This is a genomic window from Azospirillum oryzae, from assembly GCF_900177515.1.
GTDB lineage: Bacteria > Pseudomonadota > Alphaproteobacteria > Azospirillales > Azospirillaceae > Azospirillum > Azospirillum oryzae_A.
In genome coordinates this window covers 114,383-341,657 of sequence record NZ_FXAK01000009.1, presented here as the reverse complement: position 1 = coordinate 341,657, position 227,275 = coordinate 114,383, and the positions used below count along the sequence as shown (strand labels likewise).

Below are 227,275 nucleotides of genomic sequence, written 5' to 3'. Positions count from 1 at the left end.
CGCAGGGCGGATTGTTCGGGTGGCGCGCATTTTGGAAGGGATGGTTAGCAACGCGCGTGCCACATGGATAACTGTTTGAAAGGGAAGGATATGTGCCGAGCAACGTTCAATATCTAGCGAAGCAGGATTTAGTGTTCGTTGACAGTCGGCTGGCGCAAAGGGCGGGACACCGCTGCAAATCGGCACTTTCGCCGTGTTCACTTTTCTGACAGGTAATGTACAGTATATTGACAATCAGTGACACCAAGGAGCGTGGCATGCAGAAGGATCCGGCCGGTCATTTCGCTGCGGCACGTGCGCTGATGGTGATGATCGATGAGATGATCGACGGCGCCATACTGGTCGATCGGGATGCCCGCCTCGTCTGGTCGAACGACAAGCATGTCTGGTTCAGCGACAAACAGATTGCGCTGCTTGGCTTCCGGTCACCGGCGGATGCAATCGGCCAGCCGGTGGAGCGCATCATTCCACACAGCCGAATGCGCGAGGTGGTGGAAACAGGCCGGTCGCTACCGCTCGACATCATGCGCTATGGCGAGCACACGCTGCTGGTCAGCCGCCTGCCCCTGCGCGATGAGCAGGGAGAGGTCATCGGCGCCCTCGCCTTCGCCCTGAAGAACAGCCTGACATATCTTCGGCCCATCGCCGACCGCTTCAACAAGCTGCAGTCCCGCCTGACCCGTGTGGAGCAGGAGTTGGCGGCGAGCCGGGCCTCCCAATACACGGTCGAGAACCTGATCGGCTTCAGCCAGCCGATGCTTCAGGTCAAGCGACTGGTGCGCAAGGCCGGCCAGATCCGGTCGGCGGTCCTGCTGCTCGGCGAAACCGGGACCGGCAAGGAACTGGTGGCGCAGTCGATCCATGCCTCCTCGGATCGCGCTCATCGTCCATTCGTTGCCGTCAACACCGCCGCAATTCCTGAAAATCTTTTGGAAGCGGAGTTCTTCGGCGTCGCACCTGGGGCGTACACGGGTGCCGCCCGCCAACCGCGCCCCGGCAAGTTCCAGCTTGCCCATGGCGGGACGCTGTTTCTCGACGAGATCGGCGACATGCCGCAGCCGTTGCAGGCCAAGCTGTTGCGCGCCCTGCAGGAAAGCGAGGTCGAGCCGCTCGGGTCCAATCAGGTCATCAAGGTCGATGTCCGCATCATCGCGGCAACCAGCCGTCCCCTGGCGGAGATGGTGCGCAACGGCACATTCCGGGCGGACCTGTACTACCGGCTCAATGTCTTTCCGATACAACTGCCGGCGCTCCGTGACCGCAGTGACGATCTTGAGATCCTGGCTCCCCTCTTTTCGGAGAAGATCGCCCTCAGCCTCGATCAGCCGATGCGCGAGTTCACGCCCGCGGCGCTGGATGCGCTGCGGCAGCATGATTGGCCCGGCAACGTCCGTGAATTGGCCAACGTCATCGAACAGGTCTATGTGCGCACCGAAGGTGAGCGCATCACGGCCGAGGATTTCGCGGACATCCTTCCGAGCGCCGCGATCCAGTCCCCTGCCCCATCCGACCGGAAGCAGTCCCTGACCGCCGCCATGGATGAGTTGGAACGGGCGCTCATTCTGGAAGCCCTGGAGGCGAGCCGGGGCAACAAGCTCGAAGCCGCCCGAAAGCTCGGCCTGTCGCGCACAAACCTTTACGCCAAACTGCGCAAGCACGGCATTGCCGCGCATCCAGAAGACTGATGCCGGATGAGGCATCGGCGTTGCCGCGACAGGCCCCGTTCCTTACAATCGATGGGACAAAATGTGGATTTGTTGCAAAGTTTGGCGGCGGGCTGTGGCTGCATCGCGCTTGGCGCTGAGCAGGAAGTCGATGGTCTGCCCGCGGGCATCAACAGCGCGGTACAGGTACATATCCAGCGGCCCTTCACCTTCACGTAGGTCTCGTCCACCCGCCAGGAGCCGCCGGTCCACACCGACGCGTCGGCCATCGCACCGCGACGCGCCCGAACCCGCGTGCCGAGAGAGTGGCGAGCGTCGCAAGCTACGAGCGGTGGCTGGCCGTCTATAAAGAGCTCCGGCGCCGCCATGCCGCCGGCGAGATGCTGCTGGGCATTGCCCGGTCGATGGGCCTGGCGAGTGCGCTGGGTTACCCGGGCCGGGCAAAAGTGGTGCATCTGTGGCTGCAACAGCACCGAAGCGTCCCGGCGAAGACGACGCCCCACCGCTGGCGCAAGGAGACGCCAACCCGATCGGGCGGCCCACCAGCCCTCCCGTCGCCCAAGCGTTTGGCCTGGGCTCTGGTAAAGCCGGCCGCAGCCCGCAACGACGAGCAGGCTGCGGCCGTTGCCCAGGCCGAGCAAGATGCCGAAACACATACAGTTGTTGGTCTCGCGCGCCGCTTCACAGCACTCGTGCGTGCGGCTGGCCGAACCGCGGAAAGCGACCAGGCTGCCGCCGGCCTAGAAGCTTGGCTCGCCGAGGCCAGTTCTTGTGGTATCACGGCGATTCAGACGTTTGCTGCCGGTTTGGAGCAGGATGGCGCTGCAGTTCGGGCGGCACTCACATTGCCATGGAGCAGCGGGCAGGCTGAGGGGCAGATCAACCGCCTCAAGCTGCTCAAGCGTCAGATGTACGGCAGAGCCAGCCTGGATCTGCTCCGGAGCCGAACCCTCCTGGTGGCGTGATCCACGCAAACTGCGCAAGAAACGGGGCAAGATCAACAGGCGGATCCAACAAGCCAATGGATGCCGGCCCACAGCCGACCCCATCCGGTGCCGGGATGGGGTGCGGTGCGGGTTCAGGGTGGTCAATCAGTTTTTCAGCTTGTAGCCCGTGCGGAAAATCCACCAGACGACGGCGAGGCAGACCGCCATCATCAACGCGACCATGCCAAGGCTCAGCGCGACCGGCACGTCGGCGGCGCCGTAGAAGCTCCAGCGGAAGCCGCTGACCAGATAGACGACCGGGTTGAACAGCGTGACTTTCTGCCAGAACGGCGACAGCATGCTGATTGAATAGAAGCTCCCGCCCAGGAAAGCCAGCGGCGTGACGATCAGCATCGGAACGATCTGCAGCTTTTCCCAGCCGTCGGCCCAGATGCCCAGAATGAAGCCGAGCAGGCTGAAGGTCACCGACGTCAGCATGAGGAAGGCGACCATCCAGACCGGGTGGGCGATGGAGAAATCCACGAACAGCCGCGCGGTCAGCAGGATCAGCGTTCCCAGAATGACCGACTTGGTGGCAGCGGCACCGACATAGCCGATCACCGTTTCGAAGGCGGAGACGGGGGCCGACAGCAACTCGTAGATCGTGCCGGAATAGCGTGGCATGTAGATGCCGAAGGACGCGTTCGACACACTCTCCGTCAGCACCGACATCATGACAAGGCCGGGGACGAGGAACGCGCCGTAGCTGACGCCCTCCACCGCCGCGAACCGGCTGCCGATCGCCGCTCCGAAGACGATGAAGTACAGCGAGGTGGAGATCACCGGTCCGGCGATGCTCTGGAACAGCGTGCGCCAGGTGCGGGCCAACTCGAATTTATAAATGGCCTTGATCGCATGCAGGTTCATGCCCGTTCCCTCACCAAGCTGACGAAGATTTCCTCCAGGGAACTCTCATTCGTGCGCAGGTTCGTGTAGGTGATGCCGTGGTCGCCCAGCTTGCGGAGCAGCCCGGCGATGCCCGTGCGCTCCTGCTGGGTGTCGAACTGGTAGACCAGTTCCCGCCCGCCCTCCGACAGGGTCAGGGGATAGCCCGCGAGTTCGGCGGGGATGGCGTCCAGCGGGTTTTGCAACTGCAGGGTCAGCAGCCGCTTGCCCAGCTTTTCCATCAGCGCGGCCTTTTCCTCCACCAGGATGATCCGGCCGCCGGAGATCACGCCGATGCTGTCGGCCATCTCCTCGGCCTCCTCGATATAGTGGGTGGTCAGGATGATGGTGACGCCGCTGTCGCGCAGGCGCCCGATCATCTCCCACATGCCGCGGCGAAGCTCGACATCCACGCCGGCGGTCGGCTCGTCAAGGAACAGGATGCGCGGCTCGTGCGACAGCGCCTTGGCGATCAGCACGCGCCGCTTCATGCCGCCGGACAGCGCCATCACCTTGGTGTCCTTCTTGTCCCACAGGGACAGGTCCTTCAGGATCCTCTCGATGACGGCAGGGTCGGGCGGTTTGCCGAACAGCCCGCGGCTGAAGCTGACGGTCGCCCAGACGCTCTCGAACGCTTCGGTCGTCAGCTCCTGCGGGACGAGGCCGATGAGGGACCGCGCGGCGCGCCAGTCCCGCAGGATGTCATGGCCGTCCACCGTCACGCTGCCGGATGTCGGCCGGACGATGCCGCAGACAATGCTGATCAGCGTCGTCTTGCCGGCGCCGTTGGGGCCCAGCAGGGCAAGGATCTCGCCGCGGCGGATGTCGAGATCGACTCCTTTCAGTGCCTGGAAACCGGATGCGTAGGTCTTTTCCAACCCACGGATCTCAATGATAGGCTGCATGTGTTCCCTCGGCTTGGGGGCTGTCTCCCCGGTGCGGACGCCACCAGGGCGGGGCCACCATAGCGCCCGCCGGCGCTCGGCGAAATCCGAACCTGGGCGGTGCCCGTGGATCGGCGCCCTGCCAAAGCACCCCGGCAGGGCGCCGGGCTGGTCGGCCGCTCACCCCACCTCCGGCATCCGGTCCAGCAGCTTGTCGAGCGTGACCGGATAGTCGCGCACGCGCACGCCGGTCGCATTGTAGACGGCATTGGCAATGGCGGCACCGACGCCGCAAAGGCCGAGTTCCCCGACGCCCTTGGCCTTCATCGGCGAGGAGATCGGGTCCGTCTCGTCGAGGAAGATCACCTCCTGGTGCGGGATGTCGGCATGGACCGGAACCTCGTAGCCGGCAAGGTCGTGGTTGACGAAGAAGCCGGCGCGCCTGTCCACCGCAAGTTCCTCCATCAGCGCCGCGCCGACGCCCATGGTCATCGCGCCGATCACCTGGCTGCGCGCCGACAGCGGATTGAGGATGCGCCCGGCCGCGCACACCGCCAGCATCCGCCGCACGCGGATTTCCGCCGTCGCGGCATCGACGCCCACCTCGACGAAATGGGCGCCGAAGGTGGATTGCTGATAGCGCTTGTCGAGGTCGCCATACTCGATGCCGTCCTCGGCGGCGAGACCGTTGTCGCCCGCCGCCTGGGCGAGCGGGATGCTGCGGTTGCCGGCCCGGACCTCCCCATCCGCGAACACCGCGTCGGCGGAGTTGAAGCCGAGCCTGCCGGCTACCGCCTCGCGCAGCTTGACGCAGGCGGCATACACCCCGGCAGTGGAGTTGTTGGCGCCCCATTGGCCGCCCGATCCGGCGGATGCCGGGAAGGACGAATCGCCGAGGCGCACCGTCACCCTGTCCAGACCGACGCCCATCATCTCCGCCGCGGTCTGGGCGATGATGGTGTAGCTGCCGGTGCCGATGTCGGTCATGTCGGTTTCGACCGTCACCCTGCCCTGCTTGTCGAGCCGCACCCGCGCCGCCGATTTGGTCAGCAGGTTGTTGCGGAAGGCGGCGGCGACGCCGAGTCCGGTCAGCCAGCGTCCGTCGCGGCTCTGTCCGGGGCGCGCATTGCGCTTGCTCCAGCCGAAGCGGTCGGCGCCCCGGCGCAGGCATTCGACGAGCTGCCGCTGCGAGAAGGGGCGGTCGGGCTGGACGGGATCGACCTGGGTGTCGTTGCGGATGCGGAATTCGACGGGATCGAGACCCAGCTTCTCCGCCATCTCGTCCATGGCGATTTCCAGCGCCATCATGCCCGGCGCCTCGCCCGGCGCACGCATCGCATTGCCTTCCGGCAGGTCGAGCCGCGCCAGCCGCAGCGCGGTCAGGCGGTTGGCCCCGGCATAGAGCAGCTTCGTCTGGTCGACCGCCGTCTCGGGATCGCCGCCCGGCAGGTTGCCGGACCAGCTTTCATGCGCGATGGCGGTGATGGTGCCGTCGCGCTCGGCACCGATGCGGATGCGCTGGATCGTCGCCGGCCGATGGGTGGTGTTGTTCGCGATGAGGGGCCGCTGCAGCGCCACCTTGACCGGCCGCCCGGCGGCGCGGGCGCCCAGCGCCGCCAGCACGGTGTCGGCCCGCAGGAACAGCTTGCCGCCGAAGCCGCCCCCGACGAAGAGGGAGATCAGGCGCACCTTTTCCTTCGGCATCTTCAGCGTGCGGGCGAGGTCGCCGGCGGTCCAGGCGATCATCTGGTTGGACAGCCAGACGGTAAGCCGGTCGCCGTCCCAGGCAGCGACGGTGGCGTGCGGCTCCATCATCGCATGGGTCTGGTCGGGGGTGGTGTAGGTCTCGTCGAGCGTCACCGGAGCGGCCGCGAAGGCGCCGGTGAAATCGCCGACATTGCTGTCGGACTTGCCGTCTTCCGGCTTGGTGGCGCCATCCTTGGCGTGCGCCAGATCGAAGGAGCCGTCTGCCCGGTCGTAGGTGACGCGGACCAGCCTCGCCGCGGCCCGCGCCTGTTCGAAGCTTTCCGCCACGACCAGCGCGACGGCCTGATGGTAATGCTCGATCTCGGGGCCGCCCAGCAGCGTCGCGGTGTTCATCTTTCCCTTGCCGAGCGGACCCGCGGTCTCGGCGGTGACGACGGCGAGGACGCCGGGTGCCGCCTTGGCGTCGGCGAGGTCCATCGCGGCGATCCGCCCTTTGGCGATGGCCGAGCCCACGATATAGCCGTAGGCCGCGTCCGGAACGGCATCGTGCCGTTCATAGGCATATGGGGCGGTGCCCGTGGTCTTCAGCGGGCCGTCGATGCGTGGCGTCGGTTTGCCGACCACCGCGAGGCGGTCGATCGGGTTGGTCGTCGCGGGGGTGTCGAACTTCATGTCTCAGCCTTTCGCTTCGGCCAGAACCGCGCCGAGCGTGCGCTCGACCAGCGGCAGCTTGAACGCATTGTCATGGGTCGGCTTGGCATCGGCCAGCAGCCGGGCGGCCACCGCCTTGGCGCCCCGCGGCATCTCCGCCTCGGCGTCCTCGGCGCGCCACGGCTTGGGCGCGACGCCGCCGAGTGCCACGCGTCCGCTGCCGTCGGGCTGCACGATCGCCGCCACTGAAACCAGCGCGAAGGCGTAGGAGGCGCGGTCGCGCACCTTGCGATAGATCTGCGCGCCGCCGGCCGGCTTGGGCAAGGTGACTGCCGTGATCAACTCGCCATGCTCCAGCGCCGTTTCGATGTGCGGCGTGTCGTCGGGCAGCCGGTGGAAGTCGACGATCGGGATGATCCGCGTCGCACCATCCGGCTTTACCGTCTCCACCGTGGCGTCGAGCACGCGCATGGCGACCGCCATGTCACTGGGATGGGTGGCGATGCAGGTGTCGCTGCCGCCGATCACGGCAAGCTGGCGGCTGAAACCGCCGATGGCGGCGCAGCCGCTGCCGGGCCGGCGTTTGTTGCAGGGCTGGTTGGTGTCGTAGAAATAGGGGCAGCGCGTGCGCTGGAGCAGGTTGCCGGCGGTCGTCGCCTTGTTGCGCAGCTGGCCCGATGCGCCGGCAAGCAGGGCGCGGGACAGCACGCCATAGTCGCGGCGCACGCGGGGATCGGCGGCGAGATCGGTGTTGCGCACCAGCGCGCCGATGCGCAGGCCACCCTCCGGCGTCGGTTCCACGCTGTCGAGCTTCAGGCCGTTGACGTCGACCAGATGGACCGGCGTCTCGATCTCCAGCTTCATCAGGTCGAGCAGGTTGGTGCCGCCGGCGATGAAGCGGGCATCCGGAGTGCGCCGCACGGCTTCGGCTGCTGCTGCGGGCGAGGACGCGCGCTCGTAGGTGAAGGGCCTCATGCGTCCCTCCCGGCGACCTCGGTGATCGCATCGACGATGTTGGAATAGGCGCCACAACGGCAGATGTTGCCGCTCATCCGCTCGCGCAGTTCGGTGGCGGTCAGCTGAGGCGCGGCGGTCAGGTCGGCGCTGACGTGGCTGGGGATGCCGGCCTTGATCTCGTCCAGCACCGCGACGGCCGAACAGATCTGTCCCGGCGTGCAATAGCCGCACTGATAGCCGTCATGCTTCACGAAGGCCGCCTGCATCGGGTGCAGGTCGTCGGGCCGGCCCAGGCCTTCGATGGTGGTGACGCTGTCGCCCTCGTGCATCACGGCCAGCGACAGGCAGGAATTCAGCCGCCGGCCATCGACGATCACCGTGCAAGCGCCGCATTGGCCATGGTCGCATCCCTTCTTGGTGCCGGTCAGGTGCAGATGCTCGCGCAGCGCGTCGAGCAGTGTGGTCCGCGTGTCGAGCTGCAGCGTGTGCGACGTGCCGTTCACTGTGAGGGACACCTTGGACATGACGGGGGACATGACGGGAGTGCCGTCTGGCATGGCTGGCCTTTCACTGGCGGTGGTTTGGGCAGTGGTGGCTTGGGCCGGCGTGGCGAACGGCACGCCGGTCATCGCCACGGCGGCGGCGCTGCCGAACAGCAGGCCGCGCCGCGACATCTCGAGGTTTCCGGAACCCTCCATGTCCTGTTTCCTTCCTCTTCACCGGTCGCAAAGACAGGTGCAACGCGCGATGATATCCGCAGGACCAGCCTTCCGGATGTTCACTGCGGAAACCGGCGGCTCGGCATGAACAACGGACGGAAGATTGGTTCCGGTCCACCGGGCTGTTGGTCTGGCGTTTCCAATAACGCCTGTCGATTTGCTTGATGAAAACCGGACGGCTAGGGCAACTGTTCCCATGACCTCGTCTTTTGTCCGGCCTGCCGTATGCCCGTCCGCCACCTGACCGCCACACCGATGTTGGTTCCGGCGCCGGATGAGCCCATCGTACCGACGTCAGCCAATCGCATCAGGTGAACGCACCGCTCATGAGTGCGTTTCATCAGTCCTATCGATTCGAGCATCCCGCATCGAACACTCCCGGCCGGATGGCCTTCCAGCCATGGCATGGGCGATGAAACACACGAATGGAAAGGAATTTCACATGAAGATCACGCGCGTTGGCACTCAGCCGTCCAATCCGGGTCCTGAAGATTATTTTACCGGCCGTGTCCGCATAGACCCGCTCTTCGCGGCGGAGGATCCGGGCCGTGCCATCGGTGCGACCGTCACGTTCGAGCCGGGAGCACGGACCGCCTGGCACACGCATCCCCTCGGTCAGACACTGCTGATCACCCAGGGCGTTGGCCGCGTCCAGCGCGAAGGCGGCCCGGTGGAGGTCGTCCGTCCCGGTGACGTCGTCTGGTTCCCGGCCGGCGAGAAGCACTGGCACGGCGCCGCACCGGATGTCGCCATGACCCACATCGCCATCCAGGAGAGCCTGAACGGCTCGGCCGTGACTTGGCTGGAAAAGGTCAGCGACGCCGATTACGGCAGCTGACCCGAACCCATTCTGTCATGGTTCTCATCGCCGGTGCCGCAAAGCCAGCGGCGCCGGACAGGAATCCTGCACTGCTGGACCGCGATGGAGAGCTGCGCGGTCTGTCGGTTCGCCTCGCGATCTACCGAGAGGATGCCACGCCCGATCCCTTCGCGAAACGCTGATCGATATCGCCACGGATGGCGTGCGGGACCTGACCTGACGAAATGCCGCAGACGCCGCGGTTGACCACCAACCAAAGGCGCAACTACCATACCAGCAACTGGAATGGTAGTATGCAACGCCATGAACGGTCCCGAAGCGGCACCGCTCCCGACGATGGCCGGACTGCTCCAGGAAACAGTGCTGAAACGTACGACCGCCGCCCGGTGGTGCCGCGGGAAGCCAGGATAACCGGCTCCCGCGCCTGCCCATCGGGATGCCAGAAATCATTGGGCCAAGACTATTGATGGACCGGAACCGGCGCGCAGATCCTGCGCAGCGACCGGCGGCGGCGTGCGTCCTGGCTGGAGATTCCAATCATGAGCGAACAAACTATTGCCGACGCCCCACCCGGCCAGTCGGCGGAACCGGCCCGCAAGGCCGGCGGCATCGGCAACGCGGCGGGCAAAGCGGCGGTCACGGTAAGCAAGGCCATCGGCCGCTACCGCTGGACCATCTGCGGCCTGCTCTTCTTCTCGACCACCATCAATTATATGGACCGGCAGGTGCTGGGCCTGCTGAAGTCCACGCTGATGGGCGACATGGGCTGGACCGAGTCCGATTTTGGCGACATCGTCGCCGCCTTCTCGCTGGCCTATGCCTTCGGCTACATCGGCTGCGGCCGGCTGATGGACAAGATCGGCATCCGCATCGGCCTGCCGGCGGCCGTCGCCGGCTGGAGCTTCTTCGCCTGCGTCCACGCCTTCATGGGCAGCGTCTTCGGCTTCAAGGTCGCCCGCGCTGGCCTCGGCCTGACCGAGGGCGGCAATTTCCCCGCCTCGATCAAAGCGGTGTCCGAGTGGTTCCCGGCCAAGGAACGGGCGCTCGCCACCGGCATCTTCAATGCGGGATCCAACGTCGGCGCGGTCGTCGCGCCGATCCTGGTGCCCATCCTGCTGGTCGCTTATGGCTGGCAGGCCGCCTTCCTCGTCACCGGCGGCATCGGCTTCTTCTGGGTCATCGCCTGGCTGCTGATCTACCGCAAGCCGGAAGAGCATCCGAAGCTGACGCCCGAAGAGCTGGCCTATATCCGCAGCGACCCGGTGTTGCCGCAGGAGAACATTCCCTGGATCAAGCTGCTGAGCTACCGCGGCACCTGGGCGAACATTGTCGGCACCTGCTTCTCGGCTCCGGTGTGGTGGTTCTACCTGAACTGGGTTCCGGGCTTCCTGAACAAGCAGTATGGCGTCAACCTGTTCGGGGCGATGCTGCCGTTGATCATCATCTACACGATGGCCGATTTCGGCAGCGTCGGCGGCGGCTGGTTCTCCTCCCACCTGATCAAGCGCGGCGTGAAGCCCCTGCGTGCCCGCAAGCTGACCTTCCTGGTCTGCGGCCTGTGCGTGCTGCCGGTGTTCTTCGCCTCCACCGTTTCCAGCATGTGGGTCGCCGTGCTGCTGATCGGCATCGCCGCCTCCGCCCACCAGGGCTATTCGGCCAACGTCTACACCATCGTGTCCGACACCATGCCGCGCAACGCGGTGGGGTCGGTGGTCGGCATCGGCGGCTTCTGCGCCTACTTCGTCGGCATGTTCGTCTCGATGGGCGTCGGCCGCCTGCTGGATGCCACCAACGGCAACTATCAGGTGCTGTTCGGCATCGCATCGGTGCTCTACCTCGTCGGTCTGGCGATCATGCACCTGATCCTGCCGAAGACCGGATCGGGCAAGACCCCGGCCGGAATCGAAGTCTGATCTCTCTGTCCACCCCGTCTCGACACTCCGGGGCGCCCCGCCCCGGAGTCCCCACCAGCGACCAAACAGCCTTACCGAATGACGGTGCACCGGCCACCCGCACTGCCCAACGGGGCAGCGGACAGGGAGACCGCAGCGACCGCCGCGAACCGGAGCCCATCATGCCCGACGCGAACACCGCCCTGCTGGCGGCCCGTCCTTCACGAACCCGCCTTTCCACCGACAGCCTCGACCGCTTGGCCCCGGCCATCGAGCGTCCCGCCTACGACCGCACCGCGGTGACGCCGGGCATCGTCCATATCGGCCTCGGCGCCTTCTGCCGCGCCCATCTCGCCACCTACACCGACGACGTGCTGGCGACCGGCGATCGGAACTGGGGCATCGTCGGTGTCGATCCGCTCTCCCCCGCGATCCGCGACGCGCTGAAGCCGCAGGATTGCCTCTACACCCTGCTGGTGCGCGAGGAGAACCGCGACCGGCTGCGTGTCGTCGGCTCGTTCCTCGACGCACTGGCGACCGCCGACCAGCTGGACGAGGTGCTGGCCCTGATGGCGAAGCCGGACATCCGGATCGTCACCCTGACGGTCACCGAAAAGGGCTATTGCCAGGACGCCGCCACCGGTTCGCTGGACGAGGCGCATCCGCTGATCCGCGCCGACCTTGCCGACCCCACCAGCCCGCGCAGCGTCCCCGGCCTGCTGGCGGAAGCGATCCGCCGCCGTCGTGCCGCCGGAGTGCCGCCCTTCACGGTGCTGGTCTGCGACAACCTCGCCCAGAACGGCATCAAGGTACGCGGCATCGTCGTGCGCTATGCCGAGCTGCGCGATCCGGAGCTTGGCGCCTATATCGCGGACCAAGTCAGCTTCCCCTGCACGATGGTCGACCGCATCACCCCCGCCACCCAGGACGCCGACCGCGCCACGGTGGAGGAAGCGACCGGCTGCGCCGATGCCTGGCCGGTGGTGAGCGAACCGTTCAAGCAGTGGGTGATCGAGGACCGCTTTCCGCTCGGCCGCCCGGCCTGGGAAAAGGCCGGCGCCATCCTGGTCGAGGATGTCCACCCGTTCGAGCTGATGAAGCTGCGCTGCCTGAACGGCGCCCATTCGCTGCTGGCCTACCTGTCGGTGATCGCCGGGATCGAGACCATCGCCGACGCCATGGCCGACCCGCAACTGCCGGCCGTCATGCGCCGTCTGTGGGCGGAGGACCTGATCCCCACCCTGCCGCCGGTGCCGGGAACCGACATCCCCGCCTATACCGCGGCGCTGGAAGCGCGCTTCCGCAATCCCGGCATCCGCCACCGCACCATCCAGATCTCGTCGGACGGCTCGCAGAAGCTGCCGCCCCGCCTGCTGGAGCCGGCGCGGGAGCTGTTCGCCGCCGGCAAGGCACCCGCGGTGATCCCGCTGGCCGTCGCCGCCTGGATGCGCTTCCTGCTGGAAAAGGACGAGGCCGGCAACGGCTACACGGTCGCGGACCCGATGGCGGCGGCGCTGACCCGCATTGCCCGCGTCCATTCCGGCGATGCCGGCGCGCTGGCGGCGGCTCTGTTCGCCATCGAGGACATCTTCGCCCCCGAACTGGTGGCCGAGGACGCCTTCCGCGCCGCGGTCGTCCGCCATCTCGACAGTCTGATGAATGCAGGCGTGCAGCGGACGCTGGCCGACTTTCTCGCCACCCCATGACTTGCGGCGGCCATCAAGCCCGCCGCCGCACCCGAATTTGAAAGGACCCCATCATGCAGGAAACCTGGCGCTGGTTTGGCCCGGACGATCCCGTCACCCTGGAAAAGGCCCGTCAGGCCGGTGCGACCGGCATCGTCACGGCGCTGCACCACATGAATCAGGGCAGCGTCTGGACGCCTGAAGAAATCCAGAAGCGCCGCGCCATGATCGAGGCCGCCGGCCTGACCTGGGCGGTGGTGGAAAGCATCGGCGTCGGCGAGGAGATCAAGACCCGCACCGGCGACTTCCGCAGCAAGATCGACAATTACAAGCAGTCGATCCGCAATGTCGCCCGCGCCGGTATCCCGGTGATCTGCTACAACTTCATGGTCATCACCGACTGGAGCCGGACCAATCTGATGCACCGGCTGCCGAACGGCGGCTATGCGCTGCGCTACGACAGCGTCGATTTCGCCGCCTACGACCTGTTCGTGCTGAAGCGCCGCAATGCGGAGGCCAGCTACGACCCCGCCCACATCGCCGCCGCCAAGGCGCGGTTCGAGGCGATGACGGTGGAGCAGGTCGCCGAACTGGAGCGCAACCTGATCGACTGGCTGCCGGCCCGCGACTTCGCCTATGACCGCGACAGCTTCCGCGGCATGCTGGAACTGTACCAGGAGATCGGCGTGGAGGATCTGCGCGCCAACCTGATCGAATTCCTGCGCGAGATCACGCCCGTCGCCGAGGAAGAGGGGGTGCGGCTGTGCATCCACCCCGACGACCCGTCCTTCCCCATCTTCGGGTTGCCGCGTGTCATGTCCACTGCGGAGGATGTCCGGGCGCTGTTCGCCGCCGTGCCGCAGGAGGCCTGTGGCCTGACTCTGTGCACCGGCTCCTTCGGGTCCAACCCGAAGAACGATCTGGTGGCGATGGCGAAGGAGTTCGCCCCGCGCATCCATTTCGTCCATCTGCGCAACACCACGCACGAGCCCGACGGCTCCTTCTACGAGGCCGACCATCTCGGCGGCGACACCGACCTGATCGGCGTGGCTGCGGCGATGATCGACGAGGAGGCCCGCCGCAAGCGGACCGGCCGCGCCGACGCCCAGATCCCGATGCGCCCCGACCACGGCCATCTGCTTGGCGACGACATCGGCCAGACGATGAACCCCGGCTATTCCTTCGTCGGGCGTTTGAAGGGTCTGGCCGAACTGCGCGGCGTCATGCGCACCATCGAAGCCTTCCGCGAAAAGCGGGTGGCGTGACCGGTGGCGGGGCCCTTCTCCAGTGCGGGAGGGAGGGGCCCCGCCATACGGGCGCAGACGGTCGTCTCGGCACTCACGCGCTCTCTCCCTCCCCGGCTTTCCGCCGGGCGGCCAACGCCAGCATCAGCCCGCGGTCGCGCTCGGCCTCCAGTGTGGCGACGGAGCGGCCGGCGGCCTCCTGTGCGATCCCATCAACCAGCAGACGGCAGACTTCGGGCGTCAGGCTCGGGGTGCCGAGAGTCGCCCAGCGCCGTTCCTGGCTCGGCCCGAGATGGTCGAGGTAATGGGCAATGCCGCCGGGTCCGCCGCCCAGGTGATAGGCCATGTGGGAGCCGATCACCGACCAGCGCAGGCCGGGACCATGCACGAGCGCGGCATCGACGTCGGCGACATCGGCGATGCCCTCCGCGACGATGTTCACCGCCTCCCGCCAGAGGGCGGAGGCCAGGCGGTTGGCGATGTGGCCCACCGCATCCTTCTTCAGCGCAACCGTCACGCGACCGACCCTGCGATAGAAGGTCTCGGCCCTGCCCAGCGTCTCCGCATTGCCGGCGAACAGTTCGACCAGCGGCATCAGATGCGGCGGATTGAAGGGATGGGCGGTGATGAAGCGGTCACGCCGCGCCACGCCTGCCGCCAGATCGGTCCAGGTCAGCGAGGAGGTGCTGCTGGCGATCACCGCGTCGGGCGCAGCCGCGGCCTCCACCTCGGCATAGAGTGCATGCTTGATGGCGGTTTTCTCGGGCGCGTTTTCCTGAATCCAAGCGGCGCCCTGGACAGCCTCGGCAACCGATGACGCGACGGACAGCCGGCCCGGCCCTTCGGCCAAGGACCCGAGCGCCCGCAATTGCCCGAGCAGGGGCTCCACGCGTTCCGGCAGCGCGGCCAGAACGCTGGTATCGGGATCCCAGGCGAACACATCCAGCCCATGGGCCAGAAACAGCGCCGACCAGCTCTGCCCGATCAACCCGCAGCCCAGCACCGCAACGGACGAGATCGGCAGCGGGGATGACGGCATTGGGAACTCTCCTGCGCGGCAATGTCGGCCAAGATGCGGGATACGGAAACACAGTGCGGCCGGAGCAGGCGTTCGCCTGTTCCGGCCGCACTATGATGCATCATACAGAAATCGTTCGCATCGGGTGAAGGGAAGACGGCGAACGGGTTCGATCCCGCCCACTTGTCAGAGCTGAGTCCAGGAAAGTAGTATGGCTCTGAAGCGTCAGTGGCTGATCATCCACGGTCTTGCGGTGGGGAAGCCCTTCGCACCGTCCGCGGTTCGCAGCACCGACCGCCCCTTCTTGCCGCCGCCACCGCAACACCCGCAGCCGGGGCCGTGCTTGTGCGCCGGTCCGACCTCCGACAGCAGTTTGGGCCGGTCGGCGCTGCGTTCGTTGGTGGAATGCGCCGTCCGGGTCGCGGCCGACAGGGTTGAGAAGGCCGGCGCCATGCGGATCACCCGCGGTGCCGGCATCTCGCACCAGGGGCAGGGTTGCGGCAGGCTGCTTTCCGCCATCGGCCGCATCTCGGTGAAGTCGCCGCAGGTCGGGCATTCATAGTCGTACATCGGCATGGCGTGGCCTCCCTCCTCCGGCGGTTACATGCGGTCCGGCGCGATGGGCATGTCGACGTCGCCGCTGATGAACTTCGTCGGGCCATCGGCGTTCGGGCTGATGTCAAAATCGAAGATCTGCGTCGGCAGGAACAGGGTGGCGCAGGCGTTGGGCACGTCGACGACGCCGCTGATGTGGCCCTGAACCGGTGCGGTGCCGAGGATCGAATAGGCCTGGGCACCGGAATAGCCGAACTTCTTCAGATATTCGATGGCGTTCAGACAGGCTTGGCGATAGGCGACATGGACGTCGAGATAATGCTGCTCGCCCGCCTCGTCGACCGAGATTCCCTCGAAAATCAGATAGTCGTTGTAGGTCGGGACAATGGGGCTCGGCTTGAAGATCGGGTTCTTGATGCCGTATTTCGCCATGCCGTCCTTGATCAGGTTCACCTTCAGATGCGCCCATCCGGCCATCTCGATGGCGCCGCAGAAGGTGATCTCGCCGTCGCCCTGGCTGAAATGCAGATCGCCCATCGACAGACCGGCGCCCTTCACATAGACCGGGAAATAGATGCGCGAGCCGCGCGACAGGTCCTTGATGTCGCAATTGCCGCCATGCTCGCGCGGCGGTACGGTGCGGGCGCCCTCCGCCGCCGCCTTGTCGCGGGCATCGCCCTTCAGCCGGCCCATATGGGCGGTCGGCGCATAGGGCGGGTTGGCGAGGCCGGGGACGCGGGTCGGGTTGGTGTCGATCAACGCCTGCTCGCGCTTGTTCCACTTGGCCAGCAGATCGTGCGAGGGCAGGCAGCCGATCAGTCCGGGGTGGATCAGCCCGGCAAAGCGCACGCCGGGGATATGGCGCGACTTGGTGAACATGCCCTCGAAATCCCAGATCGACTTCTGGGCCAGCGGGTAATGCTCGGTCAGGAAGCCGCCGCCATTCTGCTTGGAAAAGAAGCCGTTGAAGCCCCATTGCTGCTGCGGGAAGGCGCCGATGTCCAGCAGGTCGACGACCAGCAGATCACCCGGCTCCGCCCCCTCGACCCCTACCGGGCCTGACAGGAAATGCACCTGGCTGAGATCGACGTCGCGCACGTCGGCGGCATCATCGTCGTTTTTGATCTGGCCGCCGGTCCAGTCATAGCATTCCAGGATGAAATCGTCGCCCGGCTTCACCGTCACCGCCATCGGGATGTCCGGGTGCCAGCGGTTGTGGATCATGTCGTTTTCATAAGGAGTCTGCGACAGATCGACCTTGATCAGGGTGTCAGCCATGGGTTGCTCTTCCTTTTTGTGGACTGATTTCAAGGGAGTGGGAGTAGCGGCGCGTCACACCGACAGCAGCCGGGCGACCTTGGCCTCGTCGATGGCGCCGCGGCTGTCCTCGTGGACGATCTCGCCGTTCTCGATCACCAGCACGCGGTCGGCGATGTCGAGCGCGAAGCTCAGCACCTGTTCCGACACGATGATGCTGAGGCCCTTCTCGTCGCGGATGCGGCGGAGCGTGCGGGCCATCTCGCGGATGATCGAGGGCTGGATGCCTTCCGTCGGCTCGTCCAGCAGCAGAACCTTGGGCTTGGTCGCCAGCGCGCGGGCGATGGCGAGCTGCTGCTGCTGGCCGCCCGACAGGTTGCCGCCGCGCCGGCCCTTCATCTCCAGCAGCACCGGGAACAGTTCGTAGAGATCGCCGGGAACGCTGCGCCCGCCATGCACGGACAGGCCGGTCTCGATGTTCTCCTGCACCGTCATGGTCGGGAAGATCATGCGGCCCTGCGGCACATAGGCGACGCCCTTCGCCACCCGCTCGTAGCTCTTCAAGCCGGTGATCTCGCTGTCGCCGATGCGGATGGCGCCGGAGCGCGCCGGCACGATCCCCATCAGCGACTTCATCAGCGTGGTCTTGCCCATGCCGTTGCGGCCCATGACGGCGACGATCTCGTTGGGCGCCACCGTGAAGTCCAGCCCGTGCAGGACCTCGCTCTCGCCGTAGGACACGCGCAGTTGGTTGACGGACAGCATGTCTGCGATCTCCGCTTAATGGCCCAGATAGACTTCGACGACCTTGGGATCGGCCTTCACCCGCTCCATGCTGCCTTCCGACAGGATCCTCCCCTGGTGCAGCACGGTGACGCGGTGGGCGATGTCCTCGACGAACTTCATATCGTGTTCGATCACCAGCACCGAGCGGTTCCGGATGATGCGGTTCAGCAGTTCGGCGGTCTTCTTGCGCTCGTTGACGCTCATGCCGGCCACCGGCTCGTCCAGCATCAGCAGCTCGGGGTCCTGGATCAGCAGCATGCCGATCTCCAGCCACTGCTTCTGGCCGTGGCTGAGATATTCGGCGCGCTGGTCGAGATGGTCGGCCAGGAAGATCATCTCGGCGATTTCCGCCACCCGCTCGCGCACCGCGGCATCGCGCTTGAAGGCGAGCGCGCCGAACACCGTGCGGCCACGGGGATAGGAGATCTCCAGATTCTCGAACACCGTCAGGTCGTCGTAGATCGACGGGTTCTGGAACTTGCGCCCGACCCCGGCCTTGACGATCTGGTGCTCCTTCATCGCCGTCAGTTCCCTGTTGCGGAACTTGATGGAGCCGCCGGACGCTTTGGTCCGCCCGCAGATGAGGTCGAGCACCGTGGTCTTGCCGGCGCCGTTCGGGCCGATGATGACGTGGATTTCGTTGCTGTCGACGTAGAAGGACAGGTCGTTGACCGCCTTGAACCCGTCGAAGGACACGGTCAGCCCTTCGACCGCCAGCAGGTAATCGGTGGGGTTCGCCATGGGTCCGTCCCTCTTCAATCGGCGGCGGTGTGGGGCGGGATGATCGGCGCACCGGCGGCGGCTCCGTCCGACCGGCGGGCTGTCAGCCGGCGCAGGTGCGGCGCGATGTATTGCTGGTAGAGACCGGCCAGCCCGTTGGGGAACACCATCACCACGCCGATGAACAGCGCGCCCATGGCGAACAGCCACAGCTCCGGAAAGCTTTCCGACAGCATCGTCTTGGCCCAGTTGACCAGCAGCGTGCCGTACACTGCGCCCAGCAACGACAGCCGCCCGCCGACCGCGCAATAGATGACCATTTCGATCGACGGCACAATGCCGACGAAGGACGGCGACATGAAGCCGACCTGCAGCGTGAACATCGCCCCGCCCACCGCCGACAGCGCTGCGGCGAAGCAGAAGACGAAGATCTTGAAGTTGGCGACGTCGTAGCCGGAGAAACGGACCCGGTCCTCCTTGTCGCGCAGGGCCACCAGGATGCGGCCCAGCTTGGAACGGCGGACATAGAGGCAGAGCAGCAGGCAGCCGATCAGCAGCGCGGCGTTGACGAAATACAGCACCAGCTTCGCCTCGTCGGTGCGGATATCCCAGCCCTTCAGCGTGCGCAGATCGGTGATGCCGTTGATGCCGCCGGTGTAGCCCTGCTGGCCGACGATCAGGATGGTCAGGATGGCGGCGAAGGCCTGGGTGATGATGGCGAAATAGACGCCGCCGACCCGCCGCTTGAACATCGCCAGCCCGACGATGAAGGCCAGCAGCGCCGGGACCGCCACCACCGCGACGATGGAGAAGGACAGGCTGTGGAACGGCTCCCAGAACCAGGGCAGTTCCTTCAGCTGGTTCCAGTCCATGAAGTCGGGGATGCCGGGGGTGGACTGGATCTTGGTCGCCTCGGGGCTGGAGGCCTCCAGCTTCAGGAACATCGCCATGCAATAGCCGCCGATGCCGAAGAAGATGCCCTGCCCCAGCGACAGGATGCCGGCGCTGCCCCAGCACAGCACGAGGCCGAGCGCCACGAAGGCATAGGTCAGGTATTTGCCGACCATGTTCAGCCGGAAGATGTCGAGGCCCAGCGGCAGGATGACGATTAGCAGAGCGGCCAGAAGCAGGATGCCCGCGATGTCGCCATCCATGCGCCCGAAAAAACGACTTTGAGGGGTGCGCGTCATGGTGATTGCCTCCTCAGCGGCGGACTTTGAGGACGAACAGGCCCTGCGGGCGCAGCATCAGGATCACGACGACGGTCAGCAGGGTCAGGACCTTTGCGGTCGATCCGCTGAGGAAGAACTCCATCGTCGACTGCGCCTGGCTGATGGTGAAGGCGGACGCGATGGTGCCGATCAGGCTCTGGGCGCCGCCGAACACCACCACCAGGAAGGTGTCGACGATGTAGAGCTGGCCAGAAGTCGGGCCGGTGGAACCGATCATGGTGAAGGCGCTACCCGCCACCCCGGCAATGCCACAGCCGAGCCCGAAGGTGTAGCGGTCGACCTTTTCGGTGTTGATGCCGACGGCGCCGGCCATCACCCGGTTCTGCATCACCGCCCGCACGCCCTGGCCCCAGCGCGACCGGAACATCACGGCGTAGATCACGATGGTGATGGCCATGGTCAGGGCCATGACGAACAGGCCGTTGATCGGCACCTCGATGGTGTCGGTGACGGCGACCGATCCCATCAGCCAGTCGGGAAGCACCACGCCAACCTCGCGGGCGCCGAAGACGGAGCGAAAGACCTGCTGCAGGATCAGGCTCAATCCCCAGGTCGCCAGCAGCGTGTCGAGCGGGCGGCGGTAGAGGAAGCGGATCATCCCCCATTCCACCAGCATGCCCAGCGCCCCGCTGGCGATGAAGGCCAGCGCCATGGCGATGAAGAAATAGACCGGGAAAAGCGCCGGCGCGTAATTGGAAATGAATGTCGAGCAGAGATAGGTCACATAGGCGCCGAGGATCATGAATTCCCCGTGCGCCATGTTGATGACGCCCATCTGCCCGAAGATGATGGCGAGGCCAAGCGCCATCAGCACGAAAACGGAAAACAGGATGAGTCCGGCGAATCCCTGCATCGCAAAGATCGAGCCGAGTTCGGCCAGGCTGTAGCCCTCGAACATGATGGGAACTCCCGTCACACGCGCCCCCACCCCGATCCTCCCCCGCTCTCGGGCGGCCGAAGGCCGGTCCAAACGCAGGGGAGGGGGACAGGAACTTTGTCAACGTTCGGCAGCCGTCCCCTCCCCCGCCCAGCGGGGGAGGTTAGGGTGGGGGCAAGTCCAGGGATGCCCCGCCCCTTACTGGTACCCCTTGGGGAAGGGGTTCGGCTCGATCAGGTCGGCGGTCTCATAGACCATGTCGAACTGACCGTCGGTGCGGGCGCGGCCGACGCGGGTCTTGCTCCACAGGTGATGGTTCTCGTGGATGCGGACATAGCCTTCCGGCGCGCCGGTGAACTCGATGCCGGGGGAGGCGGCGGCGATCTTGTCGATGTCGAAGCTCTTGGCCTTCTCCGCCGTCAGCTTCCACAGCCACGGGCCGAGATAGGCGGCCTGGGTCACGTCGCCGATGACGCTTTCGCCGCCCCACATCTTCTTGAAGGCGGCGACGAACTTCTCGTTGTTGGGGTTCTTCAGCGACTGGAAATACTTCATGCAGGCATAGGCGCCGGCGATGTTCTCGCCGCCGATGCCCAGCATCTCGTCCTCGGTGACGGAGATGGTCATCAGCGTCTGCTTGTTCAGGTCGATGCCGGCGGCCTTCAGCTGCTTGTAGAAGGCGACGTTCGACCCGCCGACGACCGAGGCGTAGATCACGTCCGGCTTGGTCAGTTTGATTTTGTTGATGACCGAATTGAACTGGGTATGGCCGAGCGGGAAATACTCCTCGCCGACCACCTTCTGCCCGTGCATCTCGATGTGCTTGCGGGCGATCTTGTTGGAGGTGCGCGGCCAGATGTAGTCGGAGCCGATCAGGAAGAAGGTCTTGGCCTTCTTCTCCTTCGACACCCAGTCCAGACCGGCCAGGATCTGCTGCGTCGCTTCCTGCCCGGTGTAGATGACGTTCTTCGACTGCTCCAGCCCTTCATAGAAGGTCGGGTAATAGAGCATGCCGTTATACTGCTCGAACACCGGCAGAACCGCCTTGCGCGAGGCCGAGGTCCAGCAGCCGAACACCGCCGCCACCTTGTCCTCGACCAGCAGCTTGCGCGCTTTCTCGGCGAAGGTCGGCCAGTCGCTGGCGCCGTCCTCCTGGATCACCTCGATCTTGCGGCCCAGCACGCCGCCCATCTCGTTGATCTGGGCGATCGCCAGCTTTTCGGCCTGCACCGATCCGGTTTCAGAGATCGCCATGGTGCCGGTGGTGGAATGCAGGATGCCGACCTTCACCGTGCCGTCGGTGACCGCCAGTTTCGTGGTGTTCACGGCGTCGGTCGGCAGCGCCTGGGCCAGCGCGCCGCGGGGCAGCAGCGCGACGGCCGGCAGCGCCGCCATGCCAAGGAGGAGCTTGCGGCGGAGCGGCGACGGAACGCCACCGATGATCTTGTCCGCATCCATCTTGTCAGAGGACATGAAACCTCCTGATGTTGGCCATTGTCGCCTTGCAAAAGCCGTCCGCGATCCGGATGCGGCCTTTTTGAAAGGCGGTATTTTTTGGGGGAGTTGGCGGAACGATCCGCGACTGGACGAGCCGATGGTTGGCCGAACTGTGCGGCGCAGCAATACGTGGATTTGCGTATAGGGGTGCCGGAGCGCAAATCGCTATAAACTTGCGGCAGTCTGAAAACGGCTCACCACTCGCAACCACCCGAAAGCGAGTTGAACACGCGCGTTCTCTCGCAGAATACGCCTCTCCTTTGGCTTTGTTGTTCGACGGCTTTATTCCTGACAGACTGACGGAGAAATGGGCTTTACTATGGAAGCGCCACGGAAACGGAATCTCAGAACAGTACGTAACACCAACTGATTTTCAGGAGGGCGAATGGGGCCGATGGCGGGGCGCCAGAGGGTGGTCGCGGTCAGGCGGACCTACAACAGGTGGGTCGCCAACCAGACGCTGGAGGATTACGCGCTGCGCTTCACCGCGCGCAAGGCGCGGCGCTGGTCGCCGACGCGCGTTGCCAACACGGCGCTCGGGTCGATCTCCTTCCTGGCGCTGGAGGCAATCGGCGGGGCGATCACGCTGAATTACGGCTTCACCAACGCGCTGTTCGCCATCCTGGCCGGCGCCATCCTGATCTTCGCCAGCGCGCTTCCCATCAGCTATTACGCCAGCCGCTATGGCGTCGATATGGATCTGCTGACGCGCGGCGCCGGCTTCGGCTATATCGGCTCCACCATCACCTCGCTGATCTACGCCTCTTTCACCTTCATCTTCTTTGCCATCGAGGCGGCGATCATGGCGACGGCGCTGGAGATGGTGTTCGGCCTGCCGCTGGCCGCCGGCTACGTCGTCAGTTCGCTTCTGGTGATCCCGCTGGTCGCCTACGGCTTCACCGTCATCAGCCGTATCCAGCTGTGGACGCAGCCCTTGTGGCTGGCCCTGCATACCCTTCCCTTCCTGTTCATCGCCATTCAGGACAGCGACGCCTTCACCGCCTGGACCCGCTTCTCCGGCCGGGCAGCGGAGACGGGTGACGGCGGCTTCGACCTCATGCTGTTCGGTGCGGCGGCATCGGTGGTGTTCTCGCTGCTGGCACAGATCGGCGAGCAGGTCGATTTCATCCGCTTCCTGCCCTACGACCCCGATGCGACGGGCCGCAAAAAGCTGGGCTGGTGGGCGGCGCTGGTGGCCGCCGGGCCGGGCTGGATCGTCATCGGCACGATCAAGTTGCTGCTGGGGTCCTTCCTGGTCGTGCTGGCGCTGCAGAATGCCGTGCCGCTGGAGCTGGCGGCGGAGCCGACGCGGATGTATCTGGTCGCCTTCCAGTATGTGACGCCGTCGCCGCAGCTGGCGCTGGGCCTGACCGGCCTGTTCGTCGTCCTGTCGCAGTTGAAGATCAACGTCACCAACACCTATGCCGGTTCCATCGCCTGGTCGAACTTCTTCTCGCGCCTGACCCACAGCCATCCCGGCCGGGTGGTGTGGGTGGTGTTCAACGTCGTCATCGGCCTGATGCTGATGGAACTCGGCATCTACAAGACGCTGGAACCGGTGCTGGGGCTCTATTCCAGCGTCGCCGCCTCCTGGATCGGCGCGCTGGTCGCCGATCTGGTGGTGAACAAGCCGCTTGGCCTCAGCCCGCGCCATGTCGAGTTCAAGCGCGCCCACCTCTACGACATCAACCCCGTCGGCGTCGGCGCCATGCTGTTGGCGACGGCGCTGTCGATGCTGGCATTCCTGGGGGCGCTGGGGCCGACGCTGAAGGTCTGCGCGCCCTTCCTCGCCTTCGCCACCGCCTTCGCCGCGGCGCCCGCCATCGCCTGGGCGACCCGCGGCCACTACTACATCGCCCGCCGCCCTTTCGACAGCTGGAACGGGGAGGAGGCGATCCGCTGCCGCATCTGCCAGCATGCCTTCGAACCGGACGACATGGCCTTCTGCCCGGTCTATGCCGGGGCGATCTGCTCGCTCTGCTGTTCGCTGGACGCCCGCTGCGGCGACGGCTGCAAGCGCGACGCCCGCCTCGGCGTGCAGCTGCGCCACGCGCTCGACGCCGTGCTGCCGGCGAAGGCGGCGACGGCGCTGAAGGCGCGGTTCGGCCATTATCTGGCGGTGCTGCTGATGCTGGGTCTGGCGGTCGGCGCAGTGCTGTCGCTGGTCTATGTCGAGGTCGCCTCGGTCAATGCCGAAGCGCAGGCGCTGATCCGCAGCACGCTGTGGAAGGTCTTCTTCATCCTGATGATCGTCGCCGGTGTCGCCACCTGGCTGTTCGTGCTGGCCCGCGAAAGCCGCAAGGTGGCGCAGGAGGAAACGCGCAGGCAGACCGATCTGCTGATGCAGGAGATCGAGGCCCATGAACGCACCGACGCGCAGCTTCAGAAGGCGAAGGAGGCGTCGGAGGCGGCGAACCTCGCCAAAAGCCGTTATCTGGTCGGCATCGGCCACGAGTTCCGCACGCCCTTGAGCGCCATCTTCGGCTATTCGCAGATGCTGGAGCGCGATCCGGCCATGCCGCCGCACCGCATCGACGCCGTCCGCGTCATCCGGCGCAGTGCGGAACACCTGTCCGGGTTACTCGACGGGCTGCTCGACGTGTCGAAGATCGAAAGCGGCCGGCTGCAGCTGAACCGGGGCGAAGTGCGGTTCGGCGAACTGCTCGACCAGCTGGTCGGCATGTTCCGCCTGCAGGCGGCGGGCAAGGGCATCGCCTTCCGCTTCGAGGCGCCGGAGGATCTGCCGCCGGTCGTCTTTACCGACGAAGGGCGCATCCGCCAGATCCTGATCAACCTGCTGTCCAACGCCATCAAATTCACCGACAGCGGCACCGTCTGCCTGCGCGTGCGCCACCGCAGCCAGATCGCCGAATTCGAGGTGGAGGACACCGGCCCCGGCATCGCCACCGGTGATCTGGAGCGCATCTTCCAACCTTTCGAGCGAGGGTCGGCCGCCAACCCGATGGTGCCCGGCATGGGGCTCGGCCTGACCATCACCAAGCTGCTGACCGAGGTGATGGGCGGCGAGATCACCGTGACCAGCACTCCCGGCAAGGGCAGCCTGTTCCGGGTGCGGCTGATGATGTCGGCGGCGATGCTGTCCACCGCCGCCGCCCAGCCCGACCATCCGATCCGCGGCTACCACGGGCCGCGCCTGACCGTACTGGTCACCGACGACGACCTCGCCCACCGCAACCTGCTGGGTGACCTGCTGGCCGAGCTGGGCTTCGCGGTGGTCAAGGCGACCGACGGCCAGAGCTGCCTCGCCCTGGCGGAGCTGCACCGGCCCGACATCCTGCTGCTCGACATCTCCATGCCCGGCATGAACGGGCTGGAGGTGGCGCGGCACCTGCGCGCCACCGGCCACGGCGACACCGCCATCATCCTGGTGTCGGCCGACACAAGGGAGGACCGCTCTGCCCCCGCGCCCGGCCAGCCCTATGACGGCTTTGTCGCCAAACCGGTGTCGATCCCAAAGCTGCTGGCCTGCATCGGCCGACTGCGCGGCATCGAGTGGGAGTACGAGACGCCCGCCGGCACCGACGACGGCCCGCCGCTCTTCACCGCGTCGGAACTGCCGCCGCAGCACCACATCGCCGAACTGATCCATCTTGGCCGCATCGGCTATGTCCGCGGCATGCAGGCCAAGCTGGCGGAGATCGCCGCAGCCCATCCGGAGCTGGAGCGCTTCGTCGGCCGCATGCGCACGCTCGTCAGCAATTACGACCTGAACCAGTATATGGCCGCGCTGGAGGCGGTATACCGCGATGACAGCCATGGTGAAGCCAGCAATGACGAATCGGGCCATGACGATGAAATCCGCAACCAGACCGCGTGACGTCGTCCTCGTCGTCGACGATTCGCCTGAAGCCCTCAGCTTCCTGACCGACGCGCTGGAGGAGGCCGGGGTGACCGTGCTGGTGGCGCTGGACGGCCGCAAGGCGCTGGCGCTGCTGGAGCAGGTGACGCCCGACGTCATCCTGATGGACGCCATCATGCCGGGGCTGGACGGCTTCGAGACCTGCCGCCAGCTGAAGCGCAACAGCCAGGTCGCCCATGTTCCGGTCATCTTCATGACCGGCCTGACAGAAACCGAACATATCCTGAAGGGCTTCGCCGCCGGCGGGGTCGATTACGTCACCAAGCCCATCGTCGCCGAGACGCTGATCGCCCGCATGTATGCCCATCTCGCCAATGCCCGCGTGGCGCAGAGCACGCGGGCGGCGCTGGACGTCACCGGCCGAACCCTGCTGGCCGCCAACCACAAGGGCGAGGTTCTGTGGTGCACGCCGCAGACCACCCGCATGCTGGAGGCGGCCTTCGGCGACGACACGGCAAGCGGCGTGTCCCTGCCGGAGGAGGCACGGCGCTGGCTGGTGGAGCGTCAGGCCGGCGGCGCCATTCGCAAGCCGGACAGCGTGGTGATCGCCACGCTTGCCGACGGCCGCCGCCTGCGCCTCAGCCCGGTCGGGCAGACCGGCCCCGACGAGATCCTGCTGCAACTTGCGGAGGAGTCGGATGCCGGTGAGGACAGACAGCTGAAGGACAAGCTGTCCCTGACTCCGCGGGAAGCGGAGGTTCTGATGTGGGTCGCCAACGGCAAGCCCAACCGCGACATCGCTGAAATTCTCGGCCTCAGCCCACGCACGGTCGACAAGCATCTGGAGCAGATCTATTCGAAGCTCGGCGTCGAGAACCGGGCGGCGGCAGCCGCGATGGCGGTGCGCGCGCTGAACGGCCGGTAAAGTGGATCAGAATCACCGTGCTGCATGATCCGAACTGCAGCGGGAGAGGAAAGCCCCCTCCCCCGCCGCAGGCGGTCAGTTCCGGGGAAGCTCGGTCGTCGGGATGCCGTCGATCGGACATTCCGGCGTGCCGACCGTCGGCCGGGTGATGGCCTCCACCATGGCCCGCGTCCCCTCGGGATCGTTGACCCATTTGCGATAGAAGTCGTAGGGACAGGCCGCTTCGCCCTTCACCCCGTCAAGACTGGCGATCATGCCGGTGTAGCCGCGGTGGACGAGCTTGAAGAGGTGGTTCTCCGACTGGCCGTTCTTGCGGAAATCGCGGATCAGCGTCTTGGACAACTGGGCGTACTGGATGCCGTACTCCTCCTCTCCGCATTCGCCCAGCGTGCGGCTATCGAAGCCGACGATGGCGGAGTGGCCGAAATAGGAATAGACGCCGTCGAACCCGGCGGCGTTCGCCACGGCGACATAGACATTGTTGGCCCAGGCCATCGCCTTCGCCATCAGCACCTGCTGGTCCTTGGCCGGATACATATAGCCCTGGCAGCGCACGACCAGTTCAGCCCCCTTCATGGCGCAGTCGCGCCAGATCTCGGGATAATTGCCGTCGTCGCAGATGATCAGGCTGATCTTCAGACCCTTCGGCCCTTCCGACACATAGGTGCAGTCGCCGGGATACCAGCCCTCGATCGGCACCCACGGCATGATCTTGCGGTATTTCTGCACGATCTCGCCCTGGTCGTTCATCAGGATCAGCGTGTTGTACGGTGCCTTGTGCGGATGCTCCTCGTGCCGTTCGCCGGTCAGCGAAAACACCCCCCAGACCTTCGCCTTGCGGCAGGCGGCGGCGAAGATCTCCGTTTCGTCGCCCGGGACGGTGGCGGCGGTCTCGTACATCTCCTTGGAATCATACATGATTCCATGGGTCGAATATTCGGGGAAGATCACAAGGTCGAGGCCGGGCAGACCCGTCTTCATGCCGATCAGCATGTCGGCGATCTTCTGCGCGTTCTCCAGCACCTCCGCCTTGCTGTGCAGGCGCGGCATCTTGTAATTGACGACGGCGACGCCGACGGTGTCGTTGCTGCTGGTGATATCGCCGTGAATCATCTCGGTCTCCCTGCGTGACGGGGCATGGGACGGCGCGTGCGGGAAGCGGCAGGAAAGGCCGGCTTCCGCATTGTTTTCGCACGCGTCTTCGTCGTCACCGATCATCGGGGAGCGGCCGATCCACCGGAATACGCGTTTCCCCGTATGGCCGATCGGCAGGGCGGATCATTTCATCAATCGCAACGAAGTAATGCCGAGGCCGGTCCTTCCCGCCACCCGGCCCGACGACCATCCCGGCCTCAGCCATTTCGGCTTCTGACGGCACCGCTTGCCGATAGTGACGGCCGGGCCGTTCCAATGTCCGACGGCACACGGAGCAGGCTTACGACGCCGCCGGCCAGAGTGAGGACGGCCGCCACGGCAAGCCCGATCCGGGGCGCCTCCACCGGGCTGGAGACCAGGGAAAAGAGCAGAGTCATGATCACCGCACCGGCGGTCTGCCCGACCAGCCTTGCGGTGCCCTGCATCCCTCCGGCGGCACCGCTGCGCGCCTTCGGCACCGTGAGCAGCATGTTGCGGTTGTTGGGCGTCTGGAACAGGCCGAAGCCGAAGCCGCTGATGACCATGAACACCAGCAGGGGCAGCGGATCGCGCTGGAGCGGCCAGAATGCCGACAGGGCGAGACCAGTGGCAAGCAGCGTGCCGCCGACAGCGCACAGCCAGCCGGTCGGCAGGCGATCGGAAAGCCGGCCCGCGACCGGCGCCGCGACGGCGGTCGCAAGCGGCCACGGCACCATGAACAGCCCGGCGGTGAAGGCGTCCTGCCCAAGCCCGTTCTGCAGGTAGAAGGGCAGTGCCACAGTGCTCGCCATTTGGCCCGTGAAGCAGAGGACGGAGGCGACCACCGAAAGGCGGAAGGAACGCACCCGCAGCAGGTCGAGGGGGACCAGTGGCGCCTCCTGCCCGTGCTCCCGCCGGATCAGGCCGGCAAGACACAGCGCTGCCACCAGCAGCAGGGCGCCGCCAACACCGACCTGCGACGCGACGGCCTGGGCTCCCATCACCAGCGCCACGAAAAAGCCCGCGTTGAGGACGACGCTGACGGGGTCGATCCGGCGCTTCACCCCCTCGACCATCGGCAACGCGCGTGCGGTCAGCAGCACGATGATGCCGATCGGGATGTTGACGGCGAACAGGAACGGCCAGGGCGCGATGGCGAGGATGGCCGCCCCGATGGTCGGCCCCGCCGCCGACGACAGGGCGATGACCAGGGCGTTCCAGCCGATGGCAGCGCCCAGCAGCCGCGGCGGATAGACGAAGCGCAGCAGGGCGACGGCAAGCGACATCACCGCGGCGCCGCCCAGGCCCTGCATCAGCCTTGCGGCAACCAGCCAGGGAAGCGTCGGCGCCAGGGCGCAGCCGGCAGAGGCGGCGGTGAACAGAAGCACGCCGCCGGCGAACACCTTCCGATACCCCAGGCTCTCGCCGAGCGCGCCGGCCGGCAGCAGCGCGACCACGAGCGCCAGCTGATAGCCGGTGACGACCCAAACGGAGTCGGCCGGCGCGACGCCCAGCGTGTCGGCGATGGTCGGCAAGGCGATGTTGACGACGGCGCCGTCGAGCACGACGAGCACGATCGCCGTCAGGATGGACGCGACGGCGGCGACGCGGCGGAAGCCCGACAGCCCCTCCGACGGTTGGGAAGCGGCCGGCCGGCCGGCGGTGGATTGGGGCATCGCATATCTCCAGGAAGTGTCGGAGATCAGTATGGCGACGCTGTGACATGGCGGTAGACGCAGCCCATGCAGAGTATTCCTGCATGGAACGCCATGTGATAGTCTTTCCGCCCATGTCCGATCCCGATTTCAACCTCCTCGTCGCGCTCGACGCGCTGCTTGCGGAAGGCAGCGTGGTCAATGCCGCCCGGCGACTCGGCCTCAGCGATTCCGCCATGAGCCGCACATTGGCGCGCCTGCGCGACGCCACCGGGGATCCGCTGCTCGTCCGCGCCGGACGCGGGCTGGTCCCGACGCCGCGCGCCATCCAGCTGCGGGATCGGGTGCACGATCTCGCCGACGAAGTGCGCGCCGTACTGCGTCCAGCGGCGGCGATCGACATCGCCGGGCTGGAACGCACCTTCACCCTGCGCGCCAGCGAAAGCTTCATCGAGGTCTTCGCCGCCCGGCTGGTCAGCCGGACCACCGCCGAAGCGCCGGGCGTTCTGCTGCGCTTCGCGCCGAGGACGGATCGGGATGCGCAGGCGCTGCGCGATGGACGCATCGATCTGGAGATCGGCGCCCACGCGGAAACCGCGCCCGAGCTGAAGGTGCAGAAACTCATCGGCGACCGGCTGGTCGGTGCTGTGCGGGACGGCCATCCGTTGCTGCTGCAGGAGGCGGTGACGGCCGACCGGTATGCCGCCTGCGGCCATGTGGTCACCTCGCGCAGCGGCCGGCCGAGGGATCAGGTGGACGATGCCCTCGCCGCCCTCGGCCATTCCCGCAAGGTGGTCGTCGTGGTGCCGAGCTTCCCCGCCGCCCTGGCGATCGTCCGCGCCTCGGACCTCGTCGCCCTGGTGTCGGAGCGGCAGGTCGCCTCCGGCATTGCCGGCATTCGCACCTTCCCGCTCCCGGTGCCCATGAGGGACGTCACCGTGACCCAGATGTGGCACCCGCGCCAGGACGCCGACCTGGCCCACCGCTGGCTGCGTGGTCAGGTCCTCGCGGCCTGCCGGGGGACGGACAACGGAGCCGCATCAGAGGCCGCCCCGCCCGGCCCCTAGCGCCGGGCGACGGGACGGACGGTGATCTCGTTGACCCCGACGTCCCGAGGCTGTTCGATGGCGAACAGGACGGCCCGCCCGATCGCCTCGGGTTCGATCGCGTTGCGGCGGTACTCCACCATCGCCCGCGCGGCCGTTTCGTCGGTGATGGTGTCGGCGAGTTCGGAGCGGGTCACGCCGGGATAAATGCAGGTCGTGCGGATCGTTTCGCTTTCCTGCCGCAAGCCGTCGGTGATCGCCCGCACCGCGAACTTGGTCGCGCTGTAGACGGCGGAGGTCGGCACCACCTCGAAACTGCCGACGGAACCGATGTTGACGACGTGCCCGCTCCCCTGCGCCTCCATGACCGGAAGGACGGCCGCGATGCCGTGGAGGACGCCGCGGATGTTGACGTCGATCATGCGGTCCCATTCCTCGACCTTCAGCGAGGCGAGCGGGGACAGCGGCATCACGCCAGCATTGTTGACGAGCACGTCGACCCGGCCGAAGCGTTCGCGCGCCTCGGCGACGAAGCCTTCCATGCTGGCGCGGTCGGTGACGTCGAGGGCGCGGGCGACGGCCCTGCCGCCCTTCGCCGTGATTTCCCGGACGAGCGTATCGAGCCGGTCGGTGCGCCGCGCCCCCAGCATCAGGGTGGCGCCGGCTTCGGCAAGGACGCGAGCGGTGGCTTCACCGATGCCGCTGGAGGCACCGGTGATGAGAACGACCTGATCGATGGTCATGGCTGTCTCCTGTGATTCATTGAGTGCAGCGGTCACTGCGCCGTGTAGCCGCCGTCGACGAAGAGCTGTGCGCCGGTGATGAAGCTGGAGGCCGGCGATGCCAGGAAGGCGATGGCCTCGGCCACCTCGTCCGGACGGCCGATGCGCCCGACCGGGTGGGCGTCGCCGAAGCTCCGCAGCATCTCCCGGCCGTTCTCGACCACGCCTTCCATGATGTCGGTGTCGATGACGCCGGGCAGGACAACGTTGCAGCGGATGCCGCGGCGGCCATATTCGACGGCGACGATGCGGGCGAGCTGCGCAGAAGCAGCCTTGGACGAGGCATAGGCGGCCTGCGTCGGGAAGGCTGTCGTCGCCGACAGAGAGGAGTTGATGACGACGGCACCGCCGCCGCCCTCCTCCATCAGCGGCACCGCGGCGCGGATGGTGACGAAGGCACCGCGGGCGTTGATCTGGAAGATGCGGTCGTACTCCTCGACCGAGGTCTCGTTCAGCGGTTTGTTCAGGGTCCTTCCGGCATTGCAGACGACGATGTCGAGCCGGCCGAAGCGATCGCGGGCGAGTTCAACCGAGCGCCGGGCAAGTTCCTCGTCGGACACGTCGCCGACCAGCGTGGCGATGTCGGCGGCGTCGAGCGACCTGACCTCGTCGGACAGGTCGGACGCGACGATCCGCGCACCCCGAGCCCGCAGCAGGTCGAGCACGGCGCGCCCGATGCCGCGGCGGGCGCCGGTCACCAGCGCCACCTTGCCGGTCAGATCATAAGCGCTTGCGGCGTTTGGCAGGTTGGTCATTGCGGTCTCCTTGAAACCGGCGGAGCGATCTGTGCGCCCGCCGTCGATGCCCGGAAGGTGGCATTGGACCGCTGTCGAGATAACTTGCTAAGTATTGGACGGTGTGGTTAGAGCGGCTAACCGATGCAGATCGACCTGAACCTGTTGACCCTGTTCACCGCGGTGGCGGAGACCGGCAATTTCCGTGCGGCGGCGGACCGCCTTGGCGTGACGCGCTCGGCCGTCAGCCAGGGCGTGCAGCGGCTGGAGGCCGCTCTCGGGCAGGCGCTTTTCCTCCGCACCACACGCAGCGTGCGGCTGACCGAAGCCGGCGAGCGGTTCCTGGCACGGGTCTCTGGCCCCCTGGCCGAGATTGCGGGCGCCATCGACGCGGCGTCGGGTTCGGCGGAGGAGCCCCGCGGCCTGCTGAGGATCGCCGTCACCTCGATCGCCGAGCGGTTCCTGTCCGGACCCCTGATCGCCTCCTTCAGCGAGGCGTATCCCGGCGTCACGCTCGACGTGACGGTGACGGATCTGGAGTTCGACATCGTCGCCGCCGGCTTCGACGCCGGCGTGCGCTTGGGCGAGGTGATCGAGCGCGACATGATCGCGGTGCCGCTGACCGGCGACCAGCGCCAGATCGCGGTGGCGACTCCGCACTATCTCGCCCGCCACGGCACGCCGGAGCACCCGCGGGATCTCGTCCGCCACCGCTGCATCGGCTGGCGTCCGCAGCCGGAAACCGCCCCCTACCGCTGGGAGTTCGAGAAGGACGGACACGCCTTCGACGTCTCGGTCGAACCGCAGATCACCACCAACGACATGCTGCTGATGCTGCGCACGGCGCTGGCCGGCGCCGGCATCACCTTCGGCATGGAAGAGACGTTCCAGCCTTATCTCGAGCGCGGGGAACTCGTCTCGATTCTCGACGACTGGCTGCCGCCCTTCGCCGGCTTCTTCCTGTATTTCCCGAGCCGGCGCACCGTCACGCCCAAGCTCCGCGCCCTGATCGACCATGTCCGGCGCCACCGCGACGGGCCGAAGCCGGGACAGCGTCACCCCTCGACATAGGCCGCGAGTTCGTCGGCGGTCCCTTGCGGAAAGGCCGCTTTCAAGTAATCAAGAAAGGCGGAAACGCGGGCGCTGAGCAGCCGCCGCGTCGGATAGAGCACCCACAGCGCCGTCTCAAACCCGATCACATCGCCCCAGCTCACCAGCCTGCCGGCGGCAAGATCGGGGCCGGCAAGCGACAGCGGCAGGCGGGCCGCCCCCACACCCATGCGAACCGCATCGCGGATCATAACGAACGAAGATAGGCTGAGGACGGGTTCGACCGCGATGCCCGACGGTCCCGACGGTGTAGTGACCTCCCATGTTTCCTGCTGGACCAGCGATCCGCGGGTAACGGCGGGAACGGGATCGCGGCCGGCGGGAGGCGGCAGAGCCGGGCTCGCCACCACGACCAGCCGGTCACGAAGGAAGACGCGACCGACAAGGCCGGCATCGGGGTTCGGATTGACGCGGATGACCAGATCATAGGCTTCTTCGATCATGTCGACGGACCGGTCTTCCGTGGTGACCTCAAGCCGGACCTCCGGATATTTGCGCATGAACCCCGCCGCCAGCTTTCCCATGGCGGTCTGGGAGAACAGCAGAGGCGCACTGATCCGCAACCGGCCGCGGGGACTCCGGCCACCGGACGCAATCGCCTTCGCCGTCTCGTCAAGCTCGGTCAGCAATAGGCCCGTCCGCTCGAACAGGGCCCGTCCCTCCGCCGTGAGTTTCAGTGAACGGGTGCCCCTCTCGAACAGCCGCAGGTCGAGGCTCGCCTCCAACTCCGCCACACGCCGCGACAGCGTCGCCTTCGGACGCCCGGCCGCACGCGCGGCCTTTCCGAACCCGCCATGGCGGGCAACCAGATTGAAATCGGCGAGGGCAAGCAGGTCCATCCGTTCCACCAGTGAGACAGTACGTCCAAATCCGGTGACTATCGGGGCTGCCGTGGATCGCTATTGTCAAGGACATCTTCTGACCCAGAAACCGGAGTGATCCCATGACCATCCTCGTTACCGGAGCCACCGGCCGTGTCGGCCGCCATGTCGTCGACCAGTTGGCGAAGCGCGGCGCCGATGTGCGCGTGCTGACCCGCGACCCGTCGAAGGCCGCCTTCCCCGCCGGGGTGGAGGTCGCCCAGGGCGACATGCTGGACATCGACGCACTGCGTGCCGCCTTCCGCGGTGTCCGCACCCTGTTCCTGTTGAACGCCGTCACCGGCGATGAATTCACCCAGGCGATCATCACCCTGAACATCGCCCGCGAGGCCGGTGTCGAGCGGGTCGTCTATCTGTCGGTGTTCGAGGCCGACCGCGCGGTGAACGTGCCGCATTTCGCAGTGAAGTTCGGCGCCGAGCGTATGCTTGCCCAGATGGGCTTCAGCGCCACCATCCTGCGCCCGACCTACTTCATCGACAACGAAGTGATGATCAAGGACGTCGTCCTCAATCACGGCGTCTACCCGATGCCGATCGGCAGCAAGGGTGTCGCCATGGTCGATGCGCGGGACATCGCGGAAGTCGCGGCCATCGAGCTGATCCGCCGCGACCACGCGCCGGGCAAATTGCCGGTCGAGACCATCAATCTGGTCGGGCCGGACACGTTGACCGGTTCGCAGGTGGCGGCGATCTGGTCCGATCTGCTGGGCCGTACCGTGGTCTATGGCGGCGACGATCCCAGCGGGTTCGAGCAGACCATGGCGTCCTTCATGCCGAAATGGACCGCCTACGAGATGCGCCTGATGGCCGAACGCTATGTCAGCGACGGCATGATTCCTGAAGCCGGCGACCTCGAACGCCTGACCGGCCTGCTGGGCCGCCCGCTACACAGCTATCGCAGCTTCGCCGCCGCGCTCGCTGCCGGCTGAGGATCCTCGATCCCCGCTTCGGTCGTAAAGTTGGGGGATGGAGCAGTGTCATCGCACCATCCCCGGCGCGACAGGCACTGCCCCCGCCTGCCCCCCGCAGCAGGTCGCCGTCATTTCCAAACCCCATCCGATTGACACCCGGCACCGCTTTCCCGCAACTTGCCCTCTTGTTTGACCGGTCAAACTTGGAGCGGCATCGTGCCCGTAATCGCAATAGCCACCTCCAAGGGTGGTTCTGGAAAAACCACGCTGGCGGCCGGCCTTGCCGACCTGCTCCACAGGCAAGGCCGAAGCGTGGAATGCATCGACACCGATCCCAACCGCAACCTACACGACTGGCTGTCCGATCCGCGCAACGGCATCCCGTGCACGCCGGTCGAGGAGGAAGCGGTGATCGACGGTGTGGCCGGCGCGGTCGAACGCTCCGACTATGTGCTGATCGATGTGGCCGGCGCCCTGCAGAGAGGCATGCTGTACGCCATCAGCGCGGCGGATTTCGTGCTGATTCCGTGCAAGACCGACCGGAAGGACGTGGTCGAAGCGGTGCGCACCCAGGAACTGATCGAATCGGCAGGCAAGATGGTCCGCCGCAAGATCCTCCACGCCGCCGTGCTGACCCAGGTCAACCGGCGTGCCCAGGTGACCGGACACACCCGCGCCCAGCTCGAGGTGATGGGCGTACCGGTGTTGGGCGCCGACCTGCCGGCCCGCACCGCCTATCAGCAGGCCTCATGGAACGGCGCGCCGCTTGCGGCACCTGAGGCGCGCGAAGACTTCGGCGCCATCGCCGCCGAAGTGGCGTCCCTGATGGAGGCGGAGCATGGCTAAGCGGCCCCCGCTCAAACTGTTCGACGCGGACGAGATCAAACGGTCCATCGCCCCGCTGGCGCAACAGCTGCCATCAAACCGCCCGTCAATCCACAGGCCGTCCGGCGATGATAACGCACTGCCCCCGGAACCCACGACCCCGGACGAGTATGTGGAGACCATCGACCGCTTGTGGGAGGAGGCACAGAAAAGCTTCCTTGCCATCGGACGCTATCTGGACGAGGCGCAGAAGAAGCTTCCGGCGGAGCAGTTTGCCCATATGATTGAGCGCCTGCGCTTCGGCAAGGTCGTCCGCAGCCAGATCATGACCGCCTACCGCGCGGTGACCGCCGGCCTGTTGCCGCCCGGCATCGAGGCCGCCGGCTATTCGGTGGTCTATCATGCGGCAACGCTGTCCGACACGGAACGTGCCCGGGCCGTCGCAGAAGGCGTGATCCGCCCCGACATGCGCCGCACCGAGATCGTCGCTTTCAAGCGTCGCATCCGGACGAACGCCACTCAACGCAATGACAACCGCCGGGCGATGCTGGAAGCGGAAAAGCAGCGGCTTCTTGCCCGTGTCGCCGACATCGACCGGGAGATTTCCGCCCTCGACTGACGCCGTACGGCTCCGGCTGCCGAAGAGCGGCAACGACAAACACGGCCGCTGCCGCTTGCGACCGGGAAGCATGCTGCGGATAATGCGCCACATTCGGACTCCCCCCAGGAGACATGCCGCGTGTTCGCCCTGTCCGACCTACGCCGCTTCATCGATTCAGGACCTCTCGAACGGGGACGGCAATATTGGCGGGACGGCCGCGTCCGAACCGTTGAGGCCCAGCAGCGGCAGGGGGATGAGTGGAGCGTGATGTCGACGGTCCGGGGCTCAGGCCGCGCGCTCTATGGTCAGGATATCATCGTCAAAATCGCCGATGGCGTGCTGAAACAGGTGGATGGCGAATGCGACTGTCCGGTGGGCTACAATTGCAAGCATGTCGCCGCGGCGTTGCTGGCCTGGCCCGAACGCACCGCCACCACCGTCCGGCCGCCTGAACGGCCAACCTCTCCCTGGCCCGGCGCCACATTGCCGACGCCGGCCGCTGCCGCCGTTCAGGACCAAGCCACGCCGGCGGAACACGGCCTCTCGGCACCGGTGAAGGAGTTGCTGTCGCGGCTGACCGCGGCGGCACAGCGCGAAACGGCAAACCAGTATGCCGACTCCGTTCGTAAGCGCCTGCTCTATGTTTTGTGGCTTGACGACATGCCGTCCGGGGAGCGGAGGCTCCTCCTCCGCATCCTCTCGGTCACCCTGCGCAAAGATGGGCAGTTCGGGAACGACGACAAGGCCTATGATGCCTATCAGTTCCGCACCCTGAGTTCGGCGAAGTTCGTCACCCCGGCCGATCACGCGCTGCTGGATGCCGTGTCGCGCAATGCACACGGCGGCTCAAACGGGTTCCTGCTGCCGGCCGAAGTCGCCCCCTGGCTGATCGAAAGCATGCTGCGCACGGGCCGGCTTTACTGGCAGGATTTCCGCAGAGGCCCACCGCTGCATGCGGGCCCTGCCCTGCCGGGAACGCCGCGCTGGGAAACGGATGGCGCGGGACGCCAGCGCTTCACCGTCATGGTCGAGGCAAACTCCGAAGGGACAAACCCCGGCGAACCGAACGCTGCCGACAGGCCACCGGCCATCGTGCTGCCGACGGCGCCGCTGCTCTATGTCGCCCCTGCGAGCGCCACTTGCGGCCCGGTCGACGCGGCAGCGGTGTCGCCGCACATCGCGGTTGCGCTGCTGACGGCCCCGCCGCTGCCGCCGGGCGAAGTAGCCGCCTTTCGCGCCGAGGCGGCACGTCTCGGCGACCGGTTGCCCGTACTGCCGGAGCCCCCGGCGCAGACGGAACGGCGCCGCACCCTGCCGCGTCCGGTGCTGCAACTGGGTATGGCCCGGCTGGCGGGGCTTCCCTTCCTGCACCAGCCGATCTACGGAATGGCGGGAATGATGGAACTCCCGGTCGCTGACCTGTACTTCGACTATTCAGGCATCCGCCTGCATTGGAAGGACCGTGGGCCGGCGCTGCAGTGGATGGAGAACGGCGTTCTCGTCACCGCCGAGCCTCAGCCGGACGAGGAAAGGAAGGCGGTCGAACGGCTAGAGGATGCCGGCTTCACCATCAGGGCGCTGCCGCTCAGCATTGGTGGCGCCTCCCCTGTCCGCCATGAACTGTTCGCCGTCGCCGGCGACGAATTCGATGAGCAGTCGGTGTGGTTGAACTTCTGTCATTCGGTGCTTCCCGACCTGCGGGCCGCCGGCTGGACAATCGAGATCGCTCCCGGTTTCCCATTCGAGGTTCTGGAGGCGCCCAAGGATTGGGCGTTCGAAGTCGAGGACCGCTCCGGGATCGATTGGTTCGGGCTGTCGCTCGGCGTCGACATCGATGGCGAGCGCATCGACCTGCTGCCGGTGCTGCGCGAGGTGATCGACGCGCTGGCGCGGATCGATCCGGCTCTGCTCGACGACGGCGCGTTCGACGATGACGTCTACGATGATGACATTGATGAGAGGGATGGTGCCGACGGGACGGAAGGCCGTTCATCGGGGCAGCCGCCTGGGCTGGAGGCGGTACTGGAGCAACTGGCACCATCCGGAACGATGTTCGTGCGGATCGGGGAGACCCGCTATCTGCCGCTGGCGGTGGAACGGGTGGCGCCGATGATCGGCGTGCTGATGGAGCTGTTCGGCCTGCAACCCGGCGGCGGGGAGCTGCGCATCGGCCGGTCCCATCTGGGCGACCTGTCGGCGCTGGAGGAAGCCGCGTCGGCCGCCGGCATTCCACTGCTCGGCGCAGACGCCGTGCGCGGTATGGCCAAGGCCCTGCGCGAGGCGGGCGGCGTGCCGGCGGTGGCTCCGCCGCAACAGCTGCACGCAACCTTGCGCCCATATCAGCAGGCCGGGCTCGACTGGCTGCAGTTCCTCGCTGCCCACGGCTTCGGCGGCATCCTCGCCGACGACATGGGGCTGGGCAAGACGCTGCAGGCGCTGGCTCATCTGCTGGTGGAAAAGGAAGCCGGCCGGCTCGACCGCCCAAGCCTGCTGATCGCGCCCACGAGTGTGCTCGGCAACTGGCGGGCGGAAGTGCAACGCTTCGCTCCCGGCTTGCGCACGCTCGTCCTGCACGGTCCGCAGCGCAAGACGGCTCACGGGTCGCTGGCCAACTATGATCTGGTGGTGACCTCCTACGCCCTGCTGCCGCGCGACCGCGAGGTGCTGGCGGCACAGCCCTGGCATCTGGCGATCTTCGACGAAGCGCAATATCTCAAGAACCCCAGCGGCCAGGCGAGCAAGGCGGCGCAGGCGCTGCAGGCCCGCCAGCGACTGTGCCTGACCGGCACCCCGGTGGAGAACACCCTGGACGAGCTGTGGGCGCTGTTCGCGGTCAGCGTGCCGTCACTGTTCGGCGACCGCACCGGCTATCGAAGGATCTTCCGCACGCCCATCGAGAAGCATGGCGATGCAGACCGCCAGCGCGTGCTCGCCCGCCGCGTCCGCCCCTTCCTGCTGCGCCGGACCAAGGAAGAGGTGGCGGCGGAGCTGCCGCCCAAAACCGAAATCCTGGAGACGGTGGAGCCCGGCGGGGGCCAGCGCGACCTCTACGAGACCATCCGCCTGACCATGGACCAGCGCGTGCGTGACGAGGTCGCCCGCAAGGGGCTGGCGCGCAGCCGCATAATGATCCTCGATGCACTGCTGAAGCTGCGGCAGGTCTGCTGCGATCCGCGGCTGGTCAAGCTGGAAAGCGCCCGCAAGCGGGTGACGAAGGGGGCGGAGTCGGCGAAACTGAACCGGCTTCTGGACATGCTACCGGAACTGCTGGCTGACGGCCGGCGCATCCTGCTGTTCTCGCAGTTCACGTCGATGCTCGACCTGATCAAGCCGGAGCTCGACCGGCTTTCCGTCCCCTTCGTTGAACTGACCGGCGAAACCAGGGACCGCGAGACGCCGGTCAGGCGCTTCCAAGCGGGCGAGGTGCCGCTGTTCCTCATCAGCCTGAAGGCCGGCGGCACCGGACTGAACCTGACCGCCGCCGACACGGTGATCCACTATGATCCGTGGTGGAATCCGGCAGTGGAGGATCAGGCGACCGATCGCGCCCACCGCATTGGCCAGGACAAGCCGGTCTTCGTCTACAAGCTGGTCACTACCGGCACAGTGGAGGAACGCATGGTGCAGCTTCAGGAGCGCAAGCGCCGCCTGGGCGAGGCGGTCTACGACCAGGGCCAGACCGCCGAGGACCTGCTGACCGCCGACGACCTCGATTTCCTGCTGGCTCCGATCGACGCATGACGTCGGCCGGTTAGGGTTGCCACAAGACCCCGCACCATGCCCTCGCGTACTCTTGCGATGAACCCGCCGACGGCCGACCCTGCAATTGCCGATTCGCAGACCGGTTGCGTACTCTTGCGATGAAGAACCGGCCAGCCACGCGCCGACGCCGGCTTGTCCCGCGTATTGTTGCGATACCGATACGCACTCTTGCGATCAGCGACTCGGGCCGACTCGGCTTTTCCCCCGTACTCTTGCGATGAATCAACTAATAGAGTCTCAAATAGGATTTCTACTAGCTATGCTCTCAAGAGTACGCGTTGCGGTTCAATGCCCAACGGGTCACACTCCTGGCAGCTCTGGCAGGAGGGATGATCCGTGGGTACGCTTCACGAACTGATCAGGACGCATGGCGCCGTCGACGCCCGCCGTCTCGTCCCGGAACAGGAGCGCCCCTTCGTCGATCTGGCGGCGGAAGCACTGGCGACCGAAAGCAAGGCACTCGGCATCACCTATGCCGGATTCTGCCTGACCAGTCTCCCACATAAGGCCTTGCCGGACGAGCAGCATTGGGAACGCCCCGGACATAAGGTCAAGCTGATCATCGAACCGGGCCGCCTGCCCGACAATGACGGCACGACACGGCTGTTCGGCGTCCCCTACGGCTCTCGGGCCCGTCTCATCCTGCTTTACCTGCAGACCCGCGCTATCCAGACCGGCAGCCCGGAGGTCGAGTTGGGGGCGTCTATGCGCGACTGGATGAGCCGGATGAACGTTTCCACCGGCGGCAAGTCGTACCGTGACGTCAAGGAACAGGCCAACCGGATCAGCGCCTGCAATCTGACCTTCATCTGGGAACGCCAGGGCAAGAAGGCCGAGTTCGCCAAGGATACCATCGTCAAGGGCGGCATCCAGCTCTACGACACCGACGACGACCAGCAATTGCGCCTGTGGGTGGACACGGTGCGCCTTTCCGACAGCTTCTTCAAAGCCTTGCGCGAGCATCCGGTTCCGGTGTGGGAGCCGGCGATCAAGCTGATCTCCAACAAATCCATGGCGATCGACATCTATATCTGGCTCGCCTACCGCCTGCATGTGCTGGGGGCCGCCACGCCGGTGACCTGGACCGCCCTGCATGGCCAGTTCGGCGCCGGCTACAAGAATGTTTTCCAGTTCAAGCCACGATTCCAGGACGCCCTGAAAGCCGCAATGGCAGTCTATCCCGATGCGAAAATCAGCATCGACGAGGCTGGCCTTATCCTCCACCCCTCCCGTCCGCCGGTGCCGGAACGGCAGTTCGCACTCTTGCGATGACCCGCGGGCCGCGTACTCTTGCGAGGCCTCATCGCAAGAGTACGCGATAGGGTTCCTTGGACGCGGCACAGTCGGGCATGGCACGTGCTGCACAGCAAGATGCACATCGGTTGACAGTCCCGTCAACATCGCTCATCGTTCCGCGGATTCACCTCCCGGAGTGAGCAATACCCTATGGCGCATGAAATGAGCGGCGAGGAACTGCGCCGCTACCGCGAAGACCGCGGCATGAATCAGCAGGAGTTGGTGGTCTGGCTTAACGAGCGGCTCGGCCGCCGCTATGACCGTGCCAAGATCTCCCGCTGGGAAACCGGAGCGGAGCGCATTCCGCAAACCGTCGGCGCCGCTCTGAAGGCATCAACCAGTCCCGTCGGCATACCGGCCGCTTCCAGCCCGCGCAATGCTCCGCTCGTCCTGTGCGCCGCCAACCAGAAAGGCGGGGTTGGCAAGACGACGACCTGCGTGAATGTCGCGTGGCTGCTGAGCCGGCAGGGCCAGCGGGTGCTGCTGGTCGATTGCGACCCTCAGGCCAATGCGACCGTTCATCTCGGCGTCGACCCGCATGAGCGCGAAGTGGTCAAGGAGACGCTGACCCATGCGCTGCGCTCGACCCGCCCGCTGCGGGAGTTCGTCACCCCGGTGTGCGACGGCGCCTTCGATCTGCTGCCCTCCTCCATCTCTCTTGCGGCGGCCGACCGCGAACTGCTGCGCCAGCCCAACGGCACGCTGATCCTGCGCGCCAAGATCGCCCAGTTGTCCGGACACTACGACTTCATCATTCTAGATTGCCCGCCGCATCTGGGCGAATTGACCGTGTCGGTGCTGAACGCCGCCGACCAGCTTCTCATCCCGACCCAGACGGAGATGCTGTCGCTCATGGGCATTCCCCAACTGTTCGAAACCATCGCCGGCGTGCGCGAGTTGGTCAACCCGCGGCTGCGGATCCTCGGCATCCTGCCGACGATGTTCAGCCCGCGCCGGCTGCAGGACGAGCAGATCCTGACCGAGTTGCAGGCGATGGCGGGGTCGGAGAATCTGCGCCTGTTCGCGCCGGTGCGCCGGGCCGCGGATTACACAAAGAGCGTTTTGGCCGGGCGGCCGGGATTGGCGATGAACCCCAATTCCGCCGGAGCGGACAGCTACCAGGAAATTGCCGAGGCGCTGCTGGCGCTGGCACGGGCGGAGGTTGGCCATGGCGTCTAAGAAAGGGCTCGATGTCGCCAACACCGGACTGCTGAAGCGGACGATCAGCCGCGCCGCAGCCGGCGGTGGCGGGACCAGCAACCGGGCGCTGTTCGGACTGAGCGGCAAGATGCGTTTCCGGGAAATCCCGCTCGACCAGATCGAGCCGGATCCGGATCAGCCGCGGCGCAACGCTCAGGAGGCCGACATCGCGACGCTGGCCGCGTCGATCGAGCAAAAGGGATTGCTGCAGCCGATCAACGTGCGCGAGATCGCCGTCGACCGCTTCATGATCATTGCCGGCGAGCGGCGATACTGGGCCTTCCGCCAGCTTGACCGCGAGACCATCCCGGCGTTGGTACTCGACACCGACGACGCCCAGGCGTTGGCGTTGATCGAGAACGTCCAGCGTGTCGACTTGCACGCAATCGACGTCGCGCGCTCGTTGGAGCGTTTGGTCGAAGACAAGGGGCTGACGCAGGATCAGGCCGCGGTGCTGATCGGCAAATCGCAAGAGTACGTAGCCCGGCTGCTCGGTATCCTGCGGCTGCCGGCGGCGATCCAGGAGGATGCGCCGCAGCAGAGCCATGTGTCGGTTTCCGTGCTGATGGAGCTTTCCGAACTCGGCGACGCCGCACTGCAGGCCCAGCTGTGGGAGCGTGCGAAAGCCGGCCTCACGGTGAAGGCGGTGCGCGAGGCCAAGCAACAGCGCAAAGCCTCCTCCGCTGCCCTCTCCCCTGCCCCCGCTGCACACCGAACGACCCTGCGGGCGCTGCACAAGGGAGTGGCAAGCTTGCGCGATCTCAGCGACGGCGGCAGCCGGCTCGACGATGCCGACCGCGAGGCTCTGCGCGCGCTACGCACCGCCATCGATACGCTGCTCGGCGAGTGACACGCTATTAGACGTCTAATAAACCGGAATCTCACGTCCCCCCGCTATTAGACGTCTAATAACGCCCTCCCCTCCTCCAGAAATGCTGGACCGGTTGGTCGCCGCCGGATATTTTGCGGCCGTCGCGCACTTTCTCCGCCGCCGTCCGCCGCTCTACAGGCCAGCGTGATCTGTGTTCCGATGACCGCGCCAGCCGAGATTGTCCATAGCCTCGCTCAGATCTGACGTTCCCCGCACCGCTCGACATCGGAGGTTCGCAAAGCGGTTGCCCAATGGCGAGCATCTTCAGCCGATCCGCCGTTATGATCGTTTCAGCTCAATCCACGCCCCCGCGGAGTGGGCAACGCCCAGAGTTTAAGTCTTTGTTGTCAATAGCGCCAATTGCGCAAACCTGCCTCCCCAAATCCGAGCGGCTGGCGGGAACTTGACTGCTAGGCGCTCGATCCGCCGGCATTCCTGTGTCTTTCGGCCGTGCGAACCTCCTGGCATCACCGTGGGAACTTGGGGTTCGCGCAGCTTCGTCTGCGCTGGTTAAGTGGAGAACCACCACCGCGCGAGGTTGTTATGGACTGCTACGCCCATACGCTGCCTGATTAGCCCAAGACCGAATGGGAGCCGTTGCGGAAGCATCTGGAACTCGTCGAACCGGTGGCGCACGGCGTCGGTGCCCAACTGCTTGCGGACGGACCGGCGGCGGACTTCGCACGGGCGCTTGGACTGCTGCATGATTCCGTGCAAATATGCTCAGGCCTTTCAGGACTATCCGTCAACCTCGAACGGTAGGAGAGGGCGGGTGGACCATCCCACCGCCGGCGCCGTCTATGCGCTGGAGCGGCATAAGGATCAAACCGGCTGGATGCTGGCCTATGCGGTTGCCGGCCATCATGCCGGGCTGCTGGGCTGCCGGACAGCGGGGCAGGGGAGCGCGGCAGCCTGCAAAGACGGGTCGCCGAATCGCCCCCCGCCGCCGTGGCGCGTGCCGGGTTCCAGGCGTCGCATCCTCCACGCCGCGCGCCGCCTTCTCCTTCCTACTGGAACTGGCGCAGAAGCATCTGAAGAAGGTGCGAGGGGCAAAGCCCGGCCTCGCCCGCGTGCTGGACGCGGCGCTGCAGGACATCCAGGGACCGCTGACCGGCTTTCCGCCGACGCTGGACCTGGAGGCGTTCTTCCATGTGCTGCTGCTGATGTTCGACCATGACCGCTCCGCCGCGCGCGGCGAGATGGCGGCGCGCCGGCTGGTGGTGTTCCGCCACCGCTCCACCCTGGGCGAGGCGCCGGCGCACCGCCCGCGGTGTGGCGTTGCACAGCCTGAGGCTGGGGCTGATCGGCAAGGCGGACGTGGTGGAATTCCACGCCCGCCGCTCCGGTCCGCCGAAGCCCTATCATGGACGGCGCTCCGCGCCCGTCTGCTGGATCTGATCGATCCCAAGACCAACGGCCTTCGCTTCTACCTGCTGGGCTCGTCGGCGCGGCACAAGGTGGAGCATGTCGGCAGCCGTCCGCCGCGTGGTGGAATGGCACACCGGAGAGGCAAACCCGCTCGCCGTAGCCCTCAGCGGCCACTGCCTGCGTGTCGGCGCCACTCAGGACCTGTTGGTGGCCGCTGTCGATTTGTTCCGGCTGATGCAGGCGGAATGCTGGACGTCGCCTGTGGTGCCCGCCCGCTACACCGAGCGCCTGCGTGCAACATGGGGCGCGGTGGCGCGAGTGCGGCGGGGAAAGGGTAGCGGGCAATTCACTATCTTCTCCGTGATCATCAACAGTGCTCTCCCATACGGGTCAGCCACTCTCGGCTGTAGATCTGTCCATGGCCGGCAAGCGGTGCCGTCCGGCCGGTTTCCAGATCAAGCACCGGCATGTCGGCGATCAGGGCGGCCCGCTCCACTCCCCCCACATAGGACAGGCTCCCATCCTCGGCCCGGGATTCCCGGAAAAGGGAAGGGCGTGCGCTCCGATCCGCGATGGACAGATGCAAGGCAAGCTCGGCACGAACGAAAAAGGCGTTGTGGCCGGCCCCGTTGCTGCCTATCAGCGCATAGCCCTTTCGCGCCGCCGCCCGTTCGAGCGCCCGGATCGAGGCCCCGAAATAGAGCCAGGAAGGGTGGTAGATGGAACGCTGGAATGCGGGATCGTATGGGATCGTCAAGGCATGCACGTCGCCCAGCACCGCGTTGTATTCGCATATCACGATGTCCGGACGAACCACGTCGATCGCATCGAACACCCAATAGTCATTGCCGTCGATGTCGATGCTCAGCAGGCCGACTTCGCCGCCACGGCCGCGGCTTGACAGCAGATCGTTCACGTTTTCCTTCGTTATGAACGCCGACTCTGCGACCAGATCGTGCTTCCAATAGATTTCGTCGTTCCTGATCGCCTCGATGTGCGCCACATTCGCATCGAGGACGAACCCTCGCCAGTTGCGGTTGCGCATCAGATAGCGGGTGTTGCTCTCCGTGTAGTCCTGTACGCCGAACTCGATGAAACTCTCGGAGCGGACCGGAAGGTTCTGGATCAGCCATTCGATGATGCCGTCCTCACCGGTTTGCGAGAATACCGTGAACTCGACGTCGGACAGGTGGGGAATGCTCTTGCGCGCGCGCAGGGACTCGCCCAGAGCGCGGGCGGTCAGCAGAAGCTGACGCTCCGCCGAACGCTGCTGCTGGCGGTGATGGTCCCAGGCCAGAGCACGTCCGGCACGGAAAAGTGGAACCAGATCCTCCAAATCGGCAGACATCGGCGGTGTCCTTCTTTGCGTATCGTGGCTTTGCACGTGGTGGCGGGTGCGGATCAGGCACGAAGGTAATCACAGTTGCGGCACAAGGGATTGGAGACGCGGTTGTCGAGGAACTCCCGGCGTAGCGACCGCATCGGCCTGCCGTTCCAGATCTCCTTCAGCGACTGCCGCGCCACATTGCCCAGGACATAACGCTTGTCGTGGTCGTAGCAGCAGGGCACGACGTCGCCGTCCCAGGTGACGGTCAGCCTGCTCCATGGAAATTGGCAGGTGACATGGTCCTGCTGCTGGGGGCGGTCGCCGGCAAGGCGGCTCACGTCCGGCGCATTGCCGTCCCAGGTGACGAACTCCTTGGCGAAGAAGGCGTCGACCCCGTCGAGGTTCGACCAATAGTCCCGCATCCGGCCGATGCTGTCGCTGTTCAGACCGAAACTGATCATCGACACGATGACCTGGACGTTTGATTTGAAGGACTTCTTCAGTTCCAGAAAGTCGAGCAGGTTGCGGACTGAAGCGTCATAGGCACCCGCGATGCCGCGGATGCGTTCGAACGACGCATCGTCATGGCCGTCGATCGACAGATAGAGCTTTGCAGGACGGGCACGCAACAGCGCTAACGCCGTCGGCCGCTTCAGCATCAGCGGGTTCAGCGACAGGGCTGTGAACACGCCGCGCGCCGAGGCGTAGGCGATGAAACGGTCAAAGTCCGGATGGACGAGGCTTTCGCCGAAATGATGCAGCCAGCAATCGGCCTGCGGCGCCTGTTTCGGGTTCTCTTGGACATACTCGTCAATCACCTTGCGGAACAGGCCGAAATCCATTAGCCCCTGCGGGCGCGTCATGTTGACGGTGCGCGCGCACATGACGCATCTGAAAGGACAGCGGTTGGTCAACTCGATGTTGAAGACCGCGAAGGGCGTGTCGAGCACCGTCGGGTCGGCGGGCGTGGCGGCAGCCGGGGAGCGAAGCGCGTCCATTGTCAATTCGGTATCCTATGGCTGCCAACGCTGGGCGGGGCATTGGGCCCCACGGCGGCGAGCAGGGGCCCCAGCGCCTGCCCGAGCGGCCCCAGCAACCGCAGCGTGGCGGCGACCCATTGGCCCTCGTCCCTCACCGCCAAACCCACCAGGCGACTGGCCTCCTCTGCGGCATCCAACTCCAGCAGCGCCCGCGCCCGTCCGAGGCGGGGGAGGGCAAGGCAGGCGAAGTCCCCACGCTCGCCGCTGAAATCCTCCAACGCCTCCTGCGGCCGGTTCCATGCAAGCCTGAGCATGCCGCGGAAGACGCGTCCTCTGGCTGTATCGGGATCGTTCCGCCTGCCCCCGTCGAACGCACGGGCGGCGGCATCGAGGTCTCCGGCATGGAGTTGCACCAGCCCTCCGATCATGCGTGCCCAGCCCATGGCTGGTTCCCGAAAGCGGACGGCGTCGCAGGCGGCCATCGCCTCGCGGAGCCGGCCGTCCGACAGCAGCGTCTGCGCGATCATCAGGCCGGCCCACCAGCGCAGATCGTGACCGCTCTCCCAAACGCGCCGGTAAGCCGCCAGTGCGGCTTCGGTTTCGAAGCGGAGCCGGTGATATTGGCCTAGCACATACCAGGACGGCATCCGCTCCGGCGCCAGGATGATCGAGGCCGCCAATTCCCGTCTCGCTTCGTCCTGCCGGTTCAGCAGAAGCAGGGAAAAGCCCCGCTGATGGTGAAGGCCATAGCGGTCCTGTGCATGGGGTGCCGCAAGATCGCACCAGCGCAGTGCCTCCTCATGGCGATTACTGAGTTGGCCGGCCAACTCGACGACGAGATCGGGCAGATGAGCGGCGGCGGCATGCGGACAGACGGCAAGCGCATGGACGACGAGGGCGAGCGCATCGTCGGTCATTGCGTCATCCCGAGCGGCCTCCGCCTCCTCGACCAGCGCCCGCGCCAGGGCATCGGCGTCGCCGCCATGCGCCAACATTCCATGTTCCAGAACGGATCGCGCGCGCTCCTGGTCGCCCGCGTCCCGCAGCAGGCGGTTCAGGCGCAGCACGGATGCGTAGCGCCCTGGGTCCACCGTCACCGCACGCTCGAACGCCGTCACGGCGGCATCGCGCTCTCCCGAAGCCTCGAGCGCCACCCCAATCCGATGATGGTAGTGGGAGAGGGTGGAGCGGCGGATCTCCTCCCGCCAATTCTCGATGGCGATCCGGTCGAATTCTCTCTCCTCAGCCGAGGCATTCGGGAATGACGATGCCGGTCGGCTCATCCGCGTCCCCCTTAGCCGTAACGTTTGACACCAAATGCTGGTCAATATAACAATTATAATACATTAGAGCAATTCAGCCGGTATAATCAAATTCAAAAAGACACAACCGGCGGCTCATTTTGCATTGAATATTTAAAAACTTGAGATTGCGAATATGAAATTCATCACAAAATCCGGGCGCAAACTCTACAAATCCAGAGGTTGTTGTGTGTGCAGCGTTTTCCATTCTGCTGCCGTCAGGGTAGGTTGGGATGTCATGCTGGGAGATGTCGATCCATGCGGGACCTGATCAGTCTTTCGGCCTTCCCGAAGTCGGGGGTCACCTATCTCGGATTCCTGATGTTCCATTGCCTGTTCGGCGACGAGGCCGGGATCGGCGATCTCGAAAAGCAATACGTGATCGACATCCACGCATGGCCGGCGCTGCGGTTCGCCGTGCCGGGTGGACCGCGGATCGTCAAGTCGCATTTCCCGTTCGGACCGGACCGACCCGGTGTCGGGCGGACGGCCAGGGCGGTGTATCTGATCCGTCACCCGGTCGACGTCATGATGTCGGCGTGGGATTACCGCCGGTTCCTGAACCCCGCCGAGACTCCAGACGACGACGAAGGCGGCCCGGCCGATGGTCCTGCGTTCCGTCGCTTCGTCCATGACTGGCTGGCGAGCGGCGGGGCGGGGTTCGAGGTCGCCGGACCCTGGCTGCGGCATGTCCGCTCCTGGCTGGACCAGCGCGAGATCCCGGTGCATCTCGTCACCTACACCGATCTGGTCGACCAGCCCGGCCGCGAACTGGCCGCCATCCTGCGCTTCCTCGACCTGCCGGTTCCGGTGGAACGGCAGGCGGTGGCCATCGCACGCAGCAGCATGGCGGCGATGGCGGCACTGGAAGCGGACGAGGTCCGCAACCGGCGTAACGGCGTCTTTTACCGGCCGGAACTCGCGCGCAGCTATGAAGGCGGTCGCCGCTTCATCAACAAAGGTCATCGCGGCTGCTATGCCACCCTGCTGACCGACGAGGAGCGGGCATTGGCAGACCGGACTTTCGGTGCCGAGATGTCTGTCTATTTCTCTGGCGGCAGCGGTGCGGGGGCGGGCTGATCGGCGTCACGGCAGGGCGCGCGCGACGCCGATCACGGTCCATGTCGTCTCGTCCGGCTCGCGGCCGATGTCCGGAAAGGCGCGGAGCGCCTCCAGCCGGAAACCGCTGGCGCCAAACGCAAGGCCGAGTTCCCGGTCGAAGAAGAAGCGCATGGCATGCGTCTCCCGGTCCTCGCCAACGACCCGGTCCCCGGTGATCCTGAGCACATGGAAATCGACCCGGCAAATCTGGGCGCGGATGTCGAGAGCCGACCGCGCGGTCCTGAGAATCCGCTCGTCCGCCTGGGAAATCGATCGAACCCGGTCGCCCGGCCGCTGGGCGAGGACGGCGGGGCCGTACCAGACGTCGAAGAGGAAAAGGCCGGACGGCGGCAGATGCCGCCGGACCGAGGCCAGGGTGGCCAACAGCGCGTCATCGTCATGCTGATAGCCCAGCACGGCGAACATCATGATCGCAGCGTCATAGATCCGGCCGAGGCGGAGTGTCCGGACATCGGCCTCGATGAACTCGGGCGCGACGATTGCGGTTTCGGCCAGCCTCGCCGACTTTTCACGGGCGCGGGCGAGCATGGCCGGGGAGCGGTCCACCCCCGTCACGCGCAGCCCCCGCGCCGCCAGCGGCAGGGCATGCCCGCCGGTGCCGCAGCCGAGGTCCAGGACGCTCGCGACGGGGCCGTCCGCGTGCAGGGCGAACAGGTGCGCAATCAGGCCGCTTTCGCCCGCGTAATCCTTTTCGCCGTACAGCGCGTCATAGACCGCCGCGTAGCCGGTTCCGAAAATCCCGCTCATGTCAGCACCCTCTTCACCGCATCGGCGACCAGCTCCTGCTCGGCATCGGACAGGGCGAGGCCGGACGGCAGATAGAGCGCCCGTCGCGCAAGCCTTTCCGCCACCGGATAGCGCTCCCCGCGGAATAGGCCGCGCTCCAGCAGGGCCGGCTGCTCATGCATGCCGAGGAAGAAGGGGCGGCTGTCCACCCCGAGGGCGCGCAGGCGGGCCGCGCATTCGGCCGCGTCGAACGGCACCTCGTCGTCCAGCACGATCCCGTACATCCAGTACACGCTGTGCGCCCAGGGGCGCTCGGCCGGCAAGGCAAGCGGCAGTCCGGCCATTCGCGCGCCATACTGCGCGGCGATGCGGCGCTTGCGGGCGAGATGGTCCTCGATGCGCTCGACCTGGGCCAGACCGACGGCAGCCTGCAGATTGGTCAGCCGGGCATTGACGCCCAGCTCGGTGTGAAGGAAGCGCCGGTCACGGCGGAAACACAGGTTCCGCAGCGAGCGCAGTCGGTCGGCGAGGGCGGGATCGCCGGTGATGACCATGCCGCCTTCGCCGGTGGTGACGATCTTGTTGGCGTAGAAGCTGAAGCAGCCGAGCGTCCCAAGCCCGCCGCAGCGGCGTCCGCGGTATTCGGCGCCGTGCGCCTCGGCGGCGTCCTCGACGATGTGCAGGCCGTGCCGCTCCGCCAGCTCCCACAGGGGAGCCATGTCGCAGGGGTGGCCGAACAGATGCACCGGCATGATGGCGCGCGTGCGCGGCGTGATCTTCGCCGCGACCTGATCGGGGTCGAGGCACCAGGTTTCCGGGTCGCTGTCGACCAGGACAGGCACGCAGCCGGCCTCGAGGATCGCCACCGCGCAGGAGATGATCGTGCAACTCGGCAGGATGACCTCCGACCCGGGCTCAAGGTCGAGCGCACGCATGGCGAGCTGGAGGGCGGCGGTACCGCTGGACACGGCCACGCCATGCGACGTGCCGCAATACTCCGCCCAGCGGCGCTCGAACTCCGCAATGAATCGCCCTTCCGAGGAGATCCAGCCGGTCTCGACGGCTTCGCGGACGTAGTCCAGTTCCCTGCCGTCCAGCAACGGCTCGCTCACAACGATCATGGGAGACCTGTCCTTTCCCTGCCGGCCGGCGGCGCTCACTGTACCATCACGATGCGCTCGGGACAGGCTCCCTCGAAGCAGCTCTTGTCGGCGCCCCCGGCGAAGGGGCCTTGCTTGACCTCGACCATCTCGACCTCCTCGATCACCTGGAAACCGTGTCCGCCCGACGCGAGAAGAATGACGTCGCCGGCCCGCAGAAGCCGGCTGTGCAGATAGGTCCGGCCGCCGTCGTAGAAATCGACCCGCAGAAGCCCGCGCCGGATCAGCAGGACCTCCTGGGTGTAATCGACCTGCCGATGCACCGGGTTGTGCAGGTGCGCCGCGATCGTTTTTCCCGCGGGGTGGCGCATGAAGGCCAGCTGCTGCGAGAAGCTGGGCGGCGTGAAGAAGGTGATGCCCGGTTCGCGGAATTCGGCGCGGATGATGATCGCCAGGGTGCGGCCGTCATGGTCGATGGTCTCGATCATGGCGGCGACATCGGGGCGGGGGCGGAGATGGGGGAGGAGCGGCGGGATAGCAGCATTCCAATGAACGACACCTCGCTGCCGTCGTCCAACCCGTGCCGCCCGTCAAAACCGTCGGCCCAGCGCATGACGGTGCTGTGCGTGGCGCTGATGATGCGAAGCCAACGCTCTTCGGAAAAGCACCAGTGCGGCACCGACACCCCGACCTGGATCAGCCCCAGATCCTGCACCGTGCAGAGGTCGGCCGTCACCGGCTCCGCCGCCTGCCGGACGGGAAAGCGGTTCATCACCATATGGCGGTGCGGCCGGCGCGCCAGCCGGGCGAAGGCCGCTTCCGGATCGGGCAGATATTGCAGCACGCCCGAAATCAGGATCAGGTCGTGCTCCCGGCCCTCCAGGGCGTCGAGCCTGTCATGGAAGCGCAAGCCGTCGCCGGCGAACCGTGCATTGCCGGCCTGCGCCAGGGCCGGAGTTTCCACCACGTCCCAGTCCAGCCGGACGGCCTCGCCCAGAATGGCGGACAGCACGGCATGCCCGTTTCCCAGCCCGCCACCGAAGTCGCAGACGCTCAGCCGGCCGTCGAAGCCTCCCCCGCGCATCGCAGCGGCGAGAAGTGCCGCGGCAAGCTGCTGGAACAGGGGGGTGAGCACCCCGTCCCAACGGAAGGCAGACCGCGCCTCCACCAGCCTCGCCACCACCCGCGGGTCGTCGTAGGTCTGAATTCCCGGCCGGGCGGCGGCATGGTCGTCGTAAATGCCGCTGAACAGGCCCATCAGTACACTCCCCCAGCCTCTTGCGGCCATGCGATCGCGTAGGCGGGGGTGCGGCCGGTGCGGACGCGGTCCACCGCCTCGTCCAGGATCCCCCGCAGGAGCGCCAGGAAATCCTCGTGCCGGTAGCTGTCGAGGCGGCGGGCGCCGTTGCCGGCCAGACTGGCGGCCAAGGCGTCGTCATGCCACAGCCTGCCCATGGCGTCGGCCAGACTGGCCGCATCGCGCGGATCGATGTAGAGGGCGCCGTCGCCGAGTTGGTCGCGGATGCTGGGCAGATCGCTGACGATGACCGGCCGGCCGAAGCTCCAGGCCTCCAGCGGCGGCATGTTGGTCGGACCGAAGAAGGTCGGCATGACCAGCCCGGCCGACAGGGTGTAGAGCGCCGCCATGTCGCGGTCGGGCACAAAGCCCAGATAATGGACGCGGTCGCGCACCCCCAGCCTGTCCGCCAGGGCCATCACCTCGATGAAATTCCGCGCCCGCCATTTCTCCGTGTAGCTTCCGGCGAACACCACCCTGACGGCTTCGTCGCCATCATCCGCAAGACGGGCGAGCGCCTCCACGATAAGGCGGTGGTTCTTATGCATCCAGAACTGCGCCGGATAGAAATAATAGCGCTTCGGCAGACCGTACCGCGTCCGTACCCTGGCAAGGTCCCTCTCCGTCGGCGGGCGGGAGCGGCGGACCGGCGGAAAGAAGGGCAGCACCCGGATGCGGTCGCCGTCGATCAGGTCGCCGTAGAAGCGGAGCACGTCCTGCCGGCCCGCCTCCGAATCGACCAGGACCAGGGTGGCGTAGCGGCAGATCGTCCGGTAGGCGTGCTCCCGCAGGGCGGCGATCCCGTCGGCGCTGACCTCGGGAAACTCCGGCTGGAGGCGGTGCTGCAGGTCGTGGATCGGCACGATGAAGGGGACCAGCACCTCCGGCCCGACCAGCGACGGGTGGAGGGTGAGCAGAAGGTCGATCTCCTCCTCGCGCAGGGCCTGTCCCATGGCGGTGTTCAGCACGATGTCGTCCGGCGGCGGCGGTTGCCCGCCCTCGCCATCGGTGGACAGGTAGGATTCGGGCGGCCCCTGCTGGATGTCCAAGTCGCCCAGCGGCAGGATCGGCATCCGGCCATAGTGGAGACGCCGGGACTGCAGGATCCCGCGCAGGCTTTCGACAGCGGGATTGACGCAGACCAGATCGTAGGGGACATGCGGGGTCAGGTCCGACAGGGCGTCGAGCAGCGACGCCTCGTACTGGAAGCCGCCCCCGGCTGAGGCGGGAAATCCTCGGTAGACACCGACACGCATGCTCGGACTCCTCCCTGGTCTCTGCGGTCCGATCCTTCAGGCCGACTGCGCCGGGGCGTCCCGCAGCCTTCGCGACGCCTCCGACCGGATGTGCCGCACGATGAACGGGTAGGCGTTGTAGGGATCGGCGATGCCGACCCGCAGCAGGCGCTTGGCGATCTCCGTGACATATTGGCTGGAGATGATGACGGTGGCATCGCGGAGCGCGTCGGCGACGGCCTCCGGTGTCGTCACGGTCAGGTCCCATGCCCTTCCCTTGCGCATCCCGTCCAGAAAGCCGGCCAGCGTCAGGTTTTCCCATTTGCCGAGCGCCATCTGCAGGATGCGCCCGCCGCGCGACGCGCCGTAGAGATAGATGGGCCGGTCACCGGGAAGGGCCGCGAAATCCGAATCCCGGGACAGGCGAGGCAGCCGCGCGGCGAATTGCGGATCGAAGTCGAAGTAGCAGGTCACCTGCTCCGGAGGCGGTGACGGTGCGGCGGTGGCGGACGGAGCGGGAATGAGGGCGGTCAGGCGGGAAAGCCGCTCATGCTCTTCGGCCAGCCCGGTATCCGCCCGGTCGGCGGCGCGCATGGTGAGCAGGCCGCTGCATCCCAGGGGTGCCTGCGCGGCGACCCGATGGGCCAGGAAGGCGGCCGCCGCGCCGCCCAGCTCCGGGTCGCGGCGCAGGATGGCGGCCAGTCGCTCCCGCCGCACCAGCAGGCTTGCCGGATGCAGGGTGGCCGCGGTGGATGCCGGGCTGGCGGCGTCGATCGCGTCGAAGCCGATGGCGGTCGGCCGCAGTTCCGCCTGGTACAACTCTACCATCTCCTCCGGCAGCATCGGCTGGAGCGCCCCGCCATAAACGGCGTCCACGCCAAGGTCCTGCGCCGCGGCCAGCAGCGTTGCGACGTGGTTGGGAAAGGGTCGCGCCCCGGGCGGCAGGATGCCGACCCACCCGGCCTCCGCGGCCCGCAGCCCGGCCCACAGGCGGGAGCCAGACGGCCCTGCCGCTTCCATGCGCAGGACGCGCAGGGAGGCAAGCTGGCGGACCAGCCTGTCCGGCACGGTCTCCCGCATGCCGTCCGGCAGGACGAGCACCACGCCGACGGGGCCGGCCGTCTGCCCGGCCACCGCCTCCAGCCGCTGCAGGGCGTCGTCCCACCCGCCCTCATACACCGGCAGCACCAGATCGACGGGAGTCTGCGGCGCGCAGTTAGGGGCGGGCGTCAGGCCAAGCCTCGGCCGCGCCTCCGCGATGAGGTCGGGGAGGGGGTCGAACAGCACCTCGAGGCTGAATTTCTCCAGGAAGATCGCCTGCGCATCGCGCGCCATCGCCCGTCCGCGCGCCGGGTTGGCCCGTGCCCAGGCGACATGGGCGAGGATCTGCTCGGCGGTTTCCAATTCGCCGGCGGTCGTGTTGACATAGAGGACGCTGTCGCCGAACGCGTCCATGATGAAGGGATGGTGGCCGGCGATGGTCAGCGCTCCGGCCGCCGACAGTTCGAAGATGCGCATGTTCGGGATGCCGGTTTCGACATGCGGCTGCAGATGCAGGCACAGCCCCATCCCGCAGGTGTTGGCGCGCCCGATCACCGAATGCCCGTCGAACGGCAATTCGCCAGTGAAGGCATCGGCCAGATACTCCCAGCGGTCGCGGCGGCCGTGCAGCGCCAGCACGCCCGCTTGCGCCAATATGCTCAGCATCAGCGGGAAGCGCCTGCCGTCCCAGTTGGAGCCGATGTAGAACAGCCGGCTGTTCGGACCCAGCCTCGGCTCTAGCGCCAGTGCGGGAGAACTGGGATACATGGGCGCGGTCAGCAGCGGGCGCGCGGTCGGCCAGAACAGGTCGGCCATCCGCCGCCGCATCCCCTCGTTGGCGGTGAGCCAGCCGTCATAGGACCGCTCGTTCTGGGCGAAGAACCGGTGTGAGGCGTGAAGCTGTGGCGGGTTCCAGTCGCACGCCATGGTCAGGTGCCCGGTCAGCTTCGGGGTAACCTGCGGATGCAGCGACACGACCAGATCGGGGTCGAAGGCCTCGATCTCCGCCGTGCGGTGGACGATGGCGGCTTCCCAGCCCTTGGCGCCCAAGGCAGACAGCATGCGCAAGGACAGTTCGCGTTCGGCCCACTCGGCGTCTGTGGCGAAAGGTTCGAACAGCGCGACGCGCAGCCCGCCGTTGAGGTGCCTGCCGGTCACCGCGCGACCCTTGCGCTGTCCGCAGCCGGAATTGTGGCTGGATGCATCGATTGCATGAACCGGGCGCGCTCTCAACTGTTGGGCCAGATAGGCAGCCGGGGCAACTGTGGGCGTACAAACATGCTCGGTGCTGGCCTGTTAACAAAAGATGAATTCGACTTTGCGCATTTCAGGACTGCCGTCTCGGTTAGGAGGCGGTTCACAAGTTCAGCAATGGTGCGGGGTGACGGGGATTACGGCGCGTAGCAGGCGACGTCAACGAGCCGTCGAAGGAACGATGGCGGCGATCTGAGCATGTCGCCTTCAGCGGGCGACATGGCGGCCTGTTCGAACCACAGGTGCTGGCGCAGACGGGCCAAGGCATCGGCGAAAGTCGGCGCTGGTTTCGGATACCAGATGGCGCGCCGGGGCGACAGAGCGAGGCGGCCGGCATTCTGATGGACGTACAGCGTGATCAACGAGTAAAGCCCGAACAGCAGTGGGGCGGTGCGGAATACCGCCGGGTCTGCCCACTGTCGCTGGGTCTCGATGCCGAGATGAGCACGGCTCTCCTCATACGTCGTCTCAATGGTCTAATCACAAATGACAAGTTTTGCCTGACGCGCACGGAGCGGCTTCAGCTGAGCTGGCCGCGCGCACGGGGTAGGCTACGGGAAGCCGGCGTGTCCCAACTCTTCGGTGAGGTCACTCACCAGGGAGGGACGGATGCAGCGGCAAAGGCAGCGTCCTTGGAATGTCCGGCGCACCGGTGTGTCGCTGCCCAGCGGGCAGCAGCGCTGGGACCGGGCCTACCGGCTCCTCCTGCAGTGGGCGACGACTACGACCGCGCCGACGTCGGCGCCGGCGTCCCCAATCCTGCCGGAGGTGTGTCATGCGGGTAGCGATCTACGGCCGTGTGTCGACCAGCCACCAAGTCGACCACCAGACCATTGAGCAGCAACTCGAGCGTCTGAGGGCGCATGTGCACGCGAACACGGCTGAGGGCTGGGTTCTCGACCCAGCCCATGTGTTCCGCGACGATGGCTACAGCGGGGCCACATTGGCGCGTCCAGGGCTCGATCGTCTGCGCGATGCCGTGAAGAGCCGCGAGTGTGACCGTGTGCTCGTCACCGCGCCGGACCGGCTGGCGCGCAATTACGTGCACCAGATGGTGCTGTTGGAGGAATGGGCGCGTCTTGGCTGCGCCGCTGAGTTCCTGGACCGGCCGATGAGCGACGACCCGCATGACCATTTGCTGCTGCAAATCCGGGGAGCGGTGGCCGAATACGAGCGGACGCTGATTGCCGAGCGTATGCGGCGCGGCCGGCTGGCCAAGCTGCGCGCCGGCCTGCTGCTGCCCTGGACGTATGCACCCTACGGCTATCGCATGGATCCGGATCGACCGCGTGACCCGCATGGCGTCACAACAGATCCGGCCGAGGTCGCCGTTGTGGCCGAGCTGTTCGCCATGTACCGCGAACCGGGCACCTCGCTGATGCAGCTCGCCTTGCATCTCAATGCGCGCGGCGTGCCCACTCCCTCGGGCAAGCCACGTTGGTCATGCCCGACGATCCGGGGAATCCTGCGCAACCCGACTTACACGGGGCAGGTCTATGCGCAACGCACCCATTATCGCTCGCCCACGCACCGCCGCTCGGCCACGCATCCGCTGGGCCGGCCGCACGGCACGGCGGTGCCGCAACCGGCCGACACGTGGCTTCTGGTCGGGCAGGTGCCCGCCGTGGTGAGCCAAACGCACTTCGACGAAGTACAGGCGAAGTTGGCGACCAACCGCGCCTTCTCGCGGCGCAACAACACCGTTCATCAGTACCTTCTGCGCGCGCTGGTGAGCTGCGGGCATTGCGGTCTTGCCTGCACCGCGCGTGCGGCCAACGGACGGAACTTCTACTACCTCTGCAACGGCAAAGCACACAGCGTCTATTCCCACCGGGCCACAGGCTGCCCGGCACGCCATATCCCCGCAGGCCAACTCGACGAATTGGTTTGGACCGATCTGTGCGCCCTGATGGGGGAGCCGGAGCCTCTCGCCGCGGCCGTCGCGCGTGCCCACGGCGGGGCGTGGCTGCCCCAGGAACTGCTGGCCCGTCGCGAGACGCTGCGCCGAGCCCAAGGGCATCTCGGCCAGCAAGTCGAGCGGCTTACCGACGCCTATCTGCGGGCGGTCATCCCACTCGATGAGTATGAGCGGCGGCGGCGCGACCTCGAGCAGCGCATGCACGCCCTGGCCGGCCAGGAGGAACTGCTGCGCAACGACGCGGAGCGCCAGCAACACCTTGCCGGCGTGGCGACTTCACTGGAGGCGTTCCGCATGCGCGTGCAGCATGGGCTTGCAGGGGCCACTTTCGAACAGCGCCGGCAGCTGGTGATGCTGCTGATCGACCGCGTCGTCGTCACCGATGCCGACATCGAAATCCGCTATGTGCTGCCCACCAGCCCCGACAGCGAGCACGTCCGCTTTTGCTTATTGCGTAAAGACTATTTCCATTGCCCAGCGGCGGTTAAACCATTCCAGGACGGTGCGTGGCGACACCGACAGGTCGGTGCACAGAAAAGCTTCCGGATCGCGCCGGCCATCGGGATAGCGCACCATCACCCAGAGGATGGGCACGATCGGCTTGCCCTGGTGGTGCCACAGCGCCGTTCCGGAGGCATAGTCGATCCAGCCGCCGGGGCGCCACCGGGTTCGGCTTGGTTGAGCCGCCCGGTGCCAGACGGCAACCTTGTCGGTCAGACGGGCCCGCAAGCTGGGTTGGCGGGCGCCTTTCATTATCTGCCGCAAGGTCAAGGGCGGGTCTGGTGGCGGATCGAACAGGCGGGCATCCAGGCGCAGCCGAGTGATCGCGACCATGTGCGGGCTGACGGCGTCGAGCAGGGTCAGTGCGGCGAATTCGCCATCCATGACGGCGACCAGCAGGCGATCCGGCAGCCAGCGGTGGAGACGCAGCAGGATGCCCCGTGCCCAGACGGTGGTCGGCCGATAGTGCCGGCCCTGTGCCTCGCACCAGGCGCGGCTCGGCACCAGCGCGCTCAGCACCGGCAGCCCCCAGATACGGCCGGCGAACGGAACCTCGACCAGCAGCATGGCGGTCATCCAGCGCAATCCGCGGCTGGTGACCGTCTGCTCCGTCGAGGACCGGACGGAGTCGAAGCAATGGCTTGCTGGGCGAACACGGGCTCCCCTGCGCCGTTCAAGAGTATGGTCGACACCGATGACGATCGGGCCGTCCGGGACGAAGGCGTTGACCAGGGCGTTCAGCAGGGTGCGTGCGAGCTTCAGCCCCGACCAGCGATTCCGGTTGAGTACGCGGTGAAAAGCGGCGAAGCCGGGATCGTCCGCCAAGCCGAGGGCGCGGAGCAGGTTGGCCACGGTGCGGGGACCAACCGCCAGCACCGCACCGACCGCGAGCGCCGCCACCGTAGAGCGGGTGCGCCCCGAAAATGCATCCAGATAGGGCCACAGCCAAGCTACGAAGGTTTGGGGAAGAGAGACGGCTGGGCGTGGCATGGGGCACCTGCGGTATCGTCGGACGTTGACCAGCCAACAACCTTTCGCCGACGGTATTGCGACGCCCGCGCAGGACAGGACAAGTGTCCCCAAATGCGCAAAGTCGAAAACACCTATCGCGCTCTCCTCTAGCTCACCGTGATGCCGCGCGCCGCCAGCATCTCCTCGACCATCCGAAGGCTCAGAGGGTAGCGATGGTACAGCCACACTGCGGTCATGATGACCTCGGCGGGGTAGCGGTAGCCGGAAAAACTGGGATAGGAACGCGTCGTCATGCCCCTACCGTACCCAGCCCGACCGCCCCCGGCAATCCCGCCGCCGCCAACTTGACGGTGCCCACGGAATAATGTCCGCCTCGAGGATCGGTTCAAGCTCCTGGTCCGGGACCACCTGTCGGAAACGATGGCGCAATTTCCCTATCGCTACCAGCCGCAACTGCCGCCCCACCATGCCGGAGGCTTGGACCCGATCTTCTGGTCCTTAGGCTTCCTCATGGCAACCTGGCTGGCACCGCGCGCCTGGAAGAGCATGACCAACCCGGACAAGCCTGAACACACCACGTTCCAGGCCTTGCACCCTCTTCTGATCGGCACAACGCCTATCATCGAGGCCGACTACCAGCCCTGGCCAAGGCAATCCTCGACCTTCGCGAACACTTCAAGGCCCGCCGCAACAGATCCATGCGGTGATCCCGGGGAATCGGTGAAGGGTGCGCTCACACCGCTTACGTCGCAACTATAGCTGTGCGCTGTCCTGTTTTCTCAGCCACGTTTCGATCACAGACGGATTGACAACGTATTCAGGCACCCGCCACTCTGCCACCGCTAGAAGGTTCTCGCAGAATGCCTCCGGCAGGCGCATCTGAGACTCTACCGTATGTCCTACCATGTGTGGGGTAAGGATGGCGTTTGGAAGGTCGCGCAGCGGACTATTCTCTTTCAGCGGCTCTGGGTCGAACACATCGAGGGCGATGCGCATAGCAGGTCGCTCTGCGGCGAGCGCGGCGAGCGTATCGTCGGGGACGATGCCGCCCCGCGTGATGTTGACAAACACCACGTCCGGTTTCATCCGGCGCAACGCGTCAAGATCCAGCATTCCTCGTGATTCAGGATTGAGCGAAGCCGCCATGATAACGACATCGCTTGTCGCGAGCACCTCATCGAGGCTCTGCGCGGCGACATATGCGGGCATCGGTCGCGTCGTGCGCACCGAGGCGACGAGCCTCACACCCCATGCAGACAGCCGTTCCGCGATAGCCTGTCCAATTTTGCCAAAGCCTATCAGGCCAACTTTCCTTCCCATGAGCATCCGCGCACGGACCTGCGAGGGACGCGGCAGGTTTTCGCGAAGGTAGCGCTCAGTGCCATGAAGGTCATAGAGCGAAGCCAGCGTGAAGAGAACTGCGGCCTCGGCCATGCTGACGGAGTTTTCCGTAATTTGGCCATTCGCCACGAGTATGCCGTTTGCTGTCGCGGCCGAAACATCGAACCCTTCGACTCCTGTGAACGGGGAAACCAATGCGCGCAAACGCGGCATCTTGGCAAACAACTCCCGGTCGGCTGTAAAGCTTGAGGACGCCCCAAGGATTTCCAAACACTGCAGCGCGTCAACTGCGGCAAGCAGATCGTTTCGCGTTAAGAACCGCGCCACACTATGGCCGCGCCGTTGCAACTCGTCATGGGCTGGATTGAAGAATCGATCAAAGGAGGACGATCCCACTAAAGCAACAATCAAGATTTTGACCTCCAAATGAGTTACCTAGGACAATCCTAGATGGCGGATCCTACCATTCAAGACCGAGCGTACGTTGTAGCCGTAGACTGCGACCAGATCTGGCTAAATTGCATATCTTCGCTTAGTGTGTACGAACACAGAAATCCAGTGGACCTCACGGCCGATCACCCCGTCGTCCATGAAACCTATTTCGCTACGTCGCAGAGCCACTTATCAGCGGCAACCTCAATGTGATCCACCACCGTTCCGAAAAAGAACTTTCAACGAGCCATATTTTGTCGACACCGCCTTGATTGTCCCGCGGGACAAGCTCGATTTGCCTGCCGCCGTTTCCGGCGACTGGCTTTTCTGCCCTGCTAACCCTTGCAATCGGGACGAGAAGATGACAATCCCGAAAAATCCAGCTTCTAAGCCAATTCATTTAATCTAGTACCGGCGACCTCGCGTCTCACCTTCGGGCCATGATTGGCTGGAGAACCCAAAGCATCTGCTGACCTATAGAAACGGATAGCTCGGCTCCTGATCAAAAGAATTAATCTACCACAACTGCACCGGCTATCGATACCTGTCCTGGTGGCTTATCCCCGAGTGTCCGGTGGCACAACGAGGCTCTCGCCTTTATCGCCGACGAGGCCACCTTCTGGATCGGCGCATAATAGGAATTATAACCCACAATGCGCAAAGTCGAGATGAATACACAAACAATGCCCTGTTGCTCCGGCCACAGTGGCAAACGAAGGCGTCACAAACCCGGGAGGCGGTGGTAGGGCGCGCTCGGATGTCAGCGAGCTGAGGGCTCGATGAAGAGGCAGGTCATGATGGAGGTGACAGGCGAGGACAGGCTGACCAGTTCGTTGGTCATGCTCACCCCGTTGGTCGCCGAGGCCAGAGCCGCGTCGCCGTTCTTGTCCGCACCCGTCCAGGCCGTACCGGTCAGCTGCACCTTGTCGGTGCCCGACTGGAAGTTCGACACCGACATGATGAACCGCTCCGGTTTTGCCGGAGGCCATTTGGCTTGAGTCACGCTCGTTCGCCTGGCGCAGTTCCCGCACCTCACGCTCCAGCGCCTTGATCCGCTCCTGCTCGTCTGTTGTCGGACCGGGTCGTTTGCCCTCGTCACGCTCGGCCTGCCGGACCCAGTTCCGCAGCGTCTCGGGATTGCAGCCGATCTTCGCCGTGATCGAGCGGATCGCCGACCACTGCGACGCATGCTCACCTTCGTGCTCGAACACCATCCGGACCGCACGCTCGCGCACTTCAGGGGCGTATTCGGGTGACGCAGGTTTCGTCATGATGACCCCACTCTCTCAGAAGATGGGGCCTGCAGGAAACCCGGCGCGGTTCAGTTCAACGGGTCGGCATCATCGCCCCGTGACCGCGGGTGTCGAAGAGCCGGACGGGGCCGTGGCGCCCGATTCGTTCAGCCCGGCCAGCAGATGTTCGATGAAGCTGCGCACCTTCGGCGAGACATGACGGGTCGCCGGATAGACGGCATGGATGGCCTCGTCCGTCACCTCCAGGTCCGTCAGGACCGGGATCAGGCGGCCGGCGCGGATGTCGTCCTCGACGATGAAGTCGGCCAGACGCGCCAGCCCCAACCCACCGACCGCGGCATGGCGCAGCAGCCATAGGCTGTCGGTCTGGAAGTTGCCGGCCGGGCGCAGGATTTCGCGCCGGTCGCCGACCAGGAACTCCCACTCCGTCCGGCCGGAGCCCGAGAGCAGCGTCAGGCAATCGTGGCGGGAGAGGTCGGACGGCGACTGCGGCACGCCCCGGCGCTCCAGATAGTCCGGACTGGCCACCACATGGCGGCGCAGCGGCCGCAGGCGGCGGGCGATCAGGGTGGAATCGGCCAGCCGCCCGGCGCGGATCGCCAGATCGAACCCGTCGTCGATCAGGCGCTGCACCCGGTCGCTCAGGCTGGCCTCCAGCGACACGCCGGGGTAACGGCGCAGGTAAGAGGGCAGCAGCGGCGCCACCCGCATCTGGCCGAACATCACCGGCATGGTGACGCGCAACGTGCCGCGCGGCTCCTCGCCCATCTCGGTCAGCGACTGTTCGGCCTCGTCCAGCGCCGCCAGGATGGCGCGGGCCCGCAGGCAGAAGGTGGCGCCGGCGTCGGTCAGCGCGATCCGCCGCGTCGTGCGCGCCAGCAGACGGGTGCCCAGCCGGTTCTCCATCTGGGCGATCCGCCGGCTGATCGCCGACGCGGACAGACCGAGGCGTTCCGCTGCCGCCGACAGGCTGCCGCAGTCCACCACCTCCACCAGCACCGTCAGATCGTCCAGCCGGTCCATGCCGTCCCCTCCATATCCCGATCGGCCCGGGCGCATTCTTGCGTTCTGCGCAAAGATATTGTGCGTGTCCCCCTATGTTTCGCAAGTCCGGCTTTTGACAGGATTGGGTCAACGGACACGCCGACAGGGAATTGCCCGATGCGTCTTCAACGCCAACTCCGCACCATCCGGGCGCAGGCCGGAAAGACCCTGCCGCCGGGGGTGATGGCGATGATGGACCGGGTGATCGCCGACCTGAAGGCGCGCGGGGTCGAACTGGGGGCGTTGCGCCCCGGACTCCAGGCTCCAGACTTCGCCTTGCCCAACCAGCTTGGCCGGACCGTATCCTTGTACGAAACGCTGGAGCGGGGACCGGTCGTCCTGCTGTTCTACCGCGGCGAATGGTGTCCCTATTGTTGCGCCCAGCTCAGGGCCATGCAGATGGCGCTGCCGCAGTTGATCGCCGGTGGCGCCCGGCTGGTCGCGGTATCGCCCGAACTGCCCGACCACAGCCTGACGTTGGCGGAGCGCAACGCGCTCGACTTCGACATCCTGTCCGACCGCGGTGCGGTGGTGGCGCGCAGCTATGGCCTCGTCTTCCGTGTGCCGGACGAACTGCGCGACCTCTACCGCGACCGCGGGCTCGACCTCAACGCCCGCCAGGGCCGCCCGCCCGGGGAGCCCTGGCAGTTGCCGATCCCGGCGACCTACCTGCTGTCGCCCAGCGGCGTCGTCCGCTTTGCCGCCATCGACGCCGACTTCACCCAACGCCCGGAGCCGCAGGCGCTCGTCGACTTGCTGCACGACCGCGTGCCGGTGTCCTGATCGACGCCGGCCATTCCACGCAACCGGCCATCCCCCGCGGCCGGTCCATCCATGCAGAGAGGAATCCGTCCATGACCGCGACCAAGACCGCCACCAAGACTTTGGCCCTGCTCCCCATCGCCGGCGCGCTGGCGGGCGCCCTGACCCTGATGGCCGGCCCGGCCGCCGCGCAGTCCAACATGGAAAAATGCTATGGCATCGCCAAGCCTGGCGAGAATGGCTGCGCCCACGCCAAGGGCCTGCATTCCTGCGCCGGCAACACCAACCTGACCTATGACGGCGGCGACTGGAAGCTGGTCAAGTCCGGCACCTGCGAGACGGAAATGGGATCGCTGAAGCCGTTCGATGGCGCCAACCCGAAGAAGAAGGGCTGAAGCCATGGCCGTGGCAGCGTCCTCCACGCTCCCCCGGCCGGTGCCGGTCGCCGCCGGCATCGGCCTGCGCGAGCCGCACCGGGAGGCGTTCGTCGCGGCCGGCTCCCCGATCCCCTGGGTCGAGATCCATCCGGAGAATTACCTTGTTCCAGGCGGGCCGCGTCTGGCCGGCATCCTGCGGGTCCGACGCGACCGGCCGGTCAGCTGCCATGGCGTCGGCCTGTCGCTGGGCAGCGCCGGCGGGCCCGATCCCGACCACCTGATGCGGCTGCGCGCGCTCTACGACCGGCTGGAACCGGGTCTGATCTCCGAACATCTGTCCTGGAGCGTCACGGACGCGACCTATCTCAACGATCTGCTGCCGCTGCCCTATACCGAGGACAGCCTGAAGCGGGTCTGCCGCAACATCGACCATGCCCAGGACGTTTTCGGCCGGCGCATCCTGGTCGAGAACCCGGCGGCCTGCATCGCCTTCGCCGACAGCACCATTCCCGAAGCCGAATTCCTGGCGGAGTTGGCCGCCCGCACCGGCTGCGGCCTGCTGCTGGACATCAACAATCTCTACGTCTCGTCGGTCAATCTCGGCTTCGACCGCTCGGCGTGGCTCGACGCCATCCCGGCGGACGCGGTCGGCGAACTGCATCTGGCCGGTCACGCCCGCATGACCATCGGCGGCGAGGAACTGCTGGTCGACGACCATGGCAGCGCCGTCGGCGCCACCGTGATGGCGCTTTACGCCGACGTGCTGGAGCGCATCGGCCCGCGGCCGGTGCTGATCGAATGGGACAACGACCTGCCGCCGCTCGACGGCCTGCTGGAAGAAGCGGGCAGGGCGCAACGGCTGCTCGATGCGACGATGCAAAAACTGAGAATGCCGGAGGTCCATTGTGCCGGCTGACGTGAAACTGGCGGGACTCCAGCGTGACTTCGCCGCCTTCCTGCTGCGCGGCGATCCGGCGGTGGCTGCGGCGCTGAGGCCGGATTTGCCGGCCGGGCGGCTGGCGGTCTACCGCAACACGGTGATGGGATCGCTGGCCGCCGTCCTTGGCCATGCCTATCCCACCCTGTGCCGCGCCCTGGGCGAGGAGTGCTTCACCACGCTCGCCTGCCGGTTCGCGGCGGAGGCGCCGCCCCGCCTGCCGATGCTGTGGAGCTATGGCGCCGGCTTCGCCGACTGGCTGGACGACTGCAGTTTGACTGAGGGCCTACCGCCCTGGGTGCCTGATCTCGCCCGGCTCGACTGGGCGATGCACGAGGCGCTGTTCGCCGCCGATGCCGAACCGCTCGACCTCGCCCGGCTCGCCGCAATCCCGCCGGAACAGGCGGGATCCCTGCGGCTGGTTCCGCACCCGTCGCTGCAGCTGGTGCGGTCGGGCTGGACCATCCATGCGCTGTGGAAGGACGGTGGCACCGTCCCGCTGCCGGTGCAGGAAGCGGTGCTGGTCGGCCGCAGTCCCGTGGACGAAGACGGCTGCAGCGGCGGAGGCGAAGTGCGCTGCGCCCGGCTGACGGCAGCCGACGGGGCATTGGCGTGCCGGCTGCTGGCCGGCGCCACCCTGGACGAGGCGGCAGGAGATGAGACCGCTGCCGGCGCCGACCTGCAATCCCTGCTGGCGCTACTGCTGCAAAACCGCCTGATTGCCGGCTTCGCGCTGGACCGGCCGCCTTCCGTCACCCGACCTGCCGTCATCCGACCTGAAGGGATCGACCCATGACGTCATCGCCGTTGCCGCGGTCATCGTCCGCAAGGTTCGGACAGCCCCCCGCCCGGTTCGGCCGACTGCCGGAGATTCGCGACCACCTCGCCGGATGGCTGGACCGCCATGCCGTACCGCTGCTCGACCTTGCGGTTCGGTTGACGATGGCGCCGATCTTTTTCCGCTCCGGCCTGCAAAAGATCGGCGACTGGCAAGCGACGCTCTTCCTGTTCCAGGAGGAATACCGCGTGCCGTTGCTGCCGGCGGACGTCGCCGCGCTGCTGGCCGCCGCCACCGAACTGACCATGCCGGTCCTGCTGGTGCTGGGGCTGGCGACGCGGCTGGCGGCGGTGCCTTTGCTGGCGATGGCGCTGGTGATCCAGTTCGTGCTGGGTGCCGAGAACCCGGCCTTCAGCAACCCGCAGCATTACTTCTGGATGCTGCTGCTCACCGGCTTGATTCTGCGTGGCGGTGGACGGCTGTCGCTCGACCACTGGCTCCTTTGCCTCAGCCGCCGTCGGAATGGAGACCGCCCATGACCACCACGCATCCCGCCACTCCCGATTCCCGCGGCCATCGGCGGATCGCCCAACTCGGCTGGCTGCTTTCGTCCGGGCTGGTCGCCGTGCTGCTGCTGGTCCTGGCGGTCAGCATCGTCACCGTGCAGGGCATCCGGCAGGTGGACGAGCGCTGGAACGCCTACGACCTGGGGGCCGCGGCCAAGGCCGACGCCCTGTCCGACCTGCGCGGGGCGCTGGGGTTCGGCGGGGTGATCCACCGGTTCGGCGACTATCTGCTGACCGGCGATCCGGCCCGCGCCGCCGAGATGCGGCAGAGCCTGAAATCCGCCATCGCCAATCTGGAAGTCTATCGCTATGCCGGTGAACTGAGCACGGCCGAGGGCGTGGCGCTCGACACCGTCGCCGCGGCGCTGGCGCAGATGGAGACCAAGCTGACGGAGGCGGAGGCCGCGGTGGCGGCGCACACACCGCTCGACCGGCTGGCCCGCACCGCCGCATTCGACACCGCGCCGGCGGTGGCCGCCATGCGGACGCTGAACGGCGAGTTGACGCGGGCGCGTGCCGCTCTCGGCGAAGCCAACCGCCAGGGCATCGCCACGCTGAACGGCACGGTGCTGACCGGCGGCGGCGTGGCGCTGGTGCTGCTGGTCGCCATCGCCGGGCTGTTCCTGTGGTTCACCCATCGCCGCATCGTCCATCCCCTGGCCCGGCTGGCCGCCTACATGGAGCGGCTGGCCGGCGGTGACCTGGAAAGCGCGGTGCCATCGGTCGGCCGCCGCGACGAGATCGGCGCCATGGCCGGCACGGTCGGCGTGTTCCGCGACGGGCTGGTCCGGCTGCGGGCTGCGGGCGACCGTGAACGCGCCGAAGCCGAACAGGCGCGCAAGCGCCAGGAGGAGCTGGAACGCAACCTCCGCTCCTTCGAGGCGGAGATCGGCGCACTCGCTGCCGCCCTTGCCGGCCGGGCCGGCACGCTGCACCGCACTGGGCAGGAACTGGCGCACTCCTCCAGCCGGACCATCGGCGGCACGCAGGAGGTCTCGGCCGCCGCCGCCCGCACAGCCGGGACCGTCCAGGCGGTCGCCGCCGCCACCGAGGAGCTGTCGGCCTCCATTGCCGAGATCGGCCAGCGGGTGCGCGGTTCCGTCGCCATGACCACGGCCGCGGTCGAACAGGCCGACCGCTCCTCCGCCACCGTCGCCAGCCTGGCAGAGGCGGTGCAGCGCATCGGCGAGGTGGTCGGGTTGATCAACGCCATCGCCAGCCAGACCAACCTGCTGGCGCTGAACGCCACCATCGAGGCCGCCCGCGCCGGGGAGGCGGGCAAGGGCTTCGCCGTGGTGGCGCAGGAGGTCAAGAACCTTGCCAACCAGACCGCGCGGGCGACGGAGGACATCACCCAGCAGATCGCGACCATCCGCAGCGCCACCGACGGCGCGGTCGGCGCAATCCAGGGAATCGGCGGCAGCCTGGAGCAGGTGTGCCGCATGGCGCAGGAGATCGCCGACGCCGTCACCCAGCAGGACGAGGCGACGCGCGAGATCGCCCGCAACATTCAGGATACCGCCGGCACGGCCGGCGCGGTCAGCGCAGCGATTGCCGAGGTTGCACAGGCTGCTGAACAGGCCGGCGCGGTTGCGGAAAGCATGTTCTCCGCCGCACAATCGCTCGGCAGCGAGACCAAGCGGCTGGAAGGGGCGGCGCAGAGCTTCTCGAAAGCGTTGCGCGCGTGATTTCCAGCGGGTTGGGGGAAGAGGGAAGGGCGGCGTGAGCGACATCGTCAGCGAGGACACCGGGACCACTGCCGGCACGTTATCCCAAGCCGCCGCCGGTTCAGTCACCGGCTCGGGCCGCCGGACCCTGACCATCGCGCGCTCGGCGCTGCTTCTGGCGGCGGCACTGGTCGTCTGTCTGGCCGTGATGCTGGCAGTGGGGCTGCAATTGATGCAGGGCATGGGCGCGGTGGCAGAGGGCTGGCGCGACTACGACCTGCAGGCCGCCACCAAATCCGACGCGCTGTCGGAACTGCGCGGGCATCTCGGCCTCGGCGGCGTCATCGACCGTTACCGCGAGGGGGCGGGGAACGGCGCCGCCGACCATGCGGCACTTGACCGCGCCCTCGCCCTGTCGCGGGCCAATCTGGAGATCTACCGCGATATCGTCACCCCCAGCGAGAGCGAGGCGCGGGCCATCGCCGCCATAGCCGCCTTCCTCGACGCCATCCAGGTGCAGATGGAGGACCCGGCGGCGGCCATCCCTGCGGAGGCCTTCGACGCCTGTCGCCGCGACGCGGTGAAGGGGCTGGCGGTGCTGAACAGCCATCTGAGCGCGCAGCGCGCCCGTCTGACCGCCGCAACGCTGGACGACATCGAAGCCCTCCAGCGGCTGATGGCGGTCGGCGGCGGCGTCATCGCCGTGCTAGTTCTGGGGCTGGCGGGTGCAGCGGTGTGGTTCACCCGCAGCCGCATCGTCGGTCCGCTCGGCCGTCTGGTGGAGGATGCCCGCCGGCTGGCCCGCCGCGACCTCGACCGGCCGTTCCAGGGCTGGGGTAGGGCGAATGGCGGTTTCCGCCGCGACGAACTCGGCCTGCTCGGCAGCAGCCTGGAGGACAGCCGGGTCGCCTTGCGCGGCCTGTTTGCAGCCATCGAGGAGAAGAGCCGCCGGCTGGGCGAGAGCGAGCGCCGCTATGCCATGGCCGCCGCCGCCACCAACGACGGCCTGTGGGACTGGGATCTGGACAGCGGCGAGCTGTTCCTGTCGCCCCGGCTGCGTCAGATGCTTCATCTCCCGGCCGCCGGCGGCGAACCCGGCCTTGCCGCTTTGCTGGCTCACGTCCATTCCGAAGACCGGCACGCCGTGCTTTCAGCGATCCGCCAGGGCGAACAGGGGGCGGACGGCGCCAGCTTCGATGTGGAGTTCCGCGTCCTGCCGCCAAGTGCCGGGGAGGAGGGCGGGGTGCTGCAACACGGCACCGGCTGGCTCCATCTGCACGGCATCGTCGCCGCGGGGCCGGACGGGCGGGTGGTGCGGCTGGCCGGTTCCGCCGCAGACATCAGCGACCGCAAATCCTACGAGGCGCGGCTGGTCCATCAGGCCACCCACGATTTCCTGACCGGCCTGCCCAATCGTGCGTATCTGGTCCGCTGGCTGCGCGACCGGCAGGCGGCCAAGGACGGCGAGCGGAGCGATCTGGCGCTGCTGTTCCTCGATCTCGACGGCTTCAAGCTGGTCAACGACAGCCTCGGCCATGCCGTCGGCGACCGCGTGCTGGTGGCGACGGCGGAGCGGATCGCCGCCCTGCTGGAGCCGGGGGAGTTCGTTGCCCGGCTGGGCGGCGACGAATTCGTCGTGACGGTCCCCGCCGGCCGCGAGGCGGCGATTGCCCGCGCCCAGGCGCTGGAAACCTCCTTCCAGGGACCGCTTTCTGCCGGCGGCATGGACTTGCGGGTCGGGCTCAGCATCGGTCTGGCGGTCGATGACGGCACCAGCGACGATCCGGACAGCCTGCTGCGTGACGCCGACATCGCGCTCTACCGTGCCAAGGAGCACGGCAAGGGGCGCACCGTGCTATTCGACGCCTCCCTGCGCGAGGCGATCCTGATCCGCAGCCGCCTGGAACGCGATCTGACCCCGGCGCTGGAGGCCGGCGACATCTTCCTGGTCTACCAGCCCATCCTGTCGCTGCCCGACGGACGGCTTGCCGGCTTCGAAGCCCTGGTGCGCTGGCGCCACCCCGACCTCGGCTTCGTCAGCCCGGCGCAGTTCATCCCCATTGCCGAGGAGACGGGCCAGATCCTGCCGCTCGGCCGCCATGTGCTGGAACGGGCGGTGGATCAGCTCGCCCGCTGGCGCCGGACGTCGGGAGGGCCCGGCCTGACCGTCAACGTCAACCTGTCGGCACGCCAGATGCTGGACGAGCGCCATGTCGACGACATGCTGGCCTTCCTGGCCGATGGCCGCAGCGAAGGGCTGAAGATCGAGGTGACGGAGAGCATGATCGTTACCGACCACGATCAGGCCCGCGCCATCCTGGAGCGCTTTCATGCGCTGGGGGTGGCACTGTGCATGGACGATTTCGGCACCGGCTATTCCTCGCTGTCGCAGCTCAGCCGCTTGCCCTTCGACGTGCTGAAGATCGACAAGAGCTTCATCAGCGCGCTCGGCACCGACCCCAGGCAGGAATCGCTGCTGCGCGGCATCGTCGAACTGGCCCACCGCATCGGGCTGGAGGTCGTCGCCGAAGGGATCGAGACCGAGACGGAGCGGGAGGTCGTCACCCGGGTCGGCTGCGATTACGCCCAGGGCTACCTGTTCGCCCGGCCGCTGTCCGTTGCCGATGCCGAGGCGCTGCTGTCGGCCGCCGGCTCTACTGCGCTTCCGGTGCCATAAGAACGACGGACGGGAAATACGAACGGTAGCGTTTGGCATCGCGGGTCAGCAGCGGCAGCCCGAGCACGGCGGCATGGGCGCCGATGAAGAAATCCGGCAGCACGCCCGAACGGGCGCCGCCCGCGGTCCGATAGCGGCGAAACGCCTTGCCGGCCAGGAACAGGGCTTCACGCGGGAGCTCGTCCATGGCGATTCCGGCCTCGTTCAGCAGTTCGTCGAGGTCTTCGATCCGGTCAAAGCCCACCGAGAGTTCGGCATAGATCACGTCGTTGATGATCAACGGTCCCTTGCTGGCGGCACTGTCCAATTGCCGGATGGACCAATCCGCCCACACCGGATCGTTCGTCACCAGATCGAGCAGGACATTGGTGTCGACCAGGGTCATCGGCGGTCAGTCCTCGCCCCGCGTCAACGCCATGATCTGGTCGGTGCTCAGGCCCGCGGTGGCGCGGCCCCGCAGGCGCTCGAACCGGCTCCTTGCCGGAAGCTTCCGGTCTGCCGGTCTCAGAATGACGCGCCCATCCTCCGCAACCTCGAATTCCACGGCACTGCCGGGCCCGATGCCCAGACGATCGCGGATGGGCTTGGGAATGGTGACTTGCCCCTTGGTGGTGAGCGTCGTGGCCATGGCTGCCTCGGTAATACCAACGTGGTGCTAGGTATTACTTAGCGCGGTCCAGAGGGTTCCGCAAGAGAAGCGGGCTGGGCTTCCAATACATCCCGGAAGTCGCCGAAGGGGCCGAGACGCCGTTGCCTACCGCCGCCTCGGATTGGCGGTGGCTTAAAAATCCGGAGTTCCGATGTCGTAGGCATGGTCGGCCACCCAGTCGCGGAACGAATCCTCGGTCATCGTACCGGCGGCAAGCGCAAGAATGATGTCGGCAGCCTCACGTTCCGAGGCATCCAGTTCAAACCCATTGAGACCGAGTACAAGGCCGAGAGCGATGAAAGCCGCACGCTTGTTGCCGTCCACGAAGGGATGATTGCGGCAGACGCTGGCGCAGACCGCGGCGGCGAGGTCGAAGATGGTCAGCCGCCCGTCACCATAGGCCATGAGCTGGAACGGCCGTGCCAGCGATGCCTCCAGCGCTCCCAGGTCGCGGATTCCGGGTGCTCCGCCATGCTCAACCAGAAGCTCGCCATGGAGGTCGAGCACCGCCTGGAGCGGCGGATTGACGTAAGGACGGCCCTGGATGGTGGGTTCGTCCATGGGAGATTACTTGGACAGAATGCCCATGGTGCGGCGGTAGCGCGCGGCAAAGCGTCGGCCAACATCCATGGCATGGTTGTACGTATCGTCAGCCTTGGAAATTTCGATTCGCCCGTCGCGTACTTCGACGGCCACCTCATCGCCACGGTCAAGGCCAGCCGCCGTCAGCACCTCGCGCGGCAGCGTGAGACCCGTGGAGTTTCCGATCCTGGTTAGCTTTGTGGTGTGCATGAATGCCTCCTCACAATCAACGCATCATGTAATGACGGCCGTCATTACGTCAAGACCAATGGCTTGCCGTCACACAGGATTTGGCCTCCGCCCAACGGGCTTCCTCCGCCGTCAGTCCAGGCACGGAGCCAAATCCGAAAGAGCCAAATTCCCCACCTCGCGGACCAACCCGTCGACCAATGCCGCTGCATCGCATGGGCGGAACAGGGCGCCGGCATATTCCAGTCGCAGGACCAGCGTGTCGCGCGGGACCACCACCAGGGTCAGCGGATAGCTCATCCGCCCGCGGTTGCCGACATCGCGGAAGGACAGGGTTGCGCGTTCACTCTGGCGCAGGGCGTCGTCGACAGGATAATTCTCGAAAATCATGATGCTGTCGAAGGGGGCGGAGGCCGGGTCGATCCAGCATTGAAGGGCAGGCGGCGGCGCATGCTCGTGCTGTCGCGCGGTGATGTTGGCGGCCAGCAGCCCGCGAAGCCAGTCGCTCTCCCGGTCATCTTCGTGGGTGCCGGCTTCGATTACCTTATGGACCAGCGGCAGGACGCCCACCAGCAGGCCGGTCACCTGGTCGATTCCCGGCATCTCGACGGACCGGCCGGACATGACGGCGCCGAAGGCGACCGTGCCCTGTCCGCACAACCGGGCGAGAAGCCGCAGCCAGCCGGCCTGGATCAGCGTGTTCAGCGTCACCTTCCGGGCGCTGGCGAAGCGCTGGAGTTGCTGCACCGCCGCCTCGTCGATGATGCGCTCCTCTGCCCCGTCCGGCTCGGGTTCCTCCGGAGGCGGCAGGATGGCGGTCAGGCGGGTGGGCGCCGGCAGGGCGGCGAGACACGCCTGCCAGTGGGCATGCGCGGCGGCGCGATCCTGTGCCCGGCTGCGTTCCCGGGTCCAGGCGACCAGATCGCGGACCTGCACTTCCGGTGGGGGCACCGTTTCACCATCGTAAAGCCGCAGAATCTCGCCCAGCAGGCGCGACATGCTCCAGCCGTCGAGCAGCGCATGGTGCCAGGTCCACAGGAAACGGTGGGTGGAAGGGCCGGTGCGGGCCAGCACGACCCGCATCAAGGGCGCCTCGGCGAAATCGAAGCCGCGGCGGTACTCGTCGTCGCACAGGTGCTGCCACGATGCGTCGGACTCGGGATCGCCGCGCCAGTCGAGCAGGGTGAACGGCAGTTCCGCGGTCTTGCGCACGACCATGACCGGCTCGTCGACGCCGTCGCGCAGCAGGGCGCCGCGTAGCACGTCGTGACGGGCGATCACCGTGCGCCACACCGCCGCCAGCCGATCGAAGTCCAGCCCGTCGATGACCGCCCAGACCTGGACGGTGTAGGCCTGGGACCGCGGGTTGGAGAGGCCGTGATGCAGCATCGCCGCCTGCATGGGGGTCAGCGGCAGGATGTCGGCAATGGCGGGGGCCGGCACCGGCAGTGCATCGATCTGCGGCTGGCTCAGCGTGACGAGCGGGAAATCGGATGGAGTCGCTTGTCCCGTTTCGACACCGGCGCAGTGGGCGATCAGTTCCGCCAACGTTGCCCGGACATCCTCCATCAGCCCGGCGATCATGCCATCGGGGAAGAGGGCGCGGCTGGCGCGGGCGTGCAGGACCAGTTCGCCGGCCATCACCTGTCCGTCGATGGAAATCAGCGCGCCCAGCGGGGCGTCGGGATCGGTGCCGGCGCCACACTCCTCCGGCGCCGGGCGCCAGGGCGCGTCGTCCGCGCCATCGAACCGGCCCAGATAGTTGAAGGAGATGGCCGTCGGCGCACCGGACAGGGCGGCGCGGGCCTCCGGCGGTCCCAGATGGCGCAGCAGGTTGAAGCCGACGCCGCCATCGGGCACCGCGCGCAACGCCTCCTTGACGTGGCGGATGGCGCCGTCGAAGGAAGCGGGCGGCGCGAGGCGGACGGGATAGACGCTGGTGAACCAGCCGACGGTCCGGCCGATGTCGATGTCCGGGAACAGGGCGTCGCGCCCGTGCCCTTCCACATGGACGGTCAGGGCGTCTCGCCCGAAGCGGCGGATGGCTGCAAGGGCGACGGCGGTGAGAAGAAGGGTGTCGATGCGGGTGCGGTAGGCGGCCGGCGCCTCGGTCAGCAGCCGGTGGGTCTCCTGGCGGTCGAGCCGCAGGCTGTGGGTGATGGCATGGTGCCGGGTGTTGAGCGAAAGCTGGCCGATGGTCGGCAAGGGTGGCGTGTCCAGCGCGGCACGCCAATGGTCCAGTTGGGCGAGGAAATCGGGGACCGCGTCGGCCAGCCGCCGCGTCCACAGGGCGAAGGGCGTACCGGCGGCGGGCAGCCGGTCCAGCACGCAAGGACCCTGCAGGGCCGCCGCCAGCTCTTCCAGCAGGATGCGCCAGGAAACCCCGTCCACCACCAGATGATGGGCGACCAGGAACAGCCGCTGCCCGCCGTCGGGCTTGCGGATCAGCAGCGCCCGCATCAGCGGCCCCCGCGCGAGGTCGAGGGCGCCTTGCAGCTCGTCGCACAGCCGCGAAACGGCGGCATCGTCGGCGGCCGTCGCCTCCTCCAGCGGAATGGCGGCCGGCCCGTCGGCATGGGTCTGAGTCCAGCAGCCATCCGGATCCTGGGAGAAGCGCAGGCGCAAGGCGGCATGCCGGCCTGCAACCATGGCGAGCGCCGCCGCCAGCCGTTCGGGGTCAACCGGCGTCGTCGCGGCGAGCAGGACCGACTGGTTCCAGCGGTTGCGGTTGGGAATCGGCTGGTCGAAGAACCAGGACTGGATCGGCGCCAGCGGCGAGGGGCCGGCGGGGGGCTCCGCGACGGCCATGGTCGGCGCCGCTTCCTCCGCCACCACGGCCAGGGCCGCGATGGTCTGGCGTTCCAGCAGCTGCTTGGGCGTGATGCGCAGGCCGGCGGCGCGGGCGCGGGCGACGATCTGCAGGGCGATGATGGAATCGCCGCCAATCTCGAAGAAATTGTCGGTGACGCCGACGCGTTCGGCGTTCAGCGCATCCCGCCACAAACTGGCCAGCAGCTCCTCGACCGGGGTCGAGGGGGCGGCCTGCGCGTCCGTTTCCCAGCGTGGCGCCGGCAGCGCGGCGCGGTCGAGCTTGCCGGTCGGCGTGACCGGGATCGCGTCCAGCACCATCAGCCGCGCCGGCACCATATGGGCGGGCAGGCGCCCCGCCAATGCAGCGGTCACCGCCGCCGGATCGGGGCGATGGCCGGCGGCCGGCACCAGATAGCCGACGAGTCGGGTGACGCCGCCGGTCTCCTGTGCGATCACCACCGCCTCGCGCACGCCGGGTTCGGCGGCGAGATGGGCCTCGATCTCGCCCAACTCGATGCGGAAACCGCGCAGCTTGACCTGATGGTCGCGTCGGCCGAGGAACTCGACGGTTCCGTCCTCGCGCCAGCGGGCGAGGTCGCCGGTGCGGTAGAGGCGGGTGCCGGGACCGCCGAACGGGTCGGGGATGAACCGCTCCGCCGTCGCCGCCGGGCGGCCGAGATAGCCGCGGGCGAGGCCACCGCCGCCGATCCACAGCTCGCCGGTGACGCTGATGGGCAGCGGGTTCAGGTCGTCGTCGAGGATGTGGGCGCTGCGGTCGCCGACCGGCCGGCCGATCGGCACGTAGGGGGAATCGGGAAGGCTACCGCCGTCGCCCTTCCACACCAGCGGCGTCACCACCGTCTCGGTCGGGCCATAGCCGTTGATGGCGTGGCGGGGACGCAGGCTGCGGAACAGCCGCTCCAGACCGGCGCGCGGCATCGCCTCCCCGCCGAAGGAATAGAGCTGGACGGGCGGCGGTTCGCCACCCTGCTGCTCGGCCCAGGATGCCAGCTGCTGCAGGTATTTGGGCGGGAAGCCCGCATGGGTCAGGCGATGGCGGCGGATGGCGTCATAGGTCTGCTCGGCGGTCCACAGGCTGTCGTCGCGCAGCAGGATGGCGCCGCCGGCGGTCAGGGCGGTCATCCAGCGCTCGTGCGCGCCATCGAAGGTGAAGGACAGGAAATGCAGTTCCCGGCTATCCGGTCCCATGTCGTAGATGGCGGCGGTGGCGACGCAATGCATGGCCAGCGGGCCGTGCTCCACCGCCACGCCTTTCGGTGCACCGGTGGAGCCGGAGGTGTGGATGACATAGGCGAGGCTGCGCGGGTGGATCGCCACGGCGGGGGCGTGATCGGGCTCCCCTGCGGCGTCCTGCGGGGAGACGGTCGTCACGCCGTCCAGCGGGGTGGCGGCGATCAGCAGCGACAGGCCGGCGGCCTCGCGGATGGCGTGCTGCCGGTCGGCCGGGTGGCCGGGGTCGAGCGGCACGAAGGCGGCGCCGGACTTCAGCACCGCCAGGAAGGCGACGATCAGCTCGGGCGAGCGGGGCAGGCAGACGCCGATGCGCCGCTCCGGCCCGGCGCCCAGCGCGATCAGCCGATTGGCGAGACGGTTGGCGCAGCGGTCCAGTTCGCCACGGCTCAGCACGCCGTCACCGAACAGGACGGCGGGGGCGTCCGGCCGCTCTGCGGCGAGGCGGGCGAGCAGGACCGGCACCGGATCGTGGGCCGCTCCGGTCCAGCCAGGGTCGCGCGACCAGGAGGATACCGCGCGGATCTCCTCCTCGCTGCGTGCGTCGAAGGCGCGGAGCGAGCGATCGGGGTCGGCGGCGACCTGGGCCAGCAGGCGCTGCCAGCGCCGCAGGAGGCGCGCCGCCGGACCGACCGCGCTGCGATGGGCGAGGCGGACGAGGACTGAGCCGTCGGGGCGCTCGCTGCCGGCGAGAGCGAGATCGAACTTGGCGGTGCGGACCGGTAGCTCCAGCGGTTCCACCTCCAGTCCGTCGAGTCCGCCGAAGATCGTGGGGTCCGGGCGGTGGTCGAACATGACCTGGACCGGCGGGCCTGCGCCCTGCTCCGGCTGGCCGGCTTCCAGGATGGCGTCGAGGGGAAGATCCTGTTTGTCCTGGGCGTCGGCCACCAGTTGGGCGACGACGCCCAGCCACTGCCGGAAGGGCAGGGACGGCATGATGCGCAGGCGCAGCGGCAGGGTGTTGACGAAGCAGCCGATCGGCCGCTCCGCCTCCGGCTGCCGACGGCCGGCAACGGGGATGCCGACGATCAGATCGTCCTGTCCGCTCATCCGACCCAGCAGCAGGGCATAGGCGGCCAGCAGCAGCACAAAGGGTGTGCAGCCTTCGCCGCCGGCCAGCCCCTTCAGCCGGTCGCAAAGCTCAGGGGACAGGACGGCGGTCTGCTCGCCGCATTCACCGCCCCCTTCGGCGCGGCCGTCACCCTCGCTGCCGGGCAGGCTCAGGCGGGCCGGTGCGCCGGCCAGCGTGTCGCGCCAGAAGGCGGATTGCCGCTCCGCCTCGCCGGCGTCGAGCCATGCCGCCTGCCAGACGGCGATGTCGGCATACTGGGCCGGCAGGCGAGGAAGGTCATGGGGACGGCCTTGGCGGGCCGCCCGGTAGGCCGCCGCGACATCGGCCATCAGCAGCCCGATGCTGGCGCCGTCGGCGGCGATATGGTGCAGCGTGACCACCAGCCAATGGTCGTCAGGCGCGATGCGCAGCAGGTCGGCGCGCCAAGGCTCCGCCCGCTCCAGGTCGAAGGGGGCGGCGGCAAGCTGTTCGGCGAGGCTTTGCGCATCGCCTGGACGGTCGGACAGGTCGTGCCGGCCGAGACGGAACGGCCGGGTCGGCAGCGTGACCGTCCAAAGCCGGCCGTCGCCGTCCTCCCGGTAGACGGTGCGCAGGATGTCGTGCCGCTCGGCGACGGCATTCAGCGCAGTCTCCAGCGCCGCCGCATCGAGCGCACCGCGCAGCCGGAACACTCCCGGCATGTGGTAGGCGGCCGACGCGGGATCGAGCCGGTGCAAGGTCCACAGACGGCGTTGAGCGGGAGAGGCCGGCGCCGGTGCGGACGGATCGTCGCGGCGGGGCACCGGCAGCCGGGAAAAGGCGATGCCGCGCGTCCGCAGCGCGTCGAGGAAGGCGCGCCGCCGCTCCGTCGGCAGGCGGGCGAAGCCCAGCGCGATGTCGTGCAGGGTGGGAGCGAGCGTGTCGGCCATGAACCGGAACCGTCCGTATCGTGAAGGGGGAGCCGTCAGGCGGCGGCCCGGTCGAGCTGACCGGGTTCGGTCTCTTCCGCGCGGAGCGCGCGGGCAAGACCGGCGGGGGTCGGGTGGTCGAAGACGATGCCCGGCGGCACCTCCACGCCCAGCCGCTTGCGCAGGCGCGACACCAGCTTGATCACCAGCAGCGAATGGCCGCCGAGGTCGAACAGGTTTTCGGCCAAGCCGACCCTGTCGCGCTCCAACAGGCCGGCGAACAGCCCGGCGATGAACGTTTCCAGCGGTGCCGCCGCCTCGTCCGCTCCGGCGGTGGAGCGCGCCGTCTCCGGCAGGGCGGCCCTGTCGATCTTGCCGTTGCCGAGCCGCGGCAGGCGGTCGAGCGGCTGCAGCTCCGCGGGGACCATGGCGTCGGGCAGCCGGCGGCGCAGCTCCTCCCGCAAGGCGGCGGGGTCGAGGGCGGCCCCGGCGGACGGAACGGCATAGCCGACCAGCCGCCCTTCGCCCCAGACCTTCACCGCCGCCTGGGCGACGCCGGGCAGGGCGAGGATCGCGGCCTCGATCTCGGCCGGTTCGATGCGGAAGCCGCGGATCTTGATCTGGTCGTCGGCGCGGCCGACCAGCTGGAGGCCGCCCTCCGGCAGCAGCCGGGCAAGGTCGCCGGTGCGGTACAGCCGCCCTCCGTCGCGTTCCGGATCGGCGCGGAAGGCGGGATCCTCGGGGCGGCCGAGATAGCCGCGGGCGACCTGGGCACCGCCGATGACGAGTTCGCCGACGGCACCGATCGGCACCGGCCGTCCCGCCGGGTCGAGCAGCAGCACCCGGCTTCCCGCCAGCACGCGGTCGAGCGGCAGTTGGTCCGGCAGCGGGCCGTCCGGCGGCAGAGCGTGAACCATCACGCCGACGGTCGTCTCGGTCGGGCCGTAATGGTTGAAGACGCGGCAGCGGGGGGCGGCGGCGCGGATGGCCTCCAGCAGTGGCCGGCCGGTGGGTTCCCCGCCGAGGATGAGCGTGCGGGGAAGCACGGGTGCCGGCGTGTCGATCAGCGCCGCCAGATGGGACGGCACGATCTTCACGCAATCGACGGCCTCGTCGGCGACGAAGCGGGCGAAGCCGGCGCCGTCGGTCATCGTCGTCTCGTCGGCCACCACGAGGCAGCCGCCCGCGGCCAGCACTCCGAACAGCGTGGTGTTGCCGAGATCGGCGGCGACGGTGGAGGTCAGGGCGAACCGGCGGCAGGCCTCAAGATCGAGCGCCGCGCCGGCCGCCGCCACATAGGAGGCAAGCTGTCCGTGCTCGATCACCACGCCCTTCGGCGTGCCGGTGGAGCCGGAGGTGAACAGCACATAGGCGGCATCCCGCGGGGTGGCGACGGGCAACGCGGCGTCGGGCGCCGGCTGTGCCAGGAGGGCGGTCAGATCGTCGGCATCCAGCACACGGCAGGGGGCGGCCGCCGCGATCACCGCGGCCTGCCGTGCCTTGGGCCAGTCCGGATCGACCGGCACGTAGGCACCGCCGGCCCGCATCACCGCATGCAGGGCGATGACCAGTTCGGCGGAGCGGGGGAGGGTCAAGGCCACGCGCTGCCCGGGTCCAACCCCGTCGCGGTGCAGATGGCGGGCCAGTCGCCCGACCAGCTCGTCGAGTTCACGATAGCTCCACCGGCGCGTGCCGTCCTGCAGCGCCGGAGCATCGGGCCGGCTGGTGGCGAGGCCGGACAACAGGGCGGGAATGGTCGGCGCGGCGGAAAGTGCGGGGCCGGTGAGAGCCGCATGGCAGCGAAGGTCGCGCTCCGCCAGCAGCGGCAGGTCGGCGACGCGGCCTGTGCGATGGCCGGGAAGGGCCGCCAGCGCGGCGAGATACTGGTCGGCAAGCGCCTCGACGGCGGCCGAGGCGATGCGGGCGGGGTCGGCGTGCAGGGCGATGCCCACAGGCACGCCGCCGGCCATCGCCACCTCCAGGGTGAGGGCGCCGGCCGGTCGCGGCGCCGGCCAACTGCGTGGCGTCCAGCGCAGGCTGCCGGTGGTGATGGTTTCCAATGCGTCCGTCAGGACGAAAGTCACGGCGCTGGGTGACAGGACGCCGTCGGGGCGCTGTTCCTGTGCGTCTCGGTGGGCGTCCATCATCGATGCGACGCGGGCGAGCAGCCCGTCGACGGTCTCGTCTTTGGGCAGGCGCAGGGCCAGCGGCAGCGTGTCCTCGAAGGCGCCGATGCCGTCGGCGAGCATGTCGTAATCGCGGCGCGGGTCGTTGATCCACAGGCTGCGGAACGCCTCCTCGCCGGTGATGCGCGCGATCAGCAGCCACCATGCGGCCTGCAGCGCGGCATCGACCGGCTGCCCGAGGCTGCCAAGCCCGGCGGCGGTCTGCGGCGGGATGCTGCGAATGGCGGTGGCGGCCCCCGGTTTGACCGCTGCCGGACTGGGGAGCCGCGGATCGGTCAGGGTCTCCGGCCCCAGCCCGGCCCAATAGGCGCGTCCGTGGGCCGCATCATCCGACGCGTCCAGCTCCTCCCGCCATGCGGTAAAACGGGCAAGACCGATTCCGGTGGCGGGCGTCCTTCCGGCATAGAGGTCGGCGATGGCGGCGACGAGCCGGGTCAGTCCGCCGCGGTCGCAGACCAGCGGCGAAACGGCCAGGGTCAGGGCAGCGTTTTCGGTCCCCTGCCGCGACAGCTGCGCCCGGAAGACGCGACCAGCGGCGGGGGCGAGCGGCATGGCCGTCCCGGCGTCGGTCTCCGTCCATGCGACAGAAGCCTCGGCGTTGACGACCTGCCGCGGGATGCGGAAGCCCGGCACCGGCAGCAGCGCCGTACGCAGTGCGTCGAAGGTCGCGGCGGCCTCCTCCACCGCCCGGCGCAGCCGGTCGGGGTCGAGCGGGCCGTCCAGGTCGATGACCAGCTCCAGCGGCGAGCCGTCGGGAGCGCCGTTGGCGATGGCGTCGAGGATGTCGCGTTGCCGCGGGGTCAGGGCGGTCGACTCGTCCATCACAGCACCTCCATGGTCCGGCGTTCGACGATGGCGCCCATGGCCACCACGATGCGGCGCGGCCCCTCGAACGGATCGCGGGCGTGGGCGGTCAGCATGTTGTCCACCATCACCACATCGCCGCGCAGCCACTGGAAGCGCACCGCGCAGGCCTCGTACGCTTCGCCGATCAGGGCCATGGTCTCGTCCGGGATGGTCCCGCCATCTCCGAACAGGACGTTGCGGGGGAACCGCTCGATGCCGGCCATCTCCAGCAGGTCGGCCCGCACCTCCGGTTCCAGGCAGGCGGGGTGGTGGAGCTGCATCTGGTTGAAGAAACTGCGCTCGCCGCTCAGCGGATGGCGGATCACCGCCGGGCAGCGGGTCCGGGTCTGCGGCGTGTCGGGGTCGAGCCAGCGCAGGTCGATCCCGCCGGCGGCGCAGTGGGCTTCCACCGCCGCGCGGTCGTCGGTCTTGAAGAAGTCGCGCCAATCGACGTCCAGGCGCGGCGTGAAGGTGCGGACATAGAGCAGCCCGCGCGTCTCCAGCATCGCCACCAGATCGGCCGGCAGGAGCGTCAGCATCCGGCGGCAGTCGACGATGGGGGTGCAGCCGCCGACCGGTGCCACCTGCTCGGCGAAGAACCATTGCTTGCGTGGCCAGCGGTCCAGATGGCTGCTCTCGTTGTGGTAGAGGATCATCTGCCGCTCGGGGTACGGCGTGGAGCGGTAGGTGTTGCGCCCGCCCTCCTTCTTCGGCAGGTCGCCGTAGGAACCGAACAGGCCGGCCGGCTCCATCGCCTCGGCGAAGCATTCGAAGGCTTGCGGGTCGGGGAGGGCGAAGCCGCGGAACAGGATGGCGCCGTGGCGCAGCAGCAGTTCGTCGATCAGTCCGCGGTTGCCCTCAGCCCAGGCGACCGGGTCGAGATCGGGCGTTGCCGGCTCCAGCATGATCGGAAATTCCGAGCCCGGCGTCAGGAACGAACGCCGGATGGGATCGGCGGCCTGCAGCCGGGCCGGACGGCAGGGGGCCGCCGGCCCACCGAGGCGGGAAAGCTTGGCGCTGGCGCGCCGGGTCTGGTCCATGGGTGGGAACTCCTGACCGGCAGAAGGGGCGGGGGCGGGGAGAAGGACGGGTTGGGACGGGTCGGCGACCGCGCGTTCCAGCAGCGCGACCCAGGCGTCGTGGAACCGGCGCACGGTCGCGGGATCGAACAGGGAGCTGGCGAACACCCAGTCGGCGGCTATACCGCCGGCCATCGGCTCAAGGAACAGGGCCATGTCGAACTTCGACTGGCGTTCGGCGGGCGGGGCTTCGGCAATGACGAGATCCGGCAGTTCCAGCGCCCCGCCGGGGACGTTCTGCAGCACGAACAGAACCTGGACCAGCGGGTTGCGCCCACGGTCGCGCGGCACCCCAACCGCCTCGACGATGCGGTCGAAGGGCAGGGCGTCATGCTCGAAGGCGTCGAGGGCCGTCTGCCGCGTGCGGTCGAGCAGCGCGTCGAAGCTGACCCCCGGCTCCAGGCGGGAGCGCAGCGGCACCACATTGACGAAGAAGCCGATCAGCCCTTCCAGCGCGCGATCCGGCCGGCCGGCGGTGTCGGTGCCGACCAGCAGATCTGCGGCGCCGGTCTCCCGATGCAGCATGGCATTGAAGGCGGCGAGCAGAGCCATGAAGGGCGTGGCGCCGCGGCGGCGTGCCCACTCCTCCACTCGGGCCAGCAGGTCGGGATCCAGGCGCAGGCGGAGGGAGTCGCCGCGCGTGGAGGCGATTGCCGGGCGCGGTCGGTCGGTCGGCAGGATGAGCGCGGTGGGCGCCCCGGCAAGGCGGTTGCGCCAGAAGTCGGTTTCGCGCGCCAGCCGCTCGCCTGACAACAGGGTGCGTTGCCAGACCGCGTAATCCGCATATTGCACCGGCAGCGGCGGCCAGTCGGGAGCCCCGCCCGCCCGTGCCGCGCGGTAAGCGGTGGCGAGGTCGCGGCAGAGGACGCCGACCGACCAGCCGTCGGCGATCATGTGGTGCATGGCGAACAGCAGCCGATGGGTGTCGGCGTTCATCCGCAGGAGACGGGCGCGCAGCAGCGGGCCGGTTGCGAGGTCGAAGGGGGTGCGCGCATGCTCCTCCTCCCGCGCCCGGGCGCAGGACTCCCGCTCCTCCGGCGGCAGCCCGGACAGATCCTCCAGCGGCAGCGGTATCGACAGGGCGGGAGCGGCGACGGCGGCAGGCTCCTCGTCGCGCTCCGGATAGGCGGTGCGCAGAATCTCGTGGCGGGCGACGACGGCGCTGAGGGCCGTTTCCAGCGCCGCGGCGTCGAGATCGCCGGCGAAGTCCAGCCGGGCCGCCATCAGATAGGCGGTGCCGCCGCCCGACAGCCGGTCGACCAGCCACAAGCGATGCTGGGCAGGGGACAGCGGCATCGCTTCCCGCCGTTCCACCGGACGCAGCGGCGGGGTGTCGTCGTCTCCTGTGCCGGCCAAGGCGTCGAGCCGGGCGGCAAGGGCGCGGAGTTCCGAAGCCTCGAACACCGTGCGCAGGGGCAGGCCGGGCCAGCCGTCCCGGCGCAGGCGGGCGATCAGGCGGGCGGCGAGCAGGGAATGGCCGCCGAGGGCGAAGAAGTCGGCGTTGCGGCCGACGGCGCTTCCCGGCATCAACTCCTGCCAGAGCAGGGCGAGCCGGCGTTCGGTTTCGGTGGCCGGCGGCTCGTCCGCCGTGGCGGACGATGCGGTTTCGGCATCGGGCAGCACCTTGCGGTCGAGCTTGCCGTTGGCGTTGCGCGGCCAAGCGGTCATCCGGACCCAGCGGGTCGGCACCATGTAGGACGGCAGCGTTTCGGCAGCGTGGGCGGCTAGGGTTCCAGCAAGGACCTCCGCGTGGGGTTCTGCGGCGCGGGGCTCCGCCGGTTCCCACCATGCGGTCAGATGGTCGGCGCGGACTTGGACGACGGCAAGGCGGACGGCCGGATGGCGTTCCAGCGTCGCCTCGACCTCGCCGGCTTCGATGCGGAAGCCGCGCAGCTTCATCTGGAAGTCGCCGCGCCCGGCCCATTCGATGACACCCTGAGCCGACCAGCGGCCGAGATCGCCGGTGCGGTAGAGCCGGGCGCCCGGAGCGCCGTCCGGGTCGGGGACGAAGGACAGGGCGGTCCGGCGCGGGTCGCCCAGATAACCACGGCCAACCCCGATGCCGCCCACGGCGATTTCACCGACCGTTCCCATCGGGACCGCGGCGAGGTCGCCGTCGACGATGCGCAGCTCCGCACCGGCGGTCGGACGGCCGATGGGGATGGTGGTGCCGGGGGTCGGTGCCGCGTGCAGCGGATGGAAGGCGACGTCGTCGGCGCATTCGGCCGGGCCGTAGGCATTCATCAGCGGGATGGCGGGGTAGGCGTCGAACCACGCCCCGGCATCGGCGGCGGACAGCGCCTCTCCCGTCGGCAGGACCCAGCGCAGCGCCGGCAGCGGCCGTGGGCGCCCGCCGGCATCGCGTGTTTCCGCCAGGGTGCGCATCAGCGACGGCACCGGCTCGAACAGGGTGACGCCCGCCTGCCCCAGCCGGTCGAGCAGGGCGTCGGGATCGCGCACCACGCTGTCCGGGATGATCTCCACCACCGCACCCAGGAGGGGAGCGGTCAGGGTCTGCCAGACCGAGATGTCGAAGCAGGAGGGGGCGGTCTGGGCGATGACGTCCTGTTCCCCGAGCTGCAGCGGATCGAGTTTCGCCAGCATGTTGTTCAGCATGCCGTCGCGGGTGACCATCGCTCCTTTAGGCGTTCCGGTGGAGCCGGAGGTGAACAGCACATAGGCGCGCTGGTCGCCGCGGAGCGGCACCGCCGGCAGGCGGTCCTGCCCGGCGCGGGCCAGCAGATCGGCGGTGGTGAGGGCGGGCAGGTCGCAGGGAACCGCCTCGTCACGGATCAGCAGCGGATGGCCGGCCTGCTCCATCACCTGGGCCCAGCGGGCCGGCGGATGGGCGGGATCGAGCGGTAGCCATGCCCCCCCGGCCCGCAGCACCGCCACCATCAGGCACAGCAAGTCCAGTCCACGGGGAGCGAGCAGGGCCACCAATTCGTCGGGGCGGAGTCCCGCCGCATGGAGACCGCGTGCCAGCCGTTCCGACCGCCGCCAAAGCTCGCCATAGGTCAGGCTTGCGCCCTCGCATCGGGCGGCGATGCGGTCGGGATGGGCCTCGACGCGGGCGGCGACCCGCTTCACCCAGTCCGGCGACAGACGGGGGGAGGCCGGGCCGACGCCCCAGCCGCGCAACGTCCGCGCTTCTGCCTCGCCCGTTCGTGGCAGCGCCGCCAGCGGGGTCCCGGCACCGCGGGTCAATGACAGCAGGGCGGCGCGGAAGCCGTCGGCGATCCGGGCGAGGCTGGCGGCGTCGATCCGGCGGCCATCGGCGTCGATGGCGACCGAGAGCCGGTCGCCGGGGAACACCTCCACCGTCAGGGCATAGTGCGTGCGCTCCACATTGTCGCGCTGGCGCAGGTCGAGCGCACCGACGCGGCGGCGCCGTCCCTCCAGCATCGGCAGATTCTGGAAGACCAGCAGCGTGTCGAACAGCGGCCCGACGCCGGCCTGGGCCTGGATGTCGGCAAGCGCGCTGTGCTCATGATCGCGCATCGCGGCATTGTCGGCCTGGATGCCGTGCAGGTAGTCGTCAAGGCGGCGCTGGCCGGGCACGCGCACCCGCAGAGGCAGCGTGTTGATGAAGACGCCCAGCATGTGCTCCGCTCCGTCCAGTTCGGCCGGCCGGCCGGAGGACGTGACGCCGAACAGCACGTCGTCGCGTCCCGACCGGGCGGCCAGCACGAGGCCCCAGGCGCCTTGCACCAGCGTGTTCAGGGTGACGCCCAGCCCGCTGGCCGCGGCGGCCAGACGGGCGGTTTCCGCTTCGTCCAGCAGGAGGGACTGGCTGAGAGGCACCACGCTGCCTGATTCGGGCGCCGGGGACAGCATCGGCAGCGGAGTGGCGCCCTCCACGCCAGCCAGGAAGGTCCGCCAGAATCCGGCGGCGGTGCGGTCGTCCTGGCGCAGGACCCAGGCGATGTGGTCGCGGAACGGACGGCGGGTGGGCAGGGCCGGGGACTCGTCCGCCAGACGGGCGCGGTAGCGTTCCAGCACCTCGTCCACCAGCAGGATCGAACACCAGCCGTCGACCACCAGATGATGGCGGCTCCACTGCAGCCACCAGCGCCCATTGCCGCAGCGGATCAGCGCAAGCCGCATCAGCGGAGCCCGGTCCAGCGCGAAGCCGCGCGCCCGGTCCTCGGCCAGGAGGGCGGCGAGGGCCGCTTCGCGGCCGTCGTCGGACAAGTCGCTCCAGTCGCGGCGGGCAACGGGCAGCGTGACCGTGCGCTCCACCAATTGCAGGGGACGGTCCACCCCGTCCCAGTGGAAGGCGGTCCGCAGGATGGGGTTGGCGGCGACGGCGTCCTGCCAGGCGGCGGTGAAGGCGTCGGCGTCGAAGGGGCCCTCCGCCTCGATCACCAGCTGGTTGACGTAGGCGCCTCCGGCCGGGTCGATCAGGCCGTGGAACAGCAGGCCCTGCTGCAGCGACGAAAGCGGATAGGCGTCCTCCAGTCCCGGATGTTCGGTGCGCAGCGCTACTACCGCATCGGCGTCGAGGCCGCAGAGGGCGAAGGGAGCGCGCTCCACCGGGGCGGGCTTGCTCTCGGCCGACGCCTGCGGCTGTGGGGTGGCGGCAGTGATGGCGGCGGCAATGGCGCCAATGGTGCGCTTCTGGAAGAACAGCTTCGGTTTCAGGGCAAGACCCTTCGGCCGCGCCTTGGCGATGACCTGGAGCGCCAGGATCGAATCGCCGCCGATGGCAAAGAAGTCTTCCTCGACCCCGACCGACGGGCGTCCCAGCACCTCCGCCCAGATGGTGGCGAGCGTCTGCTCGGCATCCGTCAGGGGCCGGCCGGCCGAGGGGACTGGCGGGGCGGTGGCTTCGTCGTCCGGCAGTGACTTGCGATCGATCTTGCCGTTCGGCAGGCGGGGTAGCGCCGGCAGGGCATGCAGCGCCGACGGCACCATCGCGTCCGGCAGGGCGGCGGCCATGGCGGTTCGCAGGGCGTCGGCGTCGAGCGTCGCCGGGGCGACGAAGGCCGCCAGGCGCAAGCCGGCCCCGCCGCCGGCGGTCACCGGACGGGCGATGACGGCCGCCTCCACCACGCCGGGCTGGCGGCGCAGCCAGGATTCGACCTCGCCCAGTTCGACGCGGAAGCCGCGGATCTTCACCTGATCGTCGGCGCGGCCAAGGAACTCCACGAGGCCGGCGGGAGTGAGGCGCACGCGGTCGCCGGTGCGATACAGCCGGCCGCCGCTGCGCCACGGGTCGGGCACGAAGCGCTCTGCGGTCAGGGCCGGGCGGCCGAGATAGCCGGCGGCGACACCGTAGCCGCCGATGGCGAGTTCGCCGACGACGCCAAGCGGCACCGGGTCGCCGTGGCGGTCCAGCACGGCGGCATGCACGCCGGCCAGCGGAGCGCCGATGGGAACCGGACCGCTTGGGTCACGAGGGGCGGGGGCGGTCAGGCAGCCGACGGTGGTCTCGGTCGGGCCATAATGGTTCAGCACCCGGCAGCCGGGGGCGAGCGCATGGAGACGGGCGACGAATTCGCCTTCCAACGCCTCACCGCCGAGGACGAGGCAGCGGCGCGGCAACAGCCGGGCCGGATCGGCCACCGCCATCAGCGCGGCGAGATGCGAGGGCACGATCTTCAGCGCATCGACCGGCCGTCCGGCGAAGTGGCGGGCCAGCGCGTCGGGGTCGTCGGCCAGCGCCGGAGCGATCACCCGCAGGGTGCGCCCGCCGAGCAGCGCCCCGAACCAGGCGGTGTAGCCGAGGTCGGCGGTCACCGACGCCAGCGTGGCGAGGGTGGCCTCCTCCGGCAACTCCATCTCCGCCAGCACGCCCTGGGTATACTGGGCGAGGTTGCCCTGGGTGACCACCACTCCCTTGGGCGTGCCGGTGGAGCCGGAGGTGTAGATCAGGTAGGCCGGCAGGTCGGGTCTGGCCGGGACGGCGGCGGGAGCGGATTCTACCGACCGGCCGTCGACCTCCAGCCACGCCGCACTGCCGAGCCAGCCGGGTGCCGTGCCGTGGCCGACGACGGCGCATGCGCCGCTGTCAGCTGCCAGGAAGGCGAGCCGCGCGTCGGGCAGCGCCGGGTCCAGGCAGAGGTAGGCCGCCCCCGCCTTCCAGGCCGCGATCATGCCGACGGCCAGCGCCGCGCCGCGCGGCAGCCACAGTCCGACACGATCACCCGGCCGCACTCCGGCGGCGGCCAGCCGCCCCGCCAACCGGCCGGCCGCAGCGTCGAGGTCGGCGTAGGTCAGGGTCCACTCACCGTCCTCCACGGCAGTGCGGCCGGGATGACGGGCGACGGCTGCTTCGAACAGCGCCAGGGCCGAGGCCGGCGCGCCGGCGGCGGGGCCGTGGCGCAGCGAGCGGCCGGCATCGTCCGCGGTCGCCTCCAGCGTGATGACCGGAGCATCGGGATCGGTGATCGCGCGGTCGAGCAGGGCAAGGAAGCCGCGCCGCATACGGGCCGAGGTTTCCGGTGTGAACAGCGCCGGGTCGGCGCGCCATTGGCCGGTCAGCCGCTCGCCGTCGTCGACCCAGCGCAGGTTCAGCTCGTTGGCCGCCCCGCGCTGGTGGGCGAACAGCTCCCGCCGGACGGCGCGGTTGATGGCGGCGCGCTCGCCCACCGGGACAAAGGTGGTCATGTGGCGGAACAGCGGCCCGTTGCCGCCGGCCAGCGCGGTGATGCGGGCGAGCGGCAGGCGGCGGTGACGCAGAAGCACCCTCAGCGTCCGCTGCGCGGTACGCGCGAGGTCGGCGACGGTGGGGTTGCCGGACAGGTCGGCGGGCCAGGGCAGGGCGTTCAGCGTGTAGCCGATCATCCCGCGGTCGGCGGCGCCCTGCCGCCCGGACACCGGCGTTCCGATCGTGAAGCGGTCCTGGCCGCTCCAGCGATGCAGGAAAATCTGGAAGATGGCGGTCAGCAGCGGGAAGACGCCGACGCCGGCCCGCTCGGCCGCCGCGCGCACGCGCGCCGTCGTGGCGGCATCGAGCCGAAGGTCGGTCTCATTCGGCGGGCCCGGACGGTCGATGCGGTCGGTCGGAAGCTCCGGCGGCGGTGCCGCGTCCGTCAGGAGTCCGCGCCAGAAGTCCTTCAGCCGCTTGGATTCGGGTCCCGATTGCAGCGCTCGTTGCCGTTCCAGCCAGTCGAAGTAGCGACCGCCGACCTCGGAGCCGGCGGTCGACGGTGCCTCGTAGGCGGTGAAGGCCTGTTCGCACAGGATCTCGAAGGACAGGTAATCGCCGGCGATGTGGTGCAGGACGACCAGCAGATGCAGCATTCCGCCCGGCTCGGCCAGCAGCCGAACGCGGCAGGCGACGGCGCGGTCGAGCGGCAGCGGCAGGTCGGCCTCGCGCTCGAGCCAGCGCAGGCGGTCGGCGCCTGTCATCGCCTCGGCAGCGTGGATGGCGACATCGGGGACGAAACCGGGCCGCCGTTCCATGACGAGGCGGCCGTCGGCATCCTCGCGGTAGTGGCTGGACAGCGCCTCGTGCCCGGCGATGACCTGGGCGAAGGCGGCGGCCAGCCGCTGAGGGTCGATGCCGGGCGCCAGCTCCACCGCATAGGTCATGTTGTAGGCAGGATCCTCCGGCGCCAGACGCCAGGCGGTCCACAGGGCGCGCTGTTCGTCGCCGGCGGGAATGGTGGCCGGAATCGCGGCGGGCATGATCGTCATACTGTCCATGGCCCAGTCCTCAGGCGGCGGGAAGGTCGGGGGAGCGCACCGGGTCGGCCATGGCGACCACGACCTTGCGCATGCCGGTGAAGGGCTCCCGCCCATGGGCCGCCAGCATGTTGTCGAGCATCATCACGTCCCCCTCCTGCCAGGGGAAACTGCGGGTGCAGTCGTCCAGGACGGCGCGGATATGGTCCAGCGCCTCGTCCTCGATGGGCGTGCCGTCGCCGTAGAAGACATGGCGGGGAAGCTCGGACTCGTCCTCCACCACTGCCAGCAAGCTGTCGCGCACCGCGGGCGGCAGGTTGGAGACGTGGAACAGGTGGGCCTGATTGAACCAGACCTCATCGCCGGTCACGGGATGCCGGGCCACCGCCTGGCAGATCTGGCGGGTGCGCAGTTCGCCGTCCTCGGTCCACTCCCAGGCGATGGCGTTGGCGCGGCAGAAACGCTCCACCTCCGCCGGATCGTCGGTGTTGAAGGCGCGCTGCCAGGGCAGGTCGAGGCCGTTCCCATAATTGCGCACATACATCAGGCGCTTCGCGGCGAAGCGGGCGCGGATCGCCGGATCGATGCGCCGGGCGACCAGCCGGCTGTCGGCGATCGGCGTCGCCCCGCCGGTGGCGGCGGCGGTCACGCAGTGGAACCAGATCGTCTGCGGCCACTGCAGGGTATAGGCCTGTTCGTTGTGCAGCGGGATCGACTGGTGGGCCGGATATTCGGTGGAGGTGTAGACGCCCTTGTCCACCGCGGAGCGTGGGGTGGAGCCGAAATCATAGTCGAGCAGCGGCCGGCCGAAGCTCTCGGCAAAGGCGCGGAAGGGGGCGTCGCCATGCAGCCCGAAGCCGCGGAACAGCAGTCCGCCGGCAACGGGCAGCCGATCGCGCACCACCGCGTGGATGTCCGGCAGCAAATTCCGCCATCCACCTTGGTCCAGCGCGCCGTCTGTCGGCGTCACCAGAAGCGGCAGGTCGGCGCCGGGAAGCAGCGGCTGCACGGCCAGCGTTTCGGGGCGTGCGGCGGGGCTCGGATCGAAAATGCGCTGGTCCATGGGGTGATCGGTCCGTCCAATTGCGGGCAGGTCGACAGAAACGTCTTTACTGCGAGTGAGAATCGTTCTCATAGTGGGACAGAGCGTTGCTCCTGCCGGCAGGTGGGGCAGCAATCGCAGCGGGTCTTACGCCGTGCTTGGGACGGCTATGGCACAGGGGTTGGATAAACAACACAGATCCTGCGGGTAATCCCGCCGCTCCCTGCAGCCGGGACGGACGTTAGCGCACTGCAAATCGACTTGCAAACGAGAATCAATCGCATTATGCAAGAAGACATGACGCGATCTTCCGAACGCGCATTCCCCGAACACGATCATCTCTTCCGCGCCCTGACCTGAAGGAGCTTCGGCATGAGCTGGGACAGCCCGGACACGCGATTTCACGTCGTGGTGAATGACGAGGAGCAGTACTCGATCTGGCCCGACCACAAGCCGGTCCCGGCCGGTTGGCGCACCGTCGGCGTCAGCGGCCCCAAGCAGGACTGCCTCGCCCACATCGAGCGGGTGTGGACCGACATGCGGCCGCTCAGCCTGCGCCGCGCCCTCGGCGATGCGGCCTGACCGGCCGTGCCCGATCCCGTTTTCCCGATGAGGGAGATGTGCCCATGACCGCGACCATCATGGCGCCGACCATCGCAGTGCCATTGAGCCTGGACGGTTTCCGTTCCCAGCCGGCGATCCGCCTCGGCGACGATCCGATGCTTCGCCGACAGGAGGCGCGCGAATCGAACGCGCGCTCCTATCCGCGGCGCATCCCGCTGGTGCTGACCGAAGGCCGCGGCGTCTATCTGCGCGACAGCGCCGGGCAGCTGTTCATCGATTGCCTCGCCGGCGCCGGAACGCTGGCGCTGGGGCACAATCATCCGGACATCGTGGCGGCGCTGCGCGCGACGCTGGACAGCGGATTGCCGCTGCACACGCTGGACCTGACCACCCCGGTCAAGGACCGGTTCGTCGAGGATCTGTTCGCGGCCCTGCCGCCGGCCTTCGCCCGCGATGCCCGGATCCAGTTCTGCGGCCCCACCGGCGCGGATGGGATCGAGGCGGCGATGAAGCTGGCCCGCACCGCCACCGGGCGGCGCACCATCGTCGGCTTCTCCGGCGGCTACCACGGCATGACCCATGGCACGCTGGCAATCATGGGCAATCTGGGCCCGAAGCGACCGTTGGGCGGCGGGGCCGGAGACGCCCACATGCTGCCTTATCCCTACGACTACCGGTGCCCCTTCGGGCTTGGCGGCGAGGCCGGGGTGGATGCCGGCCTGTCGATGATCGAACAATTGCTGAGCGATCCGGAATCGGGCGTCGTGACGCCTGCGGCCGTGGTGGTGGAGGTGGTGCAGGGCGAAGGCGGCGTGGTGCCGGCGCCGGTGCGCTGGCTGCAGGGGCTGCGGCGGCTGACCCGTGCCCATGGCGTCCCGCTGGTCATCGACGAGGTGCAAACCGGGCTGGGCCGCACCGGCCGGCTGTTCGCCTTCGAACATGCCGGGATCGAGCCCGACATCCTGGTGCTGTCGAAGGCGATCGGCGGCAGCCTGCCGCTGTCGGTGGTGGTCTACAACGCCGGTCTCGACTGCTGGGCGCCGGGTGCCCACGCCGGCACCTTCCGCGGCAACCAGTTGGCGATGGCGGCGGGCTCGGCGACGCTGCACCGGATCCGCGCCGATCGCCTGGACGAGCATGCCGCCGCCATGGGCGCGCGGTTGACCGGCCACCTGCGAGCGATCCAGGCCGACCATCCCTGCCTGGGCGACGTGCGGGGGCCGGGCCTGATGATCGGCGTCGAGATCGTGGACGAGCGCCGGCCGCCCCAGCGGCCGGGTGCGCGGCCGGCCGACGGCGAGCTTGCCCGGTCGCTGCAGCGCCGCTGCCTGGAGCAAGGCTTGATCCTGGAACTGGGCGGGCGGCATGGCGCCGTGGTGCGGTTCCTGCCGCCGCTGATCGTCAGCGCCGCCGAGATCGATGAGATCGCCGACCGCTTCCGGACCGCCCTTCGGGCCGCACTGGCCGACCGGACGGCAGGCGCGGCCTCCACCAGCCTCGCGGCGGAATAGGCGGGTCTAAGGATGCAAATAGCTATTAATCGCACTGATTGGCTGGCACCGCTGTCGCTTGCGCAGGAGCGCTTGTGGCTGCTCCACCGCTTGAACCCGACGGACGCCGCCTACAACCTGACTCGCGCCTTCCGTCTGGATGGAGCGCTGGACGCTGCGGCCCTGGAGCGGGCGCTGGAGGCGCTGGCCTGGAGGCACGCCATCCTGCGGACGCGGTTCGAGGAGCGGGACGGGGTGCCGCAGCAGATCGTGCTGCCCCGTCCGTCGCTGCGGCTGATGCGGGAAGCCGTCCAGCCCGACGAGGCGGCGCTGGCGGAGCGCATCCGCGAGGAGACGCGGCGGCCATTCGACCTGTCCGCCGGCCCGCCGATCCACGCGACGCTGCTGCCGCTGGCCGGTGGAGGGGCGGTCCTGCTGCTGGCGATGCACCACATCCTGTCGGACGGTCCGTCCAACCCGATCCTGGCGCGCGACTTGATGGCCGCCTATGTCGCGGCGCTGGCCGATCCGGAAGCCGACCCGTCGGTGCTGCTGCCCCCGCTGGACCTCCAATATGCCGATCATGCGCGGGTACAGCGCGGCGAGGCGGCGCAGTCGCGCATCGAACGAGCTGTCGAGCGGGCCGTCGAGCGGCTCGGTACCGGCATCCCGGCCTTGGAGCTGCCCACCGACCGACCGCGGCCGAGCGTTCGCGGCAGCGCCGGGGCGCGGGTCGAGTTCGAGTTGCCGGGTGAGACGGTTTCCGCGTTGCGCGCTCTGGCGCGGGCGGAAGCCTGCACGCCCTTCATCCCGCTGCTGGCGGCGTGGCAGGCCCTGCTCGGCCGCTGGTCCGGGCAGGATGATTTCGCCGTCGGCGTGCCGGACGCCGGGCGGAACGACGAGGAGCTGGAGACGTTGGTCGGCTTCTTCGTCGAGACCCAGGTTTTCCGTGCCCGCCTGACGCCCGGCCTGACCGGCCGCGCCCTCTGCCGGCGGTTGCGCGGCGAGGCGCTGGCGGCGCTGAGCGACGGCGCCGCCCCTATCGAGCGCCTGCTGGAGCGGTTCGATCCGGTGCGGGACGGCAGCCGGACCCCACTGTTCCAGACCCTGCTGAACCTGCGGATGGAGGCGCCCACTTCCTTGCGGCTGCCGGGCCTGACCGTGACTGCGCTTCCGGTGCCGGAGACCACCGCCAAGCTGGATCTGGCACTCGACGTGGCGGTGGGGGAGGCGGGGGCGATCTGCGCGATCGACTATGCCACCGACCTGTTCGATGCCGCGACGGCCGAGCGTCTTGCTAACGGCTTCCGCACCTTGTTGACCGGAATGCTGGCCGATCCGGAGGCGGAACTGGCCGACCTGCCGCTGATGGCCCCGTCGGCGCGGGCGGAGGAGCTGACGCGCTGGAACGACACCGCGCTGGTGCTGGATCCGGCCGAGGACCTCGTGGCGATGGTGGAGCGCACCGTCGCCGACCTGCCGGACTGCGTCGCCCTGGTTTGCGGCGAAACCACGCTGACCTACCGCGCGCTGAACGCACGGGTCAACCGGCTCGCACGCTGGCTCGCCGCCCGTGGGGTCGGTGCCGACAGCCTGGTGGCGGTGGCGCTGCCGCGCGGGATCGACCTTCCGGTCGCGCTGCTGGCGATCCAGAAGGCAGGCGGCGCCTATCTGCCGCTCGATCCCGACCAGCCGGCGGCGCGCAATGCCCACATCCTGGCCCATGCCCGGCCGGTGCTGGTGATCGATGCGCCGCTGGCGGAATTCGCCACCGGATTTGAGGATTTGCCAGAAGGCAATCTCGGCCGCCCGGTGCATCCACGCCAGCTCGCCTACACGCTCTACACCTCGGGATCGACCGGCGTGCCGAAGGGCGTGCAGATCGACCGGCAGGCTTTTGCCAGCTTCCTCTATGCCATGCAGGCGCAGATCGGCCTCGTCGCCGACGACCGGCTGCTGGCGGTGACGACGCTGGGCTTCGACATCGCCGGGCTGGAGCTGTTCCTGCCGCTGGTCGCCGGTGCCTGCGTCATCCTCGCCACGCGTGAGCAGGCCCATGATCCGCAAGCGCTGGCCGGGCTGATCGAACGCCACGGCGTCACCGTCCTGCAGGCGACGCCGGCGACCTGGCGCATGCTGCTGGACGCCACCGAACGGTCCTGGCCGGGACTGCGCGCAGTGTGCGGCGGCGAGGCGCTGGGCGCCGGGTTGGCACGTCGCCTGCTGGAGCGCGGTGTGCGGCTGTTGAATGTCTACGGCCCCACCGAGACCACTGTCTGGTCCGCCGCTTGGTCGGTGGAGCGGGCCGGGGATGGCGACGGCACGGTTCCCATCGGCCATGCGGTCGCCAACAACCGCCTTTACATCCTGGACGACCGGTTGGAGCCGGTACCAAGCGGCGTCGCCGGCGATCTGTGGATCGGCGGGCTGGGGCTGGCGCGCGGCTATGGCGGACAACCGGGCCTGACCGCAGCCTGCTTCCTGCCGAACCCGTTCCCCGAGGACGGCGCACCGGGGGCCGACGCTGGCAGCCGCCTCTATCGCACCGGCGACCGCGCCCGGCGGCGCGCCGACGGCGCCATCGAGTTCCTGGGCCGCTGCGACCATCAGATGAAGATCCGCGGTTTCCGCATCGAAGCGGCGGAGGTGGAGGCGGCGCTCGACAGCCATCCGCAGGTGCGCCACTCCGTGGTCGCCGCCCATATGCCGACCGCCGGCGATGCGCTGCTCTGCGCCTATCTGGTGACGGCCGACGGGACGGAGCCGCCGGACCTGCACGCCCATCTCGCCGCCCGCTTGCCCGCCTACATGCTGCCGTCGGTCTGCGTGGTGCTGGACCGGCTGCCGCTGAACGCCAACGGCAAGATTGACCGCAAGGCATTGCCTCCGCCCGATACGCCGGCCGCGTCCGACGGGTTCGAGCCGCCGGCCACCGACACCGAAGCGCGCCTGACCGCGCTGTGGGAGGAGGTGCTGGAACGGCCGGGGCTTGGCGTCACCGACGATTTCTTCCGGCTGGGCGGGCATTCGCTGCGGCTGGTCCGCCTGCAGACGCGCATCCGCGGCGCCTTCGGGCTCGACCTGCCGCTGGCCGAGCTGTTCCGCGCGCCGACCGTTCGCACCATGGCCGCCGTGATCGACTCCCGCGGCAGCCGGGACGAGGCGGACGACCTCGCCTTCATGGCCGGCCTGCTGGCCGGTGACGGCACGGCCGAACCGGGCGGTGCGCCATGAGCCTTCTGCTCTCCCTCCTGCGCCGCTTCCGCTGGCGCATGCCGCTGGCGCTGGGTCTCGGCGCCGCCGGGGCGCTGGCCGGCCTGTGGGTGATCGCGCTGGTCAACCGGCTGATTGCCGGCAGTGCCGCGCCGGACGCGCCGACCTTCGCGCTGATCGCCCTGCTGCTGGCAGCGGTGTTCGGCTTCGGCTTTGGGGCGCAGGCGATCCTGACGGCGCTCGGCCACCGGGTGGTGTGCGAGATGCGCACGGCGACGGTGAAGCGGCTGCTCGACACCGATGTGGAGCGGCTGGAGACCATCGGCGCGCCGGCGCTCTACGCCACCCTCACCAAGGACATCACCACCGTCGGCCAGGCCTTCAACCGGCTGCCCTTCGTCTTCTGCAACGGCGTGCTGGTGCTGGGCGGCTTCCTCTATCTCGCCTGGCTGTCCTGGCAGCTGTTCCTGCTCAGCGCCGCGGTGATCGGGGTGGGGGTGGGCGTGGCCTATGGCTGGGTGTCGGCGATGCGCCGGCTGATGGTCGAGGTGCGCGAAACCGACGACCGCCTGCTCGCCGGCTATCGCGGCGCGATCGAAGGCCGCAACGAACTGGCGCTGAACACGGTGCGCAAGCGCGTCTTCCACCGCCACGACGTGGCGGCGGCGGCGGAGCATGCCCGTGACACCGAGACCCGCGCCGACCGCTATTGGGTGCTGAGCCTGAGCTGGACCGCCCTGGTCATCCTCGGTCTGATTGCCGGCATCTTCGCCGCCGGCGAGGCGCTGGGCCTGCCGCGGCCGCACACCGCCGGCTTCGTGCTGGTGCTGATGTTCCTGCGCATGCCGCTGAACGATCTGGTCGGCACGCTGCCGATCCTGCTGTCCGGCAAGGTGGCGCTGGCTAAGGTCGAGGCGCTGCGGCTGGAAGCGCACCGCCCGGACTTCGACCGGCCGGAGCCGGCCTGCGCGGCACTTCCTGCCAAAGGGCCGCTGCTCAGCCTGTCCGGAGTTGTCTACGACCATCCGGCCCAGGGCGACGAGCCCGGCTTCCACCTCGGCCCTGTCGAGCTGACGGTCGAGGCGGGGGAGACGCTGTTCATCGTCGGCGGCAACGGCGGCGGCAAGTCGACGCTGCTGACCCTGCTGGCCGGCCTGCGCCGGCCGGCTGCCGGCACCATCCGGCTGGGTGGGCTGGAGGTGACCGAGGAGCGTCGCGGCTGGCATCGCGAGCAGATCAGCGCCGTCTTCTCCACCCCCCACCTGTTCGACCGGCTGGTCGGTCCCGACGGCCGGCTGGACGAGGAGCTTGCCCAGGCGTTCCTGCGCCGTCTGCGGATGGACCGCAAGGTGGCGCTGGCCGGCGACCGCCTCTCCGACATCCGGCTGTCGCAGGGACAGCGCAAGCGCATCGCCCTGCTGGCGGCCGTGGTGGAGGAGCGGCCGATCCTGCTGCTCGACGAATGGGCGGCCGACCAGGACCCGCTGTTCCGCCGCTTCTTCTACGAGGAGCTGCTGCCGGAACTCAAACACGGTGGCCGCACCATCATCGCCGTCAGCCACGACGACCGCTTCTTCCATCTCGCCGACCGGGTGCTGCGCTGCGATGCCGGGGTGCTGTCGCCCTGGAGCGAGGTGCCGGTCCAGCCGGCGCATGCGGCGCAATGACCGCCGGGCGGCTTTCGGCCGAACCCCCATCCCTTTCCCAAACGCCTGTCGCCGCGCGTCGCGCGGCCGGACATGAGGAGGCGCCTTCGATGACCGCCGATTCCGACACCTTGACCGCGTCCGGCGGTGTTCCGGTGCCCTGCCGTGCGCTCGGCCGCCCGCTCCGCACCCTGTGGGACGGAGCCGACCTGACCGTCCGGCTGGACGGCGAGGTGTGGCAACGCTGGCGGCTGTCTGGCGATGCCACGGCGGCCGAGCTGACCCTGGTGGAGGATGCGGTGCCGGCGGCGGATGGCGACGACCTCCGCCGTCTGGCGGCATTCGCCGCGCTCGACGCGGCCTTCATCCGTGCCGACGACCCGGCAACCCTGCGGCTGACTGCCCCCGACCGGCTCGCCGAGACCCTGCGCCTGGACGGCGTCGTGGTGGAGGATGCCGGTGGCACCCAACTGGCGATGGCCGGCACCCTGTACCAGCGGCCCGACCTGTGGCTCCTGGGGGCCGGATCGGGCGGATATCCCCAGGCGCACATCGTCTCGAACGGCCGCTATCACCCGCGTCGGCCACCCAAGCCGCAGGGCACGCTCTACGCCCGCCACATTCCCTGGCTGGAGCAGACGCTGTCCTTCCGGGTCGCCGACATCGGCACGGATCTGGAGCGTTTCCATCGCTGGCAGAACGACCCGCGCGTCGCCTTCTTCTGGCAGGAGGAGGGCGATCTGGCCAAGCACCGTGCCTATCTGGAGGCACAGCTCGCCGATCCCCACACCATGCCGCTGATCGCCAGCCTGGACGGCGCGCCCTTCGGATATTTCGAGGTCTATTGGGCCAAGGAGAACCGGATCGGCGCTTTCTACGACGCGCAGGATTACGACCGCGGCTGGCATGTGCTGATCGGCGAGGAGCATGTACGCGGGCGGGCCTATGTCAGCGCGTGGCTGCCGTCGCTGGTGCATTTCATGTTCCTGGACGACCAGCGCACCCAGCGCATCGTCGGCGAGCCGCGGGCGGACCATCACCAGCAGATCCGCAATCTCGATCGCTCCGGCTTCGCCAAGGTCAAGGAGTTCGACTTCCCGCACAAGCGGGCGATGCTGGTGATGCTGCTGCGCGAGCGCTATTTCGCCGACCGTCTTTGGGTGCCGCGCGCCGACCCGGCCGCGACGAAGCAGGGGGGCTGAGCGATGCATGGCATTCCCTCCCTCATCGGTGACGGCGGGCGGGTCCTGGACCTCGTCGGCGTCGGCTTCGGGCCATCGAACCTCGCGCTGGCGGTGGCGTTGCGCGAGGCGGGGGCCGGTCTGGCCTGCCGCTTTCTGGAAAAGCGCGAAACCTTCGTCTGGCACGGCAATATGCTGTTGGACGGCAGCCGGATGCAGATCTCGTTCCTGAAGGATCTGGTGTCGCTGCGTGACCCGACCAGCCGCTACAGCTTCCTCAGCTATCTGCACAGCCAAGGCCGGCTGCAGGACTTCATCAATCTGCGGACCTTCTATCCCAGCCGGCGCGAGTTCAACGACTATCTCGCCTGGGTCGCCGCCGACTTCGACGACCTCTGCGACTACGGGTTGGAGGCGACCGCCATCGAGCCGGCAAGGGCGGGAGAGGCGGTGCCGCATGTCCGCGTCCATGCCCGTGACCGCGCCGGCCGCGAACGGAGCTGGCTTGCCCGCAACGTGGTGATCGGGGCCGGGGCGACGCCCCGGATTCCCGACGCCTTCGATTGCCTCGTGCACCGGGGTGGCGGTGCCGGGGCCGGTCCCCTGGTGATTCATTCCAACGATTATCTGGCCGCAGCCGAGGAGATGGCGCAGGCCGGCCGGGTCGCGGTGGTCGGGCTGGGGCAGAGCGCCGCCGAGATTTTCCTCGACCTGCATGGACGCGGCATCGCGGTGGACATCATCGGGCGCGGACCGGCGATGCGGCCGGCCGACAGCAGCCCCTTCGCCAATCAGGTCTTCGACGCCGGCTACACCAATTACCTCTACGGCCTTCCCCCGGCCGAACGTGCCGAACTGCTTCGTGCCTTCCACAACACCAACTATGCCGTCGTCGACCCCGATCTCATCGATGCCGTCTACGGCATCTTCTATCAGCAGAAGGTGGAAGGGACGGCGCGCCACGCGATGCTGACCCGGCACGAGGTGGTGGCGGCCCGTAGCGGCAGCGACGGCGGCCCGGTGCTCGACCTCGCCAGCCTGGACGGCGGCGGACGCCACGAGCGGCGCTATGGCGCCGTGGTGCTGGCCACCGGCTATCGCCGCCGCATCCACGAGGAGTTGCTGCAGCCGATGGAGCCCTGGCTGGCCAGCGGGGAGGTTGGGCGCGACTACCGCCTGCCGACCGTCCCCGGCTGCACCGCCGGCCTGTATCTGCAGGGGTGCTGCGAGGCGACGCACGGCCTCAGCGACACCCTTCTCTCGATCCTGCCGATCCGCGCGCAGGAAATCGCCGCGGCCCTGACGGCGGACGCCGACCGGGGCCGCGGCCAACAAATCCGCACAACGACATCAGCACAGTGACGAATGGGGGACTTTCGGAATGAAGACCATCGGGCAGCCCGGACGCCGTTGGGGAAATGACAGGGGGCGCGTCCGCCTGCTGGGGTCGGTCGCGGCGGCAGCCCTGCTGCTGCCGGCCGTCGCACTGGCCCAGAATGCGGTTCAGAATGGGGCGCAAAATACCGGCAATGCCTCGTCGGAGACGATGACGTTGCCGACGATCGACGTCAGCGCCGACCGCCAGCGCGACGCCAACCCGCCGACCACCGTCGGCTCCAAGCTGCCGTCGGCGCCACGCGAGGTGCCGCAGACCGTCACCACGGTGCCGCGCGAGCGCATCGAGGAACAGAAGCTCATCACGCTCGAAGACGCCATGCGGCAGACGCCCGGCGTCACGGTGGAGCCGATCGACGGCAACCGGCTGAACTTCTATTCGCGCGGCTTCGAGATCACCAACCTGCAATTCGACGGCGTGCCGACGACGCTGGACGACCGCATCTTCGCCTCGCCCGATCTGGCGATGTATGAGCGGGTCGAGGTGCTGAAGGGGCCGGCCGGCCTGCTGAACGGCATGGGCGGGCCGGGCGGTGCCGTCAATCTGGTCCGCAAGACGCCGAAGAAGACGCTGGAAGGCTATGGCGAGCTGACCGCCGGCTCCTACGCCAACTATCGCGGCGAGGGGGACATCACCGGTCCGCTGAACGAGTCCGGCAGCCTGCGCGGGCGCTTCGTCGGCGCCTATCAGGACCGCAACGCCTTCCAGGACTGGACGGAGCAGCGCCGAGGCCTCGCCTATGGCAGCATCGCCGCCGACCTGACGCCCGACACCACCCTGACGGCCGGTGCCTGGTACCAGCGCATGAGCTACCAGGGGGCCTGGAACCTGCCGGCCTATGCGTCGGTGGTGGGTGGACGGCCGCAGCTGCGCCTGCTCGACGTCGACCGCTCGACCTCGCTGGGCGAAAAGTGGAACGAGGACGTCTTCACCACCAAGGGCGGCTTCGCCGATCTGGAGCACCGCTTCGACAATGGCTGGGCGGTGAAGCTGGCGACCCATTACATCGACAACCAGATGGACCGGAAGATGGCGTATGCCTTCGCGCCGGTCACGCCGGGGGTGAACCGGACGACGCTGTTCGCCCAAAAGCTGCGCTACGATCAAGAGCAAATGGGCGCCGACCTGTCGACCACCGGCAGCTTCGGGCTGTTCGGCCTGACCCACGAGGCGGCTGTCGGCGCCAATTACGAGCGGACGACCTTCCGCCACCGCGCGGCCAATCCGGTCGGCAGCTGGTCGGTGACGCAGAACATCTTCTCGCCCGACGCCTCGGCGGCCGAGCCGGCTTGGCGGGACTGGCAGAGGGACACCAAGACTACCACCGACAGCTGGGGAACCTACGGCGTCCTGCGCCTGAAGCTGGCAGAGCCGCTGAAGCTGATCGTCGGCGGGCGGATGAACTGGTGGCAGACCAAGGTCGATGCCGACGCCCTGGCCGGCACCCCGGAAAGCAGCGCGTCCGTCCGCGGCAAGGTCACACCCTATGCCGGCCTCGTCTACGACCTCAACTCCACCTACGCCCTCTACACCAGCGTCTCGCAGGTGTACGAGCCGCAATCCTACGTCGATGCGTCCGGCAAGGTGCTGGAGCCGTTGAAGGGGCGGCAGTATGAGGCCGGCATCAAGGCCGATTACTTCGGGGGCCGGCTGCACGCCACCGCCTCCGTCTTCCACATCGAGGAGGAGAACCGGCCACAGTCCGACCCGCGCTTCCCCAACCAGTCGATCTACGTCTCCGGCGGCAAGGCGCAGAGCCGCGGCTTCGAACTGGATGTCTCCGGCGAGATCCTGCCGGGCTGGGACGTCTATGCCGGCTACACCTTCACCCGCGCCAAGAGCCTGGACAGCAGCGCCAATGCCGCGAGCGCCTTCACCGCCATCGCGCCGATGCATCAGGTGAAGCTGTGGACCAACTACCGCCTGCCGGAGAGCATCGACGACCGGCTGAGCGTCGGCGGCGGCGTCAACGCCCAAAGCTCCATGTACAACGAGTTCCCGTCGCTCGGCGGCGCCCGCCTGACCCAGGGAGGTTATGCGACGGTGGACGCCCGCGTTGCCTACGACGTGACGGAGAAGGTCACGGCGGCGGTCAACGTCAAGAACCTGTTCGACCGCACCTATTACCAGCGCGTCGGCACGCCGCAGTCCGGCAACATCTACGGCGAGCCGCGCACCGTGCTGCTGACCCTGCGGGCGAAGCTGTGACGGCGGGTGCCGGAAACCCCATCGCCGGGAGGCGCGCGCCATCGCGCCTCCGCACCGCCGCGCGGGTGACGGCGGCGGTCTTCGGCGCCTATGGCTTCGCCTGGGGCATCGCCGCCTTCGGGGCGGAACTCGGGACGTTGGCCGGAATGGCCCCGGCCGAGGCAGTGACCGCGGCCAGCCTGCTGGCTCTCCTGGTCCTGCCGGCGCTGTCGCTGTGGGCCTTCGCGGTGCCGCGGGCCGGCGTCGGCTGGGCGGTGCTGGGCGGCGGTGCGGTCGTGATGATCGCCGCGTCGCGTCTTGTCGGGATCACGGCGCCATGACGGCGGGAAAGCGCAAGCTGATCAGCCCGGCGCTGCGTGCCGCGATGCTGTGGCCGCACACCTGGGCGGGGGTGACGCTCGGCGGGCTGCTGATGCTGGTCTTCTTCATGGGCTCGCTGGCGGTCTTCGCCTCCGAGATCGACCGCTGGATGATGCCGGACACCCGGATCGGCGCGGTGGAGACGCCGGAGGCGGCGATTTCCCTCGACCGGACCGTGGTGCCGCTGGTGGAGCGGCTTGCCGCCGGACGGGTTGTCCGTGACTGGTTTGTGCAGCTGCCGGACGAGCGGCGCCCGGTGATGGCCCTGCGGGTGCGCACGGAAAGTGGCACTGCCGGCGGCATGGCCACCGCCGACGGCGCGCTGTTGCCGCCGGTGGGAACGCTGGGCGCCAGTTCCTTCTTCTATCCGCTCCACTACAGCCTGCACCTGCGGGCCGGCTTCGTCGGCTACTGGATCGTGTCCTTCGCATCGGTGGCGATGCTGGCCGGGCTGATCTCCGGAGTCATCATCCACGCACGGATTTTCAAGGACTTCTTCACCTTCCGCAACTGGGGCCAGCTTCGCCGTTCGCTGCTCGACCTGCACAACCTGACCGGGGTGCTGGTGCTGCCCTTCCATCTGATGATCACCTTCACCGGGATCGTCATCATCCTGCCGATCGTGCTGCCGGCGGGCGTCCAGGCGCTCTATGGCGGAGACATCCAGCGCTTCTACGACGACGCGCTCGGCAACTACAGCCGGCCGCGCGCCGGCATCCCGGCTGCGGCGGCACCGCTCGACCCGATGGTGGCTGAGGCCAGACGCCTGTGGGGCAGCGGCGAGGCCGCGGTGATCTTCGTCTACAATGCGGGCGATGCCGCATCGGTGGTCCGCATCAACCGCGACACCGGCGACCGCATCAGCCTGGACGTCCAGCCGGTCTTCTTCGACGGCGTGACCGGTGCGCTGCTGAAGTACCAGCCGCCGGGACCGATGGTGGCGGCGCACCGGGTGATGTCGGGGCTGCATTTCGCCGCCTTCGAGCATTGGCCGCTGCGCTGGCTCTATTTCCTGTTCGGCTTGACCGGCTGCGTGCTGATCGGCACCGGCATGCTGCACTGGATGGAGAAGCGTCGCGTCGTCCATGGCCGGCCGGGCGTGGGCTGGCGCAGCGTCGCCGCCCTGACCTGCGGCACCACCACCGGGCTGCTGATCGCCACGCTGGCGATGATGGCGGCCAACCGCCTGCTCCCCTCCGGAGTGCCGTCACGCGAACTGGTGGAGGTCGGCGTCTTCTTCCTGACCTGGATCGCCAGCGCCGTTCACGCCGCGCTCCGCACCCGCCTGGATCCGCCCTGGAGCAGCCAATGCGCCGCCGTCGCCCTGCTGGCCGCGGCGTGCGTGCTGTTGAACTGGATTACCACCGGGGAGCATCCCGTCCGGGCGGCAGCGGCCGGCGACTGGGCGGTGGTCGGCGTCGACGCCGTGCTGGCGCTGACGGCGGCCGGCGCATGGAGCGTTTCCAGGCGTCTGGCCCGGCGTATGCGGCCCGAGGCGTCCACCCTGTCGAGGCTGACCGACCATGCCTGATGTGCTGTCCTTCCCCGCGATTTTCGGCCTCTGCTATATCGCATTCGCGGCGCTCGCCCTGACGGTGGAGCGGCACTGGCGCGATCTGGTCGATTCCCGCCGGCCCCCGCCCAGGCGGACGGTCCTCCGCCTGCGCTGTGCCGCGGCGCTGAGCCTGACGGCGGCCCTGTCCGCCGCGGTGCACCGGGACGGCGCCGGCTTCGGCATCCTGCTCTGGGTGCTGGCGCTGACCGCGGGTGCGCTCGCCGTCAGCGCCACAGTGACATGGCGGTGTCGGCCGGCGCGCGGCCGGACGCGGTGACGCTTCGGACGACGTCGGCAACCCTGTCCGGGTCGATCACGTCGCCTCGTGCGCCGCCCCGGCAAAGGGCGCCCCGGAAACCGAGGATCGACGGACGCAGCATCGCCAGCGGGGCGATGTCGGCAAGCCTCAGGGACCCCGCCAGCCCCGCCCACAGTCCGGCATCGCGCGCCTGTCCGATGAAGTCCGTCAGCGCGTCGGACGACAGATGATCGCGGAGCGTGCGCCCATCCTTCATTCCGGTGTCCAGCATCACGCCGATGAAGCCGGCATCGGCCATGGCGGCGACCAAATCCGGGGTGGGCTCCGTCATGTCGGCCAGGATGACGCCGACCAGCGCCGCGGTGCTTCGCATATTCGCCGCCGCGGCGATGCAGGCTTGCGGATCGCCTCCGGCGCCGATCCCCATCTTGACGATGTCCACGCCGGTGGCCGCCGTGCCGGCGACGGCGGTCGCCACGCCGTCGGGTTCCATCGGCAGGTCGCCGATGGTGGCGCTGACCGGCCGCCGTCCGGCAACGGCCGCGAGGCAGGCGCGGATCGTGCCGGCCGGCAAGGCGCCCAGCGCGCCCTCCCTCGGGTTCTTCAGGTCGATCAGGTCGGCGCCGGCCCTCACCGCGATCTCGGCTTCCTCGGGATTGGTCACGCTGGCGAGCATGCGGATCATGAGAGCACCTGCGGCTTTGTCCCGTCGGGAGAGCGCATTTCGGCGCGGAAGGCGGCCACGCGGTCGGACAGCCAGCCCCAGGCTTCCCGCTCCCGTGGCCCGGCGGTCTTCTCCACGGCGATGGTGAGGTAGGCCATTTCACGCTCCACCTTTTCCCACGGCAGCATGTGCAGGCGGCTGCACAGGATCGCCGCTTCGATCACCGCCGCGGCGGCGCGGTTGTGGCCGGCGAACGGGCGATGCGCCTCTTCATGGACACTCCGGCAATGGAAGCGTGGGCGCACCGGGTCGTCCTCTATCCGGACCACCTCCACCTCCCAGTGGGCGAGGCTGTCGGCCAGACGCACGCCGGCGATGGCCGTTGCCGGAACCAGCGGCCAGTCCCGCCGTCCGGTCAGACAGCCGGCGAACAGCCGCGCGTCGTCGGTGAGGTTGACCACGGCCCGGCCGGTGGCCTCCAGCGCGGCGAGCGTGACGGAGGGGCGGAAGGGGGCGATCACCAGATCCTCCCCCTCGCGGGTCACGCCGAAGGGGGCGATGTGCGGGGTGCCGTCGGCGCCCAGCGTGGTAACGATGGTTTCGAGGATCATGATGCCTTTCCACAGGCCCGGCGGCGCTCCTGCAGGGTCGTGCCCGCCGTCTTGAAGCCATGGGCGTCGCTGTCCGGATCGGCCGCAGTCTCGACGGCGCAGCCCCAGGAGAGGTCCTCGTCCTGGACATAGCGCTTGCCGAGCTGCCAGGCGAGGAAGGCCTTCTGCAGTTCCACCCCCATGTAGAAGGCATGACCGCCATCCTCCGCCAGCCCGAGCAGCGGATAGAGGTGATAGGGGTCGGTCGCCACATGGTGGCCGTCGCGGTTGTAGACGTGGACGCCGTCCTCCGCCACCTCGACCCGGAAGGAGGGGTCGCGGATGCTGCGGGCGGTCTCGGCGATCTCGGCCGGAGTGCCGGCGAAGGGGCGGCGGTCACGCAGGGCCATCAGCCCATCGTCGATGCCCTTCGGAAGGCTGCCGCTTGCCGAGGCGGCATGCATGATCCGTCGCGCCCGGTCGGCCTCGCGCACCGCGGTGCGGGCGTGCGGGCTGACCTGAAGCGTGAGGACGGCACCGATCGACAGTTCCGACACCGTGCCCATCAGCAGGGCGGTGGTGCCGGTGGTGTCGGCGTCGGTCAGTTCGGTCAGGTTGCCGATCCCCATCAGCATCTCGATGTCGGGATAGCGCCGGCGCAGATCGTGATAGCGCACCACCGACTCCGTGAAGCCGTAATGGATGGGGTCCAGCACCGGATCGGCGAGGAAACGCCGGTCGGCGGCCCGCAGCCGGTCGACGGCACGGCACAGCGAGTCCAGGTCGCGCGCCTTACCCGGAATCAGGATCGGCGTCGCCGCCGTCCGGTCCAGCACCCACAGCGTGTCCTCGCTGAGGCTCAACATATAGGAGGCGCCGGCCGCCGCGCCGCGCAGCAGCTCCTTGGGGTCGGCACTGTCGACGCTGACGGTGTGGCCGGCGGCGACCAGGGCGGCGACCGCGTTCTCCAGCCCGTCGAACCGTTCACCGGGGTGGCAGCCGAGGTCGATGACATCGGCGCCGTCGCGGCGCAGCCTTGCGGCGGTTTCCAGCAGATTGTCGATGGAGCGGTGGGGTGCGTCGATGATCTCGGCGAAGATCGTCACCGCGTGGCGGGACAAATCGGTCCGCGCCGCCTTCCCGCCGAGATAGGCGGGAATGTCGCGCAATTCCTCCGGCCCGCGTTCGAAGGTGACGCCGAAATGCCCCGACAATGCCGCCAGATCGCAGCGGGTCCGGCCGGGCAGGATCACCCGCGCACCGGGCGGCGGCTGCGGAAGGCGTCGCCGGATCAGTTCCTCCGTCATCAGGGCTGCGACGCTGACGCCGATCTGCATCACGTCGAAGCCGAAAGAGGCGGGGGCCATCCCGTCGAGCACCGCCCGCAGGCGCGGCTCCGCCAGCTTTCCGGTCACGAAGACGATGTGGTCAGACATTCAAGACGCGCTTTCAGCGCCGCTTCGAGTTCGGGAACGGTTTCGACGACGGTGGTCGCCTCGAACCCGCGCAGCCGGTCGACATTTTCCAGGTCGATGCGCCGTGGATAGACCGGCACCATGCCGTGCGGCGCCTCCGTCATCATTTCCGGCGCGGTGTCGCAGGCGAAGACGATGCAAGGCACCCGGCATTTGCCGGCCTGGGCGAAGGCGTTGGTCGGAAGCGTGTCGGAGATTCCCTGCACGCATTTGGCGACCGTGTTCGAGGTGGCCGGTCCCACCACCAGCGTGTGGTATTCGCCGAAATAGAACCGCCCGATCTGCGGCGCGCTGGCGGCACGGTCCCGGAACAGGCGGGTGCCCGGCGGAAAATTGCCGTCGCGGCGGCGATACATGCGCATGACCTCCTCCGCCGCCCTGCTGAGGAAGACGTCGAGCGGCGCCAGCCGTGCCATCAGGTCGAGCGTCTCCTTGATGTAGTGGCCGGATCCGGTCAGCGCCCAGGCCAGCCTAGGAGACGCGGGTGGGGTCGACATCTCGTTCATGCCCGCACGCCCGGCAGAAGCTCCGCCTCCGGGCTGCGCAGCAGGGGGCAGCCGGGCGTCGCACGGCCGGCAAGCGCCTCCTCCATCAGGATATGGTTGTCGCGATGGATGCACCAACTCTCGCCGGCGAAGCGCGCGCGCCAGTGCGGGAAGGCCGCGTCGACAAGTCCGTCTCGGGCCAGTGCCGCCGCATCGGTCGCCGCGCAGGGGCAGGGCCCTGACTTGACCAGCACCAGTGCCGCCGCGTCCAGTTCCACCGCCAGCCATGCCGCGAGGCTGTCGGAGGTGACATCCCAGCTTTCGGCGATCTCCGGTTGGTCGAGCGCCATGGCAGACGGCAGCCACACCGCCGGCATCCGTGCCCGGATCAGCGACCGCAACCGCTCGCGCGTCGCCGCCGTCTGCAGCCCCGGGCAGATTCCGTGCAGCATCAGCCCGAACTGCTCCATCGCCAGCAGGGCCATGCGATGGGCGAGGCGGTCGTCGAAGCGCCAATTGTCCTGGGCGTCGCGCACGGCATCGGCGAAGGGGCCGCCGCCCGGAACGATGACAAGAGGGTGGAGATGGCCGGGGCGGTCGATCAGGTCCAGCCAGGTTCCCAGCCGATGCCAGTCCGACAGGCTGCCGCCGATCTTGATCACCCAGGGACGCGCCGCGGCGTCGGGCGATCTGTCGGCCGGCGATCCGTCCGAAGGCGATGCGTTGGCCGTCATCGGATCAGATCCGCCGGTCGGCCATGACCATCAGGCGGTGTGACGCCGGCAGGGACGAACCCGGCATCTGGTCACGCGACCGCTCCAGCCGGATGCCCGGAACCGCGACCCCGTCGTAAATGTCCAGTTTCGCCACCGACACGCGGGCCGACTGCACCTGTTCGTGGGCCAGACACATGCGGGCGATCTTCTCCGCCAGCATCTCGACCAGATTGGTGTGCTCGTCCATCAGGATCCGCTTCAACCCGGACAGCAGATCATCATAGGACAGCACGTCGCCGATGTCGTCGGAGAATTGGGCGCCGTCCTGGCGCACCTGCAGCAGAAGGTCGATGCGCACCCGCTGCGGCGCACCGCGCTCGTAATCGAAGACGCCGATCCGGCAGGGCAGGACGACATTCTCCAGGAACAGCTCGTAAAGGCCGGCCGGGATGGAGGACCGCTGCGCGTCGGCCGTGGCCGCGCCGCGCGCGCATTGGGCGGAAAGGATCGTTTCGAGCATCGGTGCCGTCCTCCTGGCAGTTGTCCGGCGGGGCCTGACGCGGATCTGGTGTCGGGCAGGCCGATTTGTACCTTATCGGCGGCCGCAGGAGGATATGTGTTCGAATGCGACAGCTTATTGACGATTCCCGCCGCCGCCCGCCTGTTTGCCCCGAGCCGGTCCCGACCTGCATTCCGACACCCGCTGCGGCATCAACTCAGGCCGGCGAACTCGTGCGCGGCGGCAAGCGGGCTGTGCCGCTGGCTCTGGCGGTCGCTGCGCGGGGCGACACCGAAGTGATCGCGGTAGCATTTGCTGAAATGGGTGGCGGAAATGAAGCCGCAGCTGATCGACACCTCCATCACCGACATCCGGGTCTGGCACAGCAACTGCCGCGCCCGCTTCATGCGGAGGCCGAGATAGTATTTCGCCGGCGAGCAGTTCATGTATTTCCGGAACAGCCGCTCCAGATTCCGGCGGGACTGGCCCAACTCCGCGGCGAGCGTCAGCAGGTCCAGCGGTTCCTCGATGTTGGCCTGCATCACCGCCACGGCGGCGTTGAGGTCTTCGTGATCCAGCACCGGATTGGCATGCAGTTCTTCCTGCTGGCGGATGCTGCCGGCCCGGATCTTGGTGTGCAGAAGCTGTTCGGCGATGTCCATCGCCAGCTTCTCGCCATGGCGGGCGGCGATCAGGTGCAGCATCATGTCGGTGGCGGCGGTGCCGCCCGCGCAGGTGAAGCGGTTGCGGTCGATGGTGAACAGCTCCCCCGTCGCCTCGATCTCCGGGAAGGTCTCGGCGAAGCCGGCCATGTTCTCCCAATGGATGGTGCAGCGGTAGCCGTTCAGCAGGCCGGCCCGGGCCAGGATGTGGCTGGCCGTGCACAGGGCGCCGAAGGCGATCCCCTGGGCGGCCGACCGCCGCATCCACGAGAACACCGCCCGATCCTCGTACCAGTGGCCTCCGACGCCGCTGCACACCATCACGGTGAACAGCTGAGGCGCGTCGGCGATGGCGTGGTCGACGCAGATCTGGATGCCGTTGCTGGCCCGCTCGACCCCGCCGGTGGGGGAGAGCAGCACCCAGCGATACAGCTCCTTGCCGCTGATGTGGTTGGCAAGGCGGAGAGGCTCCACCGCCGCGGTGAAGGCGATCATGGAGAAATCGGGAACCAGGAGAAAACCGATCGTGTCGACCTTGGAACCGCCGGACTGCTGTTCAATGCACTTCATTGTCCCGTGCCCCTCTTCCGCATGCCTGTTCGTATGTCGTGGGTCGCGAATGGTCGGCGAACACGCTGCTTTCCCGCGGCCTTGTTTGCTTGGGCGGCCACGTTCGGACGGGCGGGAGGATGGTCCTTCTCCGCACCATCAAGTTTTTATGACAAGCAGCCTACGCAGGTTGCGGCCCGGCGACATTGAACAAAGCGGACATTATCCTTGAAGGAGCGCGACGTTGATCGGATCGGGAATGTTTTTTGTGCAAATCATCCGGGTGTGCGAGCGATATTAGCATCCGGCGGGGTAGTCCCCCACTCCCCAAACGGCTGAGGCCGGATGATCATTGGGCTGATGCTTTCAAAGGCAGGACAGCAGCTCGCCGCGTCCGCCGAAGCCACGGTCGCCCAGCCAGCGGCGTGCCCGCCCGGTCAGGCCCCGGCAACTGGGGGGAACCCAGTCCAGTTCCGACAGATGATTGTCGAGAAGCGACAGGAAAGGCAGCTGGTTGAGGCCGCAGTCGGCGAAACCCGGCAGCGCATCGATCTCGCCGCGGAACAGGACGGTGCCGTTCCGCATGCCGTGTCCCGTGGCGGCACCCGGCCTGCCGCCGATCAGCAGGCTGCCGGCGTTCATGTGCAGGGCGGCATAGGCGCCGGCATCGCCGCCGACGGCGATCAGTCCGCGCCGCATGCGTTCCCCGACACGGTCGCCGCAACTGCCCCGGACCAGGATCCGTCCGCCCGTCATCCCCGCCCGTTCGCCGGGCAGCGCGCCGCCCAACTCGTTGCCGGCATCGCCGGCGATGGTCAGCACGCCGCCGCGCATGGCGGCACCCGCCGCCAGCCCGGCCGATCCCTCCACCACCAGAGATCCGCCGCTCATGCCGGTGCCGGCGCGGTGGCCGACCGGCCCGGCGACGCGGATGGTGCCGCCGGACAGTCCCGCCCCGACGAAATCGAGCCGCTCGTCGCCCTCCAATTCGACGGTGTCGCCGGGGCTGCCGGACAGGTCGAACAGGTCGCCCACCGCGATCCGGCCCCGGCCGAGCCGAAGCGGCAAGGCGGCGATCTCCGTCAGGTCCATCGCAGCCAGCCGGTGCGGCAGCAGGGGAGAGGCGTCGACGCGGCCGGTCAACGGGCCTTTCAGGCGGAAGCTCAGCATGCTCATGGCAGCAGCTCGTGAAGGTGGAAGTGGTGACGGCCCAGCTTGCCGCCGTAATTGCCGGCGGTGACGCCCCAGACGCCGGAGCCGCGACCGCGCTCGATCAGGCATTTCAGCCCGGCGGTGGTCGCTGCCGCGACATCGGCTGCGGTCAGCCCATCGATGACGATCTCCAGCACCGATTCCACCTCGGCCGGCAGGCGGGAGCGGGGCAGGCCGCGCAGTGTCGGGCAATAGGCGTCGTTGGTGGAGGCCGGCATCCCCTTGTACTTCGCCCCCACCTTGGAGCCGGAGCGCACCACGCCGCCGGGGAAAGGCAGCACCACGTTGGGCACGGCGCGCATGGCGTCCGCCGCCGCTTCCGCCGCCTCCAACGCCGCCATCCGGGCGTCGGCAAGGATCAGCAGGTTGCCGCCACCGACGGCCGGGACGCTCCAGCTCGATTCCTCGCACAGGAACTCGCCGTCCATCACCGGTATGCGCCAGTAGCGCCGGCCGCCCACCAACTTCGACATCTGCTGCCCGTCGCCGAAATAGCGCAGCTTCCGGCCCATCGGGATGAGATCCTCCTTGGCGCCGCGCGGCACGCCGGAGAAGCAGGCGGTGCCGGGACAGGTCAGGATGCATTGGCCGAGGCGAGTCTCCACCTGCTTGCCCAGCACGCTGCGCCCGGTGGCGAAGAACAGCAGGGACACGCCGGGGCGCCCGTCCGGGGTTTCCTCCGGTGCCAGCTCCCGCTCGATCCCCGATTCGCAGCCGCAGGCGATGACCGAGGTGGCGAAGCCCGTCGCCGCCATTCCGGCATGGCGCGCCCAGGCCAGCGTGTCGGCGGTCACGATCAGCCGGGTCGCCTTCATGTCGAAGGCTTCGGCATAGGTGTTCTCGATGTGGATGCCGTTCAGAAGCATGAGTCGGACGCCGTCAGGGTCGGAACGATGGACAGGCCGCCGCGGCCATGGTCGAGGATCTCCCCATCGGCGATGCGGAAGTTGCCGAGCCGCACGGTCTGGTGATCCTCGAACCACGGCTTCAGCCGCCTTTCGATGGCGGGATCGAACTCCGGCCGGACGACGATGGTGTCGCCCCAGCCGGTGGCGGTCAGCTCTCCGTTCCGCGCCACCAGCCGGCCGTTCTTGAACACCAGCGCGGGGGCGGCGAACATCGCCTCGCGGTCGGGCAAATCATCGTACACAACCACGTCGGCGACGGCGCCGGCACGCAGATGGCCGCGGTCGCGCAAGCCCAGCACGCGGGCGGGACCGGCGCGGGTCATGATGGCGATCTCCTCCAGCGTGTATTCGCGGTCGATGGAGCCGAGCCGGCTGTGCGCCGCCACGTCGGGATTGATCCGCGCCAGCTGCTCGTTGCGGAAGCTGCGGTCCATCAGCAGCCGGATCAGGTGGGGATAGCTGGTGAAGGGGCCGCCGTTCGGATGGTCGGTGGTCAGATAGACCCGCCAGGGATCCTCGATCAGCAGGAACAGCTCCAGCCCGATCGCCCATTGCAGGGCGTTGACGAACGCCTTGTCGCGGTAGCGGAACGGCACCAGCCCGCAGCCGCCGTCGCATTCGATGTCGGTGCACACCCACTTACGCGGGCTGGCGAGGCCGCTGTTGCGGAACTGCGACATGATATCGGCCGACGCGGTGATGGTCTGGCCGAAGATGATCTGGCCGACATCGACCGAGATGTTCGGGTTGCGGTTCACCGACTCCGCGATCTCGGCGGCGGCGGAGGAGAAGCGGCGGTCGCCTTCCGTCCCATAGCTGTGGAATTGCAGATGGGTCAGGTGGGCCGGCAGCCCGTCGAGCGCGGCGATGGTGTCGCGCGTCACCGATTCGTTGCCGGGGATGCCCAGGTTGTTGCAGTGGATGTGCAGCGGATGCGGCACCCTCAGGTCGGACAGCGCGGTCGCCAGCGTGGTCAGGATGCGGCGCGGCGTGATCCCGTAATGGGGATGCGCCTCGTCCAGATCCAGGCGGCGCTGGTTGAATTTGAAGGCGCTGATGCCGCCGGGGTTCACCACCTTGACGCCGACCGCCTGGGTGGCGTGCAGCATCCAGGCGACATAGTCGTTGACCTCCGACTGCGTCGCCCCGGCCGCCAGCCGCTCCAGCAGGAAGTCGTCGTTGCCGAGGACGGCGTAGCAACCCTTGTCGATGATCGGGACGTCGGCCAGCTCCAGATGGGTGTGCCGGGCGTTGGACGGCAACATCGCCGGCTCGAACGCCGCCGTGTAGCCCATCTCGGCATAGCGGTAGCCGGTGACGAAGCTGGACGGGGTGAACAAGCCGCTGCCGGACCGGCGCAGACCGTCCGGGGCGCTGCCGTGTTCGCGATGCTCCTCCGGCAACAGCAGGCGGGCGAGGTTGACCTTGCCGCCGCCGATGTGGCTGTGGATGTCGATGGCGCCGGCCATGACGATGCGGCCGTCCAGATCGACCACTTCCCCGATGCGGGCATCTTCCGGCGGCGTCGCGGCGATGCGGCCATCCTTCAGATACAGGTCGCGCAAGTCGCCGCCATCCGTAGCCCCGGTGGGGTCGCAGACGCGGCCGCCGCGCAGCAGGGTATAGGCGTCAGACATGCGCTGTCTCCCGGATCAGGACGGGAAGAGGGGTGGCGGGAAGCCGGTCGAGCAGAGCGTTCAGCACCGCCGCGGCGGTCGGCAGGGTGGCGGCGGACGATTTGCCGGAGAATTTGTGAAACCGCAGCCGGCGCAGCGGCAGGGCGGCGACGCCGTCGCCGCGGTGGATGCTGCCGGCATGGTCGAGGCCGGGGACGGCGACCGGGATCAGCACCTCCGGGTCGTGGGGCAGCGGCTGTCCGGGACGGGCCAGCACGACCATCGGCGTGCGGGTGTCCGGCACCTCCGCCCCGTTCAGCGCCGAAAGCCAGAGCAGCGCATCGATCCCGTCCTCGGCCAGCAGGCTCTTCAGCCGGTAGCGCAACGGATCGTGCTCCGGCGGGCCGGCGCCGAGGCGGGAGCGCAGCGGCACGCCATATTGCCAAGCGCACACGTAGTTGGCGCCCAAGGCATTGCCCTTGCCGCCAAGGGACAAGCCGGCGCAGCGGGTGGCGGCGTTGACAGTCACGACCAACCGGTTGAAGGCCTCGACTGCGACATCGCCGGCTGCCGGGTCCAGCGTGGCGGCGACCCAGCCGACGACGCCGAAACGCGCCTCGCGCAACGCCGTGGCGACACGGGCGAGATCCGCCATCGCGATGCCGCCCACCCGGTTGCCATGCGGGGTTTCGCCGGCCACCAGCTGCGACAGCGCGGCGGCGATGGCGGGTGCGTGGATCAGGTTGGCGGTCAGCCGTTCGAATCCCTCCGGCGCCAAGCCGTCGCCGGGGCCGATGAGAAAGCCGCGCACGGCGCCGGCATCGCGGAACAGGGCCTTGGGCGGATGGATGATGCGATCGAACAGCCGGGGTGCGTGGCGGTCGAACTCCGTTCCGAACAGCACGAACAGGTCGGCGCGATTGCGCACTTCACCGAAGGTGGCGGTCATGGCACCGGTCACCTGCAAGGCGCGCAAGCCGTGGAACAGGCTTTCGGACGCGGCGTGGTCGACCACCGCACCCAGCCGTTCCGCCAGCGCCAGGGCCGCGGAAACCCCTTCGGTGTCGGCGGCCAGTCCGCCGACGGCCGGAAAAGCGGCGTTGCGCAACAGTGCCGCCGCCGCGTCCAGCGCCGCGTCGAGCGGAACGGCTCGGCCCCTTATGAAGCAATGGGCCGGCAATGCCGGAAGGGCGAACAGGGTGCGAGCGCGTGCGCAGCCGTTGTCGGTTACCCTCAACTGGCCGACCCGATCATGCGCAACCGTAAGGTCGTCACAGGCCATTGCGCAGAACGGGCAAACGACATCGCTCATCGGTGGCGGAAGATCTGTCCCGCCGAGTTCGTTGTCCATGTCCTAAACCCCGCACGTGATGTCGATTGCGACGAGTTCTGCAAAGATGTTGGCGCGTAAAAACACGCTCGATTTCTTATGAAGAAATGAGATGAACAGGGACGCTGATGTCATATCTACTTTGATTGTGCGATTTTCCGTCGCCGTTTCCATTGATTTTATCGTGATCGATTTTATTATGTCTGAAAGGCGGCTGGTCGCCTTGGCTTTTGCGACAGGTAGGCCATGATTTGCGGCGAACAGCGACCGACGGTCGACGCGGTGCGGGTGGAGGTGCCGGCCCGCCTGCATCTGGGGTTTCTGGACATGGAAGGCGGGCTGGGACGGCGCTTCGGCAGCCTGGGGCTGACGCTCGACGGGTTGGGAACGGAATTGACGCTGGTCCGGGGCGACCCGGCCGGCGATGCCGCCGACCGTCCCATCTGCCGGGCGCGGGGATATCTCGACCGCCTGTGCGCTGCGTCGGGGGTGGAGAACCGCTTTTCCCTGCGGCTGGGCCGGACGATCCCTTCCCATTCCGGACTGGGGTCGGGCACCCAGCTGGCGCTGGCCGTCGGGGCGGCCCTGTCGGCACTGACCGGCCGGCCGCTGCCGCCGCGCCGCGTCGCCAGCCTGCTGGACCGGGGATCCCGGTCGGGAATCGGTGTCGGCGCCTTCGAGCAGGGCGGCGTCATCCTGGACGGCGGCAAGGGCGCGCTGGACGAGCCGCCGCCGGTCATCAGCCGGATGGCCCTGCCGGAGGCGTGGCGGATGCTGCTGGTGTTCGACGATGCCAACCGCGGTCTGTCCGGCACGGCCGAGACGGTCGCCTTCCGCGACCTGCCCCCCTTCCCGGCGGACAAGGCGGCCTATCTGTGCCGGCTGGCGCTGATGGTCGGGCTGCCGGCGCTGGCGGAAGGGGATGCGGTGCGGTTCGGCGCTGCGGTCACGGAACTGCAGAGCGTGGTCGGCGACCATTTCGCTCCGGCGCAGGGCGGTCGGTTCAGCAGCCCGGACGTGGCCGAGGTGCTGCGCTGGATGCCGTCGGTCGGCGCCACCGGGGTCGGGCAGAGTTCCTGGGGGCCGACCGGATTCGCGATCTTCGGCGATGCCGGATCGGCGGAACGGGCCGCGGAGGGGGCGAGGGCGCGCTGGCGGCTGCAGGCCAATCTGCGTTTCGTTGTCTGCCGCGGGCGGAATCGCGGTGCGGTGGTCGAGACATTCACCGGACGAAGCGCGGTCGCTGCCGGATATGAAACAGTCGCAAAAAAGACAGCGTGAGCTTGTGAGGTGAAAGACAGTGCCATGAAGCGAACCAAGGACTTCGTTTCATGGAAAAGCCCTATATCCTGCACGCCATTACTCCGGTAAAGGCGGTCAGTCCATTCGACATCAACATGGCTTGCGATGCCGGTTACGGCATCATTGCGCCTTACACCAATGTCGAGACTGGTGAAGTCCCGGGTCTTGTCCAGGACATGATCTTCTCCCGTGCGCCGGGCGATGCCAAGCGGACCGGCCTGTTCATCGCCGGACGCGACATCCTGAAGGCGCTGGACATGCTGGAGGCGGCGCGCGGCGCCATGGTGCCGCCGTTCGAAATCTCGGTCTTCGCCGATCCGTCCGGGGCCTACACCACCGCCGCTGCGATGATCGCGAAGGTCGAAGCCCAGCTTGAAAAAGCCGGGATGCATCTGGCCGGCGCGCGGGTGGCGGTGTTCGGCGGCAAGGGGCCGGTCGGCGGAATCGCGGCGGTGCTGGCGGCGCGTGCCGGCGCGGCGGTGCGGTTGGTCGGCCATGACGGCGCCGCGTCGGTCGCGGAGCGGGCGTCCTCCTATCATGAGCGGTTCGGCGTGACGCTGGGCGCGGTGGACGGGTCTACCGACGCGCACAAGGCCGCCATCCTGGAGGAGACCGACGTGGTGCTGGCGGTCGCCCGCGCCGGTGTGCAGGTGCTGAGCCGGGCGCAGATCGCCGCCGCCCCGTCCGTGCGGGTGGTGGCCGACGTCAATGCCGTGCCGCCGGCCGGCGTGGAGGGGGTGGACGCCTTCAGCGACGGCGTGCCGATCGACGGGACCGATGCGGTCGGCATCGGCGCGCTCGCCATCGGCAACGTGAAGTTCAAGACCCAGCATGGCCTGTTCAAGGCGATGCGCGAGGCGGAGAAGCCGGTCAATCTGGCCTTCGACGACGCCTTCACCCTGGCCCGTGCCCAATGCCGGAAAGCGGCCTGATCCTGGTCGCCGCCCTGTCGGGCCGCGCCATCGCCCAGGCGGTCGCGCGCACCGGGGCCGTGGCGGCGACGCTGGACCAGTTCGGCGACGCCGACCTGCAGATGCCCGCCCGCCGCGTGGCTGGTGATCCCGTGGCCGGCTTCGACGGGCAGGCGCTGATCGCCGCCGCGCGGGCGCTGGCTCCGCCGGGCAGTGGGTTGGTCGTGGGGTCGGGGTTCGAGCAGGCGCCGGAGTTGCTGGCCGCCCTAATGGACGCCGGTCCCTTCCTCCTGCTCGGCAACGGGCCGGAGGTGGTGCGGGCGGTCAAGGACCCGACCGGTTTCGCCGCTCGGCTGGCGACGCTTGGGCTGGGGGAGTTGGGAGTCTCGCATCCCGAAACCCGTTTTGAAGCCCGCCATCCTGCCGCACCGGAGGACTGGCTGCTCAAGCGCATCGGGGCGGCAGGAGGCTGGCACATCGTCCCCTGGGATGGGAGGCCGCTGCCGGGTGGTCACTACCTGCAACGGCGGGCGGCGGGCCGACCGATCTCAGTCGCCTTCATCGCCGACCGTTCCGGCCGGTGCGAACTGGTGGCGATCAGCCGGCAATGGGCCGACCCGGTGGCGGGAGCGCCCTTCCGGTACGGCGGGGCAATGCTGCCGGCAGCGGTGCCGCAATCACTGGCCGACCGGCTGGCGGAGGCGGCGCGACGCATCGCCGTGGCCTTCGGGCTGGTCGGGCTGAACAGCCTGGACCTGCTGGTCGACGGGGAAGCGGTATCGGTGCTGGAGGTCAACCCGCGTCCGGGCGCCACGCTCGACCTGCTCGAACGCCACCGGCTGGGCGGGGTGATGCGCGCCCATCTGGACGCGGCGGCCGGACGCAGCTGGAGCCCTGGGTCCCCTCGTCCGGGCGTCATCGCCGGTGCGGTGGCCTACGCAGCCGAGGCGCTGACGATGCCGGCGGATTTCCCCTGGGCGCCCTGGTGCGCCGACCTGCCGCGCCCCGGCAGCACCGTTGAGGCCGGACAGCCGCTGTGCAGCGTCACCGCCTGGGGCGGGGACGAGGAGGAGGCGCGGCGCCGCCTGTCCCGCCGGATTGAACGCATCGTCGCCGACTGCGCGCGGCGGACCTGTCATATGGAGAACACCGGCGATGTCGTCTCTTCCCTTCAGCGTTAACCGGCTTGCCGCCCCCATGGTGCATGCGCTGGTGGCGGACGCCGCCATGCTGCGGATCGGCGTGGAGCAGCATCCCGCCGGCTGTACCGTGATCGATGCCGGCATCGACCGGCCCGGCAGCCTGGAGGCCGGGCGCCGCATCGCCGAGATTTGCATGGGCGGCGCCGGCACCGTGCGCATCGCCATGGATTCGCCCTTCGCCCATTGGCCGGCGCAGGTGACGGTGGCCGCCGCCGATCCGGTGCTCGCCTGTCTGGGCAGCCAATATGCCGGCTGGAGCCTGTCGGGCGAGAAGTTTTCGGCCCTGGGATCCGGTCCCGGCCGCGCCCTGGCGGTGAAGGAGCCGCTGTTCGCCGAACTTTGCTATCGCGACATGGCCGACCGCGCCGTTCTGGTGCTGGAGACGGACAAGCGGCCGCCGGCATCGGTGGTGGAGAAGGTGGCCCGCGATTGCGGCGTACCGGTGGAGCGCGTGACCCTGATCCTGACGCCGACCCGCAGCCCGGCCGGCATCGTCCAGATCGTCGCTCGCGTGCTGGAGGTGGGGCTGCACAAGCTGCACGCCCTGCATTTCCCGCTGGACCGGGTGCGCGACGGCGTCGGCTGCGCGCCGCTGCCGCCGCCGGGCCGCGACTTCGTCCAGGCGATGGGCCGGACCAACGACGCCATCCTGTTCGGCGGCAGCGTCCATCTGCTGGTCGACGGGCCGGACGATGACGCGGCCGACCTCGCCGCCCGCCTGCCCAGTTCGGCCTCCGCCGACTATGGCCGCCCCTTCGCCGACCTGTTCGCCGCCAGCGGCTTCGACTTCTTCAAGATCGACCCGATGCTGTTCAGCCCGGCCCGCGTGATCGTCACCGCTTTCGAAAGCGGACGGAGCTTCACCGCCGGGGCGCTGGCTCCGGCGCTGCTCGACCGCTCCTTCGGCATCGGCGGCTAGGGGGCCGGACGATGGGACGGACCCGCATCGCCATCTTCGTGGACGGTGCCGACTGGCACACCCGGCGGCTGACCGCCGCCTTCGCCCGGCGTGGCGCGACGGCGATCCCGGTTTCGCTCAGCGCCTGCGGCTTCGGTCCGGAGGGGCCGGTGATTGCAGGCTTCGACGGCGCGCTGCCCGATGCCTGTCTGGTCCGCACCATCTCCGCCGGCAGTTTCGAACAGGTGACGCTGCGGCTGGGCGTGCTGCATGCGCTGAGCCATGGCGGCGTGCCGGTCGCCAACAGTCCGGCGGCCATCGAACGCTGCGTCGACAAGAGCGCCACCGCCTTCCGGCTGGCCGCCGCTCGCGTGCCGTCCCCGCGCACCTGGACCGTCGCCGATCCCGTCCAGGCGTCCACCATCCTGGCCGCCCTCCATGCCGAGGGCAGGGCCGCGGTGCTGAAGCCGCTGTTCGGGTCACAGGGCAAGGGGCTGCGGCGGCTCGATCCCGGTATGGCTCTGCCGGACCCGGACGAGGTCGCCGGCGTCTACCATCTGCAGGAGTATGTCGGCGCGGCGGATGGCGGCTGGTTCGACTGGCGCGTCTTCGTGGTGGACGGGCGTCCGCTGGCCGCCATGGTCCGTCAGGGCGTCCACTGGATCACCAACGTCAAGCAGGGCGCGCGCTGCCATCCGGCCAGTCCGGGCGGCGTGCTGGGCGATCTGGCGGTGGCCGCCGCCGCCGCCGTCGGCACCGACTATGCCGGGGTGGACGTGATCCGCGCGCCCGACGGCCGCTTCCTGGTGCTGGAGGTCAACAGCATGCCGGCATGGCGCGGCCTCCAGGCGGTGACGCCGGTGGACGTGGCGCAGGCGCTGGCCGATCTGGTCCTGGCCCGTCTGGCCCCGCAAGTGCCGGCTCAGGCGTGGAGGGCGGGATGAGCGCCCTGCTGCCGACCCCGGGTCACGATTGCGGGGCCCTGGTGGAGGAGGCGGTGTTCACCGCCTGCCGGCTGGAGTTGATGGCGCTGAAGCCCGGCAACGTCCACATCCATGCCGAAGGCCATGGCATGAGCGTGACGCAGTTCCTGGACAGCGCCGCCGCCATCGCCCCGATCCTCGCCACGCCGGGCCTCCGGGTGGGGGAGGCGATCCTGCACGCCGTCACGGCGACGCGGGAAGTCGCCGGCTGCAACACCAATCTCGGCATCGTGCTGCTGCTGGCGCCGCTCGCCGCCGCCGCGCTGTGCCGTGACAAGGGCGAGCCGCTGCGGATGAGGCTGGCGCGGGTGCTCGACAGGCTGAGCGTCGCCGACGCCGCCGATGCCTTCGCGGCGATCCGTCTGGCGCTGCCCGCCGGGTTGGGAGAGACCCCGCAGCATGACGTCGCCGAAGCCCCCCGCGTCGATCTGCGGGCCGCCATGGCTGCCGCCGCGGACCGCGACCTGATCGCGCGGCAATACGCCACCGCCTTTGCCGACGTCTTCACCTTCGGCGTGGCCCGCGGCCGGTCGGCGCTGCGCCGCGGCGCCAGCGCGGCGGAGACGGCGAGCGCCATCCATCTCGGATTCATGGCGCTGCACCCCGACACCCACATCGCCCGCAAGCATGGCGCGGCGGTGGCGGAACGGGTGCGGGACCAAGCCTTCCGGCTGGAACGGCGCCTTGCCGTCAATCCTGCCTTCGGCGGCCATTCGGGCCATCAGGCCGGAGCAGCCCGCCGGCTTCTTGCTTTCGACCGCGCGCTGAAGCGTCGCGGCCTCAATCCGGGCACGTCCGCCGACCTGACGGTGGCCTGCCTGTTCGTGCTTCGGCTGTCGGGCGAACTGCCCGCCGGACCGTGGCCGCCGGACGACAACCGGCGGAGCCTTATCAAACCAACCAGCGTAGGGGATGCGCAATGCCTAAGATCGACAAGGTTATGGTCGGCGAAGCTCTGGTGGGCGACGGCAACGAAGTCGCTCACATCGATCTCATCATCGGTCCGCGCGGCAGCGCCGCCGAGACCGCCTTCTGCCAGACCCTGACCAACCAGAAGGAAGGCGTGAACGGCCTGCTGGCCGTGCTGGCGCCGAACCTGATGGTCAAGCCGTCCACGGTCATGTTCAACAAGGTGACGATCAAGAACGCCAAGCAGGCGGTGCAGATGTTCGGCCCGGCCCAGCGCGCCGTCGCCCTGGCCGTCGCCGAGTGCGTCGAGGACGGCACCATCCCGGCGGACGAGGCCGACGACCTGTTCATCTCCGTCGGCGTCTTCATCCACTGGCAGGCGGAGGACGACCGCAAGATCCAGGACTACAACCACGAAGCCACCAAGCTGGCGCTGAAGCGCGCCATCGCCGGCAGCCCGACCGCCAAGGAGATGCTGGACGGCATGGCCGCCGCGGTTCACCCGTTCGCCGCCAACTGACCGGACGCGAAGCGGGCAAGCGTCCCGGCGTCGAGGCGCCGGTCGTGAAGCGCGCTGGCCACCAGCACGGCATCGGTGCCGTGCGTGGCCAGCGCCTCCAAATCCGCCGCGTCGCGCACACCGCCGGCCCCCCATACCCGAACCCCCGGGCGTCGGGCCGCCAGCATGGCGATGCGATCCAGATCCGGTCCCTCGCTCGACCCGACCCGGTCCAGCGTCATCGCGATCACCCGCGCGGGCCAGCGGGCCGGTTCCTCGTGCAGCACAGCCGGTCCAAGCGGCACGCCCTGCCGGACATCCAGCGACAGCGCCACCCGGTCCTCTCCGGCCAGCGCCAGCGCCGCGTCCAGCGTCGCGCCGTCCGTCTGGCTTTCGCTGCCGATCACCAGATGGCGGATTCCGGCGTCGAGCCAGCGGCGGCAATCGTCGGGCGTCGCCAGCCCGGCATCGACCCAGAACGCCACCTCCGGCCAGCGCGTCTGCAGCGCCGCGACGGTGGAGCGATGGTCGCCATTTCCCCTGATCGCGTCGAGATCGGCGACATAGCAGGCGCGGAAGGGTTGCAGCGTCAGCAGCGCGGCCACGATATCCTGTGGTGCCGATCCTGCGGTCAGCGCGCTTTCGATGGGGCGGTAGCGGTCGCGCTCCCCCCGCTTGGCATGAACCACCTGCTCGCCCAGCAGGTCGATGACGGGAACGATGTCCATGGAGAACAGCCTTCGTCGGGTTCTGGTCTGCGAGTATGTCACCGGCGGCGCGCTGTGCAACGGGCCGCTTCCGACCGACCTGATGGATGAGGCCAACGCGATGGTCGCGGCCCTGGTCGGTGATCTGGTCGCGCTGGATGGAATACACGTCACGCTGTGCTGGGACAACCGCCTTGCCCCACCCCCATTTCTGCCCGACCGGGTCGCCCTGTGTCCGGTGGCGCCGGGCGAGGATCATGAAACGCGCTGGCGCGATGCCGCCGCCCTGTGCGACGTGGTCTGGCCGATCGCGCCGGAAAGCGATGGGCTGCTGGGCCACGTCGCCGCTCTGTTCCGCGGCACCGGCCGGCCGGTGGTCGCTTGTGCCCCCGACGCCATCACCCTTGCGTCGTCGAAGACGGCGACGGCGGCGCGGCTGGTCGAGCACGGCATCGCGGCCATTCCCACCGTGCCCTTCGGCGCCCCGCCGCCGCCCGCCGCCCGCCATGTGGTGAAGCCGGACGATGGCGCCGGTTGCCTCGACACCTTCATCGTCAACGACATCGCCGCCTGGAGGCCGCCGCATACCGGCCGCTGGATCGTCCAGCCGCTGGTCGAGGGCGTGGCGTGCAGCCTGTCCATGCTGGTCGACGATGACGGCGGGGTGCGGCTGCTCGGCTGTAACCGGCAGAGGGTGGAGCGCGGGACCGACAGCTTTTCCTTCCATGGCGTCGAGGTCGGGGCGATGGAGCACCGCCGTGCCGCCTGGGAGCCGCTGGCCCGCGCCATCGCCGCCGCGATTCCAGGCTTGCGCGGCTATGTCGCCGTCGACCTCATCGACCGGCCGGCCGACCCGGAGTTGAATGGCCCGGTAGTGGTGGAGGTGAACCCGCGCCTGTCCGTCGGCTATTCCGGGCTGTCGCGGGTGCTGGGCTGGAATCCGGCGGGCGAAATCCTGGCTCTGTTCAACACCACGTCGGCCGATTTGGGCCGGGAGGCGGCGCATGTCTGACACCCGTGGTTCGACCGTAATCGGCTGGGACATCGGCGGCGCCCACCTGAAGGCCGCCTGGGCGGCGGATGGCCGGCTGCGCGAAGCGGTGCAGGTACCTTGCCGGCTCTGGCAGGGGATGGGAGAGCTGGATGCGGCCCTCGCCACGGTGCTGGATCGCCTGCCGGCCAACGCCGACCATGTGGCGACGATGACCGGCGAACTGGTCGATCTGTTCGACGACCGCGCTCAGGGCGTGCACGCGCTGATCGACCGGATGGCTGCTGCCCTGCCGCAGGGGCGGCTGCGAATCTATGCCGGCCGGCGCGGACTGCTGTCGCCGCCGGAGGCACGCGGACAGGTGATGGACGTCGCCTCCGCCAACTGGATGGCGACCGCCGCGGTGGTCGCCCGGCTCCTGCCGACGGCGCTGCTGATCGACATGGGCAGCACCACCACCGACATCGTGCCGGTGCGCGACGGTGCGGTGGTGGCGCGCGGCGTCACCGACCACGAGCGGATGGCGGTGGAGGAACTGCTCTATACCGGATTGACCCGCACGGCGGTGATGGCGATGGAGCGCACCGCGCTGGTCGCTGGCGAGCGGTTGCCGATGATGGCCGAGTATTTCGCCACCAGTGCCGACCTCTACCGCGTGCTGGGCCGGCTGGACGAGGCCGCGGACCAGCATCCCGCCGCCGACAACGGGGCGAAGACGGTTGAGGCCAGCCTGCGCCGTCTGGCCCGCATGGTCGGGCATGATGCCGGCGATTACGATCCGGCGATCTGGCGGGCGATGGCCGCCGATCTGACTGAACGCCAGCTGCGCCGCATCCACGATGGTGCCTGCCGCGTGCTGTCGGCCGGCTCGCCGCCCCTGCCGGTCGACGCGCCCGTGGTCGGGGCCGGCGTCGGGCGTGCGGTTGCGAAGGAAGTGGCCGCCCGGCTGGGCCGTCCCTACCAGGATTTCTGCGATGTGGTGGGCGCCCCCGCTCAGGATTGGGTCGCCAGTTGCGCTCCCGCCGCCGCCATGGCGTTGCTCGGTCTAGGGTGACGACATGAGCCGCGCCTTCGTCAAGGAAAGCGACGCCGAAACCGAGGGGCCGCTGCCGCAGATCACCGGTCCCCTGCATGTGTCGGCCGCCACCGTCGCCGCCTGGCAGGAGGAGCTTGCCGCGGCCGATGCCGAGATTGCGCAACTGCGCGGATCCGATGCGCCGGAGGACCGGCAGGCGATGAGCAGCGCCAAGCGGCGCGCCGACCTGCTGCGCGCCCGTCTGGCCGCCGCCGTGGTGGTGCGCCCGGCCGGCTCGGCGGATGAGGCCGGCTTCGGCTCCGTCATCGTCGCCGAGGACGAGACCGGACGGCGATGGACATTCACGCTGGTGGGCGGCGAGGAGGCCGATCCCGCCGCCGGCCGGATCAGCTGGCAATCCCCGCTGGGCGAGGCGCTGATGGGCGGACGGGCCGGCGACGTGGTGGAATGGCCACGCCGGAACGGCCCGCTGTCGCTTACCCTTCGTTCGGTGTCGGCGTCCTGATTCTTGCCGGTTCAACCGCCTTCCCGGCCGCCATCCAGCGCGCGCAGTTGCGGGCGGATTTTTACCATCATCTCGTCATGCTCGCGGCCGGGATCGGAATCGGCGACGATGCCGCCGCCGGCCTGGGCGATGACGCGGTTGGGCGTGACGGTCAGGGTGCGGATGACGATGCTGCTGTCCATGGCCCCGTCGAAGCCGATCCAGGCGACCGACCCGCAATAGGCGCCGCGCCGTGAGACCTCCAGCTCGTCGATGATCTCCATGGCGCGAATCTTGGGCGCGCCGGTGATGGAGCCGCCTGGGAAGGTGGCGCGCAGCAAATCGACCGGACCCAGGCCCGGCTTCAGCCGCCCCTCGATCACCGACACCAGATGGTGGACGGAGGCGAAGCGCTCCACCCCGCATAGGACCGGCACCTTGACGCTGCCGATGCGCGCCACGCGGCCGATATCGTTGCGCAGCAGGTCGGTGATCATCAGGTTTTCGGCCCGATCCTTGACGCTGTGCTCAAGCTCCAGGGCCAGGGCGTCGTCCTCCTCCGCATTGGTGCCGCGCGGGCGGGTCCCCTTGATCGGGCGGGTTTCCATGCGGCCGTCGGCGTGGAGGCGGATGAATCGCTCGGGCGAGGCGCTGGCCAGACCGGCCCCGCCGGGCAGCGCCAAGCAGGCGGCGAAGGGGGCGGGGCTGAGCGCCAGCAGGCGGCGGTACAGGTCGAACACCGACAGCCCGGCCGGCCGGTCGGCCAGGAAGCGCCCGGTGAAGTTGGCCTGGAAGATGTCGCCCGCGCGGATGTACTCAAGAACCTGCTCCACCCGCCGGCAATAGTCGTCCCGCGCGATCTCCGGCCGCCAGGAGGCGGAGGCAGCAAAGGGCGGCGGCAGGACGGCGGGCGCCGCTTCCAAACGCTCGGCAACTGATTGCAGACGGTCGGCAGCGCGGAGGCGGCGCCGGACCGGGCTGCTCTCGGGCAAGCCGCTGGACAGGATCCAGCCGCGCCGTTCCAGCTCATCGAAGACGATGACGGTGTCGTAGAGCCCGAAGGCCATGTCGGGCAGGCCGGTGTCGTCGCCATGGCGCGCCGGCAGCCGTTCCAGCACTTGTCCCAATTCGTAGCCGAGGAAGCCTACGGCGCCGCCGGTGAAGGGAATGGGCAGGTCGGGGGGAACGGGCAGGCGGTGGGCGTCCAGCTGCTCTTCCAGCACGGTGAAGGGATCGCCGGCCACCGCATGGCCGTCCACTGTGACAGAGCGGTCCTGTGCCTCGATGGTGCGGAAGGGCTCCACCGCGACGATGCTCCACCGGCCCCGGCCGCCGGCCTCCGCGGCGCTGTGCAGCAGCGCGGCGAAGGGCTGGCCGGACCAGGGTGCGAAGGCGGCGACCGGATCGCGGTAGGGGATCTCGCGGATCAGCGGCGGACTCCCGTCGCCCGTGCTCTCCCCGGCCGGACTATCGAAGACGAGGCCGTCCTGCGGCATGCGTCATGCTCCGATGCTGGTGGCGAGGGATTTGACCCAGAAGCGAAGGGGTTTGGCGGTCTCCTCCCGGTCACAGGCGTCGCACCAGGACAGGGTTCCGCCGATCTCGGGCTCCAGCCGATAGCCCAGCCGGCGCCATGCGGCATCTGGCGTCCGGTACGTGTTCGGGCGGCGGGGGTGGTCGACGGACCGGACGATCTCGCCGAAGGCGATGGACGCGAAGCGGCCGGTTTCGCGAATGTGGGATTCGCCGATCTCGAGCAGGGTAGTCCCGATCCCGCGCCCGCGATGGGAGGGGAGGACCACCACCTCTCCGAAATAGAAGATGGAGCGAGGGGCGCAGCCGGCATGGGTGAACGGGTCGCGCAAGGCGTCCAGTTCCTGGTCGAGCGGTGCGCCGGTGACGGCCGCGACCATGCGGTCGCGGTCGAAGGCGGCCAGGATGAGCCCGCCCGGAAGGCCGGCGAGATCGGACAAATAGCGTTCCTCGTAGGCGGCCGAACCGGAATAGAGATAGGGGAACTCGCCCAACACCGCCAGACGCAGGACCGCCAGCTCCTCCACCCGGTCGGCCAGCGCGGCGCCGGTCAGCCGCTCCACCCGTATGCCGCCTCCGATGTCGCCCGCATTATCGCCATGCAGCCGCGGTCCGTGGGGTGGCACGGGCCGCGCCGGAAGAGCGGCGGCGAAGCCCCCTTCCGGAAGAGCCCCTGCGCTCACCGCGCCGGCACCGGCAGGAACCGCCGCAGGAACGCGAAGCGTGCCGGGCCTGGAGCGGAGGCGGTCCGGCCGAAGCTTTGCGTGATGCGGTCGAGAACGATCGCCAGCAGCACGACGCTGAGGCCGCTTTCGAAGCCCAGCGCGATGTCCAGGCGCTGGATGCCCTGCAGCACCACGTTGCCCAGGCCGCCGGCGCCGATCATCGAGGCGATGACGATCATCGACAGCGCCATCATCATGGTCTGGTTCACGCCCGCCATGATCGAGGGCAGGGCGTTCGGCAGCTGCACCTTGAACAGAAGCTGGCGGTCATGGCAGCCGAAGGCCTTTCCGGCCTCGACGATCTCGGCCGGCACCTGCTGGATGCCGAGCGAGGTCAGGCGCACCGCCGGCGGCATGGCGAAGATCACGGTGGCGAGGATGCCCGGCACCCGGCCCAGGCCGAAGAACATCACGGCCGGGATCAGATAGACGAAGGCCGGCATGGTCTGCATGAAGTCCAGCGTGGTGCGGACGATGCTTTCGACCACGCGGTTGCGTGCCATCCAGACGCCAAGCGGCACGCCAACCAGCAGGCTGAGCAGGGTGGCGGTCAGCACCAGACCCAGGGTGGAGGCGGTCTCCGTCCACAGCCCGATGCCGGCGATCAGCACCAGGGCGGCTACCGTGAAGACGGCGAAGCCGACGCCGACGCGCCACAGGGAGATGGCGACGATCAGCCCGATCAGCAGCCAGGCCGGCGCGCCGACCAGCACATAGTCGATGGCGCCGCCGAAGCCGTTCACCACCGTCGCAATCGCATCGAACGTCGATTGGAAATGGTCGAGCATGAAGCTGACCAGATCCTCGACCCACTTGCCGATTCTGATTTCGGAATCCATCGGTCAATCCCCCCGAACCAAGGTGTGGAGCATGAGGGCGCGTGAAATGGCGCCGAGGAAGTTGTGGTCGTCATCGACGACGGGCACCGGCCATTCGGTGTCGGCGACGAGGGCGAGCAGGGCGTGGACGGGCGTGGCGGCGTTGACCGTGCGGACGTCGGGCAGGAAGGCGTTGATGAAGCGCGGCTGCGGCCCCTTCAGTTCGCGTTCCAGCGTCGTCTGCGAGACGACGCCTTCGAAGCGGCCGTCCTGGGTGCGCACATAGCCGAAATTGTGGTGGTTCTCGCGCAGCTGCTGCAGGGCAGGGGTCAGCTCGCCCGGCAGGCGGATGACCGTGTTGGTCGCCTCATAGCGCGCCACATCGCCCGCCCGCAGAACCTTGGACGCATCGACGTTGCGGAAGAAGGAGCGGACGTAATCGTCAGCCGGGCGGCTGAGGATTTCATAGGGCGTGCCGACCTGCACGATGCGGCCGCCTTCCATGATGGCGATGCGGTCGCCGATGCGCATCGCCTCGTCCAGGTCGTGGGAGATGAAGACGATTGTGCGCTGGTGCTCGCGCTGCAGGCGCAGCAGCTCGTCCTGCATTTCGGTGCGGATCAGCGGATCGAGGGCGGAGAAGGCCTCGTCCATCAGCAGGATGGTGGGATCGTTGGCCAGCGCGCGGGCGAGACCGACGCGCTGCTGCATGCCGCCCGACATCTCGCGCGGGTAGCGGTGGGCGTAGGTGCCAAGCCCGACCTGCTCCAGCGCCTGCTGCGCCGCCTTGTGCCGTTCGGCCTTGGACACACCGGAGATTTCCAGGCCGAAGGCGGCGTTGTCCAGCGCGCTCAGGTGCGGCATCAGGGCGAAGGATTGGAAGACCATCCCCATGTTGCGGCGGCGGGCCTGGATTAGCTCGGCCTTGGACATGCTGACCAGATCCTTGCCGTCGAGCAGGATCTCGCCGCTGCTGGGCTCGATCAGCCGGTTCAGCAGGCGGATCATGGTGGATTTGCCGGACCCCGACAGCCCCATGATGACGAAGATCTCGCCGGTGCGGACCTGAAAGCTGGCGTCCAGCACGCCGACATTGACGTTCAGCTTTTCCAGGACCTCCGCCTTGCTGGCGCCCTGGCGCAGCATCGACAGGGCGGGCTTTGGATCGGCGGAGAAGACCTTGTAGACGTTCCGCACCTCCAGGCGAACCGCCGCGTCTTCGCCGATGCTCGTCCTGGCGGCTCCGCGGGGAAAGCCCAGGCTGGCCGGACCACCGACCGAAACCGCGCTTCGCATCATCGTGTTCATCGACAGGCCCCCCCTGATTGCGCGACGGCGTGACCCGTGGGACTGAGAGGATCGTGGTGCATGTTCATGGAAGCATTCCCTGTTCGACTAGGCTGTCGTAAATGGCCAGCGCTCCCGCTTCGGCTGTCGGGTTGACCAGCAGTTGGCCTTTTCCGCTCTTGCTCTCGGTCGCCGCTTTCAGCCGGTCGAGGGCCGAGCCGCCGCGCTTCACTCGCATCAGCTTGGGCTTTGGTCGCCAAGGCCGATGCTCACAGTCCGACAGGAAGAGGTCGGCGGTCGCCTGGGCCGCCACCGGCTCGATGACGCCCCGCCGGGCCGGGCCGAATGCCGAGGCGCGGGCGGGCGGGGCGGAAGGATGGATGGTCGCCACAAAGCGGCCGGTGGCGGTCAGCGCCCGCCGCTGTCCGCGTGGCAGCGCCTGAACGAGGTCCGCCGCGCCCGCCATTGCGTCCGGCGCGTTGGTAGGGCCGATCCTCACCACATCCGGTACGACGGCGGCATCGAGACCGCGGGCGATCAGATAAGGCAGCATGCCGCTGCCCTCGCCGTCCTCCGCCTGACGTCCGGTCAAAACCACCGATGGATCGAACTGGCGCAGATGGGCGATCAGCGGTTCGATCGGATCGGTTCCCTCCGGCAAGGTCAGCAGCGTCAGCCGCTCCAGCCCCATGCCGAGATAGGCGCGCAGCGCCTCGGTGTCGGTGGCCGGGCCGGCATGGATCGCCGTCAGCCGCCGCGGGCGCAATGCAAGTGCCATCTCCAGCGCCTGCGCGTCGGTGGCGGCACGCCGGGCGCGTCCGGATACCGGATGGCGGCCGATGGACAGCAGCACGGCGACATTATGCATGACGGCGCTCCCGGATGAGCCGGATCAAGGCGGGCATGACGGCTTGCGCATCGGCGACGATGGACAGGTCGGCCCGCTTGATCATCTCGGCGTGGAGGTCGGTGTTGATGGCGATCACGTGGCGGACGCCGGTGATGCCCTGAAGATGCTGCGGCGCGCCGGCGATGCCGAAGGCGAGGTAGCAACGGGCGCTGACCACCGTACCGGAGGCGCCGACCTGCCGTTCGCGCGGCAGATGGCCGGCATCGCAGACCACGCGGCTGCCGGCGCGGGTGGCGCCCAGCGCCTCGCCCAGCTCGGCGAAGCTCCCCCAGTCGGTCACGCCATTGCCGGCGCTGAGGATGAAGTCGGTCTCCGACAGCGACAGGGCGTCGGGATCGACGGACAGCCGGCGGGCTCCGCCCAGGCGGGGCAGAACCTCCTCCCCGGCCGTCTGCGGAGCGGCGAGGTCCAGCGGCCGGGCCTCGTGCCGCACGCCGTCGAGAGGGGCGAAGGCGTCCGCCGCCACCGTCATCAGCCGGGTGGGGCGGTGGCCGGTCTCCAGCGACCCGCCGGCCGACTGCCGGGTCGCCCGGTCGGGGCCGAGGCTCTGCACGCCGGCGAACAGCCGCTCTCCCGCCGCCGCCGCGACCCGCCGTGCGACATCGGCACCGTCCGGGCTGTCCGGGAACAGGATGTGGCGGGGGGACAGCGCCTCCATCAGCGCCGAAGCGGCGGCGGCGCGCCGTTCCGGCACGTAATCGTCGGCCCAGCCGTCGGGCAGGGCGACATGGCGGTCGGACCCGGCCACCGCCAGCGCCTCGCCCGAACCTGTTGAGACGGTCACCACTGCACCGCCACCGGCGTCGGCCAGTAGGCGGGCGGCGGCGATCACCTGCCGGTCATGCTCGCTGACCTCACCGCCGGGGCGGTCGAGCATGGCGAGGATGAGATAGGCCGGCTCGGCGATCACCTGCAGCGGGGGCGCAGGGGCAGCGGCAATTGCGGCGCCCATCATCGGAGCAATGCCGGCGGAGGCCGCGTCGCGCGTCCAATCGTAGCGTGGGCGCGGGTGGTGCTGGACCAGGGCGGCGTCGCGGATGGCGCGCGGGTCGCGGCGGCGTTCATTCGTCGTGGCAGCGACCGGCAGCCGCAGCAGGCGCGGGCGCTGGCCCGTCAGGATTGTGCGGGCGGCGCGTTCGGCGCGGGGATCGACACGGCGGCGGATGGTCGGAGGAGTGGTCATCGGGCGGTCTCCGTCGCGGCGAGCACCAGTTCGGCAATCTCCGCCACCTCCGGCCGGGGACCGACGACGCCTTCCAGCATCAAGGCGCAGTTGGGGCAGGCGACGGCGACCATCGAGGCGCCTGTCTCCCGGACATGCTCCATGCGGACGTCGGGGATGCGGCGTTCGCCCGACACGTCGGTCAGCGGGGCGCCGCCGCCGCCGCCGCAACAGCTCGACCGCAGGCCGGAGCGCAGCATCTCCCGGCGCTCCACCCCGATGGCGTCCAGCAGGGCGCGCGGCGCCTCGATCTCGCCGTTATAGCGGCCGAGATAGCAAGGGTCGTGAAAGGTGACGCTGCGCCCGACCGGACGGGTTACGGTCAGCGCGCCATTGGTGATCAGCTCCAGCAGCAGGGCGGTGTGATGGACCACGGTCCAGTTGCCACCGAAGGCCGGATATTCGTTGCGCAGCGTGTGCAGCGCGTGGGGATCGGCGGTGACGATGCGGTTGAAGCGGCGGGCGTTCAGCGTCGCCACGTTGCGGGTGGCCAGCGACTGGAAGGTCGCCTCGTCGCCCAGCCGGCGGGCGACGTCGCCGCAGTCCAACTCCTCGTCACCCAGTACGGCGAAGTCCACCCCGGCGCGGCGCAGCAGCACCACCAATGCCCGCAGCGAGCGCTGGACCCGCAGGTCGAAGGCGCCGTCGCCGACCCACAGCAGCGTGTCGCAGAAGCCGCCGGCCGGCAGTCGGGGCAGCGACAGGTCGGCCGCCCAGTCCCAGCGGCGGGAGAGCGCACGGCCGCCGGGATTGTCGGTGGCGCGCAGCTCCTCCAGCATGACGGCGGCCTTGCCGGGGGTGGCGCCCAGTTCCAGCGTCTGGAAGCGGCGGAGGTCGACGACGGCGTCCACATGCTCGATCATCATCGGGCATTCCTGCACGCAGGCGCGGCAGGTGGTGCAGGACCACAGCGTGTCGGGATGGATCATCGCATCCGGCCCGATCAGCGGCAGGGCCGCTCCGCCATGGGCATTGCCGACGCCGCGACCCGGATGGGGATTGCCGGCATAGGCGGCGTCGCTGGCTTGGCTGTCCATGGCGGCGACCAAGTCCTGCACCAGCTTCTTCGGGTTCAGCGGCAGGCCGGCGGCATAGGCCGGGCAGGCCGTCTCGCACCGCCCGCACTGGACGCAGGCGTCGAAGCCGAGCAGCCGGTTCCAGGCGAAATCGACCGGACGTTCAACGCCCAGCGCGCCCGGCTCGGCAAGACCGGCATCCTCCGCCGGAGCGAGCGGCAGCGGTTTCAGCCCGGTGTCGCGCCCCTTGCCGTCGTGGAAGCGGGCCGGGCGCGGGTGGAAGGCCAGATGCAGCGCCCCATGCACCGCGTGCTTCAGCGGCCCCTTCCACACGCCCCACACCAGATCGGCCAATGCCAGTCCGGCGATCGCGACCAGGACCAGGGCCAGCGCCTCCGGCATCACGCCGCCCAACGACTGATCGAGAGACACCACCAGCAGGCAGGCGGAAAAGCCCAGGAGCGACACCGGAAGGCGGGCGAAGCGGCCCTGCGACAGCTCGCGCGGACGAACCACGCGGCGGCGATGCCAGACCATCAGCGATCCCGCCAGCATTGCCGCCAGCACGACGGCCAGCAGCAGCCAGACGATGCGCCAGCCGGCAAGGCCGACGCCCATCGCCACCAGCAGCCCGATCGCCGCAAGGAAGCCACCGGCAGCCAAAGCATGGAACCGGGCGTTGAACGGCGTCCGCCCCACCACATGGTGAACATCGACCAGATAACGGCCGGGCAGGGCGCGCAATCCGGCGACCACACCGACCGTCGCCGGCCGGCCGGCGAGCCAACGCCGTGACTGCCAAGCGGCCAATGCCGCGCCGATGGCGAGGACGGCAAGGACGACGGTGGTAAGAGCGGTGGCGATCACGTCGAACGGCTCCTGTCGCGTGGCGGGGGCGGAGGTGTCAGATGTCCTTGCAGAGGCGTGCTGCGTCGTAGATGGCGGCGTGGATGTTGCGGCCGGCCACCGCGTCGCCGATGCGGTGCAGCGTATAGCCGCCATGGCCGTTGGCCTGCACCGGCTGCGGCCGGCCGGCGATCAGGCTGTCGAGATCGGTCTGGCCGTGGTTCAGCGAATGGTCCTTCAGATCGAAATAGAGGCCGTCGTTGGGCAGCGTGCCCAGCTCCACCACGATCTGGTCGACCAGCCGCTCCTCCTCCTCGTGGGTGTATTCGTTGCGCAGGACGGCGACGCGGCGGTTGCCCTCCGGATAGATTTCCACGAGCTGGTGGTTGGTGGTCATCACCACGTTCAACTTGTACAGCTCGCGCAGGTGAATCGGCTGGTTGGTGGTGCCGACCTCTTCCGCGATCATGCGGTCGGGGGTGGCGATCTCCACCAGCGCGCCGCGCTTGGCCATGAATTCGGCGCAGGAGGCGCCGTGATGCTGGCCGGTTCCGTCATACATCAGGACGGTCCCCGTCGGCTCCACCACCCCGGTCAGGACATCCCAGGTCGACACCGCCAGATCGGCGCCCTTGAAGTCGCCGCGGTTGGGCCGGCCGCCGGTGGCGAGGATCACCACGTCGGGATTCTCGGCCTCCACGGCGGCGCGGTCGGCCTCCACCCCAAGGCGGACATCGACGCCCAGCTTGGTGACCTGTTGGGACAGCCAGCGGGTGATCCCGCTCATCGCTTCGCGCCAGGTCGCCTTGGCGGCGATGCCGATCTGGCCGCCGGGGGCGGCATTGCGTTCGAGCAGCACGACCGAATGGCCGCGCTCGGCGCAGACGCGGGCGGCTTCCAGGCCGCCGGGACCACCGCCGACCACGACCACGCGGCGCTTGCGCTCCGCCTTCGGGATCACATGCGGCATGGTGCTTTCGCGCCCGGTGGCCGCGTTCTGGATGCACAGCGCGTCGCCGCCGACATAGATGCGGTCGATGCAATAGCCGGCGCCGACGCACTGCCGCACGTCGTCCAGCCGCCCCTCCATCAGCTTGCGTACCAGATGGGGGTCGGCGATGTGGGCGCGGGTCATGGCGACCATGTCGACATGGCCTTCCTCCACCGCGCGGGCGGCGGTGGCGAGGTCGGTCACGCGCTGGGCATGGAAGACGGGGATGCCGGCCTCGCGCTTGATGCCGCTGGCCAGATGCAGGAAGGGGGCGACCGGGAAGGACATGTTGGGCAGCGAGATGGCGTGCGCGAGATGATCGCGCGCCTGCCCGCCCAGCACGTTGACGAAATCGATCAGCCCGCGTTCGGCGTAGGTGCGGGCGATGGCGATGCAGTCCTCATGGCTGAGGCCGTCGTCGATCAGCTCGTCTCCCGACATGCGCATGCCGACGATGTAATCGTCGCCGACCTCGGCGCGGATCGCCTCGAACACCTCGATGCCGAAGCGCATGCGGTTTTCCAGGCTGCCGCCATACTTGTCGGTGCGCCGGTTGACCGAGGGGCTCCAGAACTGGTCGATCAGATGCCCGTGGGCGGCCGACAGCTCGAACCCGTCCAGCCCGCCTTCCTTGCAGCGGCGGGCGGCGGCGGCATAGCTGGCGATGATCCGCTTGAAGTCGAAATCCTCCATCTCCTTCGGCGTGTTGCGGTGCGCCGGTTCGCGCGCGGCCGAGGCGGAGACGGTGGGCAGCCAATTCTCGGTGTCCCAGCGGGTGCGCCGGCCCATGTGGGTCAGCTGGATCATCAGCGCCGCGCCATGGCGGTGCACCCGGTCGGAGAATTCGCGGAAGAAGGGAATCACGCTGTCGTCGGCGACGGAAATCTGGTTCCACGGCGCCGCCGGGCTGTCCACCGCGACGGAGGAGGAGCCGCCGAACATCGTCAGACCGATGCCGCCTTTGGCCTTTTCCTCGTGGTAGAGCTGATAGCGTTCCTTCGGCTTGCCTTCGGACCCGTAACCCGGCGCGTGGCTGGTGCTCATCACGCGGTTACGGATCGTCAAATGCTTGATCTGCAGAGGCTTCAGAAGGGCTTCGGCGGGTGAGGACATGGCAGGAACGATCCCCAGTATTGAGCCTGCCAAGAATTCACCATCGGCGCGATTGTCGCGTTGCCCCCCGCGACCGGGAATTACCTTTTTGCGACAGGAGCGGAACGATGCGACGCCGGTGCGTCAGATAATTGAATTCTTTAGGAAAATTGGGAGCATCGCTACCCCTGTCACTCCGTCGCCACCCCCTCGTGGGCTGTCGGCGCCGGGTCTTCGAACAGGCGGCGGTCGGGCAGCAGGGAGTCGCCGTTGGTGCGCCGGAAAGCGGCGAGAGGCGAGAGATGCGGATCGGCTTCCGCATCCGGCTCGGCGGTGCGGCGCACTTCGGACGGCGATATGCCGAACAGTTCGCGGAACTGGCGGGAGAAATGGGCGCAGTCGGCGAAGCCGGCCTCGTTCGCGATGGCGGTGACCGAACGCTTGGTGTTGCGCAGCAGCCAGTGGCCGTAGCGCAGGCGCAGCGTGCGGTAGTAGGTGGCCGGGCTGGTGCCGACGGCCAGCCGGAACAGCCGCTCGAATTGGCGGGTGCTGACGTTCAGGCGGCGGACGATCTCCTCCACCGACAGCGGATCGCTGATGTGCTGCTCCATCAGCAGCAGCGCGCGGCGGACGCGGTCGTTGGTGATTTCCACCACCGTCGGCGGCTGCGGTTGCGACTGGCTGGCGGGACGCGCCTTGTCGATCAGCAAGATGTGCATGGTTTTCTGGGCGGTGGCGCGGCCCAGATGGCGCTCGATCAGGAAGGCGGCCAGATCCGCCACCCCGGCGCCGCCCGAACAGGTGATGCGGTCGCGGTCCACCACGTAAAGCTGGTCGGCCACCGGCACCAGATCGGGGAATTCCTCGATGAAATCGCGGTGATGATACCAGCTGACGCAGCAGCGCCGGTTCTTCATCAGGCCGATGCGACTCAGCACGAAGCTGCCGGTGCAAACGCCGACCAGGGTCACGCCATAGGATGCCGCGGCGCGCAGATAGGCCAGCGTCTCGTCATCCAGCTGCGGACCGGCGTGCAGCAGCCCGCCCACCACGACCACATAGTCGAAGCGGCGGGGATCGGTCAGCGGTTCCCAGCGGGCGACGCCGATGCCGCAACTGGACATCACCGGCTCCGCCCGCGATCCCATGATCGTCCAGCGGCAGCGGATCTGGCGCGACCGGTCGCCCTCGTCGGCCGCCAGCCGCAGCGCGTCGATGAAGGGGGCAAGCGCCGTCAACGTGAAGTTGTTGGTCAGGATGAACCCGACCGACAACAGCGCGCGTTCCTCCTGCCGGGGTGCGGGACCGCTACCGCCGAAACGGCGATATTCCACTGTCTTCCCCACCAGGATACCCTCCCAGTCCCACGGCCCGAGGCAGACGGCCGTGACCCGTCCTTCGGGATGCTAGCGTCAACCGCCAGCTCCCCGGAAGACAATTCGTTGGCGATGATTCTAACGCTCTATCACCAGATCACTGGTCGGACGGCTGCAGCAGAGCAGAATCAACCCCTGGTCGATTTCACGTTTGCGGATGCCGCCGGTGTGGCTCATTTCCACCGTACCGGAAATCAACTTCGTCTTGCAGGTCCCGCACATCCCGCGCGAGCAGGAGGTCGGAACCCGGACGTCGGCGGCCGATGCCGCGTCCGCCACGGCCATGTCCGGCGGGCAGGCGAACACCCTGCCAGTCTTCGCGAATTCGACGCGGAAGCCGTCCATGGGCGCTGCCACCGGGGCCGGTGCGGACGGTGCCGACGGCTCTCCCGCGGCAAGCTCGGCCGTCAGTTCCTCGAAATTGAAGCTTTCCTGATGGTAGCGGCTCATGTCGAAGCCACCGTCCTCCAGGAAGGCGCGCACCGCCTTCATGAAGGGGCCTGGGCCGCAGACATAGACCTCCCGCTCCTTGAAGTCCGGAGCGATCATCCCGAGCATCGGCAGCGACAGCCGGCCGGTGAAGCCGGCCCAATGGGATTCGGTGCCGATGCCCTCGCACACATGGGCGACGCGCAGGCGGCGACCGGGACCGGTCAGCGCGTCCAGTTCGCGCCGGAAGACGATGTCGGCAGGCGTGCGGGCGGCATGGACGAAGACGATGTCGTGATCCTCGCCCAGGTCGTCGAAGGTCCGGGTCATCGACATCAGGGGCGTGACGCCGCTGCCGCCGGACAGGAACAGGAACTTGCGCGGAGTCCCGGTGTCTCCCGGCGTGAATTCGCCGAGGGGACCGACCGCGCGGATGGTGTCGCCCGGCTTCAGCGTGTCGTGCAGCCAGTTCGACACCGGGCCGCCGGGCACGCGCTTGACGGTGATCGAGAGCCGGTGCGGCCGCGCGGCGGAGGAGGAGACGGTGTAGCTGCGGTGAATGATCCCGCCGCCGATGGGCAATTCCAGCGTGATGAACTGACCCGGCTTGAACCGGAACAGGCAGGGGTTCCGCGGCGCGAAGACGAAGGTCTTCACGTCATGCGTCTCGTCCCGCACCGCCCGGCACACCAGCGTGTCGTCGATTTCCGGATCCCAATCCCGAACCGGAGGCGGAGCCGCATCCTGCTGCATCGTCATCTCTCTATCTTGAGCCCTGAACCCTGAGGCGTCACAGCGGGCGATCCCGGCGGTTTGATTGCCGGGATCGCCTCGGGGGTCACATCATTCCGCGGCGACACTCACCGGCGCCTGCTTGCCCAGCAGATGCTCGGACATGCGGCCGACGTACCATTCCGTGAACTTCTCCACGAGCGGCTCGGTGTAGGGCGAATAGGGACCCGGCTCGTAGGCGGGGCTGAGGGCGCCGCTGTGCGAGATCTCGACCAGATCGGCGTCCTGCTGGTTGGTCGCTTCCCACACCTCGGTCAGGCGGTTCAGGTCATAGTCGACGCCCTCGACCGCGTCCTTGTGGACCAGCCAGCGGGTGCGCAGCAGGTTGCGGTCGGGACCGAGCGGGAACACCGAGAAGGTGACGATGTGGTCGCTCATGAAGTGGTTCCACGAGTTCGGCTGGGTCCAGAAGGACAGGGCGCCCAGCTTGCGCTCGGTGATCGAGCCCAGCAGTTTCTTGGAAGCGCTGCGGGTGTCCTTGGTGTGGGCCTCGCCGGCGCCGTCCAGCGGCAGGCGCTCGGCGCGGAAACCGGTGGTGTCGGTCAGATGCTCGACCTCGCGGCTGGGGAAACCGGCCGCTTCCCAGCCGGTGTGGCAGGTCTGCACCAGCGCGTCGTACTTGGCGGCATGCTCCATCCGCTTCGGATTGGTGCCGTCGGGGGCGAAGCCGAAGCCGTATTCGAAGAGCGGGATGGTCAGTTCCGGATGGTTGGCGACACAGTGGTAGCATTCACGATTGTTCTCCATCGTGAGCTTCCAGTTGCCCTTCTCGATCAGGTCCACCGTCTTGGCGATCTTGCAGTTCTTCAGATCGTGCGGAAGGATGTAGGGCTCGATGACCGCCGCCATGCGGTCGATGTCGTCCGGCGCCTCTTCCGCCAGGCAGATGAAGATCAGGCCGCCAACCGACCGGATATGCACCTTCTTCAGGTTCCGGCACTTGCGGTCGAAGTCGTTGCCCATATGCTCGGCGAACAGAAGCTCACCGTCCTGGCCGTAGGTCCACTGGTGATAGCTGCAGACCAGATTGCCGACCGAGGTCTTCTCCTGGAGGATGATGCGCGCGCCGCGATGGCGGCAGACATTGTGATAGGCGCGCAGCTCCATGTCGTCGTCGCGCATGACGATGACGGAGGTCTTGCCGATATCCACCACCATCACGTCGCCCGGCTCCGCCACGTCCGGTTCCACACCCACATGCAGCCAGTGGCGACCGAAGATGATCTCCATGTCCAGCTTGAAGATCTCCTCGCTGGTATAGAACGGGGCCTCCAGGCTGTGCCCCTTCTTTCGACGCGTCAGCAGGGCTTCTATGGAAATCTCGGACGACATGGCGGTTGACCTTCTGCGGGAGTGGGGCCGGGTGTTCGCGGAACCGCTTCAGCCTTGACCGGGCTGTTGCTACTTTCGATTCCACGACACACAGCCTGCCGCCCGCCGCGGCGTGCCGCGTTCTGGAATGCGACATCAACTTTAAAAAGGCCGACAGGCGCACCTGTCTTTTTGCGCAAGCTGGACTTCGACAGTAGTCGTTTTGCGACATGTCGTGATTATTCAAGAACAACGGCCGTTCCGGTCTTTCGGGAGCGTGGCCTGCCGCCATCGGAAGAGAGCCGATCCGCATCCATGACGCCTCGTGTCCACAGAGCTGTCGCGGCGCTTCCCTATTTCTATGGAAGACTTTGAAACATCTGCCTGGAAACCGGGCAACATTCTCCGGCGGCGCGGGGTTTGGACAAAGCTGTCGCAAATCCGATACGAATTGCCGCTCTGATGAAGGTTTTTTGCTTTCGGGGCCGGCATTCTTCCTCAATCAGCACTGATGCCATCAAAGAACCCGTTGGTCGGAAACGACTTTCCGCGTCGATGCAGGAAGGTGGCCGTCGGCCCATGCATGCGTCCGATCCAAACTTCGGCGCGGCAAAGCTTGGCCGTCCCACCAAACGGGTCCAAACAAACAAACGATAAGAGGAGGCTTCTTGATGAAAATCTTCGGTAAAGCCTTGGGCGTGCTGCTTTCGGCGGCCATGACGGTCAGCCTGGGGGCTGCCGTGGTCGCCGCCCCGGCGCAGGCCGCCGAGAAGTCCATCAACATCGGCTGGACGGCCTGGGCCGACGCCGAGGCGGTGACCAAACTGGCCAAACGTGTGATCGAGGAGCGGTACGGCTACAAGGTCGAGCTGACCATGGCCGACATCGGCATCCAGTATCAGGGCATCGCCAGCGGCAAGCTGGACGCCATGCTGATGTCGTGGCAGCCGTTGACCCACAAGCCCTATCTCGACAAGGTCGGCAAGGACGTGGTCGATCTCGGCCCGCTCTACACCCGCGCCCGCCTGGGCTGGGTGGTGCCGGACTACATTCCCGTCGATCAGGTCAAATCCATCGAGGATCTCAAGAAGCCGGACGTGCAGCAGAAGCTGGGCGGCAAGATCCAGGGCATCGATCCGGGATCGGGGCTGATGCAGGCGTCGGAGAAGGCGCTGAAGACCTATGACCTGAAGGGAATGCAGCTGGTGTCGGCCAGCGACGCCGGGATGCTCGCCGCTCTGGAGCGCGCCATGAAGCGCAACGAGTGGATCGTCGTGACGAGCTGGAGCCCGCACTGGATGTTCGCCAACTGGAAGCTGCGCTACCTGGAGGACCCGAAGGGGGCGCTGGGCGGCCTGGAAAGCGTGAACGCGCTCGTCCGCAAGGGCTTCTACCAGGATCATCCGGATGTCTTCGAGTTCCTGAACCGGATGGTCCTGCCGATCGGCGATCTGGAGGCGATGATGCAGGAGGCCCGCCAGACCAGCTACGAGCAGGCGGTCGACAATTACATCAAGAACAACAAGGCCCGGATCGATTATTGGGTCACCGGCAAGCTTTGATCGGTAGCCGCGCCACCGCCCTTAACGGCGGTGGCGAAAGCGGTGGCCGCGCCCCCTTTCCCGCACAGGTCCTGGAGGCGGTCCGTTCATGGTGCAGCCGCGCGGCGGACGGCCGTCTCCGGCCATTCAGGTTTTCAGTCCTTCAACGACGGAGGTCGCCCATGAACCCGTCTGCTCACCTGCAGGGCACCGTGTCGGCAAGCGCCGCGATGGTGTCGGCTGAAGGACTCTGCAAGCTTTATGGCGGCAATGCCGCCCAGGCATTGACCATGCTGCGCGCCGGTGTCGACCCGGCCGATATTCTGCGGGAAACCGGCGCCACGGTGGCCGTCGCCGACGTGGCGTTCGGGCTGTCGGCCGGCGAAATCGTCACGGTGCTGGGCCGGTCCAATGCGGGCAAGTCCACCCTGCTCCGCCTGGTGAACCGGCTGGTCGAACCGACGGCCGGGACCGTGGTCCTCAACGGGCGCGACATGGCGACGATGAAGCCGGCCGAACTGGTGGCTGCCCGTCGCGACGCCATGGCGATGACCTTCGGCGCCGTGGCGCTGATGCCGAACCGCAGCGTTCTGGACAACGTCGCCTTCGGGCTGGAGATCGCAGGATTGCGCCGGCGCGACCGGCGGGACCGGGCCCTGGCCCTGCTGACGCAGATGGGACTGGCCCAGTTCGCCGCCCTGCGACCACAGGAGGTTCCGGCCGAAGCACGGCTGCGGATCGGTCTGGCACGCTCCCTGATCGCCGATCCGCCGCTGTTGCTGATGGATGCGCCCTTCGCCGGGGTCGATCCCGTCCTGAGGCTGGAGCTGGAGGCTGAATTCCTCGACTGGCAGCGGGCGCACCGGGCGGCCGTGCTGCTCACCACCCAGGACCCGGACGAGGCAATGCGGCTTGCCGATCGGATCGCCTTCATGGAGTCGGGGCGCATCACCCAGATCGGCACCCCGGACGAAATTCTGGAGACGCCCGCGAACGACCATGTCCGCTCCGCCTTTCAGGACATCGCGGACCGCCGCCGCCAGCGCCTGCGCTCCGCCCATCTGGAGGAGCTGATTTCCCATTTCGAGCGAACGGCGATGGAGGGGCTGGACATGGTGGGGTCGTCGGCGGGCGCGCTGGACGGCACCGCGCGTCAGCTGACCGGCATCATCGACCGCACCAACGAGCAGGCGGGCGCCACCGTCGTGGCGGCGGAGCAGATCGCCGGCAATGTCCAGTCGGTCGCCGCGTTGGCCGACGACACCTTCCGGTCGTTGGAGGAGATCCGCGTGCGCATCGACGACTCCGCCCGGATCGCCCAGTCGGCGGTGGAGCAGGCCCGCAAGGCCGACGAGTCCGTGCGTAGCCTGCGGCAGTCGGCCGAGGATATCGGCAATGTCGTGCGCATCATCGAGCAGATCACCGGACAGACCAACCTGCTGGCCCTGAACGCCACCATCGAAGCGGCCCGCGCCGGCGAGGCGGGCAAGGGCTTTGCGGTGGTGGCGCAGGAGGTGCGCCAGCTGGCCAGCCAGACCGGCAAGGCGACGCAGGATGTCTCGCTCCGGATCCAGGCGATGCAGGATGCGACCGGCAACGCCGCCCAGGCCCTGCAAAGCATCACCGCGGTGATCGCGGAGATCAGCACCGTATCGCTCGCCATCGCCCAGTCGATGCAGGCGCAGGCCGCCGCCTCCGCCACCATTCACGCCAGCATCGATCAGGCGGCATCGGGGGCGGGCGTGGTCGCACGCAACGCCCGCCATGTCACCGGCGGTGCCCGCGACACCGAAAGTGCCACCCGGCACGTCCTGTCCGCCGCTGCGGATCTGGCCGGCCAGACCGAACGGCTGCGCAGCAGCATCGAACAGTTGCTGGACGGCATCCGTACCGGATGACCGGCAACGTCACCCTTATCGAGAGAATGTTGATCCCATGACCAATCCGCTGTTCCGTGTCGGCGAAGCCACCGTGTTCGCCAAGGAAGGCCAGTTCACCGACGCCATGCCGGAGATCGTGATCGGCACGGTCGATGGTCCGGCCGGCCACGCGTTCGCCACCATGATGGGGCAGACCGCCGGCCACACCCGCATGTTCGCGGTGCGGGATTGCAACCAGATGGTCCGTCCGGCCACCATGATGGTGTCCAAGGTGACGATGAAGTCCAGCGCCTATGTCGACCTGTTCGGCGGCGTCGTCCAGGCGGCCACCGCCGACGCGGTGCTGGACTGCGTCATCGAAGGCATCCTGCCGCGTGACGGGATCAACGACCTGTGCATTCTGGTGATGGTCTGGATCGATCCCCGCTGCCCCACCGATCCGAACCTTGATCGCGCCGATCTCTACCGCACCAATTACGAGGCAACCAAAATCGCCATCGGCCGGGCGATGCGCAATGAACCCACCATCGACGAACTGATCGAAAAGCGGCACACGGTCCGGCATTTCATGCTGGATCCGCTGGAGTAACCGACCCGCCCGACACAGCAGGCCATCAAAAAGCCCGCCTCCGATCAGGAGCGCGGGCTTTTTGCCGTAGGGCCGCTTGCCCCAGTCACCGTTCCTGCCGGCTATCGCCGCTCCACATTCGGCAGGAAGACGGTCAGCAGCCCCAGGAGCGGGAGGAACGAGCAGGCGGAATAGACGAAGCCGATGCCGCGCCAGTCCGCGACGACGCCGAGCCCCGCCGCACCGATGCCGGCGACGCCGAAGGCCAGCCCGAAGAACAGGCCCGAGACCAGACCGACCCGGCCGGGCAGCAGCTCCTGCGCATAGACCACGATGGCGGGGAAGGCCGATGCCAGGGCCAGCCCGATCATGGCGCTGAGAACCACCGTCGCCGTCAGGCCGACATAGGGCAGGGCCAGGGTGAAGGGCAGGATGCCGAGGATCGAGACCCAGATCACCGTCTTGCGGCCGATGCGGTCGCCAACCGGGCCGCCGATCACCGTACCCGCCGCCACGGCCGCCAGGAAGACGAACAGGCAGAGCTGGGCGTCCCCGGTGGACAGACCGAAACGGTCGATCAGGTAGAAGATGTAGTAGCTGGTGATGCTGGCCAGATAGACGTACTTGGAGACGATCAGCGCGATCAGGATGCCGACGGCCCGGGCGACCTGTCCGGCCGGCAGTTCGATCCGATGCGTCGGCTGCCTGCCACTTGCACGGGGCTTGGCGTTCAGCCGCTGCCAGCTTCCCAGCCGGACCATGACCACCATGCCGGCAAGGGCGGCGACGGCGAACCAGCTGAGGCTACCCTGGCCGTGGGGCAGGATGACGAAGGCCGCCAGCAGCGGGCCGAGCGAGGAGCCGAGATTGCCGCCGACCTGGAACAGCGATTGGGCCAGCCCATGGGCACCGCCGGAAGCCTGCCGCGCGATGCGCGACGCTTCGGGATGGAAGACGGACGACCCGAAGCCCAGCAGCATCCCACCGGCCAGCAGCGCCGGAAAGCCGGGCGCCCAGGCCAGGGTGAGAAGCCCGAGCAGGGTGGAGCCCATGCCGAACACCAGCGAATAGGGCATCGGCCTGCGGTCGGTGAACAGACCGACCAGCGGCTGCAGAAGCGATGCCGTGACCTGATAGACGAAGGTCAGCAGGCCGAGCTGGGCGAAGCTGAGGCCGAACTCGTCCTTCAGGATCGGATAGACCGCCGGCAGCAGCGACTGGATCATGTCGTTGAGCAGGTGGCAGGCGCTGATCGCGGCCAGAATGGAAAAGGCCGTCGAGCCGGCGCCGGGCCGGCTCAGGGTGGTATCGGTCACGGGGGCATGCCCTCTTCTCTCCGCCTCAGGCGTTGGGTCCGGACCATCCACTAAAGGAGGGGATGGTCCGGGATCGCCCGGCATGTTGCGTTGAATGCGCCGTAAGCCTACGGTCGGCAGAGAAGGCCCGCCACCGCGGTCAGGCCAGTTTTCTACGAGATCGGGCCATGGTCAGAAATGTCCGCGTCGACGAGATCGATGCCGTCCAGCGACCGTTGCTCGCCACCACCCACGATTACCCGGACGGCGGCACGCTGCCGCTCCACCGGCACCGGCGCGGACAGCTGATCTCCGGCATCACCGGGGTGCTGATCATGTCGACGCCGCAAGGCCGATGGGTGGTGCCGCCGGACTTCGGTCTATGGATCCCGCCCGGCGTCATGCACGAGGTCCGCATGATCGGGGCGGTGACCACCCAAAGCCTCTACCTTGATCCGGACCTGACCGGCGACATGCCGGACCGCTGTCAGGTCGTCGGGCTTTCTCCCTTCATCCGCAGCCTGATTTCCCGCGCCGTGGATGTCCCGGCCGATTACGATCCGGACAGCCACGACGGCGCGGTGATGGCGCTGATCCGCTACGAGATGCGGCATCTGCCGGCCCAGCCGCTGACCGTTCCGTTCCCGACGAACCCGGCCTTGGCCGAGCGCTGCCGGCGCTTTCTTCGGCAGCCGGCGGTGCACGAGACGATCGAGCAATGGTGCGACGAACTGGCGGTCAGCCGGCGTGCCTTCACCCGGCTGTTCCGGCGGGAAACCGGGTTGAGCTTCCTGGAATGGCGCCAGCAGGCCTGCCTTGCCGCCGCCCTGCCGCGGCTGGTGGCGGGGGAGAGCGTCACCACGGTCGCGCTCGACCTCGGCTATGACAATCCCGCCGCCTTCACGGCGATGTTCAAGCGGGTGCTGGGATCGTCGCCGCGCGCCTATCTCAAGGGTGCCGGCTGACCCCTCCGATCATGGGTATCGCATCGCCTCCAGGTCGGCGATGAGACCGGGGCCTAGCGGTCGCCAGCCGAGCGTCGCCTGCGTCAGGGCGCTGGATGCCGCCATGTCGATGCCCGCGAACATCGCCATCCAACCGAAGGACTCCGGCGCCTTGTCCTGCGGGATGGAGACCGCCGGGATCTTCAGGCCACGCGCCAGCGTTTCGACGATTTTGCGGGTCTCGACCCCCTCCTCGCCGACCGCGTGGTAGCGGGCGCCGGGTTCCGCCTTCTCGATGGCCAGCCGATACAGGCGGGCGACGTCGCTCAGATGGCCGGCTGACCAGCGGTTGCGCCCCTCGCCGATGTAGGCTGCGGCCCCCTTTTCGCGGAAGATGGCGATCAGCGGGGTGATCAGCCCCTGCTTCTCGGTGTTGTGGACCTGCGGCAGCCGCATCACCGCGACGTTGACGCCGGCATTCAGCAGCTCGTTGCCAGCCCGCTCCGATGCGATGCGCGGATTTGGGTGGGACTCGTCGAAGACATCCTCCCGGGCGAGCCTGCCATGGCCGGCACCACCGATACCGACCCCGGAGGTGATCAGCAACGGACGCGGGGATCCCTTCAGCACCTCGCCCAACGCGCCAATCACATGTCGGTCCTTTTCGCAATTCTCGACGAAGCGAGAGAAGTCGTGGTCGAATGCGGTGTGGATCACTGCATCGGCCCTTTCGGCACCGCTTCGAACGCTTGCCGGGTCCTCCAACGTGCCATGGTGCGGCTCGGCCCCGGCGGCTTCCAGCGCGCGGGCGCCGTCGCCGGACCGGGTCATGCCGATGACCTGATGGCCGGCCTGGAGGAGTTCGGAGAGCACCGCCCGGCCGATAAAGCCCGTGGCGCCGGTGAGGAAAATGCGCATGGGAAAATCACCTTTCCAATTTCGTCCCCCACTGTGAGGCTCCTTGATATCCTGTTAAAGTAGTGACGTTTTCCTAGTATAACGGCTACCAGGATTGCCGATGCAGCCCGACTCCAAACAGGCAGACAAGGCCAACACACTTGCCGCCTTCCTGCGCGACCGCCGCACGCGGCTCGATCCGGCGGTCTTCGGCTTCACGGGGCGCCGCCGCACGCCGGGATTGCGCCGGGAAGAGGTGGCGCAACGGGCCAACATCAGTCCGACGTGGTACACGTGGCTGGAACAGGGGCGGGGAGGCGCGCCGTCGGCCGACGTGCTGGATCGGATCGCCGGCAGCCTGCTGCTGACCGATCTGGAACGGGAGCATCTGTTCATCCTGGCGCTCGGCCGCCCGCCGGAGATGCGGTACAGACCGGCGGACGGTGTCAGTCCGCGTCTGCAACGACTGCTGGATGCGTTCGACGCCTGTCCCGCCTTCATCAAGACGGCGACCTGGGACGTGCTGGCCTGGAATCAGGCCGCCGCGGTCGTTCTGACCGATTACGCCACGCTTCCGCCCGACCGACGCAACATCCTGCGGCTGGTGTTCTGCAATCCGGCGATCCGGGCCAAGCAGAAGGATTGGGAAGGCATGGCGCGGTTCCTGGTCGGCGCCTTCCGTGTCGATGCCGCCCGCGCCGGGGCGGTGAAGGAGATTGCCGACCTCGTCGACGAGATGTGCCGGGCCAGCGCGGATTTCGCCCGGTTCTGGAAGGAGAACGACGTCTATGCGCCGAGTGAGGGGATCAAGCGCCTCCAGCATCCCGAACTCGGCAGCATCGAGATGGAGTTTTCCGGATTCGCCGTCGACGGCCGTCCGGACCTTGGGCTGCTGGTCTACAATCCGCTGGATGAGCAGATCAAGGACCGCATCCGTGCCCTGGTCGCCAGAAGGATCGGGACGGGACCAGCCGGGCACTGAACCATCGGTTCGATCGCGTTCATCGGCTCATTGCTGACCGCGGATAGCTTGCCGAAACATTGGTGCACAAAGCCCGGGATGGTGGTGGTCGGGAGGGCGAGCGGGTATAGGCGGCCCGATGAAGTCGAGCCCGTGATGCCGTACAAGGCCAATGAGCCCCGCCGCCACACGATCCCGAAAGCCCGCTACCGGTTTGAGAACTGGGCGGCCCACGATGCGGCGCTGCGCCGGAGCGGTGACCTGACGATCTGGGTGACGCCGGAGGCGATCGCCACCTGGACACCGCGGGCTTCGGGCCGACGCGGGCGGCCAGCGCGCTATTCCGATGTCGCCATCGAAGCGGGGCTGATCACCACCGGTCGCGATGCCGCCGTCATCGCTCCCGCAGCATGTCCTCAAAGGCGTTTGCCGCTTTGCTGCGGTAGCGTTCCTTGTGCCGGAGCAGGAAGAAGGGACGAGGAACCGACGGATACGCGGATTCTGCGAGAAGCCCTGCAGAGAGTTCGCTTGCAGCGGCGCTCCGCGAGGTCAGGGTCGCACCGATGCCGGCCTCGACCGCACTCAAGACCGCCTCGTTCCCTGGCAGTACCATGACGACGTTCAGATCGGACATCATCAGTCCTTCTCCTTCGATCATCGTCTTGAATGCATGGCGTGTGCCGGACCCCGTTTCACGCAGGACCCATGCGGATGCCATCAGCAGGGCACGATCGACAAACGGCTGCGCGACGATCGGGTGGTCGGGCGGCGCGACGATGATCATTTCATCGATCGCGATCGTTCGGGAGGAAATGGTGGAACGATCGACCTTTCCCTCCACCAAGCCGATCTCGACGGTTCCGGAATCGACGGCGTTGGCAACGGCTTCGGTGTTGCCGATCCGGATGTCGAACCGGATTCGCGGATAGCGGGCATGGAACCGCGCAAGCCGGGGGGGCAGCCAGTACGCCCCGATCGTCTGGCTTGCCATGACCGAAAGTTCACCACGCTGAAGGCCCGCCAGATCGTTGAGCGCCGCTTCCGCCGCACGCGCCTCGGCCAGCACCCGCTTTGCCCTTTCCAGGAACACCTGTCCGGTCTGGTTGAGATTGATGGACCGACCGATGCGGTCGAACAACGTCACGCCATGCCGCTGTTCGAGCGCCGATATGGCGGCGCTAACGGCCGACTGGGTCATGTTCATTGCCTTCGCCGCTTTGGTGATGTGCTGATGCTCCGCGACGACCACGAATATCCGCAACTGTTCCAGGGTCATGACCACCACCGCTAGGGTCGTGAATGATATATCAATCGATTTTCTCGAACGTTTGTAGCAGGAAAATTCGATGGAGCTGCTGGTTTTCGTCGCTAACCTTTGAAGGGGAGCAAATCAAAGGACGCGACCATGCTGAAAGCCTTCACTTTGGCGATGGGGATTGCCACCGCTGCGGCACTGCCTGCGGCCGCAGCGGAAATTCACGCTTACGGTCCGGGCGGTCCGCTTCCCGCCATGAAGCAGGCCGCCCTCGCCTTCGAGAAGGACACGGGCGTCAAGGTCATCATCAAGGCAGGTCCGACGCCCTCCTGGATCGGGGAGGCGAAGGAGGACGCGGACATCGTTTTCAGCGGTTCGGAAACGATGATGTCCGACTTCGTAAAAGCCTTCGGCGGACAGATCTCCGAAGAAAATGTCGTTCCGCTCTATCTTCGGCCCTCTGCAATACTCGTCCGCCCCGGAAATCCCGACAGGATCGGTGGGTTGAACGATCTGATGAAGCCCGGACACCGCGTTCTGGTCGTCAACGGCGCCGGCCAGAACGGTCTTTGGGAAGACATGGCCGGCCGCACCGGCGATATCTCCAAGGTCAAGGCTCTCCGGCAGAACATCAAGCAGTTCGCCTCCAACAGCGCCGAAGCCAGGAAAGCCTGGATCGAGGACAAGAGCCTCGACGCCTGGATCATCTGGAACATCTGGCAGGTGAGCAATGCCGATCTCGCCGATACCGTCGATGTGGAGCCGTCCTATCGCATCTACCGCGACACCGGCGCAGTCCTGACGGAGAGAGGGCACGCGAAGGACGAGGCAAAGGCTTTCCTGAAATTCCTCCAGGGTGAGAAGGCGGCCGCCATCTTCGCCAAAGCTGGATGGATCGTGCCAGCCTCTTGAGATCAGAAATAGGAGCGAACGATGTCGAGAAATGTGAAGAGAATCGCCGTCACCGGCGCGGCCGGTCAGATCTGCTATTCGCTTCTGTTCCGGTTGGCCGCCGGGGACCTTTACGGGAACATGCAGCGGATCGAACTGCGTCTTCTCGACCTGCCCCAGGCGCAGCCGGCTCTGCGCGGTGTCGTCATGGAGTTGGAGGATTGCGCCTTCCCGCTCCTTGCGAACATCGTCATGACGGACGACCCGGCGGTCGCGTTCCGGGATGTCGATGCGGCCTTCCTCGTCGGCTCGCGGCCGCGCACCAAGGGCATGGAACGTCGTGATCTGCTCACCGCGAACGCGGAGATCTTTAAGGTCCAGGGCCGGGCAATAGGCGAAAACGCCCGCCGCGACGCGCGCGTTCTGGTGGTCGGCAATCCCGCGAACACGAACGCGGCGATCCTGCTCCGCCATGCGCCGGGTTTCGATCCCTCCCAAGTGAGCTCGATGATCCGGCTCGACCACAACCGGGCACTGACGCAACTCGCCGGCAAGGCCAACTGCACCGTCTCGGAGATCGAAAATCTGGTGGTGTGGGGCAATCATTCGCCGACGATGTTCGCCGACTGGACCTTCGCGACGGCGGCGGGGAAGCCGCTGCCGGCCGTGGTCGACGATGAAGCCTGGTATCGTGGGACGCTGATCCCCGAGGTCGCACGCCGCGGCACCGCGATCATCGAAGCGCGCGGCGCCTCATCCGCGGCCTCCGCGGCCAACGCCGCGATCGACCAGATGCGGGACTGGCTGGCGGGAACCGGGGGGAAATGGACGTCGATGGCCGTGCCGTCGCAAGGACAGTACGGGGTGCCGGAAGGGCTGGTTTGCGGATTTCCGGTCATTTGCTCCCAGGGTTCCTACAGGATCGTCGAAGGTTTAGAGCTGAACGGCTTCCAGCGCGAAATGCTGCAGAAGACCGTGAAGGAACTCACCGAAGAACGGGATGCCTTGTCGTCCTGACCTGACCGCTGATTGCCGCTGCTTCGCCGTATCACCGACATCCCCGCGGAAACGTTCGACCAACTCCAGGCGGCACGAATGCCTTCACGCTGCATGATTATCGAGGCCGCGGTTTGAAAGGTCGGTTCCGGAAGCGGCGATTAAGCCATCTGTGCCGGCTTGTCCCTGAAAAGGGCCGAGGAACGGTGTGCCTTGAAAATTCGAGGAGGGTAATGTGTTCGCCACCGTTGCAGCGAAGCAGGAGTCGTGTGCCCGCGGTCGCGCCAAGCCGTACCGGCTGTCGGCGATCGTGGCATTGCTCTCGCTGACCGCTCCGCCACTGCACGCCGATCAGTTGACGGAGATCGGCCACCAGATATTCGAGCACGGGAGCGGTGGCGATGCTTCCGCAGCCGGATGTTCGTCATGCCACGGAAGCCATGGCGAAGGAAACCAGTTCGGCGGCATCCCGAAGCTGGCCGGCTTCGACAGTTTCTACATCACGAGGCAGCTTCACGGATTCAAAAGCGGCATCCGCACCAATCCGATCATGTCTCCGTATGCCTCTGCCTTGGACGATCACCAGATATCCGCCGTTGCCGCCTACATCGCCACGCTTCCCGACGTACGGGCCGACTCACGGGCCGTTTCACAGGATGAGCGGGTCTCCGGCGGGCAGGCCAAGGCCGATGCCGCTCCACCCTTGGTGAGGGACGGCGACCCCACCCGGGGAATACCTGCCTGCGCCACCTGCCATGGCGCCGTCGGCGACGGCTATGCCACCGCACCGGCCCTTGCAGGACAGTCCGCCGATTATCTCGCCCGCACGCTTCTCGCCTGGCGGAACGGGAAACGGCCGGAAGGCCCCGACTACTTCATGTCTCTCATCTCGCCAAGACTGACGCGCGGGGAAATCGAGGCGCTGTCTGCCTACTACGCGGATTTGGCGAGGCCCGTTCAACACTCATCCGGACAACAGCCCTGATTCAGCGGGGATGCCATCACCATGACGACATACTCGTTCAACCGCCGACGACTCTTCACCATGACCGCCTATGGCGCACTCGGTGCGGCGTTGCCGCCGGTCGCCCGGTCCGCCCTGGCGGAGACGATCGACCTTCCCTTCGCCAATGGGGAGCGCCAGATCGCACCGGCGGGGACCTTCCCCGAAAAGGCCGCCATGATAATCCACCGGACAAGGCCGCCGCTTCTCGAAACGCCATGGTCCGTGCTGGGGCAGCATGTCTTCACCCCCAACGAGAGCTTCTATGTCCGTTGGCATCTGGGGGATTTTCCCACCCATGTCGACATCGCCAGCTACCGGATTCGCGTGTATGGCGCGGTGGACGCGCTCTACGAGATTTCGCTGAAGGATCTGGCGGCGGATTTCGATCCGATCGATCTCGCAGCCGTGAACCAATGCTCGGGCAACAGTCGCGGGCGGGTCGAACCACGGGTGCCGGGGGCGCAGTGGGCGGACGGCGCGATGGGCAACGCCATGTGGACGGGCGTGCCGATCAGCCAAATCATCGCTCGCGCAAAGCCTCGGGCAAACGCCTCCCATGTCGCCTTCCGATCCATGGAGAGACTTGTCTCGATGTTTCCGGACAAGGACATCTACGAGAAGGTCCTTCCTCTGGAAAAGGCGATGGACGGCAATGTGATGGCCGCCTACGGGATGAATGGCGAGCAGATGCCGGTCCTCAACGGGTCGCCGGTCCGGCTGGTCGTGCCGGGATGGTATGCGACCTACTGGGTGAAGATGCTGAGCGAAATCGAGGTTACGACCCATCCGGGCGAAAAGTTCTGGATGGCGGGTGCCTACAAAATTCCGGATCGGCCGAACGGCTCGATCAGGCCCGGCGAGACGGGCGTCAATTATGTCCCCATCTCCGCCATGAATCCCCGGAGCTTCTTCTCCAACGCCGGCACGGGCGACAGGATTTCGTCGGGCGCGGATTTCGTGCTGCGCGGCCTAGCATTCGGCGGCAATTCCGCGGTCAGGTCCGTCGACATCTCCCTCGATGAGGGCCGCAGCTGGGAGCCGGCCAGCCTGGGCAAGGACTGGGGCGATTTCAGCTTTCGCCAATGGAGTTTCCGCCTTCCTGCGGGACGCAAGGGGAAGCTCGCGGTGATTGCGCGTGTGACCAGCGCCCTCGGGGAACGGCAGCCGCTTCAGGCCGGATGGAATGGCGGAGGGTTCATGTACAACCCGGCACCCCGCATAGACATCGAATTCGTATGAGGGAACGACCAGGATGCGGACGCGATATCTCATATTCCTCCTCTCGGTCGTTCCGGGCGCCACGCTGGCCGCGTCGGGCGTCACCTTCCCGGCGTCGAAAATCGATTTGAAGCCGCAGAGCGTGACGCTCCCGGGATCGGGCGCCCGCTACGAAGGGCCGGGCGCGGCCGTCCTCAACACGAACTGCCTGCTCTGCCACTCCCCGGCATTCGTCGATTCCCAGCCGCCCTTGCCGGCGGATGTCTGGAAGTCGGAAGTGACCAAGATGCGGGACAGCTTCGGTGCGCCGATCGGCGACGCCGCCATACCCGACATCGTTCGCGCGCTTGTCGAACGGCATGGGCTTCCGGCCGGCAATGCGCCGGGCGGCGAGGGGGAGGCCGGGGCCTCGGGCTGACCTGACGCTCCCACTCGGACGGCTCTGGTAGCTCCAACGGTCCGCGGACCCGCGACGCCCCTGTGCATCCATCCGGAAGGCCAGGACTTGCCGGGCCATCGGCGCGTCTCTGGGCATGGACCACAAAACCGAGCAAAGGGAAAACCAGATGAATGAGAAGATCGAGCCTGGGCAAAATGCCCCTCTTCCGCTTTCCCCTGTGAAACCCGTCGGAACATGGATCGTGGGCGGCTTCCTTCTGGTGGTTTCGCTTGCAGTCTGGTGCCTTGTCGCCGCCCTCTTCTCCATCCGCACATAAGGGTCTGCCATGTCCCGAGAAACTGTTCTGGACCCATTCGACGAAGCCTTTCATCGAACAGCCGATCGTCATGAACGCGTATGGGTCTTACTGTGCGTCCTGATGCTGACGCTCCTGATGATCGGGACAATGTTCTTTGTCGTTCACGACTATGGCGTCGTCACCCGGTCCGAAGCCTACAATAATGAACAGATCCCGGCGGAGACCAGGCGCGCCTTCCAGGAAGGAGCGGTGGTTCGGACGGGGCCGAACGCCTATTCGGTCTACATTACCGGACGCCTCTGGAACTGGGCACCGGGTACCATCCACGTCAGGCAAGGCGCGGCCATCACCTTCCACGTCACAAGCGCGGATGTGTTGCATGGCTTCGAGGTACAGGGCACGCCGGTGAATTTGACCGCCGTCCCGGGAATGGTGGGGACGGTCACCCACACCTTCCAGCGCGCCGGCGTCTTCTTCATCATCTGCAACGAGTTCTGCGGCCTTGAGCATCAGGCCATGGTCGGCAGGATCGTGGTCGATCCGCAGGAGGCCCAGTCATGAGCGCCGTCGGTTTCGCAGACCTGTCCCACGACGAAGCGTCCGCCTCCGTCGGCTCGACATGGGCGGCGGCACGGCGTCTGATGCTCGCCTTTCTCGTTACCGGCTTCAGCGCCCTCATGATCGGTGCCTCCATCGGGCCGCTCCAGGCGCTGAACTATGCCGGGATCGATCTGTATCCGTTTCTGGAGCCGGCCCTGAAGACCTACTATCAGGGCCTGACGATCCATGGCGTGCTGAACGCCTATGTCTTCACCTTCTTCGTGACGGCCGGCCTGCTGGTGTATCTGCCGGCCCGGGAGATGGACGTTCCGATCCCCCTGGGTCTGTGGGGGGCATGCTACGGAACCATGGCCGTCGGAACGCTGATGCTCCTCGTGGCGATGTTCGACAATTCGGCGACCGTCCTCTGGACTTTCTACCCGCCGCTCAAGGGCAGCGCGTTCTTCTATGTCGGAATGACCCTGCTGGCCTTCGGCAGCGTCCTGCCGCTGCCGGTCCTGCTGGTCATGCGCCGTCGCTGGCGTACGCTGCATCCGGGCATGATCACGCCACTCGTCACCTACATGTCGGTCATCACCATGCTGATGTGGGGTGTCTGCTCCCTCGGCGTGGGGCTGGAACTCCTCGTCCAGCTTGTCCCCTGGAGCCTCGGCTGGATCGACGCCGTCAACCCGATGATTGCACGCACGCTGTTCTGGCTCACCGGACATCCGATCGTCTATTTCTGGCTCATGCCCGCCTACGTGTCCTGGTACGGACTGTTGCCGCGCCAGGCGGGGGGAAAGCTTGCCTCCGACACGATGGCTCGCATCACCTTCGTCATGCTTTTCGTCTTTTCACTGCCGGTCGGAAGCCACCATCAGTTCGCGGATCCCGGTTTTTCCCCCATATGGCGCGGCATTCTGACGGCCTTGACGATGTCGGTGGCCCTGCCGAGCCTGATCACCGCCTTCACCATCGGTCTCAGTTTGGAATATGCCGGCCGCCGGCGTGGCGGCCGCGGCATTTTCGGCTGGTTCACGGCATTGCCCTGGGGAAATCCGGCCGTTGCCGCGCAGGTTCTTGCCGCCATCACCTTCATCGTCGGCGGCTCCACCGGGCTGGTCAATGGCAGCTGGCAGCTGGACAGCATCGTCCACAACACCACCTACCTGCCCGGCCACTTCCATCTGACGGTCGGAAGCGTCACGGCGCTGACCTTCATGAGTCTGGCCTTCTGGATGGTGCCGCACCTGAGCGGGAAGGCTCTGGTCAGCCGCCGGCTGGCGCTCGCCTCGGTCTGGCTCTGGTTTGTCGGGATCTCCCTGTTTGCGGTCGGCATGCTGTGGTCGGGGCTTCATGGGGTTCCGCGCCGCGCCTGGGTGTCCAGCCTGCCGGCGCCGGTCTATGACGCACTCTATGGGAATGCGCAGCTACCGCTCGCAGTCGTGGGACTTGGCGGTGCCGTCCTCTGGCTCGCCCTGCTCTGTTTCTACAGCCTGTTCTTCGCAAGCCTGGTCTTCGGCGCGAAGACCGAAGAAGGACGGGAGATCGGCTTCGCCGAGGTGCTCGGCGCCTATGCGGGCAGTGCCGCTCCGAACCGTGTCGCCGGGGCGCTCGACCACATCTGGATCATGACGTGGCTCGTCGCGCTTGCAACCGTCGCCGCCTATGTCCCGATCTTGTGGCCCTTCCTGCAGCATGCAAACCTCTCCACCGGCTGGAGGGTCTGGTGATGACGGACCAGGCGGAGCAGGGATTGCCCCTCCTGCTCTCCATCCGCCGGGCGGCAATCGTCTGCGGCGCCATGGCGGCCCTGTTGTGCGGCTATGCGTTCCTGTGGTCACCGAACACATTCTATGGTTCCTCCGCGGGCGACGTCCGCGACCCGGCGCTCGATCTGACGACGCTGTACGGCCGCCCCTTCCGGCTGGACAGCCTGAAGGGGCATGCGGTCCTGGTCTATTTCGGCTATGCGAGCTGCCCAGAAATCTGCTCCACCACATTTCTCGGCTTGGGACACGTGTTGGAACGTCTCGGTTCGCGAAAGAGCGAGATAGAGACGGTGTTCGTCACGCTCGATCCGGTCGCGGATACGCCCGACAGGTTGCGACAGTATCTCGCGTCGTTCGATCCGCCGCCCATCGGCTTGACGGGGAGCGAGGTTGCGGTGGCGAACGCTGCCCGCAACTGGAACATATCCTGGTGGCGGGACAAGGACAGCGGCCTCATAAACCATACGTCGGTTGTGTTCCTGCTGGATCCCCGGGGGCGGCTGCGCACGCGATACAGTTACTCCCAACTCGGCGACGCCGAGGCGGTGGCCAATGACATCCGCCATGTGCTCGACTGAAGCCAAGCCGCCGCTGGGCTGGAGGCTCTGCGGCCTGTTGGCCGCCCTGCTGGTGATCGGGGTGTCGGGCTGGGGGATTCACAATCCCCTATCCTCGATGTCGCTCTATACCATATCCCTCATGGGGCTGAACCAGGCCGCTCCCGCTTTGTTGTGCGCTTCGCTGCCTGCCGCATGGTGGCATCGGCTTGAACGGTCCCCGACGGCTTGCGGATGGCTGCTCGATCCCTGGATTGCGGGCGCTGCCTTCATGCTCGCGAGCACAGCCATCGGCTATCCCGCCATTCTCGATCCAAGCATCGCGAACGCCCTCTTCGCCGCCCCCCTCGGTCTGCTGGAATTCGTGATCGGGACGATGCTCTGGGCCCAGATCCTCGCGGCGAGATCGACGGGGCCACGCCCGTTCGGGATCTGCGTGCTCGCAATCGTGGCGGGGATCCCGATGACCATCGTCTCGGTCCTGTGGATGACGTCTCCCAGCGTGCTTTACACGCCATATCTTGACGTCGTCTGCTTATGGAACCTGTCGCCGATCGAGGACCAGCGCCTGTCGGGCTTCATCATGTTGGTTTCCGGGATACCACTTCAACTTGCGGGAATTTGCAAACTGCTTTTCCCTTGAAATACCGTAAGCGTCGTCTATGGGCCAGCCTTGCTGGAGCAGTGTGCCGCGTGCCGGCGTGTCGCATGGAGGGGGTGAGGGCAAGAGGTTGCCCTGGCTCCCCCCGCCGGTCAGGCGGTGCGGACGGAGTTCGGGCGTCCGAGGTCGAGCATGCGGTTGAGCACGGCGGCGGCGGCGATGGCGATCTCGGTGGCCGGCGCTCGGTCGGCATGGAGCCGCAGGGCCGGTCCGATGACCTGCTTCCAGCGTCCGATCTGCCCCTCGACCTTTGCCCTCTGATTGTAGCCGCTGCTCCGCTGCCAAGCCATGCGCCCGGTCGTAGGCGCCATCACCGGTGAACGCGGCCACCGGGCCGGTGACTTGGTCGAGCAAGGGGCCGACCTGGGCGTCGTCGTCAACATCGCGGTCGGTCAGCGTGGCTGCGCCGCTTCGGCCGTGGGATGCGGTGACGGCGAGCGGCATTCGCTTTATGCGGCATGGCGACAGACCAGAGCGGGAGTGGGGCCTCCGACTACGACACCGGCAACATCCGTGCAACACGCTACATCATGCGCTACCAGCGACTGATCGGGCGCAGCCTGCGATCCCGGAGTCTGCCTGCCCAGAAAGGTCGAGGTCACCACTGGCCGCCGGCGGATTCCCCATCGCGGCGATTTGTGCGCCAATGTAAGGCGCTGGCCTCCCCGTCAATGCGTCCCCGGATTGGCCCGCGCCCGCGTCACCGCGTTCGCCACGTCGGTCCAGGCCGCCTTGTCCGGAGCGAAACGGCCGCGCAGATACGCCATCAGATCCGCAACCTGGCGGTCGGACAGGCTGTCGCGGAAGGCCGGCATATAGCCGAGGTCGCGGGTCGCCGGGTTCTGGATGCCGTGCAGGATGACGCGGGCGAGATTGTCGGGGCTGTCGCTGTGGACGTTGCTGTTCACCGCCATCGACGGACTGACGCCGAACAGCGTCGGTCCGTTGCCGTCGCTGTGGCAGGCTTGGCAGGCGCCGTTGAAGATGCGCTCTCCATTGGCGGAACTGACGGGGACGGGCGTGGCCGCGGGCGCTTCCACCGCATCACCGCCCACATCGCTGCCCAGGGAGGCGAGATAGACCGCCATCGCCCGCACATCCGCCTCCGGTACGGTCGACAGCTCGTGCACCACTGCGGCCATCGGGCCTGCGGCGACGCCATGGCGCTGGGAGAAGCCGGTGCGCAGGTAGGTGAACAGGTCGTCCTCCGTCCAGGGCTTCGGCGCCTTGGACAGCGCGGTCAGCGCCGGCGCCTCCCAGCCGTCGACCGTGCCGCCGGCCAGGAAGGCCTCGCCCAGCTTCTCCGCCCCCAGCGCGTTGCGCGGGCTGTGGCAGGCAGCGCAGTGGCCAAGCCCGTTGACCAGATAGTTGCCGCGGTTCCACTCGGCGCTCCGCTGCGGGGCCGGCTTGTAGGTCTCACGGTTGAGAAACAGGGTGTTCCACCCCGCCATCATCGGGCGCAGGTTGAAGGGGAAGCGCATGGTGTTGGCTGGCGTCTCGCTGCGCACCGGCTGCTGCGTTATCATGTAGGCATAGAGCGCCTGCATGTCGTCTTCGGTCATGTTGCGGAAGGCGGTGTAGGGGAAGGCCGGATAGAGATGCCGGCCGTCGCGGCTGATCCCCTCGCGCATCGCCCGGTCGAAGGCGGCGAAGGACCAGCGCCCGATCCCGCTGTCCGGGTCCGGCGTGATGTTGGTGCTGTAGACGGTGCCGAACGGCGTCTCGAACGGCCGGCCGCCGGCATTGGCCGCACCATTCTCCACCGTGTGGCAGACCGCGCAGTCGCCGAGTGCCGCCAACTGCCTCCCGCGCTCGATGGTGGCGGACGACCACAGCCCTGAGGACGGCGGCGAGACCGGGACGATTTCGGCGCGGAAGGGCAGGGCGCTGCTCGCCATGCCGATCATCACCCCGCATAAGCCGGTCAGTGAGGCGCCGAGCCACGCCTTCCAGCCGCGCTTGCGCGGCTTCACCGCTTCCGGCGGGGCGGGCGCGACCGCTTCGGACGGGCCGTTCAGCGCCTCGCGCACCCGCTCCGCTGTGATTGGCAACTCGCGGAAGCGAATCCCGGTGGCGTCGAAGATCGCGTTGGCGATGGCCGCCGCACTGGGGACGGAGGCTGACTCGCCCGATCCCAGTGGCGGCTCGGTCTCGCGCGGCATCATCAGCACATCGATGTCCGGCACCTCGGGGAAGGTCATGATCGGATAGCCGCCCCATTCCTTGGCGGCGACCACCGAATCCTCGAACTCCACCTGTTCCTTCAGCACCCGGCTGGTCGATTGGATGACGTTGCCGTGGATCTGGTGGCGCACGCCGTCGGGGTTGATCATCTGGCCGGCGTCATGGCCGACCACCACGCGGGTCACCGCGATCTCACCGGTCTTGCGGTCCACCGCCACGTCGGCCACCCAGGCCGCCCATGCGGCGCCGAAGCCGGGGAACTTGCTGTGGATGTAGCGGGCATAGGCGAAGCCGCGTCCGCGCAGCACGTCTCCCTCCGGCGGGGTCTGCTGCGGGGCGGTGCGCGGCTGCCAGCCGGCACGCCCGGCGACGGCACGGATCAGGTCGGCGGCGCGTTCGTCGTCGCGCAGGTGGCGCAGGCGGAATTCCACCGGATCGACCCCGGCGGCGAAGGCAAGCTCGTCGATGTAGCTGTCATGGGCGAAGCTGTTGGGCATCGCCGACACCCCGCGCATCCAGGAGGCGCGGACGATGGGAGCCATGTCGTTGATGACCACCCGCATGTTCTCGTAGTCGTAGGGCGGGATGGAGGTGCGGTCGCCCATCTCGAACACCGCCGCCACCGGATCGACCCGTCCGGTCAGCAGCAGCGCCAGCGTCGGCGCGCCGTTCGACGGGTAGCTGGTGGCGAAGTCGTAGGCGACGATGCCGCCGTCGGCGCTGATCCCGCCATCGACCTCCATCAGCTGGGCGGTGCCCTTCGGCTCCCACAGATGCTCCTGCTCGCGGGTCAACTGGACGCGCACCGGACGGCCGACCGCCTGCGACAGCAGCAGCGCATCGGCCGCCACGTCGTCGGCGCAGTTGCGGCCATAGCAGCCGGCGGCCTCCATTCGCACCACGTCGATCCGCTCCTCCGGCCATTCCAGCAGCCAGGCAAGGTCGGCGCGCAGCAGATGCGGGTTCTGGGTGCCGGACCAGACGGTCGCATGGTCCGTGCCGCAATCGGCGACGGCGCAGGACGGCCCGATCGAGCCGTGCATCTGGTAGGGCCAGACATAGGTCCGCGTCATCCGCTGGTCGGCGGTGGCTAGGGCGGCATCGACATCGCCCTTGTCCAGCACCTTGCGTGGCGTGCTGGGATTCTCGCGCAGGGCCTGGGCGAGGTTCGACAGGTCGGGCAGCTTGCGGGTCCAGGGCTTCCAGCTGATCTTCAGCTCCCGCGCCGCCTTGATCGCCTGCTCCTCGCGCTCCGCCACCACGCCGACGAAGTCGCGCAGCACCACCACCTTGACGACGCCTGGGATGTGGGCGATGGAGCCTTCGTCGATGCTCTCCAGGCTGTTGCCGACGAACTCGCCGCTGTCGATGCCGGCATAGGGCGGGCGGACCACCCGGCCATGCAGCATGCCCGGCAGCCGCAGGTCGTGTACATACGAGAATTCGCCGGTCGCCTTGGCCGGAATGTCGACGCGGGGCGCCCCCTTCCCGACCAGCTTGTACTGTTCGCGCGCCTTCAGAGGGGCCTTGCCGCTGATGCGCAACTCCACCCGCTCGCCCCGCACCAGCTCACCGTATGAAATGCGGCGGTTGCCGTCGCCGGCGATCACCACGCCCTCTTCGACGCGCAACTCTCCTGCCGGCACGCCGAACAGGGCGGCGGCGCGCTCCAACAGGAAGCGGCGCGCCTCCGCCGCGGCGTTGCGGAGGGGGACCGCCGAAATCTGGATGGTGGCACTGGCGATGGTGGCGCCCTGGTTGGGCGTACGGCCGGTGTCGCCCAGCACCATGCGCAGCTGGTCCATGCGCAGGTCCAACTCCTCCGCGACGATCTGGGCCAGCGCCGTCTGGATGCCGGTGCCGAGATCGACATGGCCGTTGAAGGCGAAGACCTGCCCGTCGTCGCGCACCGCCAGGAACAGCGCGGTTTCCGGCGGTTTGGGCGTCGCGGTGGCACCCTTGGCGACCGGGCCGGAGGGCGGAAGGATCTCGTCAACGATCAGCAGGACGCCGGTCGCCGCCATCAGCTCCGCACGCGTCGGCGTCGGCTGGGACTGCAATTCGGGCGTCGGGCCGGGCGTCGAGATGGTCGTCATGATGTGCTCCGGGGGAGGAGAGAAGCTGCGCAGCCCGCATGACGGCGCGCAGGATTTCGACATGGGTACCGCAGCGGCACAGGTTGCCGGACAGGGCGCGGCGCACCTCGTCCATGGTCGGAGTCGGATTGCGGTCGAGCAGCGCCTTGGCGGTCATGATCATGCCGTTCATGCAATAGCCGCACTGTGCGGCCTGCTCGTCGATGAAGGCCTGCTGGACCGGGTGCGGGGCGGCGCTGCTGCCCAGCCCTTCCAGCGTCACCACCTCGCGCCCTTCCGCACCGGCCAGCGGGATCACGCAGGACCGTGCGGCGACGCCGTCGAGGATGATGGTGCAGGCCCCGCATTCACCGAGCCCGCAGCCGTATTTCGGCCCGTTCAGGGCCAGATCGTTGCGCAGGATGTAGAGCAGCGGCGTGTCGGCCATCGCCGTCACCGAGACGGCGCGGCCATTCACCCGCAGCGCGATGGTCTTTTCCATAAAGCGTCCGTCCGGTGCGATTGGTCCCGCATCCCCGCGGGCCTCCGCGGGAGCCTTGTCTGCAAGGCGTCGGCGGGTGGTTACTCCTCCCCGTCCTGCGTGATCATCTTCTGCAGGACATGGGTGACCGCCAGCCGTTCTGCCGGGTTCAGCTGCCCCATGGTCAGCTCGCTGATCCGCTTGGCGCAGGGCACCATGTCCTCCAGCAGTTGCCGTCCCTCGTCGGTCAGGCAGTTGATGACCTTGCGGCGGTCCTGCGCGTCGGAGGTCTGGCTGATCAGCCCGCGCGCCTTCAGCCGGTCGACGATGCCGCGGATCGTCGCCTGATCGATGGCGGTGGACTTCACCAGCTCGATCAGTGAACTCGGCCCATTGTCGCGGATGGCGCAGAGCGTGACGAACTGCACCGAAGTCAGCTGCGGGTCGCAGGCGTTGCGCTGGAAGATGGCGAGGTGCCGTTGATAGGCCCGCCGCAGCAGATGGCCGATCTGGTCGGAAAAGACGTAATCCGCCTCTCCGGGGCCAGCGTGGGGGCCGTCTTCGGGCAGCAGGTCTTGGGACATCGGGGACAACATGCGGTGGACCGGGTGTGTGGCGAACGATAGCAGCGGCGACGGGGGCAGGGAAGGGCGGCGGGCTTTCGGTCTCACGCCGCCCTTGATTCCGGACGTCATGCCCTGGACGCCTCCGGCGCCACCACGTCGCCGGCCAGCACCATTGGCTCGCCGTCCAGCAGGATGTCGCAGCCGCGCAGCGGGATGTCCATGTGGCAGGGGGTCTTGCGGCTGCCGCCGACCTCGGTGTTCGGGCCGGTGGAGAACAGGAAGTTGCCGTAGAAGGCGCGGGCGTCCATGCACATGCCGTCGTTCTTGTCGTGCAGGCCCATCGCCGTCCATTGCGCCCGCGGCTGCAGGCCCCAGCCGATGTGGGAGATGCCGTAGACCTCCGGATCCTTGAAGTAAGCCATGTAGTCGCGCAGGTATTCCGCCTCGAACCCACCATGGATGCGGCGGATGAAGCCCTCCTCGATCTCCAGCGTCACCTTCTCGCGCACATAGGTCTTGAAGGGCAGCAGGATGTCGCCGACGTCGAGCACCAGCGTGCCTTCGGCGCTGCCTTCGTCCGGCCAGGAGAACAGGAAGCCGCTCGGCCAATGGTCCCAACGGCCGGGCTCGTCGGCGAAGCCATATTCCGTCACCGTCGGATACTGGCCGAGCGTCGCGCGGAAATCGCTGCCGGCCTTGGAGGTCACGGCGATGGAGCGGGCGCGCTTCAGCCGTTCCGCCGCGGCGTTGACGCGAATCTTATCCTCCTCCGTCGGCATGATGCGGGCCAGCACCTCCGGCGGCTCCACCGCCAGCAGGATACGGGTGCCGGTCTTCAGGATCTGCTCCTGTTCCGGCGAATGCAGCAGCATCATGGTGTCGACGATCAAATCGGCCGCCTCCAGCGCGCGCTGGGCGGCAAGGTTGCCGGTCAGGGGCGTGTCGCCGCAATAGGCGGTCATGTCCATGCCCATGGCGCGCGGATGGTTGAAGGCCGGCAGTTCGACGCCGTACACGTTCGCACCCAGGCGCTGGGCCGCGTCCATCGCGGCGCGCACGATGCGCGGGTTGGAATAGTCGCTTTTCAACACAGCGACGCTCTGGGTCTTGTCCACTTTGGACAGGGTCAGAACCCGTTCGAACATCTGCGTCAGTTCGCGATCGCTGACCGGCATCTCATCTCTCCCAACCTAGGTGGCCATGGCCGCGCAATGCGCGATCCAGGCCGGATTTCCGGATGATCGTCTGCCGCTGACAGCGGCCGTCTGATCGATACATATAGAGCGTATAAGCTTAATTCGACCATGAACAGTGTGGGGGTAAGCTCTTTGTTGTCGCTGCGCCGATATGAACAATAATAAGGCATGCCTGATAAAAAATGAGGCGCCTCAAGGCTAAAATGCGATCAAACCGTGCCTTAATGCGGGTTTTCGGTCCCGCAAAGCCCGAGTGCCGTTGTATGACGAAATGTGTTGCGTGGCAAGTTGAAACAGCGTACACACTCTATAACGAGTTCAACGCAACGGTCGCCGGCCAGAGCCGGGGCGAGAAGCCCCCGGACACCCTTTCCGCACCCTTGCGTCCGGTCGCGCGCGCCGTGGCGCCGCCGGCCGAAAACCCCCACGTCAGCAAAGGGCCATACCCATGGGAAAGACTCAGAGAATCGCTATCGTCGGGGCCGGCCTGGGCGGGGCCGCCGCCGCCGGGCTTCTGCAGCAGGCCGGGTTCCAGGTGGATGTCTACGAACAGGCCCCTGAATTCTCCCGGCTGGGTGCGGGCATCCACGTCGGTCCCAACGTGATGAAGGTGTTCCGCCGCCTGGGCATCGAGAAGCCGCTGGAGGCGATGGGCTCCAAGCCGGACTTCTGGTTCAGCCGCGACGGCTTTACCGGCGATTACCTGTCACGAATCCCGCTGGGCGACTTCGCCAAGCGCGAATACGGTGCCGCCTACGTCACCGTCCACCGTGGCGACATGCATCTGCTGCAGATGGATACGCTGGCCTCCGGTTCGGTCTATTTCGACAAGCGGCTGGAGACGATCACCGACAGCGGTGACGACGTGCATCTGACCTTCGCCGACGGGACCGAGGCGCGTGCCGACATCGTCATCGGCGCCGACGGCATCAACTCCCGCATCCGCGAGGCCCTGCTGGGCGTCGAGGCGCCGAACTACAGCGGCTGGGTCGCGCACCGCGCGCTGATCCGCGGCGACCAGCTGGCCAAGTACGACCTGACCTTCGAGGACTGCATCAAGTGGTGGACCGAGGACCGTCACATGATGGTCTATTTCACCACCGGGAAGCGCGACGAATACTACTACGTCACCGGGGTGCCGCATCCGGCCTGGGACTTCCAGGAGGCCTTCGTCGACAGCAGCCGCGAGGAGATGTTCGAGGCCTTCCAGGGCTATCACCCGACCGTCCAGGCGCTGATCGAGTGCACGGAAGAGGTCACCAAATGGCCGCTGCGCAACCGCAACCCGCTGCCGCTGTGGAGCCGCGGCCGGCTGGTCCTGCTGGGCGACGCCTGCCATCCGATGAAGCCGCACATGGCCCAGGGCGCCGGCATGGCCATCGAGGACGCGGCGATGCTGACGCGCTGCCTGACTGAAACCGGCCTGACCGACTACCGCACTGCCTTCGCCCTGTACGAGGCCAACCGCAAGGACCGGGCGACGCGCGTGCAGGCGGTGTCCAACGCCAACACCTTCCTGCGCGACCAGGAGGATCCCGCCTGGGTCTTCGGCTACGACGTTTATGAGCAGCCGCTGCGCGAAGGCATCGCGGCATGACCGCCTCGACCTTCCTCTACGGCGCCAATGTCCAGGCGAACGGCATCCGCCAGCATTACCTGCGCTACGGCGGGGAGCGGCATGCCGGACGCCCTGCCATCGTGCTGATCCCCGGCATCACCAGCCCGGCCGTCACCTGGGGCTTCGTCGCCGAGCGCTTCGGGCGGCAGTTCGACACCTATGTGCTGGACGTGCGCGGACGAGGGCTGTCGGAAAGCGGCCCGCATCTGGATTACGGCATCGATGCCTGCGCCGACGATGTGAACGCCTTCGTCGCCGCGCTCGGCCTGACCGACTACGTCCTGGTCGGCCATTCCATGGGTGCCCGCTTCGCCATCCGCGCTTCGGTGCGCGGGGACGGGAAGGGCCTGCGCCAGCTTGTGCTGATCGATCCGCCGGTCTCCGGCCCCGGCCGCCGGCCCTATCCCAGCGGGCTGCCCTGGTACGTCGATTCCATCCGCCAGTCCTTGAAGGGCATGGACGCCGACGCCATGCGCGCCTTCTGCCCGACCTGGACGGAGGAGCAGCTGCAACTGCGCGCGGAATGGCTGCACACCTGCTACGAGCCGGCCATCGTCCGTGCCTATGAAGGCTTCCACCAGGACGACATCCATGCCGACCTGCCGAAGCTGCCGGTTCCGGCGCTGCTGATCGTCGCCGGACGCGGCGGCGTCATCCAGCCGGAGGACGAGGAGGAGATCGCCCGCCTCCAACCCGCCATCCGCATCGCCCGCGTCCCCAACGCCGGGCACATGATCCCCTGGGACGACCTCGACGGCTTCTTCGCCGCCTTCGGCGACAGCCTCGGTCATCCGCTCGCCTGACACACAGGAACCAATCCCATGTCTTCGCTGTACCGCATCGGCCAGATCGTCCCCAGCTCCAACGTCACCATGGAAACGGAAATTCCGGCCATGCTGACCGCGCGTCAGGCGATCCGCCCGGAACGCTTCACCTTCCATTCCGCCCGCATGCGGATGAAGACGGTCAAGAAGGAAGAGCTGGCGGCGATGGACGCCGAATCCGACCGTTGCGCCGTCGAGCTGTCGGACGCCCGCGTCGATGTGCTGGGCTATGCCTGCCTCGTCGCCATCATGTCGATGGGCCTTGGCTACCACCGCGATTCCGAGGCGCGGCTTGCCCGCAAGACGCTGGAGAACGACGCGCCGGCCCCGGTGGTCACCAGCGCCGGCGCCCTGGTCGACGGGCTGAAGGTGATGGGCGCCAAGCGCATCGCCATCGTTGCCCCCTACATGCGCCCATTGACCGAGTTGGTGGTGGATTACATCCGCGCCGAGGGCTTCGAGGTGCAGGACTGGCGCGCGCTGGAGATCCCCGACAACCTCGACGTCGCCCGCCACGACCCCAACAACCTGCCGGACATCGTGCGCGGCATGAACCTGGAGGGCGTGGACGTGGTCGTCCTGTCCGCCTGCGTGCAGATGCCGTCGCTGCCGGTGGTGCCGCGGGTGGAGGCGGAGACCGGTAAGCCGGTGCTGACCGCCGCCATCGCCACCACCTACGCCATGCTGAAGTCGCTGAAGCTGGAGCCGATCGTGCCCGGCGCCGGCGCCCTGCTGTCCGGCGCTTACTAAGGAGCGACCACATGACCGACGGGCAGAGCGCATCCGACAATTACAAGGGCGTCTGGGGCAACCGGATCGGCTTCGGCGAGCGGCCGGCCCTCCTGGTGATCGACTTCATGCAGGGCTACACCACCGAAGGCGCGCCGCTCTACGCCCCCGGCGTGGTGAGCGCGGTGGCGGAGACGGTCGAGTTGCTGGAGACCGCCCGCCGCACCGGCATTCCAGTCGTCCACACCAACATCCGCTATCATCCCGGCCATTTCGCCGATGGCGGCATGTGGGTGCGCAAGGCCCCGGTGATGAAGGACATGGTGGAGGGCAACCCGCTCGCCGCCTTCTGCCCGGAGGTCACGCCGCAACCCGACGAGGTGGTGATCTCCAAGCAGTATGCCAGCGCCTTCTTCGGCACCAGCCTCGCGCCGATGCTGCATGCCATGGGTGTGGACACGGTGGTGCTGACCGGATGCTCGACCAGCGGCTGCATCCGCGCCAGCGCCGTCGATGCGGTCCAGCACGGCTTCCGCACCATCGTGGTGCGCGAATGCGTCGGCGACCGCCACGACGGCCCGCACGAGGCCAACCTGTTCGACATCGACAGCAAATACGGCGATGTGGTGAAGAAACAGGAGGCGCTTGCGCAGTTCGTAAAGAAGGTCGGCTAAAAAACGCTTTCCGGTATCAGGACCAATAAAAAGAAAACCGGGGCCAACACCCGGTGCCGCACCCGAGACAGGCGGCGCCGGCATGCAAAAACAGGACGGGTTCACAACGCGATCAGCGTAAGGAGACAGACGACATGTCCTATGCCCAGACGACAACAGCGAATGCCGCACCCAATGCAGCTTTGGGCGCGGCGCAGTCCGTCGATGCGGACCAGCTTTACAAGAAAATCACCTGGCGGATCATTCCCTTCCTCTGCTTCTGCTATCTGGCAGCCTATCTCGACCGCATCAACATCGGCTTCGCCAAGCTGCAGATGATGGGCGACCTCCAGTTCAGCGAGGCGGCCTATGGTCTGGGCGCCGGCCTGTTCTTCGTCGGCTACATCCTGTTCGAGGTGCCGAGCAACCTCGTGCTGACCAAGGTCGGCGCGCGGCTGTGGATCGCGCGCATCATGATCACCTGGGGCCTGCTGTCGGCCGCCACCATGCTGGTCTCTACCCCGACCCAGTTCTACATCGTCCGTTTCCTGCTGGGCGCCGCCGAGGCTGGCTTCCTGCCGGGCGTGCTCTATTACCTGACGCTGTGGTTCCCGACCTATCGCCGCGGCCGCATCATGGCGCTGTTCGTCATCGGCCTGCCGCTGTCCAGCGTGATCGGCGGCCCGCTGTCGGGCTGGATCATGGGCCATTTCGACCATGTCCAGGGCTTGCGCGGCTGGCAGTGGTTGTTCCTGCTGGAGGCGATCCCCAGCGTGCTTCTCGGCTTCCTGACCTTCATGGCGCTGCCCAACTCCTTCCGCGATGCCAAGTGGCTGTCGGGCGATGAGAAGGCCCGGATCGCCGCCGACCTGCACGGCGACGATGCCGAGGCCAAGCATGCCGGCCACAGCTTCAAGGAAGGGCTGCTGAACCTGAAGGTCTGGATGCTGGGCGGCATCGATTTCGCCATCCTGTTGACCGCCTACGCCATCGGCTTTTGGCTGCCCACCTTCATCCGCAAGACCGGCGTGGTCGACCCGTTCCACATCGGCCTGCTGACGATGATCCCCAACATCCTGGCCGTGATCGGCATCCTGCTGATCGGCGCCAGTTCCGACCGGATGCGCGAACGGCGCTGGCACATCATCGTTCCCTTTCTGGCCGCCTCCGCTGCGATGGCCGCCAGCACCTTCTTCGCCGAAAACCTCGTCGCCACCGTCGCGCTGTTCACCATCGCGTCAGTCGGCGTGCTGGGTCCGCTTCCGGCCTATTTCAGCCTGCCGGCCACCTTCCTGAAGGGCACGGCGGCGGCCACCGGCTTCGCCATGGCGATCTCGCTCGCCAGCATCGCCGGGCTGGTCAGCAACTCGCTGATCGGCATCGTGATCGACCTGACCGGCAGCAGCAGCGCCGCCCTGTGGTTCTTCTCAGGCTGTCTGCTGGTCGGCGCCCTGCTGGTCTATGCCCTCCCGCCGAAAGTGGTGAATCGCTGACCAAATGGTGTAGCGCGTAAACCATATGTGAAAGCTTGAATGGCAGTTTTTTATGGCCGGTCCGGCCGGCGCCACACCAGCGGGTGAGGCGCCGGCTCAACCGTTCCGACAAGACGTTCCAGCAAAACGCCAGACGCCGAGGGGCAACAGAGACATGATTTCCGCATTGCGTGGCATCCGGGGGCGCCTGCTTCTGCTGCCTTTGATCACCGTCCTGGCGCTGGTCGGCGCCGGGGCCATGACCGCGAAGACGCTCGGCACCGTGATGATGGAGGAGCGGCAGGCCCGCGCCCGCGTCGCGGTGGAGATGGTCACCTCCATCATCGAACGGTTCGAACAGCGGGCCGCATCCGGCGAACTGCCGGTCGCCGACGCGCAGAAGCTGGCGCTCGACATCGCGCGGACTGCCCGCTACGACGGGTCGGAATATGCGCTGATTCTCGACCGCAAGGGCAACATCCTGGCCCACCTGAACCCGCAGGTCGAAGGCAAGGCGATGTGGGACAGCACCGACAAGAGCGGCCGGCTATTCGTGCGCGACGAGATCAAGGCCGCCGAATCCGGCGGCGGTTATTCCTCCTTCTCCTTCCCCAAGCCCGGTTCCAGCGATCCGGTGGAGAAGTCCGCCTATTCCAAGCTGACCAAGGGCTGGGGCTGGGTGGTCAGCTCCGGTGTCTATCTCGACACGGTGGCCGCCGCGCGGATGCAGACCTTGCTGAACATCGCCGCGGTCATCGCGGTGCTGGCGGCGGTCAGCCTTGGCCTTGCCGTGTGGATCGGCCGGCGCATCACCACGCCCATCCTGCAACTGACCCAGGCCACCAACCGCATCTCCACCGGCGACCTGTCCGTCGCGATCAACCACCAGGACCGCAGCGACGAGGTCGGCACGTTGGCCCGCGCGCTGGAGGACTTCAAGCGCAACGGGCTGGAAGTCCGCCGTCTCCAGGCGGAAGCCGAAGCGCAGAAGGACCGCACCGAGGCCGAACGCCGCGCCGCCCTTCTCGACATGGCCGCCCAGTTCGAGGCGCGCGTGATGGGCATGGTCGCCGCCGTCGCCGCCGCTGCGCATGAGATGGAGAAAACCGCCTCCGGTATGGCCGCCGCCGCTGACCGCTCCGGCACCCAAGCCGATGCAGTGTCGCAAGCGTCCGAACAGGCCAGCAGCAACGTCAACACCGTCGCCGCGGCGACGGAGGAACTGTTCGCCTCCATTGCCGAAATCGGCCGTCAGGTGACCATGTCCACCAGCGTCGCCGGCCGTGCGGTGGATGAAGCCGCGAAGATCGACGGCATGATCCACAGCCTGGCGTCCGCCGCTCAGGAGATCGGACAGGTGGTGGAACTGATCAACGCCATCGCCGGTCAAACCAACCTGCTGGCGCTGAACGCCACCATCGAAGCGGCCCGCGCCGGCGAGCACGGCAAGGGCTTCGCCGTCGTCGCCTCGGAGGTCAAGGCGCTGGCCAACCAGACCGCCAAGGCCACCGAAGACATCCAGGCCAAGGTGCAGGAAATCCAGCAATTCACCGGGAATACGGTGACGGCGGTGCAGGGTATCGGCACGACCATCACCTCGGTCAGCGACATCGCCACCGCCATCGCGTCTGCGGTGGAGCAGCAGAGCGCCGCCACCAAGGACATCGGCGCCAACATCCAGCAGGCCGCCCGCCATACGGCGGAGGTCAACAGCAACATCGCCGGCGTCGCCCAGACCGTCGGCCAGACCGGCAGCGCCGCGTCCGGCGTGCTGTCCGCCTCCAGCGGTCTGGTCCGCGAGACGGTCAGGCTGCGTAGCGAGGTCGAGGACTTCCTGTCGACCGTCCGCGCCGCCTGATCGGCGGCCTCAGTGGGCAGGCGGTCGGAAGGCCTGGCTTTGCAGGATGGCCTGCCCGGACAGGGAGAGCACGACATCGACGAAAGCCTGCCCGCAAGCGGCATCGCCCTTTGCCATCACGGGTGATGCCGTACTTCGCACCATCGTCGCCCATGCCGGCATCTGGCTGGCGCTCTGCCGCTGGATAGGTGTCGACGCCGTCCTGCTGTGGCCGTCCAATGCGTCGCCTGACACCCTGACAGGGGCGGCCGTCGCTCCCGGAACCCGCAGACCCGCGCAAAACAGAAGTCGCCCAACAATCCGTCATTGTCATACTAGGCAGGTCCATATGGTCCTGTCAGGTTGGCGAGCGCGCCCTGTTCGTGGCAGGTTTCCGGTTATGAGCAATAAGCATTGTGCGATTTCGGCTGCGGCCGCGGCCTGCACGCGGAGGGTCACCCTCCCTTCACCTTGGCGATGAACTGGTCGACCTCCGTCCGCAGCCGATCGGACTGGGCCGTCAGTCCCGATGCTGCTCCCAGCACGTTGGAGGCATGCGTCCCGACTTCGCGCGTCGCCACCGTAACGCCCCCGATGTGGCAAGTGACCTTCTGGGTTCCCGCGGCGGCATGCTGGATGTTGCGGGATATGTCCGCGGTCGCCCCTCCCTGCTGTTCGACGGCGGCAGCGACGTCGGAGGAAATCTCGCTGATGTGAGCGATTGTCTGCCCGATCGCCCGGATCGCGCCGATTGCCTCCTGGCTGGCCTTCTGCACCGAAGCGATCTGCTCGCCGATATCCGCCGTCGCCCGGGCCGTCTGGCTGGCCAGCGACTTGACCTCGCCGGCAACCACGGCGAAGCCTTTGCCCGCCTCCCCGGCGCGGGCCGCCTCGATGGTGGCGTTGAGGGCCAGAAGATTGGTCTGGCCCGCGATGTCGGAGATCATCTTGACCACCGCGTCGATGCGACTGGCGGCAGCACCCAGGCTGGCGACGATCTCGTTGGTCTGTTCAGCCTGAATCACTGCGCGATCGGCAATTCGGGCAGCATGGCCAACGCGCTCGCCGATCACGCGGATGGACGCCGACAATTCCTCGGCCGCGGCAGCGACCGCCGAGACGTTCCCGGCGGCCAGATCGGAAGCATCGGCAACGGAGGTCGCCTGCTGCGTCGCGTCTTCCGCCACTTGGGAAAAGGACTCTGCGGTCGACCTCAGTTGGGTGGCCGCCGAGGATACGTTCTCGACGACGCCGGCGACGCTGAGTTCGAACGCCAGAGCCAGGTCCGACATCATGCGGGTCCGTTCCGCGTCGGCGTATGCTTCCTGTTCCTCGCGCTCGGCCTTCAGTCGCCCAGTCTCGATCAGGTTGTCACGGAAGATCCGAAGCGCGGCGGCGATTTCTCCCAGATCCCTGGTCCGGAACTCCGGCACAGGCGTATCCAGCTTCCCATTGGCCAAAAAGGCCGTGGTGCTGGTGAGCGTTGCAAGCGGGCGGAGGATCCCGCGCAGGACGAAGAGCGTGACCGCGGCACAGCCGAGGGCACCGATCGCGGCGGCGGTCATCATCACACCTGCCAGATCGGTGGTGATCTCGTCATTGCTTTCCACCGTTTCGGACAGCGTCTGCCTGTCCTGGGTCGCCAGAAGTTTGACCCCCTCCGCCATGCGGTCGAGATGTTCGAACAGCCCATCGACCCGCGCGCTGATTTCAAGCATCAGATCCTGGGGAACAACGCCCTTGCGTTGGCTGACGTCCTCGATCCCTTCCAGGGACCGGGCCAGCAGGTTTTCGAAGGAATCCTTTGCGACCTTGATACGTTGTTCGACGTCGTCAATTCCTCCCAGAGTCGTCATGCCCCGTTCGGTGGCTATGTTCGCCAATCCCGCATGTGCAGAGAGATAGTCGGTGGCGATCTTCTTGATATCGATCTTTACATTGTTGATCTCATCGGAAGAGGATGTCGCGACTTTGTTTTGCAGCGCCAGGGACAGAACCTGCATGTCCTTGATCGTGCGCAGGAGTTCAAGGTCGTTGGTCAAGGATGCCATGGAATGGCCGGTGGCGGCGCCCATGTCGTGACTGCGTTCCGCGGTGACCCAGCTCAATCCCCCCTGCAGCAGCACCAGAGCGATCATGAAGGTTGCAAACAGAAGGAATCGGCTGCGAAGCGAGTTCGGCAGGAAGATTTTGGGTATGGCCAAAGGCACCCGAACTTTGAAGGGCCCCCTTGAAGGCCGCTCGTCACCGCCAATCGAACTGGCATTTGTCTCGGCGACGTTGAGGGACGTCTCCTGGCTCATAGCCGATTTTCCTTTTGAGGAGTTCCACGGTCTTGGCGCGAAAGGGGCGGAAAGACACAAAACCTGAGGCAGCCTCCGGACAGAGCCTATTTAATTCGACCCTGCGACCGTTATCGAAATGTATCGGCTCAACGTGACGGTTGTTTGACGCCACGATGATAATCGTCGGTACGTGGCCACGCTCCCGCAGGTCTGGCCTCCGTCGAGGCCTCCGGCCTACTGCAAAACGGGTCCGGGCCCGGGGATGTGAGGTGCGCAGGCCGGTGGTGGCTCCTGGACTCTTCCGGCCGCGGTCAAGGATTCGGCGGGCTGCCCTCCGGCATCCAGCTGTCCGGTCACCGGCAGCGTCGCGGTCTCCTGGTAGGTTCGCCGCTTGGGCAGTCGAACCGGGCGTTCCAGCCGGGCGGACAGGTAGCATTCGAGGACCGCGAGCAGGTGGATACCGGAGTCGAGAAAGATCGGGGGCAGACCGAACCGGAGCGGTCCGGCATCCGACGAAGCCCAAGCCGCCGGCCGGCGGCGATGATGCCGGAGGCAAAAAGGCTTCCCAGGAGCGACCGGCGGGTCCAGCCGGTGCGCTCACCACCGCCAGACGTCGTCCGGCGAGACATGCGGGCATTCTCCTATCGAGGATGTGCCCAGTCCGGACCTGCTCCGCTGGCGGCTTCCTTCCAGCCGGGAACCGGGTTGTGACGTGCTTCCGCGATAGGTGAAATATAAAACAGTCAGCTTTCCGGATGAGTGATGGGATAGCAACAGCGCGAACGGCGCAGTAACCGTTGCTTCCTCGGGTTTCCGGGAGGGGATGGCGTGGGGACGCATGCCGCTTGCTTCACATCTATATTTCGACTAGGGTAGAAGCATGGAAAATAAGACAGCCATCGACGCCTTTGCCGCCCTCGCTCAGGAGACCCGTCTGGCCGTGTTCCGCCTGCTGATCACGGTGGGGCCGAATGGGCTGACGGCCGGCGAGGTTGCCCAGCAGGTGGGGGTTCCGGCCTCCACCCTCTCCCATCATCTGGCGACGCTGGAACGCGCCGGTCTGCTCCGCTCCTGGCGGGTGCAGCGGCAGATCTTCTACGCGTCCGACTATGAGGGCACCCGCCGGCTGATCGCCTTTCTGATGGAGGACTGCTGCCAGGGCCGCCCGGAACTCTGCTCCACCGACCTGATCCAGGCCGTCCCCTGTGGTCCCGGCGGATGCGACCACGACGCCTGACACCCCGACCCCAACCGCCGCGCGCCCCGCGGCATGGACAAGGCGACCCAGCGATGACCGACCGCGTCTATAACGTCCTGTTCCTGTGCACCCACAACAGCGCCCGCAGCGTCATGGCGGAATGCCTGCTGAACCGCGAGGGCCAAAAGGGCGGAAGCGGCCGCTTCCGCGGCTTCAGCGCCGGCAGCCAGCCGTCCGGCCGCATCAACCCCTATGTCCATGACCTGCTGGAACGGCTCGGCTTTCCGACCGCCGAGCTGCGCTCTAAGACCTGGGACGAGTTTGCCGCTCCCGGCGCCCCGCACATGGATTTCGTCTTCACCGTCTGCGACAACGCCGCCGGCGAGGTCTGCCCGGTCTGGCCCGGCCAGCCGATGACCGCCCACTGGGGCTTCCCCGACCCGTCGAGCGCCCAAGGCACCGACGCGGAGAAAGCCGCCTTCACCGCCACGGTGTTCGGGCAGATCCAGCGCCGCATCCAGGCCTTCGTCAGCCTGCCCATCGCCTCGCTCGACCGGCTGGCGCTGAAGCGCAAGCTGGACGATATGGGAAGGACGTCCGCCACCCCGGAGGCCGCGCGATGACGTCGGTCACCATCTACCACAACCCGGATTGCGGCACCTCGCGCAACACACTGGCGCTGATCCGCAACAGCGGCGTCGAGCCGACGGTGATCGAGTATCTGAAGACGCCGCCGACGCGCGATGAGTTGGCCGATCTGATCCGCCGCATGGGCGTGCCGGTGCGCGACGTGCTGCGCGAGAAGGGCACGCCCTATGCCGAGCTCGGGCTCGGCGACGCGGCGCTGAGCGACGACCAGCTGCTCGACGCCATGATGGCCCACCCGATCCTGATCAACCGGCCGATCGTGGTGACGCCACTCGGCGTGCGGCTGTGCCGCCCGTCCGAGGCGGTGCTCGACATCCTCCCCGATGCCCAGCGCGGCGCCTTTGCCAAGGAAGACGGCGAGCAGGTCGTCGACGCCGCCGGACACCGCATCGGCAAAGCCTCCTGACGGACACGCATCATGACCGCTGACATCCATGCCGCCCCGGCGGCCCGCCCCGCCATGGGCCTGTTCGAGCGTTACCTCAGCGTCTGGGTCGCGCTCTGCATCGTCGCCGGCATCGCGCTCGGCCATCTGGTGCCCGGCCTGTTCCAGGCCATCGCCGCGGCGGAGGTCGCCAAGGTCAATCTGCCGGTGGCTGTGTTGATCTGGCTGATGATCGTGCCGATGCTGCTGAAGATCGACCTCGGCGCGCTGGGGCAGGTCAAGGAGCACTGGCGCGGCGTCGGAGTGACGCTGTTCATCAATTGGGCTGTCAAGCCCTTCTCGATGGCGCTGCTGGGCACGCTGTTCATCGGAAACCTGTTCGCCCCGCTGCTCCCGCAGGACCAGATTTCCTCCTACATCGCCGGCCTGATCCTGCTGGCGGCGGCGCCCTGCACCGCCATGGTCTTCGTCTGGTCGAACCTGTGCGAGGGCGAGCCGCACTACACGCTGAGCCAGGTGGCGCTGAACGACATCATCATGGTCTTCGCCTTCGCGCCGCTGGTCGGGCTGCTGCTGGGCGTCGCATCGATCACCGTTCCGTGGGACACGCTGCTGCTGTCGGTGCTGCTCTACATCGTCATCCCCGTCGTCGCCGCCCAGCTCTGGCGCCGCAGCCTGCTGACCACCGGCGGCGAACCCGCGCTGAAGCGCACACTGGACCTGATCCAGCCGATCTCGCTGGTGGCGCTGCTGACCACGCTGGTGCTGCTGTTCGGCTTCCAGGGCGAGCAGATCCTGGCCCAGCCGCTGGTCATCCTGCTGCTGGCGGTGCCGATCCTGATCCAGGTCTATTTCAACGCCGGACTGGCCTATTGGCTGTCGCGCCGGTTCGGGGTGGCGTGGTGCGTGGCAGCGCCGGCGGCGCTGATCGGTGCCTCCAACTTCTTTGAACTCGCGGTCGCCGCCGCCATCAGCCTGTTCGGGCTGGGTTCCGGCGCGGCGCTCGCCACCGTGGTCGGCGTGCTGGTCGAGGTGCCGGTGATGCTGTCGGTGGTGAAGATCGTCAAGGCGACCAAGCCCTGGTACGAGGGACGCACCCATGCATGACATCGAGAGCACCGGACGCGACTCCTTGCCGAGCCTGGACGAGGCCTATTTCGATGTGCCCGACCTCGACAGGCTGACACCGGAACGGCCGTCGACCCACCCGCCGCGCATCCTGCTGCTCTACGGCTCGCTGCGGGAGCGCTCCTACAGCCGCTTCCTGGCCGAGGAAGCCGCCCGTCTGCTTCAGCGCATGGGTGCCGAGACGCGCATCTTCGACCCGCGCGACCTGCCGCTGCCGGACAGCGTTCCGGCCGACCACCCCAAGGTGGCGGAGCTGCGCGCCCTGTCGCAATGGTCGGAAGGCCAGGTGTGGGTCAGCCCGGAGCGGCACGGCACCATCACCGGCATCCTGAAGTGCCAGATCGACTGGCTGCCGCTGGAAAGCGGCGGCGTCCGGCCGACGCAAGGGCGGACGCTGGCGGTGATGCAGGTGTCCGGCGGCTCGCAATCCTTCAACGCGGTCAACGCCATGCGCGTGCTGGGGCGCTGGATGCGGATGGTCACCATCCCCAACCAGTCCTCCGTCGCCAAGGCCTATCAGGAGTTCGACGAGGCCGGGCGGATGAAGCCGTCGCCCTATTACGACCGCGTGGTGGACGTGATGGAGGAGTTGGTCAAGTTCACCCTCTTGGTGCGCGACCGCAGCGACTACCTGACCGACCGCTACAGCGAGCGCCGAGAGGCCGGGCTCAAGGTCGAAACCGAGGCGAAGGCTCTGGCCGCTGCAGCGATGAACGGCGAAAGAACAGCGTGACGGCATCCCAGGCAATGATGGCAGACCACGTCCTGCCATCATTGCCTGGGATGCCCGGCGGATCATGCCTTCAGCCAGATCTCGACCGCCTCCGGCTTGGGGATGCCGCCCGCATGGACGACCTTCTCGTCGACGACCACGCCCGGCGTGCTCATCACGCCGTAGCCCATGATCGCAGCGATGTCGGTGACCTTCTCTACCTGGACAGCGACCCCCAATGCGGCGGCCTTCTCCTCGATCAGCTTGGCGGTGGTCACGCAGTTCCTGCAGCCGGAGCCGAGCACCTTGACGGTCTTCATGATGTCCTCCTTTACCGGGGATCACGCAAAAAGGGTGTTGAGCAGATAGCCCACCAGGATGAACGCGATGGTCAGGAAGCTGCCGAAGAAGGCCAGCATCGGGACCTTGAGCACCTTGCGGAGCATGATGAACTCGGGAGGCGAGATGGCGACGACGCTCATCATGAAGGCGATCACCGTACCGATGGGAACCGCCTTGGCGAGCAGGGCCTCGGCCACCGGAATGACCCCGGTGGCGTTCGAATAGAGCGGCAGCCCCATCAGCACGGCCACGGGGACGGCGAACGGGTTGTCGGCCGAGGCGTATTCCGCGAACAGTTCCTGGGGAACGTAGCCATGCAGGGCGGCGCCGATGCCGATGCCGACGATCACGTAGAGCCAGATGCGCCCCACGATGTCGGTCACCTCACCCCAGGCATACCGGATGCGACCGCTGAGCGAGGTATCTGTCTCGGTTCGCACGACAGCGCCCATGCGGATCTTCCAGACGTAATCCTCGACATAGCGTTCCATGCGCAATCGGTCGATCAGCACGCCACCGACAATGCCGATGCCCATTCCGGTGGCGACATAGATGGCTGTCAGCTTCCATCCCATGATGGAGGCCAGGATCACGACCGCCACCTCGTTCACCAAGGGGGAGGTGATGAGGAAGGCCATGGTGACGCCGACCGGGATGCCTGCCTCCAGGAAACCGATGAACAGCGGCACCGACGAGCAGGAGCAGAACGGCGTCACGGCGCCCAGCACCGCGGCCAGTCCGTAGCCGACTCCGCGCGACCTGCCCTCGATGTAGCCGCGGACCTTCTCCGGTGACAGCAGCGTGCGGAACAGCCCCATCACGAAGACGATGACGGCCAGCAGCACGAAGATCTTCGAGGTGTCCTCGACGAAGAAATGGACCGCATCGGCCAGTTTTGTTGCCGGCGTCAAGCCGAGAAGGCGGTAGGCCGCCCAGTCGGCAAGCAGGGTGAAGACCTCGAACATGTCGGCCTCCTGGGCGCCGATCAGGCAGCCCGGTAGCGGGAGGGACGCCCCTGCATACCGCGCAGACGGGCCCAATCGGCCTGATGCACGGCGTCTTCCGTCAGAGCATCCACTGCCGCGGTGATGACGGCGCGCGCCCACGGCTGCAGGTCATCGGCGATTGCGTAGAGCATCCACTGCGCGTCGCGACGCACCCGGACCAGTCCGGCCTCCCGCAGGGTTGCCAGATGCTTCGATGCCTTGGGTTGTGCGATGTCCAAGGCATGGGTGAGTTCACAGACGCAAAGTTCACCTTCCCGGGCCATCAGCACGAAAGCGCGCAGGCGCGTCGGATCGGACAGTGCGGAGAAGATGGTGGATGCGAATTCCATGGAAGAAAATATAAGGGTTTTTTCATATGCTGAACACCGCATATTCCGGTTCAGGCATGCGGCAGCTCGACGCAGGAGTTGACGCAGCCACCGATGCCATGTTGGGGACAGGGCGTTCGCTTGATCGGTAGCCGAGCTCAGCCGGCCGCCATGCTCCGAAGGATTCAGTAAAGACGGATGGACCGATGCAGACGGACTCAATGATGGCACAGACAGGCATCGTGGATGTGGTGGTGATCGGTGGCGGCCAAGCCGGCCTGGCCGTCGGTTACCATCTGCGGCGTTCCGGCCTGTCCTTCATCATCCTCGATGCGGAGGACGGCCCCGGCGGCGCCTGGCGGCATGCGTGGCAGTCCCTGCGGCTATTTTCACCTGCGGCGTGGTCTTCGCTGCCGGGCTGGCGGCTGGCCGGGGATGATCAGGACTATCCCAGCCGGGACGATATCCTCGAATACCTGGCCCGCTATGAGGCCCGCTACGAGCTTCCGGTTCGCCGGCCGGTGATGGTGCGGTCGGTCGAGCGTGCCGACGGCGACCGGCTGCGGGTCGTGTGCGATCAAGGGATCTGGATGGCCCGGATGGTGGTCAGCACCACCGGAACCTGGCGGCACCCGGTCGTCCCAAGCTATCCCGGCCAGGAGGCATTCCGCGGCCTTCAGCTGCACTCCAGCATCTATAGCGAGCCCACAGTCTTCGCCGGGCAACGCGTACTGGTGGTCGGTGGTGGGAATTCCGGCGCACAGATTCTGGCGGAGCTGTCCAAGGTTGCCGACACCATTTGGGTGACCGAGCGCCCACCGGCCTTCCTCCCGGACGAGGTCGACGGCCGTGAGCTGTTCCGCCGGGCGACGGAACGGGTCAAGGCGCTGCAAGAAGGGCGTGGGCAAGCCGTACCCGCCGGCGGTTTCGGAGATATCGTGATGGTGCCGCCGGTGGTCGAGGCGCGGGGCCGGGGCGTGCTTCAGGCCGTCCGCCCCTTCAGCCGGTTCTTCGATGGCGGCGTGGAGTGGGCGGATGGGACGCGCAGCGCGGTCGATGCCGTGATCTGGTGCACCGGCTTCCGTCCGGCCCTCGACCATGTCGCCGGCCTTGGGATCGTGGAAGAGAACGGCACGGTCGCGCTGGAGGGAACCCGTTCCGTGCGGGAGCCTCGGCTCTGGTTCGTCGGCTACGGAGGGTGGACCGGCCCGGCATCGGCCACCCTGATCGGGGTCGGACGATCGGCGCGAGACACCGCACGGCGCTTGATCGACAGTCTGGCCGCCTCCGCGCACTGACCTTTGGCAGTCCGAACGGGGATCTGTCTGGTCGTATCAGGTGATGCCCCGGGTAGAAGAGCGAGGGGAGGCACGTCCCCCCTCGCAAAGCGAGCCGAAGCGGTCCTAAAGAGTCTGCGGATATTCGATGTTCTTGAAGCTCATCCCGTCGGCGCTCGGCACATGTCCGATCCGGCGGATGTTGGCCCAAACGTTCTTATAATCGGGAATCATCAACTCGTTGGTGGCCTTGCTGATCACGTTGCCGACCTGCCCGGTCGGCGCGATGAAGAGCATGAAGGCTTGCCCGGGCTTTGCGGCGGGCGTCGGATAGACCATCGCCTGGGTCGAGCCGACGTCGTTGTAGACCTCCACGAGATCGCCGGCCTGTAGCCCCAGCGTCGTCATGTCGCCCGGGTTCATCTCGATGGGGGCGACCGGCATGCGCTCGCGCACGAAGGGGGTGTGCTGGTCATAGAAGGCGTTCTGCCAGACAAGGTTGTTGCGCCCGTTGTTGATCAGGAAGGCATACTTCTCCCGCTGCTGCTCGCGACCGGCAACCTGGAGGCCGCGCCACTCGGCCTTCATGAACTTGGCCCGGCCATCGGCCGTCTTGAACTTGCCGTCGGTGTAGAGCCGCTTGGTGCCGATCAGCCGGCCATTCTCAAAGCCGACCACCGGCTCATGGACGCCGTTCGTGCCCATGCTCCGCAACCGGTCATAGGTCACGAACTTCCCGCCCTCGGCGTGTTCGTGGTAGCCGTCCATGAAGGCGTCTTCCTCGGTCTTCCAGTCGAACTTGCCCTTGAACTGATCGGCGTAGGCGCCGTTGCCGGCCTTTCGGAAGGAGGCCTCGATGGCATTGGCCATCCGGGCGGCAATCAGCGCATCGGGCATCGCGACGCCCGGCGGGTCCATATAGCGCTCGGTCAGCCGCAGCCGCCGCTCGCCGTTCATCGAGGTCAGGTTCATCTCGCCGGCGGTCGCTGCCGGCAGCCACACATGGGCGGCCTCGCCGATCTGGGTCGGCAGGATGTCGACCACCACGCTGAACAGGCCGCCGCGCTTGATGGCAGCGACGATCTGCTCCAGCTGGGCCTGGCGATCGCCGTAGGGCACGCTGTCCATCGCCTCCTTCACCAGATTGGTCCGGCGCCGGTAGATGCGGCGGAACTCCTCGGCGTTGAGCGTCGACTTGAAATGGTCGGTTGCCCAGACATGGTGAACACCACCCTGGCCGGAGATCAACAATTGGTCGACATAGGCCGCCGGACGGCCGACATGGGCATCGGAGGGCCGCACATAGCCCTCCTGATGGCCGCCGAGCCGCACGCAGCCGGTGCCCTCCCGCCCGACGTTCCAGGTGGCGAGGGCGAGGTTCACCATGGCGGCGTTGGTGCGATAGTTGTCGTTGCCCCAGATCAGGCCCTTTTCATAGGCATGCATGGTGCGGCGCTGCGTGCCGCCCGCCTTCGGCTCGGCGATCCACTGCGCGGCTTTGCGAATGTCGGCGGACGCCAGTCCGGTGACCGCCGCGGCATCCTCGACCGATATGCGGTTGGCGGCCACGGCTTCGTCGAAGCCGACCGTATGCTGGGCGATGAAGTCATTGGCCTGCCAGCCCTTGCTGACCACCTCGGTCAGCAGCGCGTTCAACAGCACCAGGTCGGTGCCGGGAGCGATGGCGAGGTGCAGGACGTTCTCCTTGCCGGCCACCGCCTCGCAGGCGTTCACCGACACGGTGCGGCGTGGATCGACGATGATGATCCTGGCCGGAGCATGAGCCTCGGACGCCAGCATCTGCCGCTTCTTGTCGAGCGTCTCGCCGCGCAGGTTCGGCACCCAGTGGGCGAGGAAGTAATTGGTCTGGTTCTCCAAAGGGTTGGCGCCGACCACGAAGATGGTGTCCGCCAGTTCGGCGTCTTCATAGCTGTTGTTGAGCTCTCCAACCCCCATGTCGCGGCTGGCATGGACCTCGGAGTTGTAGGCCGGGCGATTGTGGATGCGGATGTTCTTCACCTTCATCGCATCGAAATAGAGCTTGCCGGTCCCCCAGGTGTTCTCGTAACCGCCGGCCGCTCCGCCATGGTCGAAGGCGGAGACGATGACGCCGTCCTCCCCCATCTCCTCGATCACCCGCCGGGTCACATCGGCCACCAGGGACAGGGAATCGTCCCAGGAGGTCGGCATCATCTGCGAGTAGCGCCAGACCATCGGCTGGGTGAGCCGGGCCGTCATGGTTCCGGTCTGCTCGGAGTAGCGCGTCACCCCCATCCGTCCGCCGCGGACCGAATTGAGACCCGCATTGACCTCGCACGCCTTGTCCGGCTTGATGATGAGGTGGACCAGACGGCTGTCCTGCTGGACGACATTGTACATGGATGGGTTGTACCAGGCAGGGCTTTCCGCCCCTTGCTGCTGGTTCAGATCCTCGCCGAAGACATTGTCGCCGGCGTCCGCCCCGCCTTGGCGGTCGATAGGCCAGGAAATCGCCTTGTAGCCGCAGCCGACGATGCAGAAGTCGCAGGTGACGTTCTGAACCTTGGCGTCCTTGGGCGGGATCGGCAGCTGGTCGATACCGGTCTTGTAGGTCATGGTGTCCTCCCTCACCCGCGCCGCAGCGACACGGTGTTCTCGCTCAGCACGTTGCGGGTGCGGCCGTAGATCAGCTCGTCGGCGCCGACGGCCCGGATATCGCCCGCCGTGTCGACGGTCAGACGGAACATCGCCAGGTTCTGGGTGGCGTGCCCCCACACCTGCTGCCCCTCCTTCTCGCAGTCGAAGCGTGAGAAGTGGCCGGGACAGCTCAAGGTCTTGTCGGTGGAGTCATAGGCGAGCGGAAAGCCCTTGTGCGGACAGAGCGTCGAATAGGCGACGATGTCGCGGTCGGGTCCGGCTCCGCCATCGACCGGAGTCCCGAGCTTGATCAGAACGCCGGGGGAGTCCGCGTCCGGATAGGCGATCTGCATCGGCTCGTTGACCTTGAGGTCCCTGACGTTGGCGAGGCGGCTGGCCGGGTAATCGACGCGGGCGGCGGGAACGACGGCTCTGGCCGGAGTGGTGGAGACGACCGAGACAGCCGCGGCGCCGGCTGCCGCCACCGCGCCACCGCGCAGGAACTGGCGGCGCCCCAGTGCAGCAAGACGTGGGCATTCCTTCATCGGGATCCTCCCTTGGCGTTATCGTTGTCCGCTGCACAAAGCATCGGACGTGCCAGAGGGAAGAGAGCGGCGGCCAATCTAGGCTTATGCAGGATCAAGGGGCTCGGATGTTCGGAAATCCGAACATCACCGCCGCACAAGACCCATTTCCGGCTCAGAACGTGTTCGCTGTTCCGAATGGGACGTAACAGTTGGAAGTTCGGTGCGACCTCTACTCCGTTTGTTCCAGGGCGATGCCGAGCCGCCGCATCTTCTCCCACAGCGTGGTGCGCCCGACGCCCAGCAGGTCGGCGGCCTTGCCCAGCTGACCATCGGCCCGTTGGAGCGTCGCCTGGATGTACGACCGTTCGCTCTCGTCGCGGACCGTGGTCAGGTGAGGCCAGTCGTGGGCATCGCCAAAGCTGTCCCGAATCCCCTGTTCTGGAAACAGGTCGCCCACCCCGAGCCAGGCCCCGGTGGACAGGGCGACCGCGCGCTCGATCCGGTTGCGCAGTTCGCGGACGTTGCCCGGCCAGTCATGGGCGAGCGCCGCCGCCTCCGCCTGCGGGGTGAGGCATTGGGCAGGCCGCCCGAAGCTGTCGGCGTAGCGCCGCAGGTAGGTGAGCAGCAGAGGCAGGACGTCGTCCCGGCGATCGCGCAGGGGTGGGACGACGATGGGGATGACGTTGATGCGGTAATAGAGGTCGCGCCGGAAGCTGCCGTCGCGGACCCGTTGCTCAAGGTCAAGGTTGGTGGCGCAGATCAGGCGGGCCTGGAAGGGGAGCGGCTTCTCGCCGCCGACCCGGAAGAAGACGCGCTCCTGGACCAGCCGGAGCAACTTGGCCTGCTGCGGCAGTGGCAACTCGCCGACTTCGTCGAGGAAGAGGACGCCATCCGCCGCCCGCTCGGCGTAGCCGCAATGCAGGGCATGGGCCCCGGTGAAGGCTCCCCTCTCATGCCCGAACACTTCACTGTCGATCAGCTCGGCCGGCACGGCGGCGCAGTTCACCGCCATGAACGGTGCCTGCGCATGCCTGGAGCTCTCGTGCAGGTGGCGGGCAACCACCTCCTTGCCGGCGCCGCTTTCACCGCTGATCAGGACGGTGCTGTCCACGTCGGCAACCCGCCGGACCAATTGCTCGACCTGATGCATCCGTGGGGAAGTGCCGAGGACACCACCGCCAGCCCAACGTCCGCGTGCCTGCAAAAGCTCGCTGATCCGCGACAGAAATTCGTCGATAGGGAATGGTTTTGTCAGGTAGTCGTCGGCCCCGGCTTTCACCAGACGGACGGCTTGCCTGACGTCTCCGAAGCCGGTCATGAACAGCACCGGCGTTCCCCCCAACCGGGCGGCGGTCGCCCGGAACAGCTCTTCGCCATTCATGTCCGGCAGGCGGATATCGCAGACGAGGATGTCCGGTCTGTGTGCCGTGAGGGCGGCCTGGGCTTCCGCACCGCTGGTCCACCAGAGCGGGTTGTAACCCTCCAGGGCGAGACGCTCGACCAGGGACTCGCCCATGATGGGATCATCCTCGATGATCGCGATCAACGGTGCCTTACGCGGCCTCATGGCTTCGCCTCGTCTCTTGGAGGGGGATGGAAAGCGTCACCATGGTTCCTGCGGCGGGCCCCCCTGCTGCCGGTCCGATGGCGACATCAACCTCGCCCCCCACACGATCGAGAAGGCGGGCGACCGTCCACAGCCCCAGCCCACGCCCGTTCTGGGGCAGCGACGTGGAGCCCCTGCATCCCAGCAGGGCCACCATCTCGGATGGCATGCCCGCCCCTTCGTCACGGATGACGATCCGCAAGACCCGACCCCTGACCTCGGCGGTCATGGTCACGGGGGAGCCGGGAGGAGAAGCCCGACAGGCGTTCAGCAGAAGGTTGAGCACCATCTGGCGGACGGCAGCGCCATTGACGGGCAGCGGTTTGTCCAGGCGGTTTTCCCAAAGCAGGCCGATGCGTCGGCGTTGTGCCTCATGAGCGACGAGGAAGCGGAGATCATCGAGGTCGTCCGGCGCCATTTCGATGGCTTCCAGCGGCTCCTTGTAGGCGACCAAAGCCGCACGGACGACGTTGCCGATCCCTCGGAGGCCGCGTTCGATCAGGGCTGCGGAGCGCAGCCGCACCGCTTCATCGCCGCCGTGCCGCTGCAGGGTATCGACGGCGGTCAGCATGCCGCCGAGCGGGTTGTTGACCTCGTGCGCCATGCCCGATGCCAGCCGCCCCAGCAACGCCAGCTTTTCCTCATCGGCCAGACGGGCGGCCAGGGCCTCACGTTCGGCGACAGCGGTGGCCATGGCGTTGAAGCGCCGGTACAGCCGGCCGATTTCGCCGGTCTGCTCGGCGACATACCGGCCGGGGATCGGTTCGACCACACCGGCTCGCATGCGCTCGACGTGGTCGTCGAGCACAGCGAGGGGGCGCAGAAGCCGTCGGACCAGGGCATAGCCCAGGAGGGCCAGCATCAGCGTCAGTCCTGCATTCACCGCAATCAAAGTCATCAGCACTTCGTGCCGAAGCTTGACGAGCGGTCGCAGGTCCAGCTCGGCGAGAATGTGACCGAGTGGCACGGTTCCGGACCCGATGGGCCAATGGACCCAGGCAAGCTCGTGGGTGCTGTCGATCGCCAGCCCGTCCGATCGACCGAGCCGTGCCCGCAATCCTTCCGGCAGCGGCATGCCGACCGGATAGGCCATCGGATCCGACGCGGCCACGACGGAGACATCGGGCTGAACCACCACCAGCTGGCGCGCGGAGGCCATGGTGGCGGCCCGGCGGGCGTGATCCAGCACATCGAACGTCTCCCAGACGTCCTGGCGGGCCAGGTGCGGCTCGACGGCGACGGCAAGGCTGCCGAGATGGGCCGCCGCCAGCTGACGCGTTTGCACCTGCTGCTCTTCGGCCAAACGGGTGAGCACAGTGTAAGAGATCAGCGATCCGACGGCAGCCATGAGACCGGCCACCAGCAACGGTGCCTTCACCGCAAGAGGCCAGGTGCGAGGATGCCCGGGCCATTTCATGCCGGAGCCCTCACGAAATCCGACATGGCGGCAATGCCGTCGAACAGGGACGGCTCCCCGACGGCAAAGCCGTCCAGTCGGAGCTGATGCAGGACCGATTGGCCGACGGTGTCAGTCTGCATATCGACGAGCGCCGCCCTCAACTCGCGAACCAGAGGTGTGCCGAGCTTGGAGGCTTGGCAGGCGATCGGAGGAAATCCCAGTTGGACCGAGCGATGGCAAACCCGGGTGCGGCCGACCAGATCGGGCTCGATCTCGGCCATGACATCCCAGACATAGCCGTCGACGCTGCCGCTCTGGGCCAAGCCGCTGGCCACCGCACGCACGACGTTCCGATGCCCGTAGGTGAAGAAGCTCCGGCGGAAGAAGCTGGCCGGGGACTCGTTCATCGTCGCCAGCAGGTACCGGGTGACCAGGAAGCCGGAGTTGCTGTCCGGGTCGGAGAAGGCATGCACCTGACCGCGCAGATCGTCGATGGTCACAGCCAGATCGCTGTTTTGTACGATGACATAGGATTGGTAGAGCGGCTGCTTCCGGTAGACCGGGACGGCAACCAGGCCCAACTGGCTGCGGAACTGGATGTAGGGGAACCCGCAAATCCAGGCGGCGTCGAGCTGTCCGGTCAGGAGCATGGTGGTGATCTCCTGGTAACTCCGCCGCTTCACCAGGCTGACCGGCCGCGACAGGCGCGTCTCCAGGTAGCGCTCAAGCGCCGCCAGCAGGTCCGTATCGGAATCCAGGAACACCGGCGTCAGTCCAAAGCGGACCGGTGCGGTCAGGGGAGGAGCCGCCAAGCTCGGCATCGAGACGAGGCTTGCCGCACCCAGTCCTAACAGGAACGACCGCCGGCTCCACTGCAGGAGAGATCCATGCTGCGGTTTTTCCCCCCTAGGCACGTTGCCCTCCCGAGAGACACGGCATGCGCTGGCGGCCAGGAACGTCCGACACTCACATTCCGTCTTATCGTCCGTGGTACAAACTATTCCTCCTTTCTCACTTTCCTCAAGTGTGCCATTGGTGGTCAGGCCATCGCCGGAATGGGGGCGGTCAAGGCACGTGGTGGAACCACCGGATGGTGGGACGCGGCAGGGGCATCTTGAGCGATGCCGGGAGCGGGTTCGTCAAGTTGAGACCAGCAGAGACCCGCCTGCGGGAGCGCCCGCTTTCTTTGTGGCTCATCTCGGGCTGCAGGTTTGAGCTTTCGTCGGGGTCGGACAACCGCGGCACAGGACCTTTGGTCCGAAATGCGCCTATGGGATCAATCCCTACCCTCAGTCGCCGACTTGGCCGCTTCTCGGGCCCGTCAGGTCGACACCAGGAAGGTCGCGACCGTTCCCGCGAGATCGACTGCCAACTCCCCGTGCCGTGCCGATGGGCGGACTGCTTTTCGCCCATGACCATGGGCATCGCTCAGCTTGTTGCGGATGCTGGCCAAGCTGTTCACCACGCTTTGGCAGTTGCCGAGGATGGTCTTGAACACCTCTTCGATATGCTGGTCCGGGGCAAGTCCAGACAGCCGAACGCACGCTCGGTCGCCTCGACCAGGCGCTCGCCGACCGGGCGCGGCGCCGGCACCTCGCCGCCGATGCCGCCGGCCGTTCGGCCACCGCCATGATCCGCCTCGACGGCCACCGCCTGGACGCCCACGACTTCCAGCGCGCTCTGGCCGCCCCGAAGCACGCCCAGGGCGAGGCCGCCAGCGCCGCACTGCCGCCGGAGCGCGTGCCCGTCCGGCCCGCGGCGGTCCCGCGGCCAGGGAGAAGGATCCAGGGGGCGTCGTGGCCGCAGTGCGCGCCTCGATCGCTGCCCTGGAGGCGGTCGACCTCGGGGAAGGCGAAGACCTGGAGGACGTGGAAGGCGACGCGGCCGGTGCCGTCTCGCCGCAGCTGACGCCCTGGACCCGGCCCTGGCTGGACGAGCTGTACCGGCGCTGGAAGCGAGTGGCGTTGGCTCTGAACGGCATCAATTGGATCAGAACGTGACGAGGGCGGTGCCTCTCCTACAATCCCGCCCCATCATCCGCAATCACCGCCTCGCTGCAACAACGTCCTGAAACTCTATTCCCCTTCGAACGACACCACCCGCATGTCGCGGCCGGCCAGCAGCGTGCGCCGGGTCCCACCGCAGGCCGGGCATGGCGCGATCAGCGTGTCCGGCGCGTAGTCGGCGCCGCAGGCGTCGCAGCGCGCCTTCAGTGCCGTCCGCTCGATCGCCAGTTCCGCCCCGGCGGCGAGCGTGTCCTCCGTCACCAGGGGAAAGCAGAACAGCAGCGCGTCCGGATCGATGGCGGCGCCCGCGCCGATGTCCACCGTGACACGAGTCACCCGGCGGATGCCCTCCCGTCCGGCGCTTTCGACCACCAGGGTGACGATGCTTTCGCACAATGACAGTTCGTGCATCGGTAAGTTTCCGAAGAAATCTGGGCCTTCCCCAGGGCCAATTCCATGTCTTCACCATAACGAGTGCAAAGGCGTTGATGTAAATCATATCGGCGCATGCAGGCTGGTGATAAGAAAGAGTAGTCTGGTCCAAAAATTGGCGGCCCCGCCCTCCAGACACGGTCAACAGCCGGGCCCTATGCTTTTTTGATCATAACGGGTCAACGATTATGGTCACTCCAACGATGCGGACTGTCCGCATGGCAGCCCCGGGCTCCAGCGGATCGACAACGAACACCCTGTGTTGCCATCCGCCCTGACGGGCGTCCCGAACACGACGGGCCGGATTCATCCCCGGGCCAGTCCCCCATGCCACACGTCCAAGCTCTGGCCACGCCCGGCGGTTCCTCCGCCGTTCCGGCGGCGATCCCCTGTTGCCGCGAGCCGGCCAAGCCACGATCCGAGGAACCAGCCCAACACCGGACGCGCGAGACCGGCAGGCCAGAACGGCCGGAACGCACTCGACAGGAGCGCTGAGAAGCGGAGTCCGCGTCACGGTTATTAGGAGGTCACCCGACCATGAGCATGATGCTGATGATCCATCCGGACAAATGCACCGGATGCCGCAACTGCGAACTCGCCTGCTCCATGGAGCATGAGGGAGACTTTCGGCCGAAAGCCTCCCGCATCCATGTCTACACCTGGGAACGCGAAGGCTTCTCCGTCCCCATGATGTGCCAGCAGTGCAAGGACGCCGCCTGCACCACCGTCTGCATGCCGAAGGCGATGCACCGCAACCCGGCCAACGGCCAGGTCGAGCTGGATCAGTCGAAATGCATCGGCTGCAAGATGTGCGTGCAGGCCTGCCCGTTCGGCTGCGCCTCCTGGGATTTTCTGGGGTCGCAGATCCTGAAATGCGACACCTGCGGTGGCGATCCGGCCTGTGCGACGATCTGCCCCACCCACGCGCTGGAATGGGTCGAGGACACGGTGTCGGCGCAGGCGCGTAAACGCTCCTTCGCCACCAAGCTCAAGAACGCCTTTGCGGAGGTCTGATCATGCACGGCTGGACAGGAAAAATCCTTCGGATCGATCTCAGCACCGGCAAGATCGGCACCGAAGCGCTGAAGACCGACTTGGCGCGCGACTACATCGGCGCCCGCGGCCTCGGCACCAAATACATGTATGACGAGGTGGATCCCGCCGTCGACCCGCTGTCGCCGGCGAACAAGCTGATCTTCGCGTCGGGTCCGATGACCGGCACCTTCGCGCCGTCGGCCGGCCGCTACGACGTGGTCACCAAGGGGCCGCTGACCGGCACCATCGCCGCGTCGAATTCCGGCGGCGCCTGGGGACCGGAGCTGAAATACGCCGGCTACGACATGCTGATCCTGGAAGGCCGCTCACCGAAGCCGGTCTATCTGTGGATCCAGGATGACAAGGTGGAGATTCGCGACGCCGCCCATCTCTGGGGCAAGGACGTTCCCGAGACGACGGAGGCGCTGAACGCCGAGACGGCGACCGACGCCAAGATCGCCTGCATCGGCCCGGCCGGTGAGAATCTGTCCTTCATCGCCTCCATCATGAACGACATGCAGCGCGCCGCCGGACGCACCGGCGTCGGCGCAGTGATGGGGTCGAAGAACCTGAAAGCGGTGGTGGTGCGCGGCACCGGTGCCGTCACCGTCGCCGACAAGGCCGCCTTCCTCGCCGCGGTGAGCAAGGCCAGCACCATGATCAAGGAGCATCCGGTCGGCGGCACCGGCTTGCGCCTCTACGGCACCAACGTGCTGGTCAACATCCTGAACTCGGTGGGCGGCCTGCCGACCGGCAACTTCCAGGACGGCCATTTCGAAACCGCCGACAAGGTGGGTGGCGAGACGCTGGCGGCCAATCAGTTGCAACGGCCGAAGGGCTGCTTCTCCTGCATCATCTCCTGCGGCCGCGCCACCAAGGTCAGCCACCCCAAATACAAGGGTGAGGGCGAGGGACCGGAGTATGAAACCGCCTGGGGTTTCGGCCCGGATTGCCGGATCGACAACCTCGACGCGGTGATCAAGGCCAACTACTACTGCAACGAATACGGCCTGGACACCATCTCGATGGGCGGCACCGTCGCCTGCGCGATGGAGCTGTTCGACCGCGGCATCATCACGCTGGAGGACACCGAAGGTCTGGAGCTGACCTTCGGCAACGCCGACGCGATGGTCGAGGCGGTGCGGCTCGCCGGAATCGGCCAGGGCTTCGGCAAGAAGCTGGCGCTGGGCTCTTACCGGCTGGCCAGCCTCTACGGCCATCCCGAGCTGTCGATGACGGTCAAGAAGCAGGAGATGCCGGCCTACGACCCGCGTGCGGTCCAGGGCATCGGCCTGAACTACGCCACCAACAACCGTGGCGGCTGTCACGTCCGTGGCTACACCATCAGCCCCGAGGTGCTGGGTGTGCCGGTCAAGGTCGACAAGGACAGCATCGACGGCAAAGCGGAGCTGGTCGCCCTGTTCCAGAACCTGACGGCGGCGCTGGATTCGAGCGGATCCTGCCTGTTCGCCACCTTCGGCATCGGTGCGCCCGAATTCGCCGAGCTGATGACGGCGCTGACCGGCTTCGCCTACACCGGCGACAGCTTCATCGAGGCGGGCGAGCGGATCTGGAACCTGGAGCGGCTGTGGAACCTGAAGGCCGGCCTGACCGCCGCCGACGACACCCTGCCGCCGCGTCTGCTGAGCGAGCCGATCGTGACCGGCCCGTCGAAGGGGGCGGTCAGCCGCCTGCCGGAAATGCTGCCGCTCTACTATGGTGTTCGCGGCTGGGACGCCAACGGTGTGCCCACGCCGGAGAAGCTGAGCGCGCTGGCGCTGGCCTGACCCTGTCCGAACCGCCGCCGCGGCCATCCGCCGCGGCGGCGGCAGTCGGGTGGCGGTGGTCGGGCGGCGGTTCCGGAAGAAGGGACTTGTCCCATGAAAATCTCCTATTTCGCGCTGCTGCGCGACGCCACCAAGAAGTCGCATGAGGTGTGGCAGCGTCCGGCGGCGACCCTGCGGGACCTGCTGCGCGATCTGGTCGCCGAATACGGCCCGAACTTCGCCCGCTGGGTCCTGAAGGACGGCGAACTCGCCGGCTACGCCATCATCCTGGTCAACGGCCAGGACGTGCGCGGTCTTCAGGGGCTGGACACGCCACTGTCGCCGGACTCCGACGTCTTCATCTTTCCGCCGCTGGCCGGTGGCTGAGAAAGGGGCTGGTCATGACGTCCACAACGCTCCCCATTCTTCTCCTGCTCGGGGGCTTCGTCCTTCAACTCCTGCTCGCCCGCTGGCTGACGCCGGTCGGGAAAGGGGTGCTCGCGACCGCCGTGGTCTTCGCCTCCTTCCTCGCCTCGCTGACGCTGGTGCCGGCCAGCATGGCCGGCGTCGCGGCGGAGGCGATGCTGCTGCCGGGCTGGGACGGGCCATTCTCCCTAGCCCTGCGCGTCGACGGGCTGGGCGTCCTGTTCATGGTGATGGGCACCGGCATCGGCGCCGCCATCCTGCTGTTCTCGGTCCGCTACATGGAGCATGAGGAGCAGGGCACGACGCGCTTCTACGCCATCATGCTGGTCTTCATCGCCGGCCTGCTGCTGCTCGCCGGCGCCGCCGACATGCTGGGCGCCTATCTGGCGTGGGAGGTGATCGGGCTGTGTTCCTACAGTCTGGTCGGCTTCTGGTACAAGCAGAAGGCGGCGACCGACGGCGCCCGCAAGGTGCTGGTCATCACCCACCTCGCCGGTTATGGCTTCCTCGTCGGGCTGGTGCTGGTCTATGCCCGCGCCGGTACGCTGGCCTGGACCGATCCGGCCGTCGCCTCCGCCTTCACCTCGGGTGTCGCCGCGCTGTTCATCGTCGCGGCGATGGCAAAATCGGTGATGTTCCCGCTGCACACCTGGATCCCGGAGGCGATGAACGCACCGACACCGGTGTCGGCGTTGCTGCATTCCGCCTGCTACGTCAAGGCCGGCGTTTACCTGATCGCCCGCATGTATGTGGTGGGCGGCGGGCAATGGCACGAGGCAATGGGAACTCCGCTGCTGGCGGTCGGCTGCGTCACCATCCTGGTCGGCGTCATCTTCGCCATGGCGCAAACCGACCTGAAGCGGCTGCTCGCCTTCCACACCGTCAGCCAGCTCGGCTACATCGTCGTCGGGCTGGCGCTCGGCACCGATCTCGGGCTGGCGGCCGGGCTGTTCTATTGCCTGAGCCACGCGCTGTTCAAGGGCACGCTGTTCATGTGCGCCGGCGCCATCCAGCACGCCACCGGCACCCGCGACCTGCGCGACCTCGGCGGTCTGGCCTCGGCGATGCCGGGGACGGCGAAGGTGTGGATCATCGCCGCGGCGTCGATCGCCGGCGTGCCGCTGACCAACGGCTTCGTCGCCAAATGGCTGCTGTTCAGCGCGGCGCTCGACAAGGGGCTGCTGGTCGTCGTGCTGGTCGGCTGGATCGGCAGTATCCTGACCGCCTTCTCCTTCCTCAAGGCCACGGTCAACGCCTTCTACGGCGTCCCGTCCAAGGCGCTGCTCGGCCGTCCGGTGCACGAGGCGTCGCCAAGCATGCTGGCCGGCATGGGGTCGATGGCCGGGCTGTGCCTGCTGTTCGGTGTCGCGCCGCAGTTGCTGATGCTGCCGATCGTCGCCCCGGCGGTGCGCTCGCTGGGCTTCGACTGGGCCGTGGAGATGAGCTGGCTCGGCATCCTGACCGACCGCGGCACCATCGCGGTGACCGTCGGCGGCGTCGTGGTGCTGGCCTCGGCCATGCTGGGGCTGCTGGTCTACCGGCTGGCGCAGGCGCCGGCTCCCGGGCTGGTGTCGGTCTATTCCGGCGGCGAGTCGCTGCCGGCCGGCGACCGGCCCGGCGCCGTCGATTTCGCCGAGATGGCGGAAACCGCCTTTCACCCCGTCTATTCGCTCGATCCCGATCCCGGCTATCTCCGGATCTGGCGCGCCCTGACCCGTGTGGCCGGTGCGGCGCAGACCGCGGCGGGCGCCGTCCTTGAGGATCGCCCGCTGCTGCCCATCGGTCTTGTCGCGATTGCCGCGCTGGCCGGCGTGTGGCTGGTCTGAGCGCTGCCGGAGGCATCGACATGGACACGGTCCTGATACCACTCTTCCTGGGAATCGCGCTCGGCGTCGGCCTCTACGCCCGCGCCATTCCGCAGGGCGATCAATCCTGGTGGCGCTTCGCCGCCGCCACGGTCGCACTCGCCATCGCCGCCCGGCTGGCCGGCCATTCTTGGACGGCGACCCTGCTTGCCTCCGCCGCCGAACTGGTGGCGGTCGGCATGGTGTGGAGCGGCGGAACCGACGCGGCGCGGGCCGCCGCCCGCAAATACCTGACGGCGGTGGTCCTCGCCACGCTCTGCACCTGGGCGGCGCTGGCGCTGACCGGCCTCGGCACGTTGCGGCCGGGCGCGGCGTGGGACAAGCTGGCGGTCGCGCTGCTGCTGATCGGCGTCGCGCTGAAGCTGGGGCTGGTGCCGGTCTATTTCTGGCTGCCGGCGGTGGCGCGCGCCTCGTCGGCGATGACCACCGCGCTGATCGTCGCGGTGGTCGATGTCGGCGCCTTCTGCGAACTGCTGGCCCTGCGCGAAACCGCCCCCTGGATCTTCACCGGCTTCGCGCCGCTGTGGATCGGGCTGGGGGTGCTGTCGCTGCTGGGCGCCGCGCTGCTGGCGCTGGCGCAGCGCGAACTGAAGCCGATGCTGGCCTTCTCCTCGATCGACGACATGGGCTATCTGCTGCTCGGGCTGATCATCGGGGGTGCCGACGGCATGGCCGGGGCATGGTTCGGCATTCTCGGCCACGCGCTGGGCAAGATCGTGCTGTTCGGTGCGGTCGGGGCGGCGGAATGGCATCTCGGCCGCGTGGTGACGCTGGACGACCGCGGCCTGTCGACTCCGCTGCCGATGGCGAGCGCCACCTTCATGCTGGGGGCGCTGGGCTTCATCGGCATCCCGCCGACGCTGGGCTTCATCGGCCATTGGCGGCTCTATCTGGCCGGGGCGGAGCTGGGCGGGCCGCTGCTGCTCACCGTGCTCTACGCCTCATCGGCGATGGCGCTGCTGTGCTACGTCCGCGTCATCCACCGGGTCTGGCTCGGTCCGGCGGCCGCGGGGCCTGCAGTCGGGACCGGAGGGCAGCCGCTGCCGCGCCTCGCCGCCGCGGTCCTGCTGGTCTTCGCCGTCGCACCGGTGCTGTTCGGGCTGGCCCCGAACCGGTTGCGCCCCACGCTCGAGCCTCATCCACATGTCGCTGAACTGACTGGCCCGCTGGTGGCCAACCCGCTGGGAGGTGTGAAATGAACCTCATCGAACGGGTCGTCGCGATCTCGCGCCGCCGGTCGCCCTGGATCTGCCGGCTGAACGCCGGCTCCTGCAACGGCTGCGACATCGAGATCACGCCACTGCTCAGTCCGCGATACGACGCCGAGCAGTTGGGCATCGAGCTGCACGGCACGCCCAAGCACGCTGACATCGTGCTGATCTCCGGCACGCTGACCCTGCGCTCGCGCCAGGCGATCCTCGACATCTACGACCAGGTGCCGAACCCGAAGGCTGTGGTGGCGCTGGGATCCTGCCCGTCGTCGGGCAACGTCTTCGCCGGCAGCCCGCTGGTGCTGAGCTGCTCGCTCGACAGCGTCGTCCCGGTCGATGTCTGGGTGCCCGGCTGCCCACCGCGCCCCCAGGCCATCCTGGACGGCATCGCCCGCGCCGCCAAACTGCTGGAAGACGGCGCGACCAAGAGCCAGTTGGCCAAGAGCCGGCTTGCCGGAAGCCAGCCTGAAAGCCGGTGCGGGAGGCTGTCATGAACGCCGTCTGGTCCTATCTGGTCGCCGTCGCCGTCTGGCCCGGCCTGCTGTTTGCCGCCCCGCTCGGCTGGCTGGAGCTGTGGTTCATGCGTAAGCTGGTGGCCCGGCTGCAAGGCCGCCAGGGTCCGCCCTTCTTCCAGCCCTTCTTTGACGTCATGAAGCTATTGGGCAAGGAGACGGTCATTCCCAGGGGCGTCAACCGCGGCATCTTCCTGGCGCTGCCGCTGGTGTCGGTGGCGGCGGTGACCGCGGCGCTGGCCATCGTGCCGCTGCCCGGCAACCCTGTGCCGTCGCTGCCCGGCGACGTCGTGCTGCTGCTGTACCTGATGGAGGTGCCGGTCCTGTGCGAGGTGCTGGCCGGCTATGTCAGCCGCTCGATCTACGGGCAGGTCGCGGCGATGCGCGAGGCGATCCTGTCGCTGGCCTACAATCTTCCCTTCCTGGTCGCCATCATCGCCATGGCGCAGATGGCCGGCAGCTTCCAGATGCGCGCCCTGCAGGAGGTGCCCTACGGCCCCGTCCATCTGCTGGCGGCGCTGACATTCCTGCTGGCGCTGCCGGCGCGGATGAAGCTCAACCCCTTCTCCATCGCCAACGCCGAGCACGAGATCATCGCCGACAGCCACATCGAATACAGCGGCCCGCCGCTGGCGCTGTTCAAGCTGTCCCACGCCATCGAGGTCGTGCTGCTGACCGAGCTGTTCGCCGTCGTCTTCATCCCGGCGACGCCCTGGCCGCTGGTCAATCTGGTGGTCTATCTCGTCGCCGGCATCTTGGTGCTGGGCGGGGTGACGCTGCTGGCGACCACCACCGCGCGGCTGCGCCTGACCCAGGCCTTCCGCTTCTATTGGGTCTGGGGCGGCCTCGCCTCCGCCATCACGATGGCCGCGACTCTGGTCCGGTGAAGGGGGATACCGCAATGGCAATGCTGAAGACCATCCTCGGCAACCTGCTGCGACCGTCGCGCACCCGCGCGCCGGCCGACATGCCGGTCGTGCCCCCGACCTACCGCGGCGCGCTCACCCACGACGCCGGCCGCTGCACCGCCTGCGGCACCTGCGCCTTCGTCTGCGCGCCCAAGGCCATCCACTTCACCCAGGAGCCCGGCATCTCGGTGTCCTGGCATTTCTTCATCGGCCAATGCTCCTTCTGCGGGCTGTGCGAGCAGAACTGCCCGACCCGGGCGATCCATCTGCGCGCCGACATCCCCGGTTCGATGAACAGCGCCGGCGGCGACGGTCTGCGTCTGGAAAGCGTCATCCACCTGCAGCCCTGCACCCGTTGCGGCGCCGCCCATGTCCCGCTGCCTGCGGCGACGATGGACGCGCTGTGGGCAGCGGGTGCGGACGAGGCCGAGCGCGGTTATTGCCCCGACTGCCGCCGCTGGGCGGCGAGCGCGCGCCTGCGCACCGCCTTCACCCCGGACGGTGCCGTCGCGGAGGGAGGTCGCCATGACCGCTGACATCATGATCGCCAACACCGCCGCTGCTAACGGCGATCGCGCGTGCCCGCGCCTGACCGAGTCGCTCCGCGCCATCCCCGGCGTCCGGTCGGTCGACGTCCGCAACGGCGCGCTGTGGGCCGACGCCCCGCTGCTGGACGTGGAGGCGATGGCCGCCGTGATGGCGGCGCTGGGCATCCGGCTCGGCACCGTAACCGCCATTCCGCACCCCGACAGCGCCGAATCGACAGTGATCTACCATTACATCGACGAACATCGGATCATCAACGTCAGGACCTGCACCCGCAACGGCGCGCTCGTATCGCTGGCGCCCAACGTCCGGGCGGCGTCCTGGGCCGAGCGCGAGATCCGCGACCTGTTCGCGGTCGAGTTCCCCGGCCACCCCAATCCGGTCCCGCTGATCCGTCCGGAAGGCATCGACACGGCGACGCTACGCGAGGCGATGTGCCGCCCGGCGACGGTCGCCCGCAAGCCCTCTTCTCCGCTGGCCTCTCCCCTGGCCTCTCCGCCTGCCCCTCCTCCGGCCCGTTCCTAGGAGTTTCCGGCCATGCCCTACAGCTTTCCGCTCGGCCCCTATCACCCGGCCCTGGAAGAGCCCTTCAAGGTCAAGGTGCAGTGCAAGGGCGAGGTCATCGAGTCCGCCACCGTCGAGGTCGGCTTCAGCTATCGCGGCATCGAGCTGCTGGCGCAGAAACGCAACTGGGTCGAGGTCATCACCCTGATCGAGCGTGTCTGCGGCATCTGCTCCAACACCCACGCCATGACCTTTTGCATGGCGGCGGAGACCATCGCCGGCATCGAGTTGCCCAAGCGCGCCGCCCACATCCGCACCATCATCGCCGAACTGGAACGGCTGCATTCCCACCTGCTGTGGGCCGGTGTCGGGGCGGAGGACATCGGCTTCCATTCGCTGTTCATGGAGGTCTTCACCCTGCGCGAGCGGGTGATGGACACGCTGGAGGCAATCAGCGGCAACCGGGTCAATTACGGCATGAACTGCATCGGCGGCGTCCTGCGCGACATCCCCGATCCGGCGGCGCATCTGCCGGCGCTCGACGCCCTGGCCAAGGGGCTAGGCGAGGTCGTCATCCCCACCTTCACCCAGAACCCGACCGCGCTGGCCCGCACCCGCGGCGTCGGCCGGCTGACTAAGGAGCAGGCGGTGGAATGGGCGGTGGTCGGCCCGGTGGCGCGCGCCTCCGGTCTCGACATCGACGTGCGCAAGGACCAGCCCTACCTGTCCTACGCCGATCTGGACTTCGAAAGCGTCGTCCGGCCGGAAGGCGATGTGCTGGCCCGCGTCGTGGTGCGGGCGCTGGAGATGATGGAGAGCGTTCGGCTGATCCGCGAGGCGCTGCTGTCGCTGCCCCCCGGCCCGCTGCGGGCGACCCAGGGGCTGCCGGAGATCCCGGTCGGCGAGGCGACCATCCGCACCGAGGCGCCGCGCGGCGAGGCCTTCTACTACGTCGCCTCCGAAGGCGGGGCCTCGCCGGCCCGCGTCAAGATCCGCACCCCGTCTTTCGTGAACATCCCGGCAATCGAACCGATGGTGATGGGCCAGCCGTTGGCCGACCTGTCGATCATCCAGGCATCGGTGGACCCATGCATTTCCTGCACCGACCGGTAGCGGCAGGCATTGGTGCGAAAGAGCCTGGCCGGTGGCGGGCGGGAAGGCGAGCGGGTATGGAGGCGGCCCACTGAAGCCGAGCCCCCGATGCGGTACAAGGCCAATGAGCCGCGCCGCCACAGGATCGCGAATGCCCGGTACCCGATGCAGAACTGGACAGCCTACCATGGGACGCTGCGCCGGCGTGGTGCCCGACCGGCGTGAGTGACGCCGGAGGCGATCGCCGCCTGGGCGCCGGCCAGGACGGGACGGCGCGCCGTAGATGGAGAAAACTTCACTTGGCGGTCGAACCCGACACGGGTGAGATCATCCTCTTCAGAACTGACGTCCAATGAGGAGGAGGATGCCTCTCTGGTCGGTCCGCTGCTCGACCAGATCGCCCGCAGTCTAGTCCCGCTCCGGCCGCTCATGCCATGACGTCGGCCGTCTCCCGGATAGGTGAAAGGCGGGTTGCCGACGGGCTTGCGGCGGGGATGGACACGTCTGGCGGTTCGCTTCGACCAATGATGCCAGTTCCGGCCTCTGCACCATCGACGGACGTCTCGTCGTCAGCGTGGGCGACGTGGTTCAGGGCCCAGACTGCGGCTTGCGTGCGATTGGAAACCCTCAGCTTGCGCATGATGTTCTTGACGTAGAACTTGACCGTTGGTTCGCGGATGCCGAGCGCCAGTCCGATCGCCTTATTTCCCTGCCCGTGGACGATCATGTCCAGGATCTGCCTTTCCCGCGGGGTGAGATCCGCATCGGCGTCGAAACCAACCGGTTGATAGTGCGTCTCTCCCGTCAGGCTGAGATCGACAGCAAAGCTCGGAACGACGATTTGGCCGATGAGAACGAGGCGCAGGGACAGGACCAGTGCGTCCGCCAGCAGGTCGGGACCGAGTACGCCGTGAGCGCCCAGCCGCAGCAGATCAAGGGCCTGTTCGCGCGAGGCATGGCGCAAGAGGAAGACGATCGGCGACCGTGGGAAGCGGGCGTTCAGATCAACGAAGACGGACGCCTCGTTGCCTTCCACGGCGTCAACCAGGATCAGGTTCGGTACGGTGCACCAACGCGACGATTCCACCGCACCGTCCGCTTCCATGCTAACCAGTAATTGAGATCCGATCAGAGACTTTATGCCGGCGCGGAACAGCTTGCTTTCCGCGACGATCGCAACGCATTCGTTGGTCACGGGAACACCTCCATCGCATTACACCCGAGAAACTCGACCAATGCGAAAAGGTAAAGAGTTCTGTAAAATTAATGGGAAAAGCGCGCGGAATCAGTGGAATTGTAATCTGTAGTTTCAGCTATGTTCATCGGCTTAGCCAATAAGGAAGCGCTCTGCATTTCAGGCCATTTCTGTGTACCGCTCCCGTCGCGGTTTACTGCCCGCGATACGAGAAAGATTCAATTGACACACCTCTTGTGGCGGGCGGATGCTGTGCAATAGATTGCAACCAATGGTAAAATCATTTCCCGTTGCGCGCCGGCTCTTGAGCAGCGGGAAGCGGGAGCCTCAGCGATGCCCGGAACGTTCCCCGACTCAGCTCGAGATGGCCGTATCCGACGCTCGCTTGAAATTGATCGATGTTGAGGGAGGCGGGGGCGCCGGGCGTCACGATGGCCTGATGGATCTGTGCGGCCTCCTCATGAAGAGCCACATGGATCGCGGCAAGAGCATCCGGCTGCTGCCAGAGGACACTGGACAGCAGTGCCACAAGCAGATCAGGGGTCTGCTCCACCGTCCACTGTTCCGGCGGAATGGTCGTCACGAATTCCGTCGCCGCATCAGGCGAAAGCGAAATGCCGATGCGCAGCAATGCGGCGACGGCTCGACCGTCCGTAGCCCGTCCTGCCCCCGCGTTCGGGTCCGGCCGTTGGGCCTGGGAAACCGCGCAAAATCCGCGCTCCTGTGCGACGGCGCAGACCCCCGGCGGGCCGCTTTGCCGGATGATGGAGTGGTTTCCGGACATTGATGCGCTCCTGCATTGGCAGGCGTCCGCCCGCACGTCTGCCTGTACAGGGGCGGACGCGACAAGCGCGGCGATCACCGCGATGGCGAGGACCGACTGTGCCATGGCTCACCTATCGGCTGCTGACCTTGATGGTTGCGCCGACACCGGTCTGGGTGATCTTGGTGCCGTTGGTCAGGGTGACGCCCTGACTGTCGAAGCTGTTGCCAACTCCAAGCTGCACGACCTCGTAGTTCTGTCCGCCGGTCTGTTCGATGGTCGCCTTGTTCCAGGCTCCCTGCTGTGTCGTCTGTGCGGAATTGTCCTGGCCGCTCTGGCTTACCGTCGAGGTGTTGTCCCGTCCGATCTGGACCTGGACCACCGTATTCCGCATGCCGCGTTGCGAGGCGATGACCAGATTGGCGCTGCCGAGTTGGCGTTGTTTGGCGGCATTGCTCTCGCCCTCCTGCCGCAGCAGGGCGGTATTGCCGTTCACCTCCTGCTGCTGGCTGCCACTGTTCGAGCTTCCTGATTGCACGGCGCGGGCATAGTTGCCTGTGCCGCTCTGCTCCTGGATCAGATAGTTGTCGGCCCCGCTCTGCAGGATGGCGGCAGTGTTTTCGCCGGTCTGTCGCTGGGACGCCCAGTTGTTGGCTCCGCTCTGGATGACGCTTGCCCAGCGTCCATCGCGGGCACGGGCGGGGTCGTAGGCCACCTGATCGACGTAGGCCACGCCACCGGCGAAGGCCGGCGCGGCCGCCATCAACAGCGAGAGCAGTGCGAGGGATAGCATGGGTCTGCACATGGCTCCTCTCCTCGATGCGTGGGATTCCTTCGGGCCGCCGCGCGCCCGCGCCACCATGCATGCGGCGCCTAGGCCGACGGCCCGGGGGAGGGGGCCTCCCTCTCCCAGGCCAGTCCCGGCCAGCATCATCTACTTCTGGAACTGCGTGCTGTAGTTGTGCATTCCAAGCTGGTTCGCGACCGCCTTGTTGCCGTCGCTCTGCTGGTTCTGGTACGCGGTGTTCGCGATGCCTTTCTGCACGACGAGCGCCTCGTTGTCCCGGCCCACCTGCAGCTGCGAAGCGAAGTTGTCGACACCGCCCCAGCCGAAGCCGGTCTGCAGGATCTGAGCGTCGTTGCGATCGCCGGTCTGCGACTGGTACGCGGTGTTGTGCAGGCCGAGCTGGTCGATGCGGGCGAAGTCGCCATCACCGTTCTGCATCTGGTTCGCGTAGTTCCACGAGCCGTTCTGCGTTACCGCCGCGTCGTTCAGCTTGCCCTTCTGGTCGGCATAGGCGGTGTTCTTGTCGCCTTTCTGCCAGTTGCGGGACAGGTTGTCGCGGCCGACCTGGCTTTGCGCGTTGAAGTTGCCGTCGCCGATCTGATCGACATAGGCTTCGTTCGAGCCGTTCACCGGGGTCCACGGGAAGCCCGAGTCACCACCGCCGGGGCCACCTGCCATCGCCGCACCGGCGGCAAACACAGAGATCATGGCGGCGGAGGCAAAGAGATAAGCTTTCATGATTGGCTCCTTGGGTTCGCGTTACGTCGACGGAACTGGGTCCGCACACGCGGACCATGCCCAATGCCTCAGTTCCACCGTTGACATCTTTGAATGGGCAAACGAATACTTTTGGTGCAAATATTTTTTAAAAAGCTGCCGCCGGCGCCGGGGGAATGTGCCGGCGGCAGTTCCCGATCACCTCTGGATGGACGGGGGGATCGGGCTCCGGCTGTGATCGCCGGGAAGGACGTAAACCGGGGCGGAACTCTGGGGCGGGAGTTGGTTGGGCGCCGAGGGGGCGACCTTCTGTTCCTCTGCTTCCGCCCCTGGGGTCGGTGTTTGTTTGGGTGGCGGGGCGACCGTGACCGGTGCCGCGCCACTGCCGTTTCCGGCCACGTTCGGGTTGTGGATCACAGTCACGTTGTAGGCGCCGTCGCGGTCCCGCAGGTATTTCGGCACGAGCCGTGCCGCCGCGTCGGGATCGCGGAAGGACCAGTAGCCGTCGATGACGCCTTCCAGCACCAGATCATGCACGCCCTTCTCGATGGCCTGCTTGACCGCAAGCGTTGCCGGTTCGTTGGTGGTGACGCCCGCCTCGATCTCCAGAAGATCCTTGTAGCCGATGTAGCGGAAAGCGCTGCCATCGAGTGCGGCCGAATAGATCGTCTTGCTGACGTTCACGGATTTGAGCACTTCGCCGGTCTGCACCGAGACGGCACGGATATAGACGGTCACGGTGTCACGGCGGTATTTTACATCACCGCCGACGCCCAGAAAGCGGGCTCCGAAACCACCGGTCAGCGTGTTGCTGTCGTACCCGATGATGCCGCCGTCGACGAGCAGTCCCGCATAGAGCAGCGGCGGCAGGGGCGGCAGATTGTCGCCGCCGTAGGCCTGCCGGGTCTGGCGGATGATCTGCCGTTCCTGAAGCAGCTGCGGCAATGAACTGCGCTCGACGACCTTGAACCAGCTCTTGTCGCCGACGCGCTTCAGCGCGTTGATCAGCACCGCGTTCCCACCCTGGGTGACGGCACGAGAGTATTCGCTGAAGTTGTCGTTCGGCTTGTTCTGGCCGGTCTGGTCGGTGAAGCTGTAAACGGCGACGGTGAGCGACCGGGCCGGCGGCGGCAGGGTCAGCAGTTCATCCAGGCTCTGCGTCCGGTGCTCGGGGAGAGGCTGTTCGGTGAATGCGTTCTCCGGGCGGACCGAAGCGCAGGCCGAGAGGGAAAGAACGCCGAGTGCCAGCACCAGCGCCTGTTTGTGGATTGCAATTGCCCTGGACATGATAACACTTCCCCCATTGTCGAGGACACGTCGGGCCATTCCGGCAACTCACCGGTTGGGCATTTTCATCCCGGCTGGAACGATTTGGTCAGTAGGCCGGCATTTCGATGATTTGCGTGCTCTTGCCGTTGTTGAGCGTGAGCTTGATCTGGCCGTTGACCTGGGTCCACTGGATGGTGGTCCCCGCGACCGATGCGGTGCCGCTCGTCTTGGCGTTCTCGCCGTAGATCTGATCGGCGATCTGGCTGGCCACCCGGCTCAGGACACTCGCCTGGATGGTGCTCGCGAAGGTGTCGAGGCTGTCGGACGTCGCCGCAGTCGAGGATTTTGGATCCTCGAATTTGTTGATCGCGTTGGCGATGCCGAGCAGATGGCTGCTGTTGAAGGGATCGCCGCCGAAGGACGGATTGATCGGTTTGTATTTCAGCTCTCCGGCGCCGGCCGCTCCGGCCAAGGCGACGAGCAGGGCGGTGCTCAGTATCGGGAGCTTGCGGATCTCGCGCATGGCTCGATCTCCAGATCGATGTTGCTTCTTCAGGGGCCAAGACGTCCGGGGAGCGCCCGGACAAAGATGGCCGAGACGAAGGGGGTATGACTGAGCGGGCATCGCCCGGCCTGGACCGGATGGCAGTCGCCCGCTTGTGGAGATCGTTTGGAGAGAGGTTCCCCTCGCGATCCGTTCTTCAGCGGTCTCATGACCCGTCGATGTTCGCGTTGATTGATTTGTACTGCCGGAAAGCGAAATTGTACCGGCATCTTCGGTATCAACGCCGGCTCTCCGCCGTATGGGAGCTGTCAGTGGTCGTCCCTCCCCAAGGCGATCGCGTTTCGCCCCCACCCTGCGGGAGCCACCCGCCGGTTCGCCTTTCTTCCCGTCGCGCTCCTTCAGACGGAGACATCGGGAGGACCCGCGCCCGTCGAAAGGATGGGAGGGAACATGCAGCCCCATCCAGAGAAGGGAGCGCTCCGTCGGTCGGGCATCCGGCTTCCGAAACGGCGCGGCGCACGGGAATCGCACCTATAATGATCCGCGACTTCCTGAATTCTTGAGCAGAGTCGGCGCGCCATGGTCGAACACGCAGACATCTATCGGGCTCCAGGTCCGACCGATCCTCAGGCCAAACCCTTCGACGCCGCCCGCGCGCTCGACGAGCTGTGCCAGGCGCATGAGCGCCTCGACACTCTCCACTACGCCATCTTGCACTGGATCCACTGGTGCCGCATTCCCGACCTCAGTCCCCTGCAAGTGGCGATCCTCTACATCCTGAGCCGGGGGCCTCAGCAGCCGAGCCGACTGGGCATGGCCCTGTTCCACCGCGACCGGCCGCTCGCCTATTCACTCAAGCCGCTGCTGAGCCGTGGCCTCATCGAGGAGCGGCCGCACCGCCATGACGGGCGGGCCAAGCTGCTGCACGTCACGCCGGCCGGCCTCGCCGTCCTCCGGCGTTTCGGAGTCCGCGACGAGGCGATGACGGCGCTCGCCCGGATTCCCGGAGCGCTCGATCGGCCGGCCTTCAAGGATGCTGGTGCCTAGCGGGGAGGGCGTCGTGGCCATGCTTCCGTACACTCCAGGTGCGGGCCGCGCTCTTCATCCCTGGGAAGTCTCCTGGCTTTCTGCCGCCGTCTGCCGAACGGACGACGGATCGTGGCCGCGGAGCACCGCTCCGCTCGCCTCAGGTATTCAGCAGCAAACACACCCATGGTTCGATAGTGGGCAGGATCTCCGTTCGCGAGTTGATGACGCCGAGAGATCAACCCTTTTGGCTCATCGCGCGTCGTACATCACCATTCCCTCGTAAATCCATTCCAGGATGTGGTTATATCGGATCAGCTATCGCTTGACCTGATTGAGCACGTTCATGGTGGCGAGGTAATCCGCCAGCGATCCCAAGACGGGTATGTGAATGAACCGCCCCGGGTTTCCCGGAGTCTATTTGTGTTGAGTCACGCCGCCATGGCGACGTCCTCGACTTGAGCATAGTAGCGCGCTTCGGCCTCGGCAGGTGGAATGTTGCCGATGGGTTTGAGCAAGCGCCGGTGGTTGAACCAGTCCACCCATTCGAGAGTGGCGAACTCGACGGCCTCCAGGGTGCGCCATGGTCCCCGGCGGCGGATCACCTCGGTCTTGCAGAGGCCGTTGATGGTCTCGGCCAAGGCGTTGTCATAGGAATCGCCGACGCTGCCCACGGAGGGCTTGACGCCGGCCTCGGTGAGGCGATTGGTGTACCGAATGGCAAGGTATTGCGACCCGCGGTCGCAATGGTGGATGAGGCCGCTGCCCTTGGCCGGCCGACGGTCGCGGAGCGCCTGTTCCAGAGCGTCGAGGACGAAGCCGGCGTGTGCCGTGCGCGACACCCGCCAGCCTACGATGCGACGGGCACAGGTGTCGATAACGAAGGCCACGTAGACGAAGCTCTGCCACGTGGCCACGTACATGAAATCCGCCACTCACAAAGCATTCGGGCGGGGCGCCTGGAATTGACGGTTCACTCGGTCCTGCGGACAGGGCGCCGCCTTGTCACTGCTTGTGGTGCGCACCGCCTTGCCGCGTGTCGCGCCCTTCAGGCCCATTTGGCGCATCAGCCGCGCCACCGTGCCCCGTCGATGCCCTCCCGCCCCAGCTGTCGCCATACTTTCCTCACCCCATAGACCTGGAAGTTTTCATTCCAGACCCGTCGGATAGCCAAACTCAGCTCCGCGTCGCTTCGTGAGCGGGCCGGGGCCTTGGCCGGATCAGCCGTCCGGGCGGCATGGGCGCGGTAGGTCGACGGGGCGATCGGCAGAACCTCGGCAAGATCGGCTCGACCCCGTGGACGGCGCGGTGCGCGTCGATGAAGGCGATCATTTCCTGAACGGGCGGTCGAGCTCCGCCTGAGCAAAAATAGGCCGACGCCTTGCGGAGGATCTCGTTCGCCTGGCGCAGTTCCCGGTTCTCACGCTCCAGCGCCTTGATCCGCTCCTGCTCGTCCGTTGTCGGACCGGGTCGCTTGCCCTGGTCACGCTCGGCCTGCCGGACCCAGCCCCGCAGCGTTTCCGGAGTGCAGCCGATCTTCGCCGCGATCGAACTGATCGCCGCCCACTGCGACACGTGTTCGCCTTCGTGTTCGAACACCATCCGAACCGCGCGCTCGCGGACTTCAGGGGCGTATTTGGGAGATGCTTGCTTCGTCATGTTGACCCCAGTCTCTCAAGAAACAGGGCCTCCAGGAAACCCGGCGCGGTTCAATCGGCCAGACGCTCTGCGTTGATGTCGAGAGCCCAGACGCGGGCGCCCTCGCGGGCGTAGGCTTCCGCCGTGGCCCGCCCGATGCCCTGGGCGGCGGCAGTGACGATGGCGGTCTTGCCCTGAAGTCGTCCGGACATCGCAGATCTGTCGCTTATGGTGTCGTATGGGGACGCCGGTTAGTAGGTTGCTCTGCCGCCGGACAGGTCGAAGACGCCCGCGGTGGTGAAGGAATTCTCCTCGCTCGCCAGCCAGGCGATCATGGCGGCGGCTTCCGCCAGCTCCAGGAACCGGCGACGCGGAATCTTGCCCAGCATGTACCGGATGTGCTCCGGCGACTGTTCCATGGCGCCGGGAGTGCGGGCCACCGCCGGGGTCACGCAGTTGACGGCGATGTCATGGCCGGCCAGTTCCTTTCCCAGCGACTTGGTGATCGCGATGACGGCGGCCTTGGCGGCGCTGTAAGCGGCGGCGTTGGGGTTGCCCTCCTTGCCGGCAATCGAGGCGATGTTGACGATGCGGCCGTAGTTGCGCGCGATCATGCCAGGCACCACGGCGCGACAGCAGTGGAAGGTGCCGTTGACGTCGACGTCGATGACGCTGCGCCACGCGTCCAGCGGATAGTCGGCCAGCGTGAGGTTGGGGCCGACGATGGCGGCGTTGTTGATCAGGATGTCGATTCCGCCGAGTGCGGCCGTTGTATCCTCGACCGCCGCCGTGACGCTGTCGTAGTCGGCGATGTCGACGCGCACGGTGTGGACCGCCGCGCCGCCTTCCGCCAGGAGGCTGTCACGGGCGGCGGCCAGCCCGGCCTCATTGACGTCCCAGAGGACGAGGCGGGCACCCGACGCGATCAGGCGCTGGCCGACGGCGTAGCCGATGCCCTGCGCGCCGCCGGTGACCACGGCGACCCGCCCGTCGAGGGTGATGCGGTTCGTCTGCACGATGGTGGTTCCTTATCTGGAAGTGCCGATCAGGCGGCGGACTCGACCGTTTGGTTGCCGTCCGGCTGCCAGCGCATCAGGCGTTCCTCGATCACCGACACGGCGGTGTCGAGCAGCAGGGCGAAGACGGTCAGCAGCAGGATGCCGGCGATCACCGAATCGATGTCGAACACCCCCTCAGCCAGCAGGATCATGTAGCCCATGCCCTTTTCCGAACCGAGATACTCGCCGACCACGCTGCCAACGAAGGCGATGCCGACGGCGTTGTGCAGGCTGGAGAATACCCAGCTCATGGCGGAGGGCAGATAGACGTGACGCATGAGCTGGCGGGCGTTGGCGCCGAGCATCCGGGTGTTGGCGAGCACCACCGGGCTGACCTCGCGCACGCCTTGGAAGACGTTGAAGAACACCACGAAGAAGACCAGCGTGACGCCCAGCGCCACTTTCGACCAGATGCCCAGCCCGAACCACATCGCGAAGATCGGCGCAAAGATCAGGCGCGGCATCGAGTTGAAGGCCTTCAGGAACGGATCAACCACCTCCGCGAGGAAGGGGCTGAGCGCCAGCCACAGCCCGATGCCGAGACCCAGTGCCGTGCCGATCAGGAAGGCGATGATGGTTTCCAGCAGCGTCGTGTAAAGGTGAATGAAGATCTCCCCCGACGCGAACCACCCCACGATGCGCCCCGCCACCTCCACCGGGTTGCCGAAGAAGAAGGGCGGCAGCCATTCCAGCGTCGTGCACAGCCACCACAAAAAGATGCCGCCGCCCAACAGCCCGAGACGGGAGGCGAGGACGAGCCCGCGGTTACGCGGGTCAAGAGCGAGTGCGTGCATAGCTTTTCAGGACCTCCCCCCTGAGCACGTCCCAGATGGCGGCGTGCAGTTGCAGGAAACGCTGCGTCATGCGGATCTCCGCGACCTCGCGCGGGCGTTCCAGGTCGATCTCGAACTCCGCGATGGGGTGGGTCGCCGGTCCTGCGGACAGCACGACCACCCGGTCGGACAGCGCGATCGCCTCCTCCAAGTCGTGGGTCACGAACATCACCGACTTTCGGTCGGTCGCCCAGATCTGGAGCAACTCGTTCTCCATGAGCTGGCGCGTCTGGATGTCGAGCGCGCTGAACGGTTCGTCCATCAGCAGGATGCGCGGGTCGAGCGCCAGCGCCTGGGCCAGTCCGGCGCGCTTGCGCATGCCGCCCGACATCTGGTGCGGATATTTGTGCCCGTGCCCGTGCAGCCCGACGCGGACCAGCCAGTCGCGCGCCACCTCCAGCGCCTCCGCCTTCGGTGTGCCGTTGAAAATCAGTCCGGCGGCGACGTTGTCCTCCGCATTCTTCCACGGCATGAGCGCGTCGACCTGGAACAGGTAGGAGGCGTCACGGTTCAGCGCGCCCTGCGGCAGTTCCTGGCCGAAGATGGTGACGCGGCCCGAAGAGGGCCGCATCAGTCCCGCAGTCACGTTGAGCAGGGTCGACTTTCCGCAGCCCGTCGGACCGATGATGGAAACGAACTCCCCCTCGTTGATGGCCAGCGTCACGTCGCGGATGGCGGTGTAGGTCTGGCCGCCGCCTTTCTTCCCGGCGGTCTTCCCGGCGAAGGTGCAGGTGACCTGCTCGAACCCGATCGCCTGCCGGACCGGGCGGGAGGCGGGCTCCCGGTGTTCGGCGGTTCTACGCATCGGAAGGCTCATTGTCCTTTCCCCGCGGCTTGCTGTGAGAATTTCTTGTCGGCGTTCAGTGCGAAGTGGTTGTCGTAGGTCCCCTTCAGGTCGATCGGCGCTGTGCCGATCTCTGGATTGAAGGCGGCCAAAACGTTGCGCACGGTCTGCGCGCCCTGGTCGGACAGCACCCCGGTCTTGGAGATGCAGCGGCGGCTGTTCTCGAAGGCGGTCTGATAGAGCGCCTTGTCGTCGACCAGATACTTGGACGGAACGGCGTCGGTCACCTCCTTGGCGGTGGCGGAAGCGATCCACTTTTCGGCATGCACGATGGCATTGGTCACCGCCTGCACGGTGTTGGGGTTGGCGTCGACGAAGGCCTTGGTCGAATAGAGGCTGGATTCCGGATAGTCGGAGCCGAAGACCTTGCGGTTGCCCTCCTCGGTTCGCATTTCGGCCATCGGCTTCATGTCGCCGCCGCTAACCAGGATAGTCGCCACGGGGTCGTTGACGATCAGCGCGTCAATCTGGCCGGCGCGGATGGCGGCGACCGCTCCCGCCGCCTGCCCGACGCCGATCACCGACACATCGGACGGCTTCAGCCCGGCCTTGTGGACGATGTAGTTCACCGCCATGTGGGTGCTCGACCCCGGCGTGCTGACGCCAATGCGCTTGCCCTTCAGGTCCTTTGCCGACGTGATCGTTGCCTCGTCCTTCTTGGCGATGCCGAAGACCCAGGCCGGGCAGTTTACCTGAGCGGCGAAGGTGACCAGCTTCTGGCCCTTCATCGCCATGGTGATGGTGTTGGAATAGGCGCCGGCGACCACATCCGTGCTGCCGCCGACCAATGCCTCCAGTGCCTTCGATCCGCCGGAAAAGGCGGCGATGGTGACGTTCAGCCCCTCGTCCTTGAAGTAGCCCTTGGACTCGGCGATCAGCAGGGGCAGGTAGGTCACGCCGACCGATGCCGCCGCTATGTGGACGTCGGTCTTCTCCGGTTTGCCCTGAGCCAGGGCGGGAAGCGAAGCGCCGATCAGCAGCGTGGTGGCCAGGGTCGACAGAATCGCGTGTTTCATGATTTTTCCTCCCGTTGTGCTTTCGTCGAGGTATGTCCGTTCATGCGTCGAAGCGGTGGTTCCTTCGAGATTCCCTCTGGTCAGAGCGCCTGGACGACGGCGTCGCCCATGGCGGCTGTGCCCACCATGGTTTTGCCGGGTTGGAAGATGTCCTGTGTGCGGTAGCCCTGGGCCAGTACCTTGCGCACCGCGTGCTCGACCCTCTTCGCCTTGTCCCCCATGCCCAGGCTGTGGCGCAGCAGCATGGCAAAGGACAGGATGGCGGCCAGCGGGTTGGCGATGTCCCGGCCGGCGATGTCCGGAGCCGAGCCGTGGATCGGCTCGTAAAGGCCCATTTGACCGACGCTAGTCCGCCCCTCCCCCAGCGAAGCCGACGGCAGCATGCCGATGGAGCCGGTCAGCATCGCCGCGGCGTCCGACAGAATGTCGCCGAACATGTTGCCGGTGACGATCACGTCGAAGCGCTTGGGCGTCCGCATCAGCATCATGGCGGCGGCGTCGACGAACAGGTGGGTGAGCTCCACGTCTGGATATTCGGCGCCAACACGGATCAACACCTCGCGCCAGAGCTGCATGGTCTCCAGCACGTTGGCCTTGTCCACCGAGCAGACTTTTCCTCGGCGCTGGCGTGCGGCACGGAAGGCGGCGTGGGCCACTCGCTCAATCTCGGATTCGGTGTAGCGCATCGTGTTGACGCCATAGCGCTGCCCCGACGCGTCGGTTTCGATGCCGCGAGGCTGGCCGAAATAGATGTCGCCGGTCAGCTCGCGCAGGATGACGAGGTCGACGCCCTCGACCACTTCCGGCTTGAACGAGGAGGCGCCGACCAACTCCGGAAACAGGAAGGCCGGACGGAAGTTGGCGTAGAGCTGCAACGCCTCGCGCAGCAGTAGCAGCGAGGTGCCGGGACGCTTGTCGCGCGGCAGCGCCTCCTCGCCGGGACCGCCAACTGCGCCAAACAGAATGGCGTCGCAGTTACGGGCGAGCGCCAGGCTCTCATCGGGAAGCGGCACACCACGGGCGTCTATGCCGGCCAGACCGACCGGCGCCTCCACTGTCTCGGCCTCGGGCAGCACGGCGCGCAGCACCTTGACGGCCTGCGTCGTGACCTCCGGACCGATGCCGTCGCCGGCCATGACTGCGATTTTCACGTGAGGTTCTCCTGGTTTGGTTTCGGGTGTCGCGCTCAGCGTTCCGGCGGGCCGTAGCCGCGCTCGAACGCCGCGATCGCCGCTGATTGCGAAAGGGTGAAGTCCAACTCGTCCAAGCCCTTGACGATGCAGTGCTTGGCGAAGGGGTCGAGGAAGAAGGCGTGGGTGAAGCCGTCGGGGAAAACGACGGTCTGCTCCACCACATCGACCGTCACCCGATCGCCGGGATGGGCGATCAGATGATCGATCAGCTCCTGCACCGCCTCTTCGGGAAGCGCCACCGGCACCAGCCCGTTCTTCAGGCAGTTGGAATAGAAGATGTCGCCGAAGCTGGGCGCGATGGCCGCGCGAATGCCGTAGTCGTAGAGAGCCCACACCGCATGCTCGCGCGAGGAGCCGCAGCCAAAGTTGCGCGCCGCGACGACGATGCGTGCCGGCCGGTAGGCCGGGCGGTTCAGGATGAAATCGTCGATCTCCGTACCGTCGGCACGAAAGCGTCGGTCGGCGAACAGGAAGCGGCCGAAATCGGCGGAGCGCGGCTTTTGCAGGTAACGCGCCGGGGCAATCTGGTCGGTGTCGCAATTGGCCTGCGCGATGGGCAGGGCGACGGCCTCGAAGCGGTCGAGCTGGTCCATGATCAGGCCCCCGCCATCAGACGGCGCACGTCGCTGAGCCGGCCGGTCACGGCGGCGGCGGCGGCCATGGCCGGGCTCATCAGATGTGTCCGCGCCCCGGCGCCCTGGCGACCGACGAAGTTGCGGTTGGAGGTGGAGGCGCAACGCTGCCCCGGCGCCACGGTGTCGCCGTTGGTGGCCAGACACATGGAGCAGCCGGCATAGCGCCACTGAAAGCCCGCCTCGGTGAAGACACGGTCCAGCCCCTCCGCCTCGGCCTGCACGCGGACCAGTTCGGAACCCGGCACCACCCAGGCATCCACCCCGGCCGCGACCTTGCGGCCTTTGACGACCGCTGCGGCGCCGCGCATGTCCTCGATGCGGCCGTTGGTGCAGGAGCCGATGAAGACGCGATCCACCGGCACCTCCTCCAACGGTGTGCCCGGGGTCAGGCCCATGTAGTCCAGTGCCCGGGTCATCGCCTCCCGCCGCTCCAACGATGGTGCGTTGGTCGGGTCGGGCACGCGGCTGGTGACCGGCAGGGCGTCCTCCGGCGTGGTGCCCCAGGTGACCATCGGGGCGAGGTTGGCGGCATCCAGCGTGACCTCATGGTCGAAGACGGCGCCGGCATCGGAGGCCAATCCCCGCCAGCGCACCACGGCGCGGTCCCAGGCCCCCTCCTTCGGAGCGTAGGGGCGGCCGTGCAGATAAGCGAAGGTGGTGTCGTCGGGGGCCACAAAGCCGACGCGCCCACCCGCCTCAATCGACATGTTGCAGAGCGTCAGCCGTCCTTCCATGGTCAGTCCGGCGATGGTGGAGCCGGCGTATTCGATGGCGTGGCCGACGGCGCCGGCCACCCCGATTTTCGCGATGATCGCCAGCACCACGTCTTTCGCGGTGACACCAGCGGCAAGAGAGCCGTCTACCGCGATGCGCATGCGGCGCGGCCGGCGCTGCCACAGCGATTGGGTCGCCAGCACATGGCCGACCTCGGTCGCACCGATGCCGAAGGCGAGCGCGCCGAGCGCGCCGTGGGTGGAGGTGTGGCTGTCGGCGCAGACAATGGTCATGCCGGGCAGGCTCAGCCCCTGTTCCGGCCCGACCACATGCACGATGCCCTGACGTGGATCGCCCAGCCCGAACAGGGTTATGCCGGATTCGGCGGCGTCGCGCGTCAGCGCCTCGATCATCGTCCGGCGTTCCGGATCGTTGATGGCGGTCGCTTGCCGGCTGTGCGTCGGCACGTAATGGTCGGGCGTTCCGAAAATGCGGTCCGGCGACCGTGGTGTCAGCCCGCGCTCGCGCAGCAGGCGGAAGGCGGGCTCGGTGACGTCATGAATGTAATGACGGTCGATGAAAAGCAGGTCCTGGCCGTCCTCCCGCGACATGATCCGGTGGCTGTCCCAGATCTTGTCGAACATGCTCAGGGGCCCTGGATCGGGCGTACATTCGACGCTTGGCTCCACGATGGTTCCTCGTTTGCGGCAGAGGTTGCCCGACGCTTGGTGATCGGACCGGCGCGGCGGTTCCCGCTCGCACGTCAGTCCACAGGATCATCGCCAGCACGGATTGTTCTTGGTCAATACTGACACCGCACTCCCGCCGCCCGGAGTGGTAATCCGGCACGCTGCCATCGCGAACGACGATGGTGGTCGACGAGCTTGCTTACGCTGGAAAAATCAAATGCTTGCCGTCATCCGTGCACGACGGGAAGCCAGGACGCCGCGACATTCGCCCGAACAGCCCCGGATCCCCCATTCGCCGGGATGGCCGACGAATGGGGGAGTCCGGCCTCAGCCGATGCGGACCCGCCGTCAGACGTGCTGATAGAAGCGCCGGTTCAGATAGAGCAGAAAGCCGCTGGCGCAGCCGGCGAACAGGACCAGCAGGAAGGTCAGCGCCATGATGACGTCGACGTTGTGCAGACCGATGGCGTTCATCAACATGAAGCCGAGGCCGCGCTGCGAGGCGAACATTTCGCCGAGCAATGTACCGATCAGCGTCAGGGAAAATCCAAGACGCAGACCGGTGAAGATCTCCGGCATGGCGGCAGGGAGCAGAATGCCGCTGATCATCTCGCGCGTGCTCAGCCCCATCACCCGGCCGGTCTTGAGCAGGACGGGACGGGTGTTGCGCACCGCCGCCAGCGTGAACAGCGCGATGGGGATGACACCGTGAATGGTTCCGAAGGCGACCTTGGCCGCGATGCCCAGCCCGAACAGCAGCAGCAGGATCGGGTAGAGCGTGATCTTGGGCACCGAATAGACCGCCACCAGCACCGGTTCCAGCAGGTCGCCGGCAAAGCGGTTCATCCCCAGCAGGAAGCCGGTCGCCAGCCCGATGACCACCGACAGCAGCAGCGCGACGCCGAAGGCCTTCGCCGTTTCGAGAAGATGGGGCCAGAAGCTGGGCGAGGTCAGCAGCCGGCCCGTGAAGGCAATCGTCGTGAAGGGCGAGGGCAACTCGGCCGCCCCGATCACCCAGGCCAGACCCTGCCAGACCGCCAGCAGCAGGACGACCAGCAGCAGCGTGTCCGTCCAGCCGCGCTTCAACGGCCTCCGTTTGATAGACCCGTCCTTCATGGGCACGCTCATGCCAACCCCCGCCGCACCATCAGCGCCCTCTCCCAGCGGGCCAGCAGCGTGTTGACGGCGATGGACACCGCCAGGATTAGGATGATCAGCGGATACATCGTCGCGTTGTCGAAGTTGGTGTAGGCGTAGCTGATCTCGTAGCCCATGCCGCTGGTCGACATGATGAACTCCGCCCCGATGATGCCGATCAGGGCGTAGGCGACGGCCAGTTTCGCCGCCCCGAGGATGTAGGGAGCCGCACAGGGCAGCGTTATCCTGACCGCCGTCTCCCACGGCGACAGCCGGTTGACGCGGGCGGTCTTCAGCAGGACCTTGGGGATGCGGTCCAGGCCGTTCAGCGTGTTCACGATCACCGCGACGACCGCCAGCATGGCGCCGATGAAGATCTGCGGCGTGTCCCCCAGCCCGAACAGCACGACCAGCAGCGGATAGAAGGCGAACATCGGCACTGCGTAATAGGTGGCGAAGAGGGGATCGAGCAGACGCCGAAACGATGGCAGGCGGTGCAGCGCCACCGCTGCGGCGACGCCGACGACCATGGCGATGACGACCGCCAGCGCGGCGTTGCCCAGCGTCTTCAGGATGGCCGCGTTCAGCGCGCCGCCGGCCAGCAGCCGGACGAGATCGACGGCCATGCGGTGCGGCGGCTGCATGGTCAGCCGGTCGATGGCGCCAGCCAGACACAGGATCTCCAACCCGGCGACCGCCGCCGCCAGCAATCCGATTCTCCACAGGGTGGCGCGCTTCATGTCTCGCCCCCCACCTTGCCCATCGCCTTCAGCGATTCCCCGCGGAGCAGTCGCCACAGCCGGGCGGTGATGGCGCCGAACGCTTCCTCCTGGGCGATGCGGCTGTCGCGGTCCCGCGGCCAGCCGGTCTCCACGATATCGATCAGCCGACCGGGACGGGCCGACATCACGCCGATACGGTCGGCCAGCAGCGCCGCTTCGTCCAGCGAGTGGGTGATGAGCAGCACTGTGGCGCCGGTCTTGCGCCACAGATTCAGCACTTCGTCCCCCATCAGCAGGCGGGTCTGCTGGTCGAGCGCACCGAACGGCTCGTCCAGCAGGATCAGGCGCGGCTCTGTGACCAGGGTGCGGGCGATGCACACCCGCTGCCGCATGCCGCCCGACAGTTGCGCCGGAAAGCTGCGGGCGAAAGCGGACAACCCCATCATGTCCAGCGCCACCCCGATCCGCCGCTCCCGCTCGGCCCGGTCGATTTTCATGCGGCGCAGGCCGAAGGCGATGTTGTCGTGGACCGATAGCCAGGGGAAGGAGGCGTCCTCCTGAAACACCACTCCAATTCCGTCGGGGATCCGGCCGTGGATCGGCCGGCCCTCGAAGGCGACTTCGCCCCTGGTCGCCGTCGACAGACCGGCGACCAGTTCGAGCAGCGTGGATTTCCCGCAGCCCGACGGGCCGACGACGGCGAAGAACTCCCCCTGCCGCAGATCCAGATCGACTGGCCCCAGGGCGTGGACGATCTCGCCGGGACGGCCCGGCTGGGCGAACTCCTTGTCGACGGCGCCCAGAGAGACATGAACCTTCGGCGCCACCGTCGCGATCTGAACCTTCTTTGCGGCGGTCATTTGATGGCCTTGATGTCGTCGGGAAGGTAACGGGTGTCGACGGCGCCCTTGACGTCCACGTCGCCGGACAGTGCGCCGACCATCTTCTGCACGTCGACCGCGCGGGTCAGCCCCTCCATGTGGATCTGCCCGGATCCCCAGTAGGGCAGGCCGGCGGTGGTCGCGCCCACGAGATTCTCGACCGCGCTGCGCGCCACCGCCGGATCCAGATTGTAGACCTGGGCAATGATGGTGGCGGACTCGTCGGGATGCGCCTTCATGTAGTCGACCGCCTTGCGGCGGGCGCGGATGACCGCGCTGATGAACGCGGCCTTCTCCGGCGACGCGTCGCCGGCGGCGACCCCGACCACGTTGGCGATCGGCGGCAGCAACTCCGACGCCTTGGCGATCGGCCGATACTTCGTCTTGTATTTCGACCACAGCGGCTCGGGGATCGGCGCCACGTCGATCAGTCCCATGTCGAGCGCCGGAATCCCCTCGCCGAAACCGCCGGTCTTCACCAGTTCGGCGTCGTGGGGCTTCAGGTCGCCGGCCTGGAGCACCAGCGTGGCGAGCGCCTGGCTGGTCGAGCGCGGGTTGGTGTAGCCGATCTTCCTGCCCGTCAGATCCTTGGGCGAATGGATCGGCGAGTCCGGCTTCACCGCCCAGACGAATTCGGCGACGGTCAGCACGTTGTCGCTGACGATCTTGATGTCGGCGCCCTTCTGCAGGGCGGCGAAGACGGCGTTCGGGTTGACCTCGGCGTAGGGCGCGTCGCCGGCGAGCATGTTGCGCAGGGTGGTTCCGCCGCCGGCCGAGGACAGGATGCCGGTGACGTCGGCCCCTTCCTCCTTGAAGAAGCCCTTCTCCATCGCGACGGCAAAGGGCATGCCGTTGGCGGACACGCCGTAGTTGCTGACTACGATCTGCTCAGCCAGCGCCGGCGTCGCGAAGGCCGTCAGCAAGGCACCCGCCGCAACCATGGGGCGCAGTGTGAAAACAAAAGAAAGCGACATCGTTCCCTCCCATTTGTATCCGCCTTGCGGAATTCTGTTGGTCTTGGAACGCCTGCAAGCGATCGTGAGGCGGGTTGCCTCGATTCGTCAAGGCGATCCGATCCGCTACGAATCCGTGCCGACCTCCCCGCGCTCCCCCTCGCGTTCGATTGCGCGCCAGCGGTCGAGGTCCACGGCAGCGTCGAGCGCGCTGCGCACCGCCGCCGCGTCGGCCATCGGGTCCAGCCGCTCCGTTCCATCGGCGTGGCGGCGCAAGGCCGCCAACCCGTCGCGCATCGCCGCGACGGAGCGCAGGATCAGGCTGGCGGGGAACGAGACCTGGGTGAATCCCATGGCGGCGAGGTCGGCGGGGTTCAGCCAGGGGGTGCCGCTCCCCTCGAACATCGCGGCCGAAAGGTAGGCACCCTTGAAGGCGGCGCCGACGCGCCGGTAATCCTCCTCCGTGCGCAGACCGGCGATGAACACGCCGTCGGCGCCCAGCGCCAGGAAGCGCTCGGCCCGCCGCATCGCCGCGTCGAGCCCGAGCGGCCCATAGGCGTCGGTCCGGCCGATGATGAAGGTCTCCGGGTCGCTGCGCGCGGCTAGTGCCGCGCGCAGCTTGCCTTCGATCAACGCCTCGTCGGCGACGGCGGCGGCCTTGTCGGCGCGCTGCTGCTTGCGGTCGCGTTCCTGGTCCTCCAGCAGCAGACCGCCGACGCCGATGGCCTCGTAGGCGGTGACCGTGCGGGCGACGCTCTTAACGTCGCCATAGCCGTCGTCGGCGTCGGCGAAGAAGGGCAGGTGGCAGGCCGTCGCGATGTCGCGGATGCCATCCACCATGTCTGTCAGCCCGATCAGGCCGATGTCCGGGTAGGCGTGGCGCGCCGCCAGCAGGGCCGAGCCGCCGATGGCGAAGGCATGGAACCCGGCCTGTTCGATCAGCCGCGCCGACAGCGCGTCGTGGGCCAGCGGCGTGATCAGCGGCGTCTCGCGCGACAGCGCGTCGCGTATCGTTGAGCGTGCCGTCATGGCGTGGTCCTTTGCGGTTCGAGTGGCCCATCAAGGGGGCTGCGGTAGAGCCATCCGCGCTCCGCGGTCGCGGTGTCGAGGAAGCGCTTGATCTCGTCAATGTGGCGCAGGGTCAGGTCGATCTCGTCGTCGCCGCGGATCAGCGCCTCGGCCCGACCGGCCGGCACCGTGAAGCCATGGCGGATCCCGTCGGGGTCGGTGATGGTCGCGGCGGGCAGATCGACGTGGAAGAGGGGGGCGTCACGATGGCGCTCCACCGCGGCGGCGAGCGCCAACCAGGTCGTCTCATCGACCAGACCGGCCAGCACGCCGTTGCGGAAGGCATTCTCGTAGAAGATGTCGGCGAAGGCGGGTGCAAAGACGCAGCGTATGCCGAATCGAGCCAGCGCCCACACGGCGGCCTCGCGCGACGAGCCGCAGCCGAAATTCTCTCCCGCCAGCAGGAACTTGGCGTCGCGGAAAGGACGCTGGTTGAGCACGAAGTCGGGCCGCTCGCGCCCAGACTCATCGAAGCGCCGTGCGCCGAACAGACCGCGCGCCAAGTCCGCCGTGGCGCTGCGCAGCCATGCGGAGGGGATAATGGAGTCGGTGTTGACGTTGTGGTCCGGTAGCACGGCCATGACACCCGACAAGAGGGTCAGCGGCGTTCTCATGGGCGGGCCTCACCGGCGAAGACCTCGGTGCGGCGCACGTCGGTGACGCGGCCGGCGAGGGCGGCGGCGGCGACGGTGGCCGGGCTGGCCAGATGGGTGCGGCTGCCCCGGCCCTGGCGATTCTCGAAATTGCGGTTGGAGGTGGCAAGGCAGCGCGCGCCGGTCGGCACGACATCCTCGTTGATGCTGACGCACATCGAACAGCCGGCCTCCCGCCATTCGAAACCCGCGTCCTGGAAGACGCGATGCAGGCCGCGCGCTTCCGCCGCCCGCCGCACCGCCTGCGACCCCGGCACCACCAGCGCCCACACCGACGGCGCCACCCGCCGCCCGCGCACCACCTCCGCCGCGGCCTCCAGATCCGACAGCCGGCCGTTGGTGCACGATCCGATGAAGGCGACGTCGATGGGCAACCCCTCCAGCGGCATCCCCGGCTCCAGCCCCATGTAGCGCAGCGCTTCCGCCGCCAGATCCCGCCGCCGAGCGTCGGCGAAGCCGGCAGGATCGGGCACAACGCCGTCCACCCCGGCGACGTCCTGCGGACTGGTGCCCCAGGTGATTTGCGGGGCGACGCGATCGCAATCGATCACCTCGTCACGGTCGAAGGCGGCGTGCTCGTCACTGATCAGGGCGCGCCATTCCTCGCGCGCCCGTTCGAAATCCGCGCCGCGCGGGGCGAAGGGGCGCCCGCTGACGTAGGCCGCGGTGGCGTCGTCGGGCGCTACCAGCCCCAGCCGCGCGCCGAATTCGATCGACATGTTGCACAGCGTCAGACGCGCCTCCACGGGCAGCGCGCGCACCGCCGCGCCCGCGTACTCCACCGCACAGCCCCGGCCTGCGGCCACACCCAGCGCGCCGATCATATACAGGATCAGGTCCTTGGCCGTGACACCGGGCCCTCGTGCGCCTTCGAAGCGGACGCGCATCGGGCGCGGGCGGGTCAGCGCCAGCGTCTGGGTGGCGAGGACATGCTCGACCTCGCTGGTCCCCACGCCGATTCCTAGCGCTCCCAAGCCGCCCACCGTCGAGGTGTGGCTGTCGCCGCAGGCCAGAAGCGAGCCGGGCAGGGCGAAGCCGGATTCCGGCGCGATCACATGGACGATGCCTTGGCCGGGATCGTCGAGGCCGAAATGCCGGATGCCGTGGCGCCCCGCATTCGACCGCATCAGTCCGAGCAGTTCGCGCCCATCGGGATTGGTCGTCTCATCGCGGCCAGGGACGGTGGACAGGATATGGTCCTGCGTCGCGATGGTCAGTTCGGGGTGGCGCACCCGCCTGCCGGCGCGCGCCAGTCCGGCGAAGGCTTGGGCGCTGGTCGTTTCCTGTAGCACATGACGGTCGACGAAGACGAGGTCCCGCCCGTCCTCCAGCGTCCTGATGCGATGGGCGTCCCAGATCTTGTCGAACACCGTCCGGGGAGGTTCCGCTCCCTCGGGCGAAGTCCTGACGGGCGCGCGCGGCTGCGCGCCGCGGTCGCTGTCGGCCATGGATGTCCTCCGGCCCGGCCTGGCCGCCGGGCAATTCTTTCGAATGGCGATCGGTGAACTCGCTGAAGCGGATAATCCGCACAACAAGCAATCTCAAAGTCAGGTTAGGTCTGTTCCGGAGGCGCGCATAGGGATAATTTGCTCATACTTCACTGAGGAAAAGTCAGATCACATGCTCCGCCTGATGCCACCGCTGAACGCTCTCCGCGCCTTTGAATCGGCGGCCCGCAACGGCAGTCTGACCGGCGCGGCGCGGGAGTTGAGCGTGACCCAAGGTGCGATCAGCCGTCATGTCTCGCAGCTTGAGGACTGGCTCGGCGTGGAGCTTTGCGTGCGCATGCGGCGCGGCATCGAGCTGACGACGGAAGGGTTGGCCTACGCGACGGCGCTGCGCGCGGCATTCGATCAGATCGAGATGCAGACCCGGCGTGTGCGCGAGCGCCCGCGCGAGAACACGTTGCGCATCAAGCTGCCGCCGACCTTCGCCATCCGCTGGTTCGTGCCGCGGCTGGCCCATTTCCACGCGCTGCACCGCCAGATCGACGTGCAGATCACCACCTCGCACCAGACCGTGGATTTCGACCGGGAGGACATCGACGTCTGCATCCACTGGGGCAGCGCGCCGCTGGCCGGCGTCCAGTGCCGCAGGTTGTTCGGCGAAATCCTGCTGCCGGTGTGCAGCCCCGACCTGTTCCGCGACCATCCGCCGCTGGTGCGGCCCGACGATCTGGGCCTGCACACTCTGCTTTGCTCGATGCATCGGCCGGACCATTGGCCCAATTGGCTGCGCGCCGCCGGTGTCGAAGGGATCGATGGCAACAGCGGCCTGAAGTTCGAGAATTCGGCGCTCGCCTATCAGGCGGCCATCGACAAGCTGGGCGTGGTGATGGCGCAGCGTGCCTTCGTGGAGGAGGATTTGCGCACCGGGCGGTTGGTCGCCCCGCTGTCGCTGCGGGTCGGGACGGAGAATGCTTATTACCTGGCCTACCCGCGTTCCCGCCATGGGGCGGCGGTGGTAAAGGCGTTCGAAGCCTGGATCACCGTTCAGGCGGCAGAACTGGAGGAGGCGGCGGTGATCGCTCTCCCTGCGCGCTGAGATGCTCAACCAGGAGTTGGACCGGGGCGGGTAGCGAGTCCACGTCGCGCGTGCAGATCCGCCAGTGACGCACCGCCCAGGGCTCGTCCAGCGGCACGGCGACCAGCGCGCCGGTGCCGACGTAGCGCTCGGCGTGGTGTTCCGGCACCAGCCCGATGCCCAGCTTCGCCTCGACCATGCTACGCACCGGCTCGAACCCGTTCACACGGATGCGCAGACGCAGCGGGTGGCTAAGGTCGGCTGCCGCGCGCAGCACAAGCGAATCCAGGTAGCTGCCCTTCTGCGGGCCGATGAGGTCGTGCTTGGCCACCTCGTCGAAGGAGAGGCTGGGCAGGGCGGCCAGAGGGTGGTCCGCCGGCATGATGACCATCAGATGGTCGCTGCGGTAGGGCAGCACGCGCAAGCCAGCGACCAGCGACGTGCCACCGAAGATGCCGATGTCGGCGGCGTTCTCCGACACGGCGCGCAGAACGTCCTGGCTCAATCCCTCCTCCAGGTCGATGCGGACGGCGGGGTGCAGGTGGAGAAAGCGGCTGATGTCGGCCGGCAGATACTGAACGATGGTCGAGACGCTGGCGTGGAGGCGGACCTGGCCGCACACGCCCATTGCGTGGTCCAACAGCTCGCTTTCCATCTGCATCAGATTGCGGATGATCCCATGCGCGTGGCGGAGCAAAGTATGGGCAGCGGGCGTCAGCTCAAGACCCTTGTTGCTCCGGTAGAACAGGGCGGTACCGAGCATGCGCTCCATGTCCGACATACGCTTGCTCACCGCCGAGGCGGCAATGTGCTCTGCGTCGGCGACGCGGGAAATATTCTGCTGCTCGCAGACCGCGACGAAGAGTTTCAAGGACAACAGATCGAAGCGCATTCAATCCTTTCCGGCCGGTGCGAGGATTGTAGAGAATCTGCTCCGGTGCGTACAGATCCCCGCGCCCGCCGATCCGAGAATGGCACCGCCAGATGGACTTGTCCGGAGAAGGTGGATCGGTCGCTCCCGTGCAGGCGCCCGTCGTGCAGCATCGCTGAGGGCTCCGGCAAGGGATCCCCCTTAGGCACACGCCGGATGGCCGGCTGGCCCTGCGGTACGATTCTTCATCGTGAATGCGGAAGAGCAGGTGCGCGGCGATCCCGCCCGGCGGCGTCAATCCAGACGTTCCTCGAACCTTCTGCCGCGCCGTCGAGGGTGACGATCGCCCACTTAGGATGATCCGCACACCGCCGCTGAAGGCCCTCCACCGGCGGAAAGCTCGACCGGTCACCCCCGGCCCACCGCTCCATGGCAGGCCGGAGATTCCATACGACAGACACTCTCAGGAGCATCCGATGGGCATTTGCGTGAAGCGGGAATGGTTGCGTGAGGCACCGGGTGCTTCCGCCGAGGTGAAGCCTTCCATCGATCTCCGGCAACGGCCGGCTGTCCGCAGTGGGGTTCCGGATCAGCCGAAGCAGCAAGACGCTTCGGTTGGCGACAAAAATCGGCAACCGGCATTGGCGACCGGCATTGGGGGCCGATAACATGCCCTTCACCTTGCGCAGCCCGGCCTTCGCGAATGGCCAAACAATTCCGCCAAGGCACACGGCGGACGGCGACAACGTCTCGCCGCCGCTGGAATGGTCGGATGCCCCCGCCGGCACCCGCAGCTATGCCCTGATCGTCGAAGATCCCGACGCGCCGGGCGCGACCCTCCTGCACTGGGCGGTCTACAACATCGCCGCCGAGCGCGACCGTCTGCCCGAAGCCACCACACAGGGGGCCAAGACCGAAAGTTTGGGGCACGGCATCAACGATTACGGCCACGCGCATTACGATGGCCCCAATCCCCCCCGCGGGCATGCCGCGCACCATTACCGCTTCCGCCTGATGGCGTTGGACGTGGACGCGCTCGGCCTCGGGCCAAAGGCGACGATCGACGAGGTACGCAAGGAGGCCGGCAAGCATCTGTTGGGCGAAGCCGAACTGGTCGGCATCTATGCGCGCTAGCGTTTCGGATTGCCGAAGCCGCAATGAACGCGACAACCGATAAGGAGGATAGGAATGGACAGACCAGCCGCGATCAACCGGACGGTCCAAGAAGCCGACATCTGGCTCAACGAACTCTTCGAGGACATGCAGGCCGCGAGCAAGGACACCGCCTATGCGGCCCTGCGGGCCGTACTCCACGAACTGCGCGACCGGCTGACGGTCGATGAGGCGGCACAGCTTGCGGCACAACTGCCGATGATCGTCTGCGGCCTGTATTTCAACAGCTGGAAACCCGCGGCCAACCCCACACGGGTGCGGACCGTCCAGGAGTTCCTGGACGGCGTGCGCGACCGGGCTCCCGGCCACGAGGAGATCGATCCGGACTTGGCGACGCGGTGCGTCTTCGCGCTGCTCGCCCGTCATGTCTCGCCGGGCGAAGTGGACGACGTCATCCGGCAGCTTCCTATGGAACTGCGCGCCCTGTGGACCTCTTCGCGCGCGGAGCGCAGCGCCTTTGCGGAAGCCGCCGTGACGCTGGTGGAAATCAACCGAAGGACGGTCCTCGACAAAGGTGCCGACCGGGCCTCGCCGACACCGTCGGCAGAGGTATCGCGCTGATGCGGTGCGGGGGGGAGCCATGGACAGGAAATTGAAACTCGACATCAACCGCGCGAGCAAGGAGCAGTTGCTGACAATCCCCGGCGTCGGCGAAGAGCAGGCCGCCGCCATCATCGACTACCGCAAGACGCACGGCCGCTTTCGCCGCGTCGAGGAGATCGCGCTTGCCACGACACTGCACGGCGTCACCATTGACGAACTGCGCGACCGGGTCGAGGTGGGAAACGCAGACGGAACCTGAAAAGATCTCGAGAGGAGAGAACCATGACCGAAGACGACGACCATCTCCGTCGCAAAGCCGTCAGCGGCAGCAAGAGCCGGCCGAACGACCGGGACGGCGGCGATCACATCCGCCAGGCGCAGGAATGGAATGGCGGGTCGAAGGGCCGCAAGGGGCCGATCACGCCCGAGCACAAGCGGAACCCGAACACCAGCGTCAAGAGCTGATCCTCGACCGTTCACCCGGCCCTTCAGAGGATGTGATGATCCGAGGATGTGATGATCCGGAGGCTCTTAACCAAGCCTTCAGAGATGACCGCGATGTTTGGCGGCTTCCTGCGACGGCCGACACCCAGACACCGTGACCGCGTTCAAGAGACCATCCCCGACGTTGCTGCTTGTCCTCGTCCTCGCGGCAACCCTCGGGGTCATCGGCACCGGAACCGCCCGTTTCCTCCGCATCGACCGGGAGGAGACGATCAAACATTACGAGCGGATCACCAGCGACACCACACGCCTGCTGGAGGAGCACGCGCAGCGTACCATCCACAGCGCCGACCTGATCCTTCTGCAGGCGTTGAGGATGATCCGCGAACGCGGCGGTGTCGGGGCGATCGGGTCGAGGCTCGATTGGGCGGACTTCGGCGAACTGGCGCAGCATCTGCCTGAACAGGGCGTCCTGTGGATTTACGACGCCGATGGCCGGGCACGTCTTGGAACGTCGGCGTTTCCGACGCCGCCCCTGACGGTGGCGGAGCGCGACTATTTCCAGGCCGTCAAGACACGTGGGGAGCCGTTCCACATCGGCCCCACCATCCGCGGCAAGACGACCGGCAAAGTCTTCTTCACCGTGAACCGCCCCATCCTGGACGAACAGGGGCGCTTTCTCGGCATGGTCCAGGCGGCGATCGACACCGCCTATTTCACGAAGCTGTACGACCTGCCCGACAGCAACCTGGATCCCTTGACCGGAATCTACCGGCTGGAGGGCGGCATCGTCGTGCGCCGTCCGGGGATGGAGACGCATCTCGGCGCGGATGTGTCCAGAGGTCCGGTATTCCGGAGCCTGCTGGCCCGCGCGCCGGCGGGAAATTACGAATCCGTGTCGCCGCTCGACGGGACGGTGCGGATCGCGGCCTATCGCCGGATCGCCGGACTGCCGCTGGTGGCGATCGCCGGCGTCAGCAAGACGGCCGCCCTCGCCGAATGGCGTGCCCGCACCGTCCGGGCGATCTGGCTCAACCTGGGGGCGCTCGGCGTACTGATCGTACTGGGCGTGCTGACATGGTCGGCCCTGAGACGGCAGGAGCGGAGCCGGAGCTTGGCCGAAGCCGCCCTTCGCACCGCGCAGGACAGCGAGCAGCGCGCCTGCCTGGCCGGCCGGCAGGCCGAGCAGGCCCAACAACAGCTGTATGAGGCTATCGAATGCCTGCCGGACGGCTTCGCCCTGTTCGATGCCGAAGACCGGCTCGTCCTGTGCAACAGCCGCTACCGTGACTTCTACGCGCTCCCCGGCCACGACATCGACGGTGGCATCCGCTTCGAGGACATCCTGCGAAGGGGCGCGGAGCGTGGCCTGTACGTGGATGCCATCGGGCGGGTCGACGCCTGGGTGGCGGAGCGCGTGGCGCAGCACCGCGCGGCCGGTCAGGCGCATGAGCAGCGGCTGTGGGACGGCCGCTGGCTGCGCATCGACGAGCGGGTGACGGCGGACGGGGGGCGTGTCGGCGTGCGCGTCGACATCAGCGAGGCCAAGCGCCGCGAGGCGGAACTTGCCGACCTGGTGCGGCGCAATGCCCTGCTGGCCGCCGCGCTGGAGGCCACGCCGAACGGCATCGCGATCACCGACACGGCGACCGACGCCCCGCTCGTCCTCTATGTGAACCGGGCGTTCGAGGCCATGACCGGCTACATGGCGGCGGAAATCGTGGGCCGGACCATTCGTGTCCTGTACG

At 67.5% G+C, this 227,275-nt stretch carries 197 protein-coding genes, 7 pseudogenes and 1 other annotated feature (1 of these 205 only partly in view); of the genes and pseudogenes, 96 read left to right on the top strand and 108 right to left on the bottom strand.

The features are described 5' to 3' along the window. Positions 1-257 precede the first annotated feature (257 nt). The gene (locus B9N97_RS29965; protein WP_208621307.1) at positions 258-1,685 is read left to right on the top strand and encodes a sigma-54 interaction domain-containing protein; all 1,428 of its coding nucleotides are present in this window, start codon (positions 258-260) and stop codon (positions 1,683-1,685) included. An 84-nt stretch (positions 1,686-1,769) separates the two neighbouring features. On the opposite strand, the pseudogene B9N97_RS29960 reads toward B9N97_RS29965, so the two are convergent. Then, a pseudogene (locus tag B9N97_RS29960) lies at positions 1,770-1,909 on the bottom strand (DDE-type integrase/transposase/recombinase); the annotation flags it as partial. A gap of 135 nt (positions 1,910-2,044) precedes the next feature. Here B9N97_RS29960 and B9N97_RS29955 point away from each other — a divergent pair. Beyond that, complete coding sequence (locus B9N97_RS29955; RefSeq protein ID WP_348520106.1) at positions 2,045-2,629, top strand: transposase; 585 nt, start codon at positions 2,045-2,047, stop codon at positions 2,627-2,629. 126 nt (positions 2,630-2,755) lie between these two features. On the opposite strand, the gene B9N97_RS29950 is transcribed toward B9N97_RS29955, so the two are convergent. From B9N97_RS29950 to paoA, 5 genes are all read right to left on the bottom strand, one after another. After that, complete coding sequence (locus tag B9N97_RS29950; RefSeq protein ID WP_085091472.1) at positions 2,756-3,517, bottom strand: ABC transporter permease; 762 nt, start codon at positions 3,515-3,517, stop codon at positions 2,756-2,758. Further along, on the bottom strand, positions 3,514-4,440 hold the full coding sequence (locus B9N97_RS29945; RefSeq protein ID WP_085091471.1) for an ABC transporter ATP-binding protein: 927 nt from the start codon (positions 4,438-4,440) through the stop codon (positions 3,514-3,516). Before B9N97_RS29945 ends, B9N97_RS29950 begins: the two co-directional genes overlap by 4 nt. Positions 4,441-4,599: 159 nt before the next feature. Beyond that, a complete protein-coding gene (gene paoC / locus B9N97_RS29940) occupies positions 4,600-6,798 on the bottom strand; it encodes an aldehyde oxidoreductase molybdenum-binding subunit PaoC (RefSeq protein ID WP_085091470.1) in 2,199 nt (732 codons plus the stop codon). Between the two features lie 3 nt (positions 6,799-6,801). Further along, positions 6,802-7,752 carry an FAD binding domain-containing protein gene (locus B9N97_RS29935; protein WP_085091469.1) on the bottom strand — a complete coding sequence of 317 codons (951 nt, stop codon included), beginning with the start codon at positions 7,750-7,752 and terminating at the stop codon, positions 6,802-6,804. Further along, on the bottom strand, positions 7,749-8,432 hold the full coding sequence (paoA, locus tag B9N97_RS29930; protein ID WP_085091468.1) for an aldehyde dehydrogenase iron-sulfur subunit PaoA: 684 nt from the start codon (positions 8,430-8,432) through the stop codon (positions 7,749-7,751). The genes B9N97_RS29935 and paoA overlap by 4 nt, the downstream gene beginning before the upstream one ends. A 463-nt stretch (positions 8,433-8,895) precedes the next feature. On the opposite strand from paoA, the gene B9N97_RS29925 reads away from it, so the two are divergent. The 5 genes from B9N97_RS29925 (at position 8,896) to uxuA (ending at position 14,115) form a co-directional block, all read left to right on the top strand. Beyond that, a complete protein-coding gene (locus B9N97_RS29925) occupies positions 8,896-9,291 on the top strand; it encodes a (R)-mandelonitrile lyase (protein ID WP_085091467.1) in 396 nt (131 codons plus the stop codon). A 17-nt stretch (positions 9,292-9,308) separates the two neighbouring features. Next, complete coding sequence (locus tag B9N97_RS35800; protein WP_167393422.1) at positions 9,309-9,455, top strand: hypothetical protein; 147 nt, start codon at positions 9,309-9,311, stop codon at positions 9,453-9,455. A 357-nt stretch (positions 9,456-9,812) separates the two neighbouring features. Beyond that, positions 9,813-11,186, top strand: a complete 1,374-nt coding sequence (locus B9N97_RS29920) for an MFS transporter (protein ID WP_085091466.1) — start codon at positions 9,813-9,815, stop codon at positions 11,184-11,186. A gap of 161 nt (positions 11,187-11,347) precedes the next feature. After that, positions 11,348-12,871 carry a mannitol dehydrogenase family protein gene (locus tag B9N97_RS29915; RefSeq protein WP_085091465.1) on the top strand — a complete coding sequence of 508 codons (1,524 nt, stop codon included), beginning with the start codon at positions 11,348-11,350 and terminating at the stop codon, positions 12,869-12,871. Positions 12,872-12,924: 53 nt separating this feature from the next. Then, a complete protein-coding gene (gene uxuA / locus B9N97_RS29910; protein WP_085091464.1) occupies positions 12,925-14,115 on the top strand; it encodes a mannonate dehydratase in 1,191 nt (396 codons plus the stop codon). Between the two features lie 73 nt (positions 14,116-14,188). On the opposite strand, the gene B9N97_RS29905 is transcribed toward uxuA, so the two are convergent. The 8 genes from B9N97_RS29905 to urtA all read right to left on the bottom strand — a co-directional run bounded on the left by B9N97_RS29905 (position 14,189) and on the right by urtA (position 22,012). Further along, entirely contained in the window at positions 14,189-15,133 is a 945-nt protein-coding gene (locus B9N97_RS29905; protein WP_085091463.1) for a 3-hydroxyacyl-CoA dehydrogenase NAD-binding domain-containing protein, read from the bottom strand. Between the two features lie 204 nt (positions 15,134-15,337). After that, positions 15,338-15,688, bottom strand: a complete 351-nt coding sequence (locus B9N97_RS29900) for an FmdB family zinc ribbon protein (protein WP_085091462.1) — start codon at positions 15,686-15,688, stop codon at positions 15,338-15,340. A gap of 24 nt (positions 15,689-15,712) precedes the next feature. Then, a complete protein-coding gene (gene fmdA / locus B9N97_RS29895) occupies positions 15,713-16,945 on the bottom strand; it encodes a formamidase (protein WP_085091461.1) in 1,233 nt (410 codons plus the stop codon). A gap of 54 nt (positions 16,946-16,999) precedes the next feature. Continuing rightward, positions 17,000-17,689, bottom strand: a complete 690-nt coding sequence (gene urtE, locus B9N97_RS29890; protein ID WP_085091460.1) for an urea ABC transporter ATP-binding subunit UrtE — start codon at positions 17,687-17,689, stop codon at positions 17,000-17,002. Positions 17,690-17,704: 15 nt separating this feature from the next. Continuing rightward, complete coding sequence (gene urtD / locus B9N97_RS29885; protein ID WP_085091459.1) at positions 17,705-18,451, bottom strand: urea ABC transporter ATP-binding protein UrtD; 747 nt, start codon at positions 18,449-18,451, stop codon at positions 17,705-17,707. Between the two features lie 14 nt (positions 18,452-18,465). Continuing rightward, positions 18,466-19,620: an urea ABC transporter permease subunit UrtC gene (gene urtC / locus B9N97_RS29880; RefSeq protein ID WP_085091458.1), complete on the bottom strand. Its 1,155-nt coding sequence runs from the start codon at positions 19,618-19,620 to the stop codon at positions 18,466-18,468. 13 nt (positions 19,621-19,633) lie between these two features. Continuing rightward, positions 19,634-20,560 (bottom strand): urea ABC transporter permease subunit UrtB, encoded by a 927-nt coding sequence (gene urtB / locus B9N97_RS29875; protein WP_085091457.1) that lies wholly within the window; start codon positions 20,558-20,560, stop codon positions 19,634-19,636. Positions 20,561-20,737: 177 nt separating this feature from the next. Next, entirely contained in the window at positions 20,738-22,012 is a 1,275-nt protein-coding gene (gene urtA / locus B9N97_RS29870) for an urea ABC transporter substrate-binding protein (protein ID WP_085091456.1), read from the bottom strand. 418 nt (positions 22,013-22,430) lie between these two features. Between urtA and B9N97_RS29865 the strand changes: the two genes are divergently transcribed. Together B9N97_RS29865 and B9N97_RS29860 are read left to right on the top strand one after the other, a co-directional pair. Continuing rightward, entirely contained in the window at positions 22,431-25,874 is a 3,444-nt protein-coding gene (locus B9N97_RS29865; protein ID WP_085091799.1) for a hybrid sensor histidine kinase/response regulator, read from the top strand. Further along, on the top strand, positions 25,843-26,781 hold the full coding sequence (locus B9N97_RS29860; protein ID WP_143266926.1) for a response regulator transcription factor: 939 nt from the start codon (positions 25,843-25,845) through the stop codon (positions 26,779-26,781). The genes B9N97_RS29865 and B9N97_RS29860 overlap by 32 nt, the downstream gene beginning before the upstream one ends. Before the next feature lie 75 nt (positions 26,782-26,856). On the opposite strand, the gene B9N97_RS29855 is transcribed toward B9N97_RS29860, so the two are convergent. Both B9N97_RS29855 and B9N97_RS29850 read right to left on the bottom strand, forming a co-directional pair. After that, positions 26,857-27,894 (bottom strand): aliphatic amidase, encoded by a 1,038-nt coding sequence (locus tag B9N97_RS29855; RefSeq protein WP_085091797.1) that lies wholly within the window; start codon positions 27,892-27,894, stop codon positions 26,857-26,859. A gap of 239 nt (positions 27,895-28,133) precedes the next feature. Beyond that, positions 28,134-29,570 carry an MFS transporter gene (locus B9N97_RS29850; RefSeq protein WP_085091455.1) on the bottom strand — a complete coding sequence of 479 codons (1,437 nt, stop codon included), beginning with the start codon at positions 29,568-29,570 and terminating at the stop codon, positions 28,134-28,136. Between the two features lie 113 nt (positions 29,571-29,683). Between B9N97_RS29850 and B9N97_RS29845 the strand changes: the two genes are divergently transcribed. Then, positions 29,684-30,616 (top strand): LysR family transcriptional regulator, encoded by a 933-nt coding sequence (locus tag B9N97_RS29845; protein ID WP_085091454.1) that lies wholly within the window; start codon positions 29,684-29,686, stop codon positions 30,614-30,616. Here B9N97_RS29845 and B9N97_RS29840 read toward each other — a convergent pair. Both B9N97_RS29840 and B9N97_RS29835 read right to left on the bottom strand, forming a co-directional pair. Continuing rightward, positions 30,613-31,338, bottom strand: coding sequence for an SDR family oxidoreductase (locus B9N97_RS29840; protein WP_085091453.1), 726 nt, complete (start codon positions 31,336-31,338; stop codon positions 30,613-30,615). The genes B9N97_RS29845 and B9N97_RS29840 overlap by 4 nt on opposite strands. 32 nt (positions 31,339-31,370) lie before the next feature. Next, positions 31,371-32,132, bottom strand: coding sequence for an SDR family NAD(P)-dependent oxidoreductase (locus B9N97_RS29835; RefSeq protein WP_085091452.1), 762 nt, complete (start codon positions 32,130-32,132; stop codon positions 31,371-31,373). A 123-nt stretch (positions 32,133-32,255) separates the two neighbouring features. Between B9N97_RS29835 and B9N97_RS29830 the strand changes: the two genes are divergently transcribed. Continuing rightward, a complete protein-coding gene (locus B9N97_RS29830; protein WP_085091451.1) occupies positions 32,256-33,182 on the top strand; it encodes a LysR family transcriptional regulator in 927 nt (308 codons plus the stop codon). Here the strand turns inward: B9N97_RS29830 and B9N97_RS29825 are convergent. Then, on the bottom strand, positions 33,167-34,060 hold the full coding sequence (locus B9N97_RS29825; RefSeq protein ID WP_085091450.1) for a LysR family transcriptional regulator: 894 nt from the start codon (positions 34,058-34,060) through the stop codon (positions 33,167-33,169). The two genes, B9N97_RS29830 and B9N97_RS29825, sit on opposite strands and share 16 nt — an antisense overlap. Positions 34,061-34,164: 104 nt before the next feature. Between B9N97_RS29825 and B9N97_RS29820 the strand changes: the two genes are divergently transcribed. From B9N97_RS29820 to B9N97_RS37075, 8 genes are all read left to right on the top strand, one after another. After that, positions 34,165-35,031, top strand: coding sequence for an SDR family oxidoreductase (locus B9N97_RS29820; protein ID WP_085091449.1), 867 nt, complete (start codon positions 34,165-34,167; stop codon positions 35,029-35,031). A 198-nt stretch (positions 35,032-35,229) separates the two neighbouring features. Continuing rightward, entirely contained in the window at positions 35,230-35,859 is a 630-nt protein-coding gene (locus B9N97_RS29815) for a ParA family protein (protein ID WP_167393421.1), read from the top strand. Continuing rightward, the gene (locus B9N97_RS29810; protein WP_085091447.1) at positions 35,852-36,457 is read left to right on the top strand and encodes a hypothetical protein; all 606 of its coding nucleotides are present in this window, start codon (positions 35,852-35,854) and stop codon (positions 36,455-36,457) included. The genes B9N97_RS29815 and B9N97_RS29810 overlap by 8 nt, the downstream gene beginning before the upstream one ends. Before the next feature lie 249 nt (positions 36,458-36,706). Then, on the top strand, positions 36,707-40,180 hold the full coding sequence (locus tag B9N97_RS29805) for a DEAD/DEAH box helicase (RefSeq protein ID WP_244561008.1): 3,474 nt from the start codon (positions 36,707-36,709) through the stop codon (positions 40,178-40,180). Between the two features lie 357 nt (positions 40,181-40,537). Next, positions 40,538-41,473 (top strand): replication protein RepA, encoded by a 936-nt coding sequence (locus B9N97_RS29800; RefSeq protein WP_085091445.1) that lies wholly within the window; start codon positions 40,538-40,540, stop codon positions 41,471-41,473. 174 nt (positions 41,474-41,647) lie between these two features. After that, positions 41,648-42,676, top strand: a complete 1,029-nt coding sequence (locus B9N97_RS29795; protein WP_085091444.1) for an AAA family ATPase — start codon at positions 41,648-41,650, stop codon at positions 42,674-42,676. Then, positions 42,666-43,547, top strand: a complete 882-nt coding sequence (locus B9N97_RS29790) for a ParB/RepB/Spo0J family partition protein (protein ID WP_085091443.1) — start codon at positions 42,666-42,668, stop codon at positions 43,545-43,547. Before B9N97_RS29795 ends, B9N97_RS29790 begins: the two co-directional genes overlap by 11 nt. A gap of 740 nt (positions 43,548-44,287) precedes the next feature. After that, the gene (locus B9N97_RS37075; RefSeq protein ID WP_432264218.1) at positions 44,288-45,274 is read left to right on the top strand and encodes a CRISPR-associated endonuclease Cas2; all 987 of its coding nucleotides are present in this window, start codon (positions 44,288-44,290) and stop codon (positions 45,272-45,274) included. A 29-nt stretch (positions 45,275-45,303) separates the two neighbouring features. Here the strand turns inward: B9N97_RS37075 and B9N97_RS29775 are convergent, their stop codons facing one another. From B9N97_RS29775 to B9N97_RS35330, 3 genes are read right to left on the bottom strand one after another with little or no spacing between them, the layout of a single operon-like run. Beyond that, positions 45,304-46,284, bottom strand: coding sequence for a hypothetical protein (locus B9N97_RS29775; protein WP_085091441.1), 981 nt, complete (start codon positions 46,282-46,284; stop codon positions 45,304-45,306). 53 nt (positions 46,285-46,337) lie between these two features. Then, a complete protein-coding gene (locus B9N97_RS29770) occupies positions 46,338-47,261 on the bottom strand; it encodes a radical SAM/SPASM domain-containing protein (protein ID WP_085091440.1) in 924 nt (307 codons plus the stop codon). Between the two features lie 2 nt (positions 47,262-47,263). Continuing rightward, a complete protein-coding gene (locus B9N97_RS35330; RefSeq protein WP_143266925.1) occupies positions 47,264-48,526 on the bottom strand; it encodes a tetratricopeptide repeat protein in 1,263 nt (420 codons plus the stop codon). A 276-nt stretch (positions 48,527-48,802) separates the two neighbouring features. Here B9N97_RS35330 and B9N97_RS29755 point away from each other — a divergent pair, with 276 nt between their 5' ends. Next, positions 48,803-49,624, top strand: coding sequence for a sulfotransferase domain-containing protein (locus B9N97_RS29755; RefSeq protein WP_085091437.1), 822 nt, complete (start codon positions 48,803-48,805; stop codon positions 49,622-49,624). A 6-nt stretch (positions 49,625-49,630) separates the two neighbouring features. On the opposite strand, the gene B9N97_RS29750 is transcribed toward B9N97_RS29755, so the two are convergent. From B9N97_RS29750 to B9N97_RS29720, 7 genes are all read right to left on the bottom strand, one after another. Next, positions 49,631-50,413 carry a class I SAM-dependent DNA methyltransferase gene (locus tag B9N97_RS29750; RefSeq protein WP_085091436.1) on the bottom strand — a complete coding sequence of 261 codons (783 nt, stop codon included), beginning with the start codon at positions 50,411-50,413 and terminating at the stop codon, positions 49,631-49,633. Beyond that, on the bottom strand, positions 50,410-51,513 hold the full coding sequence (locus B9N97_RS29745; RefSeq protein ID WP_085091435.1) for a DegT/DnrJ/EryC1/StrS family aminotransferase: 1,104 nt from the start codon (positions 51,511-51,513) through the stop codon (positions 50,410-50,412). The genes B9N97_RS29750 and B9N97_RS29745 overlap by 4 nt, the downstream gene beginning before the upstream one ends. A 35-nt stretch (positions 51,514-51,548) precedes the next feature. Then, complete coding sequence (locus B9N97_RS29740) at positions 51,549-51,980, bottom strand: cupin domain-containing protein (RefSeq protein WP_085091434.1); 432 nt, start codon at positions 51,978-51,980, stop codon at positions 51,549-51,551. Next, positions 51,977-52,750 (bottom strand): methyltransferase, TIGR04325 family, encoded by a 774-nt coding sequence (locus B9N97_RS29735; RefSeq protein ID WP_167393420.1) that lies wholly within the window; start codon positions 52,748-52,750, stop codon positions 51,977-51,979. Before B9N97_RS29735 ends, B9N97_RS29740 begins: the two co-directional genes overlap by 4 nt. Continuing rightward, complete coding sequence (locus B9N97_RS29730; protein WP_085091432.1) at positions 52,750-54,045, bottom strand: glycosyltransferase family 4 protein; 1,296 nt, start codon at positions 54,043-54,045, stop codon at positions 52,750-52,752. Before B9N97_RS29730 ends, B9N97_RS29735 begins: the two co-directional genes overlap by 1 nt. A gap of 36 nt (positions 54,046-54,081) precedes the next feature. Then, positions 54,082-56,223, bottom strand: a complete 2,142-nt coding sequence (locus B9N97_RS29725) for a glycosyltransferase (protein ID WP_085091431.1) — start codon at positions 56,221-56,223, stop codon at positions 54,082-54,084. A 233-nt stretch (positions 56,224-56,456) separates the two neighbouring features. Further along, positions 56,457-56,681, bottom strand: a complete 225-nt coding sequence (locus tag B9N97_RS29720; RefSeq protein ID WP_208621304.1) for a hypothetical protein — start codon at positions 56,679-56,681, stop codon at positions 56,457-56,459. 275 nt (positions 56,682-56,956) lie between these two features. Between B9N97_RS29720 and B9N97_RS36565 the strand changes: the two are divergent. Next, positions 56,957-58,207, top strand: a pseudogene (locus B9N97_RS36565) (recombinase family protein); the annotation flags it as partial. 477 nt (positions 58,208-58,684) lie between these two features. Here the strand turns inward: B9N97_RS36565 and B9N97_RS36560 are convergent. After that, a complete protein-coding gene (locus B9N97_RS36560) occupies positions 58,685-59,728 on the bottom strand; it encodes an IS701 family transposase (protein ID WP_244561031.1) in 1,044 nt (347 codons plus the stop codon). Between the two features lie 131 nt (positions 59,729-59,859). Then, positions 59,860-60,003, bottom strand: a pseudogene (locus tag B9N97_RS35315) (IS6 family transposase); the annotation flags it as partial. Between the two features lie 127 nt (positions 60,004-60,130). On the opposite strand from B9N97_RS35315, the gene B9N97_RS36000 reads away from it, so the two are divergent. Beyond that, complete coding sequence (locus B9N97_RS36000; protein ID WP_143266924.1) at positions 60,131-60,469, top strand: hypothetical protein; 339 nt, start codon at positions 60,131-60,133, stop codon at positions 60,467-60,469. Here B9N97_RS36000 and B9N97_RS29705 read toward each other — a convergent pair. The 4 genes and pseudogenes from B9N97_RS29705 to B9N97_RS29695 form a co-directional block, all read right to left on the bottom strand. Beyond that, a complete protein-coding gene (locus B9N97_RS29705; protein WP_085091430.1) occupies positions 60,464-61,477 on the bottom strand; it encodes an NAD(P)-dependent oxidoreductase in 1,014 nt (337 codons plus the stop codon). The two genes, B9N97_RS36000 and B9N97_RS29705, sit on opposite strands and share 6 nt — an antisense overlap. A gap of 766 nt (positions 61,478-62,243) precedes the next feature. Further along, a complete protein-coding gene (locus B9N97_RS35790; RefSeq protein ID WP_167393402.1) occupies positions 62,244-62,441 on the bottom strand; it encodes a hypothetical protein in 198 nt (65 codons plus the stop codon). A 46-nt stretch (positions 62,442-62,487) separates the two neighbouring features. After that, a pseudogene (locus B9N97_RS35305) lies at positions 62,488-62,754 on the bottom strand (transposase); the annotation flags it as partial. 69 nt (positions 62,755-62,823) lie between these two features. Then, positions 62,824-63,759, bottom strand: coding sequence for a LysR family transcriptional regulator (locus B9N97_RS29695; protein WP_085091428.1), 936 nt, complete (start codon positions 63,757-63,759; stop codon positions 62,824-62,826). A gap of 138 nt (positions 63,760-63,897) precedes the next feature. On the opposite strand from B9N97_RS29695, the gene B9N97_RS29690 reads away from it, so the two are divergent. The 7 genes from B9N97_RS29690 to B9N97_RS29660 all read left to right on the top strand — a co-directional run bounded on the left by B9N97_RS29690 (position 63,898) and on the right by B9N97_RS29660 (position 71,544). Then, entirely contained in the window at positions 63,898-64,563 is a 666-nt protein-coding gene (locus B9N97_RS29690; RefSeq protein ID WP_244561007.1) for a peroxiredoxin-like family protein, read from the top strand. A 71-nt stretch (positions 64,564-64,634) separates the two neighbouring features. Continuing rightward, complete coding sequence (locus B9N97_RS29685) at positions 64,635-64,937, top strand: BufA1 family periplasmic bufferin-type metallophore (RefSeq protein WP_085091426.1); 303 nt, start codon at positions 64,635-64,637, stop codon at positions 64,935-64,937. A gap of 4 nt (positions 64,938-64,941) precedes the next feature. Next, a complete protein-coding gene (gene bufB, locus B9N97_RS29680; protein ID WP_085091425.1) occupies positions 64,942-65,835 on the top strand; it encodes an MNIO family bufferin maturase in 894 nt (297 codons plus the stop codon). Then, positions 65,825-66,652: an HvfC/BufC family peptide modification chaperone gene (locus B9N97_RS29675; protein WP_085091424.1), complete on the top strand. Its 828-nt coding sequence runs from the start codon at positions 65,825-65,827 to the stop codon at positions 66,650-66,652. Before bufB ends, B9N97_RS29675 begins: the two co-directional genes overlap by 11 nt. Beyond that, positions 66,649-67,173: a DoxX family protein gene (locus B9N97_RS29670; RefSeq protein WP_085091423.1), complete on the top strand. Its 525-nt coding sequence runs from the start codon at positions 66,649-66,651 to the stop codon at positions 67,171-67,173. The genes B9N97_RS29675 and B9N97_RS29670 overlap by 4 nt, the downstream gene beginning before the upstream one ends. Next, positions 67,170-68,888: a methyl-accepting chemotaxis protein gene (locus B9N97_RS29665; RefSeq protein ID WP_244561006.1), complete on the top strand. Its 1,719-nt coding sequence runs from the start codon at positions 67,170-67,172 to the stop codon at positions 68,886-68,888. The genes B9N97_RS29670 and B9N97_RS29665 overlap by 4 nt, the downstream gene beginning before the upstream one ends. 34 nt (positions 68,889-68,922) lie before the next feature. After that, on the top strand, positions 68,923-71,544 hold the full coding sequence (locus tag B9N97_RS29660; protein WP_085091422.1) for a putative bifunctional diguanylate cyclase/phosphodiesterase: 2,622 nt from the start codon (positions 68,923-68,925) through the stop codon (positions 71,542-71,544). Here the strand turns inward: B9N97_RS29660 and B9N97_RS29655 are convergent. The 8 genes from B9N97_RS29655 to B9N97_RS29620 all read right to left on the bottom strand — a co-directional run bounded on the left by B9N97_RS29655 (position 71,522) and on the right by B9N97_RS29620 (position 91,791). Beyond that, positions 71,522-71,929, bottom strand: a complete 408-nt coding sequence (locus tag B9N97_RS29655) for a type II toxin-antitoxin system VapC family toxin (RefSeq protein ID WP_085091421.1) — start codon at positions 71,927-71,929, stop codon at positions 71,522-71,524. The genes B9N97_RS29660 and B9N97_RS29655 overlap by 23 nt on opposite strands. A gap of 6 nt (positions 71,930-71,935) precedes the next feature. Beyond that, the gene (locus B9N97_RS29650; protein WP_085091420.1) at positions 71,936-72,172 is read right to left on the bottom strand and encodes an AbrB/MazE/SpoVT family DNA-binding domain-containing protein; all 237 of its coding nucleotides are present in this window, start codon (positions 72,170-72,172) and stop codon (positions 71,936-71,938) included. Between the two features lie 153 nt (positions 72,173-72,325). After that, positions 72,326-72,754 (bottom strand): type II toxin-antitoxin system death-on-curing family toxin, encoded by a 429-nt coding sequence (locus B9N97_RS29645; protein WP_085091419.1) that lies wholly within the window; start codon positions 72,752-72,754, stop codon positions 72,326-72,328. Positions 72,755-72,760: 6 nt separating this feature from the next. After that, complete coding sequence (locus tag B9N97_RS29640; protein WP_085091418.1) at positions 72,761-72,985, bottom strand: AbrB/MazE/SpoVT family DNA-binding domain-containing protein; 225 nt, start codon at positions 72,983-72,985, stop codon at positions 72,761-72,763. A 111-nt stretch (positions 72,986-73,096) separates the two neighbouring features. Further along, positions 73,097-79,006 (bottom strand): non-ribosomal peptide synthetase, encoded by a 5,910-nt coding sequence (locus tag B9N97_RS29635; protein WP_085091417.1) that lies wholly within the window; start codon positions 79,004-79,006, stop codon positions 73,097-73,099. A 35-nt stretch (positions 79,007-79,041) separates the two neighbouring features. Then, on the bottom strand, positions 79,042-81,993 hold the full coding sequence (locus tag B9N97_RS29630; RefSeq protein ID WP_085091416.1) for a non-ribosomal peptide synthetase family protein: 2,952 nt from the start codon (positions 81,991-81,993) through the stop codon (positions 79,042-79,044). Further along, the gene (locus tag B9N97_RS29625) at positions 81,993-90,749 is read right to left on the bottom strand and encodes a non-ribosomal peptide synthetase (RefSeq protein WP_208621302.1); all 8,757 of its coding nucleotides are present in this window, start codon (positions 90,747-90,749) and stop codon (positions 81,993-81,995) included. The genes B9N97_RS29630 and B9N97_RS29625 overlap by 1 nt, the downstream gene beginning before the upstream one ends. Before the next feature lie 10 nt (positions 90,750-90,759). After that, positions 90,760-91,791, bottom strand: coding sequence for a TauD/TfdA family dioxygenase (locus B9N97_RS29620; RefSeq protein ID WP_085091415.1), 1,032 nt, complete (start codon positions 91,789-91,791; stop codon positions 90,760-90,762). Positions 91,792-92,142: 351 nt separating this feature from the next. Here B9N97_RS29620 and B9N97_RS29615 point away from each other — a divergent pair, with 351 nt between their 5' ends. The 10 genes from B9N97_RS29615 to B9N97_RS29570 all read left to right on the top strand — a co-directional run bounded on the left by B9N97_RS29615 (position 92,143) and on the right by B9N97_RS29570 (position 105,660). Next, positions 92,143-92,352 carry an MbtH family protein gene (locus B9N97_RS29615; RefSeq protein WP_085091414.1) on the top strand — a complete coding sequence of 70 codons (210 nt, stop codon included), beginning with the start codon at positions 92,143-92,145 and terminating at the stop codon, positions 92,350-92,352. Positions 92,353-92,396: 44 nt separating this feature from the next. Next, the gene (locus tag B9N97_RS29610; RefSeq protein ID WP_085091413.1) at positions 92,397-93,845 is read left to right on the top strand and encodes a diaminobutyrate--2-oxoglutarate transaminase; all 1,449 of its coding nucleotides are present in this window, start codon (positions 92,397-92,399) and stop codon (positions 93,843-93,845) included. A 12-nt stretch (positions 93,846-93,857) separates the two neighbouring features. Beyond that, on the top strand, positions 93,858-97,058 hold the full coding sequence (locus B9N97_RS29605) for a non-ribosomal peptide synthetase (protein ID WP_085091412.1): 3,201 nt from the start codon (positions 93,858-93,860) through the stop codon (positions 97,056-97,058). Beyond that, complete coding sequence (locus B9N97_RS29600; protein ID WP_085091411.1) at positions 97,055-98,704, top strand: cyclic peptide export ABC transporter; 1,650 nt, start codon at positions 97,055-97,057, stop codon at positions 98,702-98,704. The genes B9N97_RS29605 and B9N97_RS29600 overlap by 4 nt, the downstream gene beginning before the upstream one ends. Before the next feature lie 89 nt (positions 98,705-98,793). Then, positions 98,794-99,885: a GNAT family N-acetyltransferase gene (locus tag B9N97_RS29595; RefSeq protein ID WP_085091410.1), complete on the top strand. Its 1,092-nt coding sequence runs from the start codon at positions 98,794-98,796 to the stop codon at positions 99,883-99,885. Positions 99,886-99,888: 3 nt separating this feature from the next. Then, positions 99,889-101,226, top strand: coding sequence for a lysine N(6)-hydroxylase/L-ornithine N(5)-oxygenase family protein (locus B9N97_RS29590; RefSeq protein ID WP_085091409.1), 1,338 nt, complete (start codon positions 99,889-99,891; stop codon positions 101,224-101,226). A gap of 19 nt (positions 101,227-101,245) precedes the next feature. Next, a complete protein-coding gene (locus tag B9N97_RS29585) occupies positions 101,246-103,468 on the top strand; it encodes a TonB-dependent siderophore receptor (protein WP_085091408.1) in 2,223 nt (740 codons plus the stop codon). Beyond that, positions 103,465-103,788 carry an iron uptake protein gene (locus B9N97_RS29580; RefSeq protein WP_143266923.1) on the top strand — a complete coding sequence of 108 codons (324 nt, stop codon included), beginning with the start codon at positions 103,465-103,467 and terminating at the stop codon, positions 103,786-103,788. The genes B9N97_RS29585 and B9N97_RS29580 overlap by 4 nt, the downstream gene beginning before the upstream one ends. Next, entirely contained in the window at positions 103,785-105,359 is a 1,575-nt protein-coding gene (locus B9N97_RS29575) for a PepSY-associated TM helix domain-containing protein (protein ID WP_085091406.1), read from the top strand. Before B9N97_RS29580 ends, B9N97_RS29575 begins: the two co-directional genes overlap by 4 nt. Further along, on the top strand, positions 105,352-105,660 hold the full coding sequence (locus B9N97_RS29570; RefSeq protein ID WP_085091405.1) for a DUF3325 domain-containing protein: 309 nt from the start codon (positions 105,352-105,354) through the stop codon (positions 105,658-105,660). Before B9N97_RS29575 ends, B9N97_RS29570 begins: the two co-directional genes overlap by 8 nt. Here the strand turns inward: B9N97_RS29570 and B9N97_RS29565 are convergent. The 11 genes from B9N97_RS29565 to B9N97_RS29515 form a co-directional block, all read right to left on the bottom strand. Beyond that, positions 105,608-106,327, bottom strand: coding sequence for a (5-formylfuran-3-yl)methyl phosphate synthase (locus B9N97_RS29565; protein ID WP_085091404.1), 720 nt, complete (start codon positions 106,325-106,327; stop codon positions 105,608-105,610). The two genes, B9N97_RS29570 and B9N97_RS29565, sit on opposite strands and share 53 nt — an antisense overlap. Next, complete coding sequence (locus B9N97_RS29560) at positions 106,324-106,917, bottom strand: DUF447 domain-containing protein (RefSeq protein WP_085091403.1); 594 nt, start codon at positions 106,915-106,917, stop codon at positions 106,324-106,326. The genes B9N97_RS29565 and B9N97_RS29560 overlap by 4 nt, the downstream gene beginning before the upstream one ends. Further along, a complete protein-coding gene (locus B9N97_RS29555; RefSeq protein ID WP_085091402.1) occupies positions 106,914-108,332 on the bottom strand; it encodes a DUF6513 domain-containing protein in 1,419 nt (472 codons plus the stop codon). The genes B9N97_RS29560 and B9N97_RS29555 overlap by 4 nt, the downstream gene beginning before the upstream one ends. Then, complete coding sequence (locus tag B9N97_RS29550; RefSeq protein ID WP_085091401.1) at positions 108,308-108,877, bottom strand: flavoprotein; 570 nt, start codon at positions 108,875-108,877, stop codon at positions 108,308-108,310. Before B9N97_RS29550 ends, B9N97_RS29555 begins: the two co-directional genes overlap by 25 nt. After that, positions 108,874-109,590, bottom strand: coding sequence for an amino acid kinase family protein (locus B9N97_RS29545; protein ID WP_244561002.1), 717 nt, complete (start codon positions 109,588-109,590; stop codon positions 108,874-108,876). Before B9N97_RS29545 ends, B9N97_RS29550 begins: the two co-directional genes overlap by 4 nt. A 4-nt stretch (positions 109,591-109,594) precedes the next feature. Then, positions 109,595-110,092: a dihydroneopterin aldolase gene (locus B9N97_RS29540; RefSeq protein ID WP_085091400.1), complete on the bottom strand. Its 498-nt coding sequence runs from the start codon at positions 110,090-110,092 to the stop codon at positions 109,595-109,597. 191 nt (positions 110,093-110,283) lie between these two features. Next, positions 110,284-111,303 carry a GlxA family transcriptional regulator gene (locus B9N97_RS29535; RefSeq protein WP_085091399.1) on the bottom strand — a complete coding sequence of 340 codons (1,020 nt, stop codon included), beginning with the start codon at positions 111,301-111,303 and terminating at the stop codon, positions 110,284-110,286. 345 nt (positions 111,304-111,648) lie between these two features. Next, positions 111,649-112,458, bottom strand: a complete 810-nt coding sequence (locus B9N97_RS29530; protein WP_085091398.1) for a formylmethanofuran dehydrogenase subunit C — start codon at positions 112,456-112,458, stop codon at positions 111,649-111,651. After that, entirely contained in the window at positions 112,455-113,360 is a 906-nt protein-coding gene (gene fhcD / locus B9N97_RS29525; protein WP_085091397.1) for a formylmethanofuran--tetrahydromethanopterin N-formyltransferase, read from the bottom strand. The genes B9N97_RS29530 and fhcD overlap by 4 nt, the downstream gene beginning before the upstream one ends. After that, complete coding sequence (locus B9N97_RS29520) at positions 113,351-115,039, bottom strand: formylmethanofuran dehydrogenase subunit A (protein ID WP_085091396.1); 1,689 nt, start codon at positions 115,037-115,039, stop codon at positions 113,351-113,353. The genes fhcD and B9N97_RS29520 overlap by 10 nt, the downstream gene beginning before the upstream one ends. Further along, complete coding sequence (locus B9N97_RS29515; protein WP_244561001.1) at positions 115,032-116,330, bottom strand: molybdopterin-binding domain-containing protein; 1,299 nt, start codon at positions 116,328-116,330, stop codon at positions 115,032-115,034. Before B9N97_RS29515 ends, B9N97_RS29520 begins: the two co-directional genes overlap by 8 nt. A gap of 264 nt (positions 116,331-116,594) precedes the next feature. On the opposite strand from B9N97_RS29515, the gene B9N97_RS29510 reads away from it, so the two are divergent. Genes B9N97_RS29510 through fae (B9N97_RS29480) form a run of 7 tightly spaced genes read left to right on the top strand, consistent with a single transcriptional unit; the run spans position 116,595 to position 123,073 of the window. Further along, complete coding sequence (locus tag B9N97_RS29510) at positions 116,595-117,629, top strand: beta-ribofuranosylaminobenzene 5'-phosphate synthase family protein (RefSeq protein WP_085091394.1); 1,035 nt, start codon at positions 116,595-116,597, stop codon at positions 117,627-117,629. Between the two features lie 50 nt (positions 117,630-117,679). Next, the gene (locus B9N97_RS29505) at positions 117,680-118,582 is read left to right on the top strand and encodes an NAD(P)-dependent methylenetetrahydromethanopterin dehydrogenase (RefSeq protein ID WP_085091393.1); all 903 of its coding nucleotides are present in this window, start codon (positions 117,680-117,682) and stop codon (positions 118,580-118,582) included. Continuing rightward, complete coding sequence (locus B9N97_RS29500; RefSeq protein WP_085091392.1) at positions 118,564-119,742, top strand: ATP-grasp domain-containing protein; 1,179 nt, start codon at positions 118,564-118,566, stop codon at positions 119,740-119,742. Before B9N97_RS29505 ends, B9N97_RS29500 begins: the two co-directional genes overlap by 19 nt. Then, the gene (mch, locus tag B9N97_RS29495; RefSeq protein WP_085091391.1) at positions 119,717-120,682 is read left to right on the top strand and encodes a methenyltetrahydromethanopterin cyclohydrolase; all 966 of its coding nucleotides are present in this window, start codon (positions 119,717-119,719) and stop codon (positions 120,680-120,682) included. The genes B9N97_RS29500 and mch overlap by 26 nt, the downstream gene beginning before the upstream one ends. An 11-nt stretch (positions 120,683-120,693) precedes the next feature. After that, a complete protein-coding gene (locus tag B9N97_RS29490; protein WP_085091390.1) occupies positions 120,694-121,605 on the top strand; it encodes an ATP-grasp domain-containing protein in 912 nt (303 codons plus the stop codon). After that, positions 121,602-122,690 carry a triphosphoribosyl-dephospho-CoA synthase gene (locus B9N97_RS36555; protein WP_244560999.1) on the top strand — a complete coding sequence of 363 codons (1,089 nt, stop codon included), beginning with the start codon at positions 121,602-121,604 and terminating at the stop codon, positions 122,688-122,690. Before B9N97_RS29490 ends, B9N97_RS36555 begins: the two co-directional genes overlap by 4 nt. Continuing rightward, a complete protein-coding gene (gene fae / locus B9N97_RS29480; protein WP_280174803.1) occupies positions 122,603-123,073 on the top strand; it encodes a formaldehyde-activating enzyme in 471 nt (156 codons plus the stop codon). Before B9N97_RS36555 ends, fae (B9N97_RS29480) begins: the two co-directional genes overlap by 88 nt. Here the strand turns inward: fae (B9N97_RS29480) and B9N97_RS29475 are convergent. After that, entirely contained in the window at positions 123,052-123,780 is a 729-nt protein-coding gene (locus tag B9N97_RS29475; protein ID WP_085091388.1) for a HisA/HisF-related TIM barrel protein, read from the bottom strand. The two genes, fae (B9N97_RS29480) and B9N97_RS29475, sit on opposite strands and share 22 nt — an antisense overlap. On the opposite strand from B9N97_RS29475, the gene B9N97_RS29470 reads away from it, so the two are divergent. The 3 genes from B9N97_RS29470 to B9N97_RS29460 are packed head-to-tail and all read left to right on the top strand — an operon-like array spanning position 123,779 to position 126,291. Then, the gene (locus tag B9N97_RS29470; protein WP_085091387.1) at positions 123,779-124,771 is read left to right on the top strand and encodes an ATP-grasp domain-containing protein; all 993 of its coding nucleotides are present in this window, start codon (positions 123,779-123,781) and stop codon (positions 124,769-124,771) included. The genes B9N97_RS29475 and B9N97_RS29470 overlap by 2 nt on opposite strands. Continuing rightward, positions 124,764-125,804, top strand: a complete 1,041-nt coding sequence (locus tag B9N97_RS29465) for a hydantoinase/oxoprolinase family protein (RefSeq protein ID WP_085091386.1) — start codon at positions 124,764-124,766, stop codon at positions 125,802-125,804. The genes B9N97_RS29470 and B9N97_RS29465 overlap by 8 nt, the downstream gene beginning before the upstream one ends. Before the next feature lie 4 nt (positions 125,805-125,808). Further along, complete coding sequence (locus B9N97_RS29460; RefSeq protein ID WP_085091385.1) at positions 125,809-126,291, top strand: GreA/GreB family elongation factor; 483 nt, start codon at positions 125,809-125,811, stop codon at positions 126,289-126,291. Between the two features lie 11 nt (positions 126,292-126,302). On the opposite strand, the gene pabB is transcribed toward B9N97_RS29460, so the two are convergent. The 11 genes from pabB to B9N97_RS29405 all read right to left on the bottom strand — a co-directional run bounded on the left by pabB (position 126,303) and on the right by B9N97_RS29405 (position 140,639). After that, on the bottom strand, positions 126,303-127,766 hold the full coding sequence (gene pabB, locus B9N97_RS29455) for an aminodeoxychorismate synthase component I (RefSeq protein WP_085091384.1): 1,464 nt from the start codon (positions 127,764-127,766) through the stop codon (positions 126,303-126,305). A gap of 3 nt (positions 127,767-127,769) precedes the next feature. Then, a complete protein-coding gene (locus B9N97_RS29450; RefSeq protein WP_244560997.1) occupies positions 127,770-128,366 on the bottom strand; it encodes a GNAT family N-acetyltransferase in 597 nt (198 codons plus the stop codon). Between the two features lie 116 nt (positions 128,367-128,482). Next, on the bottom strand, positions 128,483-129,367 hold the full coding sequence (locus B9N97_RS29445; RefSeq protein ID WP_085091382.1) for an ABC transporter permease: 885 nt from the start codon (positions 129,365-129,367) through the stop codon (positions 128,483-128,485). Positions 129,368-129,370: 3 nt separating this feature from the next. Beyond that, entirely contained in the window at positions 129,371-130,654 is a 1,284-nt protein-coding gene (gene proV, locus B9N97_RS29440) for a glycine betaine/L-proline ABC transporter ATP-binding protein ProV (RefSeq protein WP_085091381.1), read from the bottom strand. 64 nt (positions 130,655-130,718) lie between these two features. Next, a complete protein-coding gene (locus B9N97_RS29435; protein WP_085091380.1) occupies positions 130,719-131,501 on the bottom strand; it encodes an adenine nucleotide alpha hydrolase family protein in 783 nt (260 codons plus the stop codon). Beyond that, a complete protein-coding gene (locus B9N97_RS29430; protein ID WP_085091379.1) occupies positions 131,494-132,726 on the bottom strand; it encodes an electron transfer flavoprotein subunit alpha/FixB family protein in 1,233 nt (410 codons plus the stop codon). The genes B9N97_RS29435 and B9N97_RS29430 overlap by 8 nt, the downstream gene beginning before the upstream one ends. Beyond that, complete coding sequence (locus B9N97_RS29425; protein ID WP_085091378.1) at positions 132,723-134,648, bottom strand: (Fe-S)-binding protein; 1,926 nt, start codon at positions 134,646-134,648, stop codon at positions 132,723-132,725. Before B9N97_RS29425 ends, B9N97_RS29430 begins: the two co-directional genes overlap by 4 nt. A 37-nt stretch (positions 134,649-134,685) precedes the next feature. Continuing rightward, the gene (locus tag B9N97_RS29420; RefSeq protein ID WP_085091377.1) at positions 134,686-136,731 is read right to left on the bottom strand and encodes an NADH:flavin oxidoreductase; all 2,046 of its coding nucleotides are present in this window, start codon (positions 136,729-136,731) and stop codon (positions 134,686-134,688) included. Between the two features lie 170 nt (positions 136,732-136,901). Then, positions 136,902-138,056 (bottom strand): GlxA family transcriptional regulator, encoded by a 1,155-nt coding sequence (locus B9N97_RS29415; protein WP_244560996.1) that lies wholly within the window; start codon positions 138,054-138,056, stop codon positions 136,902-136,904. Positions 138,057-138,164: 108 nt separating this feature from the next. Then, the gene (locus B9N97_RS29410) at positions 138,165-139,274 is read right to left on the bottom strand and encodes an FAD-binding oxidoreductase (RefSeq protein WP_244560995.1); all 1,110 of its coding nucleotides are present in this window, start codon (positions 139,272-139,274) and stop codon (positions 138,165-138,167) included. A gap of 84 nt (positions 139,275-139,358) precedes the next feature. Continuing rightward, on the bottom strand, positions 139,359-140,639 hold the full coding sequence (locus tag B9N97_RS29405; RefSeq protein ID WP_085091375.1) for an aromatic ring-hydroxylating oxygenase subunit alpha: 1,281 nt from the start codon (positions 140,637-140,639) through the stop codon (positions 139,359-139,361). Between the two features lie 650 nt (positions 140,640-141,289). Here B9N97_RS29405 and B9N97_RS29400 point away from each other — a divergent pair. From B9N97_RS29400 to fae (B9N97_RS29390), 3 genes are all read left to right on the top strand, one after another. Then, entirely contained in the window at positions 141,290-142,180 is an 891-nt protein-coding gene (locus B9N97_RS29400; RefSeq protein WP_085091374.1) for a glycine betaine ABC transporter substrate-binding protein, read from the top strand. A 161-nt stretch (positions 142,181-142,341) separates the two neighbouring features. Further along, entirely contained in the window at positions 142,342-144,057 is a 1,716-nt protein-coding gene (locus B9N97_RS29395; protein ID WP_244560994.1) for a methyl-accepting chemotaxis protein, read from the top strand. 37 nt (positions 144,058-144,094) lie between these two features. Then, entirely contained in the window at positions 144,095-144,628 is a 534-nt protein-coding gene (gene fae, locus B9N97_RS29390) for a formaldehyde-activating enzyme (protein WP_085091373.1), read from the top strand. A 101-nt stretch (positions 144,629-144,729) separates the two neighbouring features. Here fae (B9N97_RS29390) and B9N97_RS29385 read toward each other — a convergent pair whose 3' ends face one another. Continuing rightward, positions 144,730-145,923 (bottom strand): MFS transporter, encoded by a 1,194-nt coding sequence (locus B9N97_RS29385; protein WP_085091372.1) that lies wholly within the window; start codon positions 145,921-145,923, stop codon positions 144,730-144,732. A gap of 167 nt (positions 145,924-146,090) precedes the next feature. On the opposite strand from B9N97_RS29385, the gene B9N97_RS29380 reads away from it, so the two are divergent. Next, the gene (locus B9N97_RS29380; protein ID WP_085091371.1) at positions 146,091-146,867 is read left to right on the top strand and encodes an AraC family transcriptional regulator; all 777 of its coding nucleotides are present in this window, start codon (positions 146,091-146,093) and stop codon (positions 146,865-146,867) included. A gap of 9 nt (positions 146,868-146,876) precedes the next feature. Here the strand turns inward: B9N97_RS29380 and B9N97_RS29375 are convergent, their stop codons facing one another. Continuing rightward, the gene (locus B9N97_RS29375; RefSeq protein WP_085091370.1) at positions 146,877-147,764 is read right to left on the bottom strand and encodes an SDR family oxidoreductase; all 888 of its coding nucleotides are present in this window, start codon (positions 147,762-147,764) and stop codon (positions 146,877-146,879) included. A gap of 100 nt (positions 147,765-147,864) precedes the next feature. Between B9N97_RS29375 and B9N97_RS29370 the strand changes: the two genes are divergently transcribed. Then, the gene (locus B9N97_RS29370; RefSeq protein ID WP_085091369.1) at positions 147,865-148,725 is read left to right on the top strand and encodes a helix-turn-helix transcriptional regulator; all 861 of its coding nucleotides are present in this window, start codon (positions 147,865-147,867) and stop codon (positions 148,723-148,725) included. Positions 148,726-148,860: 135 nt separating this feature from the next. Next, positions 148,861-149,076, top strand: a pseudogene (locus B9N97_RS35300) (transposase); the annotation flags it as partial. 22 nt (positions 149,077-149,098) lie between these two features. Here B9N97_RS35300 and B9N97_RS29360 read toward each other — a convergent pair. Further along, the gene (locus B9N97_RS29360; RefSeq protein WP_085091791.1) at positions 149,099-149,980 is read right to left on the bottom strand and encodes a LysR family transcriptional regulator; all 882 of its coding nucleotides are present in this window, start codon (positions 149,978-149,980) and stop codon (positions 149,099-149,101) included. A gap of 129 nt (positions 149,981-150,109) precedes the next feature. Between B9N97_RS29360 and B9N97_RS29355 the strand changes: the two genes are divergently transcribed. The 10 genes from B9N97_RS29355 (at position 150,110) to B9N97_RS29315 (ending at position 158,283) form a co-directional block, all read left to right on the top strand. Next, positions 150,110-150,871: a substrate-binding domain-containing protein gene (locus tag B9N97_RS29355; protein WP_085091367.1), complete on the top strand. Its 762-nt coding sequence runs from the start codon at positions 150,110-150,112 to the stop codon at positions 150,869-150,871. 21 nt (positions 150,872-150,892) lie between these two features. Then, positions 150,893-151,867, top strand: coding sequence for a malate dehydrogenase (locus tag B9N97_RS29350; protein ID WP_085091366.1), 975 nt, complete (start codon positions 150,893-150,895; stop codon positions 151,865-151,867). 214 nt (positions 151,868-152,081) lie between these two features. Beyond that, entirely contained in the window at positions 152,082-152,831 is a 750-nt protein-coding gene (locus tag B9N97_RS29345; protein ID WP_085091365.1) for a c-type cytochrome, read from the top strand. A 21-nt stretch (positions 152,832-152,852) separates the two neighbouring features. Next, a complete protein-coding gene (locus tag B9N97_RS29340) occupies positions 152,853-154,091 on the top strand; it encodes a molybdopterin-dependent oxidoreductase (protein ID WP_085091364.1) in 1,239 nt (412 codons plus the stop codon). A 13-nt stretch (positions 154,092-154,104) separates the two neighbouring features. Then, complete coding sequence (locus B9N97_RS29335) at positions 154,105-154,488, top strand: hypothetical protein (RefSeq protein ID WP_085091363.1); 384 nt, start codon at positions 154,105-154,107, stop codon at positions 154,486-154,488. A gap of 148 nt (positions 154,489-154,636) precedes the next feature. Then, a complete protein-coding gene (locus B9N97_RS35785) occupies positions 154,637-154,786 on the top strand; it encodes a hypothetical protein (protein WP_167393418.1) in 150 nt (49 codons plus the stop codon). Between the two features lie 102 nt (positions 154,787-154,888). Continuing rightward, positions 154,889-155,329 (top strand): cupredoxin domain-containing protein, encoded by a 441-nt coding sequence (locus B9N97_RS29330; protein WP_208621301.1) that lies wholly within the window; start codon positions 154,889-154,891, stop codon positions 155,327-155,329. Further along, positions 155,326-157,044 (top strand): cbb3-type cytochrome c oxidase subunit I, encoded by a 1,719-nt coding sequence (locus B9N97_RS29325; protein WP_085091361.1) that lies wholly within the window; start codon positions 155,326-155,328, stop codon positions 157,042-157,044. The genes B9N97_RS29330 and B9N97_RS29325 overlap by 4 nt, the downstream gene beginning before the upstream one ends. Continuing rightward, positions 157,044-157,661 carry an SCO family protein gene (locus B9N97_RS29320; RefSeq protein ID WP_085091360.1) on the top strand — a complete coding sequence of 206 codons (618 nt, stop codon included), beginning with the start codon at positions 157,044-157,046 and terminating at the stop codon, positions 157,659-157,661. Before B9N97_RS29325 ends, B9N97_RS29320 begins: the two co-directional genes overlap by 1 nt. Next, positions 157,636-158,283: a cytochrome c oxidase assembly protein gene (locus tag B9N97_RS29315; protein ID WP_085091359.1), complete on the top strand. Its 648-nt coding sequence runs from the start codon at positions 157,636-157,638 to the stop codon at positions 158,281-158,283. Before B9N97_RS29320 ends, B9N97_RS29315 begins: the two co-directional genes overlap by 26 nt. Before the next feature lie 110 nt (positions 158,284-158,393). Here B9N97_RS29315 and B9N97_RS29310 read toward each other — a convergent pair whose 3' ends face one another. From B9N97_RS29310 to B9N97_RS29290, 5 genes are all read right to left on the bottom strand, one after another. Further along, positions 158,394-158,591 (bottom strand): hypothetical protein, encoded by a 198-nt coding sequence (locus B9N97_RS29310; RefSeq protein ID WP_085091358.1) that lies wholly within the window; start codon positions 158,589-158,591, stop codon positions 158,394-158,396. Positions 158,592-158,969: 378 nt separating this feature from the next. Beyond that, complete coding sequence (locus B9N97_RS29305; RefSeq protein ID WP_085091357.1) at positions 158,970-162,581, bottom strand: molybdopterin cofactor-binding domain-containing protein; 3,612 nt, start codon at positions 162,579-162,581, stop codon at positions 158,970-158,972. Continuing rightward, complete coding sequence (locus B9N97_RS29300) at positions 162,478-163,062, bottom strand: (2Fe-2S)-binding protein (protein ID WP_085091356.1); 585 nt, start codon at positions 163,060-163,062, stop codon at positions 162,478-162,480. The genes B9N97_RS29305 and B9N97_RS29300 overlap by 104 nt, the downstream gene beginning before the upstream one ends. Before the next feature lie 80 nt (positions 163,063-163,142). Continuing rightward, the gene (locus tag B9N97_RS29295; RefSeq protein ID WP_244560993.1) at positions 163,143-163,625 is read right to left on the bottom strand and encodes a MarR family winged helix-turn-helix transcriptional regulator; all 483 of its coding nucleotides are present in this window, start codon (positions 163,623-163,625) and stop codon (positions 163,143-163,145) included. 107 nt (positions 163,626-163,732) lie between these two features. Then, positions 163,733-164,782: a 2,5-dihydroxypyridine 5,6-dioxygenase gene (locus tag B9N97_RS29290; RefSeq protein ID WP_085091355.1), complete on the bottom strand. Its 1,050-nt coding sequence runs from the start codon at positions 164,780-164,782 to the stop codon at positions 163,733-163,735. Positions 164,783-165,251: 469 nt separating this feature from the next. Between B9N97_RS29290 and B9N97_RS29285 the strand changes: the two genes are divergently transcribed. The 6 genes from B9N97_RS29285 to B9N97_RS29260 all read left to right on the top strand — a co-directional run bounded on the left by B9N97_RS29285 (position 165,252) and on the right by B9N97_RS29260 (position 171,957). Further along, positions 165,252-166,400, top strand: a complete 1,149-nt coding sequence (locus B9N97_RS29285) for an FAD-dependent monooxygenase (RefSeq protein WP_085091354.1) — start codon at positions 165,252-165,254, stop codon at positions 166,398-166,400. After that, positions 166,397-167,224 (top strand): alpha/beta fold hydrolase, encoded by an 828-nt coding sequence (locus B9N97_RS29280; protein WP_085091353.1) that lies wholly within the window; start codon positions 166,397-166,399, stop codon positions 167,222-167,224. Before B9N97_RS29285 ends, B9N97_RS29280 begins: the two co-directional genes overlap by 4 nt. A 69-nt stretch (positions 167,225-167,293) precedes the next feature. Beyond that, a complete protein-coding gene (locus B9N97_RS29275; protein WP_208621342.1) occupies positions 167,294-167,995 on the top strand; it encodes a maleate cis-trans isomerase family protein in 702 nt (233 codons plus the stop codon). A gap of 11 nt (positions 167,996-168,006) precedes the next feature. Further along, the gene (locus tag B9N97_RS29270) at positions 168,007-168,648 is read left to right on the top strand and encodes an N-carbamoylsarcosine amidohydrolase (protein ID WP_085091351.1); all 642 of its coding nucleotides are present in this window, start codon (positions 168,007-168,009) and stop codon (positions 168,646-168,648) included. Between the two features lie 134 nt (positions 168,649-168,782). Further along, on the top strand, positions 168,783-170,120 hold the full coding sequence (locus B9N97_RS29265; RefSeq protein WP_085091350.1) for an MFS transporter: 1,338 nt from the start codon (positions 168,783-168,785) through the stop codon (positions 170,118-170,120). Positions 170,121-170,274: 154 nt separating this feature from the next. Further along, the gene (locus B9N97_RS29260; protein ID WP_085091349.1) at positions 170,275-171,957 is read left to right on the top strand and encodes a methyl-accepting chemotaxis protein; all 1,683 of its coding nucleotides are present in this window, start codon (positions 170,275-170,277) and stop codon (positions 171,955-171,957) included. A gap of 434 nt (positions 171,958-172,391) precedes the next feature. On the opposite strand, the gene B9N97_RS29250 is transcribed toward B9N97_RS29260, so the two are convergent. After that, positions 172,392-174,239 (bottom strand): methyl-accepting chemotaxis protein, encoded by a 1,848-nt coding sequence (locus tag B9N97_RS29250; RefSeq protein WP_085091347.1) that lies wholly within the window; start codon positions 174,237-174,239, stop codon positions 172,392-172,394. Positions 174,240-175,101: 862 nt separating this feature from the next. Between B9N97_RS29250 and B9N97_RS29245 the strand changes: the two genes are divergently transcribed. From B9N97_RS29245 to arsH, 5 genes are read left to right on the top strand one after another with little or no spacing between them, the layout of a single operon-like run. Continuing rightward, positions 175,102-175,458: an ArsR/SmtB family transcription factor gene (locus tag B9N97_RS29245; protein ID WP_085091346.1), complete on the top strand. Its 357-nt coding sequence runs from the start codon at positions 175,102-175,104 to the stop codon at positions 175,456-175,458. A 53-nt stretch (positions 175,459-175,511) separates the two neighbouring features. After that, complete coding sequence (locus tag B9N97_RS29240; RefSeq protein ID WP_085091345.1) at positions 175,512-176,042, top strand: arsenate reductase ArsC; 531 nt, start codon at positions 175,512-175,514, stop codon at positions 176,040-176,042. Beyond that, complete coding sequence (arsC, locus tag B9N97_RS29235) at positions 176,039-176,473, top strand: arsenate reductase (glutaredoxin) (protein WP_085091344.1); 435 nt, start codon at positions 176,039-176,041, stop codon at positions 176,471-176,473. The genes B9N97_RS29240 and arsC overlap by 4 nt, the downstream gene beginning before the upstream one ends. A 12-nt stretch (positions 176,474-176,485) precedes the next feature. Then, the gene (gene arsB / locus B9N97_RS29230) at positions 176,486-177,559 is read left to right on the top strand and encodes an ACR3 family arsenite efflux transporter (RefSeq protein ID WP_085091343.1); all 1,074 of its coding nucleotides are present in this window, start codon (positions 176,486-176,488) and stop codon (positions 177,557-177,559) included. After that, on the top strand, positions 177,552-178,313 hold the full coding sequence (gene arsH, locus B9N97_RS29225; protein WP_085091342.1) for an arsenical resistance protein ArsH: 762 nt from the start codon (positions 177,552-177,554) through the stop codon (positions 178,311-178,313). The genes arsB and arsH overlap by 8 nt, the downstream gene beginning before the upstream one ends. 62 nt (positions 178,314-178,375) lie before the next feature. Here arsH and B9N97_RS29220 read toward each other — a convergent pair whose 3' ends face one another. Genes B9N97_RS29220 through B9N97_RS29210 form a run of 3 tightly spaced genes read right to left on the bottom strand, consistent with a single transcriptional unit; the run spans position 178,376 to position 179,970 of the window. Further along, entirely contained in the window at positions 178,376-178,612 is a 237-nt protein-coding gene (locus B9N97_RS29220) for a thioredoxin family protein (protein WP_085091341.1), read from the bottom strand. Between the two features lie 21 nt (positions 178,613-178,633). Further along, on the bottom strand, positions 178,634-179,599 hold the full coding sequence (locus B9N97_RS29215) for a permease (RefSeq protein ID WP_085091340.1): 966 nt from the start codon (positions 179,597-179,599) through the stop codon (positions 178,634-178,636). A gap of 20 nt (positions 179,600-179,619) precedes the next feature. Beyond that, positions 179,620-179,970, bottom strand: a complete 351-nt coding sequence (locus B9N97_RS29210; RefSeq protein ID WP_085091339.1) for an ArsR/SmtB family transcription factor — start codon at positions 179,968-179,970, stop codon at positions 179,620-179,622. 185 nt (positions 179,971-180,155) lie between these two features. Here B9N97_RS29210 and B9N97_RS29205 point away from each other — a divergent pair, with 185 nt between their 5' ends. Further along, on the top strand, positions 180,156-181,247 hold the full coding sequence (locus tag B9N97_RS29205) for an ArsO family NAD(P)H-dependent flavin-containing monooxygenase (RefSeq protein ID WP_432264217.1): 1,092 nt from the start codon (positions 180,156-180,158) through the stop codon (positions 181,245-181,247). A 105-nt stretch (positions 181,248-181,352) separates the two neighbouring features. Here the strand turns inward: B9N97_RS29205 and B9N97_RS29200 are convergent, their stop codons facing one another. The 6 genes from B9N97_RS29200 to B9N97_RS36855 form a co-directional block, all read right to left on the bottom strand. After that, a complete protein-coding gene (locus tag B9N97_RS29200) occupies positions 181,353-183,821 on the bottom strand; it encodes an arsenate reductase (azurin) large subunit (RefSeq protein WP_085091337.1) in 2,469 nt (822 codons plus the stop codon). An 11-nt stretch (positions 183,822-183,832) separates the two neighbouring features. Continuing rightward, positions 183,833-184,387, bottom strand: coding sequence for an arsenate reductase (azurin) small subunit (locus B9N97_RS29195; RefSeq protein WP_085091336.1), 555 nt, complete (start codon positions 184,385-184,387; stop codon positions 183,833-183,835). A 211-nt stretch (positions 184,388-184,598) separates the two neighbouring features. Next, entirely contained in the window at positions 184,599-185,915 is a 1,317-nt protein-coding gene (locus B9N97_RS29190) for a sigma-54-dependent transcriptional regulator (RefSeq protein ID WP_244560992.1), read from the bottom strand. Positions 185,916-185,922: 7 nt separating this feature from the next. Then, positions 185,923-187,323, bottom strand: coding sequence for a sensor histidine kinase (locus tag B9N97_RS29185; protein ID WP_167393417.1), 1,401 nt, complete (start codon positions 187,321-187,323; stop codon positions 185,923-185,925). A 65-nt stretch (positions 187,324-187,388) separates the two neighbouring features. Beyond that, complete coding sequence (locus B9N97_RS29180; RefSeq protein ID WP_432264216.1) at positions 187,389-188,186, bottom strand: substrate-binding domain-containing protein; 798 nt, start codon at positions 188,184-188,186, stop codon at positions 187,389-187,391. Positions 188,187-188,695: 509 nt separating this feature from the next. Further along, positions 188,696-189,100, bottom strand: coding sequence for an abortive infection family protein (locus tag B9N97_RS36855; protein WP_143266920.1), 405 nt, complete (start codon positions 189,098-189,100; stop codon positions 188,696-188,698). A 70-nt stretch (positions 189,101-189,170) separates the two neighbouring features. On the opposite strand from B9N97_RS36855, the gene B9N97_RS36545 reads away from it, so the two are divergent. Then, on the top strand, positions 189,171-189,374 hold the full coding sequence (locus B9N97_RS36545; protein ID WP_143266919.1) for a hypothetical protein: 204 nt from the start codon (positions 189,171-189,173) through the stop codon (positions 189,372-189,374). 75 nt (positions 189,375-189,449) lie between these two features. On the opposite strand, the gene hypA is transcribed toward B9N97_RS36545, so the two are convergent. Beyond that, on the bottom strand, positions 189,450-189,791 hold the full coding sequence (hypA, locus tag B9N97_RS29170) for a hydrogenase maturation nickel metallochaperone HypA (protein ID WP_085091331.1): 342 nt from the start codon (positions 189,789-189,791) through the stop codon (positions 189,450-189,452). A gap of 558 nt (positions 189,792-190,349) precedes the next feature. Between hypA and B9N97_RS29165 the strand changes: the two genes are divergently transcribed. From B9N97_RS29165 to B9N97_RS36540, 11 genes and pseudogenes are all read left to right on the top strand, one after another. Continuing rightward, positions 190,350-190,826: a 4Fe-4S dicluster domain-containing protein gene (locus tag B9N97_RS29165; RefSeq protein WP_085091330.1), complete on the top strand. Its 477-nt coding sequence runs from the start codon at positions 190,350-190,352 to the stop codon at positions 190,824-190,826. A gap of 2 nt (positions 190,827-190,828) precedes the next feature. After that, the gene (locus B9N97_RS29160; protein ID WP_085091329.1) at positions 190,829-192,634 is read left to right on the top strand and encodes an aldehyde ferredoxin oxidoreductase family protein; all 1,806 of its coding nucleotides are present in this window, start codon (positions 190,829-190,831) and stop codon (positions 192,632-192,634) included. Positions 192,635-192,727: 93 nt separating this feature from the next. After that, positions 192,728-193,000 carry a MoaD/ThiS family protein gene (locus B9N97_RS29155; RefSeq protein ID WP_085091328.1) on the top strand — a complete coding sequence of 91 codons (273 nt, stop codon included), beginning with the start codon at positions 192,728-192,730 and terminating at the stop codon, positions 192,998-193,000. Between the two features lie 14 nt (positions 193,001-193,014). Further along, complete coding sequence (locus B9N97_RS29150; protein WP_085091327.1) at positions 193,015-194,865, top strand: NADH-quinone oxidoreductase subunit 5 family protein; 1,851 nt, start codon at positions 193,015-193,017, stop codon at positions 194,863-194,865. 20 nt (positions 194,866-194,885) lie between these two features. Continuing rightward, on the top strand, positions 194,886-196,103 hold the full coding sequence (locus B9N97_RS29145) for a proton-conducting transporter transmembrane domain-containing protein (protein WP_085091326.1): 1,218 nt from the start codon (positions 194,886-194,888) through the stop codon (positions 196,101-196,103). Further along, positions 196,100-196,609 (top strand): NADH-quinone oxidoreductase subunit B family protein, encoded by a 510-nt coding sequence (locus tag B9N97_RS29140; protein WP_085091325.1) that lies wholly within the window; start codon positions 196,100-196,102, stop codon positions 196,607-196,609. Before B9N97_RS29145 ends, B9N97_RS29140 begins: the two co-directional genes overlap by 4 nt. After that, positions 196,606-197,514 (top strand): respiratory chain complex I subunit 1 family protein, encoded by a 909-nt coding sequence (locus tag B9N97_RS29135; RefSeq protein WP_085091324.1) that lies wholly within the window; start codon positions 196,606-196,608, stop codon positions 197,512-197,514. Before B9N97_RS29140 ends, B9N97_RS29135 begins: the two co-directional genes overlap by 4 nt. A 14-nt stretch (positions 197,515-197,528) precedes the next feature. After that, complete coding sequence (locus tag B9N97_RS29130) at positions 197,529-198,071, top strand: 4Fe-4S binding protein (RefSeq protein ID WP_085091323.1); 543 nt, start codon at positions 197,529-197,531, stop codon at positions 198,069-198,071. Further along, positions 198,061-198,606, top strand: a complete 546-nt coding sequence (locus B9N97_RS29125; RefSeq protein WP_244560990.1) for an NADH-quinone oxidoreductase subunit C — start codon at positions 198,061-198,063, stop codon at positions 198,604-198,606. Before B9N97_RS29130 ends, B9N97_RS29125 begins: the two co-directional genes overlap by 11 nt. Positions 198,607-198,618: 12 nt before the next feature. Continuing rightward, positions 198,619-199,698 (top strand): hydrogenase large subunit, encoded by a 1,080-nt coding sequence (locus B9N97_RS29120; RefSeq protein WP_085091322.1) that lies wholly within the window; start codon positions 198,619-198,621, stop codon positions 199,696-199,698. 87 nt (positions 199,699-199,785) lie between these two features. After that, positions 199,786-200,088 (top strand): annotated as a pseudogene (locus B9N97_RS36540) (transposase); the annotation flags it as partial. A 16-nt stretch (positions 200,089-200,104) separates the two neighbouring features. Here B9N97_RS36540 and B9N97_RS29115 read toward each other — a convergent pair. The 6 genes from B9N97_RS29115 to B9N97_RS35780 all read right to left on the bottom strand — a co-directional run bounded on the left by B9N97_RS29115 (position 200,105) and on the right by B9N97_RS35780 (position 204,931). Continuing rightward, on the bottom strand, positions 200,105-200,872 hold the full coding sequence (locus B9N97_RS29115) for a LuxR C-terminal-related transcriptional regulator (RefSeq protein ID WP_085091321.1): 768 nt from the start codon (positions 200,870-200,872) through the stop codon (positions 200,105-200,107). Positions 200,873-201,152: 280 nt separating this feature from the next. Continuing rightward, positions 201,153-201,761 (bottom strand): hypothetical protein, encoded by a 609-nt coding sequence (locus tag B9N97_RS29110; RefSeq protein ID WP_085091320.1) that lies wholly within the window; start codon positions 201,759-201,761, stop codon positions 201,153-201,155. 7 nt (positions 201,762-201,768) lie between these two features. Continuing rightward, entirely contained in the window at positions 201,769-202,428 is a 660-nt protein-coding gene (locus B9N97_RS29105; protein ID WP_085091319.1) for a hypothetical protein, read from the bottom strand. Positions 202,429-202,569: 141 nt separating this feature from the next. After that, positions 202,570-203,160, bottom strand: a complete 591-nt coding sequence (locus B9N97_RS29100; RefSeq protein WP_085091318.1) for a hypothetical protein — start codon at positions 203,158-203,160, stop codon at positions 202,570-202,572. A gap of 177 nt (positions 203,161-203,337) precedes the next feature. Continuing rightward, on the bottom strand, positions 203,338-204,426 hold the full coding sequence (locus tag B9N97_RS29095; RefSeq protein ID WP_143266917.1) for a CsgG/HfaB family protein: 1,089 nt from the start codon (positions 204,424-204,426) through the stop codon (positions 203,338-203,340). Positions 204,427-204,514: 88 nt separating this feature from the next. Further along, on the bottom strand, positions 204,515-204,931 hold the full coding sequence (locus tag B9N97_RS35780) for a curli assembly protein CsgF (RefSeq protein WP_167393416.1): 417 nt from the start codon (positions 204,929-204,931) through the stop codon (positions 204,515-204,517). 561 nt (positions 204,932-205,492) lie between these two features. Here B9N97_RS35780 and B9N97_RS29085 point away from each other — a divergent pair. Then, complete coding sequence (locus tag B9N97_RS29085) at positions 205,493-205,960, top strand: winged helix DNA-binding protein (protein WP_085091315.1); 468 nt, start codon at positions 205,493-205,495, stop codon at positions 205,958-205,960. Between the two features lie 410 nt (positions 205,961-206,370). On the opposite strand, the pseudogene B9N97_RS29080 reads toward B9N97_RS29085, so the two are convergent. The 16 genes and pseudogenes from B9N97_RS29080 to leuC (B9N97_RS29005) form a co-directional block, all read right to left on the bottom strand. Further along, positions 206,371-207,598: pseudogene (locus B9N97_RS29080) on the bottom strand (IS3 family transposase). Continuing rightward, positions 207,195-207,314 (bottom strand) — a sequence feature (AL1L pseudoknot). Its footprint overlaps the pseudogene before it by 120 nt. A gap of 50 nt (positions 207,599-207,648) precedes the next feature. After that, positions 207,649-207,789, bottom strand: a complete 141-nt coding sequence (locus B9N97_RS29075) for an SDR family NAD(P)-dependent oxidoreductase (RefSeq protein ID WP_208621300.1) — start codon at positions 207,787-207,789, stop codon at positions 207,649-207,651. Positions 207,790-207,828: 39 nt separating this feature from the next. Then, entirely contained in the window at positions 207,829-208,593 is a 765-nt protein-coding gene (locus B9N97_RS29070; protein ID WP_085091314.1) for an SDR family NAD(P)-dependent oxidoreductase, read from the bottom strand. A 29-nt stretch (positions 208,594-208,622) separates the two neighbouring features. Further along, on the bottom strand, positions 208,623-209,429 hold the full coding sequence (locus tag B9N97_RS29065) for an ABC transporter permease (RefSeq protein ID WP_085091313.1): 807 nt from the start codon (positions 209,427-209,429) through the stop codon (positions 208,623-208,625). Further along, a complete protein-coding gene (locus B9N97_RS29060; protein ID WP_244560989.1) occupies positions 209,410-210,285 on the bottom strand; it encodes an ABC transporter ATP-binding protein in 876 nt (291 codons plus the stop codon). The genes B9N97_RS29065 and B9N97_RS29060 overlap by 20 nt, the downstream gene beginning before the upstream one ends. Further along, positions 210,282-211,328: an ABC transporter substrate-binding protein gene (locus B9N97_RS29055; protein ID WP_085091312.1), complete on the bottom strand. Its 1,047-nt coding sequence runs from the start codon at positions 211,326-211,328 to the stop codon at positions 210,282-210,284. Before B9N97_RS29055 ends, B9N97_RS29060 begins: the two co-directional genes overlap by 4 nt. An 80-nt stretch (positions 211,329-211,408) precedes the next feature. Continuing rightward, the gene (gene leuB, locus B9N97_RS29050) at positions 211,409-212,464 is read right to left on the bottom strand and encodes a 3-isopropylmalate dehydrogenase (RefSeq protein WP_208621340.1); all 1,056 of its coding nucleotides are present in this window, start codon (positions 212,462-212,464) and stop codon (positions 211,409-211,411) included. A 50-nt stretch (positions 212,465-212,514) separates the two neighbouring features. Beyond that, the gene (gene leuD, locus B9N97_RS29045) at positions 212,515-213,114 is read right to left on the bottom strand and encodes a 3-isopropylmalate dehydratase small subunit (RefSeq protein WP_085091310.1); all 600 of its coding nucleotides are present in this window, start codon (positions 213,112-213,114) and stop codon (positions 212,515-212,517) included. Positions 213,115-213,116: 2 nt separating this feature from the next. Further along, on the bottom strand, positions 213,117-214,514 hold the full coding sequence (gene leuC / locus B9N97_RS29040; protein WP_085091309.1) for a 3-isopropylmalate dehydratase large subunit: 1,398 nt from the start codon (positions 214,512-214,514) through the stop codon (positions 213,117-213,119). Positions 214,515-214,907: 393 nt separating this feature from the next. After that, the gene (locus B9N97_RS29035) at positions 214,908-215,687 is read right to left on the bottom strand and encodes an ABC transporter permease (protein WP_244560988.1); all 780 of its coding nucleotides are present in this window, start codon (positions 215,685-215,687) and stop codon (positions 214,908-214,910) included. After that, on the bottom strand, positions 215,684-216,436 hold the full coding sequence (locus B9N97_RS29030) for an ABC transporter permease (protein ID WP_085091308.1): 753 nt from the start codon (positions 216,434-216,436) through the stop codon (positions 215,684-215,686). The genes B9N97_RS29035 and B9N97_RS29030 overlap by 4 nt, the downstream gene beginning before the upstream one ends. Then, positions 216,433-217,278, bottom strand: a complete 846-nt coding sequence (locus B9N97_RS29025; RefSeq protein WP_085091307.1) for an ABC transporter ATP-binding protein — start codon at positions 217,276-217,278, stop codon at positions 216,433-216,435. The genes B9N97_RS29030 and B9N97_RS29025 overlap by 4 nt, the downstream gene beginning before the upstream one ends. After that, the gene (locus tag B9N97_RS29020; protein WP_085091306.1) at positions 217,275-218,273 is read right to left on the bottom strand and encodes an ABC transporter substrate-binding protein; all 999 of its coding nucleotides are present in this window, start codon (positions 218,271-218,273) and stop codon (positions 217,275-217,277) included. Before B9N97_RS29020 ends, B9N97_RS29025 begins: the two co-directional genes overlap by 4 nt. Before the next feature lie 105 nt (positions 218,274-218,378). Then, entirely contained in the window at positions 218,379-219,281 is a 903-nt protein-coding gene (locus B9N97_RS29015) for an isocitrate lyase/PEP mutase family protein (protein ID WP_085091305.1), read from the bottom strand. Then, the gene (leuD, locus tag B9N97_RS29010; RefSeq protein WP_085091304.1) at positions 219,278-219,934 is read right to left on the bottom strand and encodes a 3-isopropylmalate dehydratase small subunit; all 657 of its coding nucleotides are present in this window, start codon (positions 219,932-219,934) and stop codon (positions 219,278-219,280) included. Before leuD (B9N97_RS29010) ends, B9N97_RS29015 begins: the two co-directional genes overlap by 4 nt. Beyond that, a complete protein-coding gene (gene leuC / locus B9N97_RS29005) occupies positions 219,931-221,421 on the bottom strand; it encodes a 3-isopropylmalate dehydratase large subunit (RefSeq protein ID WP_085091303.1) in 1,491 nt (496 codons plus the stop codon). The genes leuD (B9N97_RS29010) and leuC (B9N97_RS29005) overlap by 4 nt, the downstream gene beginning before the upstream one ends. Before the next feature lie 172 nt (positions 221,422-221,593). On the opposite strand from leuC (B9N97_RS29005), the gene gcvA reads away from it, so the two are divergent. Beyond that, the gene (gene gcvA / locus B9N97_RS29000; RefSeq protein WP_167393415.1) at positions 221,594-222,517 is read left to right on the top strand and encodes a transcriptional regulator GcvA; all 924 of its coding nucleotides are present in this window, start codon (positions 221,594-221,596) and stop codon (positions 222,515-222,517) included. On the opposite strand, the gene B9N97_RS28995 is transcribed toward gcvA, so the two are convergent. Beyond that, entirely contained in the window at positions 222,459-223,388 is a 930-nt protein-coding gene (locus tag B9N97_RS28995; protein WP_085091302.1) for a LysR family transcriptional regulator, read from the bottom strand. The two genes, gcvA and B9N97_RS28995, sit on opposite strands and share 59 nt — an antisense overlap. Before the next feature lie 648 nt (positions 223,389-224,036). On the opposite strand from B9N97_RS28995, the gene B9N97_RS28985 reads away from it, so the two are divergent. The 5 genes from B9N97_RS28985 to B9N97_RS28965 form a co-directional block, all read left to right on the top strand. Further along, positions 224,037-224,501 carry a YbhB/YbcL family Raf kinase inhibitor-like protein gene (locus tag B9N97_RS28985; protein ID WP_085091300.1) on the top strand — a complete coding sequence of 155 codons (465 nt, stop codon included), beginning with the start codon at positions 224,037-224,039 and terminating at the stop codon, positions 224,499-224,501. 54 nt (positions 224,502-224,555) lie between these two features. Continuing rightward, complete coding sequence (locus tag B9N97_RS28980) at positions 224,556-225,101, top strand: DUF2267 domain-containing protein (protein WP_085091299.1); 546 nt, start codon at positions 224,556-224,558, stop codon at positions 225,099-225,101. A 31-nt stretch (positions 225,102-225,132) separates the two neighbouring features. Beyond that, positions 225,133-225,342, top strand: a complete 210-nt coding sequence (locus B9N97_RS28975; protein WP_167393414.1) for a ComEA family DNA-binding protein — start codon at positions 225,133-225,135, stop codon at positions 225,340-225,342. A 23-nt stretch (positions 225,343-225,365) separates the two neighbouring features. Continuing rightward, positions 225,366-225,548, top strand: coding sequence for a hypothetical protein (locus B9N97_RS28970; protein WP_085091297.1), 183 nt, complete (start codon positions 225,366-225,368; stop codon positions 225,546-225,548). Between the two features lie 163 nt (positions 225,549-225,711). Beyond that, positions 225,712-227,275 carry the 5' portion of an ATP-binding protein gene (locus tag B9N97_RS28965; protein ID WP_085091296.1) on the top strand. 935 nt of this gene lie beyond the right edge of the window, so only the first 1,564 of its 2,499 coding nucleotides appear in the window; the start codon lies at positions 225,712-225,714; its stop codon lies beyond the right edge, outside the window.

What these genes read in the sequence shown, in the direction of transcription:
- B9N97_RS29965 (WP_208621307.1), top strand. Translation starts at nt 258, where the DNA reads ATGCAGAAGGATCCGGCCGGTCATTTCGCTGCGGCACGTGCGCTGATG.
- B9N97_RS29955 (WP_348520106.1), top strand. Translation starts at nt 2,045, where the DNA reads ATGCTGCTGGGCATTGCCCGGTCGATGGGCCTGGCGAGTGCGCTGGGT.
- B9N97_RS29950 (WP_085091472.1), bottom strand. Translation starts at nt 3,517, where the DNA reads ATGAACCTGCATGCGATCAAGGCCATTTATAAATTCGAGTTGGCCCGC.
- B9N97_RS29945 (WP_085091471.1), bottom strand. Translation starts at nt 4,440, where the DNA reads ATGCAGCCTATCATTGAGATCCGTGGGTTGGAAAAGACCTACGCATCC.
- paoC (WP_085091470.1), bottom strand. Translation starts at nt 6,798, where the DNA reads ATGAAGTTCGACACCCCCGCGACGACCAACCCGATCGACCGCCTCGCG.
- B9N97_RS29935 (WP_085091469.1), bottom strand. Translation starts at nt 7,752, where the DNA reads ATGAGGCCCTTCACCTACGAGCGCGCGTCCTCGCCCGCAGCAGCAGCC.
- paoA (WP_085091468.1), bottom strand. Translation starts at nt 8,432, where the DNA reads ATGGAGGGTTCCGGAAACCTCGAGATGTCGCGGCGCGGCCTGCTGTTC.
- B9N97_RS29925 (WP_085091467.1), top strand. Translation starts at nt 8,896, where the DNA reads ATGAAGATCACGCGCGTTGGCACTCAGCCGTCCAATCCGGGTCCTGAA.
- B9N97_RS35800 (WP_167393422.1), top strand. Translation starts at nt 9,309, where the DNA reads ATGGTTCTCATCGCCGGTGCCGCAAAGCCAGCGGCGCCGGACAGGAAT.
- B9N97_RS29920 (WP_085091466.1), top strand. Translation starts at nt 9,813, where the DNA reads ATGAGCGAACAAACTATTGCCGACGCCCCACCCGGCCAGTCGGCGGAA.
- B9N97_RS29915 (WP_085091465.1), top strand. Translation starts at nt 11,348, where the DNA reads ATGCCCGACGCGAACACCGCCCTGCTGGCGGCCCGTCCTTCACGAACC.
- uxuA (WP_085091464.1), top strand. Translation starts at nt 12,925, where the DNA reads ATGCAGGAAACCTGGCGCTGGTTTGGCCCGGACGATCCCGTCACCCTG.
- B9N97_RS29905 (WP_085091463.1), bottom strand. Translation starts at nt 15,133, where the DNA reads ATGCCGTCATCCCCGCTGCCGATCTCGTCCGTTGCGGTGCTGGGCTGC.
- B9N97_RS29900 (WP_085091462.1), bottom strand. Translation starts at nt 15,688, where the DNA reads ATGCCGATGTACGACTATGAATGCCCGACCTGCGGCGACTTCACCGAG.
- fmdA (WP_085091461.1), bottom strand. Translation starts at nt 16,945, where the DNA reads ATGGCTGACACCCTGATCAAGGTCGATCTGTCGCAGACTCCTTATGAA.
- urtE (WP_085091460.1), bottom strand. Translation starts at nt 17,689, where the DNA reads ATGCTGTCCGTCAACCAACTGCGCGTGTCCTACGGCGAGAGCGAGGTC.
- urtD (WP_085091459.1), bottom strand. Translation starts at nt 18,451, where the DNA reads ATGGCGAACCCCACCGATTACCTGCTGGCGGTCGAAGGGCTGACCGTG.
- urtC (WP_085091458.1), bottom strand. Translation starts at nt 19,620, where the DNA reads ATGACGCGCACCCCTCAAAGTCGTTTTTTCGGGCGCATGGATGGCGAC.
- urtB (WP_085091457.1), bottom strand. Translation starts at nt 20,560, where the DNA reads ATGTTCGAGGGCTACAGCCTGGCCGAACTCGGCTCGATCTTTGCGATG.
- urtA (WP_085091456.1), bottom strand. Translation starts at nt 22,012, where the DNA reads ATGTCCTCTGACAAGATGGATGCGGACAAGATCATCGGTGGCGTTCCG.
- B9N97_RS29865 (WP_085091799.1), top strand. Translation starts at nt 22,431, where the DNA reads ATGGCGGGGCGCCAGAGGGTGGTCGCGGTCAGGCGGACCTACAACAGG.
- B9N97_RS29860 (WP_143266926.1), top strand. Translation starts at nt 25,843, where the DNA reads ATGACGATGAAATCCGCAACCAGACCGCGTGACGTCGTCCTCGTCGTC.
- B9N97_RS29855 (WP_085091797.1), bottom strand. Translation starts at nt 27,894, where the DNA reads ATGATTCACGGCGATATCACCAGCAGCAACGACACCGTCGGCGTCGCC.
- B9N97_RS29850 (WP_085091455.1), bottom strand. Translation starts at nt 29,570, where the DNA reads ATGCCCCAATCCACCGCCGGCCGGCCGGCCGCTTCCCAACCGTCGGAG.
- B9N97_RS29845 (WP_085091454.1), top strand. Translation starts at nt 29,684, where the DNA reads ATGTCCGATCCCGATTTCAACCTCCTCGTCGCGCTCGACGCGCTGCTT.
- B9N97_RS29840 (WP_085091453.1), bottom strand. Translation starts at nt 31,338, where the DNA reads ATGACCATCGATCAGGTCGTTCTCATCACCGGTGCCTCCAGCGGCATC.
- B9N97_RS29835 (WP_085091452.1), bottom strand. Translation starts at nt 32,132, where the DNA reads ATGACCAACCTGCCAAACGCCGCAAGCGCTTATGATCTGACCGGCAAG.
- B9N97_RS29830 (WP_085091451.1), top strand. Translation starts at nt 32,256, where the DNA reads ATGCAGATCGACCTGAACCTGTTGACCCTGTTCACCGCGGTGGCGGAG.
- B9N97_RS29825 (WP_085091450.1), bottom strand. Translation starts at nt 34,060, where the DNA reads ATGGACCTGCTTGCCCTCGCCGATTTCAATCTGGTTGCCCGCCATGGC.
- B9N97_RS29820 (WP_085091449.1), top strand. Translation starts at nt 34,165, where the DNA reads ATGACCATCCTCGTTACCGGAGCCACCGGCCGTGTCGGCCGCCATGTC.
- B9N97_RS29810 (WP_085091447.1), top strand. Translation starts at nt 35,852, where the DNA reads ATGGCTAAGCGGCCCCCGCTCAAACTGTTCGACGCGGACGAGATCAAA.
- B9N97_RS29805 (WP_244561008.1), top strand. Translation starts at nt 36,707, where the DNA reads ATGTCGACGGTCCGGGGCTCAGGCCGCGCGCTCTATGGTCAGGATATC.
- B9N97_RS29795 (WP_085091444.1), top strand. Translation starts at nt 41,648, where the DNA reads ATGGCGCATGAAATGAGCGGCGAGGAACTGCGCCGCTACCGCGAAGAC.
- B9N97_RS29790 (WP_085091443.1), top strand. Translation starts at nt 42,666, where the DNA reads ATGGCGTCTAAGAAAGGGCTCGATGTCGCCAACACCGGACTGCTGAAG.
- B9N97_RS37075 (WP_432264218.1), top strand. Translation starts at nt 44,288, where the DNA reads ATGCTCAGGCCTTTCAGGACTATCCGTCAACCTCGAACGGTAGGAGAG.
- B9N97_RS29775 (WP_085091441.1), bottom strand. Translation starts at nt 46,284, where the DNA reads ATGTCTGCCGATTTGGAGGATCTGGTTCCACTTTTCCGTGCCGGACGT.
- B9N97_RS29770 (WP_085091440.1), bottom strand. Translation starts at nt 47,261, where the DNA reads ATGGACGCGCTTCGCTCCCCGGCTGCCGCCACGCCCGCCGACCCGACG.
- B9N97_RS35330 (WP_143266925.1), bottom strand. Translation starts at nt 48,526, where the DNA reads ATGAGCCGACCGGCATCGTCATTCCCGAATGCCTCGGCTGAGGAGAGA.
- B9N97_RS29755 (WP_085091437.1), top strand. Translation starts at nt 48,803, where the DNA reads ATGCGGGACCTGATCAGTCTTTCGGCCTTCCCGAAGTCGGGGGTCACC.
- B9N97_RS29750 (WP_085091436.1), bottom strand. Translation starts at nt 50,413, where the DNA reads ATGAGCGGGATTTTCGGAACCGGCTACGCGGCGGTCTATGACGCGCTG.
- B9N97_RS29745 (WP_085091435.1), bottom strand. Translation starts at nt 51,513, where the DNA reads ATGATCGTTGTGAGCGAGCCGTTGCTGGACGGCAGGGAACTGGACTAC.
- B9N97_RS29740 (WP_085091434.1), bottom strand. Translation starts at nt 51,980, where the DNA reads ATGATCGAGACCATCGACCATGACGGCCGCACCCTGGCGATCATCATC.
- B9N97_RS29735 (WP_167393420.1), bottom strand. Translation starts at nt 52,750, where the DNA reads ATGGGCCTGTTCAGCGGCATTTACGACGACCATGCCGCCGCCCGGCCG.
- B9N97_RS29730 (WP_085091432.1), bottom strand. Translation starts at nt 54,045, where the DNA reads ATGCGTGTCGGTGTCTACCGAGGATTTCCCGCCTCAGCCGGGGGCGGC.
- B9N97_RS36560 (WP_244561031.1), bottom strand. Translation starts at nt 59,728, where the DNA reads ATGCCACGCCCAGCCGTCTCTCTTCCCCAAACCTTCGTAGCTTGGCTG.
- B9N97_RS36000 (WP_143266924.1), top strand. Translation starts at nt 60,131, where the DNA reads ATGGCGCAATTTCCCTATCGCTACCAGCCGCAACTGCCGCCCCACCAT.
- B9N97_RS35790 (WP_167393402.1), bottom strand. Translation starts at nt 62,441, where the DNA reads ATGTCGGTGTCGAACTTCCAGTCGGGCACCGACAAGGTGCAGCTGACC.
- B9N97_RS29695 (WP_085091428.1), bottom strand. Translation starts at nt 63,759, where the DNA reads ATGGACCGGCTGGACGATCTGACGGTGCTGGTGGAGGTGGTGGACTGC.
- B9N97_RS29690 (WP_244561007.1), top strand. Translation starts at nt 63,898, where the DNA reads ATGCGTCTTCAACGCCAACTCCGCACCATCCGGGCGCAGGCCGGAAAG.
- B9N97_RS29685 (WP_085091426.1), top strand. Translation starts at nt 64,635, where the DNA reads ATGACCGCGACCAAGACCGCCACCAAGACTTTGGCCCTGCTCCCCATC.
- bufB (WP_085091425.1), top strand. Translation starts at nt 64,942, where the DNA reads ATGGCCGTGGCAGCGTCCTCCACGCTCCCCCGGCCGGTGCCGGTCGCC.
- B9N97_RS29670 (WP_085091423.1), top strand. Translation starts at nt 66,649, where the DNA reads ATGACGTCATCGCCGTTGCCGCGGTCATCGTCCGCAAGGTTCGGACAG.
- B9N97_RS29665 (WP_244561006.1), top strand. Translation starts at nt 67,170, where the DNA reads ATGACCACCACGCATCCCGCCACTCCCGATTCCCGCGGCCATCGGCGG.
- B9N97_RS29655 (WP_085091421.1), bottom strand. Translation starts at nt 71,929, where the DNA reads ATGACCCTGGTCGACACCAATGTCCTGCTCGATCTGGTGACGAACGAT.
- B9N97_RS29650 (WP_085091420.1), bottom strand. Translation starts at nt 72,172, where the DNA reads ATGGCCACGACGCTCACCACCAAGGGGCAAGTCACCATTCCCAAGCCC.
- B9N97_RS29645 (WP_085091419.1), bottom strand. Translation starts at nt 72,754, where the DNA reads ATGGACGAACCCACCATCCAGGGCCGTCCTTACGTCAATCCGCCGCTC.
- B9N97_RS29640 (WP_085091418.1), bottom strand. Translation starts at nt 72,985, where the DNA reads ATGCACACCACAAAGCTAACCAGGATCGGAAACTCCACGGGTCTCACG.
- B9N97_RS29635 (WP_085091417.1), bottom strand. Translation starts at nt 79,006, where the DNA reads ATGGCCGACACGCTCGCTCCCACCCTGCACGACATCGCGCTGGGCTTC.
- B9N97_RS29630 (WP_085091416.1), bottom strand. Translation starts at nt 81,993, where the DNA reads ATGGACGAGTCGACCGCCCTGACCCCGCGGCAACGCGACATCCTCGAC.
- B9N97_RS29625 (WP_208621302.1), bottom strand. Translation starts at nt 90,749, where the DNA reads ATGGACAGTATGACGATCATGCCCGCCGCGATTCCGGCCACCATTCCC.
- B9N97_RS29620 (WP_085091415.1), bottom strand. Translation starts at nt 91,791, where the DNA reads ATGGACCAGCGCATTTTCGATCCGAGCCCCGCCGCACGCCCCGAAACG.
- B9N97_RS29615 (WP_085091414.1), top strand. Translation starts at nt 92,143, where the DNA reads ATGAGCTGGGACAGCCCGGACACGCGATTTCACGTCGTGGTGAATGAC.
- B9N97_RS29610 (WP_085091413.1), top strand. Translation starts at nt 92,397, where the DNA reads ATGACCGCGACCATCATGGCGCCGACCATCGCAGTGCCATTGAGCCTG.
- B9N97_RS29605 (WP_085091412.1), top strand. Translation starts at nt 93,858, where the DNA reads ATGCAAATAGCTATTAATCGCACTGATTGGCTGGCACCGCTGTCGCTT.
- B9N97_RS29600 (WP_085091411.1), top strand. Translation starts at nt 97,055, where the DNA reads ATGAGCCTTCTGCTCTCCCTCCTGCGCCGCTTCCGCTGGCGCATGCCG.
- B9N97_RS29595 (WP_085091410.1), top strand. Translation starts at nt 98,794, where the DNA reads ATGACCGCCGATTCCGACACCTTGACCGCGTCCGGCGGTGTTCCGGTG.
- B9N97_RS29590 (WP_085091409.1), top strand. Translation starts at nt 99,889, where the DNA reads ATGCATGGCATTCCCTCCCTCATCGGTGACGGCGGGCGGGTCCTGGAC.
- B9N97_RS29585 (WP_085091408.1), top strand. Translation starts at nt 101,246, where the DNA reads ATGAAGACCATCGGGCAGCCCGGACGCCGTTGGGGAAATGACAGGGGG.
- B9N97_RS29575 (WP_085091406.1), top strand. Translation starts at nt 103,785, where the DNA reads ATGACGGCGGGAAAGCGCAAGCTGATCAGCCCGGCGCTGCGTGCCGCG.
- B9N97_RS29570 (WP_085091405.1), top strand. Translation starts at nt 105,352, where the DNA reads ATGCCTGATGTGCTGTCCTTCCCCGCGATTTTCGGCCTCTGCTATATC.
- B9N97_RS29565 (WP_085091404.1), bottom strand. Translation starts at nt 106,327, where the DNA reads ATGATCCGCATGCTCGCCAGCGTGACCAATCCCGAGGAAGCCGAGATC.
- B9N97_RS29560 (WP_085091403.1), bottom strand. Translation starts at nt 106,917, where the DNA reads ATGATCCTCGAAACCATCGTTACCACGCTGGGCGCCGACGGCACCCCG.
- B9N97_RS29555 (WP_085091402.1), bottom strand. Translation starts at nt 108,332, where the DNA reads ATGTCTGACCACATCGTCTTCGTGACCGGAAAGCTGGCGGAGCCGCGC.
- B9N97_RS29550 (WP_085091401.1), bottom strand. Translation starts at nt 108,877, where the DNA reads ATGAACGAGATGTCGACCCCACCCGCGTCTCCTAGGCTGGCCTGGGCG.
- B9N97_RS29545 (WP_244561002.1), bottom strand. Translation starts at nt 109,590, where the DNA reads ATGACGGCCAACGCATCGCCTTCGGACGGATCGCCGGCCGACAGATCG.
- B9N97_RS29540 (WP_085091400.1), bottom strand. Translation starts at nt 110,092, where the DNA reads ATGCTCGAAACGATCCTTTCCGCCCAATGCGCGCGCGGCGCGGCCACG.
- B9N97_RS29535 (WP_085091399.1), bottom strand. Translation starts at nt 111,303, where the DNA reads ATGAAGTGCATTGAACAGCAGTCCGGCGGTTCCAAGGTCGACACGATC.
- B9N97_RS29530 (WP_085091398.1), bottom strand. Translation starts at nt 112,458, where the DNA reads ATGAGCATGCTGAGCTTCCGCCTGAAAGGCCCGTTGACCGGCCGCGTC.
- fhcD (WP_085091397.1), bottom strand. Translation starts at nt 113,360, where the DNA reads ATGCTTCTGAACGGCATCCACATCGAGAACACCTATGCCGAAGCCTTC.
- B9N97_RS29520 (WP_085091396.1), bottom strand. Translation starts at nt 115,039, where the DNA reads ATGTCTGACGCCTATACCCTGCTGCGCGGCGGCCGCGTCTGCGACCCC.
- B9N97_RS29515 (WP_244561001.1), bottom strand. Translation starts at nt 116,330, where the DNA reads ATGAGCGATGTCGTTTGCCCGTTCTGCGCAATGGCCTGTGACGACCTT.
- B9N97_RS29510 (WP_085091394.1), top strand. Translation starts at nt 116,595, where the DNA reads ATGATTTGCGGCGAACAGCGACCGACGGTCGACGCGGTGCGGGTGGAG.
- B9N97_RS29505 (WP_085091393.1), top strand. Translation starts at nt 117,680, where the DNA reads ATGGAAAAGCCCTATATCCTGCACGCCATTACTCCGGTAAAGGCGGTC.
- B9N97_RS29500 (WP_085091392.1), top strand. Translation starts at nt 118,564, where the DNA reads ATGCCGGAAAGCGGCCTGATCCTGGTCGCCGCCCTGTCGGGCCGCGCC.
- mch (WP_085091391.1), top strand. Translation starts at nt 119,717, where the DNA reads ATGTCGTCTCTTCCCTTCAGCGTTAACCGGCTTGCCGCCCCCATGGTG.
- B9N97_RS29490 (WP_085091390.1), top strand. Translation starts at nt 120,694, where the DNA reads ATGGGACGGACCCGCATCGCCATCTTCGTGGACGGTGCCGACTGGCAC.
- B9N97_RS36555 (WP_244560999.1), top strand. Translation starts at nt 121,602, where the DNA reads ATGAGCGCCCTGCTGCCGACCCCGGGTCACGATTGCGGGGCCCTGGTG.
- B9N97_RS29470 (WP_085091387.1), top strand. Translation starts at nt 123,779, where the DNA reads ATGGAGAACAGCCTTCGTCGGGTTCTGGTCTGCGAGTATGTCACCGGC.
- B9N97_RS29475 (WP_085091388.1), bottom strand. Translation starts at nt 123,780, where the DNA reads ATGGACATCGTTCCCGTCATCGACCTGCTGGGCGAGCAGGTGGTTCAT.
- B9N97_RS29465 (WP_085091386.1), top strand. Translation starts at nt 124,764, where the DNA reads ATGTCTGACACCCGTGGTTCGACCGTAATCGGCTGGGACATCGGCGGC.
- B9N97_RS29460 (WP_085091385.1), top strand. Translation starts at nt 125,809, where the DNA reads ATGAGCCGCGCCTTCGTCAAGGAAAGCGACGCCGAAACCGAGGGGCCG.
- pabB (WP_085091384.1), bottom strand. Translation starts at nt 127,766, where the DNA reads ATGCCGCAGGACGGCCTCGTCTTCGATAGTCCGGCCGGGGAGAGCACG.
- B9N97_RS29445 (WP_085091382.1), bottom strand. Translation starts at nt 129,367, where the DNA reads ATGGATTCCGAAATCAGAATCGGCAAGTGGGTCGAGGATCTGGTCAGC.
- proV (WP_085091381.1), bottom strand. Translation starts at nt 130,654, where the DNA reads ATGAACACGATGATGCGAAGCGCGGTTTCGGTCGGTGGTCCGGCCAGC.
- B9N97_RS29435 (WP_085091380.1), bottom strand. Translation starts at nt 131,501, where the DNA reads ATGCATAATGTCGCCGTGCTGCTGTCCATCGGCCGCCATCCGGTATCC.
- B9N97_RS29430 (WP_085091379.1), bottom strand. Translation starts at nt 132,726, where the DNA reads ATGACCACTCCTCCGACCATCCGCCGCCGTGTCGATCCCCGCGCCGAA.
- B9N97_RS29420 (WP_085091377.1), bottom strand. Translation starts at nt 136,731, where the DNA reads ATGTCCTCACCCGCCGAAGCCCTTCTGAAGCCTCTGCAGATCAAGCAT.
- B9N97_RS29410 (WP_244560995.1), bottom strand. Translation starts at nt 139,274, where the DNA reads ATGACGATGCAGCAGGATGCGGCTCCGCCTCCGGTTCGGGATTGGGAT.
- B9N97_RS29405 (WP_085091375.1), bottom strand. Translation starts at nt 140,639, where the DNA reads ATGTCGTCCGAGATTTCCATAGAAGCCCTGCTGACGCGTCGAAAGAAG.
- B9N97_RS29400 (WP_085091374.1), top strand. Translation starts at nt 141,290, where the DNA reads ATGAAAATCTTCGGTAAAGCCTTGGGCGTGCTGCTTTCGGCGGCCATG.
- B9N97_RS29395 (WP_244560994.1), top strand. Translation starts at nt 142,342, where the DNA reads ATGAACCCGTCTGCTCACCTGCAGGGCACCGTGTCGGCAAGCGCCGCG.
- fae (WP_085091373.1), top strand. Translation starts at nt 144,095, where the DNA reads ATGACCAATCCGCTGTTCCGTGTCGGCGAAGCCACCGTGTTCGCCAAG.
- B9N97_RS29380 (WP_085091371.1), top strand. Translation starts at nt 146,091, where the DNA reads ATGGTCAGAAATGTCCGCGTCGACGAGATCGATGCCGTCCAGCGACCG.
- B9N97_RS29375 (WP_085091370.1), bottom strand. Translation starts at nt 147,764, where the DNA reads ATGCGCATTTTCCTCACCGGCGCCACGGGCTTTATCGGCCGGGCGGTG.
- B9N97_RS29370 (WP_085091369.1), top strand. Translation starts at nt 147,865, where the DNA reads ATGCAGCCCGACTCCAAACAGGCAGACAAGGCCAACACACTTGCCGCC.
- B9N97_RS29360 (WP_085091791.1), bottom strand. Translation starts at nt 149,980, where the DNA reads ATGACCCTGGAACAGTTGCGGATATTCGTGGTCGTCGCGGAGCATCAG.
- B9N97_RS29355 (WP_085091367.1), top strand. Translation starts at nt 150,110, where the DNA reads ATGCTGAAAGCCTTCACTTTGGCGATGGGGATTGCCACCGCTGCGGCA.
- B9N97_RS29350 (WP_085091366.1), top strand. Translation starts at nt 150,893, where the DNA reads ATGTCGAGAAATGTGAAGAGAATCGCCGTCACCGGCGCGGCCGGTCAG.
- B9N97_RS29340 (WP_085091364.1), top strand. Translation starts at nt 152,853, where the DNA reads ATGACGACATACTCGTTCAACCGCCGACGACTCTTCACCATGACCGCC.
- B9N97_RS29335 (WP_085091363.1), top strand. Translation starts at nt 154,105, where the DNA reads ATGCGGACGCGATATCTCATATTCCTCCTCTCGGTCGTTCCGGGCGCC.
- B9N97_RS35785 (WP_167393418.1), top strand. Translation starts at nt 154,637, where the DNA reads ATGAATGAGAAGATCGAGCCTGGGCAAAATGCCCCTCTTCCGCTTTCC.
- B9N97_RS29330 (WP_208621301.1), top strand. Translation starts at nt 154,889, where the DNA reads ATGCTGACGCTCCTGATGATCGGGACAATGTTCTTTGTCGTTCACGAC.
- B9N97_RS29325 (WP_085091361.1), top strand. Translation starts at nt 155,326, where the DNA reads ATGAGCGCCGTCGGTTTCGCAGACCTGTCCCACGACGAAGCGTCCGCC.
- B9N97_RS29320 (WP_085091360.1), top strand. Translation starts at nt 157,044, where the DNA reads ATGACGGACCAGGCGGAGCAGGGATTGCCCCTCCTGCTCTCCATCCGC.
- B9N97_RS29315 (WP_085091359.1), top strand. Translation starts at nt 157,636, where the DNA reads ATGACATCCGCCATGTGCTCGACTGAAGCCAAGCCGCCGCTGGGCTGG.
- B9N97_RS29310 (WP_085091358.1), bottom strand. Translation starts at nt 158,591, where the DNA reads ATGGCTTGGCAGCGGAGCAGCGGCTACAATCAGAGGGCAAAGGTCGAG.
- B9N97_RS29305 (WP_085091357.1), bottom strand. Translation starts at nt 162,581, where the DNA reads ATGACGACCATCTCGACGCCCGGCCCGACGCCCGAATTGCAGTCCCAG.
- B9N97_RS29300 (WP_085091356.1), bottom strand. Translation starts at nt 163,062, where the DNA reads ATGGAAAAGACCATCGCGCTGCGGGTGAATGGCCGCGCCGTCTCGGTG.
- B9N97_RS29295 (WP_244560993.1), bottom strand. Translation starts at nt 163,625, where the DNA reads ATGTCCCAAGACCTGCTGCCCGAAGACGGCCCCCACGCTGGCCCCGGA.
- B9N97_RS29290 (WP_085091355.1), bottom strand. Translation starts at nt 164,782, where the DNA reads ATGCCGGTCAGCGATCGCGAACTGACGCAGATGTTCGAACGGGTTCTG.
- B9N97_RS29285 (WP_085091354.1), top strand. Translation starts at nt 165,252, where the DNA reads ATGGGAAAGACTCAGAGAATCGCTATCGTCGGGGCCGGCCTGGGCGGG.
- B9N97_RS29280 (WP_085091353.1), top strand. Translation starts at nt 166,397, where the DNA reads ATGACCGCCTCGACCTTCCTCTACGGCGCCAATGTCCAGGCGAACGGC.
- B9N97_RS29275 (WP_208621342.1), top strand. Translation starts at nt 167,294, where the DNA reads ATGGAAACGGAAATTCCGGCCATGCTGACCGCGCGTCAGGCGATCCGC.
- B9N97_RS29270 (WP_085091351.1), top strand. Translation starts at nt 168,007, where the DNA reads ATGACCGACGGGCAGAGCGCATCCGACAATTACAAGGGCGTCTGGGGC.
- B9N97_RS29265 (WP_085091350.1), top strand. Translation starts at nt 168,783, where the DNA reads ATGTCCTATGCCCAGACGACAACAGCGAATGCCGCACCCAATGCAGCT.
- B9N97_RS29260 (WP_085091349.1), top strand. Translation starts at nt 170,275, where the DNA reads ATGATTTCCGCATTGCGTGGCATCCGGGGGCGCCTGCTTCTGCTGCCT.
- B9N97_RS29250 (WP_085091347.1), bottom strand. Translation starts at nt 174,239, where the DNA reads ATGAGCCAGGAGACGTCCCTCAACGTCGCCGAGACAAATGCCAGTTCG.
- B9N97_RS29245 (WP_085091346.1), top strand. Translation starts at nt 175,102, where the DNA reads ATGGAAAATAAGACAGCCATCGACGCCTTTGCCGCCCTCGCTCAGGAG.
- B9N97_RS29240 (WP_085091345.1), top strand. Translation starts at nt 175,512, where the DNA reads ATGACCGACCGCGTCTATAACGTCCTGTTCCTGTGCACCCACAACAGC.
- arsC (WP_085091344.1), top strand. Translation starts at nt 176,039, where the DNA reads ATGACGTCGGTCACCATCTACCACAACCCGGATTGCGGCACCTCGCGC.
- arsB (WP_085091343.1), top strand. Translation starts at nt 176,486, where the DNA reads ATGACCGCTGACATCCATGCCGCCCCGGCGGCCCGCCCCGCCATGGGC.
- arsH (WP_085091342.1), top strand. Translation starts at nt 177,552, where the DNA reads ATGCATGACATCGAGAGCACCGGACGCGACTCCTTGCCGAGCCTGGAC.
- B9N97_RS29220 (WP_085091341.1), bottom strand. Translation starts at nt 178,612, where the DNA reads ATGAAGACCGTCAAGGTGCTCGGCTCCGGCTGCAGGAACTGCGTGACC.
- B9N97_RS29215 (WP_085091340.1), bottom strand. Translation starts at nt 179,599, where the DNA reads ATGTTCGAGGTCTTCACCCTGCTTGCCGACTGGGCGGCCTACCGCCTT.
- B9N97_RS29210 (WP_085091339.1), bottom strand. Translation starts at nt 179,970, where the DNA reads ATGGAATTCGCATCCACCATCTTCTCCGCACTGTCCGATCCGACGCGC.
- B9N97_RS29205 (WP_432264217.1), top strand. Translation starts at nt 180,156, where the DNA reads ATGCAGACGGACTCAATGATGGCACAGACAGGCATCGTGGATGTGGTG.
- B9N97_RS29200 (WP_085091337.1), bottom strand. Translation starts at nt 183,821, where the DNA reads ATGACCTACAAGACCGGTATCGACCAGCTGCCGATCCCGCCCAAGGAC.
- B9N97_RS29195 (WP_085091336.1), bottom strand. Translation starts at nt 184,387, where the DNA reads ATGAAGGAATGCCCACGTCTTGCTGCACTGGGGCGCCGCCAGTTCCTG.
- B9N97_RS29185 (WP_167393417.1), bottom strand. Translation starts at nt 187,323, where the DNA reads ATGGCTGCCGTCGGATCGCTGATCTCTTACACTGTGCTCACCCGTTTG.
- hypA (WP_085091331.1), bottom strand. Translation starts at nt 189,791, where the DNA reads ATGCACGAACTGTCATTGTGCGAAAGCATCGTCACCCTGGTGGTCGAA.
- B9N97_RS29165 (WP_085091330.1), top strand. Translation starts at nt 190,350, where the DNA reads ATGAGCATGATGCTGATGATCCATCCGGACAAATGCACCGGATGCCGC.
- B9N97_RS29160 (WP_085091329.1), top strand. Translation starts at nt 190,829, where the DNA reads ATGCACGGCTGGACAGGAAAAATCCTTCGGATCGATCTCAGCACCGGC.
- B9N97_RS29155 (WP_085091328.1), top strand. Translation starts at nt 192,728, where the DNA reads ATGAAAATCTCCTATTTCGCGCTGCTGCGCGACGCCACCAAGAAGTCG.
- B9N97_RS29150 (WP_085091327.1), top strand. Translation starts at nt 193,015, where the DNA reads ATGACGTCCACAACGCTCCCCATTCTTCTCCTGCTCGGGGGCTTCGTC.
- B9N97_RS29145 (WP_085091326.1), top strand. Translation starts at nt 194,886, where the DNA reads ATGGACACGGTCCTGATACCACTCTTCCTGGGAATCGCGCTCGGCGTC.
- B9N97_RS29140 (WP_085091325.1), top strand. Translation starts at nt 196,100, where the DNA reads ATGAACCTCATCGAACGGGTCGTCGCGATCTCGCGCCGCCGGTCGCCC.
- B9N97_RS29135 (WP_085091324.1), top strand. Translation starts at nt 196,606, where the DNA reads ATGAACGCCGTCTGGTCCTATCTGGTCGCCGTCGCCGTCTGGCCCGGC.
- B9N97_RS29130 (WP_085091323.1), top strand. Translation starts at nt 197,529, where the DNA reads ATGGCAATGCTGAAGACCATCCTCGGCAACCTGCTGCGACCGTCGCGC.
- B9N97_RS29125 (WP_244560990.1), top strand. Translation starts at nt 198,061, where the DNA reads ATGACCGCTGACATCATGATCGCCAACACCGCCGCTGCTAACGGCGAT.
- B9N97_RS29120 (WP_085091322.1), top strand. Translation starts at nt 198,619, where the DNA reads ATGCCCTACAGCTTTCCGCTCGGCCCCTATCACCCGGCCCTGGAAGAG.
- B9N97_RS29110 (WP_085091320.1), bottom strand. Translation starts at nt 201,761, where the DNA reads ATGGCACAGTCGGTCCTCGCCATCGCGGTGATCGCCGCGCTTGTCGCG.
- B9N97_RS29105 (WP_085091319.1), bottom strand. Translation starts at nt 202,428, where the DNA reads ATGCTATCCCTCGCACTGCTCTCGCTGTTGATGGCGGCCGCGCCGGCC.
- B9N97_RS29100 (WP_085091318.1), bottom strand. Translation starts at nt 203,160, where the DNA reads ATGAAAGCTTATCTCTTTGCCTCCGCCGCCATGATCTCTGTGTTTGCC.
- B9N97_RS29095 (WP_143266917.1), bottom strand. Translation starts at nt 204,426, where the DNA reads ATGTCCAGGGCAATTGCAATCCACAAACAGGCGCTGGTGCTGGCACTC.
- B9N97_RS35780 (WP_167393416.1), bottom strand. Translation starts at nt 204,931, where the DNA reads ATGCGCGAGATCCGCAAGCTCCCGATACTGAGCACCGCCCTGCTCGTC.
- B9N97_RS29085 (WP_085091315.1), top strand. Translation starts at nt 205,493, where the DNA reads ATGGTCGAACACGCAGACATCTATCGGGCTCCAGGTCCGACCGATCCT.
- B9N97_RS29075 (WP_208621300.1), bottom strand. Translation starts at nt 207,789, where the DNA reads ATGTCCGGACGACTTCAGGGCAAGACCGCCATCGTCACTGCCGCCGCC.
- B9N97_RS29065 (WP_085091313.1), bottom strand. Translation starts at nt 209,429, where the DNA reads ATGCACGCACTCGCTCTTGACCCGCGTAACCGCGGGCTCGTCCTCGCC.
- B9N97_RS29060 (WP_244560989.1), bottom strand. Translation starts at nt 210,285, where the DNA reads ATGAGCCTTCCGATGCGTAGAACCGCCGAACACCGGGAGCCCGCCTCC.
- B9N97_RS29055 (WP_085091312.1), bottom strand. Translation starts at nt 211,328, where the DNA reads ATGAAACACGCGATTCTGTCGACCCTGGCCACCACGCTGCTGATCGGC.
- leuB (WP_208621340.1), bottom strand. Translation starts at nt 212,464, where the DNA reads ATGGCCGGCGACGGCATCGGTCCGGAGGTCACGACGCAGGCCGTCAAG.
- leuD (WP_085091310.1), bottom strand. Translation starts at nt 213,114, where the DNA reads ATGGACCAGCTCGACCGCTTCGAGGCCGTCGCCCTGCCCATCGCGCAG.
- leuC (WP_085091309.1), bottom strand. Translation starts at nt 214,514, where the DNA reads ATGTTCGACAAGATCTGGGACAGCCACCGGATCATGTCGCGGGAGGAC.
- B9N97_RS29035 (WP_244560988.1), bottom strand. Translation starts at nt 215,687, where the DNA reads ATGAGCGTGCCCATGAAGGACGGGTCTATCAAACGGAGGCCGTTGAAG.
- B9N97_RS29030 (WP_085091308.1), bottom strand. Translation starts at nt 216,436, where the DNA reads ATGAAGCGCGCCACCCTGTGGAGAATCGGATTGCTGGCGGCGGCGGTC.
- B9N97_RS29025 (WP_085091307.1), bottom strand. Translation starts at nt 217,278, where the DNA reads ATGACCGCCGCAAAGAAGGTTCAGATCGCGACGGTGGCGCCGAAGGTT.
- B9N97_RS29020 (WP_085091306.1), bottom strand. Translation starts at nt 218,273, where the DNA reads ATGTCGCTTTCTTTTGTTTTCACACTGCGCCCCATGGTTGCGGCGGGT.
- B9N97_RS29015 (WP_085091305.1), bottom strand. Translation starts at nt 219,281, where the DNA reads ATGACGGCACGCTCAACGATACGCGACGCGCTGTCGCGCGAGACGCCG.
- leuD (WP_085091304.1), bottom strand. Translation starts at nt 219,934, where the DNA reads ATGAGAACGCCGCTGACCCTCTTGTCGGGTGTCATGGCCGTGCTACCG.
- leuC (WP_085091303.1), bottom strand. Translation starts at nt 221,421, where the DNA reads ATGGCCGACAGCGACCGCGGCGCGCAGCCGCGCGCGCCCGTCAGGACT.
- gcvA (WP_167393415.1), top strand. Translation starts at nt 221,594, where the DNA reads ATGCTCCGCCTGATGCCACCGCTGAACGCTCTCCGCGCCTTTGAATCG.
- B9N97_RS28995 (WP_085091302.1), bottom strand. Translation starts at nt 223,388, where the DNA reads ATGCGCTTCGATCTGTTGTCCTTGAAACTCTTCGTCGCGGTCTGCGAG.
- B9N97_RS28985 (WP_085091300.1), top strand. Translation starts at nt 224,037, where the DNA reads ATGCCCTTCACCTTGCGCAGCCCGGCCTTCGCGAATGGCCAAACAATT.
- B9N97_RS28980 (WP_085091299.1), top strand. Translation starts at nt 224,556, where the DNA reads ATGGACAGACCAGCCGCGATCAACCGGACGGTCCAAGAAGCCGACATC.
- B9N97_RS28970 (WP_085091297.1), top strand. Translation starts at nt 225,366, where the DNA reads ATGACCGAAGACGACGACCATCTCCGTCGCAAAGCCGTCAGCGGCAGC.